Origin of the sequence: Cellulophaga sp. RHA19, assembly GCF_002813425.1 — a bacterium.
In the GTDB taxonomy this organism is placed as follows: Bacteria; Bacteroidota; Bacteroidia; order Flavobacteriales; family Flavobacteriaceae; genus Cellulophaga.
Map to the genome: position 1 here is coordinate 865074 of NZ_PHUL01000001.1, position 230686 is coordinate 1095759.

Genomic DNA, 230686 nt, shown 5'->3' on the forward strand with positions numbered 1-230686 from the left:
ACTATTAAAAGAACAACAAATAAAGAACCACTAAACAAAGCCAAATATAATTTAATAATGTTTTTGTTTTCTCTACCGTAGTGCAATTCAAGGTAAGCATAAATACATGCTAAAAATGTTTGACCTATTATTAAAAATGAAATGAATGAAACTCTTGATAAATCTTCATAACTGTACACTAGATATACTCCTGTAATCATTAAAATCATTAAAAAAGTAAAGGTTAATATAACCATATACTTTAATAGTATGCCTTTGTTTATTACCAATAAGTTTTTATCTACATAAACATCTTTAATCAAAAAAGCCCAAAGAGACGAATGAGTAAGAAAAAGAACCATCGATAAACGTTGCACTAACGATAGAAGAACTCCATCATCTAAAGTCATTTTTGTTAATACATTTATCTTCCCATAATTAACAATAGACATCATTATAAAGACTTGAATAATTGATGGCCATGAAAATAACAGTGCTTTCTTTGTTAATTTATAAATTTGGGATTTTTCAAATTTCCTGCTATTACTAAAAAAAATATCTATTATACTTTTGAAAAAGTAAAATAATGAAAAGAAGATTTGCCCAAAAAATATTAACCATAAGGAAAATTCTGAATTTGAGAAGAAATAGCCAAAGAGAAATAATAAGGATAAAAAATTTGAAAAAAGTGTTATATAAACAGCTTTTTCAGGTTTATTGTTTAGTCTAAAATAGGAAGCTAGAAAGGTAGTTGCTAAAACAAAAAGTAGCCTAAAAACAATAAAAATGATGTATTTTTCAAACTCAAAACCACAATAATGAATTGTAATAAATAAAATACCTGTTAAACTAATTAATAGATATAATCGCTTAAAAACGCTAACGAAAATTTTAATTGTCTCTTCGTGGTTTTTACTATTTCTGTAAGCATAAAAAAAGTAACCAGAAAGTCCAAAATCCAACAAAGGAATAACAACAACAGTTACTGAGTAAATATACTCTATTGTGACATAAACTGTTTTATCTTTAAAAAAATAAAGTACAATTAATGGCAATAAAAAAATTATAGCTTTATCTAAATAACTCAATGCCATAAAGGCCAAAAGTTTTTTATTAGATTTTAGAACAGTTTTATTTAGCTTCAAAATTTAGCTTCTTTTGGGTATTATTCTTGATTGTTGGCCAACTAAAATATGATTAGGTGGTACAGTTTTAGAAACAACCACGCCGGCGCCAATAATAGAATCTTTCCCAATATGAACACCTCCTAAAATTATAGCTCTTGCGCCAATCCAAACGTTATCCCCTATAGTAATTTCTTTTCCTTTGTGCTTATAAGGTATACTATTTGATTTAAAATCTAAACCAGCAGTCTCTATAATAACTCCTTTAGATACAACCACATTGGATCCTATTTTTATATTCCCAAGAGCGCCTAAAGTAGAATTAGGACCAATTCTAGTATTATTACCTATGCTAATATTTTGACCATATTTAATTTCTACCGAATAATGGCAATAACATTTTTCTCCAGAGTTTTTTATTAGCGCTCTAAATTTTAAACTACTTAACACTCTATCTACGAATAAGGAATGAATTTTTGAACAAAAAACATATAAAGTCCTTATTATTTTTGATTTGACTAACTTAGAAAACATAATATATTAACCTAATTTTAAATTAGTCAACGCGTATTCTATCTGCAAAACAAGTCTAGGCTTTTGTGGAGGTGTGCCATTATGATATGTAAATGTGTCTTCAAGAAAACATGTACCTTTTTCTCCTGTTAATTTAACAACTTCCTTATCATCAAAAAAACCTTTTAAATCGGAATTATTAATTATACGATTAAACTTATATTTCCATGGCTTAGATTTGTGTGTGCTTTTAACTACTACATGAGGCCCAGTTTGCAGATCAACATCCTTAAGGTAAATGAAAATTTTTAAAAATTTAAAATCATCTATATCATAATGAAACCAATATCTTGGAGAGTCATAGTCTTCGTTATCGTTTGCTTTAGCTGGAAATGACCACCATAAATATTGATTTCTTATAATTGGGTTATTTCCTAAGTAGTTTTTAGCTATATCTAAAATTTTAGGATCATAAATGATATTATTTACTGATTTCCATTCTTGAATATCTTTATATTTAAACCATATACAATCTTTCTGAAAAGGTTTAGGGTTATCAAAATCCATTTTCTGACCTTGACCATCTTTTATTATTGATCCATCAAACTTTAAATGAGGAAAAACCAGCTGGTTTTTACAATCTTCTACTATTGCATTCAAAGTAGATTTATCAATTAAAAAAGTTTCTGACAAAGCATACTTATCTAGTTCTTTTATTGTTTTATTAACATTCAAAGAAGAAAATATTGTTTCATTGTTAATTTTCAGAACAGGGTTTTTCTTAAAAGTATTATACGCCTTAATTAACGTGTACCTGATGACACTAAATTTCATAGCTTCTCTAAAAGCTCGTTGTATATATTTATTCATTACTCTGTTAAATTTAAAAAACTATCTTCTAAAGGTGTACCCCGTTCAATGTTTTTTGAAAACGTTTTACCTAGAATCTCCTTATAATGTTTAGGATGCATACCATAACCAGGGCGTATTGATCGAACATTCTCTTTTGTGAGAATATCTCCTTTTTTTACGTCTTCAACTATAAAAAGAGATCGTGCAAACTTTCTATTGCTTTTCACTTTTTCAGATATTTCGTACGATACTTGCCCTAATAGCCTTTCTGTATCTCGTACTTTATTCACTAACCTTGTAAACTCTTCTACATCTAGCGAAAAATCTGCGTCTGGACCTCCAATAGATTTATCTAAAATAAAATGTTTCTCTATAACTGTTGCTCCTAAAGTCCTTGCTACTGTAGGCGCTAAAGAGCCATATGTGTGATCGCTAAAACCAACCTCAACTCCAAAACGCTCTTTTATATCTGGTATAGTTTTTAAATTTGCTAACTCTAAAGGTGCAGGATAAGACGATGTGCATTTTAGTAAAATAATATCATTATTCCCTACTTTTCTACAAGTATCTACTGCTAACTGAATATCTGCTTCATCAGCAATTCCAGTAGACATTATTATTGGTTTTCCTTTTGAAGCAGCATATTCTATAAGTGGAATATCTTGAATTTCAAAAGATGCAATTTTATAAGCTGGCACATTTAATTCTTCAAGAAAATCTACTGCAGTAAAATCAAAAGGTGAAGAAAAACAAATTAATCCTTCCTCCTCTGCTACGTCAAAAAGTTGTTTGTGCCATTCCCATGGCGTATATGCCTCCCCGTAAAGTTCGTATAAGGTTTTTCCATCCCATAGTGTACCACCTTCAATTTTAAAGTGTTCATTATCGCAATTTATGGTTAGTGTATCTGGAGTATAAGTTTGCAGCTTAATCGCATCTGCTCCCGTTTTTTTTGCGGCCCTAATAGTTTCGATCGCAACTTTTAAATCACCATTATGATTTGCTGATAATTCTGCAATTATAAAACATGGATTTTTCCCGCCGATAGTTCTATTTCCTATTTTCATTTCCAAATGTTTTTCCTAATTCAAAAGTACAATTTTCAGTTCTTATTTTATCTACGTTAAGTGCACCATTTTTGGTTTTAACAACAACAGAAGGTTTAAGTCGAATAATTTCTCCCGTATCTTGGTCGCAAGACGTTTTCTCATTTGAAAATGACACTTTATCTATTATTATTTTTTGATTATTATAAAAAGTAAATGCTCCCGGATATGGTTCTGCTTGAGCTCTTACCCAATTGCGAATTGCTTCTTTAGTCCAATTCCAATTTATTTCTCCATCTTTGGGAGTACGTTTTCCAAAGTAAGTTGCTTCTTTTTCGTTTTGGTTAGTTAAATTTAACTTATTATTTAAAACATCAGATAAAACTTTTTTCACTAATGGATAATACGCTTTTGCGTATTTTTTGAGCATTATTGCACCTGTATCTTCTGCTTCTATTGGCATTTCTATTTGATGTATTATTTGACCAGTGTCACAACCTGAATCAATAATATGGGCAGTAATTCCTGCTTTTTCTTCGCCATTTATTATTGCCCATACATGTGGAGTTCTTCCTCTATATTTGGGTAATAGTGATCCATGAATGTTAAAGGTTAATAGCCTAGAGTAATTTATAATATCTTCTTCAATTAAAAATAAATAATTAATTGATGCAATTACATCAACACTAAAATCTGTTATGAAATTATAACCTTTTCCTTTTCTTGGGTTACCAGCGTAAAATGTAATATTATTTTTAGTTGCAAAATCTATAATCCCATCTGACTTACTATCCGTTAAAATAAATTGGATAGTATGATCTTTTGCTATTTTGGACAATGTATCTAATCCTAATCCGCCACTGCAAAGTACGCCTATTGCTAACATAGTTCTTTTATTAAGTGTAAATGCCTGGAGGCAATTTTATTATCAAACAGAACCTTTTGTGCTTCAATTTGAATATTAAATTTCTGGTCTTTTATAATTGCATCTATATTACTTATAAAATCACAAACCTGTTTGTTTTTCATATTTTCGCCTTTATAAATAGCTTCATTACTTGCAAAACCCTTGTAAATCAACTCTTGATTATCTACATAAAAACCGCTAAGAATTGGCATTTTAACACAGGAAAGTTCATATAAAATAGTACTGGCTGGTACAATTGCAAAATTACATAGTTGCATAGTTTTTATTAAATCTTCTTCACTAAGATTTCTATATGTTTTTATTTTACCAGAATGTTTTTCTTCTAAATAAAAAATTTCTTTATGTTTATATGCAGCTCCTAAAACAACGTGTATATTTTTAAAATTAGAAATTTTTAAAAGCGATTCGACAGCTTTCAAGCTTAAATTAAAAGGATCTGCACCGCCAAAACATACAAATACGCTATCAATTACGTTTATCACTCTATTCTTTTTAGCTTCTTTTAAAAAAAGTGGTCTCAATAACGCGTATTTAGTCCCTAACGCCAGCTTTGTGTATGCTTCTTTTTTATAATCTATATCGTGAATATAAGGTGAATGATTTATAACCACGTCTGCATACATATGTTCTTTAGATAAATCATCAATATACATTAAACTATAGCCTTTTTGCTTCATTTCCCTTTGATAAGACGATATAAATTGATATCCATCGGCAATTATGATATATTCTTGAGGTGAATAATTTACTGCTAACCATTCTGGTTCATCTTCCGTTTTAATGTTTTCCGGTATAACTTCTTTATTATAATTTGTAGGAATAACTGAAACTGTTGAAGTTTCGTGTGTTAAAAAAACAAACTCAAAAGTATCTTTAACAATTTCTACAAGACTAAATAATCTGTATAAATGACCTAATCCAGTTGTGGAGCTTCCATCTGCTCTAAAGATTATTTTCTTAGTCATTAAGTAGGAGTTTATATTTAATTTCTGCTAGTTTCCAATCCGTTTCAGTATCAATATCTTGGGCTTCTAGTTCTGAAATAATTATAGCTCCAGAGTTATCTGTAAATAACTTTTTATTATTATTAAAAGATGTAGATTTTAACCAGTAAAACTGACCAGAATCGTGGTATCTAGACTCTAAATCCTGCGAACGCGTATTTAAGTGTTCACTCCAAACCATAGCTACTTTATCTGCTTCTATTTTTAGAGAACGTTGTATAGGAAAGGAAAATTCTAATACAGGAAAAACACTATCAAAATTATTGTCTATAAATGTGGTATATGCTTCATTAATTTTTTTGGAAGTTACAAAAGGTGCCGTTGGTAGTATACAGCAGATATTATCAAAATTCTTGTTGTTCTCTTTGTATTTACTTACAACTTCTTGAACTACATCTGCTAAAACAGCAAAATCGTTAGCATTATTTTTACTTCTCAAAAACGGAACTGTTGCTCCATATTCTTTAGCTATTTGTGCAATTTCCTCGTCATCTGTAGATACCATAACCTCATCAAACAAATTACTTTGTATCGCGGCTTCTATTGAATAGGCGATAATAGGTTTGCCCAAAAAAACTTTGATATTCTTTCTTGGGATTCGTTTGCTTCCTCCTCTTGCCGGTATGATTGCTAAATTAGCCATTAATATAAGTTAATACTTTTTCGATAACAAAAGCCTGTTCCTCATCTTTTAAGCTAGGGTACATTGGTAAACTAATACATTTAGAGTAATAATGTTCAGAATTATCTAAATTAGCCTCATTGTATCCTATTTTCTTATAATAAGGCAGCGTATGTACAGGTATATAATGTATTTGAGAAAAAATGTTATGCTCTCTCAAGTAATTATATAAACCTTTTCTATCATCAACTTCAATAACAAATAAGTGGTGTGCATTTAAAACGTCTTGACGCAAGTTTTGATACTTGATTATTCCTTTAAAGGCTTCTTTATAAGCACTCGCTATCTCGTTTCTTCTGGCTACTCCTGCTTTGTTCTTAGCAAGTTGTGTAATCCCAAGAGCAGATTGAATATCAGTTAATCTATAGTTAAAACCGAGTTCTTGCATCTCATAATACCAAAGCCCATGGTTTTCAGCCATATTTTCTTTGGTTATTCCGTGTGTTCTAAGTGATGCTAGTTTTTTATATAATTCTTCAGAGTTTGTTGTTACCATTCCGCCTTCACCACAAGCAATATGCTTTACAGGATGAAAAGAAAATACAGCAATATCTGCGTAATTACCATTTCCACACATTTGTTTCACCCCCTTAGAGTCCGTAAAGTATCCTCCTGGCGCATGACAAGCATCTTCAATTATCCATAAACCGTGTTCATCAGCTAATTTCTTAAATAGTTCTAAATCTACAGGTAACCCTGCAAAATCAACTGGTATAATACCTTTAAAAAAACCTTTAGGCTTACTTTCAATAAGTTTTTTAGTGCTCTCTAAAGATAATACATACGAGTCTGAGTCTATATCTGCAAACCAAACTTCTCCTCCTGCATACCTAATACAATTAGCCGATGCTGCAAAAGTAATTGGAGTTGTAATAACACGTTCTCCTTCTTTTAAACCTAAAGCTAAAACTGCTAAATGTAAACCAGAAGTAGCATTATTTACCGCTACTGAATACTTAGTTCCAACATATGCTGCAAATTTCTCTTCAAACTCTTTAACCTTTGGTCCTTGAGTTAAAAAATCTGCAGTAAGCGTTTTAACGACAGCATCAATATCATCTTTTTCTATGTTTTGTCTTCCGTATGGTATAGATTTCATTATGCTATAAAATTAGGGTCTACATGTTCTATTATTAATCCCCTTAAACTTTCTATGGTCTCCCATTGTTCATTATCTCCAGAATTATAACTAAAACCCTCAGATACCTTTTCCGCATTAAAAGTTGTCTTAAAATCATCTATTTTCCATTTGTGGGTTGCCGGAATAATAACATAATACTTCCCTAAATCGTAAGTATAAAAAGAATCTGAAGGTGTAATCATTTCTTCATGTACTTTTTCTCCTGGCCTAATACCAACTACTGGTTTTTCACAATTAGGGCCTATTGCCTGAGCAACATCCATAATCCTATAAGACGGTATTTTTGGAACAAAAATTTCTCCTCCCCAAGCATTTTCCAACGCATGCATAACCATATCAACACCACCTTGCAAAGAAATATTAAAACGAGTCATTTTAGGGTCAGTAATAGGAAGTTTCCCTTCCTTATTCTTTTTGTTAATAAAAAAAGGAATAACAGAACCATTAGAACCCATTACATTCCCATAGCGAACTACTGAAAACCTAATAAGACTATCTCCTTTAATATTATTTGCTGCAACAAAGAGTTTATCCGAAGTTAATTTTGTAGCTCCATATAAATTTATCGGAGCACAAGCTTTATCTGTAGATAGGGCCACAACCCTCTCTACATTAGTTTCAAAGCACGCATCAACTACATTTTGAGCCCCACCAACATTTGTTTTTATACATTCTTCAGGGTTATATTCAGCTAAATGAACATGCTTCATAGCTGCCGCGTGAATAACATAATCAACGCCTTTAAAAGCTCGGATCAATCTATCCTTATCTCTAACATCTCCAATAAAAAACCTAATTTGAGGGAATTTTGAAACAGGGAACTCCTGAGCCATTTGGAATTGTTTTTGTTCATCGCGAGAAAAAATAATCAATCTTCTTATTTCTGCATGTTTACTTAAAATATGACTGGTTAGCGCTTTACCTAAAGAGCCCGTACCTCCTGTAATTAATAATGATTTTTCTTTAAAGTTCATTTTTTTGTTTTAGTCTATATATAATAAATAATCCATAACATCAATCAAGTTTCTTGAAACAAAGTGCGGATCATATCTGTCACTTAATTCTTTAATTTCATATGCAAAAGAGTTGTACTCTTCCTTCTTAAGGAATTTATTCTCTTTAAAATAAAGTCAAATTAATCTGATATTGCAAAACATTTTTTCTCAAAAACAAATGTTATGTTATGCATTTCAAATTTTTGTTTCACTTTAACTTCACTAGTATCCAATCTTATGTTTTGAAGACATACAACTTTAGGGAACTCAAATTAAACTACCTGCTTTTTTTTGAGCCTAATATCTCTGTCTCTAAGTACCTTTTATCTTCATATATTTTGTCACCTTCTGGTGATATAGTAAATTCTAAAAACATCATCCTTTAAAATGGTAATATCCACTAACAAATATACAACATCATCTTTAGGTTCTCTTTCTTTCGTTAAAGACAGGCAGTGTTAATCAACACTTACACAATTCACTAATAATAAAAACAAAGATATTTCATTTATTTTTTAAATTTTTAGTTAACGATTCCAACATATCATAAACAATTAAATCTAATTGCTCCATAGCTTTTTTATTTACCATTACGCTATTATTTGGTCTCTTAGCTGGAGTAGGGTATTCTTCTGATTTGATAGGAGAAAGTTTAATATTTATATTATTAATTCTAAAAATTTCTTTCGCAAAATCAAACCAACTTATTTCTCCCTCATTACTATAATGATACAATCCGTAATTTACAGATCTAGTCTCAATAATTTTTAAAATAACATTAGCTAAATCTCCTGCATATGTTGGCGATCCAATTTGGTCATTTACAACACTTAATTCTTCTCTTTCCTTACCTAAACGCAACATTGTCTTCACAAAATTATTACCATATTCAGAGTAAACCCATGAAGTTCTAATTATAAAATACTCACTTAATATCTCTTGTATATATTCCTCTCCCTTTAATTTAGATTCTCCATAAACATTTATGGGGTTTGGCGTATCCGTTTCTGTGTAAGGTGATGTTTTTGTTCCATCAAAAACAAAATCAGTAGAAATGTGAATAAAAGTAGTTTCTGTTTTTTTACAAACTTCAGCTAAAAACTTAACAGCTTTCGCATTAACTAAAAAAGCGGCTTCTTTATTACTCTCCGCTTTATCTACTGCCGTATACGCAGCACTGTTAATGCAATAATTATATTTCTCTTTTATAAATAGTTTTTGAAGCGCTTCATTATCCGTAATATCTAAATCTTTTGAAGATTTAAAATGAAAACTATATTCAGGGTAACCTTTAGCAACATCATAGATACACTTACCTAATTGACCATTTGCACCTGTAACTAATATTTTTAAAGTTTTATTAGACATCTAAAGTTTTGCATTTTTTAATGTTGGTAATTCTAAATCTTTTTCTGAAACTTTAATTTGCTCTTTATGGAGCTTCCAATCAATATTTAAAGTTGAATCACTGTATATTATACCTCCCTCTGCTTGCTTGTTATAATAATTATCACATTTATAAAAAAACTCTGCAGTATCACTTAATACAGAAAAACCGTGTGCAAATCCCCTAGGAATAAACAATTGTTTTTTATTTTCTGCTGATAATTCTATTGAGAAATGTTTTCCAAAAGTCTTAGAACCTTCTCTCAAATCAACCGCTACGTCCAAAACAACTCCGTTTAGCACACGTACAAGTTTTGCTTGAGCATATTCCCCTAATTGATAATGTAACGCTCTTACAACGCCTTTAGAGGAAAAAGATTGATTATCCTGTACAAAGTTGATTTTATGACCTACTGCATCATCAAATCGATTAACATTAAAACTCTCAAAAAAATAACCTCTATCATCATTAAAAACTGTTGGCTCTAAAACTAAGCAACCATCTAAATTAGTCTTTGTAATTTTCATAATTCCTGTTTACTTTATTAAAGGTTGCCCTCTCCTATTCTGTAATACACAAAACCAATTTCCTGAAGTTTATTTTTATCTAAAACACCTCTACCGTCAAAAACAAAGGCTGGTTTGTGCATATTATCATAAATACGTTGCCAATCATAGATGCTAAACTCTTCCCATTCTGTTAAAATAGCAATAGCGTGCGAGTCTTTACAAGCTTCATATGCATTACCACTGACGTCTAACCTATTATTTACCTCATCGGCTTCAATAGAACCTAATGCATTAATATCTGTATAAATTTGCACATCTTTTACCTTAGGGTCCCAAACTGATATTTTGGCTTGTTCTAACAATAATTCCTCTGCAACGTATATTGCAGGAGACTCTCTAGTGTCGTTTGTATCTTTTTTAAATGCCCAGCCCAAAAACGTAATTTTCTTATCTGAAACTGTGTTATAAAGTGTTTTAACAATATTATGTGCAAACCTTCTTTTTTGATGGTCATTTAATAGAATTACTTGCTCCCAATAATCTGCTACTTCGCTTAAACCATAAGATTTGGCTATATATACCAAGTTTAAAATATCTTTCTGAAAACAAGAACCACCAAAACCGACTGACGATTTTAGAAATTTTGGGCCAATACGACTATCCATTCCTATTGCCTTAGCGACTTCATCTACATCTGCCCCTGTAATTTCACATAGCTCACTCATTGCATTTATAGAAGACACTCGTTGTGCTAAAAAGGCGTTTGCTGTTAGTTTAGATAATTCTGAAGACCATAAGTTGGTTGTTAAAATTTTATCTTTAGGCACCCAGTGAGCATAAACATCTACCAAAGCTTTTACTGCTTGTTTTCCTTTTTCAGTTTCTTGTTGTCCTCCTATTAAAACTCTATCTGGATTGGTTAAATCTGAAACAGCCGTCCCTTCCGCTAAAAACTCAGGATTTGAGAGTATTTCAAAATTAACATCGTTACCAGTGTGGTCTAATATATTTTTAATTGCTTGCGCTGTTCTAACAGGTAAGGTCGACTTTTCAACCACAATTTTATCAGACGTAGCTACGCGTGCTATTTGCCTTGCACACAATTCAATATATTTTAAATCGGCCGCCATACCTTTACCCTTACCATAGGTTTTTGTTGGTGTGTTTACAGAAATAAAAATCATATCTGCCTCGTCAATAGCTTTATCAATGTCTGTGTCAAAAAACAAGTTTCTTCCTCTTGCCTCAGCAACTACATTGGACAAACCAGGTTCATAAATAGGAATATTAGATACATCTGCATCATTCCATTGATCTATTCGTTTCTGATTTAAATCGACAACTGTAATCTCTATTTCTGGACATTTTTGAGCTATAATAGACATTGTTGGCCCACCAACATATCCTGCCCCAATGCAACAAATTTTCTTTATCACTTTAACCTTTATTTAATATTCCTAAAAGATTTTTCCCATAACCGCTTTTTAATAATGGTTCTGCTAAGGCTATAAATTGATTTTTATCAATGTATCCCATTTCATAAGCAGCAGCTTCAATTGCACCTATTTTTAGCCCCTGACGCTCTTCTATAACCTCTACAAATTGTGATGCTTGCATTAAGGACTGAAAAGTACCTGTATCTAACCAAGCCGTACCACGATCTAAAATACTTACACTTAATTTACCTTTTTCTAAATATGCTTTATTAACATCAGTAATTTCTAACTCGCCACGCTTACTTGGCTTTATGTTTTTAGCAATTTCCACAACAGTATTGTCATAGAAATAAATACCTGGAACCGCATAATTAGACTTAGGCTTCAACGGTTTTTCTTCTATACTAATGGCTTTACCCTCTTCATTAAACTGAACCACGCCATAACGCTCTGGATCATGCACTCTGTAAGCATATATTATTCCTCCATCAGGGTCATTATTAGATTGTAATAACTTAGCTAAACCTGAACCATAAAAAATATTGTCCCCTAAAACAAGAGCTACTTTATCATCACCTATAAATTCTTCTCCTATAATAAAAGCTTCAGCTAAACCACTAGGGTTTTCCTGAACGGCATACTGAAAATTACAGCCATACTTAATACCATCACCCAATAAATCTTTAAATAAAGTTAAATCTTTAGGTGTAGATATAATTAAGATATCTTTAATACCTGCATACATTAGTGTAGATAGCGGATAATAAATCATTGGTTTATCATAAATAGGCATTAATTGTTTGCTTACACTTAATGTAAGCGGATGCAATCTTGTCCCTGATCCCCCTGCCAATATAATACCCTTCATAACCGTTATTATTTAATTGTATTGTTTTTTATAGTACTCTTGATAGTTACCAGATGTAACACTTTTTAGCCATTCTTCGTTTTGCAAATACCAATCAATTGTTTTTTCTAAGCCCTCTTCAAATGTTACAGATGGTTTCCAACCTAATTCTTTATTAATTTTTGAAGCATCTATAGCATACCGTAAATCGTGCCCAGGCCTATCTTTAACGTAAGTAATCAATTTTTCACTCTCACCAATAGGTCTATTCAATTTAGAGTCCATCTGCTTGCACAATAGTTTTACTAAATCGATATTTTTCCATTCGTTAAATCCACCTATATTATACGTTTCTGCATTTTTGCCTTTATGAAAAACCAAATCTATAGCTCTTGCGTGATCTACAACGTAGAGCCAATCTCTAGTATAATTACCATCTCCATAAATTGGCAATTTATTTTTATGAATTATGTTATTAATAAATAATGGAATTAGCTTTTCAGGAAAATGATTTGGCCCATAATTGTTAGAGCAATTGGTAATTACATAAGGTAACTTGTACGTTTCTCCGTATGCTCTTACAAAGTGGTCTGAACTTGCTTTTGATGCTGAATATGGCGAATTAGGATCATAAGCAGTGGACTCTGTAAATAAACCAGATTCTCCTAACGCACCGTACACTTCATCTGTACTTATGTGATAAAATCGTTTACTTTCTAAGTCAATTTTCCAACAATCTCTGGCTGCATTAAGTAAATTTACTGTTCCAATCACATTTGTTTTCACAAAGGCCATAGGATCTGTAATAGACCTGTCTACGTGCGACTCTGCAGCTAAATGTACAACTCCATCAAAATTATATTTTTTGAATATATTTTGAATAAAGTTCTCATCTGTAATATCACCCTTTAAAAAAGTATAATTAGAAGAATCTTCTATATCTGATAAATTCTCTAAATTACCAGCATACGTTAAGGCATCTAGGTTATAGATATGATATTTGGGGTATGACTGAACAAATTTCCTAACTACATGAGACCCTATAAAACCTGCTCCGCCAGTTATTAATATATTCATTATTTTTTTGTGTATTTTTTTAATACTTTATTTAGTTCCAGCAACAACAAAAACACTAACAATATGGATACTAACAATATAGGCAACAAAAACTTATATTGATTTTCAATTCCACCTAACTTGGATCCCCTTGTTGGAAAATCAGAAATTACATTAAGAATCGTAGCTTTATTGGCCTTTTCTAGATTCAAAGCTACTATTTTTTGCTTCAATTCGTCTCGCTCCTTTAAAAGCTCAATCTCTTTATTTGTTCCACTCCCATTATCAGCCAAACTAATATTAGTACCCCCTATTTCTTTAGAGGCTTCTTTAACCATTACATCTTTATACAGTTCTTGAAGCGAAATAATTTCATTTAATTGCTGATTGTATATTTCCTCTTGAAAATTGATATTTTTATCATTTGTAGCCTTCTGTCCTTTAAAATAAGTATTACTAGAAATAGATTTAACAATAGCTGGTTGTGCCTTTTTAGCAACTGTGCTGTTTGTACTAACTAAGTTTATTTTGTGAAAGCGAGCATCAAACGTATTAAAGTTTTCTAAGTAAGCTTCAAAATCTAAGTTCTTAACGGTTGTAGAATCTAACTCTCTGATAAACTTATCAAATAATAAAACTTTCTGATTTTCGTCTGAATAGGATTCTATTTCAAACTTTTTGATACTAGCAGCTTCACCTGTTGTAATTTTAAGTGCGTTAGCTAAAGTAATAGAGTCCTCTGCTTTAGCCAGTTCATTGTAAAAACTAACATTATTGTATAGCTGTTGCACACTATTAAAATTAGGCTCTACTACCATACTAGAAATGTATTTTTGGTCATTTTTGATATCCAAAAATATACCCAAACCAATACCTAATATTCCTGCTATTACAAACTTTATAAAGTGCTTTTGAATAAATAGTAAAAACAACATTATAAAGTGAAAAATTCCTTTAAATATACTTGCTATAAAAGCAAATAATTTTTTAAAAGCATTTCCTATTAGCTGAAATAACTGACCTAAATCTATCTCCTCTGAGGATTGTTGTGGTTGCTGGTTGTTACTCATTATTATGAATTAAATAATTGTTTTAAAATTTTATCTGTAATTAAATAAGTTGGCTTAACTCCCGTTGTGCCTAAACCTCCTGACGCCAATGTACTCCCTGTTTCTAAAGGATTATCTGAAGCATAGTATGCATAACGCACTTTAACATCTTCTTTAATACTTTTGCGTATTTTAGATGCAGCCTGAATTGCTTTTTGGTAATGAACTCCTTCCATTTCTAAACCAATAACACCCCAAGTAGAATCTTTAAAGAATTGTAATATATTTTTATTTTGCAATGACGTACCTAAAACGGTTACCATTGTACCCTCTAAAACCTTTAATCCGTGCCCCTCAAAATCGGCTGCAGAAAGTTCATTTTTAAAAGGGTAGTTGTCTGCTGTTCCTTCAAAAATATGAGCAGTAGCAATCATGATATCGCCCTTACCACCTTCTAAAATTCCGGCTTTACCCATGATAGAGACCGACTCAACATTTAAAAACTCCTTAACCCCTTCTTTTTCATAAGGTTTTAGCAACTCATCTATAGTTTCGTAAGCCTGTTCTCCAAATGCATAATCCATTACAAAAATAACGGGTTTTTCATCGTCTTTTAATCCTTTTGGAAGATCAAAACAACATGCTTTATCTCCAAATTTAGCCGAATCAAAAATCTGTACATCAATATTTGTTCCAGATGTATCGTTCAAAGAAATCATTCCGTTTTTCTTAGCGTAAGCTGTAACTTTAGCCCTTAGTTTATCATTTTTAGACTTACTTAAATCTTCGTAAATTTCTAAACTATCTTTTGAGTTTGGATACTCTTTAGCCAATGCTTTTTTAGCAAATAAAGAGTTCATTACACTGTGCATATTTGCACTAATAATGTGTATTGGTCTGTGTAAAATTCCGTTTGCTTCTAAAGTCTCTTTAATGGTTAATGCCCATAAATCTCCGTGAATATGATGACCTAAACGCTCACGTAAAACAGGACTAAATGTAATTATTCTTTTATCACCTAATGTTTCTTCTTCTATAGCAAGTTTACCCATCCAGTAAATGGTGCGTAAAAACTTTTCTGGGTTTTCTTTTGTAGCAAATACTTGGTGCATTGCTTTAACCTCTACAAAAGATCTTCCCAGTATATTTGCAGTGTAACTTAATGCTACTTCTAACTCTGCTTGTGATAACTCATCAGACTCTAAAGCCGTTTCTAACTTAGTCCAATCTCTTATTGTTTTCTTTGTATCTTCAATTAATACACGTTTGCATATCTTTTCGGACTCTATAAACAAAAAAGTTAAGTGTGTTAGAATATCATAAATATCAGATCTTCCTCTGGTAATTACAATATTCATTTGATCTTCATCTATACGGTAACAATCTCTTCTTCTTTTCGCAGGAATTATAGCTTTAAAGTGAGATTCTCCATAACCTTCATCTGAAGTTAAATTTATGTATCTACACTGTTCTATCCCCTCTGGAAGACGTTCTAAAACGTATGTTAAACCGTTTAATTCTGATTTTTCTTCTCCTACAGAACCATAAATCTCTGGTCGTAGTTGTAACAATGCATTACGAAGTGTTTCTCCTGAAACACCCATTGGCTTGTAAAATCCTCTATTAAACAAGTGTCTCATTGTTATATACAAACGCTCTATGGCATTTGTAGACTCCTGTGCTCTGGTTGTATTTATTATCTTATTCATATTTCTTCTTCATTGCAAATCTACATAAATTAACACTATATTGTTAAGGTAGATACGTTAGTTTACAGTAAATTCTTTCAATCCTTCAGCCAATTTTCTATCGTTAGATAAACGTTGTACTTTATTTTGACCTCCAAACTTACCAATACTTACCATATAATTTTTAAATCCGTCTTTCTGCACTTTTGCTATTTTTAAGGTTTGCAGCACCTTTCCGTCAATTAGATCAAAATAATAACTATTCTGTTTTTGTAAAGATTCATCTATTATTTCAATAAACAAACTCATATCACTTGGCTCTTTTTCAAACTCTACAAACCACTCATGGTAAGGCAACTCATTATCACTTGTAATTGTTTGTGGCGCAACTGTAAACTCATTAATTCTGGCATCGGTTGCTTTAATTGCTGCTTGTATTGCCTGTTCTACTTCTTTAGCTATAACATGTTCACCAAAGGCAGATATAAAATGTTTTATTCTTCCTGAAACAATTACTTTATAAGGTTTTGTAGAAATAAACTGAACGGTATCTCCTAGGTTATACCCCATAAACCGGCATTTGTAGAAATAATCATTACATAATTTACTCCTATTTTTACGTCTTTTAGTGTGATGCGTTCTGCATTATCTTCATAAAAATCATCAGCCTTTATAAACTCATAAAATATGCCTGAATTTAAAAGTAATAGCATTCCGTTTTCTTGCTGAGAATTCTGGTATGCAAAAAAGCCTTCACTTGCAGGAAAAAGCTCTATACTGTCTACCTTACGACCAATTAAATTCTCAAATTTTGCACGGTAAGGTTCATAGTTTACACCTCCATAAATAAAAAGCTGAAAACCTTTAAACAACTCGCCCACCTTTTTACCTGTATCCGCTTGTAATTTTTCAAAATACATTTGCACCCAAGATGGTATACCAGCAATTACGCTCATATTTTCATCTTTAGTTTCCTCTACAATTTTATTTACTTTGGTTTCCCAATCTTCAATACAATTGGTATCCCAACTTGGCAGTCTGTTACGCTGCAAATACTTTGGCACATAATGCGCAGAAATACCTGATAAACGACCTAGTTTTACTCCATTTTTCTCTTGTAAAATAGGGCTTCCCTGTAAAAATATCATTCTACCATCTACAAAATCTGCTTCGCCTGTTTCATGAATATAACTTAAAATAGCATCTCTAGATGCTTCAATCTGGTATTTGATAGATTCTTTTGTTATAGGTATGTATTTTGCTCCTGATGTAGTCCCAGATGTTTTTGCAAAATACGAAGGTTTGCCGGGCCAAAGTACATCTGCATTACCAGCCACAACCTCGTCAACATAATTTTTTAATGCCTCATAATCTCTTACAGGCACATTTTTAACAAAGTCTTTATGTGTTTTAATAGACTTAAAATTATGGTCTTTACCAAACTTAGTATTGGAAGCCTTTTCTATTAACTGCTTAAACACTTTCTCTTGAGTTTCTACAGGGTTAGAAATCCACTTAGCGTTTTTAGCTACTATTCTTTTAGCAAAAATTTTTGCTGCAAAAGATTTTAAAGACATAACTTAATTATTTAAAATCTATATAATTAGTAGGATTCACAGAGGTGCCATTGCTCCACAATTCAAAATGTAAATGTGGTCCAGTGGTTAATTCTCCTGTATTACCTATGGTTGCAATAACTTCACCTGCTTTTACAATTTCTCCCTGAGTTTTATGTAAAGCGCTATTGTGTTTGTAAACAGACAAAAGATTGTCTTTATGCTCTATAATTATTACGTAACCTGTTTCTGTAGTCCAATCTGCAAATATCACGGTTCCTTGTGCAACAGATTTTATAGGACTGTCTTTTGGTGCAACAACATCTACCGCAAAGTGTTTTTTATCCTTATCATATCCCTGTGAAATTGTTCCACTTACAGGTGAAAATAACACCAAAGAAGATTCTGTTTTTGTATTACCAAATAAATTGTATTTATCTTCTAATGCAACTTGTGCTCTTAAATTTAGGTCTTCTTTAATAGGACTAAGATCTACTGTGCTAGGATCTATTTTTACTTGCTCAAAAAGCGAGTCCCTATTCATTTTATTATTGGCAACATCACCGCTTAAGACCATACGTATGTTAGATAAATACTTATTGGTATAATTTAAAACATTTACTAGCGAGTCTGTTTTATATGTTAATTCTGTAGCTTGCTTTTTTAATTTAGTAGAAGAGTAACCTGGTATATATTCTCTTAACGGAGTAAAAGCTATAAGTACAGTTGTTAATGCAATTAATACAAAAGTAGAAATCCACCCTAAAACAAAAACATTAAGCCTACTAAGCTTAAAGGATATTTTTTCTTCAAAAGTATCTTCGTTTAGAATAACCAAACGATACTTGTTTAAAAGCTTACGTTTAATCTCCTTTCTTTTTTTATTATCCTTTGCCATAACAAACAAATATAAACTTTAGAATTTTATTACCCTAACAAAAAAAGGGTTCTAAGTATCAAAATTAAGTTAAATAGCCCTAAAACATTCTGTATAAACACAAAAAGTAATTCTATTACTAATATTAACATTGTTATAGTTACTTTTTATTACCTTTGTTATTCAAAATTTATTATTATGATTTCATCAAATATTATGTTAGCCATACCAGGTGGTGCATCTATAGCACTTATAGTTGTTGCGGTTTTATTACTTTTTGGAGGTAAAAAAATACCTGAATTAATGCGTGGTTTAGGAAGCGGAATTAAAGAATTTAAAGATGCATCTAAAGACGATGATTCTAATGACAAGCTAGAAGAGAAAAAATAAGTTACCATATACTTTATTTTAGAACCCTGCACTTTGTGCGGGGTTTTTTGTTTTTAATAACATTTTAAACCTTTAAGAGTGGTGTATTTCATCGATGAAAAGTGCTTTTAACAGAACTTCCTTTATTTTTTAGCACCTAAAAAAATAGCCATACAACATAAAAATAACGTTTAACTACATTTAATCAGTCAGTTACAACATATTATGTTTAACCACAAACCCTTACAATAGTTTTGTGGCAACCCCAAAATATTAATTAAAATGAAGTGTATTACTAATGAAGTTTTTAACTATAACTTATCACACCTATGCAAAATCTTGTATCGAAAAAAGTTTCAAGACTATTTTTAACTTATCTAACAATGTTATTTATTTTAGCATTATCAACAACGGTAGTAAATGCTCAAATAAACAATAGTAATTATAGAATAGACTTAAGCTCTACAGATATGGGTCCCTGTGGAGGAAACAATGACGGTAGAACAACCGTTGGTGTATATGCAAAACAATCGACCTTAAATACCTTCAAAATTTCATTTGACCTACCCGATGGCATTACCTACAAGCCTGGTAGTTTATTAATAACCAACCAAACTGGATCTGGCGGATTTACAATCTCTGAATTTGATATAAGCAATCTTAATAGTCCTACCTTTAGTATAGAGAAACCTAGTAATGCAAACTGGCAAGCTCTTGATTTTGTAGAGTTTGATTTTGAAAAAACGGCTAGTTGCGATGCTGTACAGTTATCTTATAGTGGAGGATTGTTTAAAGATTCGCACACTATAACCTATATAGATGGTTCTACCGCAGAATCTGATACAGATAACGATTTAACCATAAACTCTTACTCATTACAAAGAGCTTATTTAGCAGTAGAAAACATTGCTACAGAAAACTTATATGTAGGAGAATCTACTACAAGACCTATACAAATTACTAATTCTGGTAACGGAAGCATAGAGTCTTTTGAACATGTTGTTACAATATCTGATGAACTTATAAGTACTTATACCTTATCTTATAATGGTACTTTATTAAACCCAACAACTATTTCTGGAAACAACTATACTTATCTAATTAATTTAAATGATGCTCCTTTTGCTGGTCAGGTAGGTAATGGAGATAACAAATTTGATAACGAAACAATAATACTACAAGAATATCTAGAACTAGCCAGTTGCCAAGCAAATCAATACTCAAGGCATAGCCCTAGATGGGGGTGTACAAACGGAACTTATTGCCAAATTGGAGCTACAATTCCTGGCTCTGTAGTATATATTGAAGAATTCACAAACTTAACTTTACAAGAAGTAAATAACCCAAGACCAAGATGGGATGCTCCAGTTACCTATACATATTCTGTTAGTAATACTAGTAGCAGTACACCGTCTTATAATGTTAATATAAATATTGGTTTTACAGACGACGATAGGTTTTCTACTGTTGGTTTTAACCCAATGTCTGGTGATGATAATAACACAAATAGAATATTGTCTAACTTTAGATTTACCGGAGGCAGCCAAATTAATCCTCAACGTTGGCCCTCTACTATTCCTGGCGGATCTGGCTTAGGTTCTCACCACATTGCATCAAACTATCTAACAACAGATCCAGACGGACCTGGAGGTTTAGATGATTTAGATGGTGATGGGTATTATGATGATTTACCAGCAGGTGAATCTACAGAAATTAACGTTGATATGGAGATGGATCCCAATGATCCAACTTGTAATGAAGGGTTTTCTATATATGTAAACGACATAGATTTACATATAGATACTTGGTCTGTAACATCTTGTGGTAGTGACACAATGTCTTCTAGAGAAAATATGGATTCTCAGTATATAGAAAGAGAAAGTTTATATAACTATGGGTCATCAGAAAGTTATGATCTAGATATGATTGAAGGGTCTGTCTTTAGAGTTGGCTTTACAGGAAATTTTGTAGCTAGTGAAGAAGCTCCAACATGTAATGGTGTAGAAATGTTCACAAACAATGTAAACACCAGCTACTTGGCAACACTAGAAGTACCAACAGGTATTACATTAGATGTTAGTGCAGATAGTAGATATACACAAACAGGCAATATAATAACATTTAGAGAAACCAACTTAGCAGATTTTATGATAAACTCTAAGGAACTAGTAATACCTGTAGAGTTTGCAATAACTATAGATTGTAGTGTATATACTGGTCCTTCTAATATACAATTACCTTTTACATCTTCTTATGAAAGTAGCTGCTACACAACAAGCTTACATTGTGGTTCTTTTGAAGCTGTAACACACTGTTCTAATAGTGGTTGCGTAGGACCAACAACAACCAGTTTTAATGCAAACAGAGAAACTGCTGGTTTTACAGATGCAAGTATGTCTACTAGAGTAACTTTAGACCCAAATACGCACGCTACTAATTACTATATGCCTAAAGATCAAATGGTAGTTACTAGTGAAGCTAAAATGGTAAACGATGAACGTGATAATCTTTATTTTGAGATGCGTTATGTTACAGAAAATGGTGTTAATATGGATGATATTATTGCCTATGAAAACGGAACAATTACTATTAACGATATTTCAACCGGTACTCCTCAAACGTTTCCCTTAACCGTAGCTCCAACTATAACCAAACAAGGAACAAACAACCATTTTGTAACAGTAGATTTATCTAGCTATAAAACATTAATTTCACCTACCTATATATACGGTCAAGGTTTTGAAGAAGATGAAATATCTGTAGAGCTACATTTTAGATTTAAAGATGAATTCCCTCAAAAAGCAAGACTGTATAATTTTAATAATTTTCAAGGTAGATTTTACAGTTTAGATGCTACTTCTACAGAAATTGGTTGTGAAGTTTTTAATGAAACGGCTTTCTTTTTTCAAGATAACATATATGCAAGAACTAAAGATAGAACTGTTGATGGGTGCTCTAATGTAAACCTTACAGCTAGTATTGTTCATTTTTCTAATTTAAGCGATAAGTTTCCTAATGAATTTAGGCCAACATGGCTTTTTAAATCTGCAACAGTGCAAATACCTGATGGTATGCATTTTAACTCTCAAGTTCTAAGTTCTTTTTTTGCAAGAATAGATCCTAGTAATGAATACCCTACAGGTTCAAATGGCGGATTTGATTTTTCTTTATCTGGCAATATACTTACTATAACACCAGGGCCTAACTTTAAACATAACGATCAAGGAGCTCGAGATTACTCAGAGCTTCTAGTAAATATTTCAGGAACAAATTCTGCACACGGATCCAATCCTTTTACAGTTAGTTACACTTACGATGAATTTGCTCATTCTGATTTTCCAGAAGAGATAACAACAAGTGACACTAAAAATTTTACATACGTTACACCAGATTACGAAATAAGATCTGACAACTCAATACTTGTTGGTAACTCTTTAATTGAAAGTTTTGAAATTGAAATATGTAAACATGATTTTGAAGAAACAAACAATAACTGGTTAAGAGTAGACACTGGTTTAGACTTTACCATTAGCAACGCCTATTTAGTAGATGGTGGTACAGAAACACCCTTAAACTTTACAACATCTAACCAAGTTACTTATATAGAATTTGGAACTATAGAAGAAGGTAACGTTACATGCAAAAACATTAGGTTTGAAGGTACTTATACTGGAAGCTCTGATAAGGAAATTAGAGTTTCTCACAACTATGACTGTATAGATTACCCTACCAATTACGATGCTACAACTTATTTTAATGAAGAAATATTAACCTTAACACCTGTAGACGCTGCTATTCAGTTACAAATTTTACAGCAACCTACAAGCAGTGTTGGTACTTGTGAAGCTTATGAAGTTATATTAGAATCTAGAAATGCCGGAGAAGCAGACTTAATTGATCCAATAATAAATTTTGATATTCCTGGAGATATAAGCGCTATTACAATTAATTCTATTACTATAGAATACCCTCAAAACTCTGGAAATATACAAACCATAACACCTACTATTGTTGGCAACAATGTTTCTATAAATTTACTAGATCACACTCTTATATCTGCAAATAATGGCTTACTAGGCTCACTAAATTCTAATAGTTTAGATGAACAAATAGCTATAATTAGACTAAATTTAAGTCCGCAATGTAATTACGTATCTAACACTGGTACTACTTATATAGTTACAGGTAACAGTCCTTACGGCGGTATGGCTAATGGTAGTAATAGTAGAATTGCTGCAGAACCAATAATAATTACAGGAGCAGAACCTCCTTACAGTACTAATACAACTATTTTAAACTCTCCGAGTTTTAATGGTTGTGAAATAGAAACAGTATCTGCAGAAACATATATAACAGGGGGTGTAACGGGGAATTCCGATTTTATTAAAGTAATTTTGCCTGCTGGTATAACTTATGTAGATGGTTCTTTAAACTCTACAGGATCTGTAAGTGTAACCTTTATTTCTAAAACACTTGTTAACGACCAAGAAGAAATAACTATTGCTTTGCCACAAGGCGCTAGTGATACTGATGTTATTGCATATAATTTTAACATCCAAAGTACAGGCTTTATATGTGAAGGTAATTATGATATTGATTTAAGCACTTATGTTACTGTATCTGGCTTATCTTGTTCTGGTGTTTCTTGTGGTGATACAGAAGTAATTACTGGTAATACTAGCACTACAGTTCAAGTTACTAAAGGATTCTTAGAAACTTCATCATATACTCCTACTGCTAGTTACGTTATAACAAGCACAGATACTTATTACAATATAATTATTGGTTTAGAAAACACAGGTACAGAAGATTTATCTAGCGGAATTAATTACAATGTATATTGTGCAGACGCATCTGGTGTAAAGACAGGAAATTCTATTTATACAGGATCTCTTTCTCAAGCAATTCCTTCTGGTGGCTCTATAGAAGAAAATATAGAATTTAGAACAACAGAATTTTGTGGTGCAAATAGCAATATAGTTGTAGAGTTTTCACCAAGTAACTCTAATTGTTTTTGTACAGAGTTATTACTTAGTATGACTAGTGCACCATCTAATAATTATTCTGATTTAGAAATAGATATGACATCTAATGTTAGTTCTGCTAATCCATCAGATACTATTATTTTCTCAATTGATATTGAAAATTTAGGAGCTATAGACGCTACAAATATTCAATTACAAAATGTACTAGCTCCTGGTTACACTTTTGTTAGTGCTACTAACGGAGGAGTATTGACAGGAAATACAATTACTTGGCCTAATTTTGACTTAGAAGATTTAAACACTACTACATTTAGTTACACGGCTACTATTAATAACCCAAGTGGTATAGCAGATGAGTATACTAATATTGCTGAAATTACGCAAGTAGACCAAATAGATCCTGATTCTACTCCTAATAATTTTGATGGTATAGATTCTCTAGAAGATGATGAAGCTGTAGTTTCAGTCTCTTTACAGTCATCTGATATTAGTATGGTTAAAAGGCTATCTGCTAGCTCTAACCCTAATGCTATTGTTGGAGAGGTTATTAGTTTTGAAATTGAAGTGACTACTTCTTCTGCTTCTACTAATGTTTCTATTGAAGATATTGTACCTATCGGTTTTTCTGTAATTCAGCCTTCTATTAGTAATGGTGGGTCGTTATCTGGAAATACAATCTCTTGGGATATTCCTAGCATTAACGCTACTACAATTATCTTACAATATGATGCTACTGTTAACGCGCCTACTGGTGCTGCAGATGAATATAAAAATACAGCGCAGATTACTGATGCTGATCAAATAGATCCTGATTCTACTCCTAATAATGATGATGGAGACCAGTCTGAGGATGATGAGAGTTCTTTTACACTTAATACTCCTATAACTGAAACTGATCTAGAATTATCTTTAACTGTTTCTGATACTGATGTGAATGTAGGTGACATTGTTACTTTTACACTTAACGTTACTAATAATGGAGCTATAGAAGCTACGGGTATAAATATTGAAGATTATGTACCTAGCGGATACACTATAAATTCAATATCTAACGGTGGTTCTAATTCTGGGAACACTATTAGCTGGCCTGCTTTTGATCTAGATTCTGGATTATCAACAACGTTTACTTACCAAGCAACGGTAAATGCTCCTACTGGAGCAAGTGATGAGTACTTAACTATTGCACAAGTAACAGCTGTAGACCAAAACGATCCTGATTCTACTCCTAATAATTATGATGGTATAGATTCTCTAGAAGATGATGAAGCTATGGTTGTAAACACTTTACAATCGTCTGATATTAGTATGGTTAAAAGGCTATCTGCTAGCTCTAACCCTAATGCTATTGTTGGAGAGGTTATTAGTTTTGAAATTGAAGTAACTACTACTTCTTCTTCTACTAATGTTTCTATTGAAGATATTGTACCTATCGGTTTTTCTGTAATTCAGCCTTCTATTAGCAATGGTGGGTCGTTATCTGGAAATACAATCTCTTGGGATATTCCTAGCATTAACGCTACTACAATTATCTTACAATATGATGCTACTGTTAACGCGCCTACTGGTGCTGCAGATGAATATAAAAATACAGCGCAGATTACTGATGCTGATCAAATAGATCCTGATTCTACTCCTAATAATGATGATGGAGACCAGTCTGAGGATGATGAGAGTTCTTTTACTCTAAACACTCCTATAACTGAAACTGATCTAGAATTATCTTTAACTGTTTCTGATACTGATGTGAATGTAGGTGACATTGTTACTTTTACACTTAACGTTACTAATAATGGAGCTATAGAAGCTACAGGTATAAATATTGAAGATTATGTACCTAGCGGATACACTATAAATTCAATATCTAACGGTGGTTCTAATTCTGGGAACACTATTAGCTGGCCTGCTTTTGATCTAGATTCTGGATTATCAACAACGTTTACTTACCAAGCAACAGTAAATGCTCCTACTGGGGCAAGTGATGAGTACTTAACTATTGCACAAGTAACAGCTGTAGACCAAACTGATCCTGATTCTACTCCTAATAATTTTGATGGTGTAGACTCACTAGAAGATGATGAAGCTATGGTTGTAAACACTTTACAGTCATCTGATATTAGTATGGTTAAAAGGCTATCTGCTAGTTCTAACCCTAATGCTATTGTTGGAGAGGTTATTAGTTTTGAAATTGAAGTAACTACTACTTCTGCTTCTACTAATGTTTCTATTGAAGATATTGTACCTATCGGTTTTTCTGTAATTCAGCCTTCTATTAGTAATGGTGGGTCGTTATCTGGAAATACAATCTCTTGGGATATTCCTAGCATTAACGCTACTACAATTATCTTACAATATGATGCTACTGTTAACGCGCCTACTGGTGCTGCAGATGAATATAAAAATACAGCGCAGATTACTGATGCTGATCAAATAGATCCTGATTCTACTCCTAATAATGATGATGGAGACCAGTCTGAGGATGATGAGAGTTCTTTTACTCTAAACACTCCTATAACTGAAACTGATCTAGAATTATCTTTAACTGTTTCTGATACTGATGTTAATGTAGGTGACATTGTTACTTTTACACTTAACGTTACTAATAATGGAGCTATAGAAGCTACAGGTATAAATATTGAAGATTATGTACCTAGCGGATACACTATAAATTCAATATCTAACGGTGGTTCTAATTCTGGGAACACTATTAGCTGGCCTGCTTTTGATCTAGATTCTGGATTATCAACAACGTTTACTTACCAAGCAACGGTAAATGCTCCTACTGGGGCAAGTGATGAGTACTTAACTATTGCACAAGTAACAGCTGTAGACCAAACTGATCCTGATTCTACTCCTAATAATTATGATGGTATAGACTCTTTAGAAGATGATGAAGCTATGGTTGTAAACACTTTACAATCGTCTGATATTAGTATGGTTAAAAGACTATCTGCTAGCTCTAACCCTAATGCTATTGTTGGAGAGGTTATTAGTTTTGAAATTGAAGTAACTACTACTTCTGCTTCTACTAATGTTTCTATTGAAGATATTGTACCTATCGGTTTTTCTGTAATTCAGTCTTCTATTAGTAATGGTGGGTCGTTATCTGGAAATACAATCTCTTGGGATATTCCTAGCATTAACGCTACTACAATTATTTTACAATATGCGGCAAGTGTTAATGCGCCTACTGGTGCTACAGATGAATATAAAAATACAGCGCAGATTACTAGCGCAGATCAAACAGATCCTGATTCTACTCCTAATAATGATGATGGAGACCAGTCTGAGGATGATGAAAGTTCTTTTACACTTAATACTCCAGTAGATGCAACGGATATAGAATTATCTTTAATAGTTTCGGATACAGGAGCGGACGTTGGAGAAACTGTTACTTATACGTTAACAGTTACAAATAATGGTGTACTTGATGCTACGGGTATAAATATAGAAGCCTACATTCCTAACGGGGTTACTGTTACGTCAATATCTAACGGTGGTTCTAATTCTGGTAACACTATTGGCTGGCCTGCTTTTGATCTAGATTCTGGATTATCAACAACGTTTACTTACCAAGCAACAGTAAATGCACCTACTGGAGCAAGCGATGAGTATACTACAACAGCACAGGTTACTACTGTAGATCAAAACGATCCTGATTCTACTCCTAATAATTTTGATGGTGTAGACTCACTAGAAGATGATGAAGCTATGGTTAGTATAGATATGCCTACTACAGATATATCTATTAGTAAAACAGTAGACTTTCCTGATTCAAATATTGGTGATACTATATCTTTTACAATTACAGCAACAAATGATGGTAGTTTCACAGCTACAAATATTAGCATACAAGAAATTTTACCTAACGGTTACAGCTTTAATAACGCTACAACTACAGTAGGTTTATATGATGAAGGTATTGGTGAATGGACTATTTCTTCGCTAGATGCTAATGAAACTGCTACACTTGTGATAAACACAACTGTTTTAGCTGGTGGTGATTATTTAAACACTGCTACTTTATCATACTTAGACCAAATTGATGACAATTCATCAAACGATACTGATACTGCCACTATTAATATATCTGAGGATAGTTGTCTTAAAGTTTATAATGAATTTTCGCCTAACGGAGATAATGCCAATGATGTGTTTTTTATAGAATGTATAGAACAATATCCAAACAATTATTTACAAATTTTTAATCGTTGGGGTGTAAAAGTATACGAACAAGAAGGGTATAAAAACACTTGGAATGGTACTTCTCAAGGAAGAGCTACAATAAAACGTGGAGAAAAAATGCCGGTTGGTACATATTACTACACTTTAGAATTAAGAGATAACAAAACGCCATCTAAATCGGGTTGGTTGTATTTAACAAGATAAAAGATTACAATGAATATATTTAAAATTATTTTTAGTCTGATTTTAATGCTCAGTTTAAGCACTATTGCATACTGTCAACAAGATCCACAGTACACACAATATTCTCATAACCCTATGACGGTTAATGCTGGATATACTGGTTCAAGAGGACATACAGCTGCACTTGCGCTTTATAGAAGTCAATGGGTTGGTATAGAGGGTTCGCCCAGGACCATTAATTTCAGTATAGATAGTCCTTTAGATGAGTATAATGGTATAGGTTTGTCTATAATTCAAGATGATCTAGGTCCGTCTCAAGAAACATATATTGATGGTAACTACGCCCATCATTTAATAGTAAACAGAAAAGGAGATAAATTAGCTTTTGGCTTAAAGGGTGGACTTAGGTTTTTAAATATAGACTGGTCTAAAGGGATATATAAAGATCCAGATGTAGCGTTTAGTGAAAATATAAATAGTAAAATATTACCAACTATTGGAGCTGGTGTATTTTATTATACAGATAATTATTTTTTAGGTTTATCTGTGCCAAATATTTTAAAAGGAAATCACTATAACGAGATTCAAGAATCTGAGGCTACAGAGCGTAAACACCTATATTTAATAGGGGGTTATGTATTTAAAATTAATCCAAATTTAAAGTTCAAACCTTCGTTTTTTACTAAATATGTATCTGGTTCACCATTGTCTATAGATGCATCAATTAACTTTCTAATACACGAAACTTTAAATTTAGGCGTTAGTTATAGGTGGGACGACTCTGTTAATGCTCTTTTGGGCTTACAAGTTTCACCTAGAATAAACATTGGTTATGCATATGATTACGCTACAACTAACCTAAAAAATTACAATAACGGAAGTCATGAAATCTTTTTTAGATATCAGTTTACTTCTAAAGAAACCAAGATTAAATCCCCAAGATTCTTTTAATAATTGTACAATGAAAAAATTAATACCTACTTTCTTATTATTGTTGGCCTTTAGTGTGTCTGCGCAAGAAACACAGAAAGCAACTACAGTTACTGTTAATGAACCTATTGTAGATATGAGTTTGCCTATTGCAAATTTAAAAACTATAGATAGTAGTTTATATATAGATAATGTTGCAGAGGAAACTACCACCTATAAAAAAAGTAAATTTTCTGCAAGTAACAGTAAGTTAATAAAAAAGGCTAATCAATATTTTGATATGCTATGGTATGCAGAAGCTGCACAATTGTATGAGCAAGCATTAGAAGATAATGAAGAAAATTACACTAAAGAAATTTTGCAAAAAGCAGGGGACTCTCATTATTATAACACAAATATGGAGAGAGCTTACCACTGGTATCAAATTTTATATGACTCTTATAGAGATGATTTAACTGCTGATGAAATTTTTAAATATTCTCATTCGCTTAAAGGAAATGGTAAATATGGTAAAGCAAAGCGTTTTATGCGTTTGTATAACCGTATGAAAGATAAAGAACCAGAAATTATTGATTTAGAAGCTGATGAAGCGGCAAGAAATGAGCAAATTTTAGATGCAATTTTAAAGAGAGAACCTAAGTTTGGACTTAAAAACTTGAATATAAACACAGAAAACTCTGATTTTTCTCCAATGTTCTATAACAAAGAAGAAATAGTGTTTGCATCTGCAAAAGATTCTTCTTTTTTTAATACTAGAAGATACAAATGGAACAACCAACCGTACTTAGATTTATATGTAGCAAAAGTTAATCAGCAATCTGACGAGTTAAAAGACGCTATTAAGTTTTCTAAAAATGTAAACACCAAATACCATGAGGCTTCTGTTACCTTTTCTCCTGATAATAAAACGATGTATTTTACCAGAAACAACTATGGTAAAAAATTAAAAAGAGATAAAAACGGTATAAACAACCTTAAGCTATATATGTCTAAAAAAATAAATGGCGAATGGTCTGAGGCTGTAGAGTTACCATTTAATAGTGATGATTACTCTACTGGACACCCAGCATTAAGTGCAGATGGTAAAAAATTATACTTTGTATCTGATATGCCAGGTAGTATTGGAGAAACGGACATTTTTGTGGTTGATGTTTTAGAAGACGGTTTATTTTCTTCTCCAAAAAATTTAGGACCAGAAATTAATACAGAGCAAAAAGAAATGTTCCCTTTTATAAACGATAAAAAACTATACTTTTCATCTAATGGCCATGTAGGCTTAGGAGGACTAGATGTTTATGAAGTTGCTTATGACGAGGAAGGCTTTAAAGATGTTATAAATCTTGGACAGCCAATTAATAGTAATAAAGATGATTTTTCTTATATAATTAATGAAGAAACACAAAAAGGATACTTTGCATCTAACAGAAAAGGCGGCAAAGGTGATGATGATATTTACTCATTTAAAAACTTATTAGTAGAAGAAGTTATTGAAAATGCAATAGCAGGTGTGGTTACAGAAATTGTAACAGGAGAGCTATTACCTAACGCATTGGTTACTTTATTAGACGAAAACAATATTAAACTTAAAGAAGTTGTAACCGCAGATGATGGTAGTTTTGTTTTTGAAGATTTAGAGAGTAATACCAAATATAAGTTGCAGGCTAATAAAGAAACTTTTTTCGATGAAGAGCTAGATACAGCAACTAAAGAAAATCAAGTAGTAAATGCAGATATTGCAATGAGAAAGTTGCATGATATGATTGCTATTGAAAATGGAATTAAGAAACTTAAAACAGAAAAAATATTCTTTGATTTTGATAAGTCTTACATTAGACAAGATGCCAGCATAGAGCTAGACAAACTTGTAGAAGTTATGACTGAATACCCTAATATGAAAATTAAAATTGAATCGCACACAGATGTAAGGGGTAATGATGCCTACAACAAATTTTTATCAGACAGGAGAGCTAAATCTACCAGAAAATATATCATCTCTAAAGGTATAGATGCTAGTAGAATTGTTAGTGCAATAGGTTATGGAGAAGAACAGTTAATTAATGAGTGTGAAGACGGTGTAAGCTGTTCAAGAGAAAAACATCAAGAAAACAGACGATCAGAATTTATAATAGTAGATATGTAATATTATAAAACAAAAATATAATGTAATATATATAAGCTTCTAGATTATTCTAAAAGTTTATATATATTACAAATCTTATACAGAATAAAGACTTTACCTACAAAAGAAATTGTGAGCTAACTACCTGATAATGTAGTTCATCGATGATTTATTTTAAACTTATAGATAGAACCTTTTTATAATACCATTTAACTAGAATTATTGCTTTGTAACGAGGCCTTTTGCGACATTTACTACTTAATTAATTTAAATGCACGCTCATGAAAGGAATTTTACTTTGTAAAGAAATCTATGTAAATGGATTTAAAAACCTTGGGCACTTTATTTTAAAAAACTATTTCAAGATGTTTTCTTGGTTTTGTTTTACATTAATCGTTATTGCAGCTTATGCTTTAATGTATAGAGTGCTAACCGGGTACGCTTTTGTTTAAATAGGCAAAAAGATTTAAACAAAAGACACAAATTAAAAGGCTAACCAATTGCATTTAAGAGTGCAATACTATGTGAAAATTAAAGGCTCCAATTTATTGGAGCCTTTTTAGTTTTAATATGTAGTAAGTTTAAACTTAATTAGAAGTCTTCTTAGGCACAAACTTTAATGTTTTAATAATAGCTTCCAGCTCAAACATAAAGTCTCTTTTAACAGCTGCAGGAGCAAATGTAAAGCCTTCTACAACTAATTTACGTTTGTTAGCTTCATCATTAATAATATAAGAAACATATGGGCCAGCCATAGAGTAGTTATATATTTCCCAACGACCTCTAACCTCAGCAGCTTTTTTACCGCCAATTTCTGCAGGGAAAACAGAAGGTGCAAAAGCTTTTTCTGTATCCATATATGTACCTTCATTAGGGCCTGGTATGTATTTTTTTCCAATAGAATCTCTTTTGCTAACAATATCACTTATAAAAGTGGCGTCATTATTAAATGAGTTCCAAGGAAGAGCATACACAATTAAGTTCATTGTTCCATTTTTAATATCTCTATCTAACCAAACAAAATTATCATCAGCTCTACCAACACTATAAACAGAAGGTATGTCCATTGTCACACCAAAAGTATCTTCTATGGTTGTGTCTTCTAATAAAGAACGCTTAAAATTGCCCTGTGTTAATTTAAGGTCTGCCTTATTAAATTCTGATATTATATGATCTGCTTTCTCATTTATAGTTTCTATAAGCGCATCCTCTGTTGGCGCCACAACTACGGCAACATTTTGTGGGCGAGCGTATGTATTATGGTTTATGTATGATAAACTAGTTGTATCCTTTTTTTGAACCACTAAAATAGATCTAGACTTACGAACTGCACCAGTAAAAACTGTCTCTGGTAAGTGGCGTAATGTAAAAATTGGTTCGTTCCAAGCAATACCAACTACAGATGCAGCAAAATGATCTCTAACAATGTCTCCTACCTTACCTTCCCAAAGCTCATTACTCATTACTACCGTAAGTGAGTTTACTTGCCCTATTGAAGCCGGTGTAAAATCTTGTTTGGTACTTGCACCATCTTTACATGAAGTTAGTGCCAAGGTAATGGCAAAAACTAAAATTGAAAACTTTCTCATCTGATTAAAAAATTGGTTTAACGGTTATATTTTTTTTGTAGAACAATCGCACAACATAATTTTTGCGCCTACTTTTAAATTCTTACCACTAATACCGTTCCAATCTTTTAAATTATCTACAGAAATTCCAGAATATTTTTGAGAAATAGTCCAAAGTGAATCTCCAGATTGTACTGTATGCGTTTTAGCACCAGGCGGAATAGGCTTTTGTTTAGTTTGTGGCTTTGCAGATGCTACGGCTTTAGAGTTTCTAGAAAAAATAGTTAATCGCTGACCAATTCTTAAATTGTTGCTACGCAAACCATTCCATCTTTTAATTTCACTTACTCTAACCCCAAACTTCTCTGCAATTTTACCAAGAAAATCACCACTTCTAACTCTATATCTAGATTGCGACTCTGCCTGCACTAATTTAGGCATTGGTTTTTCAATCTTTTTTAATTCTTCCTCTGCAAGTGCATAAACAGCATCTTCATTAGATACAAATTTACCCATTACACTTGTTGGCAAACGTAAAGCGTGATTTCTATCTTCCTGAAAAGGAATAATATTTAGTTTATAAGAAGGGTTTAAAACCTCTAAGTCCTCTACGCTTACGTTTGTAAACCTAGAAATTTGATCAAAAGTCAGCATACTTTTTACGTGTACTGTATCTGTTTCAAAATAAGGACGCTCTACAACCTCACCATAAATACCGTGTTCTTTAGCGTACTCAAAAATATACATTGTTGCTAAAAATGCAGGTACGTAACCTGCTGTTTCTCTTGGTAAATGGTTTCTAATGTTCCAGTAATTGGTGTAACCACCAGAACGTCTAATAGCTTTGTTTACGTTTCCTGGTCCAGAGTTATATGCTGCTAACGCTAAATCCCAATCGTTATAAATGCTATATAAGCGCGTTAAATACTCACAAGCAGCTCTTGTAGATTTTATGGGGTCGCTACGTTCATCTACATAACTGTTTACTTCTAGGTTTTGTTCTTTACCTGTACCGTACATAAACTGCCAAAGTCCTGTGGCTCCTACTCTAGATCTTGCTCTTGGGTTTAATGCAGACTCTACAATTGCCAAATATTTCATTTCTAATGGCATATTAAAGTTATCTAACTCCTGCTCAAACATAGGAAAGTAAAACTGACTCACAGTTTGCATACGCTCCATTAAACCTCTGTTACGGGTTAAGTAAGACTTAATTACACGCTCCAAAGACTCGTTATACTCTACATTAAATGGTGTTTTAGCATTTAAACGTGCTAACCTAGCTTTTAAAGTGTCTGTTGGCAAATCTGTAAAACTGACTGGTATATTCTCTATGCGCTCGTTGGCAATTTTATTATAAATGGTATCAAACAAAGAAGCGCTTTCTTTAATTTGTTTTAACCAAGCTTTGTCATAATCAGCAGCATTTTTATAGTCTGATAATTGATACTTTGTTCCCGATGAATCATCAGAAACAAGCGCAATTATAGGTTGTACTTTTTGCGGTACATCCTGTTGTTTTTTTGCAATTGAATCAACAGTGTCGTTCTTTACAACACTTAAAATCTCTGTGCTTATAGACGTGGTTACAATGCTATCTTTTTCTTGTGCAAAAATAGCGGTACCCGAAAACAGCAGTACTCCTAAAAAAATACGTTTCATTTAAATTTTCTTTTGGTTAGTTTAGTTGATTGCTTGGTAAAGTCGTGTTTTTTTATTTAAAAATAAAATTTTTAACGCTTTTAAAAGCAATCAACAATTGTGCCTAACCTTATTTTAAGCGGTAATTGCAGCTATTCCTGGTAAAGATTTACCTTCTAAGCTTTCTAACATTGCACCACCACCAGTAGATACGTAGCTTACCTTGTCTTGAAAACCAAATTGCTTAACAGCAGCAACAGAGTCTCCACCACCAACTAAAGAAAATGCTCCATTTTGTGTAGCTTCGGTAATATAATTTCCTATTTCTATAGTTCCTTTAGCATAGCTTTCCATTTCAAAAACGCCAATTGGTCCGTTCCATAAAATAGTTTTAGACTTTAAAATTACTTCTTTAAAAATCTCTAAAGTTTTTGGTCCGGCATCTAAACCTTGCCATCCTTCTTCAATTTTATCTACATCTGTAATTTTAGTATTTGCTGTGTTGCTAAACTCATCTGCAGCAATAACATCTACAGGAATATGCACCTCAACACCTTTTTCTTTTGCTTGCTTTAAAATATCTAGAGCAAGTTCCATTTTATCATCTTCACAGATAGAGTCGCCCACTTGTCCGCCTTGTGCTTTTACAAATGTGTACGTCATACCACCACCAATAATTAAATGGTCTACTTTATCTAATATATTTTCTATAATTGTAATTTTAGAAGATACTTTTGCGCCTCCTAAAATTGCAGTAACTGGCTTTTCTCCAGTTTGCATTACTTTATCTATAGCTTCAATTTCTTTAGCTAATAAAGATCCAAAACACTTACTTTCTGGAAAAAATTTAGCAACAACTGTTGTAGATGCATGTGCTCTGTGGGCTGTACCAAAAGCATCATTTATATAAACATCTCCTAGTTTAGATAATTGTTCTGCAAAAGCCTCACCACCTTTTTCTTCTTCAGCATTAAAACGTAAATTTTCTATAAGTAATACTTGCCCGTTTTCTAAATTAGTGGCAGCTGTTTCTGCTTCTTCTCCAACAGGAGTAGACACAAAATTTACTTGCACACCTAACACATCAGAAACAGTACTGCAAATGTGCTCTAAAGATAAATCTGGCACAACTTGTCCTTTTGGTCTTCCTAAATGGCTCATTAAAACAACACTACCACCATCTTCTAACACTTTTATTATTGTTGGCTTTGCAGCTTCAATACGGTTAGTATCTGTTACATTAAAATTTTCATCCATAGGAACATTAAAATCTACACGGATTAATGCTCTCTTGTTTTCAAAATTAAAATCGTTTATTGTTTTCATAATGTGCGCTTGTTAAAATTTAGCTTCGTTAGACTTACAGACACCAAATGTAAAGATTTAAGTATTGCATATAAAACCATTAACAGTATTTTTAGCTTTGTACAGTGTAAACGCAGTATCATTATCATAAAATTTCTTTTTGCCTCTGTTTTTTATGGTTTATTCATTTTTTTGAAACTCAATTTTTAAAAAATGAAAATTACTAAAGCTACACTCTTGTATTTTTAAAGTCTAGCAGTATTTTTAATTTGGTTCATTTGCATATCTTTGACGATATGCAGTTTCAAGATATTTTAGGACTTTCTCATATAAAAAAGCACTTGTGTTTAAGTGCAGATGCTGGCCGTATACCACACGCACAACTTTTTGTTGGTAATGAGGGTTGCGGTACTCTGCCAATGGCAATTGCATATGCTCAATATTTATTATGTAAAAATGTAAACGGAGAAAATACTGGTGGTATAGAGGCTTGTAATTTAAAGTGCGGAAATTTATCGCATCCAGATCTACATTTTGCTTTTCCGGTTACTAATTCTGATAAAGTTAAGAGTCACGCTGTTAGTAACCACTACATGCAAGATTGGCGCGAGTTTGTAAACCACCAACCTTATGGTAATTTGTTTGATTGGTACCGACTTATTGGTATTGAAAAAAAACAAGGTCAAATTGGGGTAGACGAAGCACAAGATATTGTACGTAAGCTAACTTTAAAATCTTATGAAGGTGGTTATAAGGTGATGATTATGTGGATGGCTGATAAAATGAACATAGCAGCTGCTAACAAATTACTTAAACTAATTGAAGAGCCACCAGAAAAAACTGTGTTTATATTAATTGCTGAAGATGAAGAGCAAATTATACAAACCATACGCTCTAGGTGCCAAATTTTACATTTTCCTCCACTAGCAGAAAATGCAATAACGTCTGCATTAATTGCAAAAGGATTAGACCAACAAACCGCTTTTAAAATTGCTCATGAATCTAATGGTAATTTTAATAAAGCACTAGATTTAATGAATAATGACTCTGAAGATTTGGTGTTTGAAAAATGGTTTGTGCAATGGGTACGTACAGCCTTTAGAGCAAAAGGTAACAAAGCTGCAATACAAGATTTAATTTTGTGGAGCAATGAAATTGCTAAGACAGGAAGAGAAACACAAAAGAAATTTTTAACGTATTGTATGGCTATAATGCGCCAAGCAATGCTGGTAAATTACAATACAAACGAGCTTGCTTTTATGGAAATACACGTAGAAGGTTTTAAGCTAGAAAAATTTGCCCCGTTTATACATGAAAATAATATTGTAGACATTATTACAGAGCTAGAAACAGCAATGTACCATATAGAACGTAATGGAAATGCAAAATTAATTTTAACAGATTTATCTATAAAACTAACAAGATTTTTACACAAAAAACCAAGCTAAAAAAATGACAAACGTACACGAAAATATTACTGAAATTCTATTATTAATCTTTTTAATTATTACTTTTTTACAAAGTGGTTTTGATAAAGTTGCAGACTGGAAAGGAAACTTGTCTTGGTTAACCGGGCATTTTAGTGAAACGCCTTTAAAAAACACGGTTCCTTTACTGTTAGGAATTATTTTGGTTATAGAAGTTATTGCTGGTGCTCTTTGTGCTGTTGGTGTAGTACAGTTTATTTTAGACGGACAAAGTAATATGGCTATTTACGGTACAATTTTGTCATGTATTACTTTATTATTTTTGTTATTTGGACAACGTATTGCAAAGGATTATGAAGGCGCAAAAACTATAGTTATTTACTTTATGCCTACAATATTTCTTCTATATCTTTTAGCCAATAAATAGATTATGACGAAAAAAAAATTTGAACTTTTAATGCTGTTGCTAGTTGTAGTAATGGCATTTAGTTTTTTATATTTTGAAATAACAACCTACAATTTCCTGATCCTAATTCCGGCTGCGGCATACGTTGCAAGCGGAAGATTATTTTTTAAAAAATGACAAATTTTCCAGTAACTACCTCTACTCTTTCCGCTACAGCTTTAGGCACGCTGGTTAAACATCAGTATAATTTAACTGAAGATTTTAAGTGTTCTTTGTTTAGAACAGGCATAAATCACACTTATTTTTTAAAAAACATAAATACTACCTATGTTCTGCGTGTGTATTGTTATAATTGGAGAACCAAACAAGAAATTTTAGAAGAGTTAAAACTTTTAGAACTATTAAAAAATAGCGGGTTAAGTGTTTCCTATGCATTAGCAGATAAAAACAACAACCTTATACAAAAAATACAAGCTCCAGAAGGAGAACGCTACGCTGTACTTTTTTCTTTTGCCGAAGGGGAAAAAGTTAGGTTTATAGACAACAACACTTGTTTTACTATAGGCACGCTAATGGGTAAAATACATAATGTTACTAAAGAAAAAACAATAGCCCGTATTAGCTATACTACAGAAGCACTGGTTACAAAACCATATAATTTTACAAGTAAATATTTTGATGCTAACTTGCCAGAAATGGAATACATTAGAGCGCAAGGCCAAAAGATTGAAGAGTCCTTTAAAAATATAATGCACACCAAAATACCAAAAGGTATTATCCATTTAGACATTTGGTATGATAATATGAGCATTACCAAAAATAAAGAAATTACTATTTTTGATTTTGATTTCTGTGGAAATGGTTACTTAGTGTTAGATGTCGCCTATTTCTGTAAGCAACTTTTTCATATAGAAACAGATAAAGAAGTATACCAATTAAAGCTTAAAGAGTTTTTAAAAGGTTACCAAAAACAAAGAGTATTAAGTAAAGAAGAAGTTGATTTTATACCTATTGCAGCTAATGCAATTTGGCTATTTTATTTAGGTGTACAAGCGCAAAGGTTTGACTGGTCTAACATATTTTTAAGCAAAAACTATTTAAAAATGTATTTAGGCCGATTAGAAAACTGGAATACCTACTGCAGTAAAAACAAAAATGCCTTTACGTTGTGAGCAAAGCATTTTTCTTTTTAACCAAATAAGTTTTTTCTGGTTTACTGTATACATTTTCTATAGCTATGTCTAAATAAGTAACTGCTTCTTTTATTTTTCCTAAGCTTTTATAATACTCAGCCTTAACCCCATAAAACAAATAAGAGCGTTGTTCTAAGGCTTCTGGCTCTAATTGCAGCAGTATTTGATATGCATTTTCTTGCTCTTTTAACTGAATTAGTACAACAGCAATAGACAAAGACACCATTGTATTATCTTGGTGTTGTTGTAACTGTTTATACAGTTCTAAAATCTTTTTCCAATTGGTATCTTTAAAATTTGCTGCTTTTAAATGCTCTGCAACAATGGCTGCTTCAATATGGTAAGTAGAAAAATCTCCAAACTCCTCTGCTTTTACCAATGCATTATTTCCTAAATGTATTAAAGGTAAATACCATTTGGTACGATCTTGGTTTTTTAAGTCGATACTATTAAAGTTCTCGTCTACTTTTGCACCTAGTCTAGATGAATTAAAGCATAAAAGGGCAAATAAAGCATAACTAGCACCACACCTAAACTCTTGCTTAGAGAGTATAATTTTAGTTAATCTAAGCGCTTCTCCGCACAATTCTTTACGAACTAAGAACTTATTGTGGTTAGAGTGAAAACCTTCGTTAAAAATAAGATATATAACTTCTAAGGCATTATGTAAGCGCTCTTGAAGTCTTTTTTTAGTAGGTAACTCAAAATTAACCTTCTTTGCTCTTATTGTTTGCTTTGCTCTTGTGAGTCTTTTTTTAACTGTTTCTGGTTTTAATAATAAGGCAGAGGCAATTTCTGCAGTGCTAAAACCACCAATAGTTTTTAATGCAAAAGCTATTTGGTCTTTAGTATCTAATTTAGGGTGGCAAGCAGTAAAAATCATTCGGAGCTCACTGTCTTGTATTTCTTCTTTATCAAATAAATTATTAAATGCTATGGCAGAAGCACTATAATTTAATTTTTCAACTCTATTTTTATCTGCATCTAGTTTTCGCAGTAAATCTATTACCCTATTTTTTGCTGCTTTTGTAAACCAAGCTTCAGGATTTTCTGGGACTTTTTTACGCCACTGCACCGTTGCTTTTGCAAAAGTATCTTGCACAGCATCTTCTATAATTTCTATGTTTTTTAATCCAAAAATTCGAATTAAAATAGAGACCATCTTTCCGTACTGGTGTCTAAAAAGATGGTCTATAAGTTGTTGGTCTTGCATTATTCCATATCATCAAAAACTAATACTTCTCTTATTTCTACAGTATTGCCAAGGTCAAAATCCGGAAAATCTTGTGCTATTTTACTAGCTGCATCTAAATCTTTTGCTTTTACCATATAGTAGCCACCAACTATTTCTTTAAGTTCTGCAGCTGTGCGGTCTGTTACTGTTCTTTTAGGACCAGTAATTTGTCTAACTTCTGGATGCAAAGCTTCGCCTTGTTTTACAACACCTTGTTCTTGCATTTTTTGGTTCCAAGCAAACCACTTCCCCATACGTTCTTGCATTTGCTCTGGAGAAAGTCCTAGGTCTGTGTACTCTTTTCCAATAAAAATTAGCATAAAATCTTTCATTCTTTTTGTTTTAAAATTAATAATTAATTCATTGTCAATTCTATAACGATGCTAAAAAAAAATAGGGGACATTATTTTTAATAAAAATCTACTCTTTAAAAATAAATTTTATTCACCCTAAAAAATTAAGAAATAAAAACCTACAAAAGCTAGTGTTTTCAACTACTATAAAGATGTTTGTTTGTTAAATTACATTTACAAATAGTAAAAAAAAGATCGTCAAAATACATTGTTTTACCGTTTAACGAATAAATGTGTGTTTTAAAAATAGAATTTACTAAACTGCGTTTAAACAAGTACATACGTTTTTAAATTCCCCAAATAGATTTATGCAGAAATTATGGTTCACATATAAAAAGTGGTACATTAACTATATAGGTTTTGAGTTAATTAATAGCAATAAGGCATTAGAATACTTTAGAGATAAGTTGTTTATTTCTATCATTTTATTGGTAAACTTTTTTGGTATTTTAGCTTATATACCTAGTGTAATTGTTGCTTATATAAATTTAGAAATGGTACTAGTAATAATAGACACTTTAGCTGTATCTGTTTTACTCTTTGTGGTTTTAAATAAAGCTATATCTCTAAGAATAAAAAAGACAATCTTTTCTGTTAATTTGTTAGTACTATCTACTATTCTACTAATCAATAATGATTTAAGCGGTAATGGACCATTAATTTTATTAATGACAACTTCTGCTATTACCTTGTACAGTGGTAAAAAAGCAGGTTTTTATGCTTTTGGTTATGCTACTTTAGTATATATTATTTTATTAACCTGTATTAAACTAGGCTATTTTAACTTTAGATATACGGTAGGTTACAATTTTACAGAGCTTATTATTATTGCTTTAAACAATCTGTTTTTTAATTTAATATTAATTTTTTCTATATCATTTTTAATAACCCAACTACACAAAGCTTTGGTTAGTGAAAAAAAATTGCAAAAAGCTTTAGTTGTTAAACACAATAACGCTGTTGCTGCTAGAAATAAAGCGGAACAGTCTGAGCAATTAAAGTCTGCCTTTTTAGCAAATATTAGTCACGAAATTGGAACTCCAATGTACAGTATTTTAGGAACTACAGACCTATTAAAAGAATACAATAAAAAAGATAAAGAGTATCAGAAATCATTAACATTAATAGAAAACAACGGTAATAAGCTTTTAGACATTATTGCAGACATTGTAAATATTTCTAAAGTAGAATCTGGACTTATGCCAATTAACCCTACTGCTTTTAATATTAAAAATAGTGTTGAAAAAGTTTACTCTGACTTGCAAAAAGAAGCCAAAGAAAAACAAATAAATTTTACCATTACAGATTTAATTAGTGCCAACGAAGCTCTTATTTACACCGATAAAGAAAAAGTTGAAGCCGTATTAAATCATTTGATAAAAAATGCAATTAAATACACAGAAAAGGGGTCTATTAATATTAAATGCCATTTACCAGAACAAGGTAAAATAGCATTTGAGGTTAGTGATACCGGCATTGGTATACCAAAAGACAAGTTTAGGTCTATTTTTAAAGCTTTTTACCAGGTAGATACCGATCAAAAAAATGCGTTACACGGTTCTGGTGTTGGTTTAGCAATTTCTAAGGCATACACAGAAATGCTTGGCGGCAAATTAAGCCTTAAAAACAATGAAAATAGCGGAGCCACTTTTGGCTTTACTGTTTCTACACATTTGCAATCAGAAGAAACGGTTTAAAAATTAAAAAAATACCCCAAGAAACAGTTAAAAATGTTTGATTAAAGTATAAAACTACATTTTAACGAAAATTGTTTACTAAGAAAACAAAGCTTGAATTAAATTCTTACATTTAAGTTGACACAGAAACAGTTACGCCAACAATGTAATTGTAAGTTGTTTAGTATACATTACCCAAGATGATACAAAAATGGTGGAAGTCTTACACAAATTGGTTTGTAAAATACAGTAATTTTAAAAAGGTTAATAAAAGTAAAGATCTAGACTATTTTAGAGACAAACTTTTTATATCTATTTTACTACTTACATTTTTAATTGGAGGTATAGCCTATTTTCCAAGTAGTTATGTTGCCATAAACAGAAACGAGTTAATTATAGTTTACTTAGACACCCTTGCTATATTAACATTAATCGTAATTGTTTTTGTAAACAAAATAGGCTTTAACACTAAAAAAACTGTTTTTTCTATTACATTATTTCTACTATCTATTGGGCTACTACTAAATTTAGGTTTTAAAGGAAACGGAAGCATTTTAATACTTACAACAACCTCACTAATAACACTTTACAAAGGTCGTAAAGAAGGTGTAAACTGGGTATTGCTTACTGTGGTGTTATACTTAATTTTACTAGCCGGCTATTATTTTAATCTCTTTTATTTTCCATTTTTTGATGATTATGATTTTGAAGTACTAGCTGTAGTAACAGTAAACAACGTACTCTTTAATTTTATACTAGTATTCTCTTTGTCTTTTTTAATAAAACAATTACACAAAGCATTGGTTAAAGAAAATAAGCTACAAAAAGAGCTTGTTATTAAACACAACAATGCTGTTTCTGCACAAAAAAGAGCCGAAAAATCAGATAGATTAAAATCTGCATTTTTATCTAATATTAGTCACGAAATTGGTACTCCAATGTATGGTATTTTAGGTAGTGCAGACCTTTTAAAAGAGCTTCATAAAAACAACAAAGAATCTCAAGAGTACTTACAACTTATTGAGGAAAATGGAAATAAATTATTAGAAATAATAGCTGATATTGTAAACATATCTAAGCTAGAAACAGGTTTAATGGCACTTAATACCTCTGCATTTAATATAAACAGTGTTATTAGAGCATCTTTTGCTAACGCAGAAGCAAGTGCAGAGAAAAAAGGAATAAGCATTAGTAAAAACAACTTAATAAGCCCTAATGAGGCTTTGGTATATACAGACAAAGAAAAGCTAACTACAGTGCTAAAACACCTTTTAAACAATGCTATTAAGTATACAGAAAAAGGAACTATAAATTTAAGTTGTTATTACAAAGACATAAGTACTATTGAGTTTGTTATAAAAGATACAGGCATTGGCGTACCAAAAGATAAGATTGCTGCTATTTTTAAAGCTTTTTACCAGGTAGATACAGACCAAAAAAATGCATTACACGGAGCTGGTGTTGGTTTGGCAATTGCAAAGGCGTATGCAGAAATGTTAGGTGGTAAAATGAGCTTAGAAAACAACGAGGATGAAGATGGTGCTACGTTTAGGTTTACTATTAGTGCACAACTGAATAAAAGTTAAGATTTTTATTATACAAATAATACCAATTAGTATTTAACAAAATGATAACCAAACATAAGTACTAAAGCAGGTAATACTCCAAAAACAAACACACAGCTAAGCGCTGTCCAGAACTGGTAATTACGCTTCTCTTTTTTTATAGTACTTATTACAATAAAGATAATAGTAAGCAATAACAATAAGGTTGACAAAATACCTAGATACAAAAGTCGGTCTACACTATAGGTGTTAAATAGACTACTATAATTTATTTGATTATAAAAGGTAATTATGTTTATAATAACCACCCATACAGAGAAATGAAATGCCCATTTTTTAAAACTAATTCTATTCATAAGGCATTAAATTTATCTAAAAATAATATTAATTAACAGCAAAAGGATTTTTTTCTACTGGCAAATCTAGGTTTGCCAATACGTTATCTAAGTTTTTAAGCGATTCCTCCTCTACTTCATTTATGTGTACAACCAACTCTTTATTGGCTGTTTTTAAAATATATTGCTCTTCAGTTTTTCTAATATAAGTAATATCTTTTAGAGCAATTTTTTTACTAAAAACTGTTCCTTCTTTTAAAATACCGTTTTTTAGAACCAAACAATAATTGGTAGATTTTAATATACTTTTTACAAACCAAATAATAGCTATAATCAGTAAAATAAAGCCAATCCACTTTATAGATTCGCTTTTTATAGTAAGATATACCGACTTGTATAATGCATAAACAACAAACAAGGATGAGAATAAAATGTTAGTACGTACCTTTTTTTTAGTGTATCTGATTTTCATAAAGTAAGCTTTAAATTTAAAATTATATTGAAATTAAAAAAATAGTGCTAACAAAATTTCCAGAATGGTTTTTTGTCATTTTTAAGAGTTGACTTAGCTTTAGGTTTATGTTGCTTTTCCAAAATATTAAAAATATGATCGTAATTGTAATCTACACCATCATACGCCTTTTCCCATTTAAAGTCTTTTATCTCTATTCTGTTTTCTACATTTCCGTTCCAATTAACCTTAAAATTGTTCTGCACTAAAACTTCTAAAATACGGTTTGCAATGGTTTTTGTGGCAGTTTCATTGTGGTCTGTACTATTGTAACCAATATGCAAAGTTCCGCTACTTAAAAGAACGCTTTCTACATCTTGCTCGTGGTAATAACAATACCCGCTTGTCTTAATGTCTAAGTTAGTTAATTCTTCAACTATTTCTAAACAATCTCCTTCTGCATCTTGCCTAGTATAACCAGCTTTATGTAGACTTACAATCTTTTCAGCATTAAGTTGATCAAAAGCACTTACAAGCCTATTAAAATCGGTTTTAGGACCTAAACTAGCATTAATTTTTTGGTGTACTGTAAATTGTTCATCAATTTGTTGCTTTAGCCAACTTTCATCAAGGGTTGTTTCACCATAAAAAGAATCTAATAGTATTTCTAAAATATCTTCTTTGCTTGTAAAACCAAATGCTACTTGTTCTTTAACTTGTTCTAATACTTCTGTTTTTAATTCTAAGGTCATTTAAAGAGCGCTTTACAGTTTTATTACACAATAATACCACAAAAGTATACAAGTAATTGTGTAAGCCTTAAAACAAAAAAGCCTCAGCATAATGCTGAGGCTTTTCATATGTGTAAATAACAAGATTATTTCTTGTAATTATCGTTTAAGATTTTAGTAATCTCATCTGTAAGGTCATCTGCGTCTGTACCGTATAAAACGCTACCACCGTCTCCACCACCAAAAATGTATGAGAAACCGTTTGTTTTACCGTAAGCTTTAATTTCTTTTTTAACTTTAGAAACTAAGCTATCCATTTCCGTTTGGCTGCTAACTTGTAGTTGTTTTTCTTCTTGTTGCAATTGCTGACCAATAAACTGGCTTTTTTGCTGTAACATACCGTATTCTTCTTGAGCTTTAGCCTGAGCCATTTTTTGTGCTTTAGCCTGAAAAGCTTGTGCTTCCATCTGGAAAGCTTGCTGTACACTATCTCTCTTTTTACCAAAAGCTTCTATCTTAGTTTTAAACTTAGCTTCTAAGTCTACTTTCTCTTGATAATCGTTCATTAGTTTTACGTTATCTACGTAACCCATTTTACTTTGTTGGCATCCTACTAAACCGATGAATGCAAGTGCAAAAATAATTTTTTTCATTTCTAGGTTTTTAATATAAAACTTCCGAACCGACGGAAAGTCAAAATTTAAGTTGAGCAAAAATAGAAAAGTTTTTGAATCTGAAAGAAAAACCGATGTTAGTTTTAAAATTCATTAAAATTAAAATTTGATCTTTTTTTTAAAAATCTTGAGATTCACAAGTTATTCGCAAAAACTATGCAAAAATACATTCTTGATAATCAAAAACTATAATAAGTAAAATCTATAGTAATTTACAAATCAAATAATTTAAAACTATCAAAAAGTGGATTTTAGCGTTCATTCTAATGGGTTAAAACAAAAAAAAGGACTTAGTGCTTGTCATAAGTAATAAACCCCTCTTAAATGGCTTTAAAATGCGTTTTAGTCCTTTTTAAGAACATAAATAACAGAAGAATGTTCGTTGGTTCTCATTGCAGATAAATTAGAACGCAAACCTCTGTAAAAAGCGGTAAACATATTTTGCTTTCCTGTTTTGTATTTTTCAGATAATAGCGAAACATAAAAAGCATCAAACAACATTGGCTTCGTTTTTATAAGTTTCATATTGTGCTTTGCAAAAATCTTTTTTATAGCAGTTTTAGAAAAATGCCATAAATGCCTTGGTACATCAAAAGCAGCCCAAAACTCTTTATAATGTTTTGCGTCGTAACTTTTAAAATTTGGAACTGCAATTATTAAAGTACCATCTTCTGCTAATTTAGATTTTAGCATTTTTATTTGTTCGTCTAAATTTGGCAAATGTTCTAAAACGTGCCAAAGTGTAATTACGTTGTATTTTTTTTCTGGTAGTGTTTCTAAACTGCTAAATAAATTCAAACCTTTTTCTGCAGCTTTTTTTCTTGCAGATTCGTTTGGCTCAACTCCAGCACAAGTCCATTTATTATTTTGTGCCGTAATTAGAAAATCTCCGGTACCCGCACCAACATCCAAAACAGATTTTTCTCCTTTGGTGTAATATGTAATTAACTGAATCTTTTTTTGCAAACTATAATTTTTTACAGTTTGGTACATTTTGTCTACAACAGTTTCTTTTGCGTCTGTATGAGAAATGTAATCTTCACTCTCATAATAAACATCTAAATTTTTTGGTTGCGGTTCTGTAACCAACATATCCAAATCTTCATTATAGTTTAATGTAAAATTTTCTTGTGTTACAGAATGGTCTTTAGTTTTTAAATAAAAGTTCATTGTAATTGTGCGTAGCTAAATATTCTTTCTTTAATGCACGAAGATAGTTTAAAACTAAAGGACGTGAAAGTGAATTTTCATCCAAGCAATCTTTTCCATCATTATCAGTAACATTTATAGCTATAAAATAATTACCATCTATACGTATGCGAGGCTGCTCATTAAAAAGATCAGAAGGATTATCATTAGAACCTATAGCTCTATTTGCTAAAACTCCTAAAGTGGGCGTAAATAAGTCTATACTCTTATCTTTCTTTTCCACTTCGTAAAACGAAAAGTAATATGGCACATCATTTATAAAAAAAGGAACATTGTAAAAAACATCAGTATTGTATAATTGATATTTTACATCCACATAATTATAAAACTCACTTTCAGCTTTTGGATCTTCAAAAATAAAAACTTGGTGCTTGGTTAATCCTCTTTTAAAATTTTTTCCTTTAGCAATTTTATAATCTTCAATATTGGGAGAAACACGCAACGGAATACAAGATTGCACAAAAGCTAAAATAACTACTAGGAATAAATTTTTCATTTTTATGTTTTTTGATTTGAATGCTTTTTTATCAGCAACAAAAATTGAACCAGAATTTGGAAGTTGAAAAACTCAAATTATAGCAAACAGCAATAAAATAAAACCAAATTTTTTGAGCACTACTCCATTCTAATTTCTTTAAAAAAACACTCTCACTTTTTTACTTTTTTGGGTTGATGAAAAAAATAACTCAAGCAGAAAAAATTAAAAACTATAAAATTAAAAAACTTAAAAAACTTAAAAAAATTGAATTTTAAAATGAGATTCTAAATTTTAGAAAGCAAAAAATTAAAAATAAAAATCACTTTTAAAAAATTAGAAAAAGAGAAAACTAACAACACCCAAAAAGTATAAAAACAAAAAATAAAGAAGCTGAAAATTTTATCTTAAAAAAATTAAAAACGAATAAAAACTAAAATAAAAAAAGCATCAAAAAAAAGAAAAAAAGAAAACTGAAATAGAATAAAAATTAAAAATAAAATCATTTAAAAAATGAACAGAAATGAAAAAAATAAAAAACAAAAAGCGATAAAAAAACAGAATTTTAAATCAAAAATAAAGCTCAAAATGAAAGTGTAATTTGAATAAAAAAAAGAAGAGAAAAAAAATAAAAAAAACGAGATAAAAATGTGTGTGAAATTTAGACAGAAAATAGTTAAAAAAACAAACTCAAAATAAAGAGAGAAATAAAATCTAAACACAAAAAGTAGTGAAGAAAAAAATTCAAACAAAAATGTAAAATCAACTTTAAAAATAAATTACCAAAAACAAAAATCTAAAAAGATAAAAATAAATCTGAACCAAGAGAGCAAATAAATTAAGCCAAAGAAATTATTAGATTGAAGATTTAAAAAACAGAAATCTTATGCGAAATAATTTTCAACCCAAAATAAAAAAAGAAAAAACATCATATACTTAAAAGCATATTAAAAAACAAAATAAAGGGTTGTGATAAAAAATAAAAATAGAGCTTTTACAAAAGCAAAAAACGAACTCATTTTACATATAAAAAAGCACACAATAAACAACTCTACTCTGCCGTTATAACAACCATAAAAAAAACATAAACTAGAATATATTTAAAAACAAAAAACCCAATTGTTCCACGTGGAACAATTGGGCAAATCTTATGTGCTTTAAACTTAAATTACCTTCCCATAAACACAAGTAAAACACTTATGTCACTTGGTGAAACCCCACTAATTCTGGAGGCTTGCGAGATAGTAACTGGTCTAATTGCCTCTAATTTTTCACGAGCTTCATAAGACAAACTCTTTAGTTGTCTATAGTCAAAATTATCCGGAATTTTAATATTTTCTAATCGTTGCAGCTTATCTGCATTGTTCTTTTCCTTGGCAATATAACCTGCATATTTAACCTGAATTTCGGTCTGCTCCATCACCTCTCTATCTATGTTTTCTTGCTCAATAAATTGCGCTACAGCATCCAAAGATTTCATATGATCCATAGTAACATTAGGCCTAGAAAAACTCTTAAACATCTTATGAGATTGTTTAACTGGAGCAGAATTTACAGACTCTAAAATAGGATTTATGTCCTCTGGAACAACACTTGTTTCTCTAAAAAAGTTTACAAATGCATCAGATTTTTTAAGCTTTTCTTCCATCCTTTTTAGTCTAGAATCTGATGCTAAACCTATTTTATGACCTAGTGGAGTAAGCCTAATATCGGCATTATCTTGTCTTAATAATGTTCTATATTCTGCTCTAGAAGTAAACATTCTGTATGGCTCTTCTGTTCCTTTTGTAATTAAATCGTCTATTAAAACACCTATATAAGCCTCGTCTCTATTCAGTATTAAAGGCTCATTTTCTTTAACTTTTTGGTGCGCATTTATACCTGCCATTAGACCTTGACTTGCTGCCTCTTCATACCCAGTTGTACCATTAATTTGACCCGCAAAATATAGGTTATTTACAAGCTTAGTTTCTAGTGTATGCTTTAATTGTGTAGGCGAAAAATAGTCATATTCTATAGCGTATCCAGGTCTAAAAAACTTCACATTTTCAAAGCCAACAACAGAGCGTAAAGCTTTAAATTGTACGTCCTCTGGTAGCGAAGTTGAGAAGCCATTTACGTATACTTCTACCGTATCCCAACCCTCTGGTTCTACAAATAATTGGTGCTTATCTTTGTCTGCAAACCTATTAATTTTATCCTCAATAGACGGACAATAACGCGGTCCTAAACTCTTAATTCTACCGTTAAACATAGGTGATCTATCAAAGCCTTCGCGCAATAAATCGTGCACTAAAGTACTTGTATGCGTCATATGACAATCTCTCTGATGAGCTAATGTATTGGTATTTGTATAGCTAAATTTTTCAGGAATTGCATCACCTGGCTGCACTATCATCTTAGAATAATCTAGTGATCTACCATCTACTCTAGGTGGTGTTCCTGTCTTCATTCTACCACTTTCAAACCCTAAATCAACCAGTTGTTCTGTGATACCAGTAGCGGCTTTTTCACCTGCTCTACCACCACCTAATTGGCGTTCTCCTATGTGAATTAACCCGTTTAAGAATGTGCCATTTGTTAGTACAACAGCCTTAGATCTTATCTCAATTCCTAAGGAAGTTGTTACTCCACAGACCTTATCTCCTTCTATAATTAAGCCAGAAACCATCTCCTGATAGAAGTCACAATTAGGTGTTCTTTCCAAAGCTAAACGCCATTCTTCAGCAAAACGCATACGGTCATTTTGCGTCCTAGGACTCCACATTGCAGGTCCTTTTGACTTGTTTAACATCTTAAATTGTATAGCAGATTTATCAGAAATGATACCACTATACCCTCCTAAAGCGTCAATTTCTCTAACAATTTGCCCTTTTGCAATCCCTCCCATAGCAGGGTTGCAAGACATTTGTCCTATGGTTTGCAGGTTCATTGTAACCAACAAAGTTTTAGAACCCAAATTAGCCGCAGCAGCTGCTGCTTCTGCACCTGCGTGGCCACCGCCAACTACAATAACATCGTATTCTTTATCAAACATAATCTTAATGTTCCACGTGGAACAATTTAATTTTTTCTTCTTCTTTACTCCTCATTAATGCCGCTTCTTCAGTAGATTTATCCTTGTAACCGGCTAAATGTAGCACTCCGTGAGCCATAACTCTAAGCATTTCTACATCAAAATCTACCTTAAAATCTACTGCATTTTCTTTTACTCGTTCTACAGAAATGTAAATATCTGAGCTAATTACCTTCCCATCTGTATAATCAAACGTAATAATATCTGTATACGTATCGTGATCTAAATACTGCTGATTGATGTTTAGCAGGTAAGCATCATCACAAAAAATGTAATTAATATCACCTACTAAATGCTCTTCAGAAGCTATTATCCTATTAATCCAATCGATATACTTGGTATTATCTTTTAGACTAAATTCTGTTTCATAATGAAAATCAATCATTGGTTTTAAAATATTTTTGCACTTTATTTTGATAAATTTGCTGCAAAGGTAGTGCTTGTCTATTTAAGATTTCTATTTCGTTACGATAATTCTCTAATGCTTCTGGCTTAGTCGTAATAGGATTACTAAACTTATTTTTTGCTTTATTAGCTTCTCTTGTACTTTTTTCTCCTTGTTTTAAAGCTGCATTTTCTAGCTTCAAAAGCTGGTGTTGTATGTTATTTACTTTAGACTTTGTTCTATTAGTAATGCCATTTTCAAGTAAATCATCTTCAAAATCTTCCATTTGTTGTAGCAGTTTTTTAGCCAAATCCTTATCTTCTTTAGCAATCATATCCATTAATTGCTGCTCTAATTCTTGTCTAATTTTTTGTTGCTGCTTATAAATCTCATAGATTTCTTTTAATTCACCCTCGGATAAACCAGTTCCACCAGATCCTTTTTGAGAACCTTTTTCACCATTTTTACCTTGAGATCCTTGCTTACCTCCTTCTCCATTTTTACCTTTTTCACCCTCTTTACCGCCTTCTCCTTCCTTACCTTTTTCTCCAGATTTACCATTTTCTCCATCAGAACCCGGCTTTTCTCCACCTGGTTTGTCACCTTCACCAGGTTTTTTTCCTTCAGAAGACTTGGAATCTCCCTGTTTACCCATCTTGTTTTTTAGGTCGTTTTGTGCTTTAATAATATCTGGAAGTTGAAAACCTTTTCCTTTTCCTTGGCCTTGACCGGCACCAGATTTCATACTCTGGTTCATATTATCTAACAAATTGGCAAGAAAATCTGCCAAACTATTAGATGAATTAAGAACATATTTTTGATTTGCAGTAGCTAAATATGACCTGTTTTCTGCAAGTTGCTCTAGTGATTTATCTATATTATAGAACACTTCTGTTATATCTTTATTTACTTTTTCTGATATTTCGGCCTGACGTAAAGACAATGCAAAAAGACTATCATCTACGTGCTCAAACAAAGTACGTAATTCTTTTTGGCGTTTAATTGTGGTAGAAAACTTTGCAACATCTGTATCTCTAGAGCTTATATCTTCATATAATTGCTCTTGTTTAAAAGAAAAAATAACTAGATTTTCTAGAATTTGACGCAACATTTCTGCATCTTCAGTAATAGATTCACCACTAGCACCAGATGAAGATTGCTGCATTTGACTGCTCATTTGTTTCATTTTATCTGCTGCAGACTTCTGTTTTTTAGCGGCTTTATTACTGGCTTTACTGTCAGATTTAGAAGAATTATCACTCCCCTGTTCTTTATTTAACTCCTCTAAAGCATCATTTTGATCTTGTTTTACATCATCTTGCTTACTCTTGTCAGCCTTAATATCTAGCGGTTTTTGTAATTTTTGATTGTCCTTTTTTAGTTCATCAAGTTCTTTTGTTAAATCTTCAAAGGCTTTATTTAGATTTTCTTGATCTTTTATATCAGAATTTTGATCTTGTTTAAGTTCAGAAAGTGCTTCTTGCTTCTCTGCAAGCTTCTCCAAATCTTGACCTAACTGCGCCAATTTCTCTGTAACATAGTATTTTTTTGTTAATTCTAACAACTGTTCTAGGTTACGCTCGCTGTTTTTTTGACTTTTTCCAAGCTCTTCTAAGCGTTTAGTTAACTCTTCTTTATTGATTTTATCGGCGACTTTGTTTAATTCTTCAAGTAATTTTTGATTCTTTTTTGCTTCCTGCTCCTGACGTTGTAGCCTTTCTTGTAATAATTTATTTTGTTTATCGTCTGTATTACTCTTTTGCAAATTCTCTTTTAACTGCTTGCTAAACTTTTCCATCATCTGCTCTTGCTGTTGTTGCTTTTGCAAATAGTCTTTAACTTCAGACTGTTCGGTATAATTTAAAGCAGCCTTCTCTTTTTGCTTGGTATTAAGCTCCTGTAATTTTTCTTTTTGTTCTTTAAAACTATCCAACGAATTATCTAGATTGTTTAACAATTGTTGTTGCTGTTCTAAATCGTTATTTTTAAGAGCATCAGCATCTAACAGAATAGTACTAAACACTTGACTTTTAGTATTTTTACCATTATGAATGGCATCATTATCAGTAGCTGAAAAATAAAAACTATAGTTTGTATTAGGCTCTAAATTTAGGCCAGAAGGGAATGTATAATAAAACTGATTTACATTACTTTTTGGGGTATTTATAGTAATTACTTGTTTAACATCAGGCTTATTTACAGGATAACAAACTAATTTTATACTCATCAGTTTATAATCGTCTGATGCAGTACCAGAATAATACAAAATATTAGGGTTTAAAGTATCTTTAACCTGATTAACTTGTATAACAGGACTAGCATCTTTTACAACTGTGAATTTGTATCCTAATTTTTCAAAATTGGAAACATTCTCATTTGATGTGCTAATTACATAATCTGTATTATTATAGATTCTTTTTGAAGAAGAAAAAGAATTATCAATTTTATTAAAACCAATTATGGTATCTTTTAAACCTAAAGAAATAGTATTAATGTGTGCTCCTTTTATGTTCCAAGTAACCTTGGTACCCTCAGGAAACGTAGCGTTTCCAGTACTTTTAATAGTTTCGGACTTTCTATTTGTATAAGCAGGATAAACCAATTCCATATTAAAATCTTCTAAAAATGGAACATTAAGTACTTGTAAACTATACTGTTGAGATGTTACATCATTAGCCTTAAAATAAAAAGAAGAACTGTTTTGCGGAGCAACAAAAGTATACTCAAAAAAGCCATTGTTTTCTTGTAAAAAAAGTTCTTTACCATCTACAACAATAGCTACATTTTCTGGTTTAATTTTACCCTGAGTAGTAAGCTTTAGTGTTAAATTTTCACCTTTTAAAACGGTTAACTTATTATTAATCAACTTAAAAGAAAAGGGTGCCGGTTTTTCAAAAGCCATTTCATAGTTAACAACTCTATCATAAGAACCAAATAAAGAACCTAAATTACCGCTTAACCATACAAGCAGTAAAATAAGAATAGGCACTACCAAATACTTGGCGTATTTGAAATTTTCTTTAAAATTTATTGCTCTGACGAAAGGAACAGTATCTAAATTTTGCGAACGTTGCGCAATACTTGCCAATAATAATTCTGATGAATTGGTATCTTCTGCTAAATCTAATAAATTATACAACTTATCTCCTACCTCAGGAAAATGTTTACCTATTAATAAGGAAGCATCTTTGTTTGTAATTCCCTTTTTAAGTTGAAATAAATAAAACAGCGGTGTTAAAATATAGGCATATAATAAGTAAATAGTTACTCCCAAAAGTGCAATTAATAGTAATAATCTACCTGTAGAATTAAACCATAAAAGGTACTCAAGCCCCAGTATTACTAATAAAGTAAGTAATCCAAAACTTAAAAAAAGAAGCACTCCTTTTAGTAATTTTTGGGTATAATACCTCTTAGTAAAGGCCCTTAATTTTTGTAAAATATGGTCTAAACTATTCAAAATGTGTAATATTTAATACCAAGATACCTACAGTTTAAGAAAAAGATAGAAAAAAATTGTTAAAAAGTGAGTATAACACTTTAATAGGACAAATAACTAACTGTATCTTTGTACATATAAATACAAATTATGAGTTCTAAAGTAAGAGTACGTTTTGCTCCTAGTCCTACTGGACCTTTACATATTGGTGGTGTGCGCACCGCATTATTTAATTATCTTTTTGCTAAAAAAAATGGCGGTGATTTTATTCTACGTATAGAAGACACAGATCAAAATCGTTTTGTAGAAGGTGCTGAACAGTACATAGTTGACAGTTTAAATTGGTGTGGAATTGGCTTTGATGAAGGTCCTGGTAAAGAAGGTAAATTTGGACCTTACAAACAGAGTGAACGTAAGCATTTATATAAAGAATATGCAGATAAATTAATTGAAAATGGTAATGCATACTATGCTTTTGATAGTTCTGAGAGTTTAGATGAACATAGAAAAAACCATGAAGCAGAGGGTAAAACTTTTATTTACAACTGGCATAACCGATTAAAACTAAACAATTCTTTAGCATTAACTAAAGAAGAAGTAGCTACTAAACTAGCTAATAATGAGGCTTTTGTAATACGATTTAAGACTCCTGAAAACGAGAAATTAGAATTAAAAGATAGCATACGTGGCACTATGCATATAGATACTAATGTGTTAGATGATAAAGTACTTTATAAAAGTGATGGTATGCCAACATACCATTTAGCAAATATTGTAGATGATCATTTAATGGAAATTTCTCATGTAATACGTGGTGAAGAATGGCTACCATCTTTAGCATTACACAAACAATTGTATGATGCATTTGGTTGGCAAGCTCCAGAATTTGCTCATTTACCATTAATTATGAAACCTGTTGGTAAAGGAAAATTAAGTAAGCGCGATGGAGAAAAGCTAGGTTTTCCTGTATTTCCGCTTTCTTGGAACGAGTCTACTGGTTATAAAGAAGAAGGATATTTTCCGGAAGCAGTTGTAAACTTTTTAGCTCTACTAGGTTGGAATCCAGGAACTGAACAAGAAATATTTAGTTTAGAAGAACTTGTAAAAGAGTTTTCTTTAGAGCGTGTAAATAAGTCTGGAGCTCGTTTTGATCCAGATAAAACCAAATGGTATAATACTCAGTACTTACAAGCAAAAGATAATGCAGAAATTGCAACATTATTAATGCCTACTATTTTAAGACACGTACAAGAAACTCACCCGTTAGCAAAACAAGAAACTGTTGAGCATTTGGTAGATTTATTAAAAGAGAGAGCAACTTTTGTAAATGACATATGGGATTTAGCAGATTACTTTTACATTGCTCCAACAGAATATGCAGAAAAAGGAGTTAAAAAACAATGGAAAGAAGGCACTCCTGATATTTTAAACCAATTGGTATCTGTTTTAGAATCAATAACAGATTTTAGCTCTAACAATACGGAAACTATTGTAAAACAATGGATTACAGATAAGGAATTATCTTTTGGTAAAGTAATGCCTCCTTTTAGATTGGTATTGGTTGGTGACATGAAAGGGCCACACGTATTTGATATTATTGAGATGTTAGGTAAAGAAGAAACTATTAAAAGAATAAAAAATGCTATTGAAAAATTAGCATAATCTACATAACATTTACTAAAAGCTACAAACGTAATTATGCGTTTGTAGCTTTTTTTTTATAAAAATGTAACATATCCCCTATTTTATCTACATATATATGTGCAGTATTTGTACATTTAAAACATAAACCTAAAACTTAAAAAAATTATGGGAGATTATTTATACATACCAATGATCGTATTTTTGGTATTTGTTATTTTTTCTGCAGCTTTCTCTGTTAAACAACAAAGTGCCGCTATTATTGAAACATTTGGTAAATTTAGTAGTATTAGACAATCTGGTCTACACTTTAAAATACCATTTATACAAAGAATAGCAGGAAGACTAAGTTTAAAAATTCAGCAGTTAGATGTAATTATTGAAACAAAAACTTTAGACGATGTATTTGTGAAATTAAAAGTTTCTGTACAATACAAAGTAATAAAAGATAAAGTGTATGATGCATTTTATAAATTAGATTATCCTCATGACCAAATAACATCTTATGTATTTGATGTTGTACGTGCTGAAGTTCCAAAAATGAAATTAGATGACGTTTTTGTTAAAAAAGATGATATTGCATTGGCTGTAAAAGCTGAATTGAATGATGCTATGATGGATTATGGTTTTGATATAATTAGAACCTTAGTAACTGATATTGATCCGGATCCGCAAGTAAAAATTGCGATGAACCGTATTAATGCTGCAGACAGAGAAAAAACTGCTGCACAATATGAAGGTGATGCTGCACGTATTTTAATTGTAGAAAAAGCAAAAGCTGAAGCAGAAAGTAAGCGTTTACAAGGTCAAGGTATTGCAGACCAACGTAGAGAAATTGCTCGTGGATTAGAAGAATCTGTAGAAGTATTAAATAAAGTTGGTATAAATTCTCAAGAAGCTTCTGCCCTAATTGTTGTAACTCAGCATTATGATACTTTACAATCTATAGGACAAGAAACAAATAGTAATTTAATACTATTACCAAACTCACCACAAGCTGGTAGCCAAATGTTAAATGATATGGTTGCATCATTTACAGCAAGTAATATGATTGGTGAAAATATGAAAAAAGCAAACAATAATCCTAAGCCTAAAAAATTAGATCAACCTAAAAAAGATTAATTTTTAAGCAAGACTCTTAAATCAGAAAATCCGATAGAAAATTAAATTTCTATCGGATTTTTTTATGTTACAATGCTAAATATTATTTATTAAAGCAAAACTTATAAAAAATGACCTCATCAAAGGCTAAAAATCATTTTAAACATCAATTTTAAAACTTTAATAAGCAAGTCATACAAATAGTTTAAGTCTTTTTAAAAGGCCATTAAAAACGCTTAAAACAAGTCGTTTTTAATAGAAAATACCAATTAGTTTTTAATTAGTATCAGTAAAACTTATACTACTTCTTTTCTGCAATTTTTGCCCAAGAATCTCTTAAACCAACTGTTTTATTAAAAACTAAATTTTCTTGAGTACTATCCGTATCAATATTAAAATAACCTATTCTTTGAAATTGAAAACGGTCACCAATTTTTGCTTCTTTTAAACTTGGTTCTACAAATCCTTTAATTACTTGTAAAGCATTAGGATTTACAAATTCCATAAAATCTTTTTCTTTATGGGTATCCGGACTTTCATCTGTAAATAACCTATCATACAATCTAACTTCAGATTCTATTGCGTGTTTTACAGAAACCCAATGTAATGTTCCTTTTACTTTACGTAAACTTTCTTCAGTGCCACTTCCACTTTTACTTAAAGTATCATACGTACATTGAATTTCAGTAATATTCCCATCGGTATCTTTTGTGCAAGATTCTGCCTTTATTATGTAAGCTCCCTTTAAACGTACCTCTTTACCAAGTTTTAGCCTAAAGAATTTTTTGTTAGCTTCTTCTCTAAAGTCCTCTTTTTCAATATAAATTTCTCTAGAAAAAGGTATTTTTCTACTGCCAGAATCAGCATCCTCAGGATTATTTTCTATGTCTAACCACTCTTCTTGTCCTTCTGGATAATTGGTAATGACCACTTTTACAGGATCTAAAACACCCATAACTCTAGTTGTAATTTTATTTAAGTGCTCACGTACATGAAACTCTAATAAAGACACATCTATAAGGTTATCCCTTTTTGCAATACCTATAGTATCTACAAAATTACGGATAGATTCTGGTGTATACCCTCTTCTTCGCATACCAGAAATAGTAGGCATACGTGGGTCATCCCAAGATTTTACAACTCCTTCTTCTACCAGTTTTAGTAATTTTCTTTTACTAACTATGGTATGACTTAAGTTACGTCTGGCAAATTCTCTTTGTTTAGGTCTTGTTTTTTCAGCATCATAAACTTGGTCTAAAAACCAGTCATATAACTCTCTATGCATAGCAAATTCTAGTGTACAAAAAGAGTGAGAAACTTGCTCTAAATAATCACTTTCTCCATGAGTCCAATCATACATAGGATAAATACACCAATCTGTATTAGTCCTATGATGCGCTTTATGTAAAATACGGTACATAAGAGGGTCTCTCATTAGCATATTAGAAGAACTCATATCTATTTTAGCACGCAAAACGTGTTCTCCTTCTTTAAACTCGCCATTTTTCATACGGTTAAAAAGGTCTAGATTTTCTTCTACAGACCTGTCTCTAAAAGGACTAGCAACACCAGGAGTTGTGGGTGTTCCCTTTTGTTGAGCCATAGCATCAGAAGACTGACTGTCTACATATGCTTTATTTTGCTTTATAAGAAAAATTGCCCAATCATACAACTTCTGAAAATAATCTGATGCAAAGCACTCCTGCTCCCATTTAAAGCCTAACCAGGTAACATCTTTCTTAATTGCGTCTACATATTCTTGTTCTTCTTTAGCTGGGTTTGTATCGTCAAAACGCAGATTTACAGGTGCATTATAACGCAAACCAAGACCAAAATTTAAACATATAGAACTTGCGTGTCCTATATGTAAGTACCCGTTAGGTTCTGGTGGAAAACGAAAACGTAAATTCTCTTTTGAGAAACCGTTTTTCAGGTCTTCTTCGATAATGTGCTCTATAAAATTTAATGATTTTTCGCCTTCATTCATAGGATAAAATTAAGCAGTAAAGGTACAAAATAAGATTAATTATGGCGGTTAAAAATTCGGTCACCATACAATAATGCCATTTTCACAACAGATTTAAATACTACTACAACAATAAATTTATGAACAAGTTATAAACAACCATATTTGTTAAAGCAAATTTCGCACACGCGTTAAAATGTTTGCAAAAATTTTAAACGTTTAATCTAACTAACTATGTCCCCAGACAATAAAATAGTTACAAAAAAAATCATGTCATGAGAACAACACCTACTACATCTCTTTTGGTACTTTTATTGTTATTTACCTTTTCGGTAACAACAACTGCCCAAATTTTAAATGCTCCAGAGCCCATTGCCGACCCAAGCGGTGGTGGTTCTAGCGGATGGACTGCCGCTTGTGCGTCTTCCGGATTTAACTCTTACTGGGTAAATTTTACCTGGATTAATGCCCCAGCTGTAAACAGCGACAACAAATTTATTTTAGAATTATCTGATGCCAACGGTAACTTTGGTAGCCCTGTAGCACTTGCTACATTAGATGATAAGAATGCTAATTATGATTTTAACATTCAGTTTGCCTTACCTACAGATACTAGAGGTGAGAACTACAAAATACGAGTAAAAAGTACAAGTCCAGAAAAAGTGAGTCCGTCAGCAGGGCCTTATTCTATGTACTATGTAGACTTTAACTCGCCAATACTAATGAGTCAAGATGGAAATGGCAACATACCATCTGGCGGAACAATAGAAGTTTGCGACGGGACAGCAATAACTATGGCTCCACATAATGTACCAAACGCCAGTACTTATTTATACAACTGGTATAGAAGCGGTACATTATTATCAGAAAAAGGACCTTCTTTAACAACAACACAAGCAGGTATGTATTCTGTACAAATAGACTATGGAACAATTTGTTCTGGTTCTGCAAGTACAGACTCTAACATTATAGAGGTTACAACAGGTACAAGCTTAGGTGTAGCATTAAATACACCAAGTAAAACAAGCCTTTGCTCTACAGAAACAGAAACACTAACAGCAAATATATCTGGACAAGGATTAACGTATGTTTGGTATAAAGACGATGTTGCTATTACTAGCCCAACCGTAGATAACCACACATATACAGTAGATGGTTCATCTGCAGGCTTTGAAGGTAACTATGCAGTAGAAATTAGTGGTACAGGAGCTTGTTTAGAGCGCTCTGCAACAGTTTCTATTACTACAGCATCTAATGTTACTTTAACTAGAGATAATGAGGCTAACCTTGTTATTTTACCAACTAAAACAAAAACATTACAAGTAACTAGTAGCAGTAGTGCTGTTACTTATGCTTGGTACAAAGACGGTACAGTAATTAGCGGTGAAACAACAAATACGCTAGTAGTTAATAGTGCAGGAGAATATTTTGCACGTATTACAGACAATGGAGGTAGTTGCCCATTTACTATAGATTCTGACAAAACAACAGTAGTAAGTCCAGCTTCTTTTAACATAGAAATAGATTATACAGCTGCTTACACAGACTGCCAAAACACAACAACAACATTAGATGTAAAAACAATTGAAGCTGTTGCAGCAGATGGTACAAAAACAGATGTTACAGCAGATTTAAAAAATGAATTTACATACCAATGGAAAAAGAATAGTGTAGCTGTTTCTGGTGAAACAAGTAACTCAATTTCTTTATCTGATATTACAACTAACGGAGATTACACGTTAAACGCTAGTATTAGTGGTTATAGTGCTACAGACTCTAATACATTAGGTGTAGTATTATTAACGTCAGAAACAGTTACAATTGCAGCAAGTAGTGCTACTTTTTGTAACCCAAGCAACCCAGTAGTTATAAGCACTACAACAACTTTAGCAGGTGAAACATTTACTTGGTATAAAGATGGTGTTAGCTTTAATACTACAGATGAAACTTTAAATAGTACAGAAACAGGAACTTTTGTTCTAGAAGTACTAAAAAATGGCTGTCCGTTACGTTCTAACGAAGTTGTTATTTCTCCATTAAATGAAGATTTAATTACACTAGACAGCAGTGATCCAGTTATTCTTGTAGAAGGACAAACTAAAACAATATCTGCAAGCGGTGGTACAAGTTACCAGTGGTTAGATGCAGCTAATGTAGAATTAAGCACAAGTGCAACTGTTAGTTTAACAGCAGAAGGTACTTACACGCTTATAGCAAAAATAGACGACTGTGAAGTTATAAAACAATTTACAGTCTCATACAAAGATACTTTTAATGTTCCTAATGTAGTTACTCCAAACGGTGATGGTAAAAATGACCTATGGATACTACCAAATTCTTATTCTAATAACCCCAATGCAACTGTTATTATTTACAATAGTAACGGTGAAGAAATTTTAAATGAAAAAGGCTACAAGAACAATTGGCCAACTTCAACTATGAGTTTCCCTAAGCAAAATATGGTTTTTTATTATAAGATTCTTGATGACAAAGGTGGTCAAAAACAAGGGACTATAACAATCATAAGATAATCATAAAATGTTTAAGTTTAAGTACATATACTGTCTATTATTAGTGATGGTGCTAACCAATGTTAGTGCCCAAGAGGTTAATCCATACCTATCATACGATGTTCCATCGCAGAACCTTTTAAAATACAATAGGTTCTTAATAAACCCTACGTTTTCAACGGTAAGGGAAGACAAGTCGTACATAAACTTATTACATAGAAACCAATCGGTACAGTTTACAGATAATAATCAAAATTACTTTTTAAGTTATAGTGGTCGTGTTAACGATCGTACAGGTTTAGGTCTAAGTATATACCAGCAAACTGCTGGTACCTTAACAAACTATGGTGTATTAGCCAACTATGCTTATGGTGTAAAACTTAGTGATAAAAGTAATTTTACTTTTGGAGCTAATATGTCATACTACGCAAGTGGTTTAGATAAAAGTAGAGTAAATGCTGCCGATCCAGACGATCCGTTTTTAACAGGTCAAAGAGACAATTTATTACAGTTTCAGCCTGGTGTTAACTTGTCTTATGACAAATTTGATATTGGTTTATATGCAGAAAACTTATTTGATTACAATCTTAAAACAAGCGAATCTATAACAGAATTTGCAGATAAAACATTCTCTGGTCACTTACAGTACACACATCAATTTGATAAAACATCTGGTATTTTAGAACAAGGTAGATTAATGCCTTTGGCTAGAGTACGTAAAGCTGGTCAAGAAGATATTGTACTTGGAGGTAGCCTAATATTAGATTTACCTAAACTTGGATGGGCCCAAGTTGGTTATGATGACCATTATGGTGCCGCTGCAGGTTTAGGTTTTAATCTAAACAAAAGATTATCGTTAGGGTATACTATGGAAAAAGGTATCTCTGGAGATCTAGATAACTTTGGTGTTACTCATGAAATATCTGTAGCATATTCTTTTACTCCTAATTTAACTGAAGATAGAGTAATGTTAGAAGATGATAGTGATGATGAATTAGCTTTTAATGAAGAAGATACAAACCTAGAGGAAGAATTAGAATCTGAAAAATTTGAAGAACTTAAAAATCGATTAGCAGAAAACGATCAGGTATTGGCAGAGCTAATGTATAGACAAGATTCTTTAGAAGTAAACAGACAAAGAGATCTAGAAACAAGGTTTGAAAGAGTGTTACGTATGGTACGTAGTGAAACTAAAGGTACAAGGCCTGACTTAGAAGAAAAGGCTAAAAAAATGTATTTCATTAATAATGATGATAATGCAGTTGCAGAAAACTTAAATAATAAACCAAATGGTATAGAAAAAGATGCAACTGATGTTGTTACACCTAATACCTCAACTTCTGGTTACCAAAATACAGCTAACAATAATCCTGACACTGCTGTAAAAAATTCAGCTGTTGTTAAAGATGCAACTACCACAAATAGTGCAATTGCTAACAATACTACTTCTACTGCTGTTAAAAAAACGGCTTCATCAATAAAAAGAAGAAAGTTTAAAAACTTAGATGGTGTAGAAGAGGGTTACTACGTAATTGCTAATGTTTACAAGGGTCAAGGTTACTTAAATAAATTTATAAAAGATTTAGAAGACAACGGACTATCTGCAGATTATATTAAAGATCCAAAAACAGGACTTAAGTATGTGTATCTAGAAAGATATGATACTTGGAAAGAAGCAGAAGCAGCACATAACTCGCAACTTAATGGCGCATATAGTTATGATATGTGGATAATGAATGTAGATAATGATACCAATACAGATAGTAGATATAACAATACTGCTTATGCGGGTACAACGCAAGATAAAACTAAAATATTAACAAGGGATAAGTACAGTAATGACAATCCTAAGTTTAGAAATCCTGTACAAAAAGACAATGTTGCAGGTGCTTTTCCAACGCCACAAGTTGTAAAATTCAACGGTGTAGATTCTGGTTATTACATTATTGCTAACGTATTTGCAAGTGCTAAAAACGCAAACAATTTTGTAAGGTTATTAAATAAGCAAGGCTTACATGCTAGCTATTTTATAAACCCAGAAAACAACTACAGGTATGTATACTTAAAAAAGCACGGTACTTGGAACAATGCTTTACTGTCTTACTATTCTAATATTAATAGCTCTTACCAAGATCGCATGTGGATTATGAGAGTAACTCAAAACAACATAGCGTAATGGATAAGATATTCTCTAAAATAATACTTTTTTGTGCACTATTGCTTACATGTATAGCATTAGCAAACATAAAAAATACCGATAAGTATACTGTAAAATTCAATGACAGTATAAAGAATGACAACTCAACTCAAATTAATTACTCACCAACAAACACTAAAAACGTTCAACCTAATGAATAAGTTTTTAAAATCATTTTTAATAATTATTGTTTTAGCAATATCCCATTTAGGATTTAGTCAAGTTAAAAACAATTTTGAACCAAGGTATGATAATAGTATCCGCGGAGACTTAACTATTGTAGCCAATAACATTGTTAACCGTGAAGGTGATGAAGGTTATTGGGTAGGTAATTGGTGGTCTGGTTATACATATGTGTCAGATCCAAAAGTAGCAAACGATCCATATAATCAAACAGGAAGTAGCTCCACGGCTAATGATAATTGGACAATGCAATACATAGATATAGATGGTGACCCATCTACATTTAGCTCTAGTAGTGCAGAGTTAACAGTACCTGACGCTAGTTGTTCTAGAGTTAGGTATGCTGGTTTATACTGGTCTGCAGTTTATGGAGACCCTGATAGAAGTAATATTGGAAATATAAAATTTAAAACACCAGGAGGTAGTTATGTAGATATCTCTGCAGACGAAATTCTTTTTGATGGTTATGGAGACTCAGATTTTGGATATTATAGTCCTTATGCAAGTTATAAAGACATCACATCAATAGTAGCAGGTTTAACAGACCCTAATGGTGAATATACTGTAGCAAATATAAGAGCTAGCCTTGGAGACGCTCCAGCTGGTTCTGGTGGATATTCTGGTGGATGGACAATGGTTGTTGTTTATGAAAACCCAACATATCCAGGTAAATATATTACTACTTTTGATGGTTATGCAGGTATTAAATCCGGAGAGTCTGTAGATATTCCTGTTTCAGGATTTACAACATTACCAGCGCCTTTCCCTGTAAATGCAAGGTTAGGGGTTAGCACATTAGAAGGAGATAATAGTTTAGGAGGAGATGGTTTATCTATTAAAGCAAGTGGAAGACCTACTTATACTCCTTTGGGTACAAACAGGTTTGGAACTAATCCTAATAAAACAAATAACTTTTTTGACAGTAATGTCACTTTTGAAAACAATATCGTAACTACTCGTAACCCCAATAGTATAAATACATTAGGTTGGGATGCAGACCTTTTTACAATACCTAATACAGGTTGGTCTACCATCCCTAATGATGAAACAAGTGCTATATTAAGAGCCAGCTCTGCACAAGATAAGTACGACATTTTCTTTACATCTTTTGATGTAGAAATTATAGAACCACAAATGCACTTAGCCAAAAGGGTAGAGGATATTGGTGGTACAGATATTACTGGTCAAGGCGTAAATTTAGGTCAAGTTTTAGACTATGTATTATCGTTTCAAAATGTTGGTAATGATGATGGTGACAGGTATACAATTAAAGATGTTTTACCTGTAAACGTAACCTTAGATGAGACTAACATTACAATGCCAACTGGTGTTACATACACATATGACCCAGCAACTAGAGAGGTTATTTTTTCTATTCCAAATAACTTAGTAGTACAAGGCGGACCATTAGAAACTATACGTATGCGTGTACGAGTAGCAGAAAATTGTTTTGATTTTATAGATGCTTGTTCAGATCTAATACAAAACTTAGCATACTCTACGTACAGAGGTGTTATAAATGATAATGAAATAACAGATGACCCAAGTGTTACAGATTTTGATACTTGTGGATTTACAACTCCTGGTGCAACAAACTTTTTATTAGATGATTTAGAAAGCTGTGACTATAGTAGAAATGTAGAAATTTGTGGCGCAGATGCTATATTAGACTCAGGTGATGGTTTTGATGATTATGTTTGGTACAAAGATGAAAACGGAAACGGTGTTATAGACGGTGGAGATACTGTTATTAATGATGGTAACCCAGATGGTGATTTAAGTACATTGGTTGTAGATGACATAGGTGTTTATATAGTTGATAAAATAATTGCAGATCCTTGTAAAGGTTTTCAAGAAATTATAACTGTAACACGCTTTGGAACAACACAAACAAACCCAATAATAGATTTAATAAACGATACTTCTAACACAGTTGATGGTGAAGTAACTACTTGTCCTATTGATGGTGACCCGTTACCAAAAATATTTTTATGTGGTTTAAATGATATAGAACCTATAAATATTAACATTCCTGATGCTACAAGCATACAATGGGAAAAATTAGACGAAGGTAGTTGTACAGCTTCTGTAGAAGATTGTGCAAACAAAAATGGTACATGTACTTGGAGCCAAGTAGCAACAGGCCAAACTTTTAATGCAGAAGATGAAGGACAATATAGAGTAGTAATTAACTATTTAAATGGTTGTTTTACAAGGTTCTATTTTAACGTGTTTAAAAACGATTTAGATCCTAGAGCAACAGTAAAAGATATTATTTGTACTACAGATGGCAGCATTAGTGTTACCAATGTACCTGCAAATTACGATTTCCAATTATTAGATGCAGCAACAGGTACTATTCTTGTTCCTTACAGTGCTAATAATGGTCCTGTTTTTCCTATAACAAATAACGGAGCATACACAATAGAAATGCGTCAGCAAGGTGTTGTAGATGGTTGTGTTTTTAGATTGGAAGATATAGGTGTTTTAAGAAGAGATTATGTTGTAAACATTACAACAAAAGATACTGATTGTAACGGCTTAGGAGAAATTAGAATTTCTGCTGAAGATGTAGAACCACAGTACTATTTTTCTATATCTCAAGGAGGAATAGAGGTAGACACTTTTGGACCTACTAATGATAATGACTATACTTTTACAGATCTAAACGATGGTGTTTATGATGTTACTGTAAGAACTGATGATGGTTGTACATTAACTAGAGAAGTAACTATAAACGATGTATCTGATTTAGCAGGTACAGCTTTAACAACAAAATCTATAGACTGTACAGATGGTATTATCTCTGTAAATGCTACTGGTGGTGTTGCTAATCCATCATACAGCTATGCAATATGGAGTAAAGATGGTGTAGATTTATATTCTGCTCCTTTTTCTATAAGCGATATTCCTGCAAGTGCATACCAAACAACAGAAGACTTTTACTTTAGTGATGCAGATGCTGGTACTTATGAATTTATAGTTGTTGGTAGTAACAATTGTTATATAATTACAAATGAGGCTACTGTAGATATTGCACCTGCAATAGTTTACACACCAATTATAGAAGACGAAAAATGTTTTGGTGCAGAAGATGGTACGTATAACATAAACGTTACAAATAGTAACGGATATACTTTATCTTACAACTTATTGTATCCAGATGGTACAACAACAAGCATTAACAATTCTGGAAACTTTACATCATTACCACAAGGAAATTATGTACTAACAATTACACAAACTATTGGTGGCACATCTTGTGATTTTGATGAACCTTTTACAATAGGTGGCCAAGTAGATGGTGTAACGGGTGATGCTGTTTTAGTTGATGATTATACATGTTTACAAGAAGCAACAATACAGGTACAAAATGTAACTGGTGGTGCTGCTCCTTATGCATATAGTATAGATGGTGTTAACTTTAATACTGGAGTAGGTGCAGACACATTTGCAAACCTAACTAATGGTAGTTATACTATTACTATTAGAGATGCTAATTTATGTACGTTTGTTACTAATGAAATTGTTATAGATGCATTAAATCCGCCTACAGATTTAGACTTTACAGCAACTGCTCCTAACTGTCCTACACAAACATCAAATGTTACAGTAACAGTTGCAAATGGTAATGCTCCTTATGTTTTTCAAATTATTGCTCCGGCAGCAGTAGCGGCTACAAGCACAACAGGAAACACAGCAACATTTAATAATTTAGATCCAGACACATATACATTTAGAGTAACTGATGACAAAGGATGTGAATATGAAGAAAGCTTTACAATTAGACCAGTAGACCCAATATCGGTAACTGGAAAATTAGTTAGTAATATTTCTTGTTTTGATGACACAGATGGTGAAGCAGAATTTACAGTATCTGGTTTTAATTCTACATACAATTATACCATAACAGGACCAACAGCTGTACCAGCAGGTACTACAGTAAATGATGCTGTTATTTCTTTAAATAATTTAGATAATGGTACATATACAATTACTGTAACAGATACAGAAACTAATTGTACTGCAACCGCAGATGTTATTATAAATGCTCCTACAGCAGCTTTAGCGTTAAATGTTGTAGAATCACAACCAACATGTACTACAGATGGTAGTGTTACATTAACTGCTACTGGTGGTTGGGGTAGTAACAGTTTTACAATTACATACCCAGATGCTACAACTACATTTACCAATGGTACTGGTACGTTTAATAACTTAAACCAAACAGGTACTTTTAATGTTAGTGTAGAAGATGCTAATGGTTGTATTGTTACTTCAAGTTTTGATTTAGATGCTTCAGTAGCTCCTACCTTAGAAATTGTTCCAAATAACGATTGCTTTGTGGCTGCAGCAGGACTAGAACTTACAGCAAATGTTACAGCTGGCGGAGATGGTACTTATCAATATAGAATAAATGGTGGTGCTTACAGTACAAATAACGTGTTCTCTGGCTTAAATCCAGGAACATATACTATAGATGTTATAGACGGTAATAATTGTACAGGAACAGCTTCTATTACAGTAAATCCAGAATTAACAGTAACTGCTTCTGCAGATAATATTACTGCTTGTGGTACAGATGCAATAGTAACTATTACTCCTGCAGGTGGTAGCGGTACAGATTATGTATTTGCAATTGTTGCAGACGGAGATACTCCTGCAGCAACAGACTTTACTAATACTAATCCTAGAACTGTAACAACTGGTGCTGGTGATTATGACGTTTATGTACGTGATAATAATGGAACAGGAACTTTTTGTGAGGCTATGTACAATTTAAATATTGCACAAGACCCTATATTAACAGTTTCTACTGCAAGTACAGACATACTTTGTAGTGGTGAAGCACAATCTACAATAACAATTACTGCTGGTGGTGGAGAAGCTCCTTACCAATACAGTATAGATGGTGGTGCAACATTTGTACCAACAAACACATTTAATAACTTACCTGCAAATAGCTATAATATTGTAGTTAGAGATGCTAATTTATGTACCGTAGCAGATACGCATACTATAACAGAACCTTTTACTTTGTCTGCTTCTGCAGCAGTAACAGCTTTATATGAGTGTAACCCAACAACTGGTGCTGAGGTTAGAATTACCAATGCGCAAGGTGGTACGCCAGCTTATGAGTATAGTTTTGATGGTGGTGTTAATTACAGTACAAATTCTATATCAAACTTATTACCAGGTACACATACATTATATATTAGAGATGCTAATTTATGTACATTTGAAATGACAGTAACTGTAGACTCTGCTCCTGAAGCACCTACATTTGCTCCGTCTATTTCTTATGACTGTGAAGGTCTTGGCGAAATTACAGTAACACCAAGTAGTACAGATTTTGATTATGTATACTCTATAAATGGTTCATTTAACACACCAGATAATACAAGTAATGTATTTACAGATGTAGCAGCTGGTAACCATACAATTAGAGTAGATTATACTTCTAATGCAACTCCTACACCAAGTAATTTATTATCAGAAGATTTTGGCGTTGGTGCAAATACATCAATAACACAAATAGATCCTTTATACTGTTATGAACCGCAAGATGGTACAGTAAGACCTTGTGACCCAGGAGTACATACAAGAATTAATGATGGTGAATACTCGGTTACACAAGCAATAGCTTCACCATTTAGTACTTGGAGAAGTCCTAACGACCATACAGGTAATGCTAATGGAAGATTCTTAGCAATAAACGTTGGTGGTGTAGCTGGTGTTGGTGGTATTGTATATGCTAAAAGAGGTATAGAGGTTATACCAAATAGAGATATTACAATATCTACTTGGGCATACAACTTATTAAGAACCGGTGAAAGTGGTGGTGATCCAACAATAGAAATAGAATTAGTAGATGCTGGTGGTACAGTAATTAATAGTGTATCTACAGGTAATATTCCTAAAAACAATAATGCTAATGATTGGCATAATTATACAGTAACATTAAATCCTGGTGCTAATACAAACCTAGATATTGTTATACGTACAAATTCTGCTGTTGTTGATGGTAATGATATTGCTATAGATGATATACAAGCGTTTCAATTTCCAGAAGTTTGTTCTTCTTCTGTAACTTTTGACGTTTTAGTTGAAGCAGGTAAAGCTTTTACAGCAAACATTACAAACCCTAAAAACATCTCTTGTTTTGGAGGTAATGATGGTGAATTTGTTATTAATGCTTCTAATTTTGGCGCTGGCGGATTTGAATATACTTTAGATGGTGGTGCAACTTATTTTGGCCCTTTTACAAGTTCGCAAACCGTAACTGGTTTAACTGCACAAAACTATACTATTGAAGTTAGAGATGTTGATGATAATGCATGTAGTATTCCGTTAACACAAGAATTAACTGAACCAACAGAAGTTACTGCTACTGCATCTATAACAGATGAATTTACATGTAATAATACAGGTGCTACAATTACTGCTGTTGCAAATGGTGGTACACCAACTTATAACTATCAATTAGAAATATACAATACAGTAACAACAAGTTATACTATTTTTAGAGCATATCAAACTTCTGCAATATTTACAGATGTACCTGCAAATGCAGCTAATGAAAATTATATTGTAAGAGTACAGGATGATAACTTATGTACTAATGCAATTACACCTGCAGTAACTGTTACTACTCCAGAGGTACCAACTTTTACAGTAACGCCAACAGCGTGTTACTCTGGTGCAAATGATGGAGAAATACAAGTAGATGTTACATCTATTCCTGGGAATGAAAACTTCCAGTTTAGCATTAACGGTGGTGCTTGGATTACTCCAACTCCAGCAACTGCAACAACATATACTTTTACTAATTTAGCAAACGGTACTTACACAATAGACGTTAAAGATGGCTATGGTTGCGTTGGCGTACAAGAAACGGTTGTTTTAAATCCAGTTATTAATGCTACAATAGATGTTGTACACGTTAGCTCGTGTGCAGATGGTAGTATTACTGTTAATGCAACTGGTGGAGATGGTAATTTAGCTTATGCTTTTGTGCCAACTACAACTCCTGTTACTGCTGCAGATTTTAACCCATCTAATACTTTTACAGTAATACCTGCAAATGCAGGTACATATGATGTGTATGTATGGGATAATAACGCAGCAGACCCACATTGTGAATATATGGAGACTGTTACAGTTAATCCTGCAACTCCATTAACTTATAATGCGGTACCAACAGATCCTACTTGCCATGATGGTACAGGAACTATAGAAATTACAGTTACTTCTGGTATATCTCCTTACACATATGAAATTATAGATTTAGATAATGGTGGTGCTTCAAATGAAACAACAACCAATGTAATAAACAATACTAAAACATTTTTCAATTTAGCACCTGGTAACTATACAATTAATGTTACAGATGCAAGCGGATGTACAATAGAAACAACTCCTGTATTAATTAATAATCCTGATGAATTAGTTACTGATTTAGAATCTATTTTGTCTGGTAATTGTGACCCTGCAACAGGATTTAGATTTATTAACTATACAACAACATTAAGTGGAACATTAGAATTTAGTCATGATGGTGGTACTACTTGGCAAACATCTGATGAGTTTAATGCTCCTACATACACATTAACTTCTGGTGATGCTGTAGACCCTTCTATTAGAACGGTAGATGCTTCTGGTAATACATTATGTAGATTAGATTTACCAAGATATATTATATCTTATCCGTTAGATAATTTAGACATTACAATTTTACCAATTATAGTAAATTGTAATGAGCTACAAGTAAGTGTACAAGGTAATCAAGGTACTGCACCTTATCAATATACGTATACAGACGATCCTGTTAATTTTGATGCTACTACACCGATTAATCCTTGGACTACTCCTGCAAAGGGACTATCAGATCCTCACACATTTACAGGTTTAATACCAGGTAGAACGTATGTTTTTTATGTAAGGGATGCAAATGGTTGTGTTAGACAAAGTGATGTTAATGTAAACGATATAATTACGTTACCGTTAGAAATTACATCTACTTCTGTACCAGCTTGTTTTGGTACAACTAATGGTAGTATTACATATACAATTACAGATAATGAACTTCCATATGGTACAGAATACAGATGGGAAGTTTTTAATATGATTACAGGTACTCCTGTTTCTGTAGCAAATAGTGGAGGTAACATTCCTTTTTCTTCACCGCAAACAGTTACAGTATCTGGTTTAGGAGCTGGAGAATACTTTATACAAGTTACCGAAAGAGATAGTGGAGTAGATAGTTGTATATCTGCATCAGAAAATCTATTGTTAGAAGAGTTAGACGATATTACAGCAACATTAAATAAAATTCAAGATATTTCTTGTGCTACACCTGGTCTTATTCAAATAGAAAACATCAATGGCGGTGGCGGTACTTATAATTTTACTGTAACTGGTCCTGCACCTTTTACAACTATTACAGGTACTACAGATAATCCAATAGAAATTCCTGCTAATTCACCTGCTGGTACTTATAACGTAACTATTCAAGATCAATATAGTTGTGCTAAAGATTTAGGAGATGTTATAATGACATTAACTCCTAATCCAACCATAGATAGTATAGATATAGATAACTGTGCAATACCAAATACTTTACAAGTAAATGCAACTAGTACTGCAGCACAAATATTATACTCTATAGATGGTGGCGTAACATATTTAGATAATGGAGGTTTATTTACTAATCTTCCGGTTGGTACGTATAACATTTCTATTAAAGATAGTAACGGTTGTATAGCTACAGATAGTGCTACTATTTACCCAATATTAGAGGCTAAAGTTGAGCTTACTAAACTAATGGATTGTACTCCTGGTACTGCAGAAATTACAATTGAAGCTATAAATGGATCTGGAAATTATGATTATGAAATCTCAAATGGTTTAGGAACTGTTGTCGCTAGAACAGCATTAGCAACAAACCCTCTGGTAGCAACAATAACAGTTGTAGAAACATATACTATTACTGTTTATGATAATAATACAAATTGTAACAGAATATTTACAATAGATGTTCCTGCTGCCGTAACCCCAATATTTACACACACATTTACAGATGTTACTTGTAATAGTGCAGATGATGGTACTATAACTTTATACCAAACAGATAATGGAATTAATCCATTAACGTATACAATTACACCTTTAGCTGGTACTTTTGATGCTGCTACAAGCACATTTTCAGACTTACCTCCTAATACATATACAGTAACTGCAACAGGTACAAATGGTTGTACAACAGATATTACTAATATTGTAATTAGTGAACCAAACCCTATTGTAATAGTAGATGCAGATGTTGTAGAATTTGGTTGTACGCCTACAAGTGGTAACACTAATAATAATGCTAGCATTACTATAGATAATACTGCTGCTAATATTACTGGTGGTAGCAATACTTATGTTATTTATGAATTTATAAATGATAACAACACACCTGCAACTGGTGATGATACTGTTGTACAATCTGGTTCTAATAACGTTTATATAGAAACTAATACTGCTGGTGGTTCTTATACTATTAATGTATATGATGATAAAGGTTGTGTTGGCACAATAGAAGCAGATATTGCTCCTTATGATGAATTGTTAACAGCTTCTGCTGCAATTACAGGTGATATTACTTGTGATCCTGGTACAGATGGTGAAATAACTATTACTGCTACATCAAATACAAATGATACTTCTAAATTTGAGTATAGTATTGATAACGGAACAACATGGCAACCTTCAAATGTTTTTGGTGGTTTAGATGTTGGTACTCACAATTTCTTAGTAAGGCATACAGATACTGGTTGTGTTATAACAACATCAGAAACTATAACTAGTCCAGATGTATTAGAATTAGATGCAACTGTATTAAGTAATGTAATTTGTTTTGGTGGTAATGATGGTAGTGTTGAATTTAATTTACATGATGATGCTAATGTTACTTATGCTAATGGTGTGACATTTACCGTGTATGATGCTGTAACAAATAATGTTGTACAAGCTTTAGCCTCTGACTTAGATGGAAACTTTGTTGTTAATAGTTTAGTAGCTGGTAGTTACTACATAGAAGTACAACAAACTCCAGATCCTAGATGTACGTATACACAGGCATTTACTATTGCTGGTCCTAGTGCTGCAATAACAGCTGCTACAGAAGTTACACCAGTAACTTGTATAGGTAATGACGGAGTTATAGAAGTTATTAATGCTGCTGGTGGTTGGGGAGACTATGTTTACTTTGTAGATGTAGCAACTAATCCTGCTCCAGTATACCCAACAGATTATGTTTCTAATCCTAGATTTACTGGTTTATCTGGTGCTGCAGCTCCGGCTGGTACAGATTACCAAGTTTGGATTGCAGATAAAAATGGATGTATTATTCAATTAGCAGATGTTAATTTAGTAGAGCCAACAGATATAACGGCAACTTTACAGGTAAACCAAGAAAATTGTACAAACCTAGAAGGTGAAATTGAAGTAATTAATACTGTAGGTGGACAAGGAAGTAACTATACATACCAACTTATTAAAGATGGTACTGCAGTTGGTTCTCCACAGACTACTACAATATTCTCTGGTTTAGGTGCTGGTTCTTACACCGTATTAATTAATGACCAATGGTCTTGTGATTTTACAACACTTGCAACAGTATTGTATGAAGAAATGAATGTTTCTACTACTGTGGTTAAACCAATAGATTGTACAGTAGATCCAGGCGGACAAATAACAGTGAATGTAACTGGTGGTTCTACAAACTTAGAGTTTGTAGCTACTTTACCAATAAGTAGTACAACAATTACAAATAATGATGGTGTCTTTACTGGTTTAACCGAAGTTGGTATTTATAATTTTATTGTGCGTGATTTAGATACAAATACACCTATTTGCGAAAAACCTGTTACACAAGAATTAACTGATAAGGTAGATCCTATTTTATTGGCTTCAACTATAGAAAATGTTAGTTGTTTTGGTTTATCAGATGGTAGTATAACTGCTAACTTAGATCCTGCTACAAATGTAGATCCTATTTATACTTATAATTTGTATGATGCTACAGGATTAACTTTAATAGCCGGACCACAAACTAGTCCAACTTTTACAGGCTTAGCTGCTGCTTTTTATCAAGTAGAGGTAGTTTCTGCTAAAGAATGTGCTGTTAGAGAAACTGTTGAGGTTACTCAGCCTACAGAATTATTAATAAGTGCAGTTGCAACAGATTTTGCTTGTGCTCCTAACAATACAGTAAATACTGCAACAATTACAGTTACTATAGAAGATGGTGCTACAACACCAGGAACACCTTCAGGTACTAGTCCGTATTTATACAGTATAGATAATGTAAACTTCCAAACAGGAAATACATTTACTGTTACAGATACTGGAGTTGCACAAACAATTACTGTTTATGTTAAAGATGATAATAGTTGTCCGCAAACAACAACGGTAACTATAGAGCCTATTAATACATTTACTGCTGTAGTATCTAAAGATACAGACATATCATGTGCTGGTCCAGAAGAGGTTACTATTACAGTAACAGATAACGGAGATGTTACAAATGTTTATACATATGAGTTGTTGCCAATTGGTAATACAAATGCTACGCAAACAGCAACACCAACTTATAACACTGCAACTTTTGAATTAACTGCTGTTGGTGGTTATGTATTTAGAATTACAGATACAACTACAGGTTGTTATGTAGATACAGATGTATATAACATTGCACCTTATGACTTAATTAAAGTTTCTGCAATAGCGTCATCTCCTGTAACTTGTTTTGGAGATACAAACGGAGAAATTGAAGTAACAGTAACAGATGCTACAGCACCATTTACTTATACAGTTTTAAATGCTGATGGAACTTTAGCTGGTATTAATGGTAATGCTACTACAAATACATTTACTATATCTGGTTTATCTGGTGGTAATTATTATGTAGCAGTAACAGAAGATAATGCTCCTTTTTGTACTGAAGATTCTAATGTAATAACAATAGACTCTCCAGATATGGCATTAACAGCAACATTATCACAAACTGCAGCTGTAACTTGTGATGATAATGCTGGTGAAATAGTAGTACAACCAACTGGTGGTTATGCACCATATGATATTGTTTTAAGAAACAATACTACTGGTGTAGAAACTACTTTTACAGATGTTTCTTCTGCTAGTTTTGTAAGATTAAGTGCTGCTACATATACTGCAACAGTAACAGATGATGCTGGGTGTGATTTTACAGATGACATAACATTAGCCCCTGCAATACCAATTACTGCAGATATTACACCATTAACACAAATGTTAACTTGTTTTGGTGACAGTAACGGTAGTGTTAGTGCAATAAACGTATTAAATGGTGAAGGTGTTTACACGTACCAATTAAATGTTTATGATGATGCTGGTACAACATTACTATATTCTAGTACTCCACAGCCAAACCCAATGTTTAACAACTTAAGTGCGGGTGTATACACAATAACAGTTTCTGACGGATGGAACTGTGATGTAGAAACTATACAAGCGGTTATAACAGAGCCTACAGATATAACTGGTTCTCTAGTTCAAGTATCACAATTAACGTGCGTAGACCCAGCTGAAATAAGATTAACAGCTACTGGTGGTACTGCTCCGTATGAGTTTAGTGTAGATGGTATAAACTTTACACCTATGACAGGTGGAGATACACACACATTTACAGTAACAGATGGTATTTATCAATACTATATAAGAGACAATTTTAACTGTGGTAATATTATTAGTAACCAAGTTTCTATAGATCCTGTACCACCACTACAAATAGTATTAGATGAAACTGCTGTAGTTATAAACTGTAATGGTGAATCTACTGCAAGTATAGATGCAACAGCAATTGGTGGTTTAGGTAACTATTCTTATGAGTTGTTAGATAACCCAACTAGTACAAGTCCGCTACAAGGACCACAGACTACTGGTAATTTTAGAAACCTAGGAATTGGAACTTACTACATAAAAGTAACATCTGATGGTGGTTGTGAAGAAGTATCAAGAGCAATTACTATTACAGAGCCAGCTCCTTTAGTTATAGAGACTGAAGAATTTACAGATGTTTCATGTTTTGGTGAAGAAGATGGTACCATAACTGTTGAGGTTAGTGGTGGAACAGGAGAAATAAAATACTCAATTACACCTAACTTAGATCAGTTTGATACTAAAAACGTATTTACAGACTTGGCTCCTGGAGTATATGATGTTATTGCTCAAGATGAAAAAGGATGTTTTATTGCTTTTGAATTTACAATTGAACAACCAACTGCAATACAATTAAGTGCAACTACAACAGGAGAAACTTGTACAGGTAATGAAGATGGTACAGCTACAGTTACAATAACTGGTGGTACCGCTCCTTACAGAACAAGTATAGATTCTAACGATCCTGCAGATTATGTGTTAGACAGAGTAGATTTCTCTGGATTAACTGCTGGTCCGCATGTAATATTAGTTAAAGATGCTAATGATTGTGATGCAAATATTGTAATAAATATTGCACCTGGTGTTAATTTAAAAGCCACTGCAACACCAATTTATGAGTGTAGTACAGATACACCAACAAATTATTTAGATGTTGTTTTAGAAGACAACACAATAACAGACGTATTATACGGTTTAGATACTACAGATCCTGCTGCTATGCAATTAACACCAGACTTTACAAATATGTCTGCTGGTAATCATTATTTACACATATTGCATGCAAATGGATGTTCTGAAACTATTGACTTTACTGTAGCTGCTTTTGAGCCATTAACACTTGTATTAGAAAATACAAATATTAACGAAATAACGGCAATTGCTGCAGGTGGTAACCCAAAATATACTTTCTATCTAGAAGGAAACAATAATGGGGAAGACAATACGTTCAGAATACGTAAGACTGATACTTATACCGTTGTTGTTGTAGACGAAAATGGTTGTGAAACTACTCAAGATATATTTATTGAGTTCATCGATATAGAAATCCCAAATTTCTTTACACCAAATGGTGATGATGTAAACAACACATGGAAGCCTAAAAACACAGATGGGTTCCCTAATATCTTAACTATTGTCTATGATAGATATGGTAGAGAGTTATATAGAATGGGAGCAGATGATAAAGGTTGGGACGGAACTTATAATAATAAGGAACTACCATCTGGAGATTATTGGTATACTATTAAACTTAAAGATGAAGTAGACGACAGAGAATTTGTTGGACACTTTACATTGTACAGATAAAAAATAAAAGAACTTAACCTATAATTATGCGACTTAAATTAGCAATCTTATCATTATTTGCCGGCACAATGCTGTCAAATGCACAGGAGCTAAATTCCCCACAGCTATCACAATATTTAGCAGATAATCCATTTGTTTTATCACCAACATATGCAGGTATTGGTGATCATGTAAAAATTAGAATGAACGGTCTTGCTCAATGGGTAGGAATAGAAGATGCACCTAGAACACAGTCTTTGGCTGCAGATGCCAGGATTGGTAACAAATCTGGTTTAGGTTTATTTTTATATAATGATAAAAACGGATATACTAAACAACAAGGAGCAAGAATATCTTTTGCTCACCACTTAACTTTAAATAGGTATGAAGATGAGTTTTTATCATTTGGTATATCATACAACTTTAACCAATTTAGATTAGACATACAGGAATTTAACCTTATTGCTAATCCAGATAATGCGGTAACAGATGATAGATCTACAACCAACCATAACTTTGATGTTGGATTTTTGTATAGAAAAAATAAGTTTTATGCGAGTGTTAATGCATCTAACTTAGTAAATAAAGATATAACCAACTTTAATGAAACCTTTGAACCTAACGCATTAAGAAACTACTATATTTATAGTGGTTACAGATACAAAAAAAGTAGAAGTAGTGATTGGGAAATAGAACCATCTGTACTTTATAAAATGTTTGAAAGTGACGGTAGATCTGAAACAGATTTAAACTTAAAATTTAGAAAGTACGATTTTGAAGATTACTACTATGCAGGTGTAAATTACAGATTTTTAAACGATCAAATAGGTAAGCCTTTATATTTAGCTCCTTTTGCAGGTTTAAAAAAAGATAACTATTACTTTGGATATTCTTACCAAATAATTTTAAATGATATTTTAAATTATAGTACAGGTACACATGTTATAACAATTGGTGTAGATTTATTCCAAGGATTAAGTAATTGTAGATGTACTTACTAACTATTTATTAATAGTATTAGTTAAGTTTGCACAACTAAACTAAACCAAATGGGAAAAATAAAAGTAAGTACTATTAAAACATATGCTTACCACGGTTGCTTAAATGAAGAAGCTTTAATTGGTAGTGATTATTTAGTAAACGTAACAGTAGATGCAGATTTAACTAAGGCATCAATATCTGATGAATTAGTAGATACGGTAGACTATGTACATATTAATCATATAGTAAAAGAAGAAATGGCAATAAGATCTAAATTATTAGAACATGTTGCTAAGCGTATAATAGATCGTATTTTTTCTGAGTTACCTATTGTAACAGCATCAGAAGTAACAGTTTCTAAATTAAACCCACCAATAGGAGGAGATGTTGAAATGGTTTCGATAACATTACAATTAACTCGTTAAACTGCGTATTAGTAAATTTTTTATACATCTAAATATATGTACATTTGAACTCTCCCCCCGCACAAATGGCATTGTGGTCGAAATGGATAGACATAATCCCGCAAGGATTAGCATAGTGGTTCGAATCCACTCGATGCCTCGAAAAAAAAATACAAAATTGATTTAAAAAAACTTATTTTCTTATGGATTTATTTTCGTAAGTTTGCAGTCCAAAAATGGCATCGTGGCCGAGTGGCTAGGCAGAGCTCTGCAAAAGCTTGTACAGCAGTTCGAATCTGCTCGATGCCTCAAAAACCTTCACTAACGTGGAGGTTTTTTTGTTTATATACTTATCAATTTTTATATCATATTTAAAATCAAATAATTACATATAATTATATATGATTATATCTACAATAGTTATTTAAAAGATAAGGTAAAATTTATATAGTAATAGTTGAGATATTTCTATATTTTATTTATAATATGAAGTAATCCAATAGACACTAATAATTTATTACTTCCTATAATTTCAAGTAATCTGTTAGATTTTACTATTCTAATTTTTTCACATTCGCTTTTAAACTTAAAGTAATCCATTCCTATTTCATTTAAATAATTACCAGCATAGCTATTTTTATTAGCTAGCATAGCAAAAATTATGTGTTCGGAATTTACTTTTTTATCTAAATAAGTACGAGCATAAAATTTTGAATTTTTTAAAATATCCTCAAACTCTTGGGTTAAATAATATCTATTAACTTTTCTTTCATCATCTGACCTTAAAGTTTCTATTAATTTTTCAAATTGCCAGTTATGAGATTCAAATATTTTATGCGCAAGATTATCAGATTTTAAGGTAGCTATTAAAAAATGAAAAGAAGATATATACCCAGAATTTAAATTTATAGCTACTAGTCTACTATTAGCTATTATTTTTTCTAGTTCAGGATTAAATTCCATTTTTATATACAGTGGTATTTAAAAAAATTATTTTTCTAATAACTCTAACCCTTCTTGTATATTTAATTGATCTTTAGGTAAAAACCCTTTGGTTATAAGTACTAAACCACAGATTACAAGTATAATACCAAGTATTTTTTTAGTTAAAAAAATACGTCTTGGAGTTAGGTACCTTTTTAATTGTTTAGCTAATAATATTTTAAATATATCTGTAATAAAATAAGTTCCTAGCATTGCAGAAAAGAAAACCAAAATTCTGTTTGGATTATTATCTAAACTAGGACCTACTACCAAAATAACGCCCAACCAAAATACTAAAACACCTATGTTTATGAAGTTTAATAAAAAGCCTTTTATAAATAAACTTAGATAAGCACTTTTATTAGATTTAAGTGTTGTTGGTTTTTCTTTAACTGGCTTTTTTATGATTACAATTACCCCATAAACTAGTAGTATAACTCCACCAAAAATATATAATCCTGGTAAATTACTTAAATTTTCTAGTAGCTGATAACTACTAAAATAAGCAACAGTTAAAAATAAAATATCGGCTAGTATTACACCAAAGTCAAAAACCAACGCAGCTCTAAACCCTTTAACAGCACTAGTTTCTAGAAGAACAAAAAAAACAGGACCAATCATAAAGCTTAAAAAAAAGCCTAATGGTATTGCTGCCTGTATATCATCTAACATGTAGTAATTTTTCTATTTTCTAATAATTTTACCTCCAAAAACAGTTTTTTCATCCATTTTTAATGGGTCGCCATAAACTAAAACTTCACCACCTGCTTTTACAGTTGCTTGCACATAATTTGTAGCATTAATTTCTGCATTACCACCTGCATTAACGCTAATAGTAGTAAGTTCGGTTTTTAAATTTTTACCGTAGTAAATACCACCAGTATTAATTTTTATGTCCTGGTTTTTTGCAGATCCTTTTGATGTTATAACACCACCAGTAACAGATTTTATTAATAACTGAGTAACTTCAGCATCAATAATTAATTCGCCACCTTCTTGAGATTTTAACTCTAATAAATCTTGTTTAATAGTTTCATTAGAGCTAATTCTGGCATCTTCATTTACATCTATAACAGCTAAAATATCTGTATAATAAACATCTACAAAAGTTCTATAACCACTAAAAATTTTATCTAATTGCATACGGAGTTTTAAAACTCCGTCGTTATTAACAATTGAAACTTTTTGTGTATTAGCTCCTGTTATAACAGCTTCATTTTTAGTAGATTTAATAAGATTTACAGATAAACCATCAAAAGCCTTAACCTCTGTAAAGCTTTCTAGTTGTAATGTAATTTTTTCGTTTTGTGCATTTACTAAACTAAAAGTAAATAGTAAAAACGTAAATAAGGTTAACTTATTCATTTTGTTATTTTTAGGTATAATTCCTAATCTAATTTACAAATTTCGTTCCAAAAATACTTTATTCTGCCTTTCTAAGTAACGAAAAATCTAAATGTCTTTTTACTAAATCTGTACTTTTAACCATAACTACAACTTGCTCTCCTAATTGGTAGCTGTTGTTTGTACGTTGTCCTATGATAGAATAGCTTTTTTCATCAAAAGTGTAGTAATCGTCCTTAATATCTCTTATACGTACCATACCCTCGCACTTATTATCTATAATTTCTACATAAATACCCCATTCTGTTACTCCAGATATTACTCCTACAAATTCAGAATCTTTATGGTCATCCATAAATTTAATTTGCATGTATTTTATAGAATCTCTTTCTGCACTAGATGCAAGACCTTCCATATCTGATGAATGTTTACATTTTTCTTCATAAACATCTTGTTTAGCACTTGCACCACCATCTAAATAATGTTGTAATAAACGGTGTACCATTACATCTGGATATCTACGAATAGGTGATGTAAAATGCGAGTAATAATCAAAAGCTAAACCGTAATGGCCAATATTATCTGTAGTATAAATTGCTTTACTCATACTACGTATAGCAAGCGTATCTACTAAATTTTGTTCTTTTTTTCCTTTTACGTCTTCTAGTAATTGGTTTAAAGATTCACTTATAGATTTTTTACTTTTAAAATCTAATTTATGACCAAATCTAGAAATTATGCCATTTAAATTAGCTAGTTTTTCTTCGTTTGGCTCATCATGAACTCTATAAATAAATGTTTTTTCTGGTTTTTGTTTACCAATAAATTCAGCTACTTTTCTGTTAGCTAATAACATAAATTCTTCAATAAGCTTGTTGGCATCTTTAGACTCTTTAAAGTAAACGCCAGTAGGGTTAGCATCATTATCTAGACTAAACCTAACTTCTACTTTATCAAAAGATATGGCTCCGGCTTTCATACGTTTACCACGCATAATTTTTGCTAATTTATCTAATGTAAGCGTAGCTTCAACAATATCATTACTAACACTATAAGCGCCATTTTCTCTAATAGAAATAGCTTCAGGAATTGTATTTTCTCCCGTTTCAATTATATGTTGTGCTTCTTCATACGCAAAACGTTCGTTAGAATTTGTTACTGTTCTACCAAACCATTGGTTAATAAGTGTTGCTTTTTCATCGATCTCAAAAACAGCAGAAAACGTATATTTTTCCTCATTTGGTCTTAAAGAACAAGCATTATTAGATAAAACTTCTGGTAACATTGGTACCACACGGTCTACTAAATATACAGATGTTGCCCTGTCATAAGCCTCATCGTCTAAAATAGTATCTGGTTGTAGGTAATGAGATACATCTGCAATATGAATTCCTATTTCATAATTGCCATTTTCTAATTTTACAAAAGATAATGCATCATCAAAATCCTTTGCATCTTTAGGATCTATAGTAAAGGTAAGCGTATCTCGCATATCTCTACGTTTTGCAATTTCTTCTGGTTTAATAGATGTATCTATTTTATTAGCATAATTTTCTACTTCTAAAGGAAACTGATATGGCAAGCCATATTCTGCTAAAATAGAATGTATTTCTGTGTTATGCTCTCCTGGTTTACCAAGAACTTCGGTAATTTCTCCGTAGGGTGAGTCTGCGTCATCTGGCCAATCGCTCATTTTTACAATAACCTTATCACCATCTTGTGCATTATTTATTTTATCCTTTGGAATAAAAAAATCTGTATACATCCTAAAATCTGTAGATGTTACAAAAGCGTAATTCTTTTGTAATTGTACAATACCAACAAAGCTAGTTTTGTTTCTTTCTACAATTTTAGTGATTTCGCCTTCTAATTTGCGACCTTTTCTTCTAGGAAATATGTAAACTTCTACAATATCTCTATGAAAAGCTTTTTTTAATTTATTGCTAGATATAAAAACATCATCATCTAAACCTTCTATTACTATATAAGCATTTCCTTTACTAGTAATATCTACTTTACCTGTATGGTAAGTTTTAGTATCTCTAGCTACGGCTTTATACTTGCCTCTACTTTCTTCTATAATTCTTTTCTTTTCTTTTAACTGTACTAATCTTTTAACTAGTATGTTTCTCTTATTTGCATCTGTTATACCTAATTTAGCAGCTATTTGCTTGTAGTTATAACTAGCAGTAGGATCTTTTTCTAATACCGTAAATATACCTTTAGTGATAAAATTACGATCTTGGTTTTTAGGTCCTTTTTTATTCTTTGTCATTCATTTTATTTATTTCTGGTAAATTACAAATTATAATCTACTCTAATCTTAATTAAACAATTTCTTAATTTTATAGTAAAGAAAACGTTGTTATAAACATATATATAATATACTATTTTTCTTTTATTAAATTTTAAAAAAAAGAGGTGATTATAATAGTGTGTTAATATCTACAATAAAATTATGTACTATTTCTTGTATTGAACAGTAATGTAAATTTATTGTAAAGTTATTAAGTCTTTATATTTAACTTTTTATTTAGAAATCAATCTATTACCATAATTATTAACGGTTATTAACAACTTCTATTAACAACGAATTTTTAATAATTAAGAGCTAAAAAATTGTTTACATTATTAACAATGGTCTTAATATCTTTTATCTAAAAAGTAAAAAATAGATTTGGTTGAAGAAATTCTATGCTATAATGCAACAATTTTTACGAAAAACAAAATTTATGTTTTGTATACTTATTAAAGTGTTGTGAACAACTTGTTAGTTGTATGTGATACATGCAAAAATGTATGTAAAAATAGGGGTTTGTATTTATTAACAATTTTAGAACTGTATATAAAAGGTATTTGTACTTTTGTAATGTAAAACAACAAAAAACAATACAATGCATATAGCTATAGGTAATGACCACGCTGGTACAGATTATAAATTTGCGGTAATAGAGCTTTTAAAGTCTAAAGGTATAGAAGTTACTAATTACGGTACAGATAGTAATGATAGTGTAGATTATCCAGATTTTGTACATCCGGTTGCTGCAGATGTAGATGCTAAAAAAGTAGATTTTGGTATTCTTATATGTGGTAGTGGTAATGGTGTGTCTATGACAGCCAATAAATACCAAAATGTTAGGGCTGGTTTATGTTGGACTAAAGAAATTGTTTCTTTAACACGTGAGCATAACAATGCTAACATATTAAGTATACCTGCACGTTTTGTTTCTTTACCACAAGCATTAGAAATGGTGAATACATTTTTAGAAACTGAGTTTGCTGGCGGAAGACACCAAAACAGAGTAGAAAAAATAGCTTGTAATTAATACTTTATATGGTAATATGTGTTAAAAGCTTTAGTGAGCTTACCACAAAAGATTTATACGCAGTTCTACAACTTAGATCAGAGATTTTTGTTGTAGAACAAAATTGCGTTTACCAAGATATAGATGGTAAGGATTTTAATGCTTTACACGTTTTGGGTTTTAAAAATGACCAACTAGTTGCGTATACACGTATTTTTAAACCTGGAGATTATTTTAAAGACGCTAGTATTGGTAGAGTAGTTGTTAAAAAGTCTGAAAGACAACACAAGTACGGCTACAACATTATGGAAGCATCTATTACAGCCGTTAAAGAACAATTACAACAGACTACCATAAAAATCTCTGCTCAAAAATATCTTTTAAAATTTTATAATAATTTAGGTTTTAAAGAAGAAGGAGAAGAATATTTAGAAGATGGTATACCACATATGGTAATGTATAAACACTAAATTTTAATTGGTGTTTTGTTGGTTAAATTTATATCCTCTAACATTGTATCTGTAAATTTAAAATGACCTTTTGTGGTAATAATTCTAAATCTATTAGAATTCATTCTACTTAAAGTATCTAAAAACAGCCACTTAGATTTTAAAAGTTTAGGTTTATCAGACTTTAAACTTATTTCAAAAAAGTATTTTCTACCATTTTTCATAGCAACAATATCTGGAGTTATTTTATCGCCAGTATTTTTTCTAATATAAGATTTTGGTATTTCGCAATCTGTTGCATCAGCCTTAATATTTGTAAATCCTCTAGATTCTAAATAACCAATAGATTTTCTTATAAACTCGGTATTTTCAATTTTATCTGTCTCTATCATAGTTATCAACATAACAAAATAAACTTTAAATTCCTAATTTATATACTGATTAACAGTACTTTAATGTAGTTATTAACATTACAATGTTCATTTTGTCTACATTAAAATAAAATTTTCATATTTTCACTCATCCAATTAAATACGTATAAAATGATGAAGAATATCAATTCTAAAATTCCATTTATAGCACTTGCAACAATAATGGTTTTGGGTAGTTGTAAAAATGATGTAGTAAAGAAGGAAAATCCTATTTTAGAATATATAGATGATGTAAAAACAATACATGCACCAGACAAGCGTGTTGCCCTTTTTAATATTGATTCTAAAGCTGTTAATAATAGTTTTGTTTTAAAAGGAGAATCTAACCTACCAGAAGCCGTTAATGAGCTTAAAACTAAGCTAAATGAGGCTAAAATTGAATATATAGACAGTATACAATTACTACCAACAGCAGAATTTAAAAATAGCAATTGGGCCATTGTAAAAATATCTGTTGCCAATTTAAGAAGCAAAGCAGGACACTCACAAGAACTAGCAACACAAGCAACTTTAGGTACACCAGTAAAAGTATATAAAAATGATGGCGATTGGTACCTTATACAAACACCAGATAATTACTTGGCTTGGGTAGATAAAGGTGGTATAGAAATTTTAAACAATAATGACTTTAAAAACTGGAAAAAGGCAAACAAAATTATATATACTGGTATTACAGGTTTTTCTTACACGTCAACAACAGGTCATGAAATTGTCTCAGATTTAGTAGCTGGTAGTATTTTAGAATTAGTAGCTGAAGAAGGCTTATTTTACCAAGTAAAATACCCAGATGGTAGACTTGCATTTGTTAATAAAGACGAAGCACAAACGTATAATAATTGGTTAAAAGCATTAAACCCATCGCAAGAATCTTTAGTAGCAACATCTAAACAATTAATGGGTTTACCGTATTTATGGGGAGGCACATCTAGTAAAGGAGTAGATTGTAGCGGTTTTACCAAAACTATATATTTTTTAAATGGTATGGTTTTACCAAGAGATGCTTCACAACAAGTAAATGCAGGTACAATAGTAGATAAAGATAAAGATTTTAGTAAGCTAGCTGTTGGCGATTTATTGTTTTTTGGCAGACCAGCAACAGATTCTACCAAACAAAGAGTTGTACATGTTGGTATGTGGATTGGCGATAATAAATTTATACATTCCTCTGGCCGTGTACATATTAGTAGTATAGATAAAGATGCTACTAATTTTGATGAGTTTAATTTAAACAGGTATTTACAAAGTAACCGTATGTTACACCAAAATACAGAAGCTATTTTAGAACTTAAAAATGCAGCTCTTTTTATAGAGTAAAGTGTTTAGAATACACCAAAAAAATAGACCTAAAATAACAATATTTTAGGTCTATTTTTTATTTATATAAGCTAATATTATGCCTTTTGTTTCTTTCTATTTCTCATTTTTTGCTTGTAAAACTCTTTGTTGGCTACATAAATGGTTTTATGTACCACGCAAAAGGTAGTAGTGCCATCTTCACTTTTTATTTCTGTAGTTTTTTTAACCTCAATTTCGTTTTCTGTAGCAATGCGTTTTTTAATATCCTGTAGTTCCTCTTCAGTATAGGTAAAATCTGCATAAACATTTTGTTTAGCAGGCTTTTTAAAACGTATATCTGCAGCTTTATCCCAAACCACATAATCATCACCAATTAAATACAACAATTGTATCATTGGTATAGGGTCTACAGCAGAAAACAAACTACCACCAAAAATAGAATTTACATAATTTTTGTTTTTCCAACTAATAGGAATCTTCACCTTTATGTGCAGTAAATCTTTAGTAATTTCAATTATTTTACCTGTACTTCTCCTGTACATAGGCGAATAATTAAATCCGTATTTAAAGAGTATATGTTTAGAAAATAATTTTTGACCAATACTGGCCATTTTTTGGTAAACAGACATAGTATTTTTGCGTATTCTACTTTAAATAATCATTGTATTTACTTGGGTTGTTAAGCAATTCTGTAGCTGTTAAAATAGCATCGTCATGTGATAAGTAATACTCATACAAGCCATCTCTGTAAAAATAACGTTTAATAATTTCGTCTTCAATATTTTTTACAATTGCAGCCTTGTACTTATCTAAAGCTTTAATTTTATTTTTATAGATATCTACCAAAAGACTTTTGTATTTATTCTCAATTTCTTCTCCAAAAATGGCACTATCACTACTATTTATTGCAGCGGTTAATGCTTTTTCTGTTTCTGTTTCAAAAGAAAAATTAGAAGCATTTACGTGCTCTTTAAAAGCATTAAAATCTGCATCAGTAAAATTAAAATCTGCAATAGTGTTTACTTTGTTGTTGTAGTAATAGTTTGTAGCATAGTCAAAAATAACATTGTTAACAAGCAATGCTTTTGTTAGCGAGTTTGTTTTAGCAGCAGCAATTTGTATTTCTGGTAAAACACCACCACCATCTTGTACTTTACGTCCGTTTTTGGTTTTAAACTCATTAAACTTAGTGTTTTTTACGGCTTTGCCATTTTTATCCCTGTGCCAATAATCTAAAGACTGTATACATCTACCGCTAGGCGTGTAATACCTAGAAATAGTAACCTTTAATTGCGTACCATAGGTAAGTTTTAAAGGTCTTTGTACCAAACCTTTTCCAAAACTACGTGCACCAACAATTACAGCTCTGTCTAAATCTTGTAAGCTGCCCGAAACAATTTCACTGGCAGACGCACTAGAGCCATTTACAAGTACAACTAAAGGAATTTCTGTATCTACAGCAGCGTTTCTTGTAGTGTATGTTTTATTAAACTTTTTAACCTTAGATTTTGTAGTTACAATAAGCTCTCCTCTAGGAACAAACAAATTGGTAACGTTTATAGCTTCAGACAACAAACCACCCGGATTTCCTCTTAAATCAAGTATTATTTTTTCTGCACCTTCATTTTTAAGGTTAACCAATGCTTCTTTTGTTTGTGAAGATGCTTTTTGGTTAAACTTAGTTAATACAATATAACCTGTTTTAGCATCTACCATTTTATAAAAAGGAACTGCATCTACATCTATATCTTCTCTGTTAATAGTAGTAGTTGCATTTTTACCTTGTCTTTTATAAACCACATTAACGCTAGTATTACTGGCACCTTTTAAAAGTTCTGTAGCATCATCTTTAAAATCTGCAACGTCTGTATCACCAATCTTTATAATTTCATCGCCAGACTTTAAACCAGCTTTGTCTGCTGGTGATCCTTTATAGGCTTCAATAATTAACATTTTATCTTTGTAGCTACGTACAACAGCACCAATACCAGAATATTTACCAGCATTATTTATACGGTAAGCTTCTACATCTTGTTCATTTAAAAAACGAGTATAAGGGTCTAAACCATTTAGCATATTTTTAATGGCATTGTCCATTAATTCTGCCGGATTGGTTTCATCCACATAATTCATATTTAACTCTTTAAAGAGCGTAGTAAAAATTTCTATCTGTTTTGCTATTTCAAAAAAATCGCCTTTAAAACTACTGGTTCCTATTAAAATACAAACCGCAAAAACAGGAATAATTACTTTTTTCTTAAATACGTTCTTCATTGTTTACTTTCTTATAAAATTTGGCAAGAACCTCTACCATAGATTTCTCTATTTCAGCGTAATCTGGCATCTTTTTACCAAGGTATAAAAATAGTAACGCAAATTCTTTATCTATGTTGTTAAAAATTACGTGTTTGTTAAGTCTGTAACCTTCTCGTAATAATCTTTTAATTTTATTACGGTCTACAGCACTTTTAAAATTACGTTTGGGCACTGTTACACCTACTTTTAAAGGGGTGTTTTCTAATGTGCAAGGCAAGTAAATTAGTTTAATAGGAAAGCTAGATACACTTTTACCATTTGTAAACAATTCTCCAATTAACTTTTTACTTTTCAGTTTTTCCTTAGTAGGAAAACAAAAATTTGAAGCATCTGTTTGTTCTTGGGTAGGCATTAAAAATGTATTAGTTAGTTTTTTATTGAAAAAGATATGTATTAAAATAAATCTATATCCTGTTCAAAAGCAAAGGTATTATAAAGTTACTATTTTTAGCTATCTATTAGTTCTTTATCTTTTTTTGATGCTGTTTATACTAATAAAAAAATCCGTTTAAAGCAAAGCTCTAAACGGATTTAATATAGTAATAAGGCTATAAATTATTCTGCCTGAAAAACATTGTTTTCTTTGTTAACATCTGCCGTTAAATTAGATGGGTCTATAACAATTGCTTTAATACTTGCTTTTGGCTTGTTAATAGTAAAGCTGTAGTTAGAGTTTGCCCAAGGCCAATCTGGTAACACTGTTCTTTTTAAGTTGGTATAAGGGTTTTCTTTTTCGCCACGCATCATACGTAACGGAGCATAAAACGTTTCTTGTGTACCATCTGTATAAACAACTAAAATATCTAAAGGCATTGGCATTAAACCTATTCTTTCTAAAGAAACTGTAGATGCATTGTTAGCTTCTGTAACTTCTTTAATACCATAATCTATAGTATTTGTAGTTTGTGTCCAGTCTGTTAAATACCAGTCTAACTCCATACCAGAAACCTTTTCTGCGGTTCTTTTAATATCGTTAGGTATTGGGTGCTTAAATTTAAAATCCTCGTAGTATTTACGTACTGTTTTCATTAAGTTTTCTTGTCCAATAATATATCCTAATTGAGATAAAAATATAGAACCTTTACTGTAAGCAGCAATACTATACGGCGTATTTTCATGGTAACGATCTGCATGTGTAGTTTGCGGTTGTTCTTTACCAGAATTTACTAGGTAATAATAACCACGGTAAGATCCTTCAAAAGGATTGTCTTTTTTCTGATCCATTACCTCGTTCATACACAATGAAGAAATAAAAGTTGTAAAGCCTTCATCCATCCACTCGTGTTTAGCTTCGTTAGTTGCTAATACGTGCTGAAACCAAGAGTGTGCCATTTCATGTGCTGTTGTACCTGCAAGGCTACCAAACTTTTTACCACCAGCAATTAACGTACTCATAGCATACTCCATACCACCATCTCCACCTTGTATAATAGAGTATTGTTTGTATGGGTATTTACCAACGTTTTTACTAAAAAACTGCATCATTTCTGCAGCTTTAGGCTGTACTTTTTCCCAGTTTGCTTTTATTTCAGCATCATCACCTTGGTATAAGAAGTGTAATAATGGTCCGTTTTCTACTTGTAATGTGTCATGAATATAATCTGGATCTGCAGCCCACATAAAATCGTGTACCATTGGAGCTTTAAAGTGCCAAGTTAATTTTTTACCACGTTGCTTTTTTACTTTAGTTCCAGGAGTTTCATATCCGTGACCTATTTCATTAGCGTTTTGTAAATAACCAGAACCACCAACAACATAGTCTTTATCTATTGTAAGTTTTACATCAAAATCTCCCCAAACACCATGAAATTCTCTTGCAATGTATGGGTCTGCGTGCCAACCTTCAAAATCATATTCTGCTAATTTTGGGTACCACTGTGTCATAGACAAAGAAACACCGTCTTTGCTATTACGACCAGATCTACGTATTTGTACAGGAACCTGACCTTTAAAAACCATATCAAAAGTTGTTTTAGACCCAGCAGCAATTGGTTTAGCCAATTCTACTACTAAAACAGTACCTTCTACACTATACTTTACAGGAACACCATCTTGTTTTAAAGATGAAACCTTAATAAAACCAATTTCGTCCTCTTTTAAAGTCTCTATTCTACTGTTTTTGTCTTTATCTACCATTCTTCCGTCAGGATCTGCAATGCTGTGTAAGCGAGCATCCATTTCACTTCCTGGTTGAAAAGCATTAAAATATAAATGATAATATACACGTGTTAATTCTTCAGGAGAATTGTTGGTGTATACTAACTTCTGTGTACCATCATACTGGTAGTTTTCTACATTCATGTCTATCTCCATAGCATAGTCTACGTGTTGTTGCCAATACGAACCATTTTGTGCAGATAAAGGAGAAAGCAACGTTGTAAACGCTGCAACTCCTGCAATTAATAATTTTTTCATAATTATAATTTTATTTTTCCTTTAGAAACACTTTCAGCTAATAAAAGAGCGTTATATAAGTTTACCATTTTACCAGATGTAGATAAATTAGCTAATGTATTACTGTTAGCAGGGTCACCACCAACAACTACTTTAGTTTTAGTAGGAATACCAGACTGCATAATTATTTTTTTAACCTGTGCAGCAGTTAATTTAGGATACTGAGATCTAATTACTGCAGCAACACCAGCAACACCAGGCGAAGCCATAGAAGTACCACCCATAAACTCATATTTACTACCTGGCACTGTAGAGTAAATTGCTGCACCTGGAGCAAAAACATCTACATTAATTTTACCGTAGTTAGAGAAATCTGCAAGCATTGTAGATCCGTACTTGTTAGCCAAAGCACCAACAGTAATTACGTTATCTGCAAATTCTGCACCATTTTTAATTTGGTCATTAGGGTAGTTAGGATTGTTTTCATAATCATCTAAATCTGCACCATCATTACCAGCAGCGTGTACAAAAAGAACATCTTTTTCTGCAGCATATTTTAAAGCTTCGTAAACCCATTCTGCTTTTGGAGAAAATGCTTTACCAAAACTAGCGTTAATTACTTTAGCTCCGTTATCTACAGCGTAACGTATACCTAAAGCAATATCTTTATCATACTCATCACCGTTAGGTACTGCTCTAACACTCATAAGCTCAACATTGTTAGCAACACCGTTAGCGCCTTTACCATTGTTACGTTCTGCAGCAATAATACCAGCAACGTGCGTACCGTGACTTTCTGTATCTACAGAGTTCATAGGATTACCGTTACCATATTTTGTATCTGTAATATCGTAAGGGTTGTCACCAACAGGCTCTCTACCGTTAAAATCTTTGTTTAAGTTGTAATTTACCTGATCTGTAAAGTATGTAATACCACCAGTTATACTTTTAATAGCTTCTGGAATAGAAGCACTAAAAGAATACATTTGGTTTAAAACAGCAAGGTTACGTTGCATAGCCTCGTCTTTAGCAGTAATACCAGCTAGGTCTTCTTTAGTGTAACTATCTTTACCTAATTCTTTTTTAACAGCTTCATCTGCATTTTTTACAGCTTGTAAAATTTGCTCATACCTTTGTTTACCTGCTAAAGCTTCAGCATAGTCTGCTTCTACTTGTGCCTTAGCTTTAGCTAAAGTTGCAGCATCGCCAAGGTTTAAACGTACCATTCTAGCACTTTCTAATTGTTCATTGTAAGAATCTCCTAAAAAGTTATAACCGTGTACATCATCAATAAAACCATTGTTATCATCATCTTTATTGTTTCCTGGAATTTCTTTAGAATTTGTCCATAAAACATTTTTAAGATCCTCGTGGTTTAAATCCATTCCAGAATCCATAACCGCTACAATTACTTTTGTACCTTTTTTATTGCCAATAAGCTCTTTGTAAGCTTTATCTACACTCATTCCTGGTATAGTGTCCGTAGCAAGATCTGCGTGACCCCAATTTTGTTTTTGTTGTTCTGTTAATTCTGATACTTTTAAAGGTAAAGCATCTATATTTTCTACAGGAGTAGAAACTAATGTAGGAGCAGAGCCACAGCTAGCCATAATTATGGCAACAGCTGATAAGCTTAAAACAGATTTTGTTATTCTGATATTCATATTATGTTAATTTAATTTGTGTATTTAATTTTTGATGAATTTAGTAATTTCTTTGTAAATGGTTGTTATACCAGTAATTGAAGCACTTTTTTAATTAAAAAGCTCATTAAACGTAAATGTTTCATTTAGTCTAACTCCTTTTTCTGTGTGCTTTACAGTACAGATTTCATTGTGTGCATCATGTTCTAATACCAAATAATAATTATTATCTGCTGCAGAGTTTAAAAACACTTCTTTTTCAGACAATGTTAATAAAGGTCTGGTATCAAAACCCATTACGTATGGTAATGGTAAATGGCCAACTGTTGGTAGTAAATCTGCCATAAAAACCAATGTTTTTCCTTTGTATTTTATATGCGGAATCATTTGTTTTTCTGTGTGTCCGTCTGCATAAAAAATACCAAAACCTAGTTCAGACTTGGCTTCAAACTGATTCTTATTTGGCTTTAAAAACTTTAATTGCCCGCTTTGCTGCATAGGCATTATGTTTTCTGTTAAAAACGATGCTTTTTCACGTGCGTTAGGTTTTGTGGCCCAATTCCAATGATTTTCATTAGTCCAAAATGTTGCATTTTTAAAGGCAACTTCAAAACCTGTACGGTCTTTATTCCAAACGGCACAACCACCAGAATGGTCAAAATGTAAGTGTGTTAAAAAAACGTCTGTAATATCGTCCTTACTAAAACCTAATTTTTTTAATGAATTATCTAAGGTATGGTCTCCCCACATATAGTAATACCCAAAAAACTTATCGGACTGTTTATTACCCATACCAGTGTCTATAAGTATAAGTCTGTTACCGTCTTCTATTAATAAGCAACGGCCAGCAATATCTATCATATTGTTAGCATCTGCCGGGTTAGTTCTTGTCCATATAGCTTTAGGAACAACGCCAAACATTGCACCGCCATCTAACTTAAAATTGCCTGTTTCTATTGGGTAAATCTTCATATAGAGTGCAAATTATGAAATTGCTTTAAATATGTTGCACTGCTTATGAATTAATTAAGAAAGTACAATCTATTTTTTTTTATCAAACTAAAACAATCTATTTTTGCTTTTCACAAACACTATAGAGTGAAAATCTATTTTTCCTTCATTTTATTTTTCGTATTTGCATTAAGGCCAGTATATAATATTGGTTGTTTTGCGTATTATGAATTAAATATAGATTACATAATAGAGAAATACTGTGTTAATAAAGAAAAACCACAGTTAGAGTGTAACGGAAAGTGTCATTTAACAAATCAATTAGCTCTTAATAATTCAGATTCAGAAGATTCTTCTCCATTATTTACCTTTTTTGATGCTTTTTATCCAGTGTATTTTCAAAAATATAATCCTAATTTTAACTTAAAATGCGATCGTTTTTTTGTTAAAAATAAATGGAATTATAACAACCAATTTTCTTCTGTATTTTATAAAGAAATAGACAAGCCACCACGGTATTAATTTAATTTATCGGTTTAAAAATAGGAGTGTTTAGTTATAAATTTAACTAGACCACACCTGCTATTTAATGCATTAAATTTTACACATGAAAAAAATATTTATGCTTGCCATATTATTGGTGAGTTTAGGTGGCTATGCCCAAAAAAAATACAACGGAAAAGTTGTAGATGCTTATAATAACCCACTACAAAACGCAACAATACAGTTACAATCTAATTTAAAAAACACTGTTGTTACAGATAAAGACGGTAAATTTTCTATTACTACTTTACAAGATAAACCAATAGCAATAATACGTTACGTAGGCTACGTAACACGCACCCAAGAGCTTTTTACTCAAGAAAATAATATTACTTTGACTTTAAATGAAGAGCGTTTAAAAGAAGTTGTAGTTTCTGGAAGTAGAGAAGCGCAACAAAGAAGTGATGTGCCTGCTTCTATTTCTGTAATTACAGCTAAGCAAATAGAGGAAGCAAAAGCTATTGGTATAGACCAATTGGTAAATAATGTTCCTGGGGTTTTAATGTCTACATCTAGGGCAGCAAGTAACGAGCAACATTTTATGTCTGTACGTTCTCCTATATCTACAAAATCTTTGTTTTTGTACTTAGAAGATGGTTTGCCTATTAGACCAACAGCAGTATTTAACCACAATACATTGTTAGAAATGAATGACATTTCTTATGATAGAATGGAGGTTATTAAAGGTCCTGCTTCTAGTATTTATGGTAGCGAGTCTATTGGTGGAAGTTTTAACTTTATAACAAAGCAACCAACAAGAGATTTATCTGGTGGTATAACTTACCAAGTAAACGATCTTGGTTTGTCTAAATACAGTTTAGAGTTGTCACAGTACGCATCAGAAAAGGTTGGTTTTTACATAGGAGCACAATATGTACAGCGTAAAGATGGACCTGTAGAGCATAGCAATTATGAAAAATTTGCACTTACGTTTAAAAACGTAAATCACTTATCACAAACATTAAACTGGACAAATGTTTTTGATATTATTGAATACAGGTCAGATATGTCTGGCTCTATAAGCGAAGAAGATTATTCTGCTGGTAATTATGAAAGTGACCAAACATTTACAGAAAGAGAAGCAGTGGCCTTTAGAGTTAGGAGTACTTTAGATAAACGTTGGAACAGCAATAACAAAACAACACTTAATCTTGTTTTTAGAAGAAACGGAATGGATCAAATTCCTTCTTACAGAGTAAGTCAGTTTAGAGAAAATGGTAGGTTAACAGGTGTAGCAAAAGGAGAAATAAATAGCAACTCATACAACAGTTATGTAAGTTTAATTCAGCATAAAATAAACTTTAATTTTGCTAGTTCATCTTTAATTATTGGTGCTTCTGTAGATTATTCTCCGCAGAGTTACAATGCAGAAAATATAAGTGTAACAGTAGATACAAATACAGGTAAAAACTTAAGCTATACTACTAATTCTGGAGATTATATTTTAAACTATAATGCAGATATTTTAAATTATGCCAATTACTTTCAGTTTGAAATAAACCCAACAGAAAATGTAAAATTAACAGCTTCTGTACGTTATGATGGGTTTGACTATAATTACAACAATTTAATTGATGGTTTAGCAGGTCCAAAAGATTCTAAAAATAACTACAATAATATTTCTCCTAAATTAGGAATAAACTATAATTTAAATAAAAGTATAGGGTTATACGCTAATTATTCTAACGGGTTTACGCCACCACAAACATCTACTTTATACAGAAATAGTTTTGTAGGCGTTGGCGGCGATGTGTTTAATTTAAAACCAAGTAACTATGATAATTTTGAGTTAGGAACCTATTTAAAAATAGAAAATAAGTTAAAGGTAGATGCAGCTATTTACCTTTTAGATGGTAAAAATACATTGGTTACATTACGTGATGATGAAGATAACTTTTTTAACGCAAATGCAGGTAAAACAAGATCTTATGGCGTTGAGTATGGTGTAACATATAATCCAACTAAAGAGATTACCATAACGCACAACGGTAGCTATGCAAAACATCGTTATGTTAGTTTTTTTGATGGAGGAGTAGACTATTCAGACACAGACCGCGAAACAGCACCTAAACTTTTAGGAACATCTAAAATTGCTTATAAACCGTCACTAGTAAAAGGGTTAATGTTAAGCCTAACACATGAAATGGTAGGTAAATACAATACTAGTTTTGAAAATCAAGTTAAAAACAGTGATGATACCTTTAGTACAGCAACATATAAAGGTCACAACATATTTAACGCTTTAGTCTCGTATAACATTAAAAACTGTGAGATTTGGGTAAATGCACTTAATATTTTTGATGATTTATATGCTGCAAGAGCGAGTTATAATAAATACAGAGGAGCAAATAGCTACACAATTGGTAACCCAAGAGCTTTTCATTTAGGAATAAAATATAACTTTTAATTTTTTTAAAATGATAGAGAAAAATAGAAAGTTAAATCAATGGGTATGGAAATGGCATTTTATAGCTGGCTTAGTAGCATTGCCCTTTGTTTTTTTATTAGCAATAACTGGCGGTATTTATTTGTTTAAAGAAACATATGATGCTCCAAAACAAGCGCATATAACAACAGTAGAAGACAGAGGTAAACTTGTTAGTTTTCAAGAACAATGGCAAGTAGCAAAAAACGTGTCTAAACGGCCACCAAATACTATGGTAGTTCCTACACAAAAAAATGAAGCTACAGAGTTTATTACAGGAAGATTTAGCCATAAAACAAGTACTTATATAAACCCTTTTAAAAATAAAGTTACAGGTTCTATAAAACCAAAGGACTCTAATATGCATATTGTTAGAAAACTGCACGGAGAACTTTTATTGGGTAAGTTTGGAACCAAAATAGTAGAGCTTGTTGCTAGTTGGCTTTTTGTGTTAATTATAACCGGAGTTTATGTTTTTTGGCCCAATAAAAAACAAGGGATAAAAGGTTTTTTTACCATACGACTTAAAGAGGGAAAACGTACATTATATAGAGATTTACATACCGTTTTTGGTTTTTGGATATCTATTTTGTTACTACTAACCTTGGCAGGAGGTATGCCTTGGACAGATGTTTTTGGTGATAATTTTAGAAGTTTACAAAATGCCACTAATACAGGATTTCCAGCAACGTGGGATGGTAAAAGTTTAGAATCTACTGTAAAAGGTAATCCTATTTCTTTAGACGAAATGGTTGTAAAGGCAAAGGCCTTAAAGTTAAAAGGTAAATTAAATATAGGTTTGCCAGCAAGTGATAAAGGCGTTTATACTGTGTTTAACGAAACCTTTGACTTGGATAAACAAAAACGGTTTCATTTTGATCAATATTCAGGAGTACAGTTGCTAAAACACAATTGGGAAGATGTAGGTGTTTTAATGCGCGGTAGAATGTGGGTTATGGCTTTTCATCAAGGGCAATTTGGACTTTGGAACTGGATTTTAATGCTTGGTGTTGCACTATTATTAGCTTTTGTTAGTATAGCAGGATTACTATCATACCTAAAAAGAAAGAAAAAAGGAGAATGGGGTGTACCTAAAGTTCCTGTAAAGTTTAAAGTTGGCTACGGTATAATAGCTATAATTGCTTTACTCTCTGTTATTTTTCCTTTATTTGGTATAAGTGTAGTATTAATAATAGTTGTAGATTTTTTCAAAAATAAGAAACAAACAGTAATACAGAACTAAATAAAAAGGGAGCATTTTGCTCCCTTTTTTTATTGTAAAATTTGATGCAATTGCTTTCCAAAATATAGCATTGCTTTAACTTCTTGTACACTTAATAAGCGTTCCTTTTTTATAATTAGTAGCGCAGACCCATTACACTCTATGTGGTAATAAGGATTACTTTCTAAAAATAGAATAAGCTCATTTGTAAATAGCTGTTGTATTTGGGCTGGCTTTTCTCCACTTAGATAAAATCTACGGTTAAAATCTGGGTGGTTATCTATGCTCAACTCTTTAAAACCAGCTAAGCTGTAAAGGTATTTTATAAGTCCTTCTTTATCTAAAGTAAAAACAGGTACTTCCCTATCTAATTTTATATGTAAAACAGTAGTTTTTATTACTTCTCGGGCAATAAAAGCACCTTCAGTAAACTCTACATCCATAAGAGCAACTTTGCTGTTTTTTGCTATAAGTTGATTATAAAAATAACGTATTTCTCTACTTTTAAAGAAAACAAAATCGGTAAAAAAACTAGCATTTTTATTTTTCTCTGGTATGTAATTCCATTTAAAATCTGAAGCTGTATTTTTAAGCAGTAACTGCCTTTTGGTAAGGTTACCACCTACTGGAGCTAATTTTGTAGCAAACGGAAGTATTTTACGTATGGCAAATGGGTGTGCAGAGTCGGTACCATGCTTATCTAGCCCAATAAGCTCTATACTACCACCCTTTTTACTAAATGTGTCTATATAACCCTCTAGGCCTTCCATAACAGTGTGGTCTACAAAATTACACATAGAAAAATCTAAAACTACATCATTATCTTCTGGTATAGCATCTAGTTTATTTTTTAGTTTGTAAAAATTTAAAAAGCTACAAAAATATTTTACACTAATATAAAAGTTACCACCATCTGGCTCTTTATACATTAAAATATTTGGCTTTAATAAGTTGCTAAAAAATAAAGAAAAGCTTTTGTTTAGTATTACGTGAATTAAAAAAGTAATTAAAATACCTGCACTTATACCAGTAATTAGGTTTGTAAACAATGTTGTTAAAAGCGTAACTAAAAATATAATTATTTGCTCTTTACCAATTTTAGCAACTTTTTGTAATGTTTTTGGTGTAGCTAATTTATAACCTGTATATACCAAAATAGCAGCTAAGGCAGCTAAAGGTATTTTACGTAATTGTTCCTGAAAAAGTAGCACAAAAGCAGCTAAAAAGAATGCATGAAAAAAGTTTGCAGACTTATTAGTAGCACCATTATTAACATTTACAGAACTACGAGCAATAACGGTTACAACGTTTATACCACCTAAAAAACCACTAGCAATAGAGGCTACACCCAAGGCTTTTAAGTCTCTATTTACATTAGAACGCCTGTTTAAAGGGTCTAACTTATCTACAGCTTTTATACTAAGTAAAGATTCTATACTTGCAATAAGCGTGATAGAAAAAACGGCTATTATAAAATTGGGCTGGTATATTTTTGAAAAATCTGGAAAAGCTAAATTAGAAGTAACATCTTCAGGTATTTTTACCAAAAAATCTTTAGTTAGCGGATAATTAATATCTAAACTTGCTAACAAATAACTAAGCCCTACAACAAGTACAATAATCCACATAGGAGCAGGTATAAGCTGAAAGTATTTGTTTCTAATTTTAGCATAAAAAACCATAATTAGTAAACTAACAATACCAATTGCAGCAGCAATTAAAACGCTAATATCTGTGGTTATCCATAAATTTTGTATGCCTTCCGGAAACTGTTTTAGTAATGATACTATAGAGCCACTAGCGCCATTATTACCTAGCATTATATGAAACTGTTTAGAGAGGATTCCTATACCAATTGCTGCAAGCATACCCTCTATAGCAGAGGCTGGGAAAAAATCTGCAAGACGGCCCATTTTTAAAAAACCAAGTATAATCATTACCAAGCCAGATACAATAATGGCAGCAAGTGTAAATAAGTATCCTTGGTACAAATCACCATCTCCTAAAGTGTAAATAGCACTTAGCAAAACAATTACCATACCGTTACCAGGACCAGAAATTGTAACATTAGAGCCTCCTAAAATAGATACAATTAAGCCACCAACAATAGCGGCAATAACACCAGAAATTGGAGGTGCTTCACTAGCTAATGCTAAACCTAATCCTAAGGGTAATGCTATTAATGAAACTACAAAACCAGAAAATATGTTTTTAGGTAGTGCACTTACAAATGTTTTTGTTTTATTAGTTTTCGGAGTCAAATCGGTTACGTATTATAAATAAATCTGTTGGTAAGTCAGATAAAATATATTCTATATCATGAGGAAAAATACGATCTAAAATTCCTGTTTTAGACGGAGCATTCATTACCAATAAATCTGCTCTAACAATTTCAGCATAATGACCAATAGAGTATCCCCTTTTGCCAAAAATGCCCTGGTTTTTAATTTTAATTCCCTTTTTACAAGTTTCAGGAATGTCTTTTACAATTTCTCTAACCCTTTGTTCTTCTCGGTGTTTTAATCGTTCTTTAACAATATTTACTTTTTTTAGTGTTTTGTCATCCTGTACACTAACCTGAATATCTTTCTGCAAAATTTCTTCTACAATGGTTACTTGGGGAGCACCAAGTGCATCTGCAATATAAAAAGCGGAATTTATAGTAAGTGGTGTGTCTGGTGCATCTAAACCGTTTACAACAATATTTTTACAAGGTACACGCTCTATAGATGGCTTAATAAGCAGTAAAACAGAACAACATACTTTACGTGTAAGCTTACGAGCAATAGAACCTACATAAAATTTAAACATATTTTCTTTTTGTAGTGCACCAAGAATTAGCAAATCTATATTACTCGTTTTACAGGCATTTGTAATTACATCTATAGGGTCTCCATTTTCCCATTTAACCTCTACATCTAAATTTTTGTATTCTGTTTTGTTTAAAAAAGATGCAATTTTGGTTTCTTTTTCTGAAGTTTTAGAACCAACATGAAGTAGTATTAACTTGGCCTTAAAAAAATGTGCTATCCTTGTAGTCTCCAAAATATTTATTTCTAATTTTGGGGAGAAAGCAAATCCAAAAAGAATCGTTTTAAAAGGACGATTTTTGTAAACCATAAACTAAATTTAGCCCAAGATAGTACAATTATACAAGAAAAGTAATCTGTTCATAAAAATTGCTTTTTAAAATTAAAATGCTATTTTTCAAAAAAAATAAATTATGCTGGAATTAGCCGGAATTATAATACTAGGAATACTAGCACAGTGGTTTGCTTGGAAATTAAAATTACCTGCAATTTTACCCTTAATTTTAATAGGGTTAATAGTGGGGCCAATATCCACTCTTTTTACAGAAGATAACAGTAAAATTATTGAACCAATTTGGAACGGAACAACAGGTCTTTTCCCTGGTGATAGTTTGTACTACTTTGTATCTCTTGCAATTAGTATTATTTTGTTTGAAGGAGGTTTAACTTTAAAAAGATCAGAGATTAAAAATATAGGTCCTGTAATTTCTAAGTTAATAACCATTGGTTCTTTAGTTACGTTTTTTGGTGCAGGTGTTGCTGCCCACTATATTTTAGGTTTAAGTTGGTCAATTTCATTTTTATTTTCAGGATTAATTATAGTAACTGGCCCAACGGTAATAACTCCTATTTTAAGAAACATACCTTTAAAAAAAGATATTTCTGCAGTCCTTAAATGGGAAGGTATTTTAATAGATCCAATTGGTGCTTTAGTTGCCGTTTTGGTATATGAGTTTATTAGTGTTGGTGGTGGTGGAGATTTTACGTTTACTGCTTTAATAGAGTTTGGTAAAATACTTTTATTTGGTACCACTTTTGGTTTTACGTTTGCACACGGTTTAACAGCTGCTGTAAAACGTAATTTTATTCCGCATTATTTACTTAATGTGGTGTCTTTATCTGTAGTATTACTTGTATTTGTAATGTCTGATGTTTTTGCACACGAATCTGGTTTACTAGCCGTAGTAGTAATGGGTATGGTAATGGGTAACACAGATTTACCTAATATTAAAGAGTTACTTTATTTTAAAGAATCTTTAAGTGTACTGTTAATATCTATCTTATTTATATTGTTATCTGCCAATATTAACATAGCAGATTTAGAGCTTATTTTTAATTGGGGTACTTTAATTCTTTTTGCAGTTATTGTATTTGTTGTAAGGCCACTTGGTGTGTTTTTAAGCACAAGAGGATCTAACCTTCATTTAAAAGAAAAACTTTTTATTAGCTGGGTTGGTCCAAGAGGTATTGTAGCAGCAGGTATAGCGTCATTATTTGGTTCTAAATTATTTTCTAAGGGTGTTCCTGGGGCAGATTATATTACCCCTTTGGTGTTTGTTATAGTATTAGGTACAGTTTTACTTAATGCAACTACCGCAAGGATGTTTGCAAAATTGGTTGGTGTTTTCTTAAAAAGATCAGAAGGTATTTTAATTATTGGAGGGTCTAAATTATCTAGATTAATAGCAAATTATTTAAAAGACCACAACAGACACGTAGTATTAATAGACAATAACCAAACCAATATAAGCAAAGCAAAAAAGTTAGGTTTAGACGCTATTAACGCCAATATTTATTCAGATTCTTTAACAGATAATATAGAGTTGAGTGATATGGGCTATGTTATGGCGCTTACTGCAAACTCTGATATCAACAATTTTGCAGTTAAAAAGTTTGAAAAGCAATTTGGTGAAAATGGTTCTTTTAGATTGGTAAATTCTGATGAGATGAACGATCCAGAGAATAACCCTAAAGAAGGTTTATTTTCTCATACAGATGATTTTATTAAGTTGATGGAAGCAGCACGTAAATACCCAACAATACACGAAATAAAATTAAAAGACCAAATCCATTATGAAGGTTTAATAGAGATTACAAAAGCCGATGAAAATATTATTCCAATATTTTTAAAATCACCAGATGGTGAGTTACATATTATACCTGCGTTTAGTACATCTTTTACAGATATTACAGAAGGTTATGAACTTGTTTACTTAGGTAAAATGTTCGATGTAGATAAGCACGCAGACATATCTGAAGAAGAATAAAAACAAATATTGTAAATAAAAAAGGCTTCCTGTTACAGGAAGCCTTTTTAGTTTTTAGCAATTACAATTGGTCATTAAAAAAATAGGGTTCAGCCCCTTTTTATCCCAATTTATCAGAAAATGATTTTTATAAGTGCTTAATTCATATACTTTTATAGCATCAATCATTATCAACAGTCATGAAAACGTTAACAAAAACTATTTTTATTTTACTTCTAGGTGTAATATCAACTCAAGCACAAAACAAAATTTCAGGTAAAATAACAGAGAACAATTTGCCATTAGAATACGCCAACGTAATATTATACAATCAATCTACTAAAGAGGTTGTTACTGGTACCATATCAGACAAGCAAGGTGTGTATGCCTTTAACTCTATAAAAAACGGCACATATTATATAGAGGTGTCTATGCTTGGTTTTAAAACCAAAACATCTAAAGAATTCCAATTATCCACAGATAAAGAACTAAATTTTACTTTAAATGAAGAGGCAGAATCTTTAAACGAGGTTGTTGTAAAAAGCAAACGACCCGTAATTAGACAAACTGCAGAAAAACTTATTGTAGACTTAGAAAATTCTGAGATGATAAATTCTAATTTAAAAGATGTAATGAAACGCGTGCCTGGTGTAATTGTAACCAATAACGGTATAAGCTATGCTGGACAAAATAATATTAGAATTTTAATTAATGGTAAAACTACCGACTATATGGATATGAGTACGTTGCTACGCGATATGCCTGCAGATAACATAGCTAGAGTAGAAATGGTAGAACAACCTGGTGCCGAGTTTGATGCTGCTGGTTCTGGACCAGTAATAAACATAATACTAAAAAAAAATGTAAGGCTAGGTACTAACGGTACTGTTGTAGGTTGGGTAGGAGAAGATGAAGGAGTAGAGTATGGTACAAGTGCTTCTATTGGTAGTTATAAAAACAAGCTAAATTGGCAAGCAAGTGCAGGGTATTCTAGTCCTACTTGGAGAGAAGATTTATTTATTAAAAGGACCGTAGATGGTGCAACTTATGACCAAGCAACAATAGAGCCTTACAACCCTAAAACTGCAAGAGTAAGCGGTAGTGTAGATTACTATATTACAGAAGAACATACTATAGGTGTTGGTGTTAGAAACATTAATACAAACTCGGACCGTAACTCTAAAAGCTCTAATATTATAACAAGTAATAACGGAACAGATTATTTACTGTCACAAAATAGTTTTAACAGGGATCAAGTAGTTTTTAATGTAAATCCTTACTATGAATACAAGACAGATAAACAAAAATTAGCAGTAGATTTTAATTTTGTAGATTATACAAATGATAATCTTAATACCATATCTTCTTTAGATGGCAGTACAGTTCCTTATACAAATCAGCGTTATTTGCAAGACGGTGAATATCAAATAAAAACATATAAAATAGACTACTCTAAGCAATTTACAGAAAACTTTAAACTTAGTTTTGGTAGTAAATACGCAGATGTAGACACAGATAGCGATTTAATGTCTTTTAGTGAAGATACAAACGGAGAATTTGTTTTTAATGAAGATGCTAGCAATAGGTTTTTGGTAGAAGAAAATATTTTTGCATTGTATTCTAAATTAAATATTACTAGCGGAGAATGGTCTTTTTCTGGTGGCTTACGTTTTGAAGACAGCAACACAAAAGGAACTTCTAATAGCACAAACGAGACCAGAGAGCGTAAAATATCTAAATTGTTCCCTAGTGCATCTGTAAGTAAAAAACTAGGGGAAAGCCTAAGTGCTAATGTAGCTTATAGTTACCGTATTAGTAGACCAAGTTACAGTACACTAAACTCTTTTGTAACGTATTATGATCCGCTTTCTTCTGACGTTGGTAATGAAAATTTAAAACCAGCTTTTACCAATAATTATCAGTTTAACTTAACTTTTGATGGTCAACCGTTTTTTACAATTGGTTATAGTGAAACTAAGGACGCTATGTTTCAATACGTATCACAAAATACAGAAACTGCAGAAATTAGCAGAACAACTATAAACTTAACAGACAGTGAAAACTGGAACTTTAGACTATTTGGACCATTAAGTTTTATAAAAGGCGTAGATGGGTACACTGGGTTTATTGTAAATTACAATAAGTTAGAGTCTGTACCAGATAATCTAAATTTAGATAAATGGAGCTTAATTTGGTTTACACAGGCTAGTTACGAGCTTCCTTGGGAAATTAACGCAGAAATAAGTGGTAATTACGGTACAGGAGCATTAGATGGTGGTTTAGATGTAGACTGGTTTGCGGGCATAGATTTTTCTTTAGGTAAAACCTTTTTAGATGACAGACTAAAAGTAAACCTAGGACTAAGTAAAATACTTAATAGAGGCTATGTTGGTAAAATAAATTATAATAATTTAAATGCAGATATAGAGAGTAACGAGTCTAGAAGAAACGTACAATTAAGAGTATCTTACAGTTTTGGATCTAGATATGGCAAGCAGAAAAACAGAGAAAACTCATCTAAAGAGGAGCAAAATAGAATTGAGGACAACAACTAATACACTAGCTGTTTAATGAACAAAAAAATAAACAAATCAGATATACTACTTATGGTAGTTTATTTTATAATTTCTTTTTCTATTCAAGGTTTAGAATATTATAATAAAGACGCTATGTTGAAGGAGTATCTTCTAGATTTTCCAACAGATTTAATAACTATAAGTAGTATTATTTTCTTGTTTGTTTTTTGGCTAATACCCAAGTTTGTAAAAGAAAAAAAGTACGTGCTATTTGCAATTTTTGGTATTGTTATTTTAGTGACACTTACAGGAATTCAATTTACAGTAGGGTATTGGACAGGAGAAAACGATTGGAGTAAGTTTCCAACGGGTTTAGATTTTGTAATAGATATGATAAACAGAGGTGCCAGTGATAGTGCTTTTCCTTTTGCATTATTGCTTACTAAAAAGTTCTACGAAGGGCAAAACCAATTGTTAAAGTTTGAAAAACAGCAAAAAGAAAACGAGCTTAAATTACTACGTTCACAAATAGATCCTCATTTTTTGTTTAACAACTTAAATACATTAGATTCTTTAATAGATAGTGATACCCAAAGAGCAAAAGAATATATAAATCGTTTGTCATTAATATACAGGTATTTAATAAAAACAAAAGATGCAGAGGTTATGGAGTTGGCTGAAGAAATTCAACTTGCAGAAAACTATATGTTTTTAATAAAAACGCGCTTTGGTAACGATTACGATTTTAAAATTGAAAAAGAAACAACTATAAACGATAAATTTATACCCACAGGAGCCATACAAGCTTTGTTAGAGAATGTTGTAAAGCATAACAAACCTAGTGCAGGTGTTAGTATAAAAACAGTAATTTGTGTGGAGGAAAACGCTTTAAAAGTAAGTAATACTAAATCTAGTATAATACCTAAAAACGAATCTTTTGGTATAGGTATAGATAATTTAAAAGCACGTTATAAATTACTATCAGATAAAGAGGTGATTATTATAAATACTGATAAGGAATTTACAGTTTCTATTCCAGTAATTAAATTAATTGAAGACAATTAAAAGCAATGAAAATTTTAATTTTAGAGGATGAAATACCAGCTTTTCAAAAATTACTTTCTTTTGTTAAAGATTATTTTAATGATGAGGTTGTGTATGACTGGGCAAGATCTAACGCAGAAGGTAAGCTATTTTTAAAGAGCAATACATATGATTTTATTTTGTCTGATATTCAATTATTAGATGGTGTTTCTTTTGATTTGTATAATGAGGTTAATATAGATGCGCCAATTATATTTTGCTCTGCGCATGATGAGTATCTTTTTCAGGCATTTAACACAAATGGCATTGCTTATATTTTAAAGCCATACACACAATTAGATTTTAAAAAGGCACTAGAAAAATACCAAGCACTATTTACAAAAGGAGATTACAACTCTTTATCACCAAAAACACTTACAAACCTTAAAATTGCTTTACAAGAAGAGCATAACAATTACAAAACAAGGTTTGTAATTAAAAAAGCAAATGGTATACAACTATTAAATGTGTCCGAAATTAGCACTATAGAAGCATCAGGAGATTTTTGTATTGCTACAGATGCAAAAGGAAAAAGACATACAATATCTTTAAATTTAGGCACAATACACCAACAATTACACCCTAATAAATTTTTTAAAATAAACCGAAGCCAAATTATAAGTATAGATTTTATAGACAATATAGAAAGTCATTTTAAAAACCGATTATTATTAAAAATGGTTGGTGTAAAAGAAAAAGTAATGACAAGCTCATCTACCACAGCAGAATTTAGAAAATGGTTAGAGCAATAAAATAAAAAACCTTCATTTTTTAAATGAAGGTTTTTGTTTTGTATAAGGTAGTTGTATTAATCGTTAAGTTTTAACACAGCCATAAAAGCTTCTTGTGGTACTTCTACGTTACCAACCTGGCGCATACGTTTTTTACCTTTTTTCTGTTTTTCTAAAAGTTTACGCTTTCTAGATATATCACCACCATAACATTTAGCGGTAACATCTTTACGTAATGCTTTTGTTGTTTCTCTAGAGATAATTTTTGCTCCAATAGCAGCTTGTATAGGAATATCAAACTGTTGTCTTGGGATTAACTCTTTTAACTTCTCGCACATTTTTTTACCAATATGTACTGCATTGTCTGCGTGTATAAGAGCAGATAAAGCATCAACCGGTTGTGCATTTAATAAAATATCTACACGTACTAATTTAGAGGTACGCATACCAATTGGCGTATAATCAAAAGAGGCATATCCTTTAGAAACTGTTTTTAATCTATCATAAAAATCAAAAACAATTTCAGCAAGTGGCATATCAAAAGATAGCTCTACACGCTCTGGCGTTAAATACGTTTGGTTTGTAATTTGTCCTCGTTTTTCTATACATAAAGACATTACATTACCAACAAAGTCCGACTTTGTAATAATTGTAGCCTTAATATATGGTTCCTCTACACGGTCTATACTAGATGGGTCTGGTAAGTCTGTAGGGTTATTAACAATAAGAGGAATATCTGGGTCTTTACGTGTAAATGCGTGGTAACTAACGTTAGGTACAGTAGTAATTACAGTCATATTAAACTCGCGCTCCAGACGTTCTTGTATAATCTCCATATGTAACATTCCTAAGAATCCACATCTAAAGCCAAAACCAAGTGCAGCACTACTTTCTGGTGCAAATACCAGTGAAGCATCATTTAGCTGTAATTTTTCCATTGAAGAACGTAATTCTTCAAACTCATCTGTATCTACAGGGTAAATACCAGCAAATACCATTGGTTTTACATCCTCAAAACCTGCAATTGCATTTTTTGTTGGGTTAACAGAGTCTGTAATAGTATCACCAACTTTAACCTCACGAGCATCTTTAATACCTGTAATTAAGTAACCAACATCACCAGCTTTTACACTTTTCTTAATTACCTGCGTTAACTTTAAGGTACCAACCTCATCTGCAAAATAACTTTTATCTGTAGCTACAAATTTTATCTTTTGTCCTTTTTTAATTTCACCATTTATAACTCTAAAATAAGTTTCTACACCTCTAAAAGGATTATAAACAGAGTCAAAAACTAAAGCCTGTAAAGGTTCGTCTATTTCACCAACAGGCGCAGGAATACGTTCTATTACAGCAGCTAAAATATTATCTACACCAAAGCCGGTTTTACCACTTGCGTGTATTACATCTTCTGGAGCACAACCTAAAAGTTCTACAATATCATCTGTAACTTCTTCTGGGTTTGCACTAGGTAAATCTACTTTATTTAGAACCGGAATTATCTCTAAGTCGTTTTCTAAAGCAAGATATAAGTTAGATATAGTTTGTGCTTGTATACTTTGTGCAGCATCTACAATTAATAAAGCACCTTCACAAGCAGCAATAGATCTAGACACCTCGTAACTAAAATCTACGTGGCCAGGAGTGTCAATTAAATTTAAAACAAATTGTTCTCCTTTATATTCAAAGTCCATTTGTATGGCGTGCGATTTTATGGTAATACCACGTTCTCGCTCCAAATCCATACTATCTAAAAGCTGATCTTGTTTTTCACGATCTGTTACAGAACCAGTATAGTCTAAAAGTCTATCTGCTAAGGTACTTTTACCGTGATCTATGTGTGCAATAATGCAAAAATTTCGAATATTCTTCATATATAGTACTAAAGTAGCTGCAAATATAGTTTATATTTTACAGGTTATAAGGGTCTAAGTTTAAAGCACATCTAAAATTAATTAAGAATTTTGCTTAATTATAGTTAAAAATGCAAATCAATATCAGTTTTATAAGGTTATAAGCTGCTTTTAACTTAAAAATATAGCTTAATGTAGTTTTATTTTTAAATAAATTTACATTTTAACTTACTTGTTTTCAGTGTTTAAGGGTTCGTTTTAAAAATTAAAAAATCTATTTCAGACTTATTTACGTATCTACCTTAGAACAAAACAAAAATTATGAAGAAAATATCATTAGCACTAGCTGCAGTAGTTTTATTGGGATCATGTGTTTCTAAAAAGAAATATGTAGAATTACAACAAGCTCACGGTGAAACTAAAAGTCAATTAACCAAGACTGCAGTAGAAAAGGAAGAGTTAGAAGCTAAATTTGCTAAAATAGAAGCAAGAGTTGCTGATTATAATTCTAAAATAAACGCATTAACAGAAGATAACGATGCAAAATTAATTTCTGCAGATGGTGCAGTTATTAGTAATAACGTTAAAGCTAAAATGCGCGAGACTTTAAAAAATGTTAGTCCAGAACAATTAATGGGTGCAAAAACACTTAAAGATTCTATGAACTTAGCATTGTCTCATAACTTAAAAAAATCTATTGGTACAAATAGCTTAAACGAAGATGATGATATTGCAATTGATATTGATGATACAGTTGTTATGATTTCTATTTCTGATAAGTTATTATTTAACACTGCTAGCTACAACGTAAGCAACAAAGCAGATGCTATTTTACAAAAATTAGCAGACGTTATTAACTCTGAGCCAAGTATTGAAGTTATGGTAGAAGGACACACAGATTCTAGATCTATTAGTACTCCTAAAGTAACAGATAACTGGGACTTAAGTGTATTAAGAGCAACATCTATTGTACGTAAATTACAAACTAAATATAACGTAGCTCCAGAAAAATTAATTGCATCTGGTAGAAGTAGTTATATTCCTTTAGCGTCTAATGACACTAAAGAAGACAGAGCTAAAAACAGAAGAACACGTATTGTAATCTTACCTAACATAGATAAGTTTTTTGCATTAATGGCTTCTAACGAATAAGCGATAACACTAGCTAACAACTATAAATTGTTAAAGCGGAAATTCTTAATTGAATTTCCGCTTTTTTTATGTTTAAAAACTAGGAACGCTACAAAGTCCAATACCAACAACCAAGTATACACCCGCTATTATAAAAAGTGTTTTGGCTGTTTTGGGTTTCTTTTTACGTAAAAATAAGCCTACTGTTATACAAATTATTGCAGGTGATAATAACGCTAAAATAATAAGTATTATAAGGGTTAGGTAGTCACCATTGCCGTTGGGACTTTGATTTAACAGTATTGCATTTATCATCTATACTATTTATTTAATACCCTGTCATCATTGCACCACAAACACCCAGACTTATAAGCAGGTAAACGCCAGTTAAAATAAAAAATATTTTAGCTGCTTTTTTCTTTTTTTGCCCTAGCATTACAAAAGCAATAATTAAAAATAACAATGCAGGGCCAAACATAATTAGCACTATTAAAATTACCAAGCCACCAAGGCCACCCACCTCTAAAGGTAATAACTGTATCATGCGTTTTCTTTTTGTAGTTCTTTAAGTCGGTCTATTTTATCATCTCTATAAAAGAGGTTCATAGTCTCAAAAGGGATAATTTTATAATCTTTATTTACAATGTGTACACAAGATTTTTTAATGGCACGTACATCAAAATTATGTGCATCTATAAATTGCATAATTATTATTCTAAAAAGGTTGTCATATCCTAGTTCTGGCGCATCAATCTCTGGCAAGCAACACATAATAGATTTTAAATTTTCTGAGGCCTTATCTACAGAGTTTCCTGTGCTAAACAGCTCTATCATTTTACCGTGTAAAGCTTCATCTTGCTCATAAATAATGGTGTTTTTACCTTCGTTTAGTAAATCATCTGGATTTATATAACGTGTTAACGGGCTAACCTCATCACCTAGTTTTAAAGCATAAGCCATAACCAAAGCATCTGGGTTACAAGGAACCGGAATTAAATCATCTGGTTCAAAAATTGGAGACTGCTCTAAAATATTACGGCGTACTTCTGTAAGTGTAATTCTATTTTCATCAACCTCAAAATTCTCTAACCTACCAGCAATTTGTGTTGGCTGAAAAGTAACACCCCTAACACACTTTTGTTTTAAGGCAAAATCTATGGTTTTACCCATTTCGTGGTCGTTTAACCCTTTTTGCAGTGTAACTACCAAAGTTGTAGCTAAATTTAACTTGTTAAGGTTTTCTATGGCTTTTAAGCGTGTATCTGCTAAGTCTGCACCTCTAAGGGTTTGTAATACATTATTGTCTAAAGAATCAAACTGCAAATAAATTTCAAAATCTGGTGCGTACGTTGCTAATTTTTCTGCAAAAGCAACATCTTTAGCAATTTTAATACCGTTTGTATTTACCATTAAATGTCTAATGGGTAAAGACTTGGCATAGTCCATAATTTCAAAAAAATTAGGGTGTATAGTAGGCTCACCACCACTAATTTGTACCACATCTGGCTCACCTTCATTCTTTACAATAACATCTAACATTTTTTTAATTTCCTCCAATGTTCTGTGTCTGCCATATGTTGGCGAAGAACCTGCGTAGCAAGTAGGACAAGTAAGGTTGCAACGGTCTGTAACCTCTACAACGGTTAAACAAGAGTGTTGTTCATGATCTGGACACAAACCACAGTCGTACGGGCAACCATAATGCGTTTGCGTGTTAAATGTTTTAGGATACTCAGACGCTTTATTGTAGTTTCTTATATTTTTATAATACTCAATATCATCAGCAATTAAAACCTTAGACCTACCGTGTTCTTTACAGTTTTTAAGCATATACACCTTATCATTCTCAAAAACAATTTTAGCATCTACGCGCCTTAAACAATCTGGACAAAGGCTTAATGTAAAATCATAATAAGTGTAATTTTTTTGCGACATATAAGAGTGTTTTGCAGATGAATTTATAATAGTATAAAAAACAAATTACGCATAAATATTGAATACTACTTAGTCCTAATATTAGAAACTCATTTGGTTTTAAAAATTCAATACAAAAACGAAATAAGAAGTACGCAATCATAAAAAACTTAAAATAACTACCGTTCTCTATACTTATTTTTTTATTCTGATGTGTTTTTAGAGCGATAAAGAGTAGTATTAAAAACACAACTTCATACAGCGCAATAGGGTGCCTTAGAACGCCATCACCTAAATCTAAACCAAAGATTGAAGAAGTTTGCACACCATAAGTAAACTCTTTAATACCAGATAAAAAACAACCAATACGGCCTATAATTATACCTACAATTATAGGTAGTGTAAACAAATCGCCAGAAGACGTTTTCTCTCCAATTATTTTTTTAGCAATTTCTACCCCTAATAATCCACCAAATAAACCACCCATTATAGTTTTATTGTTTACAATAGCAATAAAACCTTGTGTAGCGTGCAATGGAGGGTTTTCTAAAAAACCTATAAGCCTAGATAAAAATAGCGCACCAAAAACAGCACCTATTAGTATAGATAATCTATTTAAGCTACTAATTGCATCTGTACTATTTTTACGTAGAAAAACGTAATATCTAAAGCCAATAAAAAATGCCAAATACTCTAAAATAAGGTGTACGTTTAAGTGGTAACCAAAAACCACAGGCTCATAAGGCAGTAAAAATTGTAATGGCATAAGGCTAAGATAGAATGTTTTCTGTTTTTTAGGTAGCGGATATGTTGTAAATTTGCCAAATGCCAAAAATAGGAGACATACAGTTACCAGAATTTCCGTTGTTGTTAGCACCAATGGAAGATGTAAGCGACCCACCATTTAGAGCTTTGTGTAAAGAACAAGGAGCAGATGTTGTGTATACAGAGTTTATTTCATCAGAAGGTTTAATACGTGACGCTGCAAAAAGCGTTATGAAATTAGATATTTATGAGAAAGAACGACCTGTAGGAATTCAAATTTTTGGTGCAAACTTAGATTCTATGTTGCGCTCTGTAGAGATTGTAGAAAAATCTAACCCAGATATTATAGACATTAACTTTGGTTGCCCTGTAAAAAAGGTAGTAAGTAAAGGTGCTGGTGCAGGTATTTTAAAAGACATAGATTTAATGGTAAAGCTTACCGATGCAATGGTAAAGCATACCAAATTACCTGTTACGGTAAAAACCCGCTTAGGTTGGGATGCAGACTCTATAAAAATTGTTGAGGTTGCAGAACGTTTACAAGATGTAGGCTGTGCTGCAATAGCAATACACGGCAGAACCAGAGTACAAATGTATAAAGGTAATGCAGACTGGAAACCTATAGCACAGGTTAAAAATAACCAGCGTATGCATATACCTGTTTTTGGCAATGGTGATGTAGACTCTCCTGAAGCTGCTGTAAAAATGAGAGATGAATACGGTTTAGATGGTGCAATGATTGGTAGAGCAAGTATTGGTTATCCGTGGTTTTTTAATGAGGTTAAACACTTTATAAAAACAGGAGAACACAAAGCACCACCAACAATGCAAGAACGCGTAGACGCTGCTCGTAGACACTTACAAATGTCTATAGATTGGAAAGGAGAAAAACTAGGTGTTTTTGAAACCCGTAGGCATTATACCAACTATTTTAAAGGAATACCAGATTTTAAACAGTACCGTATGAAAATGGTAACTAGTGACGACTCTGTAGATGTTTTTGCTACTTTTGATGAGGTTTTAGATAAGTTTGGTGATCATCAGTTTTCTTAATCTAAAGTATTAACTAATAGCACTTTTAATTTTTATTTTAAATACTTAGAAAGTAGTATAAGGTGTAGCTTTTTGTTATGTACAGACCTAAAATAAGTGTTTTATTGTGTAATTAATTTTTTACTAATTCTACTACTTGCAATTTTAGCAGATATTAATCCTAGTACAATAATAGTAGCTAAAACAATAACAACGTTTAGTAGTTTATACTCTACTGGGTATGCTAAAAAAGCATTTATTTTAAGCCATCCAAAAGCAAGTTGAGACCATATAAGTAATGATCCTATAAAAACACCAACCAGACCACCAATACTGGTAACAAGTGTGCCTTGTACAAAATAAATTTTGCGCAACTCCTTAATAGTAGCCCCAAGGTAGTATAATGTTTTAGAGTTTTCTTTTTTATCTAAAATCATCATAATAATTGCACCTACAACATTAAATAAGGCAATTATAAGCACTAATGTAAAAATTAGGTATGTAGCTAAGTTTTCTGTGTTTAGCATACGGTGTAAGGTGCTATTTTGTTCTTGTCTGTCTTTTAAAATTACATTTTGATTAAAAACAGCAGCAATTTCTTTTTTAATACTGCCAATATCTTTAGAACCATCAATCTTAAAATTTATAGCAGAAATCTGTAAGCTATCTTTTTCTAGTAGTTTTTGTACAACTGGTAAACTTGTAAAAAGATACTTTTTATCTAAGTCCTCTGCAACATTATACATACCACTAACTACAACATTATGTTGGTTATATGGCGTTTTATTAAATCCGCCTTGGTTAACAGCACCTTTTTTAGGTTTTGGCACCAATATTTGCAACGGACTTCTGTAATTATTAACTGTTAAGCCTAGTAAATTAGCAATACCAATACCTACTACACCCCTTTGGCTGTCTAGTAACCACTCACCAAAGTACAAAGTACTATCTACGCTTGTAACTTTGTTATAATTGCTATCTACACCTTTAATGTAGCCAATATGGCTTTTTTCGTTATGTAAAAAGTATACCTTTTCTTCTAGTTCTTTAGAAAAAGAAAGTACACCTTCTATATTATGTAATTTGGTTTCTTGTTTTGGTAAAACCGATATAAATTTTCCGGTTAATGGAGAAGCTTTTAAGTCAGGATCAAAACTTTCACTAAAGCTAAGGCTATACGTTTTTAATCCGGCAAAGCCAGATAATACAATAAAAAGCGCTGCAGAACCAATAACAATTACTAAAAATGTAATAAAATTGATAATGTTTACAGCGTTTTGACTGCTTTTAGAACGTACATATCGCTTAGCGATGTATAGCGGAAAATTCAATCTTAAGATTTTTTTCTGCGTTCTAGTAAATCTGGATTTTCTATAGGGTTATCCTCTCCCTTTAAAGATTTTTCTATACCGTCTATGTACTCTAAAGAATCGTCTATAAAAAATAGCAATTCTGGTACACGACGCAATTGGTTTTTGGTACGTTGTGCAAGTTCATGTTTTATTAATGGTTGGTTAGATCGTATACCTTCTAAAAGTTCGTCTGCATTTTTATGCGGAAAAATACTAATATATACTTTAGCTATAGATAAATCTGTAGTAACAACCACCTTAGAAACAGATATAAGTGTACCACGCAAACCACCATCAATCACCGCGCGTTGTAAGATATCTGCGATATCTTTTTGTATTACGCCTCCTATTTTTTTCTGTCTTTGAGTTTCCATAGGGCAAAAGTACAATTTATATTATTAGAGTCCTATACCTTAGCCTAGTATCCTAGGGGATTAGCTAAAAGATTAATTGTTGTAATTTTAGCCTTTATACTTTTAAAGATAGATTATGCAAAAAATAGAACATATAGGAATAGCAGTTAAAGATTTAAAAGCGTCTAATTTGCTGTTTGAAAAATTGTTGGGCACACCAAGTTATAAAGAAGAAGAAGTAGCGTCTGAGGGTGTTAAAACCTCTTTTTTTATGCAAGGCCCAAATAAAATTGAACTGTTAGAGGCAACTAAAGAAGATAGCCCTATTGCAAAATTTATAGCTAAAAAAGGCGAAGGTGTACACCATATAGCATTTGCAGTAGATGATATTGTTGCAGAAATTGCACGTTTAAAAGCCGAAGGTTTTGTGGTTTTAAACGAAACACCTAAAAAAGGTGCAGATAATAAACTAGTTGCTTTTTTACATCCAAAGGGTACAAACGGCACATTAATAGAGCTTTGCCAAGAAGCACCAGCACCATTAAAATAAAAAAGTTAATATAACTACAATCTTCTTTTGGATTGTAACAAAATAAATAGTAATATTGCATCCGCAATTTGCGGGTCCTATAGCTCAGCTGGTTAGAGCACCTGACTCATAATCAGGGGGTCCATGGTTCGAGCCCATGTGGGACCACTTTTAACATTGCTAAAGCCTTGTAAACTAATAGTTTACGAGGCTTTTTTCTTTTTAGGGGACAAGTCAGGGGACGAATAATTATTTTTTTTATCAGTAAGATTTTATTTACTTTTATTGAGTTATAATATCACTTCCCTCCAATGATATTTATTTAATAAATTTTACCAAACAAATTAATTGATTAAATGGAACTAAATAAAATTGTTTTACACCAAGTGATAAAAGAAAAACTAGGGAAGCCTTCACTAAAATTATCTAAATCTTTATTACCGATTAACCCGACTACAGAAGAATTTGTGCAGAGGATAATAAAAAGTTATTCATCTAAAAATCCTACTTATGGAATCTTTGAAGCTGACTTGACTCTTTACCCTTTTCAAACTTATATTAATAATTATGTAACAGGTGGTGATTTCTTAGATTTCACTGTTAAATCTATGAAGATTTTAGAAAAGGAGATTAGCGGACCGACTACTACAGGTGGCTATGTTGTTTTTATTCATTATACAGAAAAAGGTTTTGACTTTTTAACATCTGTTATGCTGGATAATTCTAATCAATTTTCTGTAGATGATATCGATCTTACAATTAAAAAATTACTAGGTTTAGACATTGATAGACTTGCAAGGGCAAATAGAGTTAACATCAACAAATGGAAAGCTGGAGGGGAACAATATTTATCTTTCATAAAGGGAACGAGAAATATATCTCGTTACTTTCAGAGATTTATCGGAAGCACAGATTTAACATCCTCAAAACAAAACACTGATAAGTTAAAAGTTGCTTTACAATCCTATATGGCTGATAAAGGTTATAATGATGACCAAAAAAGGAGTATTTATAGTAAAGTAAGAAATTATTCATTAAAAAAAGTAGGGGATGACCAAGACCTTGAACTTAGAGCAATTTCAGTACTAGTTAATGAAATTGAACCAGATGATTTTATTGAATATATTTCAGAAAGAGATGATTTAGAAGTAAGTGGGGTTTTTAGAGTAACACAAAAAGCTCATTTAAAATTTCTCAATAGAATAATAGTCAGAGAAAAAGGATACTTACTTGAATTTAACAGAGACTTAATAAAATCGAATAAAATTATTAAAGAAGGGAACGACATTATTATAAAAGATATTCCAGCTGATATTCTTAAAAATTTCTAAAAATGGAATTAGATGATTTTGTCGCAATACGCAAAGACTTATTGAAAATTAAAAAAAACGATTCAAATTTATTTGGAGAAATTGCGCGACTTACCGAGAGACAAATAATTTTACTTCAAAAATTAGAAGATTGTATAGCTGAAATTAAAGACATTAACAAGAAACTATATTTACCCGACCAACTACATACACTAAAAAACAAAAAAATATTTATACAATTTGCGATAGGGGAAATTCCTAATTATTTTGAATCTTTTTCAGATTTTATTATAAATAATAAATATTCATTTGATTTAGACAAGTTTTATATTTATGATGAAAAAGTAAGTGATTCAGAAAACCTAGAGCACCCATTAATGCAAGCTTACCTAACCAATATTAATTTTATTGCTTTTTTATGTGAAATAGCGGATAACAAAAATTCTACAGCCGGAAATTTAACATTATACTTTCATAAGGTAAACCGAAGTCTAAAGCTCCCTATAGATTACAATTATGATGACCTTAAGTCATCTAATCTAAAAGAGATGAGTAAATTTATTGAAGACATTAAAAATGGAATTCATAAAGAGGATAGAAAAAAATTATTCGTAAATAACCTAGCTGATTTTTCTTCGAGTAGAGACAATAAATACAGCTCCATAATCAAAGAGTGGATAATCATTAATGAAAATTATACGCATAGTTTTAATATTTATCTAGAAGGATTTTCCTTTGAAAAAATTAAAACCTCATCAATAGAACATTTTCAAGAATTATCAGAAAAAATAAATGAAACAATTAGAAAAGTTTCGAATTACTTATTTGCTATCCCCGTTGCATTTGTTTTTCTAACAAGTAGACTAGACTACGAAAATAGTTCATTACCTAAAAATATTAGTCTAATGTTTTTAGGATATCTATTTACCTTTATTATATGGGAAATATTTTTTAAAAACATTAAAGAATCTCTCGATTCCATTAAAGAAGAGATAAACAGGTACGAAGATAAAATTAAAAACGTTAAGGATTTAAGAGGAATAAAATCTCAATTAGAGAATCTTAAAGATATTTCTCTTCAAAATCAATATAAGAAACTAAAAACTTTAAAAGTTGTGACCTTTTTAATTGTTTTGATTTTAACTCTTGCTGTTTGTTTTATTTATTTAACTGAAATAATTAAGATATCCAATCAATTCTTTCTTTTTTTAAAATCAATACTGAACATTTAGGTAAATTTGTTTTACTTAAATTAAACCTTAAGAGATAATGTTTAAAGATATCTTAGTTTCATTCAGTGATAATTTTAAGGAAAAAACAAGAAATCCATTTTTGGGAACCTATATTTTTATATGGGTGCTGAGAAATTGGGAATTGGTATACTCACTTTTTAATTTTGATAACACCTATAAATTAGCGAATAAAATTGACTTTGTTAAATCATATTACAATACTCATTCTTTCACTGAAGGAGTATTATGGAATATTGGATGGACTTTTCTTGTGTTAACAATCACATATTTAGTTTTAAATATATCTAGAGTTATTATAAATATTTCAGAGAAACAATTAAAACCCTGGGTTTATAAAAAAACAGATTCTAAATCAATTGTGCTTAAGTCCATTCACGAAGAAGTTCGAAACGAAAGAGATACTTTACAACTTAGACTTGATAAAGAAAGAGAATCAAAGTCAAAGCTTGAAATTAGAATTAAAAGTTTAGAAGAGGAAATTATAGAGGTAAAAAAAAAGGGGGAGAGTATAAAAGAGAATTCTAACAAACTAAAGGAGGTTTCTGGTGAAGCAGAAAAATTGTTAAAAAAATTAATAGATATTGATATGCTTAGCTATTTTAAAAAAAGAGCAGTCGATATAAAAAAGAATGATTTTATAGATAAGAGGGATAGCAAAATGAATAAACTAATTGAATTAGGTCTTGTAGTTCATAAAGAACAAAGCTTTGGAGGAATAGGGGATTTATATAGTTTGACTACAGATGGAGAGGAAGTGTTCAGGTTAGCTAGGCTTATGGAGTAATAAAAGTATAATAATAAAAACACAAAAATCCTGTAGTTAACTACAGGACTTTAATTTTTTAATAATCAAAATATGAAAAAAGTAAATCAATAATTTGATAGTTAACATATTTGCTTAAATCTTCTCTTTTAAGATATTCAAAAACATTTCTATCCTTAATTAAAAATTGACTGTTTGAAATTATACCATCCTCTAAAAAAGTTAAAATTGTATTTTTTTTATATTCATATACAACAATACAATACTTACAATCTTCCCACTCATATACAGCTATAGTGTTCTTTTTGTAATGTTCTGCGTTACTAGAAATTTTAGATTCTTCTAAGGTTATAAAGAGTTCTCCTCTAATATTAACATCATATTGGTAATTATCTACTATGTTTTCTTCTTGTAATTTTTTCATAATTATTATTTTATTGCTTTGTTTTTATCGTCTAATCTTTTGTAAAGTGGTAATGTTTGCCTGTTTAAGTTTATCATCTTGATATTTAAAAAGGGTTTTTTGTTTTGGTCTTTTATGTCAAATTCTTTCATTACTGCGTTTAATCGCTTGAACTGGTCTGTAAACTCAGTAGTAGTGTAAAAGTCTGTGTATAGTTCTGAAATACGCTTAGAACAGTTCCAAACCTGACATTTAAAACCTGCATTATTTTTAGTAACATATTTAGTTACGTAGGATGCAATAGATTTAATGTTGCTAGAGTTTAATTGCTTTACATCAAAAGCACTAGAGGGTTTAAAGTTTTTATCTCTTGGTAAAACTCCATTTTTGCGCTGTAGGTCTAACCAGTAATTCCACCACTTGTCTATTTTCCAATATTTGTTAGTGATAATGTGGAAATGTACATTTTCTACAAACTCGGTGTTTTTATCTTGGCGTTCTGCAACCCATACATATTGAAAATCTTTACTACGTTTTTTTACGTTATCTAAAAATTTACGTAGTAAGTCTACAGCTTGCTTGTCTTCAACTTTATTTAAAAAAGTAAGTGTAACAAAACTTAAACGCTTGTAGCACCTAGCAAAGCAAGTTATTTTCTTTCTTATTTTCTGTTTAGACCGTTTAGAAAGTGAGCGGAGTTTTACCTCTCCGCTCGCTTTTAAAGGTTTCTTAGATTTTCTTTTACTAGGTTCTTGCTTTTTGCGTTGTAGCGCAGAGCCTGTAAATTCATCTTTAGGAATTACCCCAAACATTTTGGTTGTAAATGCCACGCTTGTGCCATAAGTGTTCTTGACTATCATAATCTGAATCGTTGCACATTTATTAAAACCATTAAAAGGTTTTTACTGATGGTTGTAATTAAAGGTGCTTAGTTTTAAAGGTTAAAAAAAAAGAAATTACTCCGTAATGAATGGAGGGATGAAACTGTCTCTCTGAAATCTGCGCATAAAAGTTCCTGCTCTTCTATTGTAGACATTCATATACTGCCAATTTGGATGGCTCTTTTTAAGGAACATTGAGAAGCCGTTTAGCTTATGGACATAACTCCATTTTTTGGGCTTAGTTCCTTCTTCAAAAAATACAATTACCGAATAGTCGTTTTTCTTTTTTAGCATAATAACCCCCCTTCATTTTTTGATGTTTTAATTGAGTTTAAAGCATCATTAACTTCTTCCAGTTTGTAAAGAATTCTGTTCCCAATTCTATGAGCTTTTACAACTCCTGTTTTTGTCCAATCGTGAAGTGTGGGCAACGAGATACAAAGTAGTTTAGCTGTATCTTTTCTTGATAAGAGTTTTAGACCCTCCTTTTCAGGAGGGTTTAAGTTTTTCAACTTGTTTTCAATAACTTCCTCAACAACTTTTTTAATGTCGGAAAGCTCTAATGTACTTAGCATTACTTTTGTCATTTTTAATCGTATTTAATTATTTTTGACGCAAATATGCTTTGGAAACTAGCGAGTGGTGGGTAGTGGGGTAACCACAACCTTTATTTCATTTTTTCTAAATCTTTATTTATACTGTTAGAAATACTGTCTAAACCAGTACTTTTATATAACTGAAAAACTTTGTCTAAATTAGATTCAGTTCTAACATCATTTTTACCAGCCGAAACATATGATAAGTTTTTTCTTATGTTTTCTTCCCCTAAATCTAATACTTGAGATAGAATCTTAGCTAAACTAGAATTATCATATTTACTAAAATCAACACCTAAATAGTGTAATGCTAACAGTTTTTGCTTTTGTGTTAATTTTTGTTTTCTAGGTTGATTAACTGGTTGTTTTTTTATTTCTCTTAGCCATTTATAGTACTTAACAAATAACAAACCAGTTTCAACATAATTAGCTTTAAATGGGTCACTGTAAGGCTCAAGGTTATCAATAGAACCATTTAGCATATACTCATTAAAAACCTCACTAATAATTTTAGAAGAACCTAGATTGCTTAAGTCAAAAACACTTTTAGTGCTATTGATTTCATTTATAGCAATAGGTTTATTTACATAACTTTCAATTAGGCTAATTTCATTTTCAATTAAAAACTCTTTATTGTCAACTTCTAAGAGTCTTTTTTTAAAAGCATCTATGAAATAATTTTGGGGCTGTTTTATCATTAGTTAAAAAATGGGTGTGTTAGTAGTTTGTCAGCGTTTTCTTTTTGGGAAACTCTTATATATTGTAAGAATGATTTTTCTGTTTTGTGTCCTGTTATTTTCATAATTGAAATAGATGGAACTTCTGCTAGATATAGGTTAGTGGCGAAACTTCTCCTAGCTGTATGGGTTGAAATTAGTTTGTATTTTGGTTGAGCTGTTTTCTCTATTTTACCACCTTTTGTAATTGTTGTTTCTACAATTTCTTTAATACCAGCAATACTTCCAATCTCCTTTAAATAATCATTCATTGTTTGATTAGTATACGCTTTAGGAAGTAAATTATTGTATTCATTAAGTATTCTTTTAACCGTTTTATGAATGGGTATTGTTACTCTTTGACCTGTTTTTTGAGTTCTTATTTGAAGCGTTGATATATCAGTAGAAATGTTTTCGGGTTTTATTTGGGTAAAGTCTGAAAAACGCAAACCAGTATAACAGCCGATTAAGAATAAATCTCTAACTTTTTTAAGTCTAGGACTTGCATCTAGCTTTAATTTCTCAATACTTTTTAACTCGTCTAGATTTAAATAAATAGTGTCTGCTTCTTCTCTTATAGTTTTAAACTTTCGCTTTCTAAACTCTAAATTTGTGTTTAGACCTCTTTCTGTAGCTTCGTTCATAAAAGATTTAATAGTCTTAATATGTTTACCTACAGTATTAGAAGATAGGTTAAAGTCTTTAGTTAAGTATGTTAAATAGCTGTTATAGAACTCTAAAGTTATAGAATCAAAGTCAATAGGCTTGTACTTTTGTGCATACTCTTTTAAGTATCTAAACGTAGTGTTATAAACTTTTATAGTGCCTATCTTTTTTAAAGATTTACTTTCTTCAATATAACTTTCTATGAAGTCAAAAAAAGTTGTTTTTTTGGTTTTTATAAAATTATCAGACAACTCTTCTTCTAGTGCAGATTTTAAATTTTTATTATCTGGCTGTACTCCATCATTTAGTAATTTTCTAAAAGCTGTGTTTATTCCATTTTCAATTATGTCTAGTCTAGAATTAAATTCGGGGTATTCAATAAACTGCTTCGATGCCTTAACCCTTTGTGTTGATTTATTCCAAAACTTAGGATTTATCTTTTCTCCTGTAGAATATTTAAACCTTTTATATTGGTAATTGTAAACCAAATATATTAGCGTTTCTACTTTTGCGTTAGGTTCTTTAAGTATAAATTTAGCTTTTGACATAAAGCAAATATATATTAAAATCTGACTATAGGGGACGAATCAGGGGACGAATAATTTTAATTACCCTTGGTTTAGGTTGTTTTAGGTTTGCTTCTTAATGTAATGTTTTAGGGGTTTAAGCTGCTAAAATTCAATAAAATAGAATAAGATTTAGTAAAAATCACTGTGGTGCATGTGGGACCACAAGCAAACAAAAGCCTTTACAGAAATGTAAAGGCTTTTTTGGTTTTAGGGGACGAATTTAGTTTTTATTCATCAAATAGAACTTAGGGATTGATCCAATTCATCTTGTACTTGATATAAAAATCGCAATTTATTATTACATTTGCTAAAAATAGGTCAAATGACAAGTTTCGGACATTATATAAAAACAGAAAGAGAAAAACGAGAATGGACGCAAACCGAACTCGGAATAAAAATCGGAATTAATACAAGTGCAATATGTCGCATTGAAAACGAAAGTCAAAAGTTTAGCAAAACGAAATTGAGAAAGTTAGCTGAACTATTTCAAACCGATTTACAAACCGTTACTGATTTGTTTTTTGCAGATAAATTCGTTAAAGAAGCAATGAAATATAAATGTTCTGAATCTATTTTTTCGGTTGCAGAAGATACTGCTAACTATTATCGCAATGTAAACGTAAAACAAGGAAAATTAGAATTATGAAAAAACCATTAACATACATCAGCTTATTTAGCAGTGCTGGAGTTGGATGCTATGGCTTCAAACAAAATGGTTTTGAATGTATAGCAACGAATGAACTACTAACAAAGCGCTTAAAAATTCAACTTTACAACAATAAATGTAAATACGAAACTGGTTATATTTCAGGTGATATTTCTAATTCAGAAGTTAAGAATAGACTTTTTTCTGAATTAAAATTTTGGCAAAACAAACATAAAATAAAAGAACCTGACGTAATTATTGCAACTCCACCTTGCCAAGGTATGTCTGTTGCTAATCACAAAAAAAACAATGAAAAGTCAAGAAATTCATTGGTTATTGAATCTATTAAAGTAACACAAGAAATACTTCCTAAATTTTTCATTTACGAAAATGTAAGAGCATTTTTAAATACAATTTGTACAGATGTTGATGGCATAGACAAACCTATTAAAGATGCAATAAAATATAATCTTGGAGGTCAGTATAATATTCTTTCTAAAATTGTAAACTTCAAAGAATACGGTTCAAATTCTAGTCGAACAAGAACTTTAGTAATTGGAATTAGAAAAGATATTCAAGATGTTTCACCTTTTGATATTTTTCCAAAAAAACAAAAAGCAAAAACTTTACGTCAACTTATTGGTGATTTGCCACAATTAGAAGAAATGGGTGAAATATCCGAAGATATTTTTCACGCTTATCGTGAATTCGACAAAAGAATGCTTCCTTGGATTGAAAATTTAAAAGAAGGTCAATCAGCTTTTGAACAAACTGAAGAATTAAGAATACCTCACAGAATCATTGATGGAAAACTAGTACCAAACAAAAGTAAAAACGGAGATAAATATGCTAGATGGTATTGGGACAAAGAAGGTCCTTGTGTACACACAAGGAATGATATTTTATCAAGTCAAAATACTGTTCACCCAACAGATAATCGTGTATTCTCAATAAGAGAACTTATGCGAATGATGTCTATTCCTGATAGTTTTGAATGGTTTAATGTAAGCACGAAAGATTTAAACGAAAAATCAGATTTAGAAAAAAAACTATTTCTAAAAAAAGAAGAATTAAATATAAGACATTGTTTAGGTGAAGCTGTTCCAACCGGTGTTTTTAAAAGTATTGCTTCTAATATTAAAAACTTTTACAAAAAAGAAAAAATATCAAGTACTGAAATAAAAAATATTATTGAAGAAAATAAATTGAATATTACAGAAAATTTAATTCTATTTATAAAAGAAAACTTCAACAAACTATCATTAGAAAACATCTTTTTAATTGCAGAATTTTCTAATTCTGAAAGACAAGAAACTTCTGCTTATTTCACAAGAAAAGACATTGCTTTTTCAGTTATTAAAGATTTACCAGAACTTAAAAAGAAAAAGAAAATTAGAATTTTAGAACCATCTGTTGGTGTTGGTAATTTTATTCCTCAATTAATTGAAAAATATAAAGCCAAAGAAGAAATTGTTATTGATGTTTGTGATATTGACAATAACTCATTAAAAGTTTTAAAAACTATTTTAGAGAAGATTAAAGTGCCAAAAAACTTTAAAATAAATCTAAAAAATGTTGATTTTCTATTATGGAACACTAAATTAAAATATGATTTAGTTGTCGGAAATCCTCCATATAAAAAACTAACAAAAAACAAAGAATTACTTGACAGATATAGATTTGGTTTGCAAAACACAGATACCAATAACTTGTTTTCTTTTTTTATTGAAAAATCAATAAAATTAGGTAATTACATTTCTTTAATTGTTCCCAAAAGTCTTTTAAACTCTCCAGAGTTTAATAAAACTCGAAAACTAATTAACGCTCATAATCTAGAAAAAATTTGTGATTATGGAGAGAAAGCGTTTAAAGGTGTAAAAATCGAAACTGTTAGTTTTTTAGTAAATACTATCAAAACAGAAAAATCCGATAACATTAAAATTGAAAGCTATATAAGTAAAAAATACTCTCTAAAAAGTAAAAAATATATTTTATCTAATGATTTTCCTTATTGGTTAATTTATAGAAGCGATAAATTCGATAAAATTGCTTCAAAAATGAAACTTGATATATTCCAAAGTTTTAGAGATAGACAAATAACAAAATCATTAACTAAAAATAATGGTGAAATAAGAGTTTTAAAAGCTAGAAATATTGGCAATAACGAAATTAAAGACCTTGCTAACTATGATTGTTATGTAAATGATTTAGAAAACTTGGCAGTTTCAAAATACATCAATGAAAAAGATGTTATAATGGTACCAAATTTAACTTATTACCCAAGAGCAGCGTTCTTACCTAAAAACACAATTGTAGATGGTTCAGTAGCTTTATTGACCTTAAAAAACGGAAGCAGATTACCAACTAAACAGGATTTAGAATTTTATAGTACAAAAGAATTTGAAAATTATTATCGAGTAGCAAGAAATCACGGAACCCGTTCTTTGAACATTGACAACAACTCTGTGTTTTTCTTTGGACTTTTAAAAGAATTATCTGAATGATAGAAAACATTACCAACCACTTGCAAAAATTTGACTTTGACGTAAGAAAAAGTAAAGACGCAAGATTTATGGACCAAAAAGTAACACCTGACGTTTTAAGCATAATTGCAGATTGTGTTTTAAATTATGATGCTGACAGGAATATTGAATTTACTAAAGATGATATCTGGAACGACAATTATTTCAACACAAATGTAAAAGGCATTTTTAATAAACCTGATGCTCAAAATGAAACAACTCGTCAAGAATATGATAAATTCACTTCTCAACCATTGAGAACTTTAGCATATTCAGGAGTTTTAGAAATGCGAAAATCTGGAAATAAAAATCTATATAAAATAGCAAATAAATCCATATTGGAATTTATCGGAATGAAAGAGAGAAATGCTTACATTTTTCTTTACCACTATTTAGAAAAAGTTTTGTCAGATAGTAATCTATTAAGATTTTTTGAAGATTTTAAAAACAAATGTATAGCTAAAACTATTGACAATGCTGAATTTCAAGATTTAAAAACTCGTTTTCAAAGATTTATAATTGGTAATACACCAATAAATGGAACTACAGAAGTAAATAGAATTTTTCCAAAAATATTAAATGTTTACGCTTGTGAAAACAATATTTCTGGAACAATAAAAGGTCGTTTATCCAAAAGACAAATCTATTACACAGATTTGATGTATAATCGTCCAAATTGGAGAGATATTGATAAAAACAAAGGCATTTCAAGAACAGAAGCTATTTCAGAACACGAAAACTTAATGATTGAGCAAAATGAAGCTTATTCAGATTACCAAGTCCAAAAGGCTATGAATATGATTCGTAAAATGTATACTCAAAGTGAAGTTACTGACCAATGGTCAAATGGAGAAGCGACACAAATACATCATATTTTTCCAAAAGCAGATTTTCCTCAATTAGCTCATTATTTAGAAAATTTAATAAAATTAACACCAACACAACATTACACAAAAGCACATCCAAGTAATAAAACACAGCAAATAAATAAAGACTATCAACTTGTTTGTTTATTAGCCAAAACTGATAGCATAGAGCAATCTTTGAATAAAGGTGAATTTGTTTACCGAAAAGAATCTTTAATTTATGTTGTCAATACAGGTCTAACTGAAAATTTAGAAATAGACCTTGATTTCAGAACAATTAAAAGAGAATTAAGTAGAATTTATAATGTAGCATAAAAAACAAAACATATGTATAAAAAATATTTTGGTGTAAGAAAAAAAATGAGATTTGATTCTCCTGAAGAATATTATGAAACTTTAGGGTTCATAGCAAAATCTGATGGCTCTTGTGATTTATATAGAGAAGAGAATCAAAACCAAGGAGCTTGGGGTCCAGAAATAAGAATGAATTGTTATAAAAATCTTCATAAATTCACTCCACCATTAAATAGAAAATTCACAAAAGGAAGAGGTAAAAAAGTTTTACATCGTATTAACTGTAATGAGTTCATACAAGATTTAATAAATAATCACGATTTTGTTTTTGGACCTATTCAAAATTCTGTGCAAATACGAACAACAATTCCTTCTCAATATCAAGTAGATTTTGATAGAGGTTTAGCTTTGTGAGAGGATATTTAAATTTAAGTTACGTTAAAAATAATCTACTTTTTCTCACTTAAAATGCTTAATAGTAGCTATTGTTGCGCATAACATTACTGTTGCTATGGCCATTTCTTTAGCTTCTATAGTTTTATATTTTTTACTTTTTCCTAGTAGCGTATCTTCATTTAAACACAAATAAAAATAGTACTCGTTATTTTGGGTTACTTTGCTATGGTAGTAATCATAGTCGTAGGCGTGTTGTTTTACAAAAATAATTTGTTGTTTGCACTTGGCTATATTTTTAAAAGTTTCGCCATATAATACTATTTCCCCTTCACTATTTTTTAAGTTAAAACAGTACTCATTAGTATTGGTTTTTTTAATTTCATAAAATGGTTTGGACATAGTGTTTGTGAGTAGAAAAATACAAATTTACATTATTTAACTTACAATAAAATACAGAAACTAATAAAGAAAAGGTCTTACCTACTAACTTGAATAACTTCCCCATTACCGCATTAGCAAGCAGACCAAATACTTTAATAATTAGAACTATTAATAATAACATTGCAAAAATAAACTTACTGCTAAAAATAGTTTTACGGATATCCGTAATGATGTTTGTTATTATTGGTTATTGGCTATAAAGAAAAACAAGTATTGCTACCTTTTTACTACGTGTTTAAGTAATACCAAGCATTCTTTTTTAGTTACTTTTGCGTTTAAATATTAATTAATATGCTAAAAAAACTATTATTACTGTGTATACTATCTTTTCATTTTTCTACATATTCTCAGTCTAGAGAAGTAAAAATAATTTCTTGGAATATTAGAGATTTTGGTAAGACAAAAAACAGTGAAGAATTAGATAAAATAGCAGACATTGTTAGAGATACAGATATTTTAGCAATACAAGAAGTTGTATCTGGTTACGGTGGTGCACAGGCAGTTGCCAAACTAGCAGATGCTTTAAACAGAAAAGGTAGTAAGTGGGACTATGTAATTAGCAACCCCACCAACAGCTCTAAATATGTAACAGAGCGTTATGCCTTTATTTGGAAAACTAAATACATAAAAATAAAAAATAGAGGTTTTTTGGTAAAAGAATTAGACGAGAAGGTAGAGAGAGAACCTTTTTTATTAGATTTTTATGTAAACGGAGACAAGTTTACGGTTCTTAATTTTCACTCCAGACCATATAACAAAGACCCCGAAAGTGAAATAAAAGAAATATCAAAATATATATTAGATAGGTTTACTTCTCCAATATTGTTTGTAGGAGATTTTAATGTAAATAATAAAAACACAGCGTTTACTAACCTTAAAGATAAAGGCTACAAAGCAGCAGTAGTAAATAAGAAAACAACACTAAAAAAGAAGTGTTATAGAGGGCAGTATGTAAACTATGCTATTGATAATATTTACTACTCTAAAAAAATAAAAAAGGTAGATAGCAAGGTTTTAGATTTTATTAAAAATTGTACCAACTTAGAAACAGGAAGATATTTATCAGATCATCTTCCTGTGTATATGAAATTTTCTATTGTTAAGTAGGCTTTAGAGCTTAGAATTATATAATTCCGTCTCTAGTTAATTTAGCAATTAGGTGTGTTGTATTCTTAGCCTCAAAATCATCAAATAACTTGCCAATTCTTTTGTCTATTGTACTTTCGCTATTAGGAGTAATATTGTTTTGTTTAAACTTTAATACAATTTCTTTTTTACTTAAGCCTTCTGCTAGCTCTTTTAACATAAGTATATCAAAATCATCTAACTCTATAATAGTAGTGTTAGAAGACATATTTATTTGTGGAGATACGTAGTTGGTACCGTTATAAACATCTTGTATAGCAGTCATAAGTTCGTTTAGGTTTTCTCTGCCTTTACATACAAAACCATTTATTTTTTGCTCTTCAAAAAGAGCTTTTATTTTTGTTGGGTTATCTTCCATAGAATTTACAATAACCTTAATATTTGGCTGTACTCTTTTTATAGCATTTATAAGCTCTATGCCAGAGGTAAGCTTACGGTCTGTGTAACCTTCTTTAAACTGTAAATCTGTTACCAAGAGCTGAAAAGGAACGTTGTTTTTATATGCAACTACGGCACGGTTGTAAGCTTTGTCGCAGTACAACTCTTCTTTAATATCTGTAATAAAGAGCTTTTTTGTTATGGCAGCTACAATACCATTGTTGGTGTCCTGAAAATCTTCGGCTATTAACACTTTAGTAAACATAAAACAGCTATTTTTTAATTAGGAATTTCAATTACGGATTTAAAACCCTCGTTTTTCTTGGTTTCAAATATAATTGTTCCGTTTATGGCTTTAATACGCTTTTCCGTATTCAGGAGTCCATTTTTTGTATTTAGTGCTTTTTTTGTTGCTCCAATGCCATTATCAGAACATATAATTTCTAATTTTTTAGAGTTTTGCTTAAAACTAATGTTAATAACAGTAGCTTTACTATGCTTATTTGTATTTATTACAAGTTCTCTAAGTACCTTATAAAGTACAGTTTTGTTTATTTTATTTACAATAGTCCAGTCTATATTTTTACCACCAGTAATTACTAGTTTTATATCTTGATTATTGTTTTGTTGTAACATACCATATAAATGGTCTTTATAATTTTCACCTGTATCTACATCATTTATTTCTCTAGAAAAATCTCTGCTTTGCTTGTATAAATCTTCTAAAGAATCTAAAACCTTTGTTGTTTCTGTATTGTTTTGTAACAATACCATTGCGTGATTTATTTTTGCTCCAAAATCGTCATGTAGTTTTCTAGACAGTTGTGCTTCGGTTTCTAAAGTAGCCTGTAATTTGTCTAATTTGTTTTGTTGTTTTAGTCTTTTATTACGCTGCATATAAAAGTAAAACAGAAAGCATAAACTTAATAAAAGAACAGCAATACCAATACTATATCCTTGTTTTTGTGCACGTTGTTGGGTTAGTTCTAGTTCTTTTTGAGCTTTTTCTTTTTCAAGTTGTAAAATAGATTCTTCTTTTAAGGCATCATCATATTTATACTTAGCAAACTGAGTTTTTACTTTTAAATCATTTTTATAAAGACTATCCTGTATAAATAAATACCGATCTCTATAATTTATATTTTTAGGGTGTATTTTAATTAAAAAATTTAATGCGTCTTTTTCAGCTTTAGGGTTTTTTACCACCTTAGATAAGGTAATAACCGAATCTAAATATGAAGAAGCTTTTTTAGGGTTTGTACTCGTATAAAACTCACCCAAATGTGTATAACTAGCAATTTTACCCTTTAAATCTTTATGCTTGGTTCTTTGTAGTAAAGCGTTTAGCAAGTCTGTCTCTATATTATGTGTACTGCCGTTTAACCATTTAGTATAGGCTAAATTATCTAGTACCCTTGCTGCTTGTTTTTTATCATTTTGGGTTAAATCATTTTCATATACCTCAGTTAATAAAGTAATTGCTTTAGAATATTTTTTACTGTCTATGTAAGAAGCAGCTAAATTATTTTTATAAATAAGTATACTTTTATAGCTTGTAGTTAAATTAATAGCCTTTTTATAGTACAGTTCTGCATCATCAAAATTTAATAATTTTCTGTGGTCACTAGCCAATGTATTATAGGCATGGGCAGCGGTTATACTGTCTTTATTTGGGTTTAAATAATGCAATGCTTCTGTAATGGTTTCTTTACTCCCAAAAAAATCGCTTTTATTTTTTTGAATATTACTAATGCTAATTAAGTTTTTAGCTATCCAACTACTATCATTAACAGCTTTATACTGGTTTTTAGATAAATTGTAGTTTACAAAAGCACTATCTATATTATTAGCTATAGTGTGAAAATAGTATGCCTTTAAATAATATATAAACCCTAGATTTGTTTTGTTTTTTGTGTACTTAGAATGATTTATAAACAGTTTACTGTAAAACAACAAACTATCATATTGTTGTAGAAGAAGGTGAGTATGTGTTTTTTGAGTTAAAACAGTATTGTATAATTCATCATCTGTAAACTTTACCAGCTTATAGGCTTTGTTAACAATCTCTATTTTTTTAGAAGGTTTAAGTTTTGTGTTGGCAACCTCATTAAGGTAAAATGAAACACTATCTAATTTAGATGCTGTACTTAGTGTAGTAGCGTTTTGTTTAGAAGTACAGGAAAAAAATAGGAGAACTACTATAAGTGCAAAAAACTTACCCAAAATATAATTTTTTGTATAAATGTATTCAAAAAAAGAGAGCCACACCAAAAGGTGTAGCTCAATTTTTTTTTAGTTACCAGTATTAGGTATTGGAGGTGGTTCTGGTAAAGGAATATCTTCTCCTTCATCACCTTCTGTAGCCTGTGTTTCATACAACGCATCGTTAGCATCAGCAGAATCTACAGAGCAAGAAAACATAGACATATTAAGAACTAGTGCCATTAAGGCTATAAATACTTTTTTCATAATTTTTTTTAAAATTTTTAGACATAGGCGTTGCTGTCCGATCTTCCGTTCGAAAGTTTTTTATAGGTTGCAACAACCCTTTAAAATGGTAGGATTACTCCTGTTTTTTGAGAAGTAGAAATTGTAATGCAGCAGTTTTTAACTACTTCTCGTCCGGCTAATCACCAACCGCATTACAGATTTCCGTAAGAAAGATTTTTCTAGAATAGCTATGTTAGCAACACACAGCTGTAAACCAATCTTGGGGCAAAGTAAATTGATTAAGAAAGTTTTGTTATAGACACAAAACAGACTTATGTAAGACAATTAGCAGACACCAATGTTTACAGCGTTTGTAGAGGGTTGTGTCTGTACTTTGTCTAATTGATAATTTGTATTTTTGAAGTAATGGAGCGTTGTTATTTAAGAGAAATTGTTTGTGAATCATTTAAAAAAGCGGAAAGTGAAATTCCATCGCATTCTAGGTATGCATTGGCTATGCATATTGCAGATAAAACAACTTTAAGCTCAAAAACTTTAGAACGGGCTTATGATAAATATGTGAGCAATAAGGAATCTAAATATAAAAAGATAGGAGATGCTAGTGTTAACTTGCTATGCGAGTATTTAGGGTTTAATAATTATCAAGAATATGTAAAATCTAAGAATAGAAATATTCAAAAAAAAGAAGATGTTGTAAGTGACTCTAAGCCAATTAATGTTATTAAAAACAATAAAAAAAACTTATTAATAAAAATAGCAAGCATAATTTTTATAGTTGTTGCTATAGGTTATTTTTTTAGTCAAATTACAGGTGCAAAAATTGCTAAATGTATGGTTTGGGTAAAAATGGAATATCAACAAGTAGATTGCAACACTAGTCTACAACCAGAGTATGAAGCTGATATAATGCCTTTTGATGCTAATAAATTGAAGAATTTTAAAAAACTAAATGTAACAATCACTACAGATTTTTTTGACAAAGTAACAAATAAACCACTAGTTTGGTATATTAAAAATAATGATGAAATAGAGTATTTTTCTAGTCCAGGACTGCATCCAGTTACTGGTAAAACATTAAGGGCTATTACGCCGTACATTATTAATAAATATGTGCCTATACATACAAATAATAAAAACTCTTTTATTAGCGAGTAAATTATTTTTTGATTTATTTTGATGACTAAACAAAGAAAACAATTAACCCATTTAAGGTTAATAATAATTACGTAGGTATGAAAAAGGTTTATCAGTATACATTAGTTGTATTTTTAATAATAGCAGTACAGCAAGCTGTATTAGCTCAAAAAAAGTATGAAGCTCCAAAGTTATCTAATCCTAATTCTTGGACACTAATTTTAGTGCCAGACACACAAAACTATGTAAAGTACCAACGCAACCAAGGAACATTAGATTTAATGACAGCTTGGATTAGTGAAAACATAGATTCACTAAACATAAAAATGGTGCTGTGTACCGGAGATTTAGTAGAACAAAATGACATGATTGTTCCAGACGGTAAAAACGGAAACCAAACAAGTAGACAACAATGGTTGGCTGTGTCTAGAATGTTTGGTAGGTTAGATGGGCAGGTTCCTTATGTTTTAGCTGCGGGTAATCACGATTATGGTTATAAAGGAGTAGAGCACAGAGGTTCTAATTACAATACTTATTTTCCGGCACATAAAAACCAAGCTAATTATAAATTACTTAGTGCAGCTGCTAAAAATGCAGGTGGACACCCAAGTTTAGAAAACTCAGCTTTTGATTTTACAGCACCAAACGGACGTAAATTTTTGTTTATGACCTTAGAGTTTGCACCAAGAGATACTATTGTGCAATGGGCAAAAAATGTTGTTGATGAAGAGAAATATAAAAACCATACTGTAGCATTACTTACGCACTCGTATTTAAACTCTAAAAACGAGCGAATAAAAAAAGAAAATTACCCAATAAAAGATGGTAATTACGGAGAAGCTGTGTGGCAAAAATTGGTAGAGCCATCTAAAAATATACAACTTGTTTTTTCTGGCCACATTGGTGGTGCAGATGATTTTAAAGCACATGTAGGTTTTAAAGAAGATAAAAACAAAGGAAGAAAAAAGGTAAATCAAATGGCATTTAACGCCCAAGCTATGGGTGGCGGTTGGCAAGGTAATGGTGGTGATGGTTGGTTACGAATTTTAGAATTTTTACCAGACAATAAAACCGTTAAAGTACATACATTTTCTCCGTTTTTTGCAGCATCACCAGTAACAAAACACTTGGCTTGGAGTACAGAAAGTTACAACGACTTTACTTTTACTTTAGATTAAGAATAGTTTATAAACCTAACTAGTTAATAACTAACTGTCATTAAAAATTAGTCACTAGCGTACTTAGGCTATATTTGTGTTTTTATAAACATAAAATTAAACTATGCTTAAAAAAATTACATCAAACCTGCTATTTAAAGTGTTTATCGCAATCATTTTAGGTATACTTATAGGTTTGTATTTACCAGAATCTATAAATAGGTTATTTAATACTTTTAAAGCTGTTTTTAGTCAGTTTTTAGGTTTTGCTATTCCTTTAATAATTTTAGGTTTAATAATGCCTGCTATTGCAGATTTAGGCAAAGGAGCTGGTAAACTATTACTTATTACAGCTGCTATAGCTTATGGTTCTACTTTGTTCTCTGGATTTTCAACCTACTTTGTAGCATCTGGTTTTTTCCCTTCGTTTATAGAAGCACAAACCGTAGAAAATGTTGGTGAAGGCGTAGAAAAATTAAGTCCGTTTTTCTCTATAACAATTCCACCTGTGTTAGATGTAATGTCTGCCTTAGTATTGGCATTTGTTATAGGTTTAGGTTTAGCATCACAAGGAGAAAGTAGTTTAAAAAAAGTGGCTAACGATTTTCAGAAAATAATAATGATGGTTATAGAGAAGGTAATAATTCCTCTACTTCCTTTATACATCTTAGGTATTTTTTCTGCCATTGCTTATAATGGTCAAGTAGAGTCTGTATTAAGTGTGTTCCTAAAAATTATAGGAATTATTTTTGTAATGCACTTTTTACTAATGTTAGTACAGTTTATCATTGCTGGAGCAATAACCAAACAAAATCCAATAAAAGCATTGCTTAATATGGCACCTGCATACTTAACAGCTTTGGGTACACAGTCTTCTGCAGCTACCATACCAGTTACATTACAACAAGTACAAAAAAATGGTGTTTCTCCTAAGGTTGCTAATTTTGTGGTTCCGCTTTGTGCAACCATACATTTGGCTGGTAGTACAATGAAAATTGTTGCCTGTGCAGTAGCGCTTATGCTTATGCAAGGTTTAGATTTTAACTTTACAATGTTTGCAGGTTTTGTAATGATGTTGGGTATAGCAATGGTTGCTGCTCCAGGAGTTCCTGGTGGTGCAATTATGGCAGCTGTTGGTATTTTGCAAACAATGTTAGGTTTTAATGCAGAAGCGCAAGCGTTAATGATAGCACTTTACATTGCAATGGATAGTTTTGGTACTGCTGCTAATATAACAGGCGATGGTGCAATTGCACTTATTGTAAATAAGATAGTAAATAAGATAGTAAATAAAGATGAGGTTGTAGTTTAACCTTAACTTTTTAAATTATATGAAAAGAGCCTTGCTGTAGAGTAAGGCTTTTTCTGTTTCTTGTTTTTTAATTAACAAGAATAATTTTTCAATATATATAGTATAAAACATATGGTAACACACAAGTTATTAGGATTTTACTATTTGTTAATGTTTTTAACAAAAACCTTTTAATTACTTAATCTGTACAGATACATTACCTAACAATGAGATTTGATATTTGCGAAAGAACAACTAATAAAAGTTTCCAAATATTAAAGAAAATGAAAAAAAACCAACTAACCCTAATTATTGCTTTATTGGCAATTTTTGTAGGCTATTCCCAAGGTTCGCTTAAAGGAAAAGTCTTAGATGAGAGTAATGTTCCATTGGGTGGGGCATCAGTTATTATAAAAGGAACCAAAACAGGTGTAGCTACTGATTTTGATGGTCGTTTTGAGATTAACTCCCTGCAAGAGAACACAGTAATTTTAGTGTCATACATAGGCTATGTAACAAAAGAAGTTACTATTACTAATGAAGCTTTTGTAACAATTCAGCTTTTTCCAGATTCAGAAAAGTTAAATGAAATTGTTGTTACCGCATTGGGAATTACAAAATCTGAAAAAAAGATTGGGTATGCAACACAGAAGATAGAAACAGAGATTATAGATGAAATAAACGCTCCTAATGTTGGTAATTTATTTACAGGTCAGGTAGCAGGCCTTTCTGTTAGTAACCCAACAGGTCTTTTACAAAGTCCATCTTTTTCTTTGCGAGGTAAAACACCTTTAATTGTAATAGATGGTATAGCTGTAGAAACAGATTTCTTTGACGTGTCTGCTAACAACATAGCAGATATAAATGTACTTAAAGGTACTACAGCATCTGCTTTATATGGTTCTAGAGGTAGAAATGGAGCTATTTTAATTACAACAAAAAATGCTAAAGTAGAAGGTCTAGAGGTTTCTGTAAGTCATAATACAATGGTATCTGCAGGTTTCACAGTTTTTCCAGAAACACAAACAGAGTACGGTAATGGTTCTAATGGTAAATATGAGTTTTGGGATGGTAAAGATGGCGGTATTTCTGATGGAGATATGATCTGGGGGCCAAAATTTGAGCCAGGTGTACTTGTATCACAATGGAACAGTCCAATTTATGATAATGTTACTGGTGAAACTACACCTTGGTGGGGAGATGTTGCAGGTACACAATATGATGATAAATCTCGTTATTCTAGAGTTCCAACTCCTTGGGAATACCATAATAACTTAAAAGACTTTATGGAGACAGGAGTTATTTCATCAACAGATTTTTCTATAGCTAGCAAGTCAGATAAAGGTTCTTTTAGGTTGTCTGGTAATTACTCTTCGCAAAAAGATAGGGTGCCAAATTCCGAGTTAAAAACTGGTGGTTTAAGTTTTAAAAGCAGAACTAAGCTAACCAACTCACTTACTTTAGATAGTAAACTATCATATAACAAAGTTTACTCTCCTAATTATCCACGCCATGGTTACGGACCTAAAAACCATATGTACACTATTCTTATTTGGATGGGAGATGATGTAGATGGCCAAGATTTAAAAAATCATTTATACGTACCAGGTCAAGAAGGTTACAGACAAGCAAACTGGAACTATGCCTGGTATAATAATGTGTACTTTGCTGCTAATGAGCTCAACCAAAAGTATGACGCTAACCTTATTAATGCACAACTAAAATTAAACTACAAAATAACAGAAGATTTTAAACTGCAAGCTAGAGGGTCTGCAGTTTTGAAAGATGTTTTTGAAGATAGAGAAAGTCCTAAAACATACTTAAATTATGGTGATGCAAGAGAGGGTGATTATAAAACTTGGAATAATGAAAGGTTAACAGTAGATTATGATATTTTAGCATCATACAACAAAGCTATTAATGATAATATTTCTTTTGATATAAATGCTGGTGCGTCTACTTTTTACAGAAAATATCAACAAGAATATAACTCTACAGATGGTCTAGTAGTTCCTTTTGTGTACAGTTTAAATAATACAAAAGGAAACTTAAACGCCAGTACGTATTTAGAAGAAAAAGCTATAAACAGCGTATATGGTACCCTAGGTTTAGACTTATATAATGCAGTGTTTTTAACCGTTGCTGCAAGGAACGACTGGTCTTCTACTTTACCAAAAGAGAATAGGTCTTATTTCTACCCTTCGGCCTCATTAAGTACCATTGTGTCTAACTACATAACAATGCCAAAAGCTATAGATTATGTTAAGTTTTTTGGATCTTGGGCAAAAGTATCTAACGATTTAAGTCCGTATAACACAGAAGCATATTACTCTAATAATGGTGTTTTTGGTGGTAATGTAAAATTACAATATCCTAATGGGTTGGTTAATGCAGATATTAAACCAGAAAGCTCTACATCTTTTGAGTTAGGTATGTCTACTGCGTTCTTAAAAAACAAACTTAGTTTAGATGTAACTTATTACAATGTAGTAGATACAAACCAGATTATAGATTTACCAATATCTAATACTTCTGGATTTGAAAACAGAAAAGTGAACGGTAATGAGTATACAACTAATGGTTTAGAAGTGGTTTTAAACGCAACACCTATACGTACAGATAACTTTAGATGGGATATTGGTACAAACTGGAGTAAAAAAGTAAAAAAAATCACTGAAATTTATGGTAATAATGATAGGTATAATAATTTAAAATTAAACGAAAGAGCAGATAGTTACTATGCTACGGTTTGGCAAAAATCTGCAGATGGTGACTTAATATTAGGATCAAACGGCTTACCTATTAAAGATAATTTCCAGAGAAACTTAGGGCATTCAGATCCTAGCTGGACATTAGGATTGCAAAACTCTTTTAAGTTTAAAAATTTATCTGTAAATGTTGGTATAGATGGTGTTTGGGGAGGATTAATGAGGTCTTTAACAGTAGAGAAAATGTGGTGGGGTGGTAAACATCCAAATTCAACCGAATTTAGAGATGCAGAATATGCAGCAGGGCAACCTGTTTATGTGCCAAAAGGAGTAAATGTAACAAGCGGAGAGTTGGTTACAGACACAGATGGTACTGTAATTTCTGACACAAGAGAATATCAAAAAAATACAACGGCAGTTAGCTGGCAGACTTGGTCGCAAAATTATCCATATAGAGCAGCTGTATCTTATAAAGAGAATAAAAAGTTTGCCAATATTTTTGATCGTAGCTTCTTTAAACTACGTACACTTTCTTTTAAGTACAATTTTACAGAGTTAGTAAATATAGAAAGTATTAAAAACCTAGATATAACACTTAGTGGTTACAATTTATTTGTATGGAAAAAGGCAGATATTATAGACCCTGATTTTGGTAATGATAATAATTTACAAGATCCCTCTACAAGATATTTAGGGCTTGGTGTTAACGTTAAATTTTAGAAAAGAAACAAAAATGAAAAATATAAAAATTTTATTCGGTGTACTTATTTTGATAGTGGTTTCTGCTTGTCAAGATTTATCAGACATAAATGACAATCCAAATAATGTCAATCAAACTCATCCGCAGTTATTATTAACAAACATAGCGAGTAGTGCTTTTAGTGTTAATGGCACATCTTCTTTATATGCATCTCGTATGTTGGTACAAACAGATGGTGAAAATAACAATCAATATTACAATTGGGATAGAGCCAGTTTTGGCAATTACAATATGTTAGGTGAGGTTACCAAAATGATACAAGAAGGTAAAAGAATAGAAAGTAATGAATACGTAGCTATTGGTAAATTTTTTAGAGCTTATTATTTTTATAATCTAACTTTAACCTTTGGCGATATACCATATAGTGAAGCTTTACAAGGAGAGACAAATGATAGTTTTAGTCCTAAATATGACTCTCAAAAAGAAGTTTTTATTGGTATTTTAAAAGAACTTAAAGAAGCAAACACACTGTTAAAAGAGAATAATGCTATTGTAGCAGGAGATATTATTTATAATGGAGATACGTCTCAGTGGCAAAAACTTATAAATTCGTTTAGGTTAAAAGTGCTTTTAACGTTATCTAACAAAGAGGGAGATTCAGATTTAAATGTAAAAAGTACTTTTTCGTCCATTTACGATAACGAATCTATTATGCAGTCTATAGAAGATAATGGCCAGCTTGTATTTTTAGATCAAGAAGGCAGTAGGTATACAGAGTTTAATTCTAGTGGATATGGATCTGGTATGTATATGTCCTCTACATTTATTAAAAGGTTACAAGATAGAGAAGATCCTAGGTTATTTATTTTTTGTGGAAGAACAAAAAATGCTAAAGAAGCTGGCTTAGGTTTAGATGATTTTAGTGCTTATGAAGGAGGAGATCCTCTAGCTCCGTATGCAGAGGTTAATGATAAAGCTGCTGCTGGTGATGTTTCTAAAGTAAATTTAAGATATACAACAGACCCAACAACAGAGCCACACAATTTGTTAAGTTATTCTGAAGTAGAATTTATTTTAGCAGAAGCAGCAGTTCGTGGTTGGATTTCTACAGATGCCAAAATGCATTATGAAAATGGAATCAAGGCGTCATTTAGTTTTTACAATACTTATGCCAATGGTTATGAGTCCTACGTAGAATCTACAGATGCAGAGACATATATAGCAGGCTCTATGGTTGCTTTTAACACTAGTGCCAGCTTAGCAGAGAAGTTGGATTTTATTTTAACGCAAAAATATTTTACTTCTTTTCTTCAATCAGGGTGGCGTATGTATTTTGATCATTTGAGGACAGGTTATCCTACATTTGTTCAAGCTCCTGGAGTAACGCCACCAACAAGATGGATTTACCCTTTGTCAGAATACAACAACAATTCAGATAATGTCGCAAAAGCAATAGAGTCACAGTTTGGTGCTGGTAATGATAAAATTAGAGAAGCAACGTGGTGGTTAAAATAAGGCATTTATAAGATAACTACAGTAATTAACATTCTAAATAGAACATTTATGAAAATAAGACACAACCTGTTATTTTTAATATACTTTACAGTTATTCTAGGTACAGCCCAAGCGGTTAAACCAGAAATAATAATTAAGCCATACATACAAGATGCTACACCCAATTCTATTATAATTAAATGGGAAACATCTACAGGAGAAGAAAGTATTGTGGAGTATGGTTTAACTCCTAAATTAGGTAAAAAAGCTAAGGGTACAGCTTATGATATTAATTTTAGTGAAAGTAGAATTCATGAAGTTAAGTTAACCAGTTTAAAAAGGTTTACTCCTTATTATTATAGAGTTATAACAGGTAAATTAAAGTCAGATATATATCAATTTAAAACACCTCCTTTTGCAAGCGATAATAAGTCGTTTAATATTGTTGCTATGAGTGACATGCAGTATGATAGTAGCGAACCAGAAAAATTCTCAGAAGTTGTAAATCAAGGGGTTCTAGAGTATATTAAAAAGGAATATAAAGGAGATTTACCAAATAACTTAGCAATGGTTATGATTCCTGGAGACTTAGTAGTTACAGGGTCTAAATATTACCAATGGAAAGAACATTTTTTTAACCCTGCAGAAAAATTATTTGCTGAGGTTCCTTTATATCCTGTACCTGGTAATCACGAAAAGAACTCTATTTTCTATTTTAAATACTTTAGCCTACCAGAAAATGGTTCAGCTGCTTATGCAGAACATTGGTGGTACAAGGATTATGGAAATACTAGAATTCTTGGTTTAGACTCTAATAGTGGTTACCGTGATCTTAGTGAACAATTAAATTGGTTGCAAAAAGTATTAGATGAAACAGCTAAAAATGATGATATAGATTTTGTTTTTGCACAAATGCACCATCCGCATAAATCGGAATTATGGATTCCTGGTGAAGAAGATTTTTCAGGTAAAGTAGTAGCAAAACTAGAAAAATTTTCAACTAAAACCGGGAAACCAAGTGTGCACTTTTTTGGGCATACACATGGCTACTCTAGAGGGCAGTCTAAAGAGCATAAACATTTATGGGTAAACGTTGCATCTGCAGGTGGAGCTATAGATAATTGGGGTGAATTTGAAGGTAGAGATTATGACGAATTTACAGTAACGCAAGATGAGTATGGTTTTGTTATGGTAGAAGTAGATGGTAGTAAAGACGATCCTAAATTTACACTAAAAAGAATAAGTAGAGGAAACACTGTTTATCCACGTAATAATGAGCAAACAGATAGTATTACAGTTTGGAAAAAAGATAGAAGACCTGAATCTCCCAAATCACTAAAAGTAATTGCTATTACAGACGGATTTAAAAATATTATTTTAAAGGCAGGGGATTTTAAAAGCAGTTTTGATAATGCGTTTCATGCAGCATCTCATTGGCAAGTTTCAGAAAAGTATAATTTTGAGAAGCTTTCTTATGATAGCTGGAAACAGTTTGAGAATTGGTATTATAAAGAGAACAGGCAAAAAGATGATGATTTAACAGATGAAAAAATAAAAAGACTAAATCCTAATACCACATATTACTGGCGAGTTCGTTATAGGGATCAGAATTTAAACTGGAGCAATTGGTCTAACGTAGAAAAGTTTAAGACCCTGAAATAATTAAATAAATTATTAATACAACTTTGATATTAAATTAACATTTAACAATCCAAAAACCTTAACATTTGCGTTAGATTAATTGTTCTTTTATTAATCTAATTTAAGTCAGTTAAAGTCGGTGTGTAAGCACCGACTTTTTAATTTATTGGTGTTCCTCTTAATTTTTTAAATTGCTTGTATGCCTTGTTTATAGAAGCCTTACTGGCTTTTGCATACTCTTTATTAGTTATACTGTATTCTTTTTGAAGTTCTTTCAATTTAGTATGCATTAGTTCAATTTCTTCTACATACGTAGTATTATTAATTTGGTTAATCTGCTCTTTAGGGTCTGTTTTTAAGTCGTAAAATTCCCAAGCATCAATATCATCATAAAAATGAATAAGCTTATAGCGCTTTGTTCTAATACCGTAATGTTTTTTCACCATATGAAAAGCAGGATAGTCATAATAGTGGTAATAAATAGCATCTCTAAAGTCACTCTCATTAACAGAACCATCTAACAAACCCTTAAAAGATAATCCCTGCATATTTTTTGATTTATTGGGCACACCAGCAAAGTCTAAAATTGTAGGTGCGTAATCTAAATTTTGTACCATAGCGTTTACTTGTGTGCCTGGTTTTATTGTTTCTGGATACTTTATGAGTAGTGGTGTTCTAAAAGAGTCTTCATACATAAAACGCTTGTCAAACCAACCATTTTCACCCATATAAAAGCCTTGATCAGAAGTATAAATTACAATAGTGTTTTCTTCTAAATTATTCGTTTTTAAATATTCTAAAATTTCACCTACTCCTTCATCTACAGATGCAATAGTAGCCATATAATCTTGTAAATAGCGTTGAGCTTTCCAAATGGCAATTTCTTCATTACTAAAATTGGCATTGTAAAAAGCATTGTTTTTTGGTAAATATGCCTTGTCCCAAGTAGCTCTTTGCTTGGTAGACATGCGTTCAAAATCTGTTTTCCAAGGATTATGAGCCAGTGTAGTTTTGTTTAAGCCGCTAGATAATTTTAGGTCGTGACCCTCATACATATCTTTGTAAATGGTTTGTAATTGAGCTGTGCTTGCTTGCTGATTTTTAAAATCTGGAAAGTAACTGGTTGGCAAAGGAAAACTAACCGAATCATATTTGTTTAAATGGCGTAAAGCTGGCATCCAATTTCTATGAGGAGCTTTATGTTGTACCATTAAAAAGAAGGGCACACTGTCTTTCCTTTTATTTTTAAGCCAGTCTATAGCATCTGCCGTTATTAAGTCTGTAGCATAGCCTTTAACACGTGTAGTGTCTCCGTTTTCTATAAAATCTGGATTGTAATAATTACCTTGGTCTACTAGAATTTTCCAATCGTCAAAACCTTGTGGGTAATCATGTAAATGCCATTTACCCATTAAGGCAGTTTGGTAGCCTTCATTTTTTAAAATTTTAGGTAGCGTTTCTTGGCTTCCATCAAAATGATCTCCGTTTTGCCTAAATCCATTTATATGGCTGTGTTTACCAGTTAATATTACGGCTCTGCTTGGCCCACAAATAGAGTTGGTAACGTAGCTACCATTAAAAATTGCACCTTCTGTAGCTATTTTATCTATGTTTGGCGTTGGTGCCAATTTACTAATAGGGTGGTTGTATGCGCTTATGGCTTGTACTGCATGATCGTCAGACATAATATAAATAATATTAGGCCTTTTGTGTACTTGCTTTTTAGGAGATTCTCTTTGCTTACAACTAATAAACGTTAGTACTAAAACTACAATATAGAACTCCTTTTTAAACATAATTAATTTTTGTGTTTTACCTTAATTGTGCTTTGTATATTTTGTTTTTCTAAAACGCTTTCTGTAATAAATTTAGCAATAAGGTTGGTGTAACTGTAAGGTATGTTAGCCCAATTATGGCTCCCATCTTTATCGCTTATAAGTGTGTGTGCAACATCCAATCTTTCTAATTTTTTTGCAATAGTATAAGAGCCATCTAGCATCATAAAACCAGGTTTATTTTCTTCACATAAATGGTGAGGTGCTGTTGCGTATGGTACCAAATTATCTTTAGCTCCGTGAAAAAGCATTGTTGGTATAGCTGTATTTTTAGTAATGTAATTTGCATTAACTATTGCACCAGCAAAAGAGATAGCTCCCGCGTATTTAACAGTAGCGTAAGGTAATTTTTTAAAGGCGTATTCATTCTTCATAAATACGGTGTTTAAAACAGCTTCTGCCCCAGCGCTACTACCAACAAGTATTATACTTTCTGGATTAAATTTTAACTTATCTTTCTTATCAATTAAAAACTGTGTTGCTTTAATAATATCTCTAGATACAGATACAAATGTTTCTATTTTTTGATTTGCCGGACAATTACAACCAAAACCAAGCGGGTTGCCTTTACGCACCAATCTATAGCTCATAGAGGCCACTGCGTAGCCTCTTTTTGCCATATCTTCACAAAACTTCACCTCTAACGGATTATCGCGTTTTCCCCCACTGAAACCGCCTCCGTGAACTAAAATTAGCAAAGGTTTGTTTGTAACTGTATCTTTTTTAATGCTATAAAAATCTAACTTTAGAGTATCTGCATAGCTATAAGTTTTTACCTTAATGTCTGAAAATACTTTTTGCGTATACCTTGTTTGCGCATAACCAAAAGTAGTTGTAAGTACAATTAATATTAAAAAAGTAGCACGTTGCAAAAAAGTTAAATAATTAGGCATTTGTATTTTCTATTTTAAGGTTAAAGTCGCCTTTAATTGGGCGGTAGAATTTGTGCCTACAAATATCTCAAAACTCCCAGCTTCTGCAACAAAATCTAAAGTACTGTTGTAAAACTTTAAATCGTCTGCAGTAAGTATCAATTTTACAGTTTTAGATTCTCCTTTTTTTAAGAATACTTTTTTAAATCCTTTTAGCTGTCTCATTGGCGGCGTAATGCTACGTACAACATCTCTTAAATACAATTGCACAACTTCTTCACCATCAAAATTACCAGAGTTTTTTACTGTTACAGATACTGTTACGTCTTCTCCTTGTACAATTTCTTTTTTAGATAGGTTGATGTTAGAATATTCAAAGTTGGTATAACTAAGCCCGTAGCCAAACGGTAGTAAAGGTGCGTTTTTAACGTCTAAATAATTGCTTTTAAACTTTTCAAAAGCAGGAGAAGGAGCTGGTCTACCTGTATTTTTTGTACTATGATAGATCGGAATTTGCCCTACGTTTCTTGGCCAAGTAGCTGTTAGTTTACCAGACGGATTATAATCACCAAAAATAACATCAGCAACAGCATTACCTGCTTCTATACCAGGATGCCAAACCTGAAGAATGCTAACAGGAAGATTAAACTCTTCTTCAATAGTTAACGGTCTGCCGCTCATTAAAACCAATACTACCGGCTTACCCGTTTTAACGAGTTCTTGTATTAGTCTTTTTTGACTATTAGGAATAGAAATATCTGTTCTACTTGCTGCTTCACCACTCATTTCTGATGCTTCACCAACTACAGCAACCACAACGTCTGATGTTTTAGCAAGATCTAAAGCTTCTTGTAAAAGTTCGTCAGAAGAATGTTTATCTATGTCTACACGTGTACCAAAAACATTGACTTTTTTAGCTAGTTCGGTATCATTTGTAATATTTGCTCCCTTGGCATATGTTATTTTTGCCTTTGGCGCAACACTTTTAAATCCTTCTAAAACAGGAATAGATAATTGCGGATCTCCTGTAGGAGCCCAAGTACCCAACATATTATTTTTATTGTTAGCTAAAGGTCCAACTAATGCAATTTTAGTTGTTTTTTTAAGCGGTAATATGTTGTTATGGTTTTTAAATAAAACAAAAGAACGCTTGGCTGCCTCTCTAGCTACAGCTCTACTATCTTTAGTTAGGATTTCCTTTTTAGGTCTCTTGGCATCAATATATTTATACGGATCATCAAAAAGGCCAAGTTTGTATTTTGCTTCTAAAATTCTGCGACAAGCGTTTGTAATTTCTTCTTCAGTAACACGTCCTTCATCTAAAGATTTTTTAAGTGTAGTTAAAAAACCTTCGCCAACCATATCCATATCTAAACCAGCTTTTAAAGATAAAGCAGATACATCTTGTAAATCTCCAAGACCGTGTGCAATCATTTCATTTACAGAGGTGTAATCTGACACTACAAAGCCTTTAAAACCCCATTTTTTACGTAATAAGTCTGTAAGTAACCATTTGTTACCACTTGCAGGTATACCATCTACATCATTAAAAGAAGTCATAATACTTGCAGCACCGGCATCTATACCTGCTTTGTAAGGAGGTAAATATTGATTAAACATTTTTGTTCTGCTCATATCTACAGAATTATAGTCTCTACCAGCTTCTGCAGCACCGTAAAGTGCAAAGTGCTTAATTGTAGCTATCATAGTATTTTTAGCCGTTAAATCTGTTCCTTGGTAGCCGTGTACCATAGCTTTTGCAATGGCAGAGCCTAGGTAAGGATCTTCACCGGCTCCTTCTGCAATTCTTCCCCATCGTGGATCACGAGCCACATCTACCATAGGAGAAAAGTTCCAGTTTATACCATCTGCAGTAGCTTCTTGTGCTGCAATTTGAGCCATTTTTTTAATCAAATCCATATCCCAACTAGATGCAGTACCAAGTGGAATAGGAAATGTGGTTTTGTAACCATGTATTACATCAGAACCAAAGAATAAAGGAATTTTTAATCTGGTTTCTTTTACAGCAAAGTCTTGCGCTATTTTTAATTTTTCTGGACCAGAAATACCAAACATACCACCAACCTCAGCAGCTTTAATTTTTTCTTCTACATTGCTACTTACAACAGATCCTGTAGCAATACCACCACCTGGTGTTACTAAGTTTAATTGTCCAATTTTTTCCTCTATTGTCATTTTAGCAAGCAAGTCTTCTATAAAAGGAACTTTAGTTTGCCCTATAGCTAAAAAGCTGCTACAAAAAGTGACTACTAATAGTAGGTTTATTTTTTTCATATGCTGTAGTTTTATTTTCCCGATACGGGTATTTTTTTATCTTTTAGATTGATGTTTTTTATTCTGTATAGCTATATTCTAACTTGTCTAAACCGTTTTTAACATCAGTATTTTGCATAAACAGTTTCCATAGTAAACCAGTTCTGTGGTTTTCTATCATAACTATAATTGGTCCTTGGTCTATAGCTAAATATTGTTCTGCAACCCAATAATTATATTCAGGACTAAAGGCATCGTAGAAGCCAGCCGGACCCATTAACTTGTCTTTGTTTTTATAAAAATAGTGTAGTGCCTGCATAGACTCCGTTGGTGTATACGGCATAGAACTAATTGCTGCTGTTGGTGATATTACACCAGTGTCGTTAGACGGACTATGAGCATTATACCCAATTGTGCCATCTGCATTTCTAGTATAACTAGCTGTTAATCCCCAGCAATCTTTTCCGTAATCTGTAAATTGCTTTGGGTTTTCTATACTATAACTGTAATTTATTTTAGCGTGATTTGTGTTTACGTTCCAGTAATTTAAATACTCATCTGATAACCCCTTAGGGTTTAAACCTAAGTACGAGTAATGTGCCCAAAATAATGGTCCGCCATAAGTTTGATTGCCTGCGTGTTTAGCCAACAAAGGAAACCCATATTTTGTGTTAGATGAAGTGATGCTACCATTAGATGCCCAACCGTTTGTATACACCTCTTTAGAAATTGTATAATTGGGTGATGCAGCAGCTAAAACATAAGTAATTAGTACTTCATTATATCCTTTTAACTCTAAATTAATAGTAAAATCGTTGTTAGGAGACCAGTGCCAATACAGCGTATTTTCTCCTTTTGTATACCAATTCCACTCAACACCTTTCCATAACTCATCTGCTTTGGCAGCTATAGCTTTTTCTGTATCTGTACCGTTTTTTAAATACTCTTTTAAACAAATTAAGCCTTGAGCTAAAAAAGCGGTTTCTACCAAATCTCCACCGTTGTCTAAATTGCTAAATGGCATAACCTTAGCCGTTTCTCCATTAATCCAATGTGGCCAAGCACCGTGAAAACGATCTGCTTTTTCTAAAAAATCTAAAATTTTAGCAAACCTATCTACGCCTTCCTCTTTGGTAATAAAACCCCTTTCTATACCTACAATAAGTGCCATAATACCAAAACCTGTACCACCTGTTGTAACTGTATATTCACTATTACTTGGGTCGTTAGGATGGTAGCGTTCTCTTGCTGCGCCAGAATTTACCTCAGCAAAATTCCAAAAATATTTAAAGGTTTCAGCCTGCGTAATATTTAGCAGCTCCTCGTCTGTTATTGTAGGCGTAGAAACAGGATCGTCATCCGTAGGAAATTCAATTGGAGTATACTCGTAATCATCCCCACTTTTACAAGAGATAATTACAAGTATAAGTAATGTTGTAAAAAGACTATTTTTAATTGTCATTTTTGTGTTTTGTAGAGAAACTAAGTTTTTCTAATCCTTTATGCAAGTCTTTGTTTTTCATAAATAAATCCCATAGTAAACCTGTTCTGTAGTTTTCTATCATTACAGGAATAGGACCTTGGTCTATAGCTAAATAGCGAGGTAAAGACCAATCACTTTCTAAACTAAAAGCATCATAAGGACCATATTTACCAATAAGAGAATCTTGTTCTGTGTACATATAGCGTAAAAATTGTAAACTCTCTTCTGGTGTATAGGCTATAGAAGATAATGCTGCAGTAGGTGATATTACACCTAGATCGTTATCTGGTCTGTGGCCAGCGTAGCCTTTTACAGAATAACTAGATGTTAACCCCCATAAATTTTTGCCATAACCTTTATATTTATTTGGATTTTCTACTGCGTGTCTGTAGTGTATTTTAGCGTGATTTACATTTAATTTCCAATAGTCTGCGTAGGCATCTGTTAACCCTTTAGGGTTTAAACCTAAGTAAGAGTAATGTGCCCAAAATAAAGGACCAACAGGTGATGCATCATGCTCATAATGGTTTAACTCAGTTTCTAAACCATAATAAACAGTGTCTTTAGCTATTTCACCTTTTAACGCCCAACCCTCGTCATAAACTTCTTTAGATACTGGGTGAGTTGGTGATGCAGCTGCAAGTATGTACATTATTAATGCTTCATTGTAACCACCCACAGGGAAATTCATTTTCCACGTTACATTAGGAGACCAGTGCCAGTATAAGGTATTTTCTCCTTTTGTGTACCAATCCCATTCTACTTCTTCCCAAAGTTTCTGAATTTTAGCAACTAGTTTTTGTTCACGTTCTCCGCCGTTTGCATAGTATTCTTTTACAGTTAATAAACCCTGAATTAAAAAGGCAGTTTCTACTAAATCTCCACCATCATCATACGTACTAAAAGGAGCAACTTTACCACTTGGTAGTAACCAGTGTGGCCAAGCACCATGAAAACGATCTGCTTTTTCTAAGAAATCTACAGATTTTTCAAATCTAGATAAAGCTTCTTCTTTGGTAATATAACCACGCTCTGCACCAACAACTATTGCCATTAGTCCAAATCCAGAACCACCAATAGTTATAATGTCTTTATCGTGTGTTGGGTAAATGCTATCTAAATGTATACGTTCTCTAGCCAAACCAGAAACAGGCTCTGCACCATCCCAGAAATAGTTAAATGTTTGTTTTTGTACAGTGTCCATTAAGGCTTCATCTGTCCAAACTTGTTTTTGTACTTTTTTTGGCTTGTTGTTGCATCCTGTTAATAAGGATGCAACGGCCAATACTACTAAAATTAATCTCATAAATATGAATAACTAAAAACTAAAAAATGTATTTATTATAAATCTGCGTCTCTAATAGACTGTATTTCTTCTTGTGAAAGTGCTTTGTTGTATAGGCGCAGTTCATCAATAGAACTATTATCTGATTTATGATCCCAGTAACTAAATGTTTCACCACCAGAACCAACAGTAATTAAGTCGCAACCTGTCCAATCTATAGGAGCAGCCAAATCTGTAGAGTTAACGGCAACACCATCAAAATAAATGGTGCTTTTTGTGGAAGAAATAACTAGTGATACAAATACCCATTCATTATCTGCTACGTTTATAACATCACCATCATTCCAACTTTCATCAGTACCAATACCAATATTTGCTTTTATTCTCTGTTCTGTGTCACTACCTTCTCTAAATAGTCTTAACCCTTGAAAACGATCATCTGCATCATCACCAATAACTAAAATACCTGCCCTATCTGGATTAGCATCTACTTTGTACCAAAATGTTGCGCTAAACTCTGTACCGTTTAATAAATCATTTGTAGGATAGGTTATATAAGAGTCTGTTGTACTAGCAAAAGAATTACTACCAGCAACACTTTCATCTGCAAAGCCAGGCAATCCAATTACAGTTGCTTCTTGCGTTGTAAATTTGTTTTTAGTGTCGTTATCAAAAGGAGCATAAAACATTTCACCATCATAAACGCCAGTGTATGGATTTGTAACGTTTATCATATTTTCTATGTCATTAGTGGTTAGTGCTCTATTAAAAAAGCGTAATTCATCTATAGCACTGTTGTCTGACTTATGATCCCAGTAACTAAATGTTTCTCCGCCAGCACCAATAGTAACCGTATTACAATTTGTCCAGTCTACAGGAGCTGATAGGTCTGCAGTATTTACTGGTATGCCATTAAAAAATATGGTACTTTTTGTAGCAGAAATAGCAAGTGTAATATAAACCCATTCATTATCTGCTACATTAATAACAGCTCCATCATTCCAACTTTCTCCTGCTCCAGTACCAACATTAGCTTTAATTCTTTGTTCAGCACCATTACCCTCTCTAAATAATCTAATACCTTGAAAACGGTCATCTACATCATCACCAATAACTAAAATACCAGCTCTGTCTGGACTAGCATCTACCTTGTACCAGAATGATGCACTAAACTCTGCACCGTCAATTAAACCGTCTGTAGGGTATTCTAAATAAGCATCTGTTGCACCAGAATACGCATTAGTGCCAACAACGCTTTCACCAGCAAAACCGGGTACGCCAACTTTTTCTGCTGACTGTAAACCAATAAGGTCTACGTAATCACCATCAAAAGGCATATAAAGAGTTTCCCCAGCAAATAGTGACGTGTAAGCAGGCTCTTTTTCAAAGTTTACTGATGCTTCAGTGGTCTTGCCTTCTAAATCTGTAGCGGTAATAGTTAGTTGGTGTGTACCATCAACTAAATTATCAAAAACTAAATCATCTATTAAAACACGTCTGTAGTCTTTAAAGCTTGTAAAAGATTGAATATTGTTATTATCTATAGCTACGTTAATAGAGGCAACTTCTATATCATCAGTAACTTCAAAATCTATAATAATAGAAGTAACAATGTCTAGTACCTTAATTTTTGTGCCTTCTGTAGGGTAATTTATTTTAACTGTTGGTGCCGTAGCATCTTTTCCCGGTGCTACTTGTGTAATATCATCTATACCTTGATCACAAGAATAGAAAAACAATGCAGAAACCAAACAGGTTATTGTATATTTTAAATTTTTCATTGCTTTTTGTTTTTAGTTTGATGGGTTTCCTAATATTGGAAATTGATCTACCTGTGGTTGTGGGTAAGGAAGGTATATTTTATCTTCAGAAAATGTTCTTCCGTCATAGCTTAATTCGTTATACCTACCAAGTCTAACCATATCATAATAGCGTTTGCCCCACTCCATACCTAGTTCTGCAAATTTTTCATCTATTACATCGTCTAATGTTACACCAGTTAGTGATGGCATACCAGCTCTCTCCCTTACTAAGTTTACAGCATTATCTGCAGTTATAGATGTTGCAGATGCTCCTTGTGTAACCGCTTCTGCATACATTAATAAAACTTCTGCGTAGCGTAGTAAATTGTAGTTTTTATTACTACCGTACTCTGTTCTGCCCTCTATAAGTTGGTTTGATGGTAAGTAGTGCTTACCGCTAGAAAAAAGTGCTCTAGCATAGTCCTCTATAACATCACCATCTCTAGTAGTTTTATTTACAAAACTTGGTAAAGTTGCGTAATCTGGATCTGTTTGAAGCTCGGCAATACCACGATCTGTAAAAAGTACGCTAGTTTCTAAACGAACCGCTTCTCCACGATCTAACATAAACTTTATAAATTTGATGCTAGGCTCATAAAATCCCCAGCCAGAACCAGCACCAGTAACTGCAGGTGTCCAGTTTTGTGGGCCATAAGGTTGAAATAAATGACCTTCACGATCTCCTTCTCCCTGTCCAAAATCTGAGTACTGTAAATCCAATATGCTCTCATCACTTAACTTACCAGGAGTTTTAAAAAGTTCATAATAATCTGAGAATAAACTAAACTTACCAGAATTAATAATTTGACCTGTAGCAGAAGCAACTTCTTGGTAATTTTTAAGTTCTTGGTTTGCTAAAGCTTTAATTGTTAAAGCAGTGTATTTAGTAACGCCACCTGGGATGTCTGTACGCTCATTAGGTCTTGCGTCTGGTAAAAATGTAATTGCCTCATCCATCTGGTCAGATATATGTTGCATAACCTCATCTTTGGTAGGCAATTCTGTAACACTTAAAAGAGCACCTGTATCTGAAGATTCTGGAATAAAAACATCTCCCCATACCTGAGAAATTTGAAACAACATCATTCCTCTTAAAACTTTTGCTTCAGCAATATATTGGTTTCCTTTTTCTACACCTTCTGCATCTGCAAATTCTTGGTAACGAGCAATTTGTTCCATTGCAGTGTGTGCAGTAATTACGTCTACGTACACATTTTCCCAAAGAGAATTGTACATCCAGTAATCCTTATTGTAGGTAAAAAGGTCTGTTTCAGAAAAATCTTGTTGATCTCCTAAACCACCAGCATTAACATCATCTCCACGAACAGAAATTAATAAAGGTTGTTCCCATCCACGAGACTGAAAAGCATCATAAACACCAATGACAGATAAAATCATATCCTCGGTTTTTGTAAAATCTGTGCCACCAGCAAAATTGTTATTTTCTTGTGGCTCATCTAACTTGTCTGAACACCCTACAAATACCGATGCAATAAATGCTAGTATAAGTAGAGGTGATATATGTTTTTTATACAGTTTCATAAGTCTTATATTTTAATGTTAACTCCCATTGTATATACTGCAGGGATAGGATATGTTTGGTTATCTATACCATTAGCAACCTCTGGGTTAAACCCGTTATAACCAAAAATGGTTAACGGTTTTTCTGCTGTTAGGTAAATACGAGTTCTAGGAACACCTTTTAGTTTACCGTTTTTGTTAATAGTATACCCAAGTGTTATGTTCTGAATTCTAAAGTAGTCACCATCTTCTACGTAGTAATCGTTTAATTTTTGGTTCCATCCTTTACGTACTGCGGCTGCAGATGGGTAAGAGTTTGTAGTACCTTCACCGTGCCAACGGTTTACAGCAAAGTCTCTGTCCCAGTTAGTATCACTAGTAAAAATTACCTCTAATCTTTTGCGGTTAAGTATTTTGTTACCACCTTGACCAGAAGCAGTAGCTGTAAAGTCAAAATTTTTGTAGTTAAACCCAAAGTTAAATCCGTACGAGTATGTTGGCAGGTAAGACCCTAAAACTACGCGGTCATCATCATCAATAGTAGTAGGGTCACCACCGTTTTCTTTGTATTTAAAATCGCCAGGAACTAAGTTATTAGCTACGGCAACAGGGTCTGCAAGTATTTCTGCTTCATTTTGGTAAATACCAACAACTTCGCGACCATAAAAAGCGTAAAGAGGTTCACCAACTATAGAACGCTGACGAAATTCTGCTGAGCCAGCATCTATGTATTGTTGGCCATCTAAACTTAATACTTCATTTTTAAGTGTAGAAAAATTACCGCCAATGTTATAACTAAAATTATCTGATACTTTTTTACTCCAGTTTAAAGACATCTCAAAACCAGAGTTTCTAATTTCCCCTACGTTTTGTCTGGTAGAACCAGGTATTAATGGTCTTTGTACAGGAATAACTGCGTCTTTTGTATCTCTAACATAATAATCTGCCTCTAAGGATAAATTGTTAGCTAAAAAACTAGCATTTATACCAATATTAGTTTCCTCTGTAACTTCCCATTTTAAAGAAGTAAAATCACTACCTGTATTTAGACCGCTAAACATAGTGTCTCCTAGCGCAGTTGTAACTACAGAAGAAGTAATAGAGCCGTTACTACCAGAAACATTGTCATTACCTAATTTACCCCAACTACCACGTAGTTTAAGAAAATCAAAAACACCATTGTTTTGCATAAAAGGTTCTTCAGACACTACCCAACCAGCACCCACAGTAGGGAAGTAACCCCATTTTTCTTGGTATTTGTTAGTTCCGTCTGCTCTAAAGGTTCCGTAAAGCAGGTATTTGCCATCATAATTATAAGATACTCTACTAAAATAAGAGAAACCATATTCTCTTGCTCCACCGTCACCAACACTATTCTCTACAATAGTCTGTGCTTGGTCTAAATAATAAGCTTCTTCACCAGACAACGGAAAGTTTAATCCTGTGGCAGTTAAAAACTGATAAGACTCGTCTCTAAACGAAGTACCAGCTAAAACAGTTACATCATGATTACCAAAAGATTCTTTATAGGTTAATGTATTATCCCATATTTGGTTTGATATTGTTGTGTTACTTTTTGTTAATGAGGCATCTGGCCTCTGAAAACTATCACCAATGTAGTACGGTAAATTAACACTTCTGTACTCAAAAGTTTGGTAGTTGTGATTGTATGCAGTTTTAAACTTAAGTTTAGTAGGTATTAAGTCTAGTTCTGCATAAAAATTAGCAAGTACATTTCTAATTTTTGTTCTGTTTTCATTAAAATCTAAAAGGGGAAAAGGGTTTTGGCCACCTCTGTAGCCTAAGTCTTGAGCATTAGCGTAGTTTGTAGGGAAAACATCTGGGTCGTTAGCTAAAACCTCATCATATACAGGTAAAATAGGTACAGCAAAGTAAGCTGCACGCCAAGCAGAGTTATCGCCATCATACCTAGTAGCGTTACTAATTACCGTGTTAGCACCAACTTTTAACCAGTCGTTAGCATTAAACTCTATTTTACTTCTTAAGTTAAAACGCTCATATTCATTTTTAGTGTCTAATATACCTTGTTGTCCAAAGTAATTTGCACCTACAGAATAACTAACATCTTCACTACCACCAGTTACACCAATACTATGGTTTTGTATTAGTGCTGGCCTTATAATTTCATCATACCAATCTGTGTTAACATTAGGTATATTTGGGTTAACTCTACTACGACCGTAGCGTTGCATTGCATTTAAAATATAGTCTGCATCTGGTGCAGAACCAGATTCTAGAGCTAAGGTTGTAAACTGTTCTGCATTGGCAACTTTTAAAACGTTTTGTGCAACCTGAAAACCAGTATAGCCATCATATGTAATTTCTGCTTTTTTGTTAAAAGCTCCAGATTTTGTTTCTATTAAAACAACACCGTTTGCGGCTCTAACACCATAAATTGCAGAAGCAGAAGCATCTTTTAAAACAGAAATAGATGTTATATCTGCAGTATTTAAAAAGTCTATATTGTCAAAAAACATACCATCTACAACATATAAAGGAGCAGAAGCTCCCGTGTTGTAAGATCCTATACCCCTTACTCTAATAGTTGGTCCTTGCCCAGGAGAACCACTACTTACTACTTGCATACCAGCAACCTTACCTTGCATAGCTTGCATTGCAGAACCTGTAGGTACAGCTGCTAATTCCTCGGCTTTAACAGTGGTTATAGATGAGGTTAAATCTTTAGACTTCATTTCACCATAACCAATTACAACAACTTCATCTAAAGACTCTGCATCTTCTTCTAAGGTTATATTAATTGCGTCGGAACTATTTACAGCAATTTCTGATGTGATAAAACCAATATAGCTTACAACTAAAGTTCCGTTGTTAGGAACGCTGTTTAATTGGTAATAGCCATCAAAATCTGTTTGTGTTCCTGTTGTAGTACCTTTAATAATAATACTGGCACCAAGTAAAGGTGTACCATTATTGTCTACTACTTGTCCTTTAACCATTATATTCTCTTGGGCGTAGGCAGATATCCCGAACAGAATAAAGCAGATTAATAATATTTGATTGAGTATTTTCATAATACATTAAAAATTGAGTTAGATTTTTACTAAATTAATAAAACAAGGTATCCAGAGGTGTTTTGGTAACTACATAAAAACTACATCAACACCTAAAATGGGCTATATACCGCCAATAGTATGGTTTGCAGTAGTGTTGTGACTTTGTTTTTTATACACTTTTAACACTTTGATGTAGTAATGATGTACCTCGTGTTAGGTAATTGTTAAGCCGTTTTTGAAAGAAAAACCTTTATTTAAAGGTGATTAAGAAGTTAGATATGTTTTCTGAACTGTCTATGTTTAACTTTTTACGTAAACGGTAACGATGTATTTCTACACCTCTAATTGTAATGGCCATTAATGGCGCTATCTCTTTGGTAGACAGGTTCATTTTTAAATAAGCACACAATTTTAAATCTTTAGGAGTTAACTTAGGGTATTGTTTAAGTAAGTTTTCAAAAAAGTCGCTATGTAACTCTTTAAAATTCATTTCAAAACGTTTCCAATCCTCTTTATTGTTAACAGAATTGTTTAACCTTTTCATAAAAGATTTATAACGTTGTTGGTTAGGGAACTTATCTTTATTTTGAGTTAGTAAGTTTTTAAGATCAAGAATTATCTCGTTCTTTTTGGCAATATTAAGTGTGGTATTAGCTAACTCTTTTTGTTTAAGTTTTATTTCTTTAGCTAGCTTTTCCTTTTCTAAAAGCGCAATTTTTTCATCTTGTTCATGCTGCAAGCGTTCCTTTAGCTTATTATGCTTTATATTTAGCTTATACTTATTATATTTTCTGATAAGAATTACGCAGACTATAGTTAGTAAAAAGTAAATTAATATTGCGGGACCAGATAAGTACCAAGGTGCTTTTATAGTAAAGTTGATGTTATTTGGAACCGATTTTTTATTATCTATACCAACACCAAATACTTCTAAAGCATAACTACCGTAGCCTAAATTTTGAAATGATATAAGTCCGTTATTTAGCTCTGCAAACTGCGCATCCTTACCATTTAAACTATAATAGTACTTTGGATGCATTATGCCCGAAGATGCAATTTTTACAGTAATGTTACGAGAATCTTTATAAGGTAAAGTTATACTTTTTGTGTGTATTGGGTAGCTATTTTCCTTACCATTAAAACTAATTAGTTTAGGAACTGGCAACCTGTTGTTATCTTTTAATTGGTTGTTTAGCTTGTTAAAGTTTATTTGACTGTAACCGTCTACTAAAGTAAAATAAAATGTAGAGTCGTTTACTTTTATAATGTTTTCGGCTTCAGGAATTATACGTTTTTTTAAGCTTTGGTTTTCAATAATAATATTGTCTTCCTTAAAGTTGGTATAAGTAATTTTTTTACTGTTTTCGTTATCTATAAACCAAAAGTGATCATTGTTGTAATACAACAGCTCATTGTTTTTAAAAGAACTAAACTCTTCTAATGTTACAATTTTGTCTAAAATAGGATCGTACTTATACCAATTTCCTTGACTGTAAAATACAATCTGGTTTTTAATATTGTATAGCTTAACATTGTATTTGTTAGGTGCGTCTTGTCCGTTATACTCTTTAGTACTAATTACAGAGTCGTAAGTACTGTTTAGTTTAAGTTTATAAAAACCTTTATATGGGTGTGCAACCCAAAGCGTTTTATCATCTTCAAAACACAATTTTTTAACAGGTAAATTAAAACCTTTAAGTCTTTCTACAGACCATTGGTTGTCATTATCCTTACTATATTTTGCTATACCTGTATAAGTGCCTTGTAAAAAGGATGACTTATTCTCTGGTATTTTTTCTATTTGATAGCCTCCAGAAATAGTAGATACTTTAACCGAGCCATCTTTATTTAACTTAAACGTTCCTGTGTTATGTCCGCAAAAAAGTTCATTGTTAACAACGGCAATATCCCAGACGTGACCTTGAGTTCCTTTAACAAAATGCAATACATCATTATCTACATAATATAAGCCCGTATTAGAACCTAAGTATACTTTATTATTGTACAAGGCAATATCGTAAACAGTACCTAAAACACCTGTAAAATCTGTATAATAAGTAACTGCATGATCTAATTGTATATGGTCTATTCCGTTATCTAAACCAAGCCAAAGTTGATTTTTATAAGGAACCATAGATAAAATAGTGTTATTTTGTAACCCTACTTCACGGTTAATGCTTTTGTAGGTTTTAGTGTGGTTATCGTATAAAAAAAGTCCGTTTTTTATGGTGCCAAAAGCAATTTTATTTTGATTTAATACTATTATTTTATTTAACTGATGTTGTTTTAATGTGTCGTTAATAGTGCTATTCCAAGTTTTAATTTCTTCATTCTTAATTATATAACAACCATTTAACTTAGTGCCAATTAATAAACCTTCATTAGTAGAAGCCATATCTACTACAGTTTTATTTACAAAAGATATGTTGTTCTTTAGTACAAGAGGTTTTAGTGTGTCTCCTTTTAAATAAAACAGCCCATCATCACCGCCAGCAACTATAATTTGGTTATTGTGTTTTGTAATGTTGTTTACTATAATATCAGCCTTAATTACTGTTATTTTATTGTCTTTGTAAACATATACTTTAGAGAAAGACCTAAATACAATAGCATCATTAAAAGGAATAATTTGCCAAAATTCTTCACTAGTAAATACGTGGTTTTTTATAAGATGAGTTAATGATGTGTATTTTAAAACACCTAGGCTATCTTTTTCCCAAAATCCAAATTCTTCATAAGAACCTGTGTATACTTTATTATTAATACAGGCAACAGAGCGTATGGTAGTTTTACTAGGCAAGGTGTTAAGTTTCCACTCCTCACCATTAAAGTGTAAAAGGCCTGCGTTGTTGGCAGAAAATAATTCGCCATCTTCATTGGTGGCTAACCCCCAATTTTTACTAGCGGCATTGTAATCAAATATTTTATAATTGTGTATTGGAGGAAAAAGATTTTGACCAACAATAATGTAGCTACTAATAAAGAAAAGTAAAATAAGCGAGGTTAAATTTTTCATAGGGGATATAGAAAACTTAATGATTTTACGTATGAATATAAGATTATTACAGGGAAAACCAATTAATTATCTAAGCAAGATTAGTAAAGCGCCTATAGCTGTAAGAATTAGTATCATTTTTCTGAAAAATTTATCCTTAATGTACTTTACTAAAAAGGTGCCAATAATAAAACCAACAAAAATAGCAGGTAAAAGTTTAAGGTTTAATGTAAGCGATTCTTTTGTGATCGTATGCCAAACAAAAATGTGAAAAGGTAGCTTAAAAACATTGGTAATTAAAAAAAGCCATGCAGCAGTTCCTATAAACTGGTTTTTAGGTAAACGCATTGCTAAAAAGTAGATATTAGAAAAAGAGCCTGCCAAATTACCAATCATAGTAGTAATACCAGCAAGTAAGCCCATAGAACCTGCAAAAGCCCAATGTGTTGGTACGTTTTTAGATTTTTTTTGGTCCCACCAAAGCATCATTAATACAGTAACTAAAATAATGCCTCCCATACAGTATTTAAAAGAGGCTTCTGGTAAGTCTTTGCCAACAAATACACCTATTAATATACCGCCAACCATCCAAGGTAAAAACTTAATAATATATTTCCATTGGGTATATTTACTATAATAAATTACGGCAAAAATATCTCCAATAACAAGCAACGGAACAAGCAGGCCTGTAGATGCTTTAGATCCAAAAGCCAAAGCCATAAGAGTAACTACAATTATAGAAATACCTTTTAGTCCAGATTTAGAAACACCCATTACAAATACGGCTGTAAAAGCCAAGACCCATGCAGTTGTAGAAATATTTGCTGTTATTAATAGACCCATAATTGGCGTTTAGCTAAAAAAGACAAAAGTATTGTAAAAAATAATATCTTTACTAATTAACCAACTACTAAAAAATGGAATTAAGTGCACTGGATTATACGCTAATCATTGTTTTTTTTACAATTGTTTTGGGTATTGGGATTGTTGTTTCTAAAAAATCAGGAAAAAGTTCATCAGAATATTTTTTATCGGGAAGAACAATGCCTTGGTGGTTGTTGGGTTTGTCTATGGTGGCAACAACATTTTCTACAGATACTCCTAATTTAGTTACAGATATTGTTAGGACAGATGGTGTTTCTGGTAACTGGGTATGGTGGGCATTTTTAATTACAGGTATGTTAACTGTTTTTGTATACGCAAAGCTTTGGCGTAAATCTAATGTAAATACAGATTTAGAGTTTTATGAATTACGTTATGGTGGAAAACCGGCCAGCTTTTTAAGAAAATTTAGGTCTATATACTTAGGTGTTATATTTAATGTAATTACAATGTCTGCTGTAACACTAGCAGCAATAAAAATTGGAGGAATAATGCTAGGTTTAGAGCCTTGGCAAACAGTAGTAAGCGCAGGTTTAATAACGGTTACTTTTAGTGCATTAGGCGGATTTAAAGGTGTTGTGTATACAGATTTTTTATTGTTTTTTGTAGCAATGGGCGGTGCTATAGGAGCAGCGTATTACTTAGTAAATTTACCAGAAGTAGGCGGAGTAACAAGCTTACTAACACATGAAGATGTGAAAGGGAAATTATCTATTTTACCAGATTTTAGCAATACAAATGCTGTAATTACCTTATTAGTTATTCCTTTAGCTGTACAATGGTGGAGTTCTTGGTATCCAGGAGCAGAACCTGGTGGCGGTGGTTACATTGCACAACGTATGTTGGCTGCAAAAGATGAAAACCATGCTATTGGTGCAACTTTCTTTTTTAATATTATGCATTACGCATTACGCCCTTGGCCTTGGATTTTAGTTGCTTTAGCATCTATAGTTGTTTACCCAGATGTTGCTAGTATAGCAGAAGCTTTTCCTAATATAGCAGCAGATAAATTAGGACATGATTTGGCTTACCCTGCTATGCTAACAAAATTACCAAGCGGATTATTAGGCTTGGTGTTAGCATCATTAATAGCTGCTTATATGAGTACAATTTCTACTCAGCTTAACTGGGGATCATCTTATATAGTATATGATTTTTACAAGCAACAAGTAAATCCTAATGCATCAGAAAAACAATTGGTAGCTGTTGGTAGACTTTCTACTGTTGTGTTAATGGTATTAAGTGCTTGTTTGGCCTTGTTAATGCAAAATGCTATGGAGGTTTTTGATATGTTATTGTTGTTTGGAGCCGGTACCGGACTAATTTTTATTTTACGTTGGTTTTGGTGGCGTATTAATGCTTGGACAGAGATTGCAGCAATGTTTGCATCAGGAGTTTTATCTATAGTGTTAAAAGTGACTCCGCTAGGAAACTACCTTTTTGCTTTAGATACAGGAGTTTTTCCAGATTGGTTTCAAATACCATTTGTAGTATTAATAACAACCATAATTTGGGTAGCAGCTACGTTTATGACTAAGCCAGAGTCTAAAGAAGTCTTAAATAGTTTTTATAAAAAAATACAACCAGGAGGCCCAGGCTGGGAAAAGGTTGTAATAGATGCTAAAGCAGACAATATAGAAATTGTAAATCCAAATGAAAAATGGAGTGTGCCATCTGGTATAGGAGCTATGGTGCTAGGTTGTGTCCTTATATATACCTGTATGTTTGCAACAGGGTATTGGATTTATGGCGAAAAAACAAAAGGGATAATATTTACAGGTATTGCATTAGTGGCAGGTTTTTTATTAGTAAAAGCTTGGAATAAAATGAAAACAAATATTCTTTAATAAAAAAATAAGCCGTGTATATTTCTAAAAGAGATACACACGGCTTTAATATTAAAAAATATAAGTTTTTATTTTGCAATTAGTTTAGCAACATACTTACCAATAACATCAAACTCAAGGTTTACAACTGTACCTACTTTATAGGTATTAAAAACAGTGTTTTCAAAAGTATAAGGTATAATAGCTACGCTGAACGTGTTTTTTTCAGAATTAAATACAGTTAAACTTGTGCCGTCTATTGTAATAGAACCTTTTTCAATAGTTACGTTGTTGTATTTATCATCATATTCAAAATTAAAAATCCAGCTACCATCTTGCTCTTCAATAGCAGTACAAACAGCAGTTTGGTCTACGTGCCCCTGCACAATGTGTCCGTCTAATCTTGTGCCCAATATCATAGCACGCTCTAAGTTTACCGTAGAATTTAATTCTAAAGCCCCAATACTTGTTTTTTGCAATGTTTCATCAATAGCAGTAACTGTGTAAGTATCATTTTCTATAGCAACAACAGTAAGGCAAACACCATTGTGAGCAACACTTTGATCTATTTTAAGCTCTGGTGTTAAAGTAGATTTTATTGTAATGTGTAGGTTGGTGTCTTCTTTACGTAATGCGGTTACTTTCCCTAAAGTTTCTATAATCCCAGTAAACATATCGTTTTAATTAAGTAATTTTGCGGTGTAAATTTAGACATTATACAGTTGAATTATGCAAGAAGGCAAAAAAATTAAGGTAGGAATTTCTATAGGCGATTTAAACGGAATTGGCTGTGAAGTTGTTTTAAAGACTTTTGAAGACAACCGTATGTTAGATTTTTGCACTCCAGTTATTTTTGCATCAAACAAAACCATTTCTTTTCAGAAGAAAGAGTTAGGTTTAAATATAAACTACAATGGTATACCAGATGCAGACAAAACTATAGCAGGCAAAATTAATGTGGTTAATGTATGGAAAGAAGTTCCAAAAACTCAGTTTGGTGAAGCAACTAAAGAGAGTGGAGATTACGCACTAAAATCTTTGCAAGCAGCAACCAAAGCATTAAAAGAAGATAAGATTGATGTATTGGTTACTGCACCAATAAATAAAAATAATATTCAGTCTGAAGAATTTAATTTTCCAGGCCATACAGATTATCTAGCAAAAGAATTAGGTGGCAATAGCTTAATGTTTATGGTAACAAGCTCTTTAAAAGTAGGACTGTTAACAGACCATATAGCTGTTAAAGATGTTGCAAGCGCAATAACAGCAAAGCTTATAAAAGAAAAAGTAGCTACAATAGAGCGTTCTTTAAAAGAAGATTTTGCAATACAAAAACCCAAAATAGCACTATTAGGTATAAATCCGCATAGCGGAGATAATGGTGTTATAGGAAAAGAAGATGATACTGTTTTAAAACCAACAATTACAGAATTAAAAAATCAGGGAAAAATGGTTTTTGGTCCCTATTCTGCAGATAGTTTTTTTGGGTCTGATGCTTACAGTAATTTTGATGCTATATTAGCAGCCTATCACGACCAAGGATTAATACCTTTTAAAACATTATCCTTTGGCAAAGGAGTAAATTATACAGCAGGTTTATCTAAAGTACGTACATCGCCAGATCACGGTACCGCATATGAAATTGCAGGTAAAGGAAAAGCAGACCATAGTTCTTTTAAAGAAGCAGTTTTTACGGCATTAAAAATCTTTAAAAACAGGGAGGAGTATAAAGAATTAACTCAGAATCCTCTAAAAAAACAACGTTTAAAGAGGAAAGAGTAAAATATTTTTTATAAATTTAAGTGAAATTAGCCCCTAAAATAGGGCAAAACAATAGCTAAACTATTAAGTAGTAATATATTTACGCATAATAGTTGGGTTTAATTAAAAAAATAATATCTTTGCACCCGCCTTTAAGGAGGCTGGTACTTATAAATATAGTGTTGTTATGATGAAGCTAAAGGAGTTTTCCATTCCTTTTTCTGGATTAAAGCAGGGAAAGCACAGTTTTGAGTATAAAATAGACAATAAGTTCTTTGAATCTTTTGAGTACAATGAGTTTAATGATGCCAATATAGATATAGAGGTAAAGTTAAATAAAATGAGTACAATGTTGGAGTTAGAGATGATTGCAGAAGGAACAGTAAATGTTTTCTGTGATATTTCTAGTGAACCTTATGACCAAGCTATAAGTTCTACGTTAGAACTGGTAGTAAAGTTTGGCGAAGAGTATAATGATGAGAATGAAGAAATACTGATAATTCCTCACGGAGAACATCAGGTTAATATTTCGCAATATTTATACGAAATGCTGGTATTGGCTATTCCGTCTAAAAGAATTCATCCGGGAGTACTGGATGGCACTTTAAGATCTAAAGCCGTAGATAAGTTAGAAGAGCTACAACCAAGAGAAGAAAAGGAAAATAAAGAAGATATTGATCCCAGATGGGACGCATTAAAAAAATTAATAACGGATAAATAAAGTTTCATAATGGCACATCCAAAGAGAAAAATTTCAAAAACCAGAAGAGACAAGAGAAGAACGCACTATAAAGCGGTAGCTCCAACACTTGCAAAAGATGCAACAACAGGAGAAATTCACTTGTTCCACAGAGCACACTGGCACGAAGGTAAATTATACTACCGTGGACAAATATTAATTGACAAAACAGAAGAAGCAGTAGCTTAATTCTATCTTTGTACAATCTTCAAAACTCTCACCGTAAAAGTGAGGGTTTTTTTATTTTTCATCAATTTTTATCAAAAAATAAACAGTTTTGGTAAAAAGTCGTAAAAATTGACTAATTTTCCATGATTTTTAGACTTTTTTGAAACTTTTTGATTAAAAAATCAAACTTATATATGGGTAAAGTATCAGCGGCAATAACTGCAGTAGGTAAGTATGTTCCTGACTATGTTTTAACTAACAAAGAACTGGAAACGATGGTAGATACAAATGATGAGTGGATTACCACTAGGACAGGTATCAAAGAAAGGCGAATTTTAAAAGGAGATGACAAGGGAACTTCTTTTATGGCAATTAAAGCAGCTGAAGATTTATTGCAAAAAAGAGGCATAGATCCAACAGAGATAGATTTAATTATTGTTGGTACTGCAACTCCAGATTTACAAGTAGCAGCTACGGCAGCTTTTGTAGCCTCAGAGATTGGTGCAACTAATGCTTTTGCTTTTGATTTAGAAGCGGCTTGTTCTAGTTTTTTATACGGTATGTCTACAGCTAGTAGTTATGTAGAATCTGGTAGGTATAAAAAAGTATTATTAATAGGGGCAGATAAAATGTCTTCTATTTTAGATTATACAGATAGAACTACCTGTATAATTTTTGGTGATGGCGCAGGTGCCGCACTTTTTGAGCCTAATGAAGAGGGCTTAGGTTTTCAAGATGAATACTTAAGGTCTGATGGTATTGGGCGTAATTTCTTAAAAATTGATGCAGGTGGATCTTTATTACCAGCATCTGAAGAAACTGTAAAAAATAAACAACATTACGTTTTTCAAGACGGAAAATCTGTTTTTAAATATGCTGTATCTAATATGGCAGACGTTTCAGCAAAAATTATGGAACGTAATAGTTTAGAAGAAAAAGATGTAGATTGGTTGGTACCACACCAAGCAAACAAACGCATTATAGATGCTACAGCTAACAGAATGGGTGTAGATTCTTCTAAAGTAATGATGAACATTCAGAAATACGGAAACACAACTTCTGCTACATTGCCATTATTATTAGCAGACTACGAAGATCAACTAAAAAAAGGAGACAACTTAGTATTTGCTGCATTTGGTGGTGGCTTTACTTGGGGTTCTATTTTCTTAAAATGGGCCTATAACTCTTAATCAAAAAATAAAAACTTACAACTAAACAAAATCTAATTTTTATGGATATTAAAGAAATTCAGAGTTTAATTAAGTTCGTTGCTAAATCTGGCGCTAGCGAAGTTAAATTAGAAATGGAAGACATTAAAATTACCATTAGAACAGGAGCGTTAAACTCTGGTGGAGAGACAACTATTTTGCAACAAATACCAATGGGGCAACCTCAAATGGCTCCTGCCGCTGCTGCACCAGCACCAGCTGCTGCGCCTGAAGCTGCACCTGCAAAAGAAGAAAGTAATGACGATAAATACATTACTATAAAGTCGCCAATTATTGGTACTTTTTACAGAAAACCATCTCCAGACAAACCTGTGTTTGTAGAAGTTGGTGATACTATAGGTCAAGGAGATGTTCTTTGTGTTATTGAAGCAATGAAACTTTTTAATGATATAGAATCTGAAGTTTCTGGTAAAATTGTAAAAGTATTGGTAGATGATTCTTCTCCAGTAGAATTTGACCAACCTTTATTTTTAGTAGATCCATCATAAGAAATTTTAGACGCTAAATACTTTTAGTTTTTTAGAATTTAGAATTAAAATTTAAAATTTCATAAGATGTTTAAAAAAATACTTATTGCAAATAGGGGAGAGATAGCCTTACGTATTATTAGGACCTGTAAAGAAATGGGAATTAAAACGGTAGCGGTATACTCTAAGGCAGACGAAGAGAGTTTGCATGTTAGGTTTGCAGACGAGGCTGTATGTATTGGCCCTGCTCCTAGTAATGAATCTTATTTAAAAATACCAAATATTATTGCAGCAGCAGAAATTACAAATGCAGATGCAATACATCCAGGTTATGGTTTTTTATCAGAAAACTCTAAGTTTTCTAAAATATGTGCAGAGCATGATATTAAATTTATAGGCGCATCTGGCGAGCATATAGACCGTATGGGAGATAAGGCTAGTGCTAGAGAGACTATGAAAAAAGCTGGTGTACCAACTATTCCTGGTTCTGACGGTTTACTTAAAGATGTTGCCGAAGCTAAAAAAGTTGCTAAAAAAATGGGATATCCTGTTATGATTAAAGCAACTGCTGGTGGTGGTGGTAAAGGTATGCGTGCTGTTTGGTCTGAAGATAAAATGGAAGCTCTTTATGAAAGTGCTGTACAAGAAGCAACTGCCGCTTTTGGTAATGGTGCTATGTACATGGAAAAACTTATTGAAGAACCAAGACATATAGAGATACAAGTTGTTGGTGACCAGTACGGTAAAGCCTGTCACTTATCAGAAAGAGATTGTTCTATACAAAGACGTCACCAAAAATTGACAGAAGAAACTCCTTCTCCATTCATGACAGATAAGCTGCGTGATGATATGGGAGCTGCAGCAGTTAAGGCGGCAGAATATATTAAGTATGAAGGGGCCGGTACTATTGAATTTTTAGTAGATAAGCACCGTAACTTTTACTTTATGGAGATGAATACCAGAATACAGGTAGAGCATCCTATAACAGAACAAGTAGTAGATTACGATTTAATACGTGAGCAAATTTTAGTTGCTGGTGGAGTGCCAATTTCTGGTAAAAATTACTACCCTAAATTACACTCTATAGAATGTAGAATTAATGCAGAGGATCCTAGAAATGATTTTAGACCTTCTCCAGGAAAAATTACTACATTACATACGCCAGGCGGACATGGAGTGCGTTTAGATACTAACGTATACAGCGGTTATACAATTCCTCCTTACTATGATTCTATGGTTGCTAAGTTAATTACAACTGCGCAAACTAGAGAAGAGGCAATTAACAAAATGAAACGTGCTTTAGATGAATTTGTAATTGAAGGTGTAAAAACTACAATTCCTTTTCATAGGCAATTAATGGATCATCCAGATTATTTGGCAGGTAATTATACCACGGCCTTTATGGAGAGTTTTGTTATGGAACCTAGTAAAGATGATGAATAAATTAAAAACTCCGATATAGTATCGGAGTTTTTTTTTGGCAATAACTAGCCTTCAGGTTTTCACGGTTTACAGGGTGTTAGCTACTTGTTTATGACTATACCTTTGTAGTGTTAAAAAAATGAATTCAACAGAAATTAAAATATATGAGCAATTCAGAAAATAAGCAAGAAGTGTTTTTTGCGAAAGAGGATGATAAAATGTCATTAGCATTTAAAAGAGCGCAAGAGACTTTTAAATATTTTTGGAGAGAGTTGTATTGGGAGCACAGGCGTGTTATTCCTGGTCATGATTTAGCTATTGTGAAGTTTCCTTTTGAGCAAATGTTTGATGGGGAAGAAGAGCCAACTGTAGAGCATATGTGGGTTCGTGATATAAATTTTGATGGTGAAATAGTTACAGGTGTTTTGGCTAATAACCCAATGCAATTAACAAATGTTACAGAAGGTGAAACTGTTAGTTGTAATGTAAATAAAATAAGCGATTGGATGCTTGCTATGTCTGGTGAAACCTACGGAGGCTTTACAATACACGTATTAAGATCTGGTATGAGCCAAGAAGCTAGGCAACAACATGATAATGCTTGGGGTTTAAATTTTGGAGATTTTAATGCTATTTTATTAGTTCACGGTCAAAAAGAAAACCCAGAAAACCTTATAGAGCACCCAATGTGTGTAAACACAGCAGACCAGTTTTTAGAATTCTTTAAAGAAAATCCAGAAGAACTTACTATTAAAGATGAAGCTGGCTATACGGTTTTACACAGGCAAGTAATTGCAGGTAATAAAACTACTGTAAATATATTATTAGAGTTGGGGGCAGATAAAAACGTAACAACAAATAATGGTTTAACAGCACTTGATTATGCTAAAAAATTAAACTGGGAATATATTATTCCAATACTGGCGTAACAATATTAGGTACTAGTAGTCTAACTAATAAAATTAGTTTCAATTACAATTTTAACATTAAAACATAGTTTACTATTATAATTTAATGCCAATTCATATGCTTAAAAAACTATTCACGTACGTTCCTTTATTTATTTCCTTACTATTATTTACAAGTTGCTTTGAAATTTTAGAAGAAATTAGCTTTAATAAAGACGGTAGCGGACGTATAACCGTTACAGCTAACCTAAGCAAGAGTAAGTCTAAGTTGGCTTCTGTTATGCTTTTAGACAGCGTTAACGGTTATAAGGTGCCATCTAAAAAGGATATTGACTTAGCTATGAAAAATGCAGTGGATCATCTTAAAAAAACACAAGGCATATCTAATATAGAAAAAACAGCAGATTATGATAATTATATATTTTCTATAGCTTGTGACTTTACATCTGTAGAGAGCGTTAATTCAATTTTTAAAGAAATGATTAACAATCAAAATAGAAGAGAAAAAACAAGTTTTAGTACCACTAATTTTTCATATAATGATGAAAATCATCAATTTAAAAGACATTTTAAATATGATGGTAGTATAAAAAAGAAATTTAATTCGCTTAAATCCGAAGATAAAAAAGTTTTTAATGATGCTAGTTACACAACAATATATAGGTTTAATTCATCTGTAAAAAGTGTTTCTAATTCAGGAGCTAAAATAGCTCCAAATAAAAAGGCAGTATTTATGCGTGTGTCTGCATTGCCTTTAATAACAGGCCAACAAACTTTAGAAAATACCATACAATTAATCAACAATTAAAAGAATGAAAAAATTATTATTAAGCCTAACTATTTGTTGTGCTGCATATACAACGCAAGCACAAGATTTAATACAAAATATACCTGCCAACTCTAGTGCAGTTGTTACTATAAAAGGAAGTAATGTTACAGATTTGTTTTCTATTAAGGAGTTTGAGAACTCTAAAATAGGTCAAGAAATGGTAAAAGAACTAGCCAGAGAATCAGACGGTGACTTAACAAGTCTTAATGATTTAGGTATAGATTTTAATGCAAGCGCATACTATTTTTTGCAAGCAGAAAAAGGTGTTTTTTCTAATTACTTTGCTATTCCGTTACGTTCTAAAAGTGGGTTTGATAACTTAATTAAAAAGAACAATAGTAGTACCGAAAAGATAAAAACTGACGGTGATATTACTTATATGCAAGATAATTATGATGGCATTACTGTAGCTTGGAATGATAGAATGCTTGTTGTTGTTATTTCTGAAGATGCAAACGAAGATAACGACTACTATAATTATAGTGATGCAGTAGAAGTTGAAGAAGTAGTAGAATCTGCTGTAGACGTTGCAGAAGATGCTGTTGAGGAGGTTGAAATTGAAGTTTCAGAAGTAGAAGAAACAGTAATTGAATCTACCGAAGATGCAACATACTCTAATGATGATTACTATAAAAAAAGACAAGAACGTTACAAAAGAGAACGACAAGAAAGAGAAGCAAGAAGAATAGCTAAAACTCAAAAAGCAAAAGTGCGTAATTTACAAAAAGCAAAAGCTTTTATAAATGGCGACCACTCATCCAATAATATTTTGCGTAACAAGAGTTATGTTGCTAGTTTAGGAAAGCAAAACTTTGAGGCACACGCTTGGGCAGGCGATTTCATAAATCTTTACCAAGAGCTAGTGTTAACACAGGGTTTTAGTAATGCTTTTGGTATGTATAATGTAGAGGAGTTGTATAGAAACTCTTCTATGTCTTCTACCTTAGATTTTACTAACACTAGTGCTGTTTTAAACATAGATTATACTATGAGTGATGCTATGGCAAAACACGCCAAAGCTATGTACAATGGTAAAATGAATAAAGATTTTTACAAGTATTTTAACCAAGATAAAATGCTAGGTTATATGTCTGTTAATGCAAGTACAGAAGGTATACTTACAGAGTATCCAAAGCTTATGAAATCTATGTTTGCTAATTCTTATGATAAAGAAGTTGCAACCTTGGCGCCATTAGGAGCAGACTTATTATCTATTTTTTTAGATGAAGAAGCTGTTGGTGAATTGGTTAGAGGAGATATGTTATTTGTAGTTAATGATATTGCTAAAAAGCAAGTAACATATACAACATATGATTATGATGAAAACTACAATAGAATTCCAATAGAGAAAACTAAAGAAGAAACGGTACCAGATTTTATTTTTATGGCCACTTCTAACGGAGAAAGTATTTTTAACAAGCTTATGAATATTGCTGTTAAAGAAAACGAAATGACGGTAGATAACGGTATTTATAAGTTTAACACACCAAGAAGTGTACCTGTAAATGTATATGCAATGCACGCTAAAGGAGTGTTGTTTTTTGCAACGTCTAAAGACCATTTGTTAGCTATTAGAAATGGTAGTTTTAAAGGTAGTGTAAGTGGTGAGCACAAGAAAAATATTAGTAAAAATACTTCTGCGGCATATGTTAACGGTAAAAATATAATTTCTCAAATACCAGTTAATGAGTTGCCAAGAGAGTTTAAAAGAAAAATAAACTTTTTAACTAGTAATACAGAAGATCTTTTAATTACAACAGGTAAATTAAAGGGGAATAAATCTAGTACTAAAGTTGTTTTAAATACTCCAGAAGAAGGACATAAAAATGGCTTAGCATACTTTATTAATTTTATAGATGCATTTATAGATTAAGTTTTAAGCAATATGCGTTTAAAAAAAATAATAAAAATAGTAGTCCCAATAATTATACTTGCAGGTATAGTTTATTGGGGCTATAAGTTTGTAAACAACACATCATCTTTATTAGGTGTTGTGCATAAAAATGCAGATGCTGTTGTTAAAATAGATTTACACGGTATAAAAGAAACTATAGTTTTAGACGCGCTATCTTCACCTAAGTTTTATTATGATAACATATCATTTTCAAGTAGTAAAAAAGAGAAAGATTCTACTTTAGAAAAAGGCATTAATCTAAAACCATATACTGTAGTTTTATATACACTTAAAAATGTAGAAAACACTGTCTTTTCTACATTTCCAATAGATAATTTTACAGGTTTTACTGCATATGTAAAAGAGTATGTAAAAAATAAAAAAGGTAAAATACTGGAAGCAGAAGGTTATAAATACGCAGTTTTAGAAAAATCTAAAGTTTGTATAGCTTGGAACTCTAAAAACCTTGCTGTTGCGGCTGCACCAGATAAAATAGATCTTACAAAGGTTTCTGTTGTTTTTACAGATGTTTTGGTAGGAGAAAAGTTGATTGTAGATAAAAATAATAGTCTAATTCAGAAATTAAAAAGTACTAAAGATCACATTGTATACGTAAAAGGAACAAGTGTAATTGGTTTAAATTTTGAAGACGGAAAATTAGCTGTAGCCGGACAATTAGAAGTTGATGAGTCCTCAGTTTTTTCAAAAGAAATTACAGTAAATAGTGTACGCAATGCATCTTTGCAAATGTATTTAGATTATAATTTTGCTAATGAGAATCACAAGAGAGACTTTATATCAGCCTTTAAAAATAGCTCTTTTTTACAAAAAAGTAATTTACAAATAGATAGTATTGCAAAATACAGTAATGGGTTTTTTAGTTTGGCTGTAAGTGGTAAAACTAAACAGCAAGACACTATTATTACTTATGATTATGATGATAATTTTAATAAGGTAGAAAAGAAAACTGTACAAGAAAAAGAGGCGCCAAAAATGTATGTAAATTTAGGTGTAAATAAAAACGGCTTGTCAACTTATTTAAAAACACAAGGAGCTATAGAGCAAGGCGTATTTACTGCGTTGCCAATATATAACTTTTATGTGTCATCAACAGACAAAGTAAGTTTGTTTGCAACGGCTAAAAACAACCCCAAAACAGAGGTTTTTAAAAGCGCTAACTTTTTAGATATTACCGCAGATTTCTCTAAGTTAAATAACGATATAAGCTTTCCTAAGTCTAACTTATTATTTGGACTTTTAAATAAGCTAGATGTTAAAGCCAATGTGGTTAAGAACGGAGTTGTTGGTGTAGAGGGTACATTATCAGCAAAAAAAGAAGATATAAATATTATAACCCAAATCTTTTTTGGGTTAGAAAATGCCAAATAACACTTTTGCATTCACTTACTTAGTTTTAGTTCTTATTTTAGTAAAATGAATTTTAGCTACTGGGAACATAAAACGTGGTTGTCTGCAATAGATTTTACTATTGTGGGCAGTGGTATTGTGGGGTTAAATTGTGCATTGTACTTAAAAGAGCGTTTTCCTAAAGCCAAAATTTTAATTTTAGAAAAGGGAATGTTGCCGCAGGGAGCTAGTACTAAAAATGCTGGCTTTGCTTGTTTTGGTAGCATATCAGAAATAGTATCAGATTTAGACTCGCATACAGAAGAAGAGGTTGTGGAGCTTGTACAAAAAAGATTAGATGGTATAAACTTATTACGATCAAATTTAGGAGACAAAGCTATTGGGTATAAAAATTATGGAGGTCATGAGCTATTTTTAGATTCTAACTCTACATTGTATCAACATTATTTAAGTAAATTAAGTGGTGTAAACACGTTATTAAATTCTGTTTTTAAAGGTGATGCATTTGTGTCTACGCAAAATAAATTCAACTTTAATAAAATACAAAAAAACTACATTACACATATTTTTGAAGCCCAAATAGACACTGGTAAAATGATGCAGAGTTTGTTGGCAAAAGTCATTCAAAAAGGTATTTTAATTTTAAATAACACAAGTGTAAAAGCATTTACCACAACGGCTAATGGTGTAGCGGTAGAAACAAGTAATTTTACTTTACAGACTAAAAAGTTAGTGGTTGCAACCAATGGTTTTGCGGCAGAATTACTACAGGAAAAGGTTAAGCCGGCTAGGGCGCAAGTTTTGGTAACATCACCTATACCTAATTTACATATTAAAGGTACTTTTCATTTAGACGAAGGATATTATTATTTTAGAAATATTGATAATAGAATTTTATTTGGAGGAGGACGAAATTTAGACTTTAAAGCAGAAGAAACATTGGTCTTTGGTGAAACAGAAATAGTGCAACAAAAGCTTGAAGAGATATTAAGAGAAACAATTTTACCTAACACACCTTTTAAAATAGATAAAAAATGGAGTGGTATAATGGGTGTTGGGAGCCAAAAAAATCCAATAATAAAAGAGGTTGAACCTAACGTGTATTGCGGTGTGCGTTTAGGCGGGATGGGAATTGCTATTGGTAGCTTAGTGGGTAAAGAATTAGCAGATAAAGTAGTATGGTAAATAAAGAAGAGCTTTTAAAGTTTTGCGCAAGTTTTATAAACAATAGAGTTTCTAGAATACAAAAAAACATTGCAGGTGTGCAGGAGTCGTTAACATCAGAAACAAAAAGTAGTGCAGGTGATAAACACGAAACTGGAAGAGCAATGTTGCAATTAGAGCGCGAAAAACTTGGTGCGCAATTATTAGAGGCAGAAAAAATGCAACAGTTATTATCTAAGGTAACAGCAACTAAAAATGCAACAGTAATTGGCTTAGGGAGTTTGGTGTATACAGAAAAAAACAATTATTTTTTATCAATTTCTGCAGGTGAATATGCCCATAATAGCAAAAAGGTGTATTGCATATCTGCAAATACGCCAATAGGTAAATTGCTGTTAGGTAAAAGTGCAGGTGATAGTTTTGTTTTTAACGGATCTACAATACAAATAACAGAGGTTATTTAAACAAAAAATCCTTGAGTAGCTTACAATAGCTAGTCAAGGATTTTGTCACACAAAAAAGATTAAACTTTATTTTACTGTAATTGTGTTGTCTGTTGCTGTTGGGTTTAACGGGCAAAAATATACGTATTCCCCTTTTTCTAAAACAGTAGCGTTAGACTTTTCTGTTTTACCGTTTGCAACTGCTTTTGTAACGTATGCAGTTTTAATGTGGTTTTCTGGTTTGCTAACATCTTGTCCTTTTTTAACAAGTACAAAACCTACATCATGACCAACGTTATTGTTTGCAACCTCAAAAACATAAGTGCCAGGCGCTACAGTTAAATTTTTCTGTGTAAACTCTCCTTTAGTTTGTTCTAAAGAAATTACTTTACTCATTTTATCTTGAGCGTTACTTGTAAATACAATACCTACTAATAAGGCTACTAATGCAATTGCGTTTTTAAAATTTTTCATCTTGTTTTTGTTTTTATTGTTTGTAATTGTGTTTAAGTTTATTTGTTATAAAGCTTGTGCTACAGGAAAATCTACAGGAACATTTGTTGTGCTGTGTATGTAGTTAGATATGGTTTTATCGCCAACTAATACAATAGTATCTATTAGGTTTTCTTTAGTGTAACCTGCGTTTAAAAAGTTGTCTACAATTGTAGCATCTGTAGCGCCTCTTTTTTCGGTAACGTTTTTAGCTAAAGCAGCCAATGCGTTTAATTTAGAGTCAAAAGAAGCTTTTCCTGCTCTTAATTCTAGTATTTCTTCATCAGAAAAACCATTCATTTTACCTATTGCAGTGTGTGCAGATAAACAGTAAATACAATTATTAACTTCGCTTACTGCTAAGTTTACTGCTTCTTTTTCTTTGGCAGATAAAGATGTTTTTGCTCCACTTAAATTAAGGTAGTTTTCTAATGCGTTGTTAGAGTATGCGTATGTTGCATATAAGTTAGGTACAAAACCTACTTTTTTCTCTAATGAATCAAAAATTACTTGATTTTTTTCGCTTACTTCTGCTCTTGTGGGTACGTTAAATTTGCTCATAATTATTTTGTTTAATGTCATTTATTTTAAAAGACAGTTAGTATTAATGTTTGTTATTGAAAATGTTGGATAAAAGGTTTTTCTGCATCACAGTAGAAATCGTGATGGTACTTTTTTTCACAATGATCTGTAGCTAATACAGTCTGTTGTTTACTTTTTTTATCTGACCTAAATATTTCAATTAGGTTAAAAATAGATGTATGTATTAAGTTCATAATTGCGTTGTTTTATAATTACAATGCAAAGATGCAATCTATTAAGAGCTATTTGTTAATAGCAATTTCCCGACGGCTTGTAGAAATTTCCCGACAGCCTATTTTTTGTGTATTTCTCGGTATTGGGTAGGAGAATAGTTGGTCATTTTTTTAAAAAATGAACTGAAATGTGCAGGATCGTTAAAACCTAAGTCATAAGCAATTTCTTGGTTTTGTTTGTCTGTAAAATTCATAAGTCGTTTTGCTTCTAAAGCAATTCTGCTTAATATTATTTGTTGTGGTGAATTTTGATTGTAAAGTGCAAAAATATTAGAAAGGGTTTTTGGACTTTTAAAAAGCAGGTCTGCATAGTCACTTACTTTACGTTTGGTTTTAAAATGCTCATCAACCAAAACATTAAACCTACGTACAAGATCTATTTGCTCATTGTTTAACTTTTTTAGAGTAAGTTGTTCTTTGGCCAAACGCGTACATATAATTATAAGCCTTTTTAAGAGCATTTGTAGCATATCTCCTTGTATTTTGTCAGATGTGCTAAACTCATCTATAAAAATCTCATACAGCGTGCTAAATTTGCGTTCTTGGTCTTTTGGTATGGTTACTATTGGTAACTCTTGTGTTCCAAAAAATAAAATACCATTGCATGATACCTCACTGTCATGATCTCTAATACAGTAAAAAGGCCTGTTAAACATAAAAGCGATTAAAGGTTTTTCTGTTTTTTGATAAGATACATGGTGTAAATAGGTGGTTGTAATTAGTTGATTGGGTTGTAGCTCTATAATTGTGTTATCTATTTCTAAAGTAACAGGGGTGCTATTTTGGTTCCATAAAATGCTTATGGTGTCTTTATTGGTGTCAAAGTAAGTTAGATTTTTTTTGATATCATCTGTCATTCCAAAAACAGAATCTACTTTTGTATCAGTGTATTTAAATTTCATAAAGACAGGTATTAATAAGGTAAATTAATAGTCTTTTAAATTAATACTAACTTACATTTGGGATGGTTATAAACAAAAAAAATCCTGAGCGATAACTCAGGATTTATATATAAACTTAAATGGTTGTTTATTTTTTAATGTTACAAGATTCTATTTCTGTAACACGAAGTGTATTTACCATACCTTTGTTTGCAATTGGCATTGCAGCAAGGCTAATAAGCATATCACCAACTTCTAAAAATCCTTTTTGGCAAGCAATAGCATTTACATCATCTATAGTTTCGTCAGTAGTAACATACTTGTCATAATAAAAAGCCTTAACACCCCATAAAAGGTTTAATTGTGTTAAAATTCTTTTATTAGATGTAAAAACTAAAATATGTGCACTTGGTCTCCAAGCAGAAATTTGAAAAGCAGTATAACCACTATTTGTTAATGTAGATATTGCTTTTGCCTTAATTTCGTTAGCCATAATAGCTGCGTGGTAACATACAGATTTAGTAATGTATCTACTAGTTTTAACATGAGGTGGGTTGTGAGGTACCGATATAAGATCAGATCCTTCTACGCTCATTAAAATGCTAGACATTTTTTCTATTACTTGTACAGGGTAATTACCAACAGAAGTTTCACCTGAAAGCATTACAGCATCTGCACCATCCATTACAGAATTGGCAACATCATTAACCTCTGCACGTGTTGGTGTAAGGCTAGTAATCATTGTCTCCATCATCTGTGTAGCAATAATTACTGGAATACGAGCTTTTTTAGCTGTAAGTACCAATTGCTTTTGAATTAATGGTACTTCATGTGCAGGAACTTCTACTCCTAAATCTCCACGGGCAACCATTAAACCGTCACAGTAAGCAACAATTTTATCTATATTTTCTACAGCTTCAGGTTTTTCAATCTTAGCTATAATAGGAATTTTATGATCTGTGTGTTTCTTAATTAAAGCTTGTAAGTCAATTAAATCTTGACTAAAACGTACAAAAGAAAGTGCTATCCAATCTACATCTTGAGAAATTGCAAAAATTGCATCTTTAATATCTTTTTCTGTAAGTGCAGGTAAAGAGATATTGGTATTAGGTAAGTTTACTCCTTTTTTAGATTTTAAAGGTCCACCTTGTACAACCTCTGCTTTAACTTCATCTTTCTTGTTTGTAGAAAGTACTTTAAACATAAGTTTACCGTCATCTAAAAGTACTAATTCTCCTGGTTTAACATCTTTAGGAAAAGATGCGTAATTCATATATACTTTTTCTGCAGTACCTTCAAAAGGCTTACCTGTTATAAAAGATATTTTATCGCCAGGAGCAACAACAACTTCGCCAGCCATAACCCCAACTCTAAGTTTAGGACCTTGTAAATCTGCTAAAATAGAAGTGTTAGAGCCTAGCTCATCACTTAATTCACGTATCATTTTAACACGCTCTGTAACATCTGAATAATCTGCGTGAGAAAAGTTAATTCTGAAGACATTTACTCCAGCATTAATCATATCTCTTAAAACTTCTTTTTTGCTTGTAGCAGGCCCAAGGGTTGCTACTATTTTTGTTTTTTTGTTAGTTGGCATTGTTAAAAAATTAAGTTGTTTTTAGATTTTAGGTTATCAACATCTATATTATAAGCAGTCACAATTTTTGGTATACTTACAATTTGTTTTAAAATTGAAGTAACAATTTCTTTGTTTTCTTGCTCTATTTTTAAAAAGTAATCTACGTCCTTATATTCTGGGACTAGATAGTGTGTTGTGTATGATAGTTCGCTACCAAACAGACCTCCTTGTTCCTCTTGTTCTTCTATTGTACTATGGTTGCTAATTAAAGTCCAGTAATTATCATTATCTGTGTCTTCCCATTCAAAAAAAGGAAAAGAAATACGCTTATTTACATCTAAATCTATTTTGGCTCTTCTAAAATTAGATTTTAAAAATAAATTAAGATTATAGCCAATTGCGTAATCTTCTAGACTGCTGTGTAGGGCAATTAATGAAAAAGAATCTTCAAAAAAATCTTCAGAAATTTTATGTATAGCTCCCATATTCTTTATGTCTGAAAGAGTAAATATAGGATTAAAACTTATACTAGCCTAGTATGTTTTAAGGTTTAAGCAAGGTATTTAAAACGAAAACGTTTTAGTTAACAATTATTTTACTTAGACTTCTTAATTTTGTCTTGTAAAGCAAAAAAAGCACGTTTAGAAGCAGCTTCTTCTGCCTTCTTTTTTGATGTTGCTCTGGCTTTTGCAATTATATTATGATCTATAGATAGTTTTACGGCAAAGTGTTTTAGCGTGTCATTACCGGTGTCTTCATATACGTTATAATTAAATTGCTTTTTTTGTTTTTGGCACCATTCTATCACCAAGCTTTTGTAGCTAATTACTCGGCCTTCTAATTGCTCTATATCTACGTACGGACCAATTACTCTTTCGCTTATAAATTTTTCGCAATAATCATACCCTCTATCTAAGTAAATGGCGCCAACAAGTGCTTCAAAAACATTACCGTGTATGTTATCTCCAAAATGAGATTTAGAAATTCTGCTCTCTACATACTTTATAAGTTCTAAATCTTTACCTAATTCGTTTAAGTGCTCTCTACTAACAATTTTAGAGCGCATTTTAGTAAGGTAGCCCTCGTCTCCTAACGGAACTTCGTTGTATAAATATTTAGAAATAATTGTACCTAGCATAGAATCTCCAAGAAATTCTAGGCGTTCGTAATTTAAAGGATTACCGTCTTTATCTTTTTTATTTGCAGACCTGTGCAAAAAGGCTTTGCGGTAAATCTCTATTTTTTTAGGCTTAAAGCCTAAAATGTGTGTTATTCCTAAAAAAAAATCCCCATCTTTTTCTGGATGGGAATTAAATATTTTGGAGATAAAACTCATTATCTTAGTTTAATTTTTTAAAAATTACACATGCATTGTGCCCTCCAAATCCAAACGTGTTGCTTAATGCAACATTTACGTCTCTTTTTTGAGCTTTATTAAGTGTAAGGTTTAATTTAGGATCTATATTTTCATCTACATTTTCATGGTTAATTGTAGGTGGTACAACACCATGCTCCATGGCAAGGATAGATGCAATTGCTTCTATTGCTCCTGCGGCACCAAGTAGATGCCCTGTCATAGATTTTGTAGAGTTTATATTTAAATTATGTGCGTGCTCACCAAAAACTTTACTAATAGCTTTTAGTTCTGCAACATCTCCTAACGGTGTAGATGTACCGTGTGTATTAATAGCGTCTACATCTTCTGGCTTTAAACCAGCATCTTTAAGACAGTTTTCCATAACACGTACAACGCCTATACCTTCTGGGTGAGGTGCTGTCATATGGTATGCATCACTAGATAAACCACCACCAGCAACTTCAGCATATATTTTTGCTCCTCTTGCTACAGCGTGTTCATATTCTTCTAATACAAGTGCACCAGCTCCTTCACCTAAAACAAAACCATCTCTGGTAGCGTCAAAAGGTCTAGATGCTGTTTCTGGACTATCATTTCTTGTAGATAATGCGTGCATAGATCCAAAACCACCCATACCAGCTATAGTAACGGCAGCCTCACTACCTCCAGTAACAACAACGTCACAATGGCCTAAACGTATTGTGTTTAGGGCATCTATAATTGCATTAGCAGAAGATGCACATGCAGATACTGTAGTATAGTTAGGCCCCATAAAGCCATGCTTTATAGAGATATTTCCAGGCGCAATGTCAGCAATCATCTTTGGTATAAAGAAAGGGTTAAACCTTGGCGTGCCATCACCGGCAGCAAAGTTTAAAACTTCGTTTTGGAAAGTTTCTAAACCTCCAATACCAGCTCCCCAAATTACACCAACTCTAAATTTATCTAGAGTATCTAAATCTAATTTAGAATCACTAATAGCTTCATCGGCAGAAACCATTGCATATTGTGCAAACTTATCTAGTTTACGCGCTTCTTTTCTATCAAAGAAATCGGCAGGATTATAGTTTTTTAATTCGCAGGCAAATTTGGTTTTAAATTTTTCTGCGTCATAATAGGTAATAGGGGCACATCCGCTTCTTCCATTTACTAACCCATCCCAGTATTCTTCTATGTTATTGCCTATAGGCGTTAAAGCTCCAAGACCAGTAACTACAACTCGCTTTAATTGCATGAACTCAAATTTTGTTAAATCTATTTATTAGATATGTGTAAATTAAAAAAAAAAATCCATGCAGCAAGACTACCACATGGATATTTTTTTAAATCTTGTTCAAGATATAATAAATTACTTTGCTTCTTCTATATAACTTATTGCTTGACCAACTGTTGCAATGTTCTCTGCTTGATCATCTGGAATTTGAATATCGAATTCTTTTTCGAACTCCATAATTAACTCAACAGTATCTAAAGAATCTGCTCCTAAGTCGTTAGTAAAGCTCGCTTCTGTAACAACTTCGTTTTCGTCAACTCCTAATTTGTCAACGATTATAGCTTTTACTCTTGATGCAATGTCTGACATAATAATTTTGTTTTAATAATTTTAATTGAAGGCAAAAATAAAAAACTTTGGTTTAAATACACCATTTGTCGTTAAAATGTGTCAATTTTTAATTTAATTTAATATTGAAGTGTTAATTTTACACCTCATTTTTTATTCAATAATAACCCTATTTAGCGCTCTATGAAACGTATTGTTCTACTTGCTTCTGGTTCTGGTTCTAATGTAGAGAACATAGCAAATTATTTTAAAGACAACTCATTGGTTACTATTGCCAGTGTATTTACTAACAAAAGGGATGCCAAAGTTATTGATAGGTGTAAAAGGTTGAATATCAATTGTTTATTTTTTAACAAGGAGTCTTTTTCTAAGTCTGACTGTCTTTTAAACATAATTAAGAGTATGGATCCAGATTTAATAATTTTAGCAGGTTTTCTACTCAAAATACCTAAAAACTTCGTCACAGCCTTTCCTAATAAGATTGTAAATATACACCCGGCACTACTTCCAAAATATGGCGGAAAAGGAATGTACGGAATGCATGTGCATAATGCTGTAAAAAATAATAATGAGACCGAAACAGGTATCACTATTCATTATGTAAATGAAAATTATGACGAAGGAGCAATAATTCATCAAGCAAAAGCAAGTGTTTCTAAAGAAGATACTCCAGAGCATATTGCAGAAAAAGTACATGCGTTAGAGTATGAGCATTTTCCTAAAGTAATAGATCAAATTTTATCAAACTAAATGGGTAAAAAAGGAAAATTTTATACCGTTTGGAAAGGTAAAAAGCCAGGGATCTACGATTCTTGGGCTGCGTGTAAAGCTGCAATTAATAAAGAAAAGGGCGCGCAATACAAGTCTTTTCCAACTTTTGAAGCTGCAAAAAAGGCCTTTAATGGTAGTTATGATGATTACAAAGGGAAAAAAATTACAACTACACTATCTAAATTAGAGTTAGATAAAATAGGGCAGCCAAACTACAATTCTATTTCTGTAGATGCTGCATCTAGTGGTAACCCAGGTATTATGGAATACCGTGGTGTAGTTACGCAAACCGCCAAAGAACTTTTTAAACAAGGACCTTTTAAACAAGGAACCAATAATATAGGAGAGTTTTTAGCTTTGGTACATGGCCTAGCTTATTTAAAAAAAAAATAATAGTGACCGTATAATTTATACAGATTCTAGAACTGCTATGAGCTGGGTTCTTAAAAAAAAGTGCAATAGTAAGCTAAAAGAGTCTGCAAAAAATAAAGATGTATTTGAGCTAATACGTAGAGCCGAAGATTGGTTAAAAACAAATACATACACAACAACAATTGTAAAATGGGAAACCAAAGCGTGGGGAGAAATTCCGGCAGATTTTGGTCGTAAATAGCACTTTTTCTTGTTTTTATAAATTGATGTTCTAATGAATCGGAATTGCTATTTCAAAAATGTATCTTTGCACCAAAATTAACTTATATGAGCAAATTGTTAATTGTGGGTACGGTAGCTTTTGATGCTATAGAAACCCCTTTTGGTAAAACAGACGTTATTCTTGGTGGCGCAGCAACTTACATAGCTTTAGCTGCATCACAATTTAAAGTTAACTCTGCAATAGTATCTATTGTTGGTGAAGATTTCCCTCAAGAACACCTAGACTTATTAAAGAGTAAAAATGTAGATTTATCTTCCTTAGAAGTAGTTAAAGGCGGTAAAACATTTTTTTGGAAAGGTAAATACCATAACGATTTAAATTCTAGAGATACTTTAGCTACAGAGCTAAATGTATTGGCAGATTTTAAACCTGTAGTTCCAGAGAGTTATAAAGAAGCAGATGTTGTAATGTTAGGAAACTTACATCCTAGCGTCCAAATGAGTGTTATTGAACAAATGACAAAAAAACCAAAACTTATTGTTTTAGATACAATGAATTTTTGGATGGACAATGCATTAGATGAATTGTTAAATGTAATTAAACATATAGATGTTATTACAATTAATGATGAAGAGGCTAGACAATTAACAGGAGAGTACTCTTTGGTTAAAGCAGCTGCCAAAATACAAACAATGGGACCAAAATTTGTTGTTATTAAAAAAGGAGAGCACGGAGCTTTATTGTTTAAAGATGATAAAGTGTTTTTTGCACCGGCATTACCTTTAGAAGAGGTTTTTGATCCTACGGGAGCAGGAGATACTTTTGCAGGTGGCTTCTCTGGTTATTTAGCAGCCTCAGGTAATATTTCTTTTGATAATTTAAAGAGTGCTATAATTCACGGTTCTAATTTAGCATCTTTTTGTGTAGAGCGTTTTGGAACAGAGCGCATGGAGAAATTAGAAAAAACAGAAGTAGACAAGAGACTGCGCCAATTTGCAGAATTAACGCAGTTTAATATAGAATTACAATAATAATTACAAGCCCATTTTTTGGGCTTTTTTTAATATCAAATTATAAGAAATGAGTGACGCCATTAAGCACGAATGTGGAATTTCTATGATTAGGCTGTTAAAGCCCTTAGAGTATTACAAAGAAAAGTACGGTACAGCTTTTTACGGAGTAAATAAAATGTATTTAATGATGGAAAAGCAACACAACCGTGGACAAGACGGTGCAGGGTTTGCCAGCATTAAGTTAGATATGAAACAGGGTGAGCGTTATATGAGTAGAGTACGTTCTGCTCAAAGTCAGCCAATACAAGATATTTTTGCTCAAATTAATGACCGTATAAACTCGGCTTTACAAGAAAACCCAGAATATGTAGACAACGTTGCTTTGCAAAAAAAACATATACCTTATATAGGAGAAGTTTTATTGGGGCACGTGCGTTATGGTACTTTTGGTAAAAACAGTATAGAAAGTGTACATCCGTTTTTAAGACAAAACAATTGGATGCATAGGAACCTTATTGTTGCAGGTAATTTTAACATGACAAATGTTAATGAGCTTTTTGACAATTTGGTGCAAATTGGTCAGCATCCAAAAGAAATGGCAGATACAGTAACTGTTATGGAAAAAATAGGTCATTTTTTAGATGATGCCGTAGCAAAATTGTACAAGCAAATTAAAAAAGAAGGATTTACAAAACTAGAGGCTTCACCTATAATAGCAGAGCGTTTAAACTTAGGTAAAATTCTTAGAAAAGCAGCTAAAAATTGGGATGGTGGTTACGCTATGTCTGGTTTGTTAGGTCACGGAGATAGCTTTGTACTTAGAGATCCGGCTGGTATAAGACCTGTTTATTATTATAAGGATGATGAGGTTGTTGTTGTAGCATCAGAAAGACCAGCAATACAAACCGTATTTAATGTTCCTTTTGAAGAAATTAAAGAATTAGATCCAGGACACGCACTTATTGTTAAAAAGAGTGGTAAAATGGATATAAAGCAAATACTAGAGCCAACAGAACGTAAAGCTTGTTCTTTTGAGCGCATCTATTTTTCTAGAGGTAGTGATAAAGAAATATACCAGGAACGTAAAGAATTAGGTAAATTACTTTTTCCACAAATATTAGAATCTATTCAGAACGATATTAAAAACACTGTTTTTTCATACATTCCTAATACTGCAGAAACATCTTTCTATGGTATGGTAAAAGAGGCTCAAAACCACTTAAACCGTAAAAAGGAAGAGCAAATACTATCAATAGGAAGAAAAATTACTTCTGAAGAGTTGCATGAAATACTTGAAGTTAGGCCACGTATAGAAAAAGTAGCGATTAAAGACGCTAAGCTTAGAACCTTTATTACGCAAGATAGTAGTAGAGATGATCTTGTAGCGCACGTATATGACATATCTTATGGTTCTGTAAAAAAAGGAGATAACCTTGTTATTATAGATGATAGTATTGTACGTGGTACAACACTTAAAAAAAGTATTTTAAAAATACTAGATAGGTTGTTACCTAAGAAAATAGTAGTTGTTTCTTCTGCACCACAAATTAGATATCCAGATTGCTATGGTATAGATATGGCAAAACTAGAAGATTTTATAGCATTTAGAGCAGCGTTGGCATTACACCAAGATAAAGGCTCTATGGATGTTGTTAAAGGTATTTACGAAAAATGTTTAACGCAAGTAAATAAGCCAGACAAAGAAGTAATAAACTACGTAAAAGAATTTTATAAGCCTTTTACAGCGAAAGAGATCTCTAAAAAAATTGGAGAATTGCTTAGTTCTCCAGAAATAAAAGCAGAGGTAGAAATTATATATCAAACAGTAGAAAGTTTACATGAAGCTTGTCCTAAAAATTTAGGAGATTGGTACTTTACAGGAGATTACCCAACTCCAGGAGGTAATAGAGTGGTTAACAGAGCTTTTATTAACTTTTATGAAGGTAAAAGTGAACGAGCGTATTAATTACTATCGATGAAATACACTTAATTAGGTATTTTGTCGGTAATATATGCGGTTTACCTTTTTTTATGCAGTTAAATGGGTGTCCATAGCTAATTTTGTGAATACCATAGCATAAGTAGGTTAAGTTCATGGTAAAATTTGGGGAAAAGGTGGAGGAAACTCCGCCTTTTTATTTTTTATAGGTTGTAGTTCATCGGATAAAATGTAGTTAAACTAATGAAACGGACGTTAATCCGATACTTTAGGAAGAACATACGAACTTAAGTTATCTTTGCTGTACCATAGCATAAGTAGGTTAAGTTCATGGTAAGATTTGGGGAAAAAGGTGGAGGAAACTCTACCTTTTTATTTTTTACTACTTTCCCAAAAAAATACTTTTTTATAAAAAATCTCTTCTAAAAACACTTAGTCTAATAAACTCTTTAGTTTACCTAATATTGTTTAGAGCACTATATAAATTATATACATTTGTTATCACCATAGCATAAGTAGGTTAAGTTCATGGTAAGATTTGGGGAAAAAGGCGAAGGAGACTTCGCCTTTTTATTTTTACAAAATCTGCAATTTATTCTCCAAAATTTATTTATAACTCTCACTTAGTAAGGCTGTTTCCTTTTGCTTTCATTTTTTTTAATTTATTCCCCTAGTAATCCGATAGTTAAATGCGTATTGTTAAATTTAGTACAACTAAATGTTAAATTGTAAGAAATTATTTATTAATATTGTAATAACTAATAATCAATAAATTTTTAAAAATGAAAAACTTAAATTTAAAAAGGACCTATCTACTAGGTTTAACATTTGTTGCGGTTTTACAATCTTGTTCTAAAGACACAGATGTTGTAAATGCTGAAAATGAAACAGCAGAAGTTGAGCAGTTGGCAATTTCAGAATCTTTTGCAGATGAATTGCATGAGTGTGGTTATGTAGATGGTAACTGGAGTAGTACAGCTTTTTTAAGCAGTTCTATTGGTAGTACGTCAGAAACTAATTTTATGCAAACACAAAACTCTAAAATTGCTGCGGTTTGGGGTAGACCAGCAGTACCGCTTAGTTTTGTAAAAGATAATTCTAATCCTAATTCTACTTACAATGCTATATCTTATGGTAGCGGTAAAATTTATTATGGAGAAGCAATTTATAATGCTGCAAAGGCTCAAGGTCAAATAGCTAACGTTATGATATTAGCTCATGAATTTGCTCACCAATTACAGTTTACTTACGGTTACCCGTCTAAAAACGAATCTACTGCAAGAGCAGCTGAGTTAGAGGCAGATGGTATGGCAGGTTACTACTTAAGAAGACCAAATGGGTATAATAAAACAAGCTTTTCTCAGATAGCAACTGCGTATGAGTTTGCTGCATCTATTGGAGACAATAATACAAGTAGCCCAGGGCATCACGGTCGTAATTACCAAAGAAGATCTGCTGTAAGGTTAGGTTTTTTACTTGGAGCTTATGATTTAAATGCGGGTAGTTTTGATTATAATTTCTTCTATTACTATAATGGAGTTTTAGACGGATCTTACAAGCAAGAAAAATCTGAGTATTTTAATGCAGACTTAGATGCATACATTCGTTCTTATGCTAAAGAATTACAAAAAATTAGAAATGGTGAAATGTCTGATGAGGAATATTTTAACCTAGATTAAAAAATTAAGAACACTTACTTTAGTATAATTTTTTAATTGTTATTAAAATTTTAACAAAACTATGGGATTTTTGAGTTGAATTTCTAGTTGGTTTTTGAAGAAAAGGCGAAGGAAACTTCGCCTTTTTATTTGCTTGTAATCAAGCCATTAGCGTGCATTTCATCGATAATATTTGCATATTTATGAATTATTGTGTTATTTTTTTTGTCGTTTTTTTTTTTTATTAGACACAATACCAGTAATTTAGCAAAGCCATAGCATAAGTAGGTTAAGTTTATGGTAAGATTTGGGACGAAAAGGGTAGAGATCTTCTCTGCCCTTTTCTATTTTATAGAATTAAGTAAATACAAAGCATAAAAAAAGCCACTCTAAAACAAGAGTGGCTTTTATATTTTAAATGTATTTCTTTACTTGTTGCTAGCGTAAAGTTCAGATACTTTATCCCAGTTAATTACATTAAAAAATCCTCCAATGTAATCAGGTCTTCTATTTTGGTAGTTTAAGTAGTAAGCATGTTCCCAAACATCTAACCCTAAAATAGGAAAACCGCCACAACCAACTCCTGGCATTAACGGGTTGTCTTGGTTAGGAGAAGAACAAACTTCTACTTTACCTCCTTTTTGTACACACAACCAAGCCCAACCAGAACCAAATCTAGTTGCTGCTGCAGTAGAGAAAGCCTCTTTAAAAGCATCAAAAGAACCGTAAGCTTCATTAATAGCTGTTGCTAACTCGCCAGTTGGCTCGCCACCACCGTTAGGAGACATTACTTCCCAGAAAAGAGAGTGATTGTAAAATCCACCACCGTTGTTACGTACAGCGCCATTGTTCATATCTAGGTTAGTTAAGATATCTTCAATAGATTTCCCAGCTAAATCTGTTCCTTCAATAGCACCATTAAGTTTAGTTGTATATCCGTTGTGATGTTTTGTATGGTGAATCTCCATAGTTCTAGCATCAATATGTGGTTCTAACGCATCATATGCGTAAGGTAATTTTGGTAATTCAAAAGCCATAATTATATCTATTTTTATGTTAAAAAAATGTCTTAGTTCAAATTTACAATATTCTAAGGCATTTTCCATAACGTTTCTGTTAAGAACATTGTAATATTATGTAATTTGCAGCTAAAAACTAGTTGGAAACTTCGCCTTACAAAATATACAGCGCATCTGCAGGCTCGGGTAAAACATATACCTTGGCAAAGGAATATCTTAAAATAATTTTATCTTCTGCTACAGCAAAAAGTTACAGACAAATACTAGCTATTACTTTTACAAATAAGGCTGTTAATGAGATGAAACAGCGTATTTTAGATAATTTATATGCTTTTAGTAAGGTTGATGAAAGTACAACTCCCTCAGATTTATTTTTAGATGTAGCAAAAGAACTTAATGTATCTACTGAAGAGTTGCAAAAAAGAGCAAAACAGGTACACAAGAGTATTCTGCATAACTATGCTTTTTTTGATATTAGTACAATAGATAAGTTTACACACAGACTTATTAGGACTTTTGCAAAGGATTTAAAAATACCACAGAATTTTGAAGTGGTTTTAGACACCCAATTATTATTAGCAGAAGCTGTAGAGAGGTTGCTTGCAAAAGCAGGTACAGATAAACTTTTAACCAATACATTACTAGAGTTTACTTTTGAAAAAATAGATGATGACAAAAGTTGGGATATTTCTTTTGATTTAAATAAGGTGGGCAAAATGTTGTTTAATGAAAACAATATAGAGCATTTAAAGAGTTTTAAAACTAAAAGCATTACAGATTTTTTAGCGTTAAAAAAGACACTTATTACCACGCTAAAAAATTTAGAAGAGGCTGCTATATTAAAGGCAAAAACTGTAGATGCTATTATAGAGACAGAAGGAATAGATGTTACAGATTTCCCTAGGCAAACCTTACCAAATCATTTTAAAAAAATAATAGAAGGAGAGTTTAACCCCGCTAAATTATATAACAATAAGCTTGGTGAAAATTTGCAAAATGGTAAAATATTTAAAGCCTCTGTTAAAAATGCACCGGACCACATAGCTCCAATGCTTTTAGAAATTTATACAAGTGTAAAAGATACAATGTACCAAAGAGCGTTGTATAAAAATGTATATAGTAATATTGTACCGTTAACGGTATTAAATGAAATACAGAAAGAAATTAATACTATTTGTAAAGAAAGAGATCAGCTAACTCTGGCATCTTTTAACGCTATAATTTCTAAGGAAATTAAAAATCAGCCAGCACCTTTTATATATGAAAGGCTTGGAGAAAAATACAGGCACTATTTTGTAGATGAGTTTCAAGACACATCTGAGCTTCAATGGAAAAACTTAATACCTTTAATAGGTAATGCGTTAGAAAGTTTAGATGACTATGGTAAAAAAGGGTCGCTATTATTGGTGGGGGACGCTAAGCAAGCTATTTACAGGTGGCGTGGTGGCAAGGCAGAACAATTTATACAGTTAGCTAATAAAAAAGAGTTGCCATATGTGTTAGAGCCGCAGACAGCAGAATTACCTAGAAATTACAGAAGCTTTTCAGAAATTATTAATTTTAATAATAGCTTTTTTACAGTAACTAGCAATTTGCTAAACAATACCACGTATGCAGATTTGTATATTTCTGGTAATAAGCAAGGTGTGAATGCAAAAAAAGGTGGTTTGGTAGAGTTGTCTTTTATTCCTGATGATAAGGAAGAAAACGATAACGATTTGTATTGTGCTTCGGTTTTAGAAACAATTACATCATTAACATCAGAAAAAAAATACAACTATAAAGATATTTGTATTCTAGTGCGTTCCAATAGTCATAGTTATGTATTAGCAGATTTTTTAACGGCTCAAAAAATTCCAGTAATATCATCAGAATCTCTATTACTAAAGAGTAGTGACAAGGTAAGTTTTTTACTAAATTTATTAACTTATAGTACGCAGCCAAAAGATAAAGATACCTCTTATGAGATTTTATATTTTTTAGCAGATAAGGAAGAGGATACACACAACTTTATACAAGCTAACTTAAATACCTTAGAGGAATTTTTGTTAAGCAAATACGGTTTTGCAATAAATAAGCTTAAACAACTGTCTGTTTTTGATGCTTTTGAAAAAGCAATTCATCAATTTAAATTGGCAGAAACATCAGACGCATATCTTATTAGTTTAATGGATGAAGTTTTAGATGTTGAACAAAAAGATGGTGTTAGTGCACAGACTTTTTTAGCCTTTTGGGATAAGAAAAAAGATAAATTATCTTTAAAAGCTCCAGATAATATTAATGCCGTGCAAATAATGACGGTGCATAAATCCAAAGGGTTGGAGTTTCCTATTGTAATTTTTCCGTTTGCAAATTCTTTTATATATGGTAAGGATGAAAAAATATGGTTGCCAGTAGATTCTCAACAGTTTAATGGTTTTACAGAAATGTTAGTAACCAAAAAACAAGAAATGGAAGAGTATGGCGAGTTGGCAGCTAAACTATTTACAGAAGAGCATAGCAAACAAGAGTTAGATGCCTTTAATGTATTATACGTTGCATTAACTAGAGCCGTAAAAGCACTGTATGTAATTAGTAAAAAAGAACTAAATGCAAAAGGAGAACCAAATATGAATAGGTATTCTGGTTTGTTTATAAAGTATTTACAGCAACAAGGTGTCTGGACCGATACTCAGCTTGTTTATAGTTTTGGAAATTTACAAGTAGCAGAAGAGGTTGCTTTAAAAACAGATAAGCTTAATCATATAGCGTACCAATATTCTACTAAAGACAGACCAAGCTTTAAAATACTTACTAGGTCTGGTATGTTATGGGAAACAGGTAGAGACGTAGCTTTAGAAAAAGGAAACCTTATACACTTGCTACTTAGTTATGTCCAAACTAAAAAGGATATTGATAAAGCAATAGCTATATTAATAAGAGTCGGGCATTTAACGCCTACAGATAAAGAGGCAACCAAACAAAAAGTACTTACAGTTATAGAGCACCCAGATTTAGCCTTATATTATAAGGAAGGAAATATTGTTAAGAACGAAAAGGATATAATTACAGCAGAAGGATTACTTTTGCGTCCAGACAGAGTTGTAATTAACACAAATAACGAAGCAACTGTTATAGATTACAAAACAGGTATGCCAAATAATAGCTACCACCAACAAGTAAATAGTTATGCTTATGCATTAGAAGCTATGAATTATAAAATAGCAGCTAAAGTAATAGTATATATTAATGATAACATTACTCCAGAATTTATAAGTTAAAAATTATGTACGGTAAAATTAAAGAACACTTACAGCAAGAAATAGACTCAATAAAAGAAGCAGGTCTATACAAAACAGAACGTATAATAACATCTCCACAAGATGCAGTTATTAAAATTTCTACAGGAGAAGAGGTAATTAACTTTTGTGCAAACAATTACTTAGGCTTATCATCTCATCCAGAAGTTGTGCAAGCAGCAAAAGATGCAATGGATACTCATGGTTTTGGTATGTCGTCTGTACGTTTTATATGTGGTACTCAAGACATACATAAAGAGCTAGAGCAAAAAGTAGCTAATTTTTACGGTACAGAAGATACCATATTATATGCAGCAGCTTTTGATGCCAACGGAGGTGTTTTTGAGCCATTGTTATCAGCAGAAGATGCTATCATATCAGACTCATTAAACCACGCATCTATTATAGATGGTGTACGTTTATGTAAAGCAAAGCGATATAGATATGCTAATAACGATATGGCAGATTTAGAAGAGCAGCTTAAAAAAGCAAATGCAGATGGTTCTAGATTTAAGATAATAGTTACAGATGGTGTATTCTCTATGGACGGTTTACTTGCTCCATTAGATAAAATATGTGATCTAGCAGATAAGTATGATGCATTAGTAATGATTGATGAATGCCACTCTGCAGGTTTTATAGGAGAAACTGGCCGTGGAACTCTAGAAGAAAAAGGAGTTTTAGACCGTATAGACATTATAACAGGTACCTTAGGTAAAGCTTTAGGTGGTGCAATGGGAGGTTATACCACAGGTAAAAAAGAAATTATAGAAATTTTAAGACAACGCTCTAGACCATATTTATTCTCTAACTCTTTAGCTCCAGCAATTGTTGGTGCATCTATAAAAGTGTTTGATATGTTAGACAAGGACACAACCTTAAGAGATAAATTGGCAGAAAATACAGCATACTTTAAAAAAGGTATGAAAGCAGCTGGTTTAGATATTATAGATGGAGATTCTGCTATAGTGCCTGTAATGCTCTATGATGCAAAGCTTTCGCAAAAAATGGCAGATATGCTATTAGAAAGAGGTATTTACGTAATAGGGTTTTTCTTTCCTGTAGTGCCAAAAGACAAGGCAAGAATAAGAGTTCAGCTGTCTGCAGCACACGAAAAAGAGCATTTAGACCAAGCAATTGAGGCTTTCACCGAAGTTGGAAAAGAACTTGGTATCATTTAATTAAGTTAATTTTTTTATTAATTGTGTTAAAAAAAAGAGCTGTTTGATTTTGTTAATAAATAGTAACAACTTACATTTGCAGCTTACAAACACTTAAAACTTAAATTTTAAAGCATGAAAAATCTTAGCAAATTAATGGTTGTTGCCTTACTACTAGTAGGTGTAAACAACATGCAAGCGCAAGACGAAAATAATCCTTGGCAGATTAATTTTGGTGTAAACGCAGTTGATATGTGGCCAACTAATGATGATGATGCCCTTTACCAAACTGGAGAATTGTTTGATGAGTACTTCAATGCTACTGATCACTGGAACATTCTTCCTTCTATCTCTTATATTGGAGTTTCTAGATCTGTAGGTAATGGTTTCTCTGTAGGAGTTAGAGGTTCTTTAAATAGAATTGAAAACTTAGGAGACTGGTCAGCTGATGATCTTTCTTACTACGGTTTAGATGGTGCAATTAAATATGCATTCTTAAAAAATACAACAATTGATCCTTTCGTAGAAATCGGTGGTGGTTACACGTGGGTTGATGAAATTGGTGCTGGTACTGTAAATGGTGGTGTTGGTGTTAACATTTGGTTCTCTGAGAACATTGGTTTAACATTACAAACTGGTTACAAGCACGGATTTGAAGATTACAGCGTTAAACATTTCCAACACTTAGCTGGTCTTGCTATCAAATTTGGTGGTGCTGATACAGATGGTGACGGTGTTTATGACAAAGATGATGCTTGTCCAGAAGTTGCTGGTTTAGAAGCTTTCAACGGTTGTCCTGATGCTGATGGTGATGGTATAGAAGACAGCAAAGATGCTTGTCCTAACGAAGCTGGATCTAAAGAAATGAACGGTTGTCCTGATGCTGACGGTGATGGTATCGCTGATAAAGATGACGCTTGTCCTAATGAAGCAGGTACTGCTGCATTAAACGGTTGTCCTGATGCTGATGGTGACGGTGTTGCTGATAAAGATGATAAATGTCCTTCTGAGGCAGGTCCTGCTGAAAACAACGGATGTCCTTGGGCTGATAAAGATAAAGATGGTGTATTAGACAAGGATGATAAATGTCCTGAGGTTGCTGGTACTGTTGCTAACAACGGTTGTCCTGAAGTAACTGAAGAAGTTCAAAAGAAATTGAACGATTACGCTAGAACTATCTTATTTGATACAGGTAAATCTTCTATTAAAGCTGAGTCTACTGCTGTTATGGTAGATATCATTACTATCTTAAAAGAGTACCCTAACGCTAAGTTTACTGTTGAAGGTCACACTGATAGTGTTGGTTCTGCTTCTTTAAACCAGAAATTATCTGAGTCTAGAGCTCTTTCAGTAAAAGAATTTTTAGTAGAAAAAGGAATTGGAGAATTTAGATTATCTGCTGTAGGTTACGGTGAAGATAAGCCAATGGCTACTAACAAAACTAGAGCTGGTAGAAAGCAAAACAGAAGAGTTGAAATCAACTTAGTAAAATAATAAGAGTTTAAAACTCTAATTTTATAGAAAAGGCTCCGCAATTGCGGAGCTTTTTTTATTTTTAACCCATGCAAAGCTTTTTAGAAGATACACTACTTAAAATTATAGATAAAGAAGGTTCATTAGAGAACCTTATTTTTGTTTTACCAAGCAAGCGTGCAGGTACATTTCTTAAAAATGCAATCTCTAAACACGTAAATTCTACAATATTTGCACCTGAAATACAAAGTATAGAAGACTTTGTAGAAAAAATTTCGGGTTTAGCATATGCTTCTAATACGCAGCAGTTATTTGAACTGTATAGAGCATATACAACCACAGTTAAAGGAGAGCAAGATGGTTTCTATGCTTTTTCTAAATGGGGAACTACCCTATTACAAGACTTTAACGAAATTGATAGGTATTTTGTAGATACAAAAAAGATATTTTCTCATTTAAATGCTGTACAAGAAATTAACCACTGGACTGTAGAGAAAGACAAAAGCAGTATAATTACTAATTATATGGCATTTTGGGATTCGTTAGAAGCGCTTTACACAGCTTTTAATGCATCGTTGAAGCAAGAAGGTCTTGGTCACCAAGGTTTGGTCTATAGAGAGGCCTGTGTTAATTTAGATAGTTATATACAAGACACCAAACAATATAAACACTTATTTATTGGGTTTAATGCTTTAAACACAGCAGAGGAATTAATTATTGAAACCATTTTAGAGAAAACTAGTGCAGAAATTTTTTGGGATTTAGATGAGTATTTCTTTAAAGATCCAGTACATGATGCTGGTTTTTTTATTCGTCAGTTTAGTAAAGAGTGGCGTTATTTTAAAGACAAAAGCCTAGAGGTTAATAGCGGTACATATTTAACACCTAAAAATATTACAATTACAGGTGTGCCTAAAAACGTTTCTCAGGCAAAATACGTGGGTAGTATTTTAGGAAATTTGCACCAAGAGAAAAAAAGTATGTTAACCAATACTGCGGTTGTATTAGGAGATGAAACACTTTTAAATCCCTTAATTAATGCAATTCCAGAGGAAATAAATGGTATAAACATTACAATGGGTTTTCCATTGCATAAATCGCCTTTAGAGAGTTTATTTACACAGTTGTTTGAGCTTTATATACGTAGAGACGATAAAGGATGGTATTACCAACACGTAACAACCGTATTAAATCATCCTTACATACAATTACTTTTTTCTACAGATGATGATACAATTAATGCTGCAGATACTATTTGTACTCAAATTAAGTCTAGAAATTGGATTTATGTAGATGTACATAAGTTGCAATTAGTAAATACTACTAAATCTACCTATTTAGATCTTTTGTTTTTTAGCGCTACAGCAACGGTTCCTCTTTTTTTACAAAAATGCTTGGCTTTAATTTCAGGAATTAAGGAACGTATAAATACTGAAAGTAACGGATTAGAATTGGAGTATTTATACAGGTTTCATCAGTTGTTTAACCAGTTAAATGATTTGGCATCTAAATACCCATTTTTAGACGATTTACAGTCGCTCTTTGGATTGTACAAGGAGTTATTGTCTAGTGAAACATTAGATTTTAAAGGAGAACCCTTAAAAGGTTTGCAGATAATGGGAATGTTAGAGAGTAGAAACTTAGATTTTGAAACCGTACTTCTAACTTCTGTTAATGAAGGAATTTTGCCATCTGGTAAATCTAATAATTCATTTATTCCTTTTGATATAAAAAAAATGTATGGTTTGCCTACGTACAAAGAAAAAGATGCCGTATATACGTATCACTTTTACAGACTTCTTCAGCGAGCAAAAAACATATACTTGGTATACAATACAGAACCAGATGTGTTAGAGGGTGGTGAAGTTAGTAGACTAATTAGACAGTTGTTGGCAGACGATAACATATCAAAGTACATTACAGAAACTATTGCTTTTCCTGAAATTAAATCTCCAGAAAAGAAAGAAGTATCAATACAAAAAGATGCAAATTTAATGGAGCTAATTAGGGGTATTGCAGCTTATGGTTTTTCGCCAACATCTTTATCAAACTATATTAGAAATCCGTTAGATTTTTACAAAAAGAATATTTTAAAAATTAACGAACTAGAGGAGGTAGAAGAAACTGTGGCAGCCAATACATTTGGTACTATTGTACATGAAACGTTAGATGAGCTTTATCAGCCATTTATAAATACCTTTTTAGACCCAGATAAACTAAAAGAATTGCTGCCTAGAGTTAATGCTACTGTGCGTAAACATTTTGGTATACATTATAAAAATGTAAGCTTAGAAGAGGGTAAAAATCTAATAGCTTTTAATGTAGTTTTAAAGTACGTAGAAAACTTTATTAAGATAGAAATAGAAAGTGCAAAAAGGCATAGAATAAAAATTATTGGACTAGAAATGTCCTTAAAAACAGCAATAAACGTTCCTGGAATAAATTTTCCTGTGCATATAAAAGGTAAGTTAGATAGGATAGATGAGATAGATGGTGTTTTGCGTGTTATAGATTATAAAACAGGTAAAGTAGAGCAAAAAAATCTTAATTTAAGTAATTGGGAAGATATCATAGAGGAGTATGATAAGAGTAAGGCTTTTCAGTTATTGTGCTATGCTTATATGTATAATGATGTTGTTCCTGTGGATAAAGTAGAGGCAGGAATTTTCTCTTTTAAAAATATAAAAGCAGGGATTTTAAAGTTTACGGAAAACAGAAATACAATAATTACAGAAGATACTATAGCTAAGTTTACAGATGAACTGCACAAATTAATCGGTGAAATATGTAGTCCAGAACATCCCTTTGTAGAAAAAGAGATAAAATAGACATATAATGCATTTCATCGATACTTTTTGTTTTTTCATCGGAGTTAAATTTTTTTACAAAAAATGCAACTTTATTCAACTACAATAAACTACCATTCATCTACACTAAATTACTTTTCAACTTTACAAGAAAATTTAAGTAAAATAGAGAAAGTATATTTGCTCATATAAAATCTAGAATTATGAATATTTTATTTATTGAAGACGACATGATTGAGACAATGAAGCTGAAAAGAACAGTGTCAAAGCTTCAATTAAAGCATAATATTACAGAGGCAAAAAATGGTGAAGAAGCTCTAGATATTTTACAGTCTGGTAATACGTTGCCAGATATAATTTTGTTAGACTTAAATATGCCAAGGATGAGTGGTATAGAGTTTTTATCTATTTTAAAAGCAGATGACAAGCTTAGGTTTTTACCTACTATTATATTAACTACATCAGAAAATAGAGCCGATTTACAAGAATGTTACAGAATTGGTATTGCTGGTTATGTAATAAAACCTCTTAAATATGAGGATTACGAAACCAAATTACAGAGTGTTTTAAACTACTGGGACAACAATGAACTAGTAAAAGGATAGTACTTTTAACACCTTTCACAACAAAAGTTACTGGTTGGGTATCATTTTTCTTACTTTTATACATCTAAATGTCTAAGTATGAAAGGAGTTGTGTTTACAGAATTTTTAGAAATGGTAGAATCTAAGTTTGGTTTAGAAACTGTAGATACTATAATAGAAAATTCTAATTTACCGTCAGAAGGAATCTATACTTCTGTTGGGACTTATAGTTTTAATGAAATGGTTAGCTTAATAACTAGTTTAAGTACCGAAGTTAAAACACCAGTAGGTGATTTAATCTACGCATTTGGGTTGTTTTTATTTGATGGTTTAGCTAACGCACATCCAGAGGTAATAAAAAGCTATAATTCTCCATTAAGCCTAATATATTCTATAGAAGATCACATACACGTACACGTTAAAAAACTGTATCCAGATGCAGAATTACCTACGTTTAAGATTTTAGAAAAAACAGATACTTCAATATCTATGGTATATTCTTCGTCTAGAGGTTTATATCAATTAGCACACGGACTTATTGAAAAATCTTTTGAGCATTTTAACAGTAGTGCCACCGTATCATACAAACTACTAAATGATAATGGTACAGAAGTTAAATTTGACATTACCCAGAATGGATAGCAACAAAGAAATTTTATTGCTAAAAAGGGCGCTAGAAAGACAAAAAAAAGCCAGGTTACAAGCCGAGAAAATTTTAGAAGTTAAGTCTAAAGAGCTTTTTGATACTGCGTTACACCTTAAGCAAGCAAATAATAAATTAGAAAATTTATTAACTGAGACTACATCAGAATTAGATGGTGGTTTTGTTAATATCATAGATCCGTACGTAGTTATGGATCTTAATTTTAATGTTATTAATATGAACAATTCTGCCCGTGAATTTTTAGGGTATGATAATACCAAGGAGACCATTAACCTACCTAGTTTAGTGCACAAGGATTATATGCAATATACTATAGAGTCTTTTAAAACTCTAATGCAAATAGGAACGCTAAAAAACTATAGAGCCAAAATTATAGTTAAAGATGGTACGCATAAATGGGTGCAAATAAATACAAGTGTAATATATGATAAACAGCTTAAACCTATAGGCGCACAAGGTATTATTAGAGACATTAGCAAAGAAACAGAAATAAAAGAAATGCTTGGTGAGCAAAAAAAACAATTAGATATAATTGTAGAGAACTCACCATTAGGAATAGTTTTAACCGTAGACGATGAAATAGTAAAGTGCAATGCTGCATTTAACTATCTTTTGGGGTATCCAGAAACTGTTACAAATAAATTAAAATTATCAGACATATCTGAGTCAGAGGATGAAGTTACTACAAAAAAATTAGAGTCGGACTTAGCTTCTGGTATCATAGACAACTTTTCTACAGTAAAACGTTTTTTTAAAAATAATGGAGCGCAAATTTTAGCAAAAACAAGTATAAGTGCTGTAAAAAATAACCAAGGAAAAGTAGAATATCAAGTTTGTGTAATTGAAGATATTACCAAAGAAAGGCAAGCCGAAGAAAAGATTAAAGCAGAAAAAGAGAAGTACAGAGGCATTATTGCTAATATGAACCTTGGAATGGTAGAGGTTACTATAGACAATGAAATACAACTTGTAAATCAGAGTTTTTGTGCTATGAGTGGCTACAGTAAAGATGAGTTAATAGGAGAAGATGCTGTTGCTATTTTACAAATTAAAAATAGTGCTAAAATTGAAACTAAATCTGAAAATAGATTAAAAGGAATATCAGATTCTTACGAGATAAAAATAAAGAATAAAAAAGGGGAAACTAGACACTGGCTGGTAAGTGGTGCACCTAATTATAATGAAGAAGGTAAGGTTGTAGGGTCTATTGGGATACACTTAGATATTACAGAACAAAAAGAGCTAGAACTACAAAAAGAGCAACTGCTAAAAGAATTAAAAATTAGTAACGACGGCTTACAAGAGTATGCTCATATAGTTTCTCATGACCTTAAATCCCCGTTACGGAGTATAAGTGCTTTGGCAACTTGGACGTATGAGGATTATAAAGATGTGTTAGATGAAGCAGGTGTGCAAAACTTAACCTTAATGCAAGAGAAGGTTGCGTTTATGGATAAGCTAATTCACGGAATTTTAGAGTATTCTACAGCAGGTAGTGCCCAAATGTCTAATGCTAAAGTAGATTTAAATACTGTTATTACAGACATTACAGAAAGCATTTACATACCCGATCATGTACAGGTAATTGTACCCAAAAAGTTACCGCTATTACAAGCAGATAGTACTAAAATGCATCAATTGTTTCAGAATATTATAGGTAATGCAGTAGTGCATATTGAAGCAGAAAAAGGTTTAGTACAAGTGCTTTTTGAGGAAGAGCCAGATCATTGGCTGTTTTGTATAGAAGATAATGGTGTTGGTATACCTGAAAAATTTCATAAAAAAATCTTTGAGATTTTCCAATCTATAGGAGATAATGAACGTTCTACAGGTATTGGTTTATCAATAGTTAAAAAAATTGTAGACCGTTACGAGGGTAAAGTATGGGTAGAAAGCGAATTAGGAAAAGGCACTAAATTCTTTTTTACACTTAAAAAAAATCTTAATAATTAATAGTTATGAAAATAGTACAAGCTAAAAAAGATAAAGGAGCTGATTTTGTTTTTATAACAGATAAAATTAATTTGGTAGAACCATTAGTCTTGGTTTTTGGGAACAGACTTTTGTTAGAAGATCAAAATCTGTATGCAGAAATTAAAGAAATGTTTCCTGCAGGAAATATTGTTTTTGGCAGTACTTCAGGTGAAATTTTAGAAGATAAAGTATCAGACAATACAATTGTTTTAACTGCTATAGAGTTTGAGAAATCTTCTTACCTAGTAAAAAGCAAAAACGTAAAAGAATTTGATAATAACGAGACAGCTTTAGGTTCGCAATTAATATCAGAATTTCCTAAAAAAGGTTTAAAACACGTTTATGTTATTTCTGAAGGTAGTACTGTTAATGGCAGTGCTTTAATTGAAGGTATAGAAAAAGAAAAACACATATCTATAGGTTTGTCTGGTGGTTTGTGCGGTGATGATGATAGGTTTGAGAAAACATTGGCATCTTACAATAGCAACCCTAAAGAAGGAGAAATTGTAGCAGTTGGTTTTTATGGAGATACCTTAGAAGTTACAAGTGCAAATTATGGTGGTTGGACCGGTTTTGGTCCAGAGCGTATTATAACAAAATCTAAAGGGAATATTTTATATGAGTTAGATGGTAAACCTGCGTTAGATTTGTATAAAAAATATTTAGGAGATAAGGCAAATGAGCTACCTAAATCTGCGCTACTATACCCCTTAAGTGTAAAGACTAGTGAAAATGCACAACCAATTGTACGTACAATTTTAAATATTGATGAAGACCAAAATACAATGATTTTGGCTGGTGATGTTCCAGAAGGATCTATAGTACAATTAATGATGTCTACAGTAGATGATATTGCAGAAGGCGCAAGTATAGCTGCAAAATATGCAACTAAAAACAGAGAAAAAAGACCAGAATTAGCATTGCTTGTAAGTTGTATTGGACGTAAATTGGTAATGGACCAAAGAACAGAAGAAGAAGTAGAAGAAGTTTTGGATGTTATTGGTAACCAATCTAAAATTATTGGTTATTATTCTTACGGAGAAATGGCTCCTTTTGAAGGTGATAATGCCTGTAAACTTCACAACCAAACAATGACATTAACCTTAATAAGCGAATAATGCATTCACTCTTAAAAAGACAAATACGCAAAAATTTGCCTGATGGGTTAAAGGATAATCCAGATTTAGAAAAGTTCTTTGGAGCTATAGAAAAATCATACGCAGATTATGATGATAAAATAGCAATGATACAGCGTGCAACCACTATAAGTGCACAAGAATTAAAGGCTGCAAATATAGAGTTAGCGCAAGAAGCACAAGAGCAAAAAAAGACGCTGCAAGCATTAGAACAGGCGGTAAATAGTCTAAATTTAAATTTAGATAATTCAGAAAATATAGTAACCAGTAATAAAAATATGGTTAGTGCTCAAAAACTGGCAAAACATATTAGCAAGCAAGCAGAGTATATTGCCCTGGTGACTCAAGAAAAAGATAACTTGGTTAAAGATTTAGAAGAGCAAAATAAATCATTAAACAATTATGCTCATGTAGTATCCCATGATTTAAAATCTCCTATGCGTAATATTAATACGCTTATGAGTTGGATTGTTGAAGAAGAAAAACACAAGTTTACAGAAGATAGCTTAAATAACTGCGATTTAATTTCTCAGAATTTAGTTAAAATGGACAACCTAGTTAGTGGTATTTTAAAGCATGCAACAATTGGGTCTAATGAAGAAACCAAGAGCAATGTAAATATTTTAGAGCTTTTAAAAAATATTAAAAGTACTATTTACATACCTAAAAATGTTAATGTTATAGTTTCAGAAAATATGCCTATGCTTTTTTTAGATAAGTATAGATTAGAGCAATTATTTATGAACCTACTAACAAATGCGGTTAAAGCAACAGAGCATAAAGATAAAGGTGTTGTTAGTGTTGCTTTTGAGGAAGATCCTAACTATTGGAAGTTTATAGTAAAGGATAATGGTAAAGGAATACCAGCAAAATACCAAGACAAAATTTTTGAAATGTTTAAAAAGTTAGATAATGATATAGAATCTAACGGAATTGGATTAGCATTAGTAGAAAAAATTGTAACTTTCTATGGAGGTAAAATTTGGTTAGAATCAAAAGAAGGAGAAGGAACAATATTTTATTTTACGATTAAAAAAAACCACAATGGAGCAGCCTAACCTAAATTATGTACACAAATTAGCAGATGGTAATACAAGTTTTTTAAATGAATTTGTAAAAATTATAAAAGACGAGTTCCCTGATGAAAAACAAACGTATACAACAGCGGTAGAGGCAAAAGACAATAAAGCATCTGCAGAAATAGTACATAAATTAAAACATAAATTTAATATACTAGGATTAGAAAAAGCATATGCACTGGCTGTAACTTATGAGGAGCAGCTATTAAAAGGAACGTATGATTTACATATAGAATTTAAGCTAATATTAGACAAAATAACTAGCTATTTAAAAACCATTTAAACTATGAGATGTATTATAGTAGACGACGAGGCAACAGCTAGGTTAATTGTTGCACAACTTTGCTCTAACGTAAAAGAGTTAGAGGTTGTAGACGCTTTTGGAGGAGCTATGGAGGCCATAAAATTTTTAAATCAGAATACAGTAGATGTTATTTTTTTAGATATACATATGCCTGGATTTAGTGGGTTTGATTTTGTGCAAACATTAAAAAATCCGCCAAAAATAGTATTAACTACTTCAGATACAAATTTTGCTATAGAGGCATATGAATATGAAGCTATTGTAGATTATTTGGTTAAACCAGTTACTCAAGATCGCTTTAATAAATCTATATTAAAAGTTAAAGCTGCGCTTGCACAAAAACCAAAAGAAGAGGTATCTACGCCAGAGACTTCAGCAGGCTCAGATCTTGGTGAAGAATTATATATAAATATAGACAGGCGTTTAATTAAAATTAAATTTAACGATATACAGCTTATTGAAGCTAAAGGAGACTATATAGAAGTAAAAACAATAAAAGAGACTTATAGGGTGCGTAATACCTTAAAAAAGGTAAAGGATAAACTGCCTGAAAAATTGTTTTTGCAAATACACAGGTCTTACATTATAAATTTTACTAAAATTATAGATATTGAAGATAACAGTGTACTTATAGAAAAAAATGTAGTGCCAATTAGCAGATCTAACAGACCAGAATTAATGAGAAGGCTAAATTTATTGTAAGCCACTATTTTCTATTAAAAAACAAGTTTATGCCTTAACAGTAGTTAAGGCATTTTTTATTTTATCTGATATTTTTTCTTCAATTTATTTAAAAATAATGGTTGTTTAGTTAGGTAGTATTTTAGTTTAATACCAACTTCAGTAAACTCAAAACCAGCAGCAGTAGCAGATGCTATGTTACTATATTTGCCATATACATCACCAATAAATCGGTCTGAAAACTGATGAGTAAAACCAGCTTCAGCTCTAAAAAGTGAACTGGCATCTTGTTCTTCTACATATTGTAAGCCTGTAGCGGCACTAGCAAAATAATTTGTTTTTTCATTTATTTTACCTCTAACATCACCAAAAAGTTCAACAGCTTTGTACTTTTCTGGACTAAAGTATATTAATGGCAATTGGTCTTTAAAAGTTATATACTGGTAATTAAGTCCAAACTTTAAAGCAGGTTTACGTAAAACATTATAATATAAAGATGTAAAAAGTAGGTTTCTTTCATTATCATCTGTCTGCTTAGTGTGTATAAGTTGGCTATACCAACCTAAATTAAAATTAGTACTAAGGTTATAAATTAAGCTGTAATGGTTCATTACAATTTCTCTTTCTATAAGTTCAGCATTAAAGTTTTGTACTTCTCTTTGGTAGCCTAAATCTAAGTTTAAAAAAGACAAAGGTTTCATTTGTAATTTAGCCTGTAAAATAGGCTGAGTGTATGATGTATTAGAGAATCTAGAGTTGTTAAGCCCTATAGAGGTTAATAAATTAGTTTGAGGCATTAACTTATACTCAATATCTGCTTGAGCAACATGAGCATTTGCTTTGTTATTAGTAGTTGTGTTTTCTGTTGTTCTATATTGATAGGATACCGTTGTTTTGAATTTAGTAGATAAAGGAACCATAACTGCAGTTCTAAAAGAAACAGCTGTATTGTCTCCATTATCAAACGTGTAGCTAACTTGTTGTTCTGCAAAAGGCGTGTAATTTTTATTTAATTTTTTTATTAAGCCTGATGCGTCTTTCTGTTTAGGAAAAATATCTAAAGTTTTATATGTAGTAACATATGCAGGCACAATTTTATCAGAAGCAAAAAGTGCATTTGCTTTTCCCAAATTACCATCAAAAGACAAGCTGTCATTTACTAATATTTTATTATAGTTAGTAATACTAGTTTTAAATTTAGCAGTGTACATACCTAATGTAGCTTTTAGTGCCATAACCCAATTACGGTTTGGGTATTTTTCTTCTAAAGCGTTAATTTCTTGTTTTGCAGACACAAATTTTCTATTCCATATTAATGCCTGCACGTAGCGTTCTGTGCTTTTTTCTATAAGCTCTTTATCTTTTAGGTCTACTGCCTTCTCTTTAGCTTTTATTGCTGTTTGTAATGCTATTTTATCTTTTTCACCAATATGTTCTGCCAAAGCAACGCCATTTAATGCAGTAACAGAGTCTTTTGGTGTTTTAGCGTATTGGTAATATGTTTTTTTAGCTTTATCAACATTTTTAGTAATTAAATAAATGTTAGCTAAGTTTAGCAAAGCATCTTTATCATCTGTAAAATCGGTAAGAATTTCTTTTAAAAGACTTTCTCCTTTTTTATAATTTTGATTATTAACGTAATAATTAGCGTAACCTAGCTTTATATATTTTCTAGATACCTTAGCACCATTATTCTTTGGATCTACTTCTATGGCTTTATTAACCCACTTTAAAGCATCTTTATACTCTTTTAAATTACTTAGTGTGTTTGCATACCCTAAAATTGCGGCAAAATTACTAGGGTTATTAGCAACCAAATCTGCATATAGTGGTTTTGCCTCTTTAAATTGGTTTGCCCATAAAAAAGATTCGTTGTAATTTATTTGTACTTCAAAATCATTTGGATGTTTTTTTAAAAGATTAGCAAAAATAGTATTAGCCTTTTCAGGGTTTCCGCTTAGGCCTACAGCTCTACCATAACATAATTGTACAGTTTTGTTGTTAGGGTAGGTTTTACTTAGTGGTTCAAAAAAATCTTTAGCATCTTTAAATTCTCCATTTTCTAGCATTTTAAAACCAGGTGAAAAATCTTCTTGGGCTACAGCTGTAACAGTCAAAAAAAGCAAAAAAAGCAGTGTAAATTTTTTCATTATTAGAGTGGTAGGGTTAGTACTACAGAAAGATAACGAATACATTCTTTATTTATTAGCTATTTATAATTTATTTAAGAGATAGATGCAATTTTACTTTAAAGATTAAAACTTACCATTCGTCTACAGAAAACAGTTAACCGTCTACAGTCGCTAATTTTTTCTTTTTTGTTCATAGATATTTGCTACAACAAATAATATAAACTTAACCTAAAAAACAAATATTATGGCATTACTTATAAATCAGAACAACAATTTTATTGAAGTAAAAGGGAATCTTAATTCTCAGAATATGAAATCATTAAAGAGCCATATAGATTATTATTTAAAAAATAATGAAAAAGTAACTTTGTCTTTAGACCGCTTAAATAACATAATGTATTCTAGCGCTAAACAATTAGAGCAACTTTATATTAAGGTTGCTAAAAACAACAAGGTTTTAACAATTGTAGGTCAAGAAAACAAGGATATTGCATCTATTATGGCTATGTCTAACACATCTTATATTTTTAGCAATGACCGCGTTTAGTTTTGTAAATAAAAAAATTACTCCAGAACAAATATTTATGACAAGTGTGCTTGTTGTAAATGGGGGTAACTACCTGTATAACCTAATTTTAGGACGTATGTTGGGGCCTGCAGCATTTGCAGATGCAGCATTACTAATAACATTATTATTAGTACTTTCTTTTGTAGGAATGACTTTTCAATTGGTGACAACTAAATTCAATATTATATTTTCAGGAAACCAATGGTCTGCCTTTGAAAATTACATGAAGAAGTATGCCGTTATTTTTGGAGTTACAATTGGAGCTTTATTATTCTTATTTGCAGAAAACTTGCATCAGTTATTTAATACAGAATCTTCAACAATGTTTAGGGTTTTTGCAATTGGTATTCCGCTTTACTTTATAATGTCTATTAAAAGAGGAAAGTTTCAGGGAAAACAAGATTATACAAACCTATCTGTAACATACCAGTCAGAAATGTGGAGCAGATTATTAATAACATTGGTGTTATTGTTATTGGTTCCTATGAATCCGGCTTTTTTAGTTGCTGTAGGTATTGTTATTTCGTTTGTTTTTGGGCTTATGCCTGTAAAGTTTAAAAAAATATCATTTGCAGCATCAAAGGTTTTAACACCTGCAAATAAAAAGAAAGTAACCACATTTATTTTATTAACGGCTGGTTATGAGCTTACGCAAATTATTATAAACAATAGCGATGTGCTTTTAGTAAAACATTATTTTAATTCCTTAGACGCTGGTCTTTATGCTTCTTTAGCATTAATAGGTAGAGTGGTTTATTTTGTAGCTTGGATGTTTGTAATGTTATTATTGCCTGCAGTAATAGAAAAAAGAAAAGAAGGTAAACGTACAGCACCAATTTTATTTAAATATGTTGGTTATATAAGCTTACTATCTTTAGTTATAGTTGCAGGTTGTTACTTTTTTCCAGAAACAATAATTTCTTTAATGTTTGGAGATGCTTATGTAGCAATGTCATCATTACTATGGCAGTATGCTTTAGCAACATCACTTTTTGCAATCTCTAACATTTTTGCATACTATTTTTTATCTCTAGACTATTATGTTCCTGTTATACTATCTGGTGTATTGGGATTGTCACAAATAGTATTAATAATATTTTTTCATAGCAGTTTAGCTATGGTAGTACAATTACAAATTATAGTAATGTTAGCGTTGCTTTTTGCACAACTACTTTACTTTTCATCAAAAAGAAATATATAAGACCTACTTATAATTTGGTTAGCTTCCCCCGATAAAATGCTTGGAACTTTTTTTATAAAGTTTCAGGCTTTTTTGTTTTGTAGACAGACTACAATAAAATACAGAAAAAGCTTATTTTTCACTTATTTCCTTTTTTAACAATTACCATTCGTCTCAGGTAATTTTTCCTTTATTTTCTTTAACCTCAGGACACTTCCCATTCATCTACAGTAATTGTCATCTCATCTCTAATCACCTATTAAATAAGGGTTTAAGATGGATATTTGTATAAGAAATTTAACCCAAGCAAATAGTAAAACTTAACCTTATGAAATTAGCAATTGTAACAGCATACCCGCCAAGTAAAGTAACTTTAACAGAATACGGATACCACTTGGTAAAACATTTTAGACTACAAAAAGAAGTAACTGAAATAGTTTTAATTACAGACAAAACCAAAGAAGCCAAAGACCTTTCTTTTACTGAAGATGGTTGTAAAATTACAGTTAAAGAATGCTGGAATTTTAATAGCTACAAAAATGTTTTTGGTATTATGGGTGCAATTGCAGACACTAAGCCAGACGCAGTTTTATTTAATCTTCAGTTTTTAAAATTTGGAGATAAAAAAGTCCCAGCTGCGTTAGGTTTAATGTTACCATTAATATGTAAGTTAAAAGGAATACCAACAATATCTTTATTACACAATATATTAGAACAGGTAGATTTAGAAAATGCAGGTATCACTAAAAATAGTTTTTTAAAGAGAGCTTATAATTTTATAGGAGCATCATTAACAAAAGTGGTTTTATCATCTGATATTTTAGCAGTAACAATAAGCAAATACAAAACAATTTTAGAAGGTAAGTATAACTCTAGAAATGTAGCTTTAATTCCTCATGGAGCTTTTGAAACTCCACCAGAGCCAACATACAAATTGCCAAAAGGAGCAAAGCAAGTAATGGCTTTTGGGAAATTTGGAACTTATAAAAAAGTAGAAATTTTAATTGATGCTGTAGAGATTATTCGTCAGCGAACAAAACAAGATATAGAAATAGTAATAGCAGGTACAGATAGCCCAAACACACCAGGTTATTTAAATGAAGTGAGCGAAAAATATAAGCACGTAGACCAATTAAGGTTTACTGGTTATGTTGCAGAAGAAGATGTACCTGTTATTTTTAATGATAGTGCAGTGGTTGTTTTTCCTTACACCTCTACAACGGGTAGTTCTGGAGTATTACACCAAGCAGGTAGTTACGGTAAAGCAGTTGCGTTACCAGATTTAGGAGATCTTAGTATTTTGGTAAAAGAAGAAGGATATAAAGGTGAGTTTTTTAACCCAGAATCTGCAGAGTCTTTAGCAGATGCTATAGAAAATATTATTACGTATGATGAGTATAGAGAAGAGTTAAGTAGAACAAATTACAAAGCAGCATGTTCTTTACCAATGTCTGATATTACACAGATGTATGTAGATTACTTTACAGCAATACAAATGGCTAAAACTGGAGACATAAGTATTGATACTATTATAGCAGAAAGAGAAAAAGAAAGAGAGATGGAGAAAGAAAGAGAAGCAGTAGAGCTTTTAGTAAAATAAATTATGGTGAGGTTAAGCCAAAAAAGGGGAACAGTATGGTTAGCTGTTTCCCTTTTACTTTTTAGGTTTAATATAGTCTAATGCTTTTTTTGGTTTGCCTTCTGCACTAAATAAACCAAAATGCTTTTGTTGGCTTTTACGCCAAGGCAACCTACCTACTACGGCAGTTGGTATAGTTTCAAAATCATATAAAGTCCATAATACAAACGGAATATTTTCTTGTGCCACATACCCTTGCATTTCTTTATAATAGTCTGCTTGGGCATCGTTAGATCCTGAGTAAAAATTCCAAATACCACTATATGATGAGTAGCCATATTCTTGTAAAACCAATTCTTTACCTTCACTTTTATTTTTTAATACTTTAAATGAATTTAAAAAATCTTCGGGTTTTTTATAGTAGTGAAAAGATACAAAGTCTACTTCTTTAACTAAGTTTTCTGCAGCTTCTGTACTAGACCAACCTACAGTTATATTTGTTTTAGAGTCCCATTTTTTAATGTTCTTAATCATTTCTTTTAACCAAGCCATAACTTTTGGTTTTCCTCTGGATTCAAAATCTAAATCGGGCTCGTTTTTTATATCCCAAGCAACCAATGCAGGGTGGTTTTTTAATGTATTTACAATTTGTTCTGCATGTCTATGAGTTAGTGTCCAATCTTGCACGTCATAATTGCCATAAAAATCAAACAAAGTAACTATTACTTTTAATTTGTGTTGTTGTGCAATATCTAAAGTTTGCTCTAATTGCATTAGTTTTTTAGTATCTACCGTAGCTTTTCCAAAAGCCTCATAGGGGACAAAAATTCTAATAGTGTTTAACTTTAAGCTTTGTATTAGAGCAAAATCTTTTTTTAGAGTTACAGTGTCAAACTTTTTACCAAACATATCCCAGGGTGTATTTTTGGGATAGTAATTTATGCCAGACATTTTTTTTGCAACCTTCTGTTTTAGTTTAGAAACACTTTCTAGGCTATCGTTTTTTTGCTCTAATTCTTCCAAGTGTCTTATGCGCCAAAATCCGTCTTCTAAAAGCATCATTACTTTGTAACTTGGAGCACTGTTAAAACTACTTATTAAGTTTTTATTACTGTAAACTTCATTGTATTGTTCTGCTTTATTGTCTGTAAACACTACAAGTTTTCCGTCAGCACTGTAAAAATCTATAGTTGGGTTATGTTGTATAGATGTAGTAATTAGCGTAGTGTTATTTTTGATGTTTAATGAAATAATACTATCTATTTTTGCTCTAGCACTTGTAGTGTAAAAATCATCTACACCATACATGTTATTTGTTGCTAAGGCAATATTGCGAACATTCCACGCATTTTTATAATCATTTTCTATAGCATTTAAGGTCTGGTCTTCAATTGGTCTGCCTTCGTTGGTAATGTTGTTCCATATAATTTTAGGAGAATATGTTTCTTCAAAATTCTGTTCTATATGTAAAATAGTAGTTCTGTCTGCTCCTGTGTTTAAGTAAGACAACATGGCGCTAATACCAACTAGTATTAACCCATTTAATACAATAAATGAGATTAATAAAAGTGCTCGATATATAATTTTGTTTATCTTCATTTTAAGGTAACAACTTTGTTTTTAACTATGCCTGCTGCTTCAATTTTAATGGTATAAATACCAGGTTTAAAAAAAGCTTTATCAAAATTAAATGTGGCAACACCTTTTAAAGATGTTGTTTTTTTAGTGTTTAATAAAGTTTTATCTGCACTATAAATAGTTGCTGTAACAGCTAGCCCATCTGGCACAAATTGCTGCATAAAACTTTCTATAGGTCCAATGGTAATTGTTCTGTTATTTGCAGATAATTGTATGTTATAATCTTTAACAGCGGAGTTAAACTCTACGGTAATAGGTTTGCTTTTTGCAGCTCCGGTTACGTAAGCTGTAATTGTCCAATACTCTTCTTTAGATGGGTGTAGTAGTTTTGCAATAGCTACACCATTTATAGTTGTGCCATTTGTTTGTAGCAATCTGCCTTCGCTATTTTTGGCAGTAAAAAGAACTAAAGTACCATCACTTACAATATTGCCGTGATTATCTTTTATTGTAGATGTTGTAAATGTTATAATTTGGTTGCCATCTGCGTACTCGTGGTTTCTACTATAATCTACAGAAAAATCGGCAGCATTATCTGGTAAAATTACAGAGGTTAATTCCTTAGATTTTGTGCTGTCTACTAAGGATGTTATTAAAATACGACCTGTTTTTTTAGGCGAAAAAATATTGGTCCAAGCCACTAAGTTTTTAACCTTTAAAGTATCTACGGTTACATTTTTTTTAAACTGATGTTTTATAGCCACCTTAGTGCCAGAAACCAAAGGGTTATCATACTTATCTGTAGGAGCATTTACAAGCATTGAAAAATCGTTACCGCCAGCAATAATACTTCTAGGGCCTAAGTATGTTTCTAGCTTCGGTTTTTTTTCAGCACTAGGTAAAATACGTATAGTTCCGCTTAATTTTGTGTGCGTGTCTAAAACCAGTCGCCAATGTAAATTACTAGCAATTTTTGTAAAACTTTCAGGGATCTTAAAAGTTATATTTTCTTTCTCTTTTTTGGGTAAAACAACAGTTAATCCATATGCATTTTTAATCACTAAAACAGCATTGTTATCCTTGCTAGCAGAAAATTTTAAAACAATGCTATCTGTAACTGAGTATCTTTTTTTACTAGTTAACTCTGTAAACAAAATGTTGCTATTATCTTGTTTTTTAGGCGCCTCTTTTTTACTGCAACTACAGCAGAAAATTACTAGTATTAATATGTGTATATAATGCTTCAAAATTTTATTTAGGATTTCCAATATAGCTGTTAACCTCTAGTCTTATAAAATTAAAACCATCTCCTTTTTGTTCCTGTAGCTGATCTATTATATGGTCTAGTTTTCTATCGGGAAACATTTTTTTTGCTATTTCTATATTAGGAGAACCGTTCACAAAACAATTGGTCATATCATCACTAATAACTTTAAGCTTACTAAGGTTTAGCAAGTCGTAGTTAAAAGATTGTTTTCTTTGTATACGTACACCTTCAGATAAGAAATTATGATCTATCCAAATTAGTTTTTTGTCTTTGTTATAGTATGCAATTAAGAGCTGAGGTATTGTTACTTCTTGCACACCAGAATTGAATAACGTACCCGTCATTTTTCCATTGTTAAATTGTAACTCCTGCAAGGATAGTTTTTTGTATAAATCTGTGTTTGCAACATTACCTGCGCATTGTAAGTTAAACTTAGTGGGTATTTCTTCTAAATTAATAGGTGTAAACTCATCTGGGTTAAATGTTGGAGGCAAAGTATCTTGTGTAGAAGACCAAGCTATACCTTCAAAATTAATTTTAAAAGCCGTAATTTCTTTAGGCATTAATTTATGTTTAATATTGTCTTTAGCGTTGTAATTTGCTAGTTCTTTATTTTTATCGTTATATAAAGTTCCTTTTATTACAACATCAGATGGTACATTGTCTACATTTTGTATTTGACCAATAATACTGTACCTGCCATTGTATTGTATCAATTTAGCAGTTAATATTTCTAAAACAGGTTGTTTTAGCACATCTTCATGGTGTGTTTGTTCTGTAGTTATTTTACGCCTACCATGATTAAAAAACGTAGTAGCATTGTCTGTAAACAATTGGTCTGGCGGTAAATCATTATCTAACTTAGAAACGCTTAAATACCATTTATTTTTTTTCTTTTTTACCGTGTGATAAAATGTTTTTTCTACTGCATCTAAAGGGGTAATCCACCTAGTGTCTACTTTTACTTTAGCACTATTTTTTGTTTTGTTTACAAATGATATACCAATAGAATCTAACTTAGCATAAGAACTTAAAATACCATCTGTAACAGAAATCTCTAACATGTATTGAGAAAGGCTAACATCATCATCTGGATTAATGTATGAGAAAGCCCTTTCAAACTCTTTAAAATCTACTGCATCATAATAAGCCGTAACAACGTTTTTAGCAGAAAGTTGAGTACTGTTTTCTGCGTAAAATAAATATCCGCCGTAGGCTAAACATATAATAACAATACCAGCCCATATATGGTTAATAGTTACTAAGCCTCTAGAGAATTTAGTATATTCTATTTTATACTTTAAGTAAGATGGTAATGCTAATTTTTTAGATTTTAGTGTCCTATACCATACCATTTGAATATTAATGATAAAGGCAAGTAAAATTGTTAAAAGAGGTATGGTGCTCCACATTATTTTTAAAAAAGTTGGCACGTCTTCTTTAGGTATAATTGCAGGTATTGGTGGTACATTTAGCTTTTCCCAAACCATTATTCCGTTTTCTAGTTGTTGTAATCGTTGCCAACCAGAAAAGTATAAAATGGGATCGTAGAACTTATCGTTAGAGAAAATATATTTTAAATTATATTTTTCTGGCACAGTTAAAAACTGTTGTAATGAGCCAATACCTTCTACACCTCTAAATTTTGAATTCTCTAAGCGCTCTATAGCTCTTGTTGTTAGCTCTGGGAGTCGCCGTGCAGAGTGGTAATTACCATCTACAGTCATTGCTTTTGTTTGTGCAGATAACCAAGCCATTTGGTCTCCAAAGCCAAGTGTTAAGTAGCGCCAATGATCATGCTGATCCTGATTTAAAAAGTTTACAATAGGCAGCATTTTAATTTTTGCAGGTTGTGACGGTCTAAAATAACCCAAACTCATTGTAAAAATGACCATAAATAATATGCCTACCATAAAAAAGCCCCCTACAATTCTGTGGTAAACAGCACCAAAGCGCTTTTGTATGTTGGTTTTTAGGTCGCCCTCTATCATCCTATATGCAAACTCGCCAAATATGGGTAAAGCCATAATTGTAGCCCAAAGTGTAAACCGGTCTAAGGTTAAAATATTAAAAGCAGTTTCTCCTAACAACTTTAATGGTATTGGTGTTGTACCGCCAGTTCCTAAAATGGTAAGCATTGTAAAAGATAAACCAAAGAAAAGATATCTTTTACTGTAAAACCTATAAAATATATAAGGCAGTATAAAGAGTAAAATACCCCAAGGAATCATAAAAAACACCAGTCCAGAAGATAATACTTCTAAAAAATTATCTCTAGAGCCATGTGGAATAGGAACCTGAGTTATTGGATTTTTTTTAGAGTTTACCCAATATGGTAAAATACAAAATATGATAAGTAATAATGATGAAAATCCAAATATTACAATACGCCAGAAGAGCTTTTTAAAGGCCCAAATAAATGTTTTTAAATGTACCGCTTTAGTGTCTTTTACTTTGTCTTTGGCAGTGTCCATTATCACCATACCAATTAAAGGGAATATAAAAAAGACCATTCCAAAAATAGGAGTAACATGGTGTGATGTTACAGTAACTGCAATTAAAGATAAACTTGTAACCAGGTACCTTATTTTACCTTCTTTAATCCATAAATATATCTCAGGTATACTGTGTAGTAATATAGATAGCCCCATAATACTGGGCAGTTGTCCAAAAATATGTAGGGTTTCAATAAAAGTAGAAGAAAATACGGCTAGTAATGCAGTGTAACCAGCAACTCTTCTATTGGCAGTAATAAGTAAGCCAAACCTATAGGCTCCTGTAATAAACAGAATAATTGCTAACATTGCAACAGTAAACATCCCAAATTTTAAGCCACCTATGTAAGATAATAGACCTATTAATTGGTGTACTAAAGGTGGGTATGCTTGCACTGTAAAACCAGTATACCATCTAAAATCCCAAGGCTCAAACCAACTATTAGCGTAGTGGTCTGCAAAAAATAGGTGAATTAACGCGTCATAGGTATTCTCTAACGTAAAGAAAATACTAGACCCATGAAATGCAACACCAACAATAAGAGCTAATATTAATAAAATATTGGTTCTCTTCATAAATTTTAACCTGTAAGAATATAAAACAAGATAAAGATAAACATAATGTTGTATTATAAATAATGTATGTTATCTCACTTTTAAAACCATTCGTCTACAGCAATCGGTTATTGACCTCTTCTTCAGTTTTTTAGTTGTATGTGTAATGTACCTTTGTGCCAGGAAGTTATAATAATAACTATGACTTTTTACCCAAACATAAAACCTTAACCTATGAAAATTTTAGCTATTGATGATCAACAATTAATTTTACTTTCTGTAGAGAAGAAATTAACTGATTTAGGATATCAAGTAGAAACTGCAAGTTCTGGAGCTGATGGTATAAAAGTATTTAATTCTTTTAATCCAGATTTAGTAATTGTAGATATTAATATGCCAGATATGAGTGGTTTAGATGTGGTAAAACACATTAAAAATAATTCTAAAACTGCCATAATGATAATGTCTGGTAATACAGACGAAGATATTATTTTAGATGGATTTAATCTTGGTATAGATGACTATATGAAGAAGCCAGTAAGTTTAGAAGAAGTTGCTGCACGTGTTAAACGTATTGTTGGCGCTCCTACACAAGCTGAGTCAGTAGCAAAAGTAGAAGGCGGACAAATGCTTCAGAAAAACTGCGTAGGTGTTGTTATACCTTGTTACAATGAAGCAGATAGGTTGTCTAGTAAAGAATTTAAAGACTTTGCACAGAAAAACTTAGGATACCATTTGTGTTTTGTAAACGATGGTAGTACAGATAATACTTTAGAAGTTTTAGAAGAATTAAGAAAAGATAGTGAAAACACCATAAGCGTATATAATTGCGAAAAAAATGGAGGTAAGGCGGAAGCTGTTCGTCAAGGAGTTTTGCATTTAGCTAAAGATCCTCAGTTTGATTATATAGGGTATTTAGATGCAGATTTATCTACAGATTTTACAGATTTTGACGATTTAGTAAAAACAATTGAAAGCTCTGATTATAAAATTGTAAGCGGATCTAGAATTAGCAGAATGGGAGCAGATATAACAAAAGAATCTGCACGTAAAATAATAAGTAAAACAATAAACCTTATTATTCAAAATATATTAAAAATGCCATTTAAAGATACACAGTGTGGTGCTAAAATAATGGATAGAGAAATAGCAACTACAATGTTTAATAAAAAGTTTATTACACGTTGGTTGTTTGATGTAGAGATCTTTATGCGTATGAAAAAGAAATACGGAAAAGATAATGTGCAACAGTTAATTTGCGAACAACCATTAAAAAGATGGATACACGCAGACGGTTCTAAATTATCTATGAAAGACTCTATTAAAATTGTTGGTCAGTTAGCGCAGATTAGAATGCACTACGGAAATAAAAGTTATGAAGTTTAGGTTAAGGTTCTCTTCTAACTAAAAAAATCCCACATTGTAATGATGTGGGATTTTTAATTAACTAAACTTAGACTTTCTTAATAAAATAAGCCATACATAACAAAGCAAGCTATAACTAACAAAATAGCTTGTACTCTAAAATTTTTATACCAAACAATACCTTTTAACTCCTTGGTTTCATCTATCCAAATTTGTTTAGTCCATGTGTTTGCTTTAACCTTATCTGCAGGTGGTGGTGCAGTAGCCAAACTAACAACTACAGATACAACTAAACTAATAAGTAGTAATACTGGCGCTAATAGTAAAAAGTGTATATCTATTTTAACGTCTAAAATGTACTTTAGTGTCATAATTGTTGCAGCAACAACTAAGCCAGCCATTAAACCGCTAAAAGCACCTTTTGCATTAGCTCTTTTCCAGAACAAGCCTATAAAAAATGTACCAACAATTGGTGGTGCTAAATAAGAAACTATTTCTTGGTAATAAGCAATAAGTGAATCAAAACTTTGAATATAAGGTGCCCAAATAACCGCAATTATTAATGTGATTACGGCTGTAATTTTACCAACTTTTACCTTTTTGGCGCTACTTGCATTTTTATCAATTTTACTGTAAAAATCCATTGTAAAAAGAGTAGATACAGAACTTAAGGTAGCACTTAAGGTAGAGGTTAGGGCAGATATCATTGCAGATAAAATAATACCAATTAAACCAACGGGCAATAATTTTACAATTAGTCTAGGGTATACTTGGTCTGTATTAATACCATATTTTTCTTTTAACTCTATACCACTAATTAACTCATGTGGTAAATTTTCTACTCCAAATAGGTTTATGCCACGCGCAATTAATCCAGGCACAATAAATATAAATAACGTAAATAGGTATAAAAAGCCTACTAGTAAAACACCTTTTCTACCGTGGTCTATAGATTTTGCAGATAAAACACGTTGTACCATAACTTGGTTGTTGGCCCAAAAGTAAAATCCAAGTATAGGTATCCCAACCCACATTCCTAACCAAGGTACGGTTGGGTCGTCTAAAGGTCTGGTTAATTTTAGCCAAACACCATCATTAAATTTATCTATAAAAGATTCCCAACCACCAATATTGCTAATAGCGTAAAACGATAAAATTGAAGAACCAATAATTAACACAGCAGCCTGTATCATATCTGCATTTATTGCAGAAGATAAACCACCAATAATTGTATAACTACCGGCTACGGCAGCCATACCTATAATAATCCAGATGATTTCTACTTCCGGAAAAATCATTTTAATAATTAAGGCTCCTGTGTATAGTGTTGCAGCGGCATCTAAAAAAACGTTACCAATAATTGTAATAAAAGAAAAGTAGGTTCTTGATTTACCATCAAACCTGCGCTCTAAAAATTCTGGCATTGTAAAAATTCCAGATTTTATGTAGAAAGGTAAAAAGAACATAGCAAAAAACACCATTATTAATACAGATATCCAGTTGTAGTTAAACACTGCAATACCACTAATAAAGCCTTCACCAGAATGTCCCATTAAAGTAGAACTAGATACGCTTGCGGCAAACAAAGACAACCCAACCATTGGCCAAGTTAAGTTTCTGCCAGCTAAAAAATAAGCGTCAGAATCGTTACTCTTACCGTTTTTTAAAGCCCACCATATTATAAAAACAATATAAAGAACAAGAACCGTAAGGTCTATATAACTTAAATTACTCATAAATTAATAGTTGTATGTTGTGTAAAGTAATACGCTTTTTGCAGGTATTGTTATTTGCTCTGCATTTGTAGTAAAACTTAAATTAGTTTGTACGGCTTTAGGAAAGTTATTATTGTCTACAGGTCTGTTGTTTTCACTATAGATATACTTTTTAAAGCTTTTGTTTTTAAGATTTTTAGTATCTAAAGAAAATGTAGCTTCTTTGTTACTATTATTTACAATTGAAAATGTAATATGATTAGTAGTAGACCAGCCGGCAACCATGCGTACTTTATCTAATTTTAACCCAGTAGTTTTTACAATTTTCATATCGTTTGAAAAATACCGTGTTAATAAAGCCCAGGTGTAAAACCAAGGTCTAATGGCTTCTTCTTTAGCATCACCAGTTAGTTCTTTGCCAAGAATGTTCCACATTCCCCATTTTTTAAGCTGATTTTTTTCACCTGTATCACCATTTGTATGCATTGCATCATCTAAACCCCATGCAATAACAGCATCAAAACCGCTGTTCATAGACTGTACTAAAACATCTGCCATATCTACACCGTAATCATAATCGTAAACAGATAATTGACTATCTGGACTAGCAAACTCATCAGCCTCGTATCTTTTTATATTTTCGTCTACATATTTTTCAAAACCTATTTCACCTAAAATAAAAGGTTTTTTTGCAACGCTATCGGCAAAAGAAATCATTTTAGTGTAGTGTTTTTCAAAATCACCAGAGCGTACAAATTCTTTTGTTGGGTAATCATGAACATCATAAGCAGCTAAAACATCATTTAATTGTAATACCGCTTCTTTAGCCCACTCTTCACCCGTGTATTTAGATTTCTCATTATTAAAAGGAGTAGCGTCTGGACCAATAACTTTTACTGGCGTTTTTAGTTTTTTTGATAAAAAAGCACTGTCTAGTTTTTTAACACCAAGTTTCCATTCGCCCCAATTGCCATCTACAGAAGACCAATAACCGTTTGGTTCATTCACCAAATTGTAATAGTTAATACAAGTATACCCTTTTGTATTAACAAGGTAGTTTAGGTGTTCTGCAATACTATTTAGCCACTTAGGGTCTGTGGCTCCGGTAAATGCATCTTGCATTTTTAAATGGGTGTCATGTACTTTATACGGTTGTCCCCATTCACCTAGAATAACTTTAATGTCGTTTTTTTCACAATAGTCTAGCAGCTTGTATAAAGCTTGCATTTCTTGATTTTCAAAATTAAGAATTGGGTTGCCATCTTTGTCTATACCCTCTAGGTATCTCCAATTTGCTTGGTCTAATACCCTAACAATTTTTGGCTTCATATAATCTAACCTTTTAAAAACAGTTTCCCATTTTTTATTAGTCATTAATAAGCCCCATTCTGCATCATCTGCATCTGCGTGTGGATACGCAGACCACTCTACACCATTGCCAATAAACTCATTAGAAATAACTTTATCGGCTTCAATTTTAACCAACTCATCTTTTTTTACCGTTTGGCAAGATGCTAACGGCAAAAAAAGGAGAAGTAAAATGTAATTAAATAGTTGCTTTTTAAGCATTTTTTAATTCGTTTAATAATTCATCAATATTACAAGTTGCAAGACCAACGTACTTGTCTGCAGCACCATAATATACATATAAAGTATCATCAATAATCATATTTCCTGTTGGAAAAACACAGCCTTTGTAAAAGCCTTCAATTTCATAATCATGCTCTGGCTCCATAATCCAATTTGTTAGCCTAGACTTTACAATTGTAGGATCTTCTAGGTCTAAAAGAGCTGCGCCAACACGGTAATATCCTAGTCCGCCATTTTCTACACCATGGTATATAATTAGCCAACCATCTTTAGTTTTTAAAGGAGGTGTGCTACCGCCAATTTTTTCTTCCCAAGTGCCATTTATTCCTGCTAACAATAATGTGCTTGGTTCTTCCCAAACCATTAAATCGTCAGAAAAGCGAAGCCAAATAGATGGTTTGTCACAACCGTATTCTTCACCGATCCATTCTTTTGGTCTATGCAACATTGCAAATTTTCCGTTTATTTTTTCTGGAAAAATAATAACATCCCTGTCATCTAAATTACTTTGTGTAATTCTTCCTAAACGTCTGTAGTTTTTAAAATCTTTGGTTAAAAGTAAGCCAGAGTTTGCAATGTTATTTTTTAAAACCAACGGAGCATCGGCATCACATTGTGGCAATAAAATTTCATCATGGTCAAAGTTCCAGTATTGTCCAGGAGGGTGAGGTCTGTAGGCATAGGTTACATAAAATTCATCTCCAAATTTTACAATTCTAGGATCTTCTACTGCACCCATATCTGGACCGTCTGTGCTAGGGCTAAAAACAGGCTGGTTAGAGGTGCGTGTAAAGTTTACGCCATCTGTACTGGTAGCTAAACCAAAACGTATTTGGTGTTCTACGTCATTACCAGCGGCTCTGTATAGCATATAAAATGTACCATCTTCATACCAAACACCAGGGTTACACACTACTAAGCTTTCCCAATCGTTTTCTGGGTTTGGACTTAATACTGGGTTGTTTTGATGTTTTTTAAGACGTAATAATCCTGTTTTTTTTTGTTCTACAGTATTCATACTAATTTTTATTTCCTTATTTGTAAATTATTTTTGATTGATTTTTTAAACTTTAGTTTTTGGCTTACTCCATATTTGTAAATAGTATAAAAGACTCTCCTTCTAAGGTCATATTTACACCACTTGTAAAGTTTAATTCTGTGTTGTTTTCTATTGGAGTAGCAAAACCATTTTCATCTACTTTGCCAACAAAAGAGCCATCTGCATTAGATTTATAGCTGTATTTATTAGCTGTTAAAGTACCTAGAAAGTCCGATTTTAATTTTAGCTCATATGTAGAATAGTGCGAGTTTACAATCGCAATTGTTTGTTTGCCATTGTATGTGCCTACTACGGCGCGTAATCCTTTTTTATTAGGTAGTTCTACGTTATAAATGTCACTGCCAGCAGGAAAAAAGCGTGTAAGTAATGAAACTGGGTAAAAGTAAGGTCTAATGTTTTCATCACTAGCATTACCAGTGTGCTCTTCGCCTAAAATGTTCCAAAATCCCCAACGTTTTAATTTATCAGACTGGTAATCTCCGTTGTCTGGGCTGTTGTACATAGCATCGTCCATATTCCATACTAAAGAACCAGAGTAGCCTTCTCTCATTGCTTGTATTAAAGCATCTGCCATATCTATGCCATAAAAAGCTTTATAAATCATCATATTAGAATCTTCACCAGCATATGGGTCGTTAGCAATAGCTTCTTCGTTTTGTAATTTTAGTTCTGCGTCTACCTCTGTGTATTTAAATCCAATTTCACCCAACACAATACGCTTGTCTGCCGGAGTTATTTTTTTGTAAGCGTTAAGCATTTGTGCAAATTCACCATTGCGAATTAGTTGTTGTTGTGGGTATACGTGAATGTCATACAAGCCAACATTGTCACCCAAATCTGCTTCTGTTTTTGTTAACCAATCTGTTTGGCTAGCAGTATTAAAAACAGCAATATCTGGCCCCATAACTTTTATGTCTGTTAAGCTGTAGTTTTTCATTTCTTCTAAATAAGCTAGCTGTACATTTTTCCAAATGTTGTAATCTCCTTTAGTGCTAGACCAGTCGCCATTAGGCTCATTAATAATGTTTATTGTTTTAATATTGGTATACCCTTTTTCGTTTACTAAATGATTTAAGAATTTCACAGATTTTTCAATCCAATCCATATCTATAGTGCTAATGTCGCCTACGGAACTGTGTCCCCATTCGCCATACGTAATTTCTATATTACGATCTTTAGCATAGTCTAGCATTTTAAAGAGTGATAGTGTCTTTGTGGTCTCGTCATACACACCATCATTATCATAAGACCAGCCAGAGTTGGTTACAATTCTTAAAAACGGAGGGCGCATAAAATCTATACGACTAAATAAAGTGTTCCAATCTGCATCACTAAGTGTTTCTGTACCTAACCAAGTTGGTACCATATCATAACCACCCCATTGTGCACCGTTACCAACAAAGTTTGTAGAAACCAATTCTTCAGTAATTACAACTTCTCTATTTTTTTCTACGGAAGTAAATGCAGGTTCATCATCATCACAACTTGCAGCAACAAGTAGCATAGGTAGCACAGCGGCGAATATATTTTTAAGTCTCATATTTTTATTTTTAGTATTGTTGTATCTCCTTAATTTTTATAATCAAATTGATGATCTATTATTTACTTAAGTTGTACCACATTTTTTTAGACATATGTGCTGTTTCTTCGTAATTATAGTTTGTGTCTGTCCAATTATACAACTCAGATAAATACTCTACTTCTGAGCTTATAGCAATTTCGGTTTCAGAATTAATTTCTAGTGTTAAAACAAATACAGCTCCTTCGCTATCTGTAATAGTTACTGTGTCACCAACAAGTTCCCAAGTTCCTGTACCAGTAGGGACTTTTCTAAACCTAGAATTAAATTCTGTTTCTGGCCAAGTAGTATCATCAGAAACAAAATCTCCGTACTCGCCATCAGTACCAGCGTTGTTTTCAAACGTTCCGTAAGGGTTGTCTCCATTTTTGCCTTCTACAATAAATGATATGGTGTTGTCTAGCTCTTTACCTGCACTAGGTAGGTAATTATTTAAAAGTTCCGTTTTCTCCCAACCCCAGCTTTCCCAGGTAAACATATCACAGTAAACTCCAATTTCAGCAATATTCCAAGTACCTGCAATAGATACGCTTCCGGGATCAAAATCTATTTTTAATTTAATGGTCCACATAGCACTTTCCCCTGTTTCTGAAGTAACATTTATTGTAGTAGAATTACCTGTAGAGAAATTTAAAGTGCTACCAATATTAGTGTCTGATGTAGCTGCATAAGATACGTTTAAGCTAGTAAGTTCTATAGCAGAAATATCTGTGCCATTATCTGCAATGGTAACCGTAACTTCTTTAGTATCTGTATTTATTTCTGTATCGCCTATTTGGTTTGCAACAGTTAAGCCCGTAATGCTATTGCCCGTTTGTATTACACGTTCTTTTGTTAGTGTATACCAAGTTAATTTAGACATATGAGCTAGTTCTTCAAAACTCCAGTCAGTATCTGTCCAGCTAAAATTTTCGGCTAAATAAGGAACTTCAGTTTTTAAATTAACCTCGTTAGTTGCAGTTAGTAGCTCTAAATCTAGTTCATGCTCTACTTTGTTTGCATCGGTAATAATTACTTTGTTACGTTCAAAATCTCTTAACCAAGTACCATTACCAGTTGGTATTTTTCTGAATCTAGAATTAAAGTTCCATCCTTTACCGGCATCTGAGTAACTACCAAAAGAACCGTCATTACCAGCGTTATGCTCATAATTACCAAAAGGATTTCCTTTAGCATCTGCACCTTCTACAGTAAAAGTAATTTTGTTGTCTAGCTCTGGGTTTAATTCTGTTAAGTAACCAAACATACTTTCATTCTTTTCCCAGCCCCAGCTTTCCCAAGTAAACATATCGCAATACATACGCACATCACCAATGTACCAAGTACCTTCTAAGTCGGACTTAAAAGGAAGCATTGTAACCTCCCAATCTAAACTATTGCCAGCTCCAGATGCAACAGAGATGGTAGTTGTGCCACTACTTAAATCTAATGTTGTACCCTTTTCATTTGCAGAACTTGCACCGTAAGAAAGCTCAATATTTTTAATCTCTACCTTAGATAAATCTGCAATGTTTTCGGTTTTAGCGTAAATTTTAATTTTTGCATCATCAAAATTACGTTCTATAATAGCTGTTCCTATTTGACCTTCTAGTAAAATAGAAACCACATTGCGTTCTTTTTGCCAATCTGTACCTTCTACATCTTCTAGAGGATTATCTGTACAGGCTACAAAAAATAGTGCCAACACTACAAAGTATATGTTATTTAATTTTTTCATTGCGCTTTAGTTTAGTTGATGTTAGGGTTTAAGTCTATTTCACGTTGTGGAATAGGATAAAAAGCAACTGCTTCTGGAGATAAACCAGCGGCATTGGTTACATTGCTTTGTACTGTGTTTGTACGTCTAAGGTCCCACAGACGGTCACCTTCGTAAGCAAGTTCTCTTTGGCGTTCTGCTACAACTAATTTTCTAAAATCTGCTTTAGATAAGCCACCAATACTAGCTAGCTCTGTAGCGTTTGCTCTGCTTCTAATTTGATTGTATTGTACTAAACCATCTGCATTAGCAGTAGCTTCTGCATAAACCAATTGTATGTCTGAGTAACGAATTAAGTATGGTCTTGTGCTTGTTTTATCACCCTCAAATAAAGGATCTATGTATTTTCTTGTAAACGGATAAATTACAGTGCCATCTGCAACAGAGCCTATAGGGACACCATCTTGATTATAAATTTCTGAAACAAATAAATCTGTTTTACGTTTGTCTTCAGCTTCATAAGAAGTGAATAGTTTATCTGTAGTCTGAAAAACACTCCACCCGTCATGTGTTGGAGAAAAAGTATCGTCTGTGTTTTTTAGATAAACTGTAGCCCCATCTATATAAGGAATAAAGTATTTAGATAGTTTAGAGTAATCTCCTTCTTCTGTGCCAGACCTGTCTAATGATAATATAAAAATATGTTCTGGTCCGTTAGGAGAGTCAACATTATAAATATTTTGAAGATCAGTGTCGTGACTATATTCTCCTTGGTTGTTTAAAACCATAGCTGCGTATTCTGCAGATTTTGCGTATAAATTGTCTACACTTTCTGTAATAGTATTGTATTTAGGAACTCCATTTTCTTTAGCAGAAGCAGCAAATAAGTATACTTTAGAAAGTAGTGCTTGTGCGGCAACCTTATCTGCACGCCCAGTAACTCTGTTTACTTCTAAATTGTCTATAGCTCTAGTTAAATCGTCTATTAAAAACGCATATACCTCTTGCATATCTGCAGGCAATGTAGCTGTGGTTTCATCTAATTTATCTATCAAAGATTTTTGTAATGGAGCTAAACCAAAAGCTTTTATAGCATTAAAGTGGTTGTATGCTCTTAAAAATAAAGCTTCGCCAAGTATGCGTTTTTCATCTTCTGGATTAAAACCTTTGCCTTCTATATTTTCTATTACTGCATTTGCACGGTTTACTGCAATATATATAGATCTGTAGTACTGTGTTAGTAATTGGTTTTGTGCAGTAACTTCCCAGTTTACAAATGCTTGTGCATCTGCACCTTCGTCTGCCTTAACAACACAATTGTCTGATGCTAATTCTGTAAAATAATACGTAACAGGTGCATAACTAACAAGTGTAAGTGCATCGTAAGCATATAAAATAGATGCCTCTGCATCTTCAATAGTTTTATAGAAATTTTCATCAGAATAAAAACCAGTAGGCTCTACATCTAAGCTCTCACAAGAAGTAACACCAGCAACAAGTGCCAACCCTACTATTAATTTTTTAAAGTGCTTCATTTTCAATTCGTTTATTATTGTAAATGTTTTCATTTTTAACTGAATTTAAAAGGTTAGTTCTACGCCTAAAGTCCAGTTTCTTAACTTAGGGTAGCCACCCCAGTAAATGCCATCTCCGCCTAGTTCAGGGTCATAACCATTAAAATCTGTTATGGTGAATAGGTTTGTTCCGTTCATAAAAACTCTACCTTTTTTAAACCAAGCCGTATTTAAGTTTGTTATGTTGTAGCCAATAGAAAGGTTTTGTAAGCGAACAAAGCTTCCTTTTTCTATAAAATAATCTGACATGTAAAGTGTACGACCATCTCTTAAGCTAGGGTAATTGTTTGTAGTGTTATCTTGTGTCCAGCGTAACGGTGTATTTCCGGGTTCACTAAAAGCTTTAGTGTTAAAAATATCTTGACCAAAACTACCATTAAAGAAAAGAGAAAAATCAAAGTTTTTATAGCGACCATTAAGGTTTAAACTTGCTATAAAATCTGGATTAGGATTACCAATTATGGTACGGTCATTTTCATCTATAACTCCGTCTTCATTTAAGTCTACATACTTAAATTCTCCTGGTTCTGCTAGGTCTCCTGTTAAGCCAGCTGCCAAACCTTGGGCTCTAGACTGTACAATACCATCTACTTTGTAGCCATAAAAAACATTTATAGGTTGCCCAACGGCTAAAATATTTGGTATAGCACGGAAAGCTTCAACTTGGTTTCCAGAGAACTCATATTTAATGCCAGTTAAAGCATCAGTATTTAAACCAGAAGACACAGCATCTCCTAAGCTTACAACCTTGTTTTTGTTTCTAGAAAAAATAAACATTCCGTTTAGTCCCCAATCTTCTTTGTTAACCATAGTACCATCTATAGTAACTTCTACACCTTGGTTTTCTATTTCACCATCGTTAACCCACATTTTATCATAAGAAGAAGAAGGAGAAAGCAAACGCTCACGTAATAAATCTGAGGTGTGTTTTTTGTAGTAATCTGCAGTAACTTTTAATCTGTTGTTAAAAAATGCAACATCTGCACCAATATTAAATTGTTCTGTAGTTTCCCATTTTAAATCTGGATTAGGAATACCGCCCCAGGTTTTTTTACCACTTTGACTATCTTGTCCAACTACATAACCAGGGCCAATTGTTGTTTGCCAACGGCCATTAACGTAGTATTGGTCTTGTCCGTATCTACTATTAATTAAGTAAGGAGAAATACCTTGGTTACCAGAGATACCGTAACTAGCACGTAGTTTAAACTCATCAAAAACATTTAGGTTACGAATAAAATCTTCTTTGTGTATTTTCCATCCTAATGCTCCAGAAGGGAATAATGCCCATTGGTTGTTTTCTCCAAATTTTGAAGAACCATCTGTACGTACTGTAAATGTAGCAAGGTATTTATCATCATAACCATAGTTTAAACGACCAATACCAGAGTACATAACAGTTTCAGATAAGCCATTGGCTACAGACTGTTTTTCTGGGTTACCAGCAGCAAGGTTGCCATTGCCTAAAGCTTCATTTAAAAAATCATACGCTTTCAGGTCAGACGTTCTGGCCTCATACCCTTGGTAAGAGAAACCACCCATTGCTGTAAAATTGTGCTTATTACCATATGTGTTGTTATACGTTAAAAAAGTCTCTGCAACAGTTTCTGTATTTTCCCAATTATTAACACCGCCAGAACCATTGTTAAAAGTACCGTCTTGAGTATAAATTTTAGGATTGTAATAATCTGTAATAGAGCGCCCGTATTTATGGTTAACCTGAGTTTTTAATTTTAACGTTTTTGTAAAATCAATCTCTATAAATGCAGAACCTATAAAATCTAAAAATTCGTTTTTATTAGTTCTATTTTCTACTAAGGCAATAGGATGTGAGTAATCTTGTGAGCCTGCTAAAAAGTAGTCGTTAATAGGGTTACCATCTTCATAAATAGGGAAAATAGGATTACGCCAGTATGCTAAATCATTATTGTTATTTTGGTTTCCTTTAGAGTAAATAACATTACCTCCAATAGTTACCTTGTCATTATATATTTTATGAATTACATTTAAATTAATGTTTAGTTTTTCATAATCATTATTAATGTAAACACCTTCATTAGTGTAATACGTAGTACTTAAGCTAAACTGTGTGCGATCTGTTTGGCTACGTACAGCAATATTTGTGTTATTAGATACCGGGTCACGAAAAACAACATCATCCCAACGTGTATTGTATGCCCAACTTCCATTTTTAAGCTCGCTCACAGATGGGTAATACACACCATTTGCATCTTTTGCACCAATATAAATAGGAGTAAAACCACCGTTAGTTCTGCTTTCGTTACTTAGCTCTGCCATTAAAACAGGATCTCTCCAAAGGTTAAGGTCTGATGTAAAACTAGAATATGTGTTTTGCTGAGAAACAGTAACCTCTGTAGTATGTTTAGCGCCTTTTTTGGTAGTAATCATAATAACACCATTGGCACCTCTAGAACCGTAAATTGCAGAAGCAGAAGCATCTTTAAGCACCTCCATAGAGGCAATATCTTGTGGAGAAATTTGTTTTAAATCACCTGCATAACCAATAGGAAAGCCATCTACAACAACAAGCGGATCGTTACCGCCGCGTAAAGAGCTGCCACCTCTAATTCTAATAACAGCGCCAGCGCCAGGATTGTCTGATGGTGTAGTTACTTGCACACCTGCAACCTGACCTTGTAATAAACCATCAATAGAATTGGCTGGTTTAGAAGGTATGTTGTCCATTTCTACCGAAGTAACAGAACCAGTAACATCACTCTTTTTAACAGAGCCGTAACCTACAACAACAACCTCTGATAGTTGCTCTAAATCCTCTTCTAATATAACAGATACATTTTTATTTTCTGGTATCGAAATCGTTTTAGTAACAAAGCCAATATAAGAAATTACAAGTACGTCTTTTGCACTGTCAACTTCAAGAGCAAAGTTTCCGTCAAAATCTGTAGTGGTTCCGTTTGTGCTAGAACCCTGCTCCATTATGGTAACACCAAGTAAAGGAACTCCGTCGTTAGATTTTACTGTTCCGGTTACCTTAATTTGTGCAACTCCATAGAAGCTAAAAATTAAGAAAACAATAAAAATCATACTTTTTTGAAACTCATATTTCATTAGTTCATGAATTTTTTAGTTAGTAATTAAGTTGTTTACAAAATAATAACATAACATTAACTTAAATTTTGTAAATGATGTTAAATAGTGATACTAATATGAATTTAAGGTTGTTATTGTAGTTATACAATGAATTATTATTGACTTTTATGATTGAAAATTGGGTTATTTTTATTTAATTTGATAAAAAATGTAGTCATTTATTTACATTTTACTATTATTGAAGCTTTATTTTGTGGAAATATAATATGATACTATTATGAATAAAGAAGCGCGTATTTTAAGGGAGTTAGTGCCTATATGTGAAGATGATTTCTTCATTGTATTAAACCATCATTCTGCTAAGTTTGATTTTCCTATACATTTTCATCCAGAATTAGAACTTAATTTAGTTTTAAATTCATCAGGAAAAAGAATTATTGGAGACTCTATACAGGAGTATGTAGATAATGATTTGGTCTTGGTAGGGCCTAACACACCACATGCATGGACAGGTGTAGACGAGAATACAAAAGCACATGTGGTAACAGTACAATTTCATGAAAAGTTTTTGTCAGAGTTGGCATTAAACAGAAAGTTAATGTTGCCTATTAGAGACCTATTAGAAAAATCTAAAAGAGGTATTTTATTTTCTAAAGAAACTATTGCGGTTTTAAAGCCCAAAATATTGCGTTTGTCAGAGTCTCAGGATTTTGATTCGCTTCTTAATTTTTTATCTATTTTGTATGATTTATCTATTGCACGCAGTACAAAAATGTTAGCGTCACACTCCTATGTAGACCACTACA

At 32.0% G+C, this 230686-nt stretch carries 171 protein-coding genes, 2 tRNA genes and 2 pseudogenes (2 of these 175 only partly in view); 81 read left to right on the forward strand and 94 right to left on the reverse strand.

Annotated elements, in window-relative coordinates:
- From AX016_RS03860 to AX016_RS03945, 18 genes and pseudogenes are all read right to left on the reverse strand, one after another.
- A protein-coding gene (locus tag AX016_RS03860; RefSeq protein WP_157811079.1) for a hypothetical protein crosses the window boundary here: on the reverse strand, positions 1-1124 show its 5' portion. It extends 112 nt beyond the left edge of the window; the window shows 1124 of its 1236 coding nt (coding positions 1-1124); it begins with the start codon at positions 1122-1124; the stop codon falls past the left edge of the window.
- Positions 1125-1127: 3 nt separating this feature from the next.
- Positions 1128-1637, reverse strand: a complete 510-nt coding sequence (locus AX016_RS03865) for an acyltransferase (RefSeq protein WP_100894359.1) — start codon at positions 1635-1637, stop codon at positions 1128-1130.
- A 6-nt stretch (positions 1638-1643) separates the two neighbouring features.
- On the reverse strand, positions 1644-2486 hold the full coding sequence (locus AX016_RS03870) for a hypothetical protein (protein WP_100894360.1): 843 nt from the start codon (positions 2484-2486) through the stop codon (positions 1644-1646).
- Positions 2486-3535: a pseudaminic acid synthase gene (gene pseI, locus AX016_RS03875; RefSeq protein WP_100894361.1), complete on the reverse strand. Its 1050-nt coding sequence runs from the start codon at positions 3533-3535 to the stop codon at positions 2486-2488. The genes AX016_RS03870 and pseI overlap by 1 nt, the downstream gene beginning before the upstream one ends.
- Positions 3519-4400 (reverse strand): methionyl-tRNA formyltransferase, encoded by an 882-nt coding sequence (locus tag AX016_RS03880; RefSeq protein WP_100894362.1) that lies wholly within the window; start codon positions 4398-4400, stop codon positions 3519-3521. Before AX016_RS03880 ends, pseI begins: the two co-directional genes overlap by 17 nt.
- Positions 4394-5407: a UDP-2,4-diacetamido-2,4,6-trideoxy-beta-L-altropyranose hydrolase gene (gene pseG, locus AX016_RS03885; protein ID WP_100894363.1), complete on the reverse strand. Its 1014-nt coding sequence runs from the start codon at positions 5405-5407 to the stop codon at positions 4394-4396. Before pseG ends, AX016_RS03880 begins: the two co-directional genes overlap by 7 nt.
- Entirely contained in the window at positions 5400-6089 is a 690-nt protein-coding gene (gene pseF / locus AX016_RS03890; protein WP_100894364.1) for a pseudaminic acid cytidylyltransferase, read from the reverse strand. The genes pseG and pseF overlap by 8 nt, the downstream gene beginning before the upstream one ends.
- Positions 6082-7227, reverse strand: coding sequence for a UDP-4-amino-4,6-dideoxy-N-acetyl-beta-L-altrosamine transaminase (pseC, locus tag AX016_RS03895; RefSeq protein WP_100894365.1), 1146 nt, complete (start codon positions 7225-7227; stop codon positions 6082-6084). Before pseC ends, pseF begins: the two co-directional genes overlap by 8 nt.
- Complete coding sequence (gene pseB / locus AX016_RS03900) at positions 7227-8243, reverse strand: UDP-N-acetylglucosamine 4,6-dehydratase (inverting) (RefSeq protein ID WP_100894366.1); 1017 nt, start codon at positions 8241-8243, stop codon at positions 7227-7229. The genes pseC and pseB overlap by 1 nt, the downstream gene beginning before the upstream one ends.
- Positions 8244-8768: 525 nt before the next feature.
- Positions 8769-9632: a dTDP-4-dehydrorhamnose reductase gene (gene rfbD / locus AX016_RS03905; RefSeq protein ID WP_100894367.1), complete on the reverse strand. Its 864-nt coding sequence runs from the start codon at positions 9630-9632 to the stop codon at positions 8769-8771.
- The gene (gene rfbC, locus AX016_RS03910; protein ID WP_100894368.1) at positions 9633-10178 is read right to left on the reverse strand and encodes a dTDP-4-dehydrorhamnose 3,5-epimerase; all 546 of its coding nucleotides are present in this window, start codon (positions 10176-10178) and stop codon (positions 9633-9635) included.
- Between the two features lie 17 nt (positions 10179-10195).
- On the reverse strand, positions 10196-11545 hold the full coding sequence (locus tag AX016_RS03915; protein WP_232732654.1) for a nucleotide sugar dehydrogenase: 1350 nt from the start codon (positions 11543-11545) through the stop codon (positions 10196-10198).
- A 52-nt stretch (positions 11546-11597) separates the two neighbouring features.
- Entirely contained in the window at positions 11598-12464 is an 867-nt protein-coding gene (rfbA, locus tag AX016_RS03920; RefSeq protein WP_100894370.1) for a glucose-1-phosphate thymidylyltransferase RfbA, read from the reverse strand.
- 12 nt (positions 12465-12476) lie between these two features.
- A complete protein-coding gene (gene rfbB / locus AX016_RS03925) occupies positions 12477-13520 on the reverse strand; it encodes a dTDP-glucose 4,6-dehydratase (protein WP_198519401.1) in 1044 nt (347 codons plus the stop codon).
- The gene (locus AX016_RS03930) at positions 13520-14569 is read right to left on the reverse strand and encodes a hypothetical protein (RefSeq protein ID WP_100894372.1); all 1050 of its coding nucleotides are present in this window, start codon (positions 14567-14569) and stop codon (positions 13520-13522) included. The genes rfbB and AX016_RS03930 overlap by 1 nt, the downstream gene beginning before the upstream one ends.
- A gap of 2 nt (positions 14570-14571) precedes the next feature.
- Positions 14572-16257: a DUF6909 family protein gene (locus AX016_RS03935; protein ID WP_100894373.1), complete on the reverse strand. Its 1686-nt coding sequence runs from the start codon at positions 16255-16257 to the stop codon at positions 14572-14574.
- 57 nt (positions 16258-16314) lie between these two features.
- Positions 16315-17813 (reverse strand): annotated as a pseudogene (locus AX016_RS03940) (GH3 family domain-containing protein).
- Between the two features lie 7 nt (positions 17814-17820).
- A complete protein-coding gene (locus tag AX016_RS03945) occupies positions 17821-18690 on the reverse strand; it encodes a M23 family metallopeptidase (RefSeq protein ID WP_100894374.1) in 870 nt (289 codons plus the stop codon).
- Between the two features lie 177 nt (positions 18691-18867).
- Here AX016_RS03945 and AX016_RS03950 point away from each other — a divergent pair, with 177 nt between their 5' ends.
- From AX016_RS03950 to AX016_RS17415, 5 genes are all read left to right on the forward strand, one after another.
- A complete protein-coding gene (locus AX016_RS03950) occupies positions 18868-19059 on the forward strand; it encodes a twin-arginine translocase TatA/TatE family subunit (RefSeq protein WP_013620918.1) in 192 nt (63 codons plus the stop codon).
- 362 nt (positions 19060-19421) lie between these two features.
- Positions 19422-28409 (forward strand): gliding motility-associated C-terminal domain-containing protein, encoded by an 8988-nt coding sequence (locus AX016_RS03955; protein ID WP_198519402.1) that lies wholly within the window; start codon positions 19422-19424, stop codon positions 28407-28409.
- Positions 28410-28418: 9 nt separating this feature from the next.
- Positions 28419-29339, forward strand: a complete 921-nt coding sequence (locus AX016_RS03960) for a PorP/SprF family type IX secretion system membrane protein (protein WP_100894376.1) — start codon at positions 28419-28421, stop codon at positions 29337-29339.
- 10 nt (positions 29340-29349) lie between these two features.
- A complete protein-coding gene (locus AX016_RS03965; RefSeq protein ID WP_100896797.1) occupies positions 29350-31458 on the forward strand; it encodes an OmpA family protein in 2109 nt (702 codons plus the stop codon).
- Positions 31459-31718: 260 nt separating this feature from the next.
- A complete protein-coding gene (locus AX016_RS17415; RefSeq protein ID WP_330400301.1) occupies positions 31719-31889 on the forward strand; it encodes a DUF6747 family protein in 171 nt (56 codons plus the stop codon).
- 135 nt (positions 31890-32024) lie between these two features.
- Here AX016_RS17415 and AX016_RS03970 read toward each other — a convergent pair whose 3' ends face one another.
- From AX016_RS03970 to AX016_RS03980, 3 genes are all read right to left on the reverse strand, one after another.
- On the reverse strand, positions 32025-33026 hold the full coding sequence (locus AX016_RS03970; protein WP_100894377.1) for a DUF4837 family protein: 1002 nt from the start codon (positions 33024-33026) through the stop codon (positions 32025-32027).
- A 24-nt stretch (positions 33027-33050) separates the two neighbouring features.
- Entirely contained in the window at positions 33051-34667 is a 1617-nt protein-coding gene (locus AX016_RS03975; RefSeq protein WP_100894378.1) for a lytic transglycosylase domain-containing protein, read from the reverse strand.
- 114 nt (positions 34668-34781) lie between these two features.
- Entirely contained in the window at positions 34782-35972 is a 1191-nt protein-coding gene (locus AX016_RS03980; RefSeq protein ID WP_100894379.1) for a phosphoglycerate kinase, read from the reverse strand.
- Between the two features lie 275 nt (positions 35973-36247).
- Between AX016_RS03980 and AX016_RS03985 the strand changes: the two genes are divergently transcribed.
- From AX016_RS03985 to AX016_RS03995, 3 genes are all read left to right on the forward strand, one after another.
- Positions 36248-37399 (forward strand): DNA polymerase III subunit, encoded by a 1152-nt coding sequence (locus tag AX016_RS03985; protein WP_100894380.1) that lies wholly within the window; start codon positions 36248-36250, stop codon positions 37397-37399.
- Between the two features lie 4 nt (positions 37400-37403).
- Entirely contained in the window at positions 37404-37805 is a 402-nt protein-coding gene (locus tag AX016_RS03990; RefSeq protein WP_100894381.1) for a DoxX family protein, read from the forward strand.
- A 152-nt stretch (positions 37806-37957) separates the two neighbouring features.
- Positions 37958-38956 carry a phosphotransferase gene (locus AX016_RS03995; protein ID WP_100894382.1) on the forward strand — a complete coding sequence of 333 codons (999 nt, stop codon included), beginning with the start codon at positions 37958-37960 and terminating at the stop codon, positions 38954-38956.
- On the opposite strand, the gene AX016_RS04000 is transcribed toward AX016_RS03995, so the two are convergent.
- On the reverse strand, positions 38946-40190 hold the full coding sequence (locus AX016_RS04000) for an RNA polymerase sigma factor (protein WP_100894383.1): 1245 nt from the start codon (positions 40188-40190) through the stop codon (positions 38946-38948). The two genes, AX016_RS03995 and AX016_RS04000, sit on opposite strands and share 11 nt — an antisense overlap.
- On the reverse strand, positions 40190-40543 hold the full coding sequence (locus tag AX016_RS04005; protein WP_100894384.1) for a YciI family protein: 354 nt from the start codon (positions 40541-40543) through the stop codon (positions 40190-40192). Before AX016_RS04005 ends, AX016_RS04000 begins: the two co-directional genes overlap by 1 nt.
- A gap of 329 nt (positions 40544-40872) precedes the next feature.
- On the opposite strand from AX016_RS04005, the gene AX016_RS04010 reads away from it, so the two are divergent.
- Together AX016_RS04010 and AX016_RS04015 are read left to right on the forward strand one after the other, a co-directional pair.
- Positions 40873-42261 (forward strand): sensor histidine kinase, encoded by a 1389-nt coding sequence (locus tag AX016_RS04010; RefSeq protein ID WP_100894385.1) that lies wholly within the window; start codon positions 40873-40875, stop codon positions 42259-42261.
- A 179-nt stretch (positions 42262-42440) separates the two neighbouring features.
- Positions 42441-43826, forward strand: coding sequence for a sensor histidine kinase (locus tag AX016_RS04015; RefSeq protein ID WP_100894386.1), 1386 nt, complete (start codon positions 42441-42443; stop codon positions 43824-43826).
- 26 nt (positions 43827-43852) lie between these two features.
- Here AX016_RS04015 and AX016_RS04020 read toward each other — a convergent pair whose 3' ends face one another.
- The 9 genes from AX016_RS04020 to AX016_RS04060 form a co-directional block, all read right to left on the reverse strand.
- On the reverse strand, positions 43853-44161 hold the full coding sequence (locus AX016_RS04020; RefSeq protein ID WP_100894387.1) for a hypothetical protein: 309 nt from the start codon (positions 44159-44161) through the stop codon (positions 43853-43855).
- A gap of 28 nt (positions 44162-44189) precedes the next feature.
- Positions 44190-44612, reverse strand: a complete 423-nt coding sequence (locus AX016_RS04025) for a hypothetical protein (RefSeq protein WP_100894388.1) — start codon at positions 44610-44612, stop codon at positions 44190-44192.
- 47 nt (positions 44613-44659) lie between these two features.
- Entirely contained in the window at positions 44660-45343 is a 684-nt protein-coding gene (locus AX016_RS04030; RefSeq protein WP_100894389.1) for a DUF6891 domain-containing protein, read from the reverse strand.
- Positions 45344-45468: 125 nt separating this feature from the next.
- A complete protein-coding gene (locus tag AX016_RS04035) occupies positions 45469-45975 on the reverse strand; it encodes an OmpH family outer membrane protein (protein WP_034644270.1) in 507 nt (168 codons plus the stop codon).
- A gap of 363 nt (positions 45976-46338) precedes the next feature.
- On the reverse strand, positions 46339-47166 hold the full coding sequence (locus AX016_RS04040) for a class I SAM-dependent methyltransferase (RefSeq protein WP_100894390.1): 828 nt from the start codon (positions 47164-47166) through the stop codon (positions 46339-46341).
- Entirely contained in the window at positions 47144-47701 is a 558-nt protein-coding gene (locus tag AX016_RS04045) for a hypothetical protein (RefSeq protein ID WP_100894391.1), read from the reverse strand. Before AX016_RS04045 ends, AX016_RS04040 begins: the two co-directional genes overlap by 23 nt.
- Before the next feature lie 1147 nt (positions 47702-48848).
- On the reverse strand, positions 48849-50717 hold the full coding sequence (mnmG, locus tag AX016_RS04050; protein WP_100894392.1) for a tRNA uridine-5-carboxymethylaminomethyl(34) synthesis enzyme MnmG: 1869 nt from the start codon (positions 50715-50717) through the stop codon (positions 48849-48851).
- Between the two features lie 4 nt (positions 50718-50721).
- Positions 50722-51141: an rRNA maturation RNase YbeY gene (ybeY, locus tag AX016_RS04055; protein ID WP_100894393.1), complete on the reverse strand. Its 420-nt coding sequence runs from the start codon at positions 51139-51141 to the stop codon at positions 50722-50724.
- Positions 51134-54523 (reverse strand): hypothetical protein, encoded by a 3390-nt coding sequence (locus tag AX016_RS04060; RefSeq protein WP_232732596.1) that lies wholly within the window; start codon positions 54521-54523, stop codon positions 51134-51136. Before AX016_RS04060 ends, ybeY begins: the two co-directional genes overlap by 8 nt.
- Before the next feature lie 207 nt (positions 54524-54730).
- On the opposite strand from AX016_RS04060, the gene gltX reads away from it, so the two are divergent.
- Both gltX and AX016_RS04070 read left to right on the forward strand, forming a co-directional pair.
- Positions 54731-56242: a glutamate--tRNA ligase gene (gene gltX / locus AX016_RS04065; RefSeq protein ID WP_100894395.1), complete on the forward strand. Its 1512-nt coding sequence runs from the start codon at positions 54731-54733 to the stop codon at positions 56240-56242.
- 147 nt (positions 56243-56389) lie between these two features.
- Complete coding sequence (locus AX016_RS04070; protein ID WP_100894396.1) at positions 56390-57343, forward strand: SPFH domain-containing protein; 954 nt, start codon at positions 56390-56392, stop codon at positions 57341-57343.
- A gap of 280 nt (positions 57344-57623) precedes the next feature.
- Here AX016_RS04070 and AX016_RS04075 read toward each other — a convergent pair whose 3' ends face one another.
- Positions 57624-59309 (reverse strand): glutamine--tRNA ligase/YqeY domain fusion protein, encoded by a 1686-nt coding sequence (locus AX016_RS04075; protein WP_100894397.1) that lies wholly within the window; start codon positions 59307-59309, stop codon positions 57624-57626.
- Between the two features lie 254 nt (positions 59310-59563).
- Here AX016_RS04075 and AX016_RS04080 point away from each other — a divergent pair, with 254 nt between their 5' ends.
- The 7 genes from AX016_RS04080 (at position 59564) to AX016_RS04105 (ending at position 80122) form a co-directional block, all read left to right on the forward strand.
- Positions 59564-61819: a gliding motility-associated C-terminal domain-containing protein gene (locus AX016_RS04080; protein ID WP_100894398.1), complete on the forward strand. Its 2256-nt coding sequence runs from the start codon at positions 59564-59566 to the stop codon at positions 61817-61819.
- 7 nt (positions 61820-61826) lie between these two features.
- Complete coding sequence (locus AX016_RS04085) at positions 61827-63974, forward strand: PorP/SprF family type IX secretion system membrane protein (protein ID WP_100894399.1); 2148 nt, start codon at positions 61827-61829, stop codon at positions 63972-63974.
- A complete protein-coding gene (locus tag AX016_RS17270) occupies positions 63974-64156 on the forward strand; it encodes a hypothetical protein (RefSeq protein WP_198519403.1) in 183 nt (60 codons plus the stop codon). Before AX016_RS04085 ends, AX016_RS17270 begins: the two co-directional genes overlap by 1 nt.
- Positions 64149-78449 carry a T9SS type B sorting domain-containing protein gene (locus AX016_RS04090; protein WP_198519404.1) on the forward strand — a complete coding sequence of 4767 codons (14301 nt, stop codon included), beginning with the start codon at positions 64149-64151 and terminating at the stop codon, positions 78447-78449. Before AX016_RS17270 ends, AX016_RS04090 begins: the two co-directional genes overlap by 8 nt.
- Positions 78450-78475: 26 nt before the next feature.
- A complete protein-coding gene (locus AX016_RS04095) occupies positions 78476-79429 on the forward strand; it encodes a PorP/SprF family type IX secretion system membrane protein (RefSeq protein WP_100894401.1) in 954 nt (317 codons plus the stop codon).
- A 48-nt stretch (positions 79430-79477) separates the two neighbouring features.
- Positions 79478-79834, forward strand: coding sequence for a dihydroneopterin aldolase (folB, locus tag AX016_RS04100; RefSeq protein WP_100894402.1), 357 nt, complete (start codon positions 79478-79480; stop codon positions 79832-79834).
- Between the two features lie 217 nt (positions 79835-80051).
- Positions 80052-80122: transfer RNA gene (locus AX016_RS04105), tRNA-Cys, on the forward strand.
- Between the two features lie 159 nt (positions 80123-80281).
- Here AX016_RS04105 and AX016_RS04110 read toward each other — a convergent pair.
- Genes AX016_RS04110 through rnr form a run of 4 tightly spaced genes read right to left on the reverse strand, consistent with a single transcriptional unit; the run spans position 80282 to position 84416 of the window.
- A complete protein-coding gene (locus tag AX016_RS04110) occupies positions 80282-80776 on the reverse strand; it encodes a Clp protease N-terminal domain-containing protein (RefSeq protein WP_100894403.1) in 495 nt (164 codons plus the stop codon).
- A gap of 27 nt (positions 80777-80803) precedes the next feature.
- The gene (locus tag AX016_RS04115) at positions 80804-81469 is read right to left on the reverse strand and encodes a LysE family translocator (protein WP_100894404.1); all 666 of its coding nucleotides are present in this window, start codon (positions 81467-81469) and stop codon (positions 80804-80806) included.
- A 12-nt stretch (positions 81470-81481) separates the two neighbouring features.
- Positions 81482-82162: a head GIN domain-containing protein gene (locus tag AX016_RS04120; RefSeq protein ID WP_100894405.1), complete on the reverse strand. Its 681-nt coding sequence runs from the start codon at positions 82160-82162 to the stop codon at positions 81482-81484.
- Positions 82163-82220: 58 nt separating this feature from the next.
- Complete coding sequence (gene rnr, locus AX016_RS04125; RefSeq protein ID WP_100894406.1) at positions 82221-84416, reverse strand: ribonuclease R; 2196 nt, start codon at positions 84414-84416, stop codon at positions 82221-82223.
- A gap of 619 nt (positions 84417-85035) precedes the next feature.
- Between rnr and rpiB the strand changes: the two genes are divergently transcribed.
- Positions 85036-85467 (forward strand): ribose 5-phosphate isomerase B, encoded by a 432-nt coding sequence (gene rpiB, locus AX016_RS04130; protein ID WP_100894407.1) that lies wholly within the window; start codon positions 85036-85038, stop codon positions 85465-85467.
- Positions 85468-85475: 8 nt separating this feature from the next.
- Positions 85476-85916, forward strand: a complete 441-nt coding sequence (locus tag AX016_RS04135) for a GNAT family N-acetyltransferase (RefSeq protein ID WP_100894408.1) — start codon at positions 85476-85478, stop codon at positions 85914-85916.
- Here AX016_RS04135 and AX016_RS04140 read toward each other — a convergent pair.
- Complete coding sequence (locus AX016_RS04140; RefSeq protein ID WP_198519405.1) at positions 85913-86287, reverse strand: hypothetical protein; 375 nt, start codon at positions 86285-86287, stop codon at positions 85913-85915. The genes AX016_RS04135 and AX016_RS04140 overlap by 4 nt on opposite strands.
- Before the next feature lie 150 nt (positions 86288-86437).
- Here AX016_RS04140 and AX016_RS04145 point away from each other — a divergent pair, with 150 nt between their 5' ends.
- Positions 86438-87640, forward strand: a complete 1203-nt coding sequence (locus tag AX016_RS04145) for a C40 family peptidase (RefSeq protein ID WP_100894410.1) — start codon at positions 86438-86440, stop codon at positions 87638-87640.
- A gap of 77 nt (positions 87641-87717) precedes the next feature.
- On the opposite strand, the gene AX016_RS04150 is transcribed toward AX016_RS04145, so the two are convergent.
- The 6 genes from AX016_RS04150 to AX016_RS04175 form a co-directional block, all read right to left on the reverse strand.
- The gene (locus AX016_RS04150; RefSeq protein WP_232732597.1) at positions 87718-88251 is read right to left on the reverse strand and encodes a DUF4442 domain-containing protein; all 534 of its coding nucleotides are present in this window, start codon (positions 88249-88251) and stop codon (positions 87718-87720) included.
- Between the two features lie 16 nt (positions 88252-88267).
- Positions 88268-89896, reverse strand: a complete 1629-nt coding sequence (locus AX016_RS04155; protein ID WP_100894411.1) for a S41 family peptidase — start codon at positions 89894-89896, stop codon at positions 88268-88270.
- Positions 89880-90290, reverse strand: coding sequence for a ribonuclease P protein component (rnpA, locus tag AX016_RS04160; RefSeq protein ID WP_100894412.1), 411 nt, complete (start codon positions 90288-90290; stop codon positions 89880-89882). The genes AX016_RS04155 and rnpA overlap by 17 nt, the downstream gene beginning before the upstream one ends.
- Positions 90291-90493: 203 nt before the next feature.
- Positions 90494-92353 carry a M1 family metallopeptidase gene (locus tag AX016_RS04165; protein ID WP_100894413.1) on the reverse strand — a complete coding sequence of 620 codons (1860 nt, stop codon included), beginning with the start codon at positions 92351-92353 and terminating at the stop codon, positions 90494-90496.
- Between the two features lie 2 nt (positions 92354-92355).
- Positions 92356-93996 carry a S8 family peptidase gene (locus AX016_RS04170; RefSeq protein WP_100894414.1) on the reverse strand — a complete coding sequence of 547 codons (1641 nt, stop codon included), beginning with the start codon at positions 93994-93996 and terminating at the stop codon, positions 92356-92358.
- Between the two features lie 90 nt (positions 93997-94086).
- Positions 94087-94947, reverse strand: coding sequence for an MBL fold metallo-hydrolase (locus AX016_RS04175; RefSeq protein ID WP_100894415.1), 861 nt, complete (start codon positions 94945-94947; stop codon positions 94087-94089).
- A gap of 126 nt (positions 94948-95073) precedes the next feature.
- Here AX016_RS04175 and AX016_RS04180 point away from each other — a divergent pair, with 126 nt between their 5' ends.
- The 3 genes from AX016_RS04180 (at position 95074) to AX016_RS04190 (ending at position 99137) form a co-directional block, all read left to right on the forward strand.
- Positions 95074-95448, forward strand: coding sequence for a hypothetical protein (locus AX016_RS04180; protein WP_100894416.1), 375 nt, complete (start codon positions 95074-95076; stop codon positions 95446-95448).
- Positions 95449-95533: 85 nt separating this feature from the next.
- On the forward strand, positions 95534-97876 hold the full coding sequence (locus tag AX016_RS04185; RefSeq protein WP_100894417.1) for a TonB-dependent receptor: 2343 nt from the start codon (positions 95534-95536) through the stop codon (positions 97874-97876).
- A gap of 10 nt (positions 97877-97886) precedes the next feature.
- On the forward strand, positions 97887-99137 hold the full coding sequence (locus AX016_RS04190; protein ID WP_100894418.1) for a PepSY-associated TM helix domain-containing protein: 1251 nt from the start codon (positions 97887-97889) through the stop codon (positions 99135-99137).
- A 29-nt stretch (positions 99138-99166) separates the two neighbouring features.
- On the opposite strand, the gene AX016_RS04195 is transcribed toward AX016_RS04190, so the two are convergent.
- Together AX016_RS04195 and AX016_RS04200 are read right to left on the reverse strand one after the other, a co-directional pair.
- Positions 99167-101377 carry a SulP family inorganic anion transporter gene (locus tag AX016_RS04195; RefSeq protein ID WP_100894419.1) on the reverse strand — a complete coding sequence of 737 codons (2211 nt, stop codon included), beginning with the start codon at positions 101375-101377 and terminating at the stop codon, positions 99167-99169.
- Entirely contained in the window at positions 101361-102236 is an 876-nt protein-coding gene (locus tag AX016_RS04200) for a universal stress protein (protein WP_100894420.1), read from the reverse strand. The genes AX016_RS04195 and AX016_RS04200 overlap by 17 nt, the downstream gene beginning before the upstream one ends.
- 103 nt (positions 102237-102339) lie before the next feature.
- Here AX016_RS04200 and AX016_RS04205 point away from each other — a divergent pair, with 103 nt between their 5' ends.
- The 4 genes from AX016_RS04205 to AX016_RS04220 all read left to right on the forward strand — a co-directional run bounded on the left by AX016_RS04205 (position 102340) and on the right by AX016_RS04220 (position 108523).
- Positions 102340-104193 (forward strand): cation:proton antiporter, encoded by a 1854-nt coding sequence (locus AX016_RS04205; protein WP_100894421.1) that lies wholly within the window; start codon positions 102340-102342, stop codon positions 104191-104193.
- Between the two features lie 179 nt (positions 104194-104372).
- Entirely contained in the window at positions 104373-106727 is a 2355-nt protein-coding gene (locus AX016_RS04210) for an outer membrane beta-barrel protein (RefSeq protein ID WP_100894422.1), read from the forward strand.
- 15 nt (positions 106728-106742) lie between these two features.
- A complete protein-coding gene (locus AX016_RS04215) occupies positions 106743-107753 on the forward strand; it encodes a sensor histidine kinase (RefSeq protein WP_100894423.1) in 1011 nt (336 codons plus the stop codon).
- 5 nt (positions 107754-107758) lie between these two features.
- Positions 107759-108523: a LytR/AlgR family response regulator transcription factor gene (locus AX016_RS04220; RefSeq protein WP_100894424.1), complete on the forward strand. Its 765-nt coding sequence runs from the start codon at positions 107759-107761 to the stop codon at positions 108521-108523.
- Between the two features lie 56 nt (positions 108524-108579).
- Here the strand turns inward: AX016_RS04220 and lepA are convergent, their stop codons facing one another.
- Positions 108580-110376: a translation elongation factor 4 gene (gene lepA, locus AX016_RS04225; protein ID WP_100894425.1), complete on the reverse strand. Its 1797-nt coding sequence runs from the start codon at positions 110374-110376 to the stop codon at positions 108580-108582.
- A gap of 300 nt (positions 110377-110676) precedes the next feature.
- Here lepA and AX016_RS04230 point away from each other — a divergent pair, with 300 nt between their 5' ends.
- Positions 110677-111507 carry an OmpA/MotB family protein gene (locus tag AX016_RS04230; RefSeq protein WP_100894426.1) on the forward strand — a complete coding sequence of 277 codons (831 nt, stop codon included), beginning with the start codon at positions 110677-110679 and terminating at the stop codon, positions 111505-111507.
- A gap of 72 nt (positions 111508-111579) precedes the next feature.
- Here AX016_RS04230 and AX016_RS04235 read toward each other — a convergent pair whose 3' ends face one another.
- From AX016_RS04235 to AX016_RS04250, 4 genes are read right to left on the reverse strand one after another with little or no spacing between them, the layout of a single operon-like run.
- Entirely contained in the window at positions 111580-111801 is a 222-nt protein-coding gene (locus tag AX016_RS04235; RefSeq protein WP_100894427.1) for a hypothetical protein, read from the reverse strand.
- A gap of 13 nt (positions 111802-111814) precedes the next feature.
- Positions 111815-112030 (reverse strand): hypothetical protein, encoded by a 216-nt coding sequence (locus tag AX016_RS04240; RefSeq protein ID WP_100894428.1) that lies wholly within the window; start codon positions 112028-112030, stop codon positions 111815-111817.
- Positions 112027-113421 carry a radical SAM protein gene (locus AX016_RS04245; protein ID WP_100894429.1) on the reverse strand — a complete coding sequence of 465 codons (1395 nt, stop codon included), beginning with the start codon at positions 113419-113421 and terminating at the stop codon, positions 112027-112029. Before AX016_RS04245 ends, AX016_RS04240 begins: the two co-directional genes overlap by 4 nt.
- A complete protein-coding gene (locus AX016_RS04250; RefSeq protein ID WP_100894430.1) occupies positions 113393-114166 on the reverse strand; it encodes a prolipoprotein diacylglyceryl transferase family protein in 774 nt (257 codons plus the stop codon). Before AX016_RS04250 ends, AX016_RS04245 begins: the two co-directional genes overlap by 29 nt.
- 59 nt (positions 114167-114225) lie before the next feature.
- Here AX016_RS04250 and dusB point away from each other — a divergent pair, with 59 nt between their 5' ends.
- Positions 114226-115218, forward strand: coding sequence for a tRNA dihydrouridine synthase DusB (gene dusB, locus AX016_RS04255; protein ID WP_100894431.1), 993 nt, complete (start codon positions 114226-114228; stop codon positions 115216-115218).
- A gap of 101 nt (positions 115219-115319) precedes the next feature.
- Here dusB and AX016_RS04260 read toward each other — a convergent pair whose 3' ends face one another.
- The gene (locus AX016_RS04260) at positions 115320-116528 is read right to left on the reverse strand and encodes an ABC transporter permease (protein WP_100894432.1); all 1209 of its coding nucleotides are present in this window, start codon (positions 116526-116528) and stop codon (positions 115320-115322) included.
- A 2-nt stretch (positions 116529-116530) separates the two neighbouring features.
- Positions 116531-116923 (reverse strand): 30S ribosome-binding factor RbfA, encoded by a 393-nt coding sequence (gene rbfA, locus AX016_RS04265; protein WP_100894433.1) that lies wholly within the window; start codon positions 116921-116923, stop codon positions 116531-116533.
- 115 nt (positions 116924-117038) lie between these two features.
- Here rbfA and mce point away from each other — a divergent pair, with 115 nt between their 5' ends.
- The 5 genes from mce to AX016_RS04290 all read left to right on the forward strand — a co-directional run bounded on the left by mce (position 117039) and on the right by AX016_RS04290 (position 120778).
- A complete protein-coding gene (mce, locus tag AX016_RS04270) occupies positions 117039-117452 on the forward strand; it encodes a methylmalonyl-CoA epimerase (RefSeq protein ID WP_100894434.1) in 414 nt (137 codons plus the stop codon).
- A 73-nt stretch (positions 117453-117525) separates the two neighbouring features.
- Positions 117526-117599: transfer RNA gene (locus AX016_RS04275), tRNA-Ile, on the forward strand.
- 188 nt (positions 117600-117787) lie between these two features.
- Entirely contained in the window at positions 117788-118762 is a 975-nt protein-coding gene (locus AX016_RS04280; protein ID WP_100894435.1) for a nucleoid-associated protein, read from the forward strand.
- A gap of 2 nt (positions 118763-118764) precedes the next feature.
- Positions 118765-119973 (forward strand): hypothetical protein, encoded by a 1209-nt coding sequence (locus AX016_RS04285; protein ID WP_100894436.1) that lies wholly within the window; start codon positions 118765-118767, stop codon positions 119971-119973.
- Positions 119974-120010: 37 nt separating this feature from the next.
- Positions 120011-120778, forward strand: coding sequence for a hypothetical protein (locus tag AX016_RS04290; protein ID WP_100894437.1), 768 nt, complete (start codon positions 120011-120013; stop codon positions 120776-120778).
- A 58-nt stretch (positions 120779-120836) separates the two neighbouring features.
- Here the strand turns inward: AX016_RS04290 and AX016_RS04295 are convergent, their stop codons facing one another.
- From AX016_RS04295 to AX016_RS04320, 5 genes are all read right to left on the reverse strand, one after another.
- A complete protein-coding gene (locus AX016_RS04295; RefSeq protein ID WP_100894438.1) occupies positions 120837-121181 on the reverse strand; it encodes a hypothetical protein in 345 nt (114 codons plus the stop codon).
- Between the two features lie 5 nt (positions 121182-121186).
- Positions 121187-122020 (reverse strand): rolling circle replication-associated protein, encoded by an 834-nt coding sequence (locus AX016_RS04300; protein WP_157811080.1) that lies wholly within the window; start codon positions 122018-122020, stop codon positions 121187-121189.
- 308 nt (positions 122021-122328) lie between these two features.
- On the reverse strand, positions 122329-122628 hold the full coding sequence (locus tag AX016_RS04310; protein WP_100894441.1) for a helix-turn-helix domain-containing protein: 300 nt from the start codon (positions 122626-122628) through the stop codon (positions 122329-122331).
- A gap of 80 nt (positions 122629-122708) precedes the next feature.
- On the reverse strand, positions 122709-123335 hold the full coding sequence (locus AX016_RS04315) for a hypothetical protein (protein ID WP_100894442.1): 627 nt from the start codon (positions 123333-123335) through the stop codon (positions 122709-122711).
- Positions 123335-124567, reverse strand: coding sequence for a tyrosine-type recombinase/integrase (locus tag AX016_RS04320; protein ID WP_100894443.1), 1233 nt, complete (start codon positions 124565-124567; stop codon positions 123335-123337). Before AX016_RS04320 ends, AX016_RS04315 begins: the two co-directional genes overlap by 1 nt.
- A gap of 343 nt (positions 124568-124910) precedes the next feature.
- Here AX016_RS04320 and AX016_RS04325 point away from each other — a divergent pair, with 343 nt between their 5' ends.
- Genes AX016_RS04325 through AX016_RS04340 form a run of 4 tightly spaced genes read left to right on the forward strand, consistent with a single transcriptional unit; the run spans position 124911 to position 129330 of the window.
- On the forward strand, positions 124911-125234 hold the full coding sequence (locus AX016_RS04325) for a helix-turn-helix domain-containing protein (protein WP_100894444.1): 324 nt from the start codon (positions 124911-124913) through the stop codon (positions 125232-125234).
- The gene (locus AX016_RS04330) at positions 125231-127738 is read left to right on the forward strand and encodes a DNA cytosine methyltransferase (protein ID WP_100894445.1); all 2508 of its coding nucleotides are present in this window, start codon (positions 125231-125233) and stop codon (positions 127736-127738) included. The genes AX016_RS04325 and AX016_RS04330 overlap by 4 nt, the downstream gene beginning before the upstream one ends.
- Positions 127735-128937: a hypothetical protein gene (locus AX016_RS04335; RefSeq protein ID WP_100894446.1), complete on the forward strand. Its 1203-nt coding sequence runs from the start codon at positions 127735-127737 to the stop codon at positions 128935-128937. Before AX016_RS04330 ends, AX016_RS04335 begins: the two co-directional genes overlap by 4 nt.
- Before the next feature lie 45 nt (positions 128938-128982).
- Complete coding sequence (locus AX016_RS04340) at positions 128983-129330, forward strand: hypothetical protein (RefSeq protein ID WP_157811081.1); 348 nt, start codon at positions 128983-128985, stop codon at positions 129328-129330.
- A gap of 45 nt (positions 129331-129375) precedes the next feature.
- On the opposite strand, the gene AX016_RS04345 is transcribed toward AX016_RS04340, so the two are convergent.
- Positions 129376-129711, reverse strand: coding sequence for a YegP family protein (locus AX016_RS04345; RefSeq protein ID WP_100894448.1), 336 nt, complete (start codon positions 129709-129711; stop codon positions 129376-129378).
- Positions 129712-130044: 333 nt separating this feature from the next.
- Between AX016_RS04345 and AX016_RS04350 the strand changes: the two genes are divergently transcribed.
- Entirely contained in the window at positions 130045-130860 is an 816-nt protein-coding gene (locus AX016_RS04350) for an endonuclease/exonuclease/phosphatase family protein (RefSeq protein WP_100894449.1), read from the forward strand.
- A 16-nt stretch (positions 130861-130876) separates the two neighbouring features.
- Here AX016_RS04350 and AX016_RS04355 read toward each other — a convergent pair whose 3' ends face one another.
- The 3 genes from AX016_RS04355 to AX016_RS17180 all read right to left on the reverse strand — a co-directional run bounded on the left by AX016_RS04355 (position 130877) and on the right by AX016_RS17180 (position 133746).
- Entirely contained in the window at positions 130877-131542 is a 666-nt protein-coding gene (locus AX016_RS04355) for a DNA-binding response regulator (RefSeq protein ID WP_100894450.1), read from the reverse strand.
- Between the two features lie 14 nt (positions 131543-131556).
- A complete protein-coding gene (locus AX016_RS04360) occupies positions 131557-133500 on the reverse strand; it encodes an ATP-binding protein (protein ID WP_100894451.1) in 1944 nt (647 codons plus the stop codon).
- A gap of 69 nt (positions 133501-133569) precedes the next feature.
- Entirely contained in the window at positions 133570-133746 is a 177-nt protein-coding gene (locus AX016_RS17180) for a hypothetical protein (RefSeq protein ID WP_157811082.1), read from the reverse strand.
- A 363-nt stretch (positions 133747-134109) separates the two neighbouring features.
- Here AX016_RS17180 and AX016_RS04365 point away from each other — a divergent pair, with 363 nt between their 5' ends.
- The 6 genes from AX016_RS04365 to AX016_RS04390 all read left to right on the forward strand — a co-directional run bounded on the left by AX016_RS04365 (position 134110) and on the right by AX016_RS04390 (position 143874).
- Positions 134110-134883 (forward strand): hypothetical protein, encoded by a 774-nt coding sequence (locus AX016_RS04365; protein ID WP_157811083.1) that lies wholly within the window; start codon positions 134110-134112, stop codon positions 134881-134883.
- 77 nt (positions 134884-134960) lie between these two features.
- A complete protein-coding gene (locus tag AX016_RS04370; protein ID WP_100894453.1) occupies positions 134961-136040 on the forward strand; it encodes a metallophosphoesterase in 1080 nt (359 codons plus the stop codon).
- A gap of 103 nt (positions 136041-136143) precedes the next feature.
- The gene (locus AX016_RS04375) at positions 136144-137331 is read left to right on the forward strand and encodes a dicarboxylate/amino acid:cation symporter (RefSeq protein WP_100894454.1); all 1188 of its coding nucleotides are present in this window, start codon (positions 136144-136146) and stop codon (positions 137329-137331) included.
- Between the two features lie 263 nt (positions 137332-137594).
- Entirely contained in the window at positions 137595-140738 is a 3144-nt protein-coding gene (locus AX016_RS04380) for a SusC/RagA family TonB-linked outer membrane protein (RefSeq protein ID WP_100894455.1), read from the forward strand.
- 13 nt (positions 140739-140751) lie between these two features.
- Positions 140752-142233: a SusD/RagB family nutrient-binding outer membrane lipoprotein gene (locus AX016_RS04385; RefSeq protein WP_100896799.1), complete on the forward strand. Its 1482-nt coding sequence runs from the start codon at positions 140752-140754 to the stop codon at positions 142231-142233.
- 48 nt (positions 142234-142281) lie between these two features.
- Complete coding sequence (locus tag AX016_RS04390) at positions 142282-143874, forward strand: fibronectin type III domain-containing protein (protein WP_100894456.1); 1593 nt, start codon at positions 142282-142284, stop codon at positions 143872-143874.
- A gap of 137 nt (positions 143875-144011) precedes the next feature.
- Here AX016_RS04390 and AX016_RS04395 read toward each other — a convergent pair whose 3' ends face one another.
- The 10 genes from AX016_RS04395 to AX016_RS04440 all read right to left on the reverse strand — a co-directional run bounded on the left by AX016_RS04395 (position 144012) and on the right by AX016_RS04440 (position 161798).
- Positions 144012-145649: a sulfatase family protein gene (locus AX016_RS04395; protein WP_100894457.1), complete on the reverse strand. Its 1638-nt coding sequence runs from the start codon at positions 145647-145649 to the stop codon at positions 144012-144014.
- Between the two features lie 2 nt (positions 145650-145651).
- The gene (locus AX016_RS04400) at positions 145652-146581 is read right to left on the reverse strand and encodes a carboxylesterase family protein (protein ID WP_100894458.1); all 930 of its coding nucleotides are present in this window, start codon (positions 146579-146581) and stop codon (positions 145652-145654) included.
- A 9-nt stretch (positions 146582-146590) separates the two neighbouring features.
- Positions 146591-148855 carry a beta-glucosidase BglX gene (gene bglX / locus AX016_RS04405; protein ID WP_100894459.1) on the reverse strand — a complete coding sequence of 755 codons (2265 nt, stop codon included), beginning with the start codon at positions 148853-148855 and terminating at the stop codon, positions 146591-146593.
- Positions 148856-148913: 58 nt separating this feature from the next.
- A complete protein-coding gene (locus tag AX016_RS04410; RefSeq protein ID WP_100894460.1) occupies positions 148914-150296 on the reverse strand; it encodes a glucoamylase family protein in 1383 nt (460 codons plus the stop codon).
- Positions 150286-151623 (reverse strand): glucoamylase family protein, encoded by a 1338-nt coding sequence (locus AX016_RS04415; RefSeq protein ID WP_100894461.1) that lies wholly within the window; start codon positions 151621-151623, stop codon positions 150286-150288. Before AX016_RS04415 ends, AX016_RS04410 begins: the two co-directional genes overlap by 11 nt.
- A 35-nt stretch (positions 151624-151658) precedes the next feature.
- The gene (locus tag AX016_RS04420) at positions 151659-153383 is read right to left on the reverse strand and encodes a LamG domain-containing protein (protein WP_100894462.1); all 1725 of its coding nucleotides are present in this window, start codon (positions 153381-153383) and stop codon (positions 151659-151661) included.
- 12 nt (positions 153384-153395) lie between these two features.
- A complete protein-coding gene (locus tag AX016_RS04425) occupies positions 153396-154946 on the reverse strand; it encodes a RagB/SusD family nutrient uptake outer membrane protein (protein WP_100894463.1) in 1551 nt (516 codons plus the stop codon).
- A 5-nt stretch (positions 154947-154951) separates the two neighbouring features.
- On the reverse strand, positions 154952-157978 hold the full coding sequence (locus AX016_RS04430) for a SusC/RagA family TonB-linked outer membrane protein (RefSeq protein ID WP_100894464.1): 3027 nt from the start codon (positions 157976-157978) through the stop codon (positions 154952-154954).
- Positions 157979-158210: 232 nt separating this feature from the next.
- A complete protein-coding gene (locus AX016_RS04435; RefSeq protein ID WP_100894465.1) occupies positions 158211-160976 on the reverse strand; it encodes a helix-turn-helix and ligand-binding sensor domain-containing protein in 2766 nt (921 codons plus the stop codon).
- Positions 160977-161042: 66 nt separating this feature from the next.
- Complete coding sequence (locus AX016_RS04440) at positions 161043-161798, reverse strand: sulfite exporter TauE/SafE family protein (protein ID WP_100894466.1); 756 nt, start codon at positions 161796-161798, stop codon at positions 161043-161045.
- 74 nt (positions 161799-161872) lie between these two features.
- Here AX016_RS04440 and AX016_RS04445 point away from each other — a divergent pair, with 74 nt between their 5' ends.
- Positions 161873-163684, forward strand: a complete 1812-nt coding sequence (locus tag AX016_RS04445) for a sodium:solute symporter family protein (RefSeq protein WP_100894467.1) — start codon at positions 161873-161875, stop codon at positions 163682-163684.
- A 68-nt stretch (positions 163685-163752) separates the two neighbouring features.
- On the opposite strand, the gene AX016_RS04450 is transcribed toward AX016_RS04445, so the two are convergent.
- On the reverse strand, positions 163753-164337 hold the full coding sequence (locus AX016_RS04450; protein WP_100894468.1) for a riboflavin synthase: 585 nt from the start codon (positions 164335-164337) through the stop codon (positions 163753-163755).
- 55 nt (positions 164338-164392) lie between these two features.
- Here AX016_RS04450 and pdxA point away from each other — a divergent pair, with 55 nt between their 5' ends.
- The 12 genes from pdxA (at position 164393) to AX016_RS04510 (ending at position 176076) form a co-directional block, all read left to right on the forward strand.
- Positions 164393-165445: a 4-hydroxythreonine-4-phosphate dehydrogenase PdxA gene (pdxA, locus tag AX016_RS04455; RefSeq protein ID WP_100894469.1), complete on the forward strand. Its 1053-nt coding sequence runs from the start codon at positions 164393-164395 to the stop codon at positions 165443-165445.
- A 166-nt stretch (positions 165446-165611) separates the two neighbouring features.
- Positions 165612-166145 (forward strand): YceD family protein, encoded by a 534-nt coding sequence (locus tag AX016_RS04460; protein ID WP_100894470.1) that lies wholly within the window; start codon positions 165612-165614, stop codon positions 166143-166145.
- Between the two features lie 9 nt (positions 166146-166154).
- Positions 166155-166352, forward strand: a complete 198-nt coding sequence (gene rpmF / locus AX016_RS04465) for a 50S ribosomal protein L32 (RefSeq protein WP_100894471.1) — start codon at positions 166155-166157, stop codon at positions 166350-166352.
- 173 nt (positions 166353-166525) lie between these two features.
- A complete protein-coding gene (locus tag AX016_RS04470; protein WP_100894472.1) occupies positions 166526-167521 on the forward strand; it encodes a beta-ketoacyl-ACP synthase III in 996 nt (331 codons plus the stop codon).
- 41 nt (positions 167522-167562) lie between these two features.
- Entirely contained in the window at positions 167563-168048 is a 486-nt protein-coding gene (gene accB / locus AX016_RS04475) for an acetyl-CoA carboxylase biotin carboxyl carrier protein (RefSeq protein WP_100894473.1), read from the forward strand.
- A gap of 66 nt (positions 168049-168114) precedes the next feature.
- Positions 168115-169470 (forward strand): acetyl-CoA carboxylase biotin carboxylase subunit, encoded by a 1356-nt coding sequence (gene accC, locus AX016_RS04480; protein WP_100894474.1) that lies wholly within the window; start codon positions 168115-168117, stop codon positions 169468-169470.
- 143 nt (positions 169471-169613) lie between these two features.
- Positions 169614-170378, forward strand: coding sequence for a DUF2314 domain-containing protein (locus AX016_RS04485; RefSeq protein WP_100894475.1), 765 nt, complete (start codon positions 169614-169616; stop codon positions 170376-170378).
- Between the two features lie 97 nt (positions 170379-170475).
- Positions 170476-171165, forward strand: coding sequence for a hypothetical protein (locus AX016_RS04490; protein WP_100896800.1), 690 nt, complete (start codon positions 170476-170478; stop codon positions 171163-171165).
- 4 nt (positions 171166-171169) lie between these two features.
- Positions 171170-173059, forward strand: coding sequence for a hypothetical protein (locus AX016_RS04495; protein WP_100894476.1), 1890 nt, complete (start codon positions 171170-171172; stop codon positions 173057-173059).
- 12 nt (positions 173060-173071) lie between these two features.
- On the forward strand, positions 173072-174469 hold the full coding sequence (locus tag AX016_RS04500; protein ID WP_100894477.1) for a hypothetical protein: 1398 nt from the start codon (positions 173072-173074) through the stop codon (positions 174467-174469).
- 45 nt (positions 174470-174514) lie between these two features.
- A complete protein-coding gene (locus AX016_RS04505; protein WP_100894478.1) occupies positions 174515-175633 on the forward strand; it encodes an NAD(P)/FAD-dependent oxidoreductase in 1119 nt (372 codons plus the stop codon).
- Entirely contained in the window at positions 175627-176076 is a 450-nt protein-coding gene (locus tag AX016_RS04510) for a 3-oxoacyl-ACP synthase (protein ID WP_100894479.1), read from the forward strand. The genes AX016_RS04505 and AX016_RS04510 overlap by 7 nt, the downstream gene beginning before the upstream one ends.
- A gap of 66 nt (positions 176077-176142) precedes the next feature.
- Here the strand turns inward: AX016_RS04510 and AX016_RS04515 are convergent, their stop codons facing one another.
- The 9 genes from AX016_RS04515 to AX016_RS04550 all read right to left on the reverse strand — a co-directional run bounded on the left by AX016_RS04515 (position 176143) and on the right by AX016_RS04550 (position 182761).
- Positions 176143-176529, reverse strand: coding sequence for a plastocyanin/azurin family copper-binding protein (locus tag AX016_RS04515; RefSeq protein WP_100894480.1), 387 nt, complete (start codon positions 176527-176529; stop codon positions 176143-176145).
- 45 nt (positions 176530-176574) lie between these two features.
- Positions 176575-177108: a carboxymuconolactone decarboxylase family protein gene (locus AX016_RS04520; protein WP_100896801.1), complete on the reverse strand. Its 534-nt coding sequence runs from the start codon at positions 177106-177108 to the stop codon at positions 176575-176577.
- A gap of 53 nt (positions 177109-177161) precedes the next feature.
- Positions 177162-177323 carry a hypothetical protein gene (locus tag AX016_RS17185; RefSeq protein WP_157811084.1) on the reverse strand — a complete coding sequence of 54 codons (162 nt, stop codon included), beginning with the start codon at positions 177321-177323 and terminating at the stop codon, positions 177162-177164.
- 98 nt (positions 177324-177421) lie between these two features.
- Entirely contained in the window at positions 177422-178264 is an 843-nt protein-coding gene (locus AX016_RS04525) for a helix-turn-helix domain-containing protein (protein ID WP_100894481.1), read from the reverse strand.
- 127 nt (positions 178265-178391) lie between these two features.
- Positions 178392-179840, reverse strand: coding sequence for a pyruvate kinase (gene pyk / locus AX016_RS04530; RefSeq protein ID WP_100894482.1), 1449 nt, complete (start codon positions 179838-179840; stop codon positions 178392-178394).
- A gap of 2 nt (positions 179841-179842) precedes the next feature.
- Positions 179843-180307, reverse strand: a complete 465-nt coding sequence (locus AX016_RS04535) for an IPExxxVDY family protein (protein ID WP_100894483.1) — start codon at positions 180305-180307, stop codon at positions 179843-179845.
- A 110-nt stretch (positions 180308-180417) separates the two neighbouring features.
- The gene (gene rnc / locus AX016_RS04540) at positions 180418-181158 is read right to left on the reverse strand and encodes a ribonuclease III (protein ID WP_100894484.1); all 741 of its coding nucleotides are present in this window, start codon (positions 181156-181158) and stop codon (positions 180418-180420) included.
- Positions 181159-181162: 4 nt separating this feature from the next.
- Positions 181163-182413 carry a beta-ketoacyl-ACP synthase II gene (fabF, locus tag AX016_RS04545; protein WP_100894485.1) on the reverse strand — a complete coding sequence of 417 codons (1251 nt, stop codon included), beginning with the start codon at positions 182411-182413 and terminating at the stop codon, positions 181163-181165.
- Between the two features lie 114 nt (positions 182414-182527).
- The gene (locus AX016_RS04550; protein WP_008269813.1) at positions 182528-182761 is read right to left on the reverse strand and encodes an acyl carrier protein; all 234 of its coding nucleotides are present in this window, start codon (positions 182759-182761) and stop codon (positions 182528-182530) included.
- A gap of 162 nt (positions 182762-182923) precedes the next feature.
- Here AX016_RS04550 and purN point away from each other — a divergent pair, with 162 nt between their 5' ends.
- The 5 genes and pseudogenes from purN to AX016_RS04575 all read left to right on the forward strand — a co-directional run bounded on the left by purN (position 182924) and on the right by AX016_RS04575 (position 188737).
- Positions 182924-183490 carry a phosphoribosylglycinamide formyltransferase gene (purN, locus tag AX016_RS04555; RefSeq protein WP_100894486.1) on the forward strand — a complete coding sequence of 189 codons (567 nt, stop codon included), beginning with the start codon at positions 182924-182926 and terminating at the stop codon, positions 183488-183490.
- Positions 183491-184124: pseudogene (locus AX016_RS04560) on the forward strand (ribonuclease H1 domain-containing protein). It begins immediately after the preceding gene.
- Between the two features lie 86 nt (positions 184125-184210).
- The gene (locus tag AX016_RS04565; RefSeq protein ID WP_100894487.1) at positions 184211-185137 is read left to right on the forward strand and encodes a PfkB family carbohydrate kinase; all 927 of its coding nucleotides are present in this window, start codon (positions 184211-184213) and stop codon (positions 185135-185137) included.
- Positions 185138-185186: 49 nt separating this feature from the next.
- A complete protein-coding gene (locus tag AX016_RS04570; protein WP_100894488.1) occupies positions 185187-187085 on the forward strand; it encodes a hypothetical protein in 1899 nt (632 codons plus the stop codon).
- 755 nt (positions 187086-187840) lie between these two features.
- Positions 187841-188737 carry a metalloprotease gene (locus tag AX016_RS04575; RefSeq protein ID WP_100894489.1) on the forward strand — a complete coding sequence of 299 codons (897 nt, stop codon included), beginning with the start codon at positions 187841-187843 and terminating at the stop codon, positions 188735-188737.
- A gap of 407 nt (positions 188738-189144) precedes the next feature.
- Here AX016_RS04575 and AX016_RS04580 read toward each other — a convergent pair whose 3' ends face one another.
- Positions 189145-189753, reverse strand: coding sequence for a superoxide dismutase (locus AX016_RS04580; RefSeq protein WP_100896802.1), 609 nt, complete (start codon positions 189751-189753; stop codon positions 189145-189147).
- A 122-nt stretch (positions 189754-189875) separates the two neighbouring features.
- Between AX016_RS04580 and AX016_RS04585 the strand changes: the two genes are divergently transcribed.
- The 11 genes from AX016_RS04585 (at position 189876) to AX016_RS04635 (ending at position 204896) form a co-directional block, all read left to right on the forward strand.
- Complete coding sequence (locus tag AX016_RS04585) at positions 189876-192995, forward strand: UvrD-helicase domain-containing protein (protein ID WP_100894490.1); 3120 nt, start codon at positions 189876-189878, stop codon at positions 192993-192995.
- Between the two features lie 5 nt (positions 192996-193000).
- Complete coding sequence (gene kbl / locus AX016_RS04590; RefSeq protein ID WP_100894491.1) at positions 193001-194194, forward strand: glycine C-acetyltransferase; 1194 nt, start codon at positions 193001-193003, stop codon at positions 194192-194194.
- 114 nt (positions 194195-194308) lie between these two features.
- Entirely contained in the window at positions 194309-195667 is a 1359-nt protein-coding gene (locus AX016_RS04595; RefSeq protein WP_100894492.1) for an OmpA family protein, read from the forward strand.
- Positions 195668-195735: 68 nt separating this feature from the next.
- Complete coding sequence (locus AX016_RS04600; protein WP_100894493.1) at positions 195736-198474, forward strand: PD-(D/E)XK nuclease family protein; 2739 nt, start codon at positions 195736-195738, stop codon at positions 198472-198474.
- 182 nt (positions 198475-198656) lie between these two features.
- Positions 198657-199058 (forward strand): response regulator, encoded by a 402-nt coding sequence (locus AX016_RS04605; protein ID WP_100894494.1) that lies wholly within the window; start codon positions 198657-198659, stop codon positions 199056-199058.
- A 78-nt stretch (positions 199059-199136) separates the two neighbouring features.
- Complete coding sequence (locus tag AX016_RS04610) at positions 199137-199679, forward strand: heme NO-binding domain-containing protein (protein WP_100894495.1); 543 nt, start codon at positions 199137-199139, stop codon at positions 199677-199679.
- Positions 199672-201654, forward strand: a complete 1983-nt coding sequence (locus AX016_RS04615) for a PAS domain-containing sensor histidine kinase (RefSeq protein WP_100894496.1) — start codon at positions 199672-199674, stop codon at positions 201652-201654. The genes AX016_RS04610 and AX016_RS04615 overlap by 8 nt, the downstream gene beginning before the upstream one ends.
- 5 nt (positions 201655-201659) lie before the next feature.
- Positions 201660-202793, forward strand: coding sequence for an FIST signal transduction protein (locus tag AX016_RS04620; RefSeq protein WP_100894497.1), 1134 nt, complete (start codon positions 201660-201662; stop codon positions 202791-202793).
- Positions 202793-203869 carry a sensor histidine kinase gene (locus AX016_RS04625; protein ID WP_100894498.1) on the forward strand — a complete coding sequence of 359 codons (1077 nt, stop codon included), beginning with the start codon at positions 202793-202795 and terminating at the stop codon, positions 203867-203869. The genes AX016_RS04620 and AX016_RS04625 overlap by 1 nt, the downstream gene beginning before the upstream one ends.
- Positions 203856-204173 carry an Hpt domain-containing protein gene (locus tag AX016_RS04630; RefSeq protein WP_100894499.1) on the forward strand — a complete coding sequence of 106 codons (318 nt, stop codon included), beginning with the start codon at positions 203856-203858 and terminating at the stop codon, positions 204171-204173. The genes AX016_RS04625 and AX016_RS04630 overlap by 14 nt, the downstream gene beginning before the upstream one ends.
- Before the next feature lie 3 nt (positions 204174-204176).
- The gene (locus AX016_RS04635; RefSeq protein WP_100894500.1) at positions 204177-204896 is read left to right on the forward strand and encodes a LytR/AlgR family response regulator transcription factor; all 720 of its coding nucleotides are present in this window, start codon (positions 204177-204179) and stop codon (positions 204894-204896) included.
- 56 nt (positions 204897-204952) lie between these two features.
- Here AX016_RS04635 and AX016_RS04640 read toward each other — a convergent pair whose 3' ends face one another.
- The gene (locus tag AX016_RS04640) at positions 204953-207025 is read right to left on the reverse strand and encodes a tetratricopeptide repeat protein (RefSeq protein ID WP_100894501.1); all 2073 of its coding nucleotides are present in this window, start codon (positions 207023-207025) and stop codon (positions 204953-204955) included.
- A gap of 226 nt (positions 207026-207251) precedes the next feature.
- On the opposite strand from AX016_RS04640, the gene AX016_RS04645 reads away from it, so the two are divergent.
- The 3 genes from AX016_RS04645 (at position 207252) to AX016_RS04655 (ending at position 210355) form a co-directional block, all read left to right on the forward strand.
- On the forward strand, positions 207252-207554 hold the full coding sequence (locus AX016_RS04645; protein WP_157811085.1) for an STAS domain-containing protein: 303 nt from the start codon (positions 207252-207254) through the stop codon (positions 207552-207554).
- On the forward strand, positions 207541-208776 hold the full coding sequence (locus tag AX016_RS04650) for a sugar isomerase (protein ID WP_100894503.1): 1236 nt from the start codon (positions 207541-207543) through the stop codon (positions 208774-208776). Before AX016_RS04645 ends, AX016_RS04650 begins: the two co-directional genes overlap by 14 nt.
- A 307-nt stretch (positions 208777-209083) precedes the next feature.
- Positions 209084-210355, forward strand: coding sequence for a glycosyltransferase (locus AX016_RS04655; RefSeq protein ID WP_100894504.1), 1272 nt, complete (start codon positions 209084-209086; stop codon positions 210353-210355).
- Between the two features lie 54 nt (positions 210356-210409).
- Here the strand turns inward: AX016_RS04655 and AX016_RS04660 are convergent, their stop codons facing one another.
- Genes AX016_RS04660 through AX016_RS04670 form a run of 3 tightly spaced genes read right to left on the reverse strand, consistent with a single transcriptional unit; the run spans position 210410 to position 216250 of the window.
- Positions 210410-211933: a glycoside hydrolase family 2 TIM barrel-domain containing protein gene (locus AX016_RS04660; protein WP_100894505.1), complete on the reverse strand. Its 1524-nt coding sequence runs from the start codon at positions 211931-211933 to the stop codon at positions 210410-210412.
- Positions 211930-213159, reverse strand: coding sequence for an Ig-like domain-containing protein (locus AX016_RS04665; RefSeq protein ID WP_157811086.1), 1230 nt, complete (start codon positions 213157-213159; stop codon positions 211930-211932). The genes AX016_RS04660 and AX016_RS04665 overlap by 4 nt, the downstream gene beginning before the upstream one ends.
- A gap of 4 nt (positions 213160-213163) precedes the next feature.
- Positions 213164-216250, reverse strand: a complete 3087-nt coding sequence (locus AX016_RS04670; RefSeq protein WP_100894507.1) for a hypothetical protein — start codon at positions 216248-216250, stop codon at positions 213164-213166.
- Between the two features lie 213 nt (positions 216251-216463).
- Between AX016_RS04670 and AX016_RS04675 the strand changes: the two genes are divergently transcribed.
- Positions 216464-217615 carry a response regulator gene (locus tag AX016_RS04675; RefSeq protein ID WP_100894508.1) on the forward strand — a complete coding sequence of 384 codons (1152 nt, stop codon included), beginning with the start codon at positions 216464-216466 and terminating at the stop codon, positions 217613-217615.
- A gap of 77 nt (positions 217616-217692) precedes the next feature.
- Here AX016_RS04675 and AX016_RS04680 read toward each other — a convergent pair whose 3' ends face one another.
- From AX016_RS04680 to AX016_RS04710, 7 genes are all read right to left on the reverse strand, one after another.
- Positions 217693-219330, reverse strand: coding sequence for a sodium:solute symporter (locus AX016_RS04680; RefSeq protein WP_100894509.1), 1638 nt, complete (start codon positions 219328-219330; stop codon positions 217693-217695).
- A gap of 3 nt (positions 219331-219333) precedes the next feature.
- On the reverse strand, positions 219334-220878 hold the full coding sequence (locus AX016_RS04685) for a hypothetical protein (protein ID WP_100894510.1): 1545 nt from the start codon (positions 220876-220878) through the stop codon (positions 219334-219336).
- Positions 220871-221917 (reverse strand): glycoside hydrolase family 130 protein, encoded by a 1047-nt coding sequence (locus AX016_RS04690; protein WP_100894511.1) that lies wholly within the window; start codon positions 221915-221917, stop codon positions 220871-220873. Before AX016_RS04690 ends, AX016_RS04685 begins: the two co-directional genes overlap by 8 nt.
- 64 nt (positions 221918-221981) lie before the next feature.
- A complete protein-coding gene (locus AX016_RS04695) occupies positions 221982-223499 on the reverse strand; it encodes a hypothetical protein (RefSeq protein ID WP_100894512.1) in 1518 nt (505 codons plus the stop codon).
- Positions 223500-223557: 58 nt separating this feature from the next.
- Entirely contained in the window at positions 223558-225255 is a 1698-nt protein-coding gene (locus AX016_RS04700; protein ID WP_100894513.1) for a hypothetical protein, read from the reverse strand.
- A gap of 11 nt (positions 225256-225266) precedes the next feature.
- Entirely contained in the window at positions 225267-226802 is a 1536-nt protein-coding gene (locus AX016_RS04705; protein ID WP_232732598.1) for a RagB/SusD family nutrient uptake outer membrane protein, read from the reverse strand.
- 12 nt (positions 226803-226814) lie between these two features.
- Positions 226815-229898 (reverse strand): SusC/RagA family TonB-linked outer membrane protein, encoded by a 3084-nt coding sequence (locus AX016_RS04710; RefSeq protein WP_100894515.1) that lies wholly within the window; start codon positions 229896-229898, stop codon positions 226815-226817.
- Positions 229899-230157: 259 nt separating this feature from the next.
- On the opposite strand from AX016_RS04710, the gene AX016_RS04715 reads away from it, so the two are divergent.
- On the forward strand, positions 230158-230686 hold the 5' portion of the coding sequence (locus tag AX016_RS04715; protein WP_100894516.1) for an AraC family transcriptional regulator. Its footprint extends 344 nt past the window's final position; the window shows 529 of its 873 coding nt (coding positions 1-529); the start codon lies at positions 230158-230160; the stop codon falls past the right edge of the window.

What these genes read in the sequence shown, in the direction of transcription:
- AX016_RS03965 (WP_100896797.1), top strand. Translation starts at nt 29,350, where the DNA reads ATGAAAAAATTAATACCTACTTTCTTATTATTGTTGGCCTTTAGTGTG.
- AX016_RS04090 (WP_198519404.1), top strand. Translation starts at nt 64,149, where the DNA reads ATGAATAAGTTTTTAAAATCATTTTTAATAATTATTGTTTTAGCAATA.
- lepA (WP_100894425.1), bottom strand. Translation starts at nt 110,376, where the DNA reads ATGAAGAATATTCGAAATTTTTGCATTATTGCACACATAGATCACGGT.
- AX016_RS04380 (WP_100894455.1), top strand. Translation starts at nt 137,595, where the DNA reads ATGAAAAAAAACCAACTAACCCTAATTATTGCTTTATTGGCAATTTTT.
- AX016_RS04230 (WP_100894426.1), top strand. Translation starts at nt 110,677, where the DNA reads ATGAAGAAAATATCATTAGCACTAGCTGCAGTAGTTTTATTGGGATCA.
- AX016_RS04370 (WP_100894453.1), top strand. Translation starts at nt 134,961, where the DNA reads ATGAAAAAGGTTTATCAGTATACATTAGTTGTATTTTTAATAATAGCA.
- AX016_RS04525 (WP_100894481.1), bottom strand. Translation starts at nt 178,264, where the DNA reads ATGAAATTTAAATACACTGATACAAAAGTAGATTCTGTTTTTGGAATG.
- AX016_RS04605 (WP_100894494.1), top strand. Translation starts at nt 198,657, where the DNA reads ATGAATATTTTATTTATTGAAGACGACATGATTGAGACAATGAAGCTG.
- rfbC (WP_100894368.1), bottom strand. Translation starts at nt 10,178, where the DNA reads ATGAAAATTACAAAGACTAATTTAGATGGTTGCTTAGTTTTAGAGCCA.
- folB (WP_100894402.1), top strand. Translation starts at nt 79,478, where the DNA reads ATGGGAAAAATAAAAGTAAGTACTATTAAAACATATGCTTACCACGGT.
- AX016_RS04290 (WP_100894437.1), top strand. Translation starts at nt 120,011, where the DNA reads ATGTTTAAAGATATCTTAGTTTCATTCAGTGATAATTTTAAGGAAAAA.
- gltX (WP_100894395.1), top strand. Translation starts at nt 54,731, where the DNA reads ATGAGTTCTAAAGTAAGAGTACGTTTTGCTCCTAGTCCTACTGGACCT.
- AX016_RS04580 (WP_100896802.1), bottom strand. Translation starts at nt 189,753, where the DNA reads ATGGCTTTTGAATTACCAAAATTACCTTACGCATATGATGCGTTAGAA.
- AX016_RS04335 (WP_100894446.1), top strand. Translation starts at nt 127,735, where the DNA reads ATGATAGAAAACATTACCAACCACTTGCAAAAATTTGACTTTGACGTA.
- AX016_RS04215 (WP_100894423.1), top strand. Translation starts at nt 106,743, where the DNA reads ATGAACAAAAAAATAAACAAATCAGATATACTACTTATGGTAGTTTAT.
- AX016_RS04250 (WP_100894430.1), bottom strand. Translation starts at nt 114,166, where the DNA reads ATGCCATTACAATTTTTACTGCCTTATGAGCCTGTGGTTTTTGGTTAC.
- AX016_RS04610 (WP_100894495.1), top strand. Translation starts at nt 199,137, where the DNA reads ATGAAAGGAGTTGTGTTTACAGAATTTTTAGAAATGGTAGAATCTAAG.
- rpmF (WP_100894471.1), top strand. Translation starts at nt 166,155, where the DNA reads ATGGCACATCCAAAGAGAAAAATTTCAAAAACCAGAAGAGACAAGAGA.
- pseB (WP_100894366.1), bottom strand. Translation starts at nt 8,243, where the DNA reads ATGAACTTTAAAGAAAAATCATTATTAATTACAGGAGGTACGGGCTCT.
- AX016_RS04640 (WP_100894501.1), bottom strand. Translation starts at nt 207,025, where the DNA reads ATGAAAAAATTTACACTGCTTTTTTTGCTTTTTTTGACTGTTACAGCT.
- AX016_RS04685 (WP_100894510.1), bottom strand. Translation starts at nt 220,878, where the DNA reads ATGCTTAAAAAGCAACTATTTAATTACATTTTACTTCTCCTTTTTTTG.
- AX016_RS03975 (WP_100894378.1), bottom strand. Translation starts at nt 34,667, where the DNA reads ATGAAACGTATTTTTTTAGGAGTACTGCTGTTTTCGGGTACCGCTATT.
- AX016_RS03985 (WP_100894380.1), top strand. Translation starts at nt 36,248, where the DNA reads ATGCAGTTTCAAGATATTTTAGGACTTTCTCATATAAAAAAGCACTTG.
- AX016_RS04150 (WP_232732597.1), bottom strand. Translation starts at nt 88,251, where the DNA reads ATGTCTGTTTACCAAAAAATGGCCAGTATTGGTCAAAAATTATTTTCT.
- AX016_RS04615 (WP_100894496.1), top strand. Translation starts at nt 199,672, where the DNA reads ATGGATAGCAACAAAGAAATTTTATTGCTAAAAAGGGCGCTAGAAAGA.
- ybeY (WP_100894393.1), bottom strand. Translation starts at nt 51,141, where the DNA reads ATGATTGATTTTCATTATGAAACAGAATTTAGTCTAAAAGATAATACC.
- AX016_RS04450 (WP_100894468.1), bottom strand. Translation starts at nt 164,337, where the DNA reads ATGTTTACTGGGATTATAGAAACTTTAGGGAAAGTAACCGCATTACGT.
- AX016_RS04655 (WP_100894504.1), top strand. Translation starts at nt 209,084, where the DNA reads ATGAAATTAGCAATTGTAACAGCATACCCGCCAAGTAAAGTAACTTTA.
- AX016_RS03945 (WP_100894374.1), bottom strand. Translation starts at nt 18,690, where the DNA reads ATGGCAAAGGATAATAAAAAAAGAAAGGAGATTAAACGTAAGCTTTTA.
- AX016_RS04410 (WP_100894460.1), bottom strand. Translation starts at nt 150,296, where the DNA reads ATGACAATTAAAAATAGTCTTTTTACAACATTACTTATACTTGTAATT.
- AX016_RS04435 (WP_100894465.1), bottom strand. Translation starts at nt 160,976, where the DNA reads ATGAAAAATTTAACCTCGCTTATTTTACTTTTCTTTATTAGTAGCTAC.
- AX016_RS04280 (WP_100894435.1), top strand. Translation starts at nt 117,788, where the DNA reads ATGGAACTAAATAAAATTGTTTTACACCAAGTGATAAAAGAAAAACTA.
- AX016_RS03870 (WP_100894360.1), bottom strand. Translation starts at nt 2,486, where the DNA reads ATGAATAAATATATACAACGAGCTTTTAGAGAAGCTATGAAATTTAGT.
- AX016_RS04205 (WP_100894421.1), top strand. Translation starts at nt 102,340, where the DNA reads ATGCTGGAATTAGCCGGAATTATAATACTAGGAATACTAGCACAGTGG.
- bglX (WP_100894459.1), bottom strand. Translation starts at nt 148,855, where the DNA reads ATGAAAAAAATAAACCTACTATTAGTAGTCACTTTTTGTAGCAGCTTT.
- AX016_RS04385 (WP_100896799.1), top strand. Translation starts at nt 140,752, where the DNA reads ATGAAAAATATAAAAATTTTATTCGGTGTACTTATTTTGATAGTGGTT.
- AX016_RS04165 (WP_100894413.1), bottom strand. Translation starts at nt 92,353, where the DNA reads ATGAAAAAATTATTAATTGCAGGAGTTGCAGCGTTTACAACGTTGCTT.
- AX016_RS03955 (WP_198519402.1), top strand. Translation starts at nt 19,422, where the DNA reads ATGTTATTTATTTTAGCATTATCAACAACGGTAGTAAATGCTCAAATA.
- AX016_RS04630 (WP_100894499.1), top strand. Translation starts at nt 203,856, where the DNA reads ATGGAGCAGCCTAACCTAAATTATGTACACAAATTAGCAGATGGTAAT.
- rnc (WP_100894484.1), bottom strand. Translation starts at nt 181,158, where the DNA reads ATGAGTTTTATCTCCAAAATATTTAATTCCCATCCAGAAAAAGATGGG.
- AX016_RS04155 (WP_100894411.1), bottom strand. Translation starts at nt 89,896, where the DNA reads ATGAAGAACGTATTTAAGAAAAAAGTAATTATTCCTGTTTTTGCGGTT.
- AX016_RS04110 (WP_100894403.1), bottom strand. Translation starts at nt 80,776, where the DNA reads ATGGAATTTAATCCTGAACTAGAAAAAATAATAGCTAATAGTAGACTA.
- AX016_RS04115 (WP_100894404.1), bottom strand. Translation starts at nt 81,469, where the DNA reads ATGTTAGATGATATACAGGCAGCAATACCATTAGGCTTTTTTTTAAGC.
- AX016_RS03865 (WP_100894359.1), bottom strand. Translation starts at nt 1,637, where the DNA reads ATGTTTTCTAAGTTAGTCAAATCAAAAATAATAAGGACTTTATATGTT.
- AX016_RS04025 (WP_100894388.1), bottom strand. Translation starts at nt 44,612, where the DNA reads ATGAAAATCAGATACACTAAAAAAAAGGTACGTACTAACATTTTATTC.
- AX016_RS04045 (WP_100894391.1), bottom strand. Translation starts at nt 47,701, where the DNA reads ATGAAAAATTTATTCCTAGTAGTTATTTTAGCTTTTGTGCAATCTTGT.
- AX016_RS04565 (WP_100894487.1), top strand. Translation starts at nt 184,211, where the DNA reads ATGAGCAAATTGTTAATTGTGGGTACGGTAGCTTTTGATGCTATAGAA.
- pyk (WP_100894482.1), bottom strand. Translation starts at nt 179,840, where the DNA reads ATGCCAACTAACAAAAAAACAAAAATAGTAGCAACCCTTGGGCCTGCT.
- pdxA (WP_100894469.1), top strand. Translation starts at nt 164,393, where the DNA reads ATGCAAGAAGGCAAAAAAATTAAGGTAGGAATTTCTATAGGCGATTTA.
- AX016_RS04420 (WP_100894462.1), bottom strand. Translation starts at nt 153,383, where the DNA reads ATGAAAAATTTAAAATATACAATAACCTGTTTGGTTTCTGCATTGTTT.
- AX016_RS04625 (WP_100894498.1), top strand. Translation starts at nt 202,793, where the DNA reads ATGCATTCACTCTTAAAAAGACAAATACGCAAAAATTTGCCTGATGGG.
- AX016_RS04355 (WP_100894450.1), bottom strand. Translation starts at nt 131,542, where the DNA reads ATGTTTACTAAAGTGTTAATAGCCGAAGATTTTCAGGACACCAACAAT.
- AX016_RS17415 (WP_330400301.1), top strand. Translation starts at nt 31,719, where the DNA reads ATGAAAGGAATTTTACTTTGTAAAGAAATCTATGTAAATGGATTTAAA.
- AX016_RS04320 (WP_100894443.1), bottom strand. Translation starts at nt 124,567, where the DNA reads ATGTCAAAAGCTAAATTTATACTTAAAGAACCTAACGCAAAAGTAGAA.
- AX016_RS03935 (WP_100894373.1), bottom strand. Translation starts at nt 16,257, where the DNA reads ATGAATAAGATAATAAATACAACCAGAGCACAGGAGTCTACAAATGCC.
- AX016_RS04595 (WP_100894492.1), top strand. Translation starts at nt 194,309, where the DNA reads ATGAAAAATCTTAGCAAATTAATGGTTGTTGCCTTACTACTAGTAGGT.
- rnr (WP_100894406.1), bottom strand. Translation starts at nt 84,416, where the DNA reads ATGACAAAGAATAAAAAAGGACCTAAAAACCAAGATCGTAATTTTATC.
- AX016_RS04220 (WP_100894424.1), top strand. Translation starts at nt 107,759, where the DNA reads ATGAAAATTTTAATTTTAGAGGATGAAATACCAGCTTTTCAAAAATTA.
- AX016_RS04510 (WP_100894479.1), top strand. Translation starts at nt 175,627, where the DNA reads ATGGTAAATAAAGAAGAGCTTTTAAAGTTTTGCGCAAGTTTTATAAAC.
- rnpA (WP_100894412.1), bottom strand. Translation starts at nt 90,290, where the DNA reads ATGCCTACCCAAGAACAAACAGATGCTTCAAATTTTTGTTTTCCTACT.
- accC (WP_100894474.1), top strand. Translation starts at nt 168,115, where the DNA reads ATGTTTAAAAAAATACTTATTGCAAATAGGGGAGAGATAGCCTTACGT.
- AX016_RS17180 (WP_157811082.1), bottom strand. Translation starts at nt 133,746, where the DNA reads ATGAAAAAAGTATTTATAGCCTTAATGGCACTAGTTCTTAATATGTCT.
- AX016_RS04495 (WP_100894476.1), top strand. Translation starts at nt 171,170, where the DNA reads ATGAAAAAATTATTATTAAGCCTAACTATTTGTTGTGCTGCATATACA.
- AX016_RS04010 (WP_100894385.1), top strand. Translation starts at nt 40,873, where the DNA reads ATGCAGAAATTATGGTTCACATATAAAAAGTGGTACATTAACTATATA.
- AX016_RS04690 (WP_100894511.1), bottom strand. Translation starts at nt 221,917, where the DNA reads ATGAATACTGTAGAACAAAAAAAAACAGGATTATTACGTCTTAAAAAA.
- AX016_RS03930 (WP_100894372.1), bottom strand. Translation starts at nt 14,569, where the DNA reads ATGAGTAACAACCAGCAACCACAACAATCCTCAGAGGAGATAGATTTA.
- fabF (WP_100894485.1), bottom strand. Translation starts at nt 182,413, where the DNA reads ATGCAATTAAAGCGAGTTGTAGTTACTGGTCTTGGAGCTTTAACGCCT.
- AX016_RS04210 (WP_100894422.1), top strand. Translation starts at nt 104,373, where the DNA reads ATGAAAACGTTAACAAAAACTATTTTTATTTTACTTCTAGGTGTAATA.
- AX016_RS04340 (WP_157811081.1), top strand. Translation starts at nt 128,983, where the DNA reads ATGAGATTTGATTCTCCTGAAGAATATTATGAAACTTTAGGGTTCATA.
- pseC (WP_100894365.1), bottom strand. Translation starts at nt 7,227, where the DNA reads ATGAAATCTATACCATACGGAAGACAAAACATAGAAAAAGATGATATT.
- AX016_RS04515 (WP_100894480.1), bottom strand. Translation starts at nt 176,529, where the DNA reads ATGAAAAATTTTAAAAACGCAATTGCATTAGTAGCCTTATTAGTAGGT.
- AX016_RS04375 (WP_100894454.1), top strand. Translation starts at nt 136,144, where the DNA reads ATGCTTAAAAAAATTACATCAAACCTGCTATTTAAAGTGTTTATCGCA.
- AX016_RS04140 (WP_198519405.1), bottom strand. Translation starts at nt 86,287, where the DNA reads ATGATAGAGACAGATAAAATTGAAAATACCGAGTTTATAAGAAAATCT.
- AX016_RS04200 (WP_100894420.1), bottom strand. Translation starts at nt 102,236, where the DNA reads ATGGTTTACAAAAATCGTCCTTTTAAAACGATTCTTTTTGGATTTGCT.
- rfbD (WP_100894367.1), bottom strand. Translation starts at nt 9,632, where the DNA reads ATGTCTAATAAAACTTTAAAAATATTAGTTACAGGTGCAAATGGTCAA.
- AX016_RS04635 (WP_100894500.1), top strand. Translation starts at nt 204,177, where the DNA reads ATGAGATGTATTATAGTAGACGACGAGGCAACAGCTAGGTTAATTGTT.
- AX016_RS04245 (WP_100894429.1), bottom strand. Translation starts at nt 113,421, where the DNA reads ATGTCGCAAAAAAATTACACTTATTATGATTTTACATTAAGCCTTTGT.
- AX016_RS04325 (WP_100894444.1), top strand. Translation starts at nt 124,911, where the DNA reads ATGACAAGTTTCGGACATTATATAAAAACAGAAAGAGAAAAACGAGAA.
- AX016_RS04040 (WP_100894390.1), bottom strand. Translation starts at nt 47,166, where the DNA reads ATGAACTTTTATTTAAAAACTAAAGACCATTCTGTAACACAAGAAAAT.
- AX016_RS04500 (WP_100894477.1), top strand. Translation starts at nt 173,072, where the DNA reads ATGCGTTTAAAAAAAATAATAAAAATAGTAGTCCCAATAATTATACTT.
- AX016_RS04705 (WP_232732598.1), bottom strand. Translation starts at nt 226,802, where the DNA reads ATGAAAACATTTACAATAATAAACGAATTGAAAATGAAGCACTTTAAA.
- AX016_RS04170 (WP_100894414.1), bottom strand. Translation starts at nt 93,996, where the DNA reads ATGAATATCAGAATAACAAAATCTGTTTTAAGCTTATCAGCTGTTGCC.
- AX016_RS04080 (WP_100894398.1), top strand. Translation starts at nt 59,564, where the DNA reads ATGAGAACAACACCTACTACATCTCTTTTGGTACTTTTATTGTTATTT.
- AX016_RS04190 (WP_100894418.1), top strand. Translation starts at nt 97,887, where the DNA reads ATGATAGAGAAAAATAGAAAGTTAAATCAATGGGTATGGAAATGGCAT.
- AX016_RS04000 (WP_100894383.1), bottom strand. Translation starts at nt 40,190, where the DNA reads ATGCAAGACCAACAACTTATAGACCATCTTTTTAGACACCAGTACGGA.
- AX016_RS04075 (WP_100894397.1), bottom strand. Translation starts at nt 59,309, where the DNA reads ATGAATGAAGGCGAAAAATCATTAAATTTTATAGAGCACATTATCGAA.
- AX016_RS04295 (WP_100894438.1), bottom strand. Translation starts at nt 121,181, where the DNA reads ATGAAAAAATTACAAGAAGAAAACATAGTAGATAATTACCAATATGAT.
- AX016_RS04085 (WP_100894399.1), top strand. Translation starts at nt 61,827, where the DNA reads ATGTTTAAGTTTAAGTACATATACTGTCTATTATTAGTGATGGTGCTA.
- AX016_RS04120 (WP_100894405.1), bottom strand. Translation starts at nt 82,162, where the DNA reads ATGAATAAGTTAACCTTATTTACGTTTTTACTATTTACTTTTAGTTTA.
- AX016_RS03990 (WP_100894381.1), top strand. Translation starts at nt 37,404, where the DNA reads ATGACAAACGTACACGAAAATATTACTGAAATTCTATTATTAATCTTT.
- AX016_RS04670 (WP_100894507.1), bottom strand. Translation starts at nt 216,250, where the DNA reads ATGAAGAGAACCAATATTTTATTAATATTAGCTCTTATTGTTGGTGTT.
- AX016_RS04345 (WP_100894448.1), bottom strand. Translation starts at nt 129,711, where the DNA reads ATGTCCAAACCATTTTATGAAATTAAAAAAACCAATACTAATGAGTAC.
- AX016_RS04505 (WP_100894478.1), top strand. Translation starts at nt 174,515, where the DNA reads ATGAATTTTAGCTACTGGGAACATAAAACGTGGTTGTCTGCAATAGAT.
- AX016_RS04445 (WP_100894467.1), top strand. Translation starts at nt 161,873, where the DNA reads ATGGAATTAAGTGCACTGGATTATACGCTAATCATTGTTTTTTTTACA.
- AX016_RS04430 (WP_100894464.1), bottom strand. Translation starts at nt 157,978, where the DNA reads ATGAAAATACTCAATCAAATATTATTAATCTGCTTTATTCTGTTCGGG.
- mce (WP_100894434.1), top strand. Translation starts at nt 117,039, where the DNA reads ATGCAAAAAATAGAACATATAGGAATAGCAGTTAAAGATTTAAAAGCG.
- AX016_RS04695 (WP_100894512.1), bottom strand. Translation starts at nt 223,499, where the DNA reads ATGAGACTTAAAAATATATTCGCCGCTGTGCTACCTATGCTACTTGTT.
- pseF (WP_100894364.1), bottom strand. Translation starts at nt 6,089, where the DNA reads ATGGCTAATTTAGCAATCATACCGGCAAGAGGAGGAAGCAAACGAATC.
- AX016_RS04675 (WP_100894508.1), top strand. Translation starts at nt 216,464, where the DNA reads ATGAAAATTTTAGCTATTGATGATCAACAATTAATTTTACTTTCTGTA.
- AX016_RS04490 (WP_100896800.1), top strand. Translation starts at nt 170,476, where the DNA reads ATGCTTAAAAAACTATTCACGTACGTTCCTTTATTTATTTCCTTACTA.
- AX016_RS04390 (WP_100894456.1), top strand. Translation starts at nt 142,282, where the DNA reads ATGAAAATAAGACACAACCTGTTATTTTTAATATACTTTACAGTTATT.
- pseG (WP_100894363.1), bottom strand. Translation starts at nt 5,407, where the DNA reads ATGACTAAGAAAATAATCTTTAGAGCAGATGGAAGCTCCACAACTGGA.
- AX016_RS04285 (WP_100894436.1), top strand. Translation starts at nt 118,765, where the DNA reads ATGGAATTAGATGATTTTGTCGCAATACGCAAAGACTTATTGAAAATT.
- mnmG (WP_100894392.1), bottom strand. Translation starts at nt 50,717, where the DNA reads ATGTTTGATAAAGAATACGATGTTATTGTAGTTGGCGGTGGCCACGCA.
- AX016_RS04660 (WP_100894505.1), bottom strand. Translation starts at nt 211,933, where the DNA reads ATGAAGATAAACAAAATTATATATCGAGCACTTTTATTAATCTCATTT.
- AX016_RS04710 (WP_100894515.1), bottom strand. Translation starts at nt 229,898, where the DNA reads ATGAAATATGAGTTTCAAAAAAGTATGATTTTTATTGTTTTCTTAATT.
- AX016_RS03960 (WP_100894376.1), top strand. Translation starts at nt 28,419, where the DNA reads ATGAATATATTTAAAATTATTTTTAGTCTGATTTTAATGCTCAGTTTA.
- AX016_RS04395 (WP_100894457.1), bottom strand. Translation starts at nt 145,649, where the DNA reads ATGTTTAAAAAGGAGTTCTATATTGTAGTTTTAGTACTAACGTTTATT.
- rfbB (WP_198519401.1), bottom strand. Translation starts at nt 13,520, where the DNA reads ATGAATATATTAATAACTGGCGGAGCAGGTTTTATAGGGTCTCATGTA.
- kbl (WP_100894491.1), top strand. Translation starts at nt 193,001, where the DNA reads ATGTACGGTAAAATTAAAGAACACTTACAGCAAGAAATAGACTCAATA.
- AX016_RS04175 (WP_100894415.1), bottom strand. Translation starts at nt 94,947, where the DNA reads ATGAAGATTTACCCAATAGAAACAGGCAATTTTAAGTTAGATGGCGGT.
- AX016_RS04315 (WP_100894442.1), bottom strand. Translation starts at nt 123,335, where the DNA reads ATGATAAAACAGCCCCAAAATTATTTCATAGATGCTTTTAAAAAAAGA.
- AX016_RS04600 (WP_100894493.1), top strand. Translation starts at nt 195,736, where the DNA reads ATGCAAAGCTTTTTAGAAGATACACTACTTAAAATTATAGATAAAGAA.
- dusB (WP_100894431.1), top strand. Translation starts at nt 114,226, where the DNA reads ATGCCAAAAATAGGAGACATACAGTTACCAGAATTTCCGTTGTTGTTA.
- accB (WP_100894473.1), top strand. Translation starts at nt 167,563, where the DNA reads ATGGATATTAAAGAAATTCAGAGTTTAATTAAGTTCGTTGCTAAATCT.
- AX016_RS04575 (WP_100894489.1), top strand. Translation starts at nt 187,841, where the DNA reads ATGAAAAACTTAAATTTAAAAAGGACCTATCTACTAGGTTTAACATTT.
- AX016_RS04650 (WP_100894503.1), top strand. Translation starts at nt 207,541, where the DNA reads ATGACCGCGTTTAGTTTTGTAAATAAAAAAATTACTCCAGAACAAATA.
- AX016_RS04135 (WP_100894408.1), top strand. Translation starts at nt 85,476, where the DNA reads ATGGTAATATGTGTTAAAAGCTTTAGTGAGCTTACCACAAAAGATTTA.
- AX016_RS04310 (WP_100894441.1), bottom strand. Translation starts at nt 122,628, where the DNA reads ATGACAAAAGTAATGCTAAGTACATTAGAGCTTTCCGACATTAAAAAA.
- AX016_RS04185 (WP_100894417.1), top strand. Translation starts at nt 95,534, where the DNA reads ATGAAAAAAATATTTATGCTTGCCATATTATTGGTGAGTTTAGGTGGC.
- AX016_RS04035 (WP_034644270.1), bottom strand. Translation starts at nt 45,975, where the DNA reads ATGAAAAAAATTATTTTTGCACTTGCATTCATCGGTTTAGTAGGATGC.
- AX016_RS04680 (WP_100894509.1), bottom strand. Translation starts at nt 219,330, where the DNA reads ATGAGTAATTTAAGTTATATAGACCTTACGGTTCTTGTTCTTTATATT.
- AX016_RS04700 (WP_100894513.1), bottom strand. Translation starts at nt 225,255, where the DNA reads ATGAAAAAATTAAATAACATATACTTTGTAGTGTTGGCACTATTTTTT.
- rfbA (WP_100894370.1), bottom strand. Translation starts at nt 12,464, where the DNA reads ATGAAGGGTATTATATTGGCAGGGGGATCAGGGACAAGATTGCATCCG.
- AX016_RS03995 (WP_100894382.1), top strand. Translation starts at nt 37,958, where the DNA reads ATGACAAATTTTCCAGTAACTACCTCTACTCTTTCCGCTACAGCTTTA.
- AX016_RS04425 (WP_100894463.1), bottom strand. Translation starts at nt 154,946, where the DNA reads ATGAAACTGTATAAAAAACATATATCACCTCTACTTATACTAGCATTT.
- AX016_RS04400 (WP_100894458.1), bottom strand. Translation starts at nt 146,581, where the DNA reads ATGCCTAATTATTTAACTTTTTTGCAACGTGCTACTTTTTTAATATTA.
- AX016_RS04535 (WP_100894483.1), bottom strand. Translation starts at nt 180,307, where the DNA reads ATGGGAGCTATACATAAAATTTCTGAAGATTTTTTTGAAGATTCTTTT.
- AX016_RS04240 (WP_100894428.1), bottom strand. Translation starts at nt 112,030, where the DNA reads ATGATACAGTTATTACCTTTAGAGGTGGGTGGCCTTGGTGGCTTGGTA.
- AX016_RS04015 (WP_100894386.1), top strand. Translation starts at nt 42,441, where the DNA reads ATGATACAAAAATGGTGGAAGTCTTACACAAATTGGTTTGTAAAATAC.
- AX016_RS04005 (WP_100894384.1), bottom strand. Translation starts at nt 40,543, where the DNA reads ATGAAAGATTTTATGCTAATTTTTATTGGAAAAGAGTACACAGACCTA.
- AX016_RS04485 (WP_100894475.1), top strand. Translation starts at nt 169,614, where the DNA reads ATGAGCAATTCAGAAAATAAGCAAGAAGTGTTTTTTGCGAAAGAGGAT.
- AX016_RS04300 (WP_157811080.1), bottom strand. Translation starts at nt 122,020, where the DNA reads ATGATAGTCAAGAACACTTATGGCACAAGCGTGGCATTTACAACCAAA.
- AX016_RS03980 (WP_100894379.1), bottom strand. Translation starts at nt 35,972, where the DNA reads ATGAAAACAATAAACGATTTTAATTTTGAAAACAAGAGAGCATTAATC.
- AX016_RS04645 (WP_157811085.1), top strand. Translation starts at nt 207,252, where the DNA reads ATGGCATTACTTATAAATCAGAACAACAATTTTATTGAAGTAAAAGGG.
- AX016_RS04550 (WP_008269813.1), bottom strand. Translation starts at nt 182,761, where the DNA reads ATGTCAGACATTGCATCAAGAGTAAAAGCTATAATCGTTGACAAATTA.
- AX016_RS04095 (WP_100894401.1), top strand. Translation starts at nt 78,476, where the DNA reads ATGCGACTTAAATTAGCAATCTTATCATTATTTGCCGGCACAATGCTG.
- AX016_RS17185 (WP_157811084.1), bottom strand. Translation starts at nt 177,323, where the DNA reads ATGAACTTAATACATACATCTATTTTTAACCTAATTGAAATATTTAGG.
- AX016_RS17270 (WP_198519403.1), top strand. Translation starts at nt 63,974, where the DNA reads ATGGATAAGATATTCTCTAAAATAATACTTTTTTGTGCACTATTGCTT.
- AX016_RS04620 (WP_100894497.1), top strand. Translation starts at nt 201,660, where the DNA reads ATGAAAATAGTACAAGCTAAAAAAGATAAAGGAGCTGATTTTGTTTTT.
- AX016_RS04470 (WP_100894472.1), top strand. Translation starts at nt 166,526, where the DNA reads ATGGGTAAAGTATCAGCGGCAATAACTGCAGTAGGTAAGTATGTTCCT.
- AX016_RS04570 (WP_100894488.1), top strand. Translation starts at nt 185,187, where the DNA reads ATGAGTGACGCCATTAAGCACGAATGTGGAATTTCTATGATTAGGCTG.
- AX016_RS03970 (WP_100894377.1), bottom strand. Translation starts at nt 33,026, where the DNA reads ATGAGAAAGTTTTCAATTTTAGTTTTTGCCATTACCTTGGCACTAACT.
- AX016_RS03950 (WP_013620918.1), top strand. Translation starts at nt 18,868, where the DNA reads ATGATTTCATCAAATATTATGTTAGCCATACCAGGTGGTGCATCTATA.
- AX016_RS04330 (WP_100894445.1), top strand. Translation starts at nt 125,231, where the DNA reads ATGAAAAAACCATTAACATACATCAGCTTATTTAGCAGTGCTGGAGTT.
- AX016_RS04520 (WP_100896801.1), bottom strand. Translation starts at nt 177,108, where the DNA reads ATGAGCAAATTTAACGTACCCACAAGAGCAGAAGTAAGCGAAAAAAAT.
- AX016_RS04440 (WP_100894466.1), bottom strand. Translation starts at nt 161,798, where the DNA reads ATGGGTCTATTAATAACAGCAAATATTTCTACAACTGCATGGGTCTTG.
- AX016_RS03880 (WP_100894362.1), bottom strand. Translation starts at nt 4,400, where the DNA reads ATGTTAGCAATAGGCGTACTTTGCAGTGGCGGATTAGGATTAGATACA.
- pseI (WP_100894361.1), bottom strand. Translation starts at nt 3,535, where the DNA reads ATGAAAATAGGAAATAGAACTATCGGCGGGAAAAATCCATGTTTTATA.
- AX016_RS04145 (WP_100894410.1), top strand. Translation starts at nt 86,438, where the DNA reads ATGATGAAGAATATCAATTCTAAAATTCCATTTATAGCACTTGCAACA.
- AX016_RS04030 (WP_100894389.1), bottom strand. Translation starts at nt 45,343, where the DNA reads ATGACCTTAGAATTAAAAACAGAAGTATTAGAACAAGTTAAAGAACAA.
- rbfA (WP_100894433.1), bottom strand. Translation starts at nt 116,923, where the DNA reads ATGGAAACTCAAAGACAGAAAAAAATAGGAGGCGTAATACAAAAAGAT.
- AX016_RS04460 (WP_100894470.1), top strand. Translation starts at nt 165,612, where the DNA reads ATGATGAAGCTAAAGGAGTTTTCCATTCCTTTTTCTGGATTAAAGCAG.
- purN (WP_100894486.1), top strand. Translation starts at nt 182,924, where the DNA reads ATGAAACGTATTGTTCTACTTGCTTCTGGTTCTGGTTCTAATGTAGAG.
- AX016_RS04070 (WP_100894396.1), top strand. Translation starts at nt 56,390, where the DNA reads ATGGGAGATTATTTATACATACCAATGATCGTATTTTTGGTATTTGTT.
- AX016_RS03915 (WP_232732654.1), bottom strand. Translation starts at nt 11,545, where the DNA reads ATGTCTATTATAGCTCAAAAATGTCCAGAAATAGAGATTACAGTTGTC.
- AX016_RS04350 (WP_100894449.1), top strand. Translation starts at nt 130,045, where the DNA reads ATGCTAAAAAAACTATTATTACTGTGTATACTATCTTTTCATTTTTCT.
- AX016_RS04415 (WP_100894461.1), bottom strand. Translation starts at nt 151,623, where the DNA reads ATGAGATTAATTTTAGTAGTATTGGCCGTTGCATCCTTATTAACAGGA.
- rpiB (WP_100894407.1), top strand. Translation starts at nt 85,036, where the DNA reads ATGCATATAGCTATAGGTAATGACCACGCTGGTACAGATTATAAATTT.
- AX016_RS04235 (WP_100894427.1), bottom strand. Translation starts at nt 111,801, where the DNA reads ATGATAAATGCAATACTGTTAAATCAAAGTCCCAACGGCAATGGTGAC.
- AX016_RS04020 (WP_100894387.1), bottom strand. Translation starts at nt 44,161, where the DNA reads ATGAATAGAATTAGTTTTAAAAAATGGGCATTTCATTTCTCTGTATGG.